Annotated in this window: 228 protein-coding genes, 1 tRNA gene, 2 pseudogenes and 1 riboswitch (2 of these 232 running past the window's edge); of the genes and pseudogenes, 93 read left to right on the forward strand and 138 right to left on the reverse strand. The window is 63.7% G+C overall.

The genetic code is table 11. The features are described 5' to 3' along the window. Positions 1–412 carry the start of an NAD-dependent epimerase/dehydratase family protein gene (locus tag A4R29_RS18260; protein WP_063172532.1) on the reverse strand. The gene continues 485 nt to the left of window position 1, outside the view, so 412 of the gene's 897 nt are visible here — the first part of the coding sequence; the start codon lies at positions 410–412; its stop codon lies off the left edge, out of view. Between the two features lie 119 nt (positions 413–531). On the opposite strand from A4R29_RS18260, the gene A4R29_RS18265 reads away from it, so the two are divergent. Beyond that, complete coding sequence (locus A4R29_RS18265) at positions 532–1,470, forward strand: NAD(P)-dependent oxidoreductase (RefSeq protein ID WP_063172533.1); 939 nt, start codon at positions 532–534, stop codon at positions 1,468–1,470. Between the two features lie 24 nt (positions 1,471–1,494). Here the strand turns inward: A4R29_RS18265 and A4R29_RS18270 are convergent, their stop codons facing one another. Together A4R29_RS18270 and A4R29_RS18275 are read right to left on the reverse strand one after the other, a co-directional pair. Continuing rightward, complete coding sequence (locus tag A4R29_RS18270; protein WP_024501539.1) at positions 1,495–2,277, reverse strand: FadR/GntR family transcriptional regulator; 783 nt, start codon at positions 2,275–2,277, stop codon at positions 1,495–1,497. 198 nt (positions 2,278–2,475) lie between these two features. After that, positions 2,476–3,465: a sugar-binding protein gene (locus A4R29_RS18275; RefSeq protein ID WP_013530855.1), complete on the reverse strand. Its 990-nt coding sequence runs from the start codon at positions 3,463–3,465 to the stop codon at positions 2,476–2,478. Positions 3,466–3,931: 466 nt separating this feature from the next. Between A4R29_RS18275 and A4R29_RS18280 the strand changes: the two genes are divergently transcribed. The 12 genes from A4R29_RS18280 (at position 3,932) to A4R29_RS18335 (ending at position 14,999) form a co-directional block, all read left to right on the forward strand. Further along, on the forward strand, positions 3,932–4,672 hold the full coding sequence (locus A4R29_RS18280) for an ATP-binding cassette domain-containing protein (RefSeq protein ID WP_013530854.1): 741 nt from the start codon (positions 3,932–3,934) through the stop codon (positions 4,670–4,672). 42 nt (positions 4,673–4,714) lie between these two features. Beyond that, positions 4,715–5,713 carry an ABC transporter permease gene (locus A4R29_RS18285; RefSeq protein ID WP_063172534.1) on the forward strand — a complete coding sequence of 333 codons (999 nt, stop codon included), beginning with the start codon at positions 4,715–4,717 and terminating at the stop codon, positions 5,711–5,713. Positions 5,714–5,800: 87 nt separating this feature from the next. After that, positions 5,801–6,568, forward strand: a complete 768-nt coding sequence (locus A4R29_RS18290; protein ID WP_027160696.1) for an SDR family oxidoreductase — start codon at positions 5,801–5,803, stop codon at positions 6,566–6,568. 179 nt (positions 6,569–6,747) lie between these two features. Continuing rightward, positions 6,748–7,575, forward strand: coding sequence for an AraC family transcriptional regulator (locus tag A4R29_RS18295; RefSeq protein WP_063172535.1), 828 nt, complete (start codon positions 6,748–6,750; stop codon positions 7,573–7,575). 132 nt (positions 7,576–7,707) lie between these two features. Next, complete coding sequence (locus A4R29_RS18300; protein ID WP_013530850.1) at positions 7,708–8,151, forward strand: SRPBCC family protein; 444 nt, start codon at positions 7,708–7,710, stop codon at positions 8,149–8,151. Between the two features lie 12 nt (positions 8,152–8,163). Further along, the gene (locus A4R29_RS18305; RefSeq protein WP_063172536.1) at positions 8,164–8,958 is read left to right on the forward strand and encodes an FAD binding domain-containing protein; all 795 of its coding nucleotides are present in this window, start codon (positions 8,164–8,166) and stop codon (positions 8,956–8,958) included. A 59-nt stretch (positions 8,959–9,017) separates the two neighbouring features. Then, on the forward strand, positions 9,018–9,500 hold the full coding sequence (locus tag A4R29_RS18310) for a (2Fe-2S)-binding protein (protein ID WP_027160699.1): 483 nt from the start codon (positions 9,018–9,020) through the stop codon (positions 9,498–9,500). 13 nt (positions 9,501–9,513) lie between these two features. Beyond that, a complete protein-coding gene (locus A4R29_RS35370; RefSeq protein ID WP_027160700.1) occupies positions 9,514–10,881 on the forward strand; it encodes a xanthine dehydrogenase family protein molybdopterin-binding subunit in 1,368 nt (455 codons plus the stop codon). 1 nt (position 10,882) lies between these two features. Further along, on the forward strand, positions 10,883–11,887 hold the full coding sequence (locus A4R29_RS35375; RefSeq protein ID WP_063168525.1) for a xanthine dehydrogenase family protein molybdopterin-binding subunit: 1,005 nt from the start codon (positions 10,883–10,885) through the stop codon (positions 11,885–11,887). A 7-nt stretch (positions 11,888–11,894) separates the two neighbouring features. Next, positions 11,895–12,776: an AAA family ATPase gene (locus tag A4R29_RS18325; protein ID WP_063172537.1), complete on the forward strand. Its 882-nt coding sequence runs from the start codon at positions 11,895–11,897 to the stop codon at positions 12,774–12,776. A 199-nt stretch (positions 12,777–12,975) separates the two neighbouring features. Next, a complete protein-coding gene (locus A4R29_RS18330; protein ID WP_063172538.1) occupies positions 12,976–14,112 on the forward strand; it encodes a vWA domain-containing protein in 1,137 nt (378 codons plus the stop codon). Further along, complete coding sequence (locus A4R29_RS18335) at positions 14,112–14,999, forward strand: amidohydrolase family protein (RefSeq protein WP_063173724.1); 888 nt, start codon at positions 14,112–14,114, stop codon at positions 14,997–14,999. Before A4R29_RS18330 ends, A4R29_RS18335 begins: the two co-directional genes overlap by 1 nt. Before the next feature lie 4 nt (positions 15,000–15,003). Here A4R29_RS18335 and A4R29_RS18340 read toward each other — a convergent pair whose 3' ends face one another. The 7 genes from A4R29_RS18340 to A4R29_RS18370 all read right to left on the reverse strand — a co-directional run bounded on the left by A4R29_RS18340 (position 15,004) and on the right by A4R29_RS18370 (position 24,169). Beyond that, positions 15,004–15,411 carry a carboxymuconolactone decarboxylase family protein gene (locus A4R29_RS18340; protein WP_063172539.1) on the reverse strand — a complete coding sequence of 136 codons (408 nt, stop codon included), beginning with the start codon at positions 15,409–15,411 and terminating at the stop codon, positions 15,004–15,006. A 218-nt stretch (positions 15,412–15,629) separates the two neighbouring features. After that, a complete protein-coding gene (locus A4R29_RS18345; protein ID WP_063172540.1) occupies positions 15,630–17,126 on the reverse strand; it encodes a sugar ABC transporter ATP-binding protein in 1,497 nt (498 codons plus the stop codon). Further along, a complete protein-coding gene (locus A4R29_RS18350) occupies positions 17,126–18,181 on the reverse strand; it encodes an SMP-30/gluconolactonase/LRE family protein (protein WP_063172541.1) in 1,056 nt (351 codons plus the stop codon). Before A4R29_RS18350 ends, A4R29_RS18345 begins: the two co-directional genes overlap by 1 nt. Continuing rightward, complete coding sequence (locus A4R29_RS18355) at positions 18,178–20,301, reverse strand: ABC transporter permease (RefSeq protein ID WP_024501552.1); 2,124 nt, start codon at positions 20,299–20,301, stop codon at positions 18,178–18,180. Before A4R29_RS18355 ends, A4R29_RS18350 begins: the two co-directional genes overlap by 4 nt. An 82-nt stretch (positions 20,302–20,383) precedes the next feature. Further along, positions 20,384–21,412 carry a sugar ABC transporter substrate-binding protein gene (locus tag A4R29_RS18360; RefSeq protein ID WP_063172542.1) on the reverse strand — a complete coding sequence of 343 codons (1,029 nt, stop codon included), beginning with the start codon at positions 21,410–21,412 and terminating at the stop codon, positions 20,384–20,386. A 66-nt stretch (positions 21,413–21,478) separates the two neighbouring features. Continuing rightward, positions 21,479–22,465: an ABC transporter permease gene (locus A4R29_RS18365; protein WP_013530837.1), complete on the reverse strand. Its 987-nt coding sequence runs from the start codon at positions 22,463–22,465 to the stop codon at positions 21,479–21,481. A 240-nt stretch (positions 22,466–22,705) separates the two neighbouring features. Next, positions 22,706–24,169: a DHA2 family efflux MFS transporter permease subunit gene (locus A4R29_RS18370; protein ID WP_063172543.1), complete on the reverse strand. Its 1,464-nt coding sequence runs from the start codon at positions 24,167–24,169 to the stop codon at positions 22,706–22,708. 121 nt (positions 24,170–24,290) lie between these two features. Between A4R29_RS18370 and A4R29_RS18375 the strand changes: the two genes are divergently transcribed. Together A4R29_RS18375 and A4R29_RS18380 are read left to right on the forward strand one after the other, a co-directional pair. After that, complete coding sequence (locus tag A4R29_RS18375) at positions 24,291–25,292, forward strand: ornithine cyclodeaminase family protein (RefSeq protein ID WP_063172544.1); 1,002 nt, start codon at positions 24,291–24,293, stop codon at positions 25,290–25,292. Continuing rightward, positions 25,289–26,771, forward strand: a pseudogene (locus A4R29_RS18380) (HAL/PAL/TAL family ammonia-lyase). Before A4R29_RS18375 ends, A4R29_RS18380 begins: the two are co-directional and overlap by 4 nt. A 9-nt stretch (positions 26,772–26,780) precedes the next feature. Here the strand turns inward: A4R29_RS18380 and purU are convergent. The 15 genes from purU to A4R29_RS18455 form a co-directional block, all read right to left on the reverse strand. Beyond that, positions 26,781–27,662 carry a formyltetrahydrofolate deformylase gene (purU, locus tag A4R29_RS18385; RefSeq protein ID WP_013530834.1) on the reverse strand — a complete coding sequence of 294 codons (882 nt, stop codon included), beginning with the start codon at positions 27,660–27,662 and terminating at the stop codon, positions 26,781–26,783. After that, the gene (locus A4R29_RS18390; protein ID WP_063172545.1) at positions 27,659–28,459 is read right to left on the reverse strand and encodes a 3-methyl-2-oxobutanoate hydroxymethyltransferase; all 801 of its coding nucleotides are present in this window, start codon (positions 28,457–28,459) and stop codon (positions 27,659–27,661) included. Before A4R29_RS18390 ends, purU begins: the two co-directional genes overlap by 4 nt. Before the next feature lie 34 nt (positions 28,460–28,493). Next, on the reverse strand, positions 28,494–28,808 hold the full coding sequence (locus A4R29_RS18395) for a MocE family 2Fe-2S type ferredoxin (protein ID WP_013530832.1): 315 nt from the start codon (positions 28,806–28,808) through the stop codon (positions 28,494–28,496). Positions 28,809–28,819: 11 nt separating this feature from the next. Then, positions 28,820–29,941 carry a fatty acid desaturase family protein gene (locus A4R29_RS18400; RefSeq protein ID WP_082827440.1) on the reverse strand — a complete coding sequence of 374 codons (1,122 nt, stop codon included), beginning with the start codon at positions 29,939–29,941 and terminating at the stop codon, positions 28,820–28,822. A 10-nt stretch (positions 29,942–29,951) separates the two neighbouring features. Next, positions 29,952–31,133, reverse strand: a complete 1,182-nt coding sequence (locus A4R29_RS18405; protein WP_063168537.1) for an aldose 1-epimerase family protein — start codon at positions 31,131–31,133, stop codon at positions 29,952–29,954. 16 nt (positions 31,134–31,149) lie between these two features. Beyond that, entirely contained in the window at positions 31,150–31,932 is a 783-nt protein-coding gene (locus A4R29_RS18410; protein ID WP_024501560.1) for an ATP-binding cassette domain-containing protein, read from the reverse strand. Further along, a complete protein-coding gene (locus tag A4R29_RS18415) occupies positions 31,929–32,909 on the reverse strand; it encodes an ABC transporter permease (protein ID WP_032898639.1) in 981 nt (326 codons plus the stop codon). The genes A4R29_RS18410 and A4R29_RS18415 overlap by 4 nt, the downstream gene beginning before the upstream one ends. Positions 32,910–32,990: 81 nt before the next feature. Beyond that, positions 32,991–33,935: a sugar ABC transporter substrate-binding protein gene (locus A4R29_RS18420; RefSeq protein WP_024501562.1), complete on the reverse strand. Its 945-nt coding sequence runs from the start codon at positions 33,933–33,935 to the stop codon at positions 32,991–32,993. A 64-nt stretch (positions 33,936–33,999) separates the two neighbouring features. Then, a complete protein-coding gene (locus tag A4R29_RS18425) occupies positions 34,000–34,914 on the reverse strand; it encodes a sugar phosphate isomerase/epimerase family protein (RefSeq protein ID WP_013530826.1) in 915 nt (304 codons plus the stop codon). Between the two features lie 55 nt (positions 34,915–34,969). Further along, positions 34,970–36,055 carry a Gfo/Idh/MocA family protein gene (locus A4R29_RS18430; protein WP_063172546.1) on the reverse strand — a complete coding sequence of 362 codons (1,086 nt, stop codon included), beginning with the start codon at positions 36,053–36,055 and terminating at the stop codon, positions 34,970–34,972. Positions 36,056–36,090: 35 nt separating this feature from the next. Next, entirely contained in the window at positions 36,091–37,152 is a 1,062-nt protein-coding gene (locus A4R29_RS18435; RefSeq protein ID WP_063172547.1) for an ABC transporter ATP-binding protein, read from the reverse strand. 1 nt (position 37,153) lies between these two features. Continuing rightward, positions 37,154–38,245 carry an ABC transporter ATP-binding protein gene (locus A4R29_RS18440; RefSeq protein WP_063168540.1) on the reverse strand — a complete coding sequence of 364 codons (1,092 nt, stop codon included), beginning with the start codon at positions 38,243–38,245 and terminating at the stop codon, positions 37,154–37,156. Then, positions 38,242–39,201 (reverse strand): carbohydrate ABC transporter permease, encoded by a 960-nt coding sequence (locus A4R29_RS18445; RefSeq protein ID WP_013530822.1) that lies wholly within the window; start codon positions 39,199–39,201, stop codon positions 38,242–38,244. Before A4R29_RS18445 ends, A4R29_RS18440 begins: the two co-directional genes overlap by 4 nt. Continuing rightward, positions 39,198–40,058 carry a carbohydrate ABC transporter permease gene (locus tag A4R29_RS18450; protein WP_013530821.1) on the reverse strand — a complete coding sequence of 287 codons (861 nt, stop codon included), beginning with the start codon at positions 40,056–40,058 and terminating at the stop codon, positions 39,198–39,200. Before A4R29_RS18450 ends, A4R29_RS18445 begins: the two co-directional genes overlap by 4 nt. Positions 40,059–40,139: 81 nt before the next feature. Next, a complete protein-coding gene (locus tag A4R29_RS18455; protein ID WP_063172548.1) occupies positions 40,140–41,753 on the reverse strand; it encodes an extracellular solute-binding protein in 1,614 nt (537 codons plus the stop codon). 336 nt (positions 41,754–42,089) lie between these two features. Here A4R29_RS18455 and A4R29_RS18460 point away from each other — a divergent pair, with 336 nt between their 5' ends. Further along, a complete protein-coding gene (locus A4R29_RS18460; RefSeq protein WP_013530819.1) occupies positions 42,090–43,118 on the forward strand; it encodes a LacI family DNA-binding transcriptional regulator in 1,029 nt (342 codons plus the stop codon). A gap of 57 nt (positions 43,119–43,175) precedes the next feature. On the opposite strand, the gene A4R29_RS18465 is transcribed toward A4R29_RS18460, so the two are convergent. From A4R29_RS18465 to A4R29_RS18495, 7 genes are all read right to left on the reverse strand, one after another. Further along, the gene (locus tag A4R29_RS18465) at positions 43,176–44,195 is read right to left on the reverse strand and encodes an aliphatic sulfonate ABC transporter substrate-binding protein (protein WP_063172549.1); all 1,020 of its coding nucleotides are present in this window, start codon (positions 44,193–44,195) and stop codon (positions 43,176–43,178) included. Positions 44,196–44,230: 35 nt separating this feature from the next. Further along, positions 44,231–45,127 carry an ABC transporter permease gene (locus A4R29_RS18470; RefSeq protein WP_145923773.1) on the reverse strand — a complete coding sequence of 299 codons (897 nt, stop codon included), beginning with the start codon at positions 45,125–45,127 and terminating at the stop codon, positions 44,231–44,233. Positions 45,128–45,139: 12 nt separating this feature from the next. Beyond that, positions 45,140–45,976, reverse strand: coding sequence for an ABC transporter ATP-binding protein (locus A4R29_RS18475; RefSeq protein WP_013530817.1), 837 nt, complete (start codon positions 45,974–45,976; stop codon positions 45,140–45,142). Positions 45,977–45,993: 17 nt separating this feature from the next. Then, on the reverse strand, positions 45,994–46,320 hold the full coding sequence (locus A4R29_RS18480) for a 4Fe-4S dicluster domain-containing protein (RefSeq protein WP_013530816.1): 327 nt from the start codon (positions 46,318–46,320) through the stop codon (positions 45,994–45,996). Next, the gene (locus A4R29_RS18485) at positions 46,317–47,942 is read right to left on the reverse strand and encodes an FAD-dependent oxidoreductase (RefSeq protein ID WP_063172550.1); all 1,626 of its coding nucleotides are present in this window, start codon (positions 47,940–47,942) and stop codon (positions 46,317–46,319) included. The genes A4R29_RS18480 and A4R29_RS18485 overlap by 4 nt, the downstream gene beginning before the upstream one ends. Positions 47,943–47,973: 31 nt before the next feature. Then, on the reverse strand, positions 47,974–48,570 hold the full coding sequence (locus tag A4R29_RS18490; protein ID WP_013530814.1) for a thioredoxin family protein: 597 nt from the start codon (positions 48,568–48,570) through the stop codon (positions 47,974–47,976). A 280-nt stretch (positions 48,571–48,850) separates the two neighbouring features. Further along, the gene (locus A4R29_RS18495; RefSeq protein WP_063172551.1) at positions 48,851–49,795 is read right to left on the reverse strand and encodes a heme/hemin ABC transporter substrate-binding protein; all 945 of its coding nucleotides are present in this window, start codon (positions 49,793–49,795) and stop codon (positions 48,851–48,853) included. Between the two features lie 180 nt (positions 49,796–49,975). Between A4R29_RS18495 and A4R29_RS18500 the strand changes: the two genes are divergently transcribed. Both A4R29_RS18500 and A4R29_RS18505 read left to right on the forward strand, forming a co-directional pair. Continuing rightward, positions 49,976–52,102: a TonB-dependent hemoglobin/transferrin/lactoferrin family receptor gene (locus tag A4R29_RS18500; protein WP_063172552.1), complete on the forward strand. Its 2,127-nt coding sequence runs from the start codon at positions 49,976–49,978 to the stop codon at positions 52,100–52,102. 2 nt (positions 52,103–52,104) lie between these two features. Continuing rightward, the gene (locus A4R29_RS18505; RefSeq protein ID WP_063172553.1) at positions 52,105–53,190 is read left to right on the forward strand and encodes a siderophore-interacting protein; all 1,086 of its coding nucleotides are present in this window, start codon (positions 52,105–52,107) and stop codon (positions 53,188–53,190) included. Here the strand turns inward: A4R29_RS18505 and A4R29_RS18510 are convergent. The 10 genes from A4R29_RS18510 to A4R29_RS18555 all read right to left on the reverse strand — a co-directional run bounded on the left by A4R29_RS18510 (position 53,151) and on the right by A4R29_RS18555 (position 62,061). Continuing rightward, on the reverse strand, positions 53,151–53,609 hold the full coding sequence (locus tag A4R29_RS18510) for an aconitase X swivel domain-containing protein (protein WP_063172554.1): 459 nt from the start codon (positions 53,607–53,609) through the stop codon (positions 53,151–53,153). The two genes, A4R29_RS18505 and A4R29_RS18510, sit on opposite strands and share 40 nt — an antisense overlap. Continuing rightward, on the reverse strand, positions 53,606–54,856 hold the full coding sequence (locus A4R29_RS18515) for an aconitase X (RefSeq protein WP_063172555.1): 1,251 nt from the start codon (positions 54,854–54,856) through the stop codon (positions 53,606–53,608). The genes A4R29_RS18510 and A4R29_RS18515 overlap by 4 nt, the downstream gene beginning before the upstream one ends. 70 nt (positions 54,857–54,926) lie before the next feature. After that, entirely contained in the window at positions 54,927–55,991 is a 1,065-nt protein-coding gene (locus A4R29_RS18520) for an ABC transporter ATP-binding protein (RefSeq protein ID WP_063172556.1), read from the reverse strand. Then, positions 55,991–56,779, reverse strand: a complete 789-nt coding sequence (locus A4R29_RS18525; protein ID WP_013530807.1) for an ABC transporter permease — start codon at positions 56,777–56,779, stop codon at positions 55,991–55,993. Before A4R29_RS18525 ends, A4R29_RS18520 begins: the two co-directional genes overlap by 1 nt. Continuing rightward, positions 56,779–57,642 (reverse strand): ABC transporter permease, encoded by an 864-nt coding sequence (locus A4R29_RS18530; RefSeq protein ID WP_013530806.1) that lies wholly within the window; start codon positions 57,640–57,642, stop codon positions 56,779–56,781. Before A4R29_RS18530 ends, A4R29_RS18525 begins: the two co-directional genes overlap by 1 nt. Positions 57,643–57,706: 64 nt before the next feature. Beyond that, positions 57,707–58,768: an ABC transporter substrate-binding protein gene (locus A4R29_RS18535; RefSeq protein WP_063172557.1), complete on the reverse strand. Its 1,062-nt coding sequence runs from the start codon at positions 58,766–58,768 to the stop codon at positions 57,707–57,709. 56 nt (positions 58,769–58,824) lie between these two features. Beyond that, the gene (locus A4R29_RS18540) at positions 58,825–59,796 is read right to left on the reverse strand and encodes a PfkB family carbohydrate kinase (RefSeq protein WP_063172558.1); all 972 of its coding nucleotides are present in this window, start codon (positions 59,794–59,796) and stop codon (positions 58,825–58,827) included. After that, the gene (locus A4R29_RS18545; RefSeq protein WP_063168552.1) at positions 59,793–60,833 is read right to left on the reverse strand and encodes an ADP-ribosylglycohydrolase family protein; all 1,041 of its coding nucleotides are present in this window, start codon (positions 60,831–60,833) and stop codon (positions 59,793–59,795) included. Before A4R29_RS18545 ends, A4R29_RS18540 begins: the two co-directional genes overlap by 4 nt. Positions 60,834–60,836: 3 nt before the next feature. Next, positions 60,837–61,562 (reverse strand): GntR family transcriptional regulator, encoded by a 726-nt coding sequence (locus A4R29_RS18550; RefSeq protein ID WP_013530802.1) that lies wholly within the window; start codon positions 61,560–61,562, stop codon positions 60,837–60,839. Between the two features lie 229 nt (positions 61,563–61,791). Continuing rightward, complete coding sequence (locus tag A4R29_RS18555; RefSeq protein ID WP_013530801.1) at positions 61,792–62,061, reverse strand: DUF982 domain-containing protein; 270 nt, start codon at positions 62,059–62,061, stop codon at positions 61,792–61,794. Positions 62,062–62,145: 84 nt separating this feature from the next. On the opposite strand from A4R29_RS18555, the gene A4R29_RS18560 reads away from it, so the two are divergent. Then, on the forward strand, positions 62,146–62,403 hold the full coding sequence (locus A4R29_RS18560) for a hypothetical protein (RefSeq protein WP_013530800.1): 258 nt from the start codon (positions 62,146–62,148) through the stop codon (positions 62,401–62,403). Between the two features lie 772 nt (positions 62,404–63,175). On the opposite strand, the gene A4R29_RS18565 is transcribed toward A4R29_RS18560, so the two are convergent. The 5 genes from A4R29_RS18565 to A4R29_RS18585 all read right to left on the reverse strand — a co-directional run bounded on the left by A4R29_RS18565 (position 63,176) and on the right by A4R29_RS18585 (position 67,285). Next, positions 63,176–63,871 carry a methyltransferase family protein gene (locus tag A4R29_RS18565; RefSeq protein ID WP_013530799.1) on the reverse strand — a complete coding sequence of 232 codons (696 nt, stop codon included), beginning with the start codon at positions 63,869–63,871 and terminating at the stop codon, positions 63,176–63,178. Between the two features lie 172 nt (positions 63,872–64,043). Continuing rightward, positions 64,044–65,066, reverse strand: coding sequence for an ABC transporter substrate-binding protein (locus A4R29_RS18570; RefSeq protein WP_063172559.1), 1,023 nt, complete (start codon positions 65,064–65,066; stop codon positions 64,044–64,046). Then, positions 65,059–65,826, reverse strand: a complete 768-nt coding sequence (locus A4R29_RS18575) for an ABC transporter ATP-binding protein (protein WP_063172560.1) — start codon at positions 65,824–65,826, stop codon at positions 65,059–65,061. The genes A4R29_RS18570 and A4R29_RS18575 overlap by 8 nt, the downstream gene beginning before the upstream one ends. Beyond that, positions 65,823–66,584 (reverse strand): ABC transporter permease, encoded by a 762-nt coding sequence (locus A4R29_RS18580; protein ID WP_244506974.1) that lies wholly within the window; start codon positions 66,582–66,584, stop codon positions 65,823–65,825. The genes A4R29_RS18575 and A4R29_RS18580 overlap by 4 nt, the downstream gene beginning before the upstream one ends. Before the next feature lie 92 nt (positions 66,585–66,676). Continuing rightward, positions 66,677–67,285 (reverse strand): YkoF family thiamine/hydroxymethylpyrimidine-binding protein, encoded by a 609-nt coding sequence (locus A4R29_RS18585; protein ID WP_063173727.1) that lies wholly within the window; start codon positions 67,283–67,285, stop codon positions 66,677–66,679. Then, a riboswitch (TPP riboswitch) is annotated at positions 67,276–67,389 on the reverse strand. It overlaps the preceding gene by 10 nt. A 183-nt stretch (positions 67,390–67,572) precedes the next feature. On the opposite strand from A4R29_RS18585, the gene A4R29_RS18590 reads away from it, so the two are divergent. Further along, on the forward strand, positions 67,573–67,890 hold the full coding sequence (locus A4R29_RS18590; protein WP_063172562.1) for a hypothetical protein: 318 nt from the start codon (positions 67,573–67,575) through the stop codon (positions 67,888–67,890). 69 nt (positions 67,891–67,959) lie between these two features. Here A4R29_RS18590 and msrA read toward each other — a convergent pair whose 3' ends face one another. Both msrA and A4R29_RS18600 read right to left on the reverse strand, forming a co-directional pair. Next, on the reverse strand, positions 67,960–68,478 hold the full coding sequence (gene msrA / locus A4R29_RS18595) for a peptide-methionine (S)-S-oxide reductase MsrA (protein WP_063172563.1): 519 nt from the start codon (positions 68,476–68,478) through the stop codon (positions 67,960–67,962). A gap of 82 nt (positions 68,479–68,560) precedes the next feature. Further along, positions 68,561–70,108: a glycosyltransferase family 39 protein gene (locus A4R29_RS18600; RefSeq protein ID WP_013530792.1), complete on the reverse strand. Its 1,548-nt coding sequence runs from the start codon at positions 70,106–70,108 to the stop codon at positions 68,561–68,563. A 299-nt stretch (positions 70,109–70,407) separates the two neighbouring features. Here A4R29_RS18600 and A4R29_RS18605 point away from each other — a divergent pair, with 299 nt between their 5' ends. Further along, positions 70,408–71,115, forward strand: coding sequence for a hypothetical protein (locus tag A4R29_RS18605; protein WP_063172564.1), 708 nt, complete (start codon positions 70,408–70,410; stop codon positions 71,113–71,115). Positions 71,116–71,200: 85 nt separating this feature from the next. On the opposite strand, the gene A4R29_RS18610 is transcribed toward A4R29_RS18605, so the two are convergent. From A4R29_RS18610 to A4R29_RS35075, 6 genes are all read right to left on the reverse strand, one after another. Continuing rightward, positions 71,201–71,515, reverse strand: coding sequence for a hypothetical protein (locus tag A4R29_RS18610; RefSeq protein WP_013530790.1), 315 nt, complete (start codon positions 71,513–71,515; stop codon positions 71,201–71,203). A 363-nt stretch (positions 71,516–71,878) separates the two neighbouring features. Beyond that, on the reverse strand, positions 71,879–72,202 hold the full coding sequence (locus tag A4R29_RS18615) for a hypothetical protein (RefSeq protein WP_013530789.1): 324 nt from the start codon (positions 72,200–72,202) through the stop codon (positions 71,879–71,881). After that, positions 72,202–72,387: a hypothetical protein gene (locus A4R29_RS33235; RefSeq protein WP_063168556.1), complete on the reverse strand. Its 186-nt coding sequence runs from the start codon at positions 72,385–72,387 to the stop codon at positions 72,202–72,204. The genes A4R29_RS18615 and A4R29_RS33235 overlap by 1 nt, the downstream gene beginning before the upstream one ends. Continuing rightward, a complete protein-coding gene (locus A4R29_RS18620) occupies positions 72,372–72,605 on the reverse strand; it encodes a phage-related exported protein (RefSeq protein ID WP_013530787.1) in 234 nt (77 codons plus the stop codon). Before A4R29_RS18620 ends, A4R29_RS33235 begins: the two co-directional genes overlap by 16 nt. A gap of 1 nt (position 72,606) precedes the next feature. Next, the gene (locus A4R29_RS18625; protein ID WP_063168557.1) at positions 72,607–72,822 is read right to left on the reverse strand and encodes a hypothetical protein; all 216 of its coding nucleotides are present in this window, start codon (positions 72,820–72,822) and stop codon (positions 72,607–72,609) included. Continuing rightward, the gene (locus tag A4R29_RS35075; RefSeq protein WP_082827441.1) at positions 72,819–73,934 is read right to left on the reverse strand and encodes a phage terminase large subunit family protein; all 1,116 of its coding nucleotides are present in this window, start codon (positions 73,932–73,934) and stop codon (positions 72,819–72,821) included. The genes A4R29_RS18625 and A4R29_RS35075 overlap by 4 nt, the downstream gene beginning before the upstream one ends. Before the next feature lie 246 nt (positions 73,935–74,180). Here A4R29_RS35075 and A4R29_RS18635 point away from each other — a divergent pair, with 246 nt between their 5' ends. Continuing rightward, positions 74,181–74,444: a hypothetical protein gene (locus A4R29_RS18635; RefSeq protein ID WP_063172565.1), complete on the forward strand. Its 264-nt coding sequence runs from the start codon at positions 74,181–74,183 to the stop codon at positions 74,442–74,444. A gap of 235 nt (positions 74,445–74,679) precedes the next feature. On the opposite strand, the gene A4R29_RS18640 is transcribed toward A4R29_RS18635, so the two are convergent. The 4 genes from A4R29_RS18640 to A4R29_RS18650 form a co-directional block, all read right to left on the reverse strand. Beyond that, positions 74,680–75,375, reverse strand: a complete 696-nt coding sequence (locus A4R29_RS18640) for a terminase large subunit domain-containing protein (protein WP_244506840.1) — start codon at positions 75,373–75,375, stop codon at positions 74,680–74,682. Further along, positions 75,296–75,721, reverse strand: coding sequence for a hypothetical protein (locus A4R29_RS33245; RefSeq protein WP_244506841.1), 426 nt, complete (start codon positions 75,719–75,721; stop codon positions 75,296–75,298). The genes A4R29_RS18640 and A4R29_RS33245 overlap by 80 nt, the downstream gene beginning before the upstream one ends. Beyond that, entirely contained in the window at positions 75,711–76,118 is a 408-nt protein-coding gene (locus tag A4R29_RS18645) for a hypothetical protein (RefSeq protein ID WP_063172567.1), read from the reverse strand. Before A4R29_RS18645 ends, A4R29_RS33245 begins: the two co-directional genes overlap by 11 nt. Positions 76,119–76,436: 318 nt before the next feature. After that, a complete protein-coding gene (locus A4R29_RS18650; RefSeq protein WP_027160735.1) occupies positions 76,437–76,628 on the reverse strand; it encodes a hypothetical protein in 192 nt (63 codons plus the stop codon). A 365-nt stretch (positions 76,629–76,993) separates the two neighbouring features. Between A4R29_RS18650 and A4R29_RS18655 the strand changes: the two genes are divergently transcribed. Both A4R29_RS18655 and A4R29_RS18660 read left to right on the forward strand, forming a co-directional pair. Continuing rightward, on the forward strand, positions 76,994–77,263 hold the full coding sequence (locus A4R29_RS18655; RefSeq protein WP_063172568.1) for a hypothetical protein: 270 nt from the start codon (positions 76,994–76,996) through the stop codon (positions 77,261–77,263). A gap of 73 nt (positions 77,264–77,336) precedes the next feature. After that, positions 77,337–77,642: a hypothetical protein gene (locus A4R29_RS18660; protein WP_013530780.1), complete on the forward strand. Its 306-nt coding sequence runs from the start codon at positions 77,337–77,339 to the stop codon at positions 77,640–77,642. A gap of 48 nt (positions 77,643–77,690) precedes the next feature. Here the strand turns inward: A4R29_RS18660 and A4R29_RS18665 are convergent, their stop codons facing one another. Next, entirely contained in the window at positions 77,691–78,119 is a 429-nt protein-coding gene (locus A4R29_RS18665; RefSeq protein ID WP_063168563.1) for a DoxX family protein, read from the reverse strand. 198 nt (positions 78,120–78,317) lie between these two features. Here A4R29_RS18665 and A4R29_RS18670 point away from each other — a divergent pair, with 198 nt between their 5' ends. From A4R29_RS18670 to A4R29_RS18695, 5 genes are all read left to right on the forward strand, one after another. Beyond that, positions 78,318–78,509, forward strand: a complete 192-nt coding sequence (locus A4R29_RS18670; protein ID WP_013530778.1) for a hypothetical protein — start codon at positions 78,318–78,320, stop codon at positions 78,507–78,509. 490 nt (positions 78,510–78,999) lie between these two features. Further along, the gene (locus A4R29_RS18680) at positions 79,000–79,179 is read left to right on the forward strand and encodes a DUF3606 domain-containing protein (RefSeq protein ID WP_013530777.1); all 180 of its coding nucleotides are present in this window, start codon (positions 79,000–79,002) and stop codon (positions 79,177–79,179) included. Between the two features lie 171 nt (positions 79,180–79,350). Continuing rightward, positions 79,351–79,794 (forward strand): GFA family protein, encoded by a 444-nt coding sequence (locus A4R29_RS18685; RefSeq protein WP_063172569.1) that lies wholly within the window; start codon positions 79,351–79,353, stop codon positions 79,792–79,794. A 94-nt stretch (positions 79,795–79,888) separates the two neighbouring features. After that, the gene (locus A4R29_RS18690) at positions 79,889–80,125 is read left to right on the forward strand and encodes a DUF982 domain-containing protein (protein ID WP_027035115.1); all 237 of its coding nucleotides are present in this window, start codon (positions 79,889–79,891) and stop codon (positions 80,123–80,125) included. Positions 80,126–80,139: 14 nt separating this feature from the next. Further along, on the forward strand, positions 80,140–80,385 hold the full coding sequence (locus tag A4R29_RS18695; RefSeq protein WP_027160738.1) for a DUF982 domain-containing protein: 246 nt from the start codon (positions 80,140–80,142) through the stop codon (positions 80,383–80,385). 38 nt (positions 80,386–80,423) lie between these two features. Here A4R29_RS18695 and A4R29_RS35380 read toward each other — a convergent pair whose 3' ends face one another. Continuing rightward, entirely contained in the window at positions 80,424–80,558 is a 135-nt protein-coding gene (locus A4R29_RS35380) for a hypothetical protein (RefSeq protein ID WP_263484935.1), read from the reverse strand. 91 nt (positions 80,559–80,649) lie between these two features. Then, the gene (locus tag A4R29_RS18700; RefSeq protein WP_013530773.1) at positions 80,650–80,958 is read right to left on the reverse strand and encodes a hypothetical protein; all 309 of its coding nucleotides are present in this window, start codon (positions 80,956–80,958) and stop codon (positions 80,650–80,652) included. Positions 80,959–81,104: 146 nt separating this feature from the next. Here A4R29_RS18700 and A4R29_RS18705 point away from each other — a divergent pair, with 146 nt between their 5' ends. Next, positions 81,105–82,043 carry an alpha/beta fold hydrolase gene (locus A4R29_RS18705; protein ID WP_063173728.1) on the forward strand — a complete coding sequence of 313 codons (939 nt, stop codon included), beginning with the start codon at positions 81,105–81,107 and terminating at the stop codon, positions 82,041–82,043. Between the two features lie 5 nt (positions 82,044–82,048). Here A4R29_RS18705 and A4R29_RS18710 read toward each other — a convergent pair whose 3' ends face one another. Beyond that, on the reverse strand, positions 82,049–83,116 hold the full coding sequence (locus tag A4R29_RS18710) for a sensor histidine kinase (RefSeq protein WP_063168565.1): 1,068 nt from the start codon (positions 83,114–83,116) through the stop codon (positions 82,049–82,051). Between the two features lie 551 nt (positions 83,117–83,667). Between A4R29_RS18710 and A4R29_RS18715 the strand changes: the two genes are divergently transcribed. The 4 genes from A4R29_RS18715 (at position 83,668) to A4R29_RS18730 (ending at position 85,023) form a co-directional block, all read left to right on the forward strand. After that, a complete protein-coding gene (locus tag A4R29_RS18715; protein ID WP_063172570.1) occupies positions 83,668–83,961 on the forward strand; it encodes a hypothetical protein in 294 nt (97 codons plus the stop codon). 84 nt (positions 83,962–84,045) lie between these two features. Beyond that, positions 84,046–84,119, forward strand: a tRNA-Gln gene (locus tag A4R29_RS18720). A gap of 317 nt (positions 84,120–84,436) precedes the next feature. After that, positions 84,437–84,622: a hypothetical protein gene (locus tag A4R29_RS18725; protein ID WP_013530769.1), complete on the forward strand. Its 186-nt coding sequence runs from the start codon at positions 84,437–84,439 to the stop codon at positions 84,620–84,622. Positions 84,623–84,816: 194 nt separating this feature from the next. Further along, on the forward strand, positions 84,817–85,023 hold the full coding sequence (locus A4R29_RS18730; protein ID WP_013530768.1) for a hypothetical protein: 207 nt from the start codon (positions 84,817–84,819) through the stop codon (positions 85,021–85,023). A 91-nt stretch (positions 85,024–85,114) separates the two neighbouring features. Here A4R29_RS18730 and A4R29_RS18735 read toward each other — a convergent pair whose 3' ends face one another. Continuing rightward, positions 85,115–85,357: a hypothetical protein gene (locus tag A4R29_RS18735; protein ID WP_013530767.1), complete on the reverse strand. Its 243-nt coding sequence runs from the start codon at positions 85,355–85,357 to the stop codon at positions 85,115–85,117. 278 nt (positions 85,358–85,635) lie between these two features. Between A4R29_RS18735 and A4R29_RS18740 the strand changes: the two genes are divergently transcribed. Then, complete coding sequence (locus A4R29_RS18740; protein WP_013530766.1) at positions 85,636–85,953, forward strand: hypothetical protein; 318 nt, start codon at positions 85,636–85,638, stop codon at positions 85,951–85,953. 80 nt (positions 85,954–86,033) lie between these two features. Here the strand turns inward: A4R29_RS18740 and A4R29_RS18745 are convergent, their stop codons facing one another. Beyond that, on the reverse strand, positions 86,034–86,903 hold the full coding sequence (locus A4R29_RS18745) for an NmrA/HSCARG family protein (protein ID WP_027160742.1): 870 nt from the start codon (positions 86,901–86,903) through the stop codon (positions 86,034–86,036). Positions 86,904–87,006: 103 nt separating this feature from the next. Between A4R29_RS18745 and A4R29_RS18750 the strand changes: the two genes are divergently transcribed. The 4 genes from A4R29_RS18750 to A4R29_RS18765 all read left to right on the forward strand — a co-directional run bounded on the left by A4R29_RS18750 (position 87,007) and on the right by A4R29_RS18765 (position 89,658). Beyond that, entirely contained in the window at positions 87,007–87,891 is an 885-nt protein-coding gene (locus A4R29_RS18750) for a LysR family transcriptional regulator (protein WP_063172571.1), read from the forward strand. Next, entirely contained in the window at positions 87,891–88,181 is a 291-nt protein-coding gene (locus A4R29_RS18755) for a hypothetical protein (RefSeq protein WP_013530763.1), read from the forward strand. The genes A4R29_RS18750 and A4R29_RS18755 overlap by 1 nt, the downstream gene beginning before the upstream one ends. A 131-nt stretch (positions 88,182–88,312) precedes the next feature. After that, entirely contained in the window at positions 88,313–88,558 is a 246-nt protein-coding gene (locus A4R29_RS18760) for a DUF982 domain-containing protein (protein WP_013530762.1), read from the forward strand. A gap of 98 nt (positions 88,559–88,656) precedes the next feature. After that, positions 88,657–89,658, forward strand: a complete 1,002-nt coding sequence (locus A4R29_RS18765) for an aldo/keto reductase (protein WP_063172572.1) — start codon at positions 88,657–88,659, stop codon at positions 89,656–89,658. 57 nt (positions 89,659–89,715) lie between these two features. Here the strand turns inward: A4R29_RS18765 and A4R29_RS18770 are convergent, their stop codons facing one another. The 6 genes from A4R29_RS18770 to A4R29_RS18795 all read right to left on the reverse strand — a co-directional run bounded on the left by A4R29_RS18770 (position 89,716) and on the right by A4R29_RS18795 (position 95,517). Further along, a complete protein-coding gene (locus A4R29_RS18770; protein WP_063172573.1) occupies positions 89,716–90,204 on the reverse strand; it encodes a GNAT family N-acetyltransferase in 489 nt (162 codons plus the stop codon). A gap of 80 nt (positions 90,205–90,284) precedes the next feature. Next, positions 90,285–92,270 (reverse strand): AI-2E family transporter, encoded by a 1,986-nt coding sequence (locus A4R29_RS18775; RefSeq protein WP_063172574.1) that lies wholly within the window; start codon positions 92,268–92,270, stop codon positions 90,285–90,287. 152 nt (positions 92,271–92,422) lie between these two features. Further along, on the reverse strand, positions 92,423–93,511 hold the full coding sequence (locus tag A4R29_RS18780) for a D-alanine--D-alanine ligase family protein (RefSeq protein ID WP_063168569.1): 1,089 nt from the start codon (positions 93,509–93,511) through the stop codon (positions 92,423–92,425). A 24-nt stretch (positions 93,512–93,535) separates the two neighbouring features. Continuing rightward, positions 93,536–94,153 carry a C39 family peptidase gene (locus A4R29_RS18785; RefSeq protein ID WP_024501618.1) on the reverse strand — a complete coding sequence of 206 codons (618 nt, stop codon included), beginning with the start codon at positions 94,151–94,153 and terminating at the stop codon, positions 93,536–93,538. Positions 94,154–94,385: 232 nt separating this feature from the next. Continuing rightward, the gene (locus A4R29_RS18790; protein WP_013530757.1) at positions 94,386–94,901 is read right to left on the reverse strand and encodes a hypothetical protein; all 516 of its coding nucleotides are present in this window, start codon (positions 94,899–94,901) and stop codon (positions 94,386–94,388) included. A 187-nt stretch (positions 94,902–95,088) separates the two neighbouring features. Then, positions 95,089–95,517 (reverse strand): VOC family protein, encoded by a 429-nt coding sequence (locus A4R29_RS18795; RefSeq protein WP_013530756.1) that lies wholly within the window; start codon positions 95,515–95,517, stop codon positions 95,089–95,091. A gap of 319 nt (positions 95,518–95,836) precedes the next feature. On the opposite strand from A4R29_RS18795, the gene A4R29_RS18800 reads away from it, so the two are divergent. After that, on the forward strand, positions 95,837–96,139 hold the full coding sequence (locus A4R29_RS18800) for a hypothetical protein (RefSeq protein WP_224621166.1): 303 nt from the start codon (positions 95,837–95,839) through the stop codon (positions 96,137–96,139). Here the strand turns inward: A4R29_RS18800 and A4R29_RS18805 are convergent. The 3 genes from A4R29_RS18805 to A4R29_RS18815 form a co-directional block, all read right to left on the reverse strand. Further along, the gene (locus A4R29_RS18805) at positions 96,116–97,315 is read right to left on the reverse strand and encodes an aminotransferase-like domain-containing protein (RefSeq protein WP_063172575.1); all 1,200 of its coding nucleotides are present in this window, start codon (positions 97,313–97,315) and stop codon (positions 96,116–96,118) included. The genes A4R29_RS18800 and A4R29_RS18805 overlap by 24 nt on opposite strands. A 176-nt stretch (positions 97,316–97,491) precedes the next feature. Continuing rightward, positions 97,492–97,944: a GNAT family N-acetyltransferase gene (locus tag A4R29_RS18810; RefSeq protein WP_063173729.1), complete on the reverse strand. Its 453-nt coding sequence runs from the start codon at positions 97,942–97,944 to the stop codon at positions 97,492–97,494. Between the two features lie 64 nt (positions 97,945–98,008). Further along, positions 98,009–98,761 carry a pyridoxamine 5'-phosphate oxidase family protein gene (locus A4R29_RS18815; protein WP_024501624.1) on the reverse strand — a complete coding sequence of 251 codons (753 nt, stop codon included), beginning with the start codon at positions 98,759–98,761 and terminating at the stop codon, positions 98,009–98,011. 35 nt (positions 98,762–98,796) lie between these two features. Here A4R29_RS18815 and pdxR point away from each other — a divergent pair, with 35 nt between their 5' ends. After that, positions 98,797–100,233, forward strand: coding sequence for a MocR-like pyridoxine biosynthesis transcription factor PdxR (gene pdxR / locus A4R29_RS18820; protein ID WP_082827443.1), 1,437 nt, complete (start codon positions 98,797–98,799; stop codon positions 100,231–100,233). A gap of 71 nt (positions 100,234–100,304) precedes the next feature. On the opposite strand, the gene A4R29_RS18825 is transcribed toward pdxR, so the two are convergent. Beyond that, positions 100,305–100,799: a hypothetical protein gene (locus A4R29_RS18825; protein WP_244506842.1), complete on the reverse strand. Its 495-nt coding sequence runs from the start codon at positions 100,797–100,799 to the stop codon at positions 100,305–100,307. Positions 100,800–100,918: 119 nt separating this feature from the next. Between A4R29_RS18825 and A4R29_RS18830 the strand changes: the two genes are divergently transcribed. Next, positions 100,919–101,518 (forward strand): DUF922 domain-containing Zn-dependent protease, encoded by a 600-nt coding sequence (locus tag A4R29_RS18830; protein WP_063168572.1) that lies wholly within the window; start codon positions 100,919–100,921, stop codon positions 101,516–101,518. Positions 101,519–101,684: 166 nt separating this feature from the next. On the opposite strand, the gene A4R29_RS18835 is transcribed toward A4R29_RS18830, so the two are convergent. Together A4R29_RS18835 and A4R29_RS18840 are read right to left on the reverse strand one after the other, a co-directional pair. Continuing rightward, positions 101,685–102,743 (reverse strand): Gfo/Idh/MocA family protein, encoded by a 1,059-nt coding sequence (locus A4R29_RS18835; protein WP_063172577.1) that lies wholly within the window; start codon positions 102,741–102,743, stop codon positions 101,685–101,687. A 49-nt stretch (positions 102,744–102,792) separates the two neighbouring features. Next, positions 102,793–103,497 (reverse strand): SDR family oxidoreductase, encoded by a 705-nt coding sequence (locus A4R29_RS18840; protein WP_024501629.1) that lies wholly within the window; start codon positions 103,495–103,497, stop codon positions 102,793–102,795. Between the two features lie 127 nt (positions 103,498–103,624). On the opposite strand from A4R29_RS18840, the gene gcvA reads away from it, so the two are divergent. Further along, on the forward strand, positions 103,625–104,527 hold the full coding sequence (gene gcvA / locus A4R29_RS18845) for a transcriptional regulator GcvA (protein WP_063172578.1): 903 nt from the start codon (positions 103,625–103,627) through the stop codon (positions 104,525–104,527). 35 nt (positions 104,528–104,562) lie between these two features. Here the strand turns inward: gcvA and A4R29_RS18850 are convergent, their stop codons facing one another. Next, entirely contained in the window at positions 104,563–105,294 is a 732-nt protein-coding gene (locus tag A4R29_RS18850) for a 3-keto-5-aminohexanoate cleavage protein (RefSeq protein ID WP_063172579.1), read from the reverse strand. Between the two features lie 208 nt (positions 105,295–105,502). Between A4R29_RS18850 and A4R29_RS18855 the strand changes: the two genes are divergently transcribed. Continuing rightward, entirely contained in the window at positions 105,503–105,697 is a 195-nt protein-coding gene (locus tag A4R29_RS18855; protein WP_024501638.1) for a hypothetical protein, read from the forward strand. 54 nt (positions 105,698–105,751) lie between these two features. Here A4R29_RS18855 and A4R29_RS18860 read toward each other — a convergent pair whose 3' ends face one another. After that, positions 105,752–107,869 carry an EAL domain-containing protein gene (locus A4R29_RS18860; protein WP_013530743.1) on the reverse strand — a complete coding sequence of 706 codons (2,118 nt, stop codon included), beginning with the start codon at positions 107,867–107,869 and terminating at the stop codon, positions 105,752–105,754. 137 nt (positions 107,870–108,006) lie between these two features. Next, positions 108,007–108,108 carry a hypothetical protein gene (locus A4R29_RS33255; protein ID WP_013530742.1) on the reverse strand — a complete coding sequence of 34 codons (102 nt, stop codon included), beginning with the start codon at positions 108,106–108,108 and terminating at the stop codon, positions 108,007–108,009. A gap of 255 nt (positions 108,109–108,363) precedes the next feature. On the opposite strand from A4R29_RS33255, the gene A4R29_RS18865 reads away from it, so the two are divergent. Next, positions 108,364–108,813: an ester cyclase gene (locus tag A4R29_RS18865; RefSeq protein ID WP_013530741.1), complete on the forward strand. Its 450-nt coding sequence runs from the start codon at positions 108,364–108,366 to the stop codon at positions 108,811–108,813. A 60-nt stretch (positions 108,814–108,873) separates the two neighbouring features. Here the strand turns inward: A4R29_RS18865 and A4R29_RS18870 are convergent, their stop codons facing one another. Continuing rightward, complete coding sequence (locus A4R29_RS18870; protein WP_174564969.1) at positions 108,874–109,410, reverse strand: hypothetical protein; 537 nt, start codon at positions 109,408–109,410, stop codon at positions 108,874–108,876. Between the two features lie 121 nt (positions 109,411–109,531). Then, positions 109,532–109,858 carry a DUF1330 domain-containing protein gene (locus A4R29_RS18875; protein WP_013530739.1) on the reverse strand — a complete coding sequence of 109 codons (327 nt, stop codon included), beginning with the start codon at positions 109,856–109,858 and terminating at the stop codon, positions 109,532–109,534. A 176-nt stretch (positions 109,859–110,034) separates the two neighbouring features. On the opposite strand from A4R29_RS18875, the gene A4R29_RS18880 reads away from it, so the two are divergent. Beyond that, complete coding sequence (locus A4R29_RS18880) at positions 110,035–110,727, forward strand: winged helix-turn-helix transcriptional regulator (RefSeq protein ID WP_024501641.1); 693 nt, start codon at positions 110,035–110,037, stop codon at positions 110,725–110,727. A gap of 15 nt (positions 110,728–110,742) precedes the next feature. Here the strand turns inward: A4R29_RS18880 and A4R29_RS18885 are convergent, their stop codons facing one another. Together A4R29_RS18885 and A4R29_RS18890 are read right to left on the reverse strand one after the other, a co-directional pair. Next, complete coding sequence (locus A4R29_RS18885; RefSeq protein WP_024501642.1) at positions 110,743–111,141, reverse strand: helix-turn-helix domain-containing protein; 399 nt, start codon at positions 111,139–111,141, stop codon at positions 110,743–110,745. After that, a complete protein-coding gene (locus A4R29_RS18890; RefSeq protein WP_013530736.1) occupies positions 111,141–111,437 on the reverse strand; it encodes a type II toxin-antitoxin system HigB family toxin in 297 nt (98 codons plus the stop codon). Before A4R29_RS18890 ends, A4R29_RS18885 begins: the two co-directional genes overlap by 1 nt. Positions 111,438–111,567: 130 nt before the next feature. Here A4R29_RS18890 and ada point away from each other — a divergent pair, with 130 nt between their 5' ends. From ada to A4R29_RS18910, 4 genes are all read left to right on the forward strand, one after another. Then, positions 111,568–112,680 (forward strand): bifunctional DNA-binding transcriptional regulator/O6-methylguanine-DNA methyltransferase Ada, encoded by a 1,113-nt coding sequence (gene ada, locus A4R29_RS18895; RefSeq protein WP_063172581.1) that lies wholly within the window; start codon positions 111,568–111,570, stop codon positions 112,678–112,680. A gap of 12 nt (positions 112,681–112,692) precedes the next feature. Continuing rightward, positions 112,693–112,920 (forward strand): hypothetical protein, encoded by a 228-nt coding sequence (locus A4R29_RS18900; RefSeq protein ID WP_024501644.1) that lies wholly within the window; start codon positions 112,693–112,695, stop codon positions 112,918–112,920. Between the two features lie 150 nt (positions 112,921–113,070). Further along, positions 113,071–113,625: a methylated-DNA--[protein]-cysteine S-methyltransferase gene (locus A4R29_RS18905; RefSeq protein WP_024501645.1), complete on the forward strand. Its 555-nt coding sequence runs from the start codon at positions 113,071–113,073 to the stop codon at positions 113,623–113,625. Next, entirely contained in the window at positions 113,622–114,365 is a 744-nt protein-coding gene (locus A4R29_RS18910) for a 2OG-Fe(II) oxygenase (protein ID WP_063168578.1), read from the forward strand. The genes A4R29_RS18905 and A4R29_RS18910 overlap by 4 nt, the downstream gene beginning before the upstream one ends. Before the next feature lie 24 nt (positions 114,366–114,389). Here the strand turns inward: A4R29_RS18910 and A4R29_RS18915 are convergent, their stop codons facing one another. Beyond that, positions 114,390–114,989 (reverse strand): dihydrofolate reductase family protein, encoded by a 600-nt coding sequence (locus tag A4R29_RS18915; RefSeq protein WP_013530731.1) that lies wholly within the window; start codon positions 114,987–114,989, stop codon positions 114,390–114,392. Between the two features lie 103 nt (positions 114,990–115,092). Here A4R29_RS18915 and A4R29_RS18920 point away from each other — a divergent pair, with 103 nt between their 5' ends. After that, entirely contained in the window at positions 115,093–115,509 is a 417-nt protein-coding gene (locus A4R29_RS18920) for a winged helix-turn-helix transcriptional regulator (RefSeq protein ID WP_063172582.1), read from the forward strand. A gap of 121 nt (positions 115,510–115,630) precedes the next feature. Further along, a pseudogene (dinB, locus tag A4R29_RS18925) lies at positions 115,631–116,877 on the forward strand (DNA polymerase IV). Between the two features lie 9 nt (positions 116,878–116,886). On the opposite strand, the gene A4R29_RS18930 reads toward dinB, so the two are convergent. The 11 genes from A4R29_RS18930 to groES form a co-directional block, all read right to left on the reverse strand. After that, positions 116,887–117,918 carry a cupin domain-containing protein gene (locus A4R29_RS18930; RefSeq protein WP_082827445.1) on the reverse strand — a complete coding sequence of 344 codons (1,032 nt, stop codon included), beginning with the start codon at positions 117,916–117,918 and terminating at the stop codon, positions 116,887–116,889. 140 nt (positions 117,919–118,058) lie between these two features. Continuing rightward, entirely contained in the window at positions 118,059–119,660 is a 1,602-nt protein-coding gene (locus tag A4R29_RS18935) for an FGGY-family carbohydrate kinase (RefSeq protein WP_063172584.1), read from the reverse strand. 141 nt (positions 119,661–119,801) lie between these two features. Continuing rightward, positions 119,802–120,530, reverse strand: coding sequence for an SDR family oxidoreductase (locus tag A4R29_RS18940; protein ID WP_024501651.1), 729 nt, complete (start codon positions 120,528–120,530; stop codon positions 119,802–119,804). 22 nt (positions 120,531–120,552) lie between these two features. Further along, positions 120,553–121,809, reverse strand: a complete 1,257-nt coding sequence (locus A4R29_RS18945) for a sugar ABC transporter permease (protein WP_063172585.1) — start codon at positions 121,807–121,809, stop codon at positions 120,553–120,555. After that, positions 121,806–122,627, reverse strand: coding sequence for an ATP-binding cassette domain-containing protein (locus tag A4R29_RS18950; RefSeq protein WP_013530724.1), 822 nt, complete (start codon positions 122,625–122,627; stop codon positions 121,806–121,808). The genes A4R29_RS18945 and A4R29_RS18950 overlap by 4 nt, the downstream gene beginning before the upstream one ends. 96 nt (positions 122,628–122,723) lie before the next feature. Next, positions 122,724–123,812 (reverse strand): ABC transporter substrate-binding protein, encoded by a 1,089-nt coding sequence (locus A4R29_RS18955; RefSeq protein ID WP_013530723.1) that lies wholly within the window; start codon positions 123,810–123,812, stop codon positions 122,724–122,726. A gap of 247 nt (positions 123,813–124,059) precedes the next feature. Then, on the reverse strand, positions 124,060–124,944 hold the full coding sequence (locus A4R29_RS18960; protein WP_013530722.1) for an AraC family transcriptional regulator: 885 nt from the start codon (positions 124,942–124,944) through the stop codon (positions 124,060–124,062). A 335-nt stretch (positions 124,945–125,279) separates the two neighbouring features. Then, positions 125,280–125,573: a DUF982 domain-containing protein gene (locus A4R29_RS18965; protein ID WP_013530721.1), complete on the reverse strand. Its 294-nt coding sequence runs from the start codon at positions 125,571–125,573 to the stop codon at positions 125,280–125,282. A gap of 98 nt (positions 125,574–125,671) precedes the next feature. Continuing rightward, entirely contained in the window at positions 125,672–125,899 is a 228-nt protein-coding gene (locus A4R29_RS18970; protein WP_013530720.1) for a hypothetical protein, read from the reverse strand. Between the two features lie 70 nt (positions 125,900–125,969). Continuing rightward, positions 125,970–127,601: a chaperonin GroEL gene (gene groL / locus A4R29_RS18975; RefSeq protein ID WP_063172586.1), complete on the reverse strand. Its 1,632-nt coding sequence runs from the start codon at positions 127,599–127,601 to the stop codon at positions 125,970–125,972. Between the two features lie 55 nt (positions 127,602–127,656). Beyond that, on the reverse strand, positions 127,657–127,971 hold the full coding sequence (groES, locus tag A4R29_RS18980; protein ID WP_013530718.1) for a co-chaperone GroES: 315 nt from the start codon (positions 127,969–127,971) through the stop codon (positions 127,657–127,659). Between the two features lie 332 nt (positions 127,972–128,303). Between groES and A4R29_RS33260 the strand changes: the two genes are divergently transcribed. Beyond that, the gene (locus tag A4R29_RS33260; RefSeq protein ID WP_024501657.1) at positions 128,304–128,582 is read left to right on the forward strand and encodes an usg protein; all 279 of its coding nucleotides are present in this window, start codon (positions 128,304–128,306) and stop codon (positions 128,580–128,582) included. Between the two features lie 170 nt (positions 128,583–128,752). Further along, complete coding sequence (locus A4R29_RS18990; RefSeq protein WP_063172588.1) at positions 128,753–129,535, forward strand: SDR family oxidoreductase; 783 nt, start codon at positions 128,753–128,755, stop codon at positions 129,533–129,535. A gap of 132 nt (positions 129,536–129,667) precedes the next feature. On the opposite strand, the gene A4R29_RS18995 is transcribed toward A4R29_RS18990, so the two are convergent. Continuing rightward, positions 129,668–131,170, reverse strand: a complete 1,503-nt coding sequence (locus A4R29_RS18995; protein ID WP_013530715.1) for an ATP-binding protein — start codon at positions 131,168–131,170, stop codon at positions 129,668–129,670. Positions 131,171–131,378: 208 nt separating this feature from the next. On the opposite strand from A4R29_RS18995, the gene A4R29_RS19000 reads away from it, so the two are divergent. Then, entirely contained in the window at positions 131,379–131,684 is a 306-nt protein-coding gene (locus tag A4R29_RS19000) for a hypothetical protein (RefSeq protein WP_013530714.1), read from the forward strand. Between the two features lie 95 nt (positions 131,685–131,779). On the opposite strand, the gene A4R29_RS19005 is transcribed toward A4R29_RS19000, so the two are convergent. The 3 genes from A4R29_RS19005 to A4R29_RS19015 all read right to left on the reverse strand — a co-directional run bounded on the left by A4R29_RS19005 (position 131,780) and on the right by A4R29_RS19015 (position 134,658). Beyond that, positions 131,780–132,628 (reverse strand): aldo/keto reductase, encoded by an 849-nt coding sequence (locus A4R29_RS19005; protein WP_063172589.1) that lies wholly within the window; start codon positions 132,626–132,628, stop codon positions 131,780–131,782. 143 nt (positions 132,629–132,771) lie between these two features. After that, positions 132,772–133,404 (reverse strand): Vgb family protein, encoded by a 633-nt coding sequence (locus tag A4R29_RS19010; protein WP_024501659.1) that lies wholly within the window; start codon positions 133,402–133,404, stop codon positions 132,772–132,774. 33 nt (positions 133,405–133,437) lie between these two features. After that, positions 133,438–134,658, reverse strand: coding sequence for a hypothetical protein (locus A4R29_RS19015; protein ID WP_063172590.1), 1,221 nt, complete (start codon positions 134,656–134,658; stop codon positions 133,438–133,440). Between the two features lie 300 nt (positions 134,659–134,958). On the opposite strand from A4R29_RS19015, the gene A4R29_RS19020 reads away from it, so the two are divergent. The 3 genes from A4R29_RS19020 to A4R29_RS19030 all read left to right on the forward strand — a co-directional run bounded on the left by A4R29_RS19020 (position 134,959) and on the right by A4R29_RS19030 (position 137,100). Then, on the forward strand, positions 134,959–135,711 hold the full coding sequence (locus tag A4R29_RS19020; protein ID WP_013530710.1) for a DUF899 domain-containing protein: 753 nt from the start codon (positions 134,959–134,961) through the stop codon (positions 135,709–135,711). Positions 135,712–135,794: 83 nt separating this feature from the next. Then, entirely contained in the window at positions 135,795–136,055 is a 261-nt protein-coding gene (locus A4R29_RS19025; protein ID WP_024501661.1) for a hypothetical protein, read from the forward strand. A gap of 40 nt (positions 136,056–136,095) precedes the next feature. Further along, positions 136,096–137,100 (forward strand): zinc-dependent alcohol dehydrogenase family protein, encoded by a 1,005-nt coding sequence (locus A4R29_RS19030; RefSeq protein ID WP_063172591.1) that lies wholly within the window; start codon positions 136,096–136,098, stop codon positions 137,098–137,100. Positions 137,101–137,162: 62 nt separating this feature from the next. On the opposite strand, the gene A4R29_RS19035 is transcribed toward A4R29_RS19030, so the two are convergent. Together A4R29_RS19035 and A4R29_RS19040 are read right to left on the reverse strand one after the other, a co-directional pair. Beyond that, complete coding sequence (locus tag A4R29_RS19035) at positions 137,163–138,161, reverse strand: bestrophin family protein (protein ID WP_063172592.1); 999 nt, start codon at positions 138,159–138,161, stop codon at positions 137,163–137,165. Between the two features lie 56 nt (positions 138,162–138,217). Then, entirely contained in the window at positions 138,218–138,838 is a 621-nt protein-coding gene (locus A4R29_RS19040; RefSeq protein ID WP_024501664.1) for a TetR/AcrR family transcriptional regulator, read from the reverse strand. Between the two features lie 287 nt (positions 138,839–139,125). Between A4R29_RS19040 and A4R29_RS19045 the strand changes: the two genes are divergently transcribed. The 7 genes from A4R29_RS19045 to A4R29_RS34215 all read left to right on the forward strand — a co-directional run bounded on the left by A4R29_RS19045 (position 139,126) and on the right by A4R29_RS34215 (position 147,371). Next, positions 139,126–139,623, forward strand: coding sequence for a (2Fe-2S)-binding protein (locus A4R29_RS19045; RefSeq protein WP_063172593.1), 498 nt, complete (start codon positions 139,126–139,128; stop codon positions 139,621–139,623). After that, positions 139,620–140,678, forward strand: coding sequence for an FAD binding domain-containing protein (locus tag A4R29_RS19050; RefSeq protein ID WP_063172594.1), 1,059 nt, complete (start codon positions 139,620–139,622; stop codon positions 140,676–140,678). Before A4R29_RS19045 ends, A4R29_RS19050 begins: the two co-directional genes overlap by 4 nt. Beyond that, positions 140,668–142,926, forward strand: coding sequence for a xanthine dehydrogenase family protein molybdopterin-binding subunit (locus A4R29_RS19055; protein WP_063172595.1), 2,259 nt, complete (start codon positions 140,668–140,670; stop codon positions 142,924–142,926). Before A4R29_RS19050 ends, A4R29_RS19055 begins: the two co-directional genes overlap by 11 nt. A 232-nt stretch (positions 142,927–143,158) precedes the next feature. After that, on the forward strand, positions 143,159–143,638 hold the full coding sequence (locus A4R29_RS19060; protein WP_063172596.1) for a (2Fe-2S)-binding protein: 480 nt from the start codon (positions 143,159–143,161) through the stop codon (positions 143,636–143,638). Further along, entirely contained in the window at positions 143,635–144,618 is a 984-nt protein-coding gene (locus A4R29_RS19065; RefSeq protein ID WP_063172597.1) for an FAD binding domain-containing protein, read from the forward strand. The genes A4R29_RS19060 and A4R29_RS19065 overlap by 4 nt, the downstream gene beginning before the upstream one ends. Beyond that, positions 144,615–146,912, forward strand: coding sequence for a xanthine dehydrogenase family protein molybdopterin-binding subunit (locus A4R29_RS19070; RefSeq protein ID WP_063172598.1), 2,298 nt, complete (start codon positions 144,615–144,617; stop codon positions 146,910–146,912). Before A4R29_RS19065 ends, A4R29_RS19070 begins: the two co-directional genes overlap by 4 nt. A 123-nt stretch (positions 146,913–147,035) precedes the next feature. Continuing rightward, positions 147,036–147,371: a hypothetical protein gene (locus A4R29_RS34215; RefSeq protein ID WP_127224178.1), complete on the forward strand. Its 336-nt coding sequence runs from the start codon at positions 147,036–147,038 to the stop codon at positions 147,369–147,371. A 70-nt stretch (positions 147,372–147,441) separates the two neighbouring features. On the opposite strand, the gene A4R29_RS19075 is transcribed toward A4R29_RS34215, so the two are convergent. Both A4R29_RS19075 and A4R29_RS19080 read right to left on the reverse strand, forming a co-directional pair. Next, a complete protein-coding gene (locus A4R29_RS19075; protein ID WP_063172599.1) occupies positions 147,442–148,503 on the reverse strand; it encodes an isopenicillin N synthase family dioxygenase in 1,062 nt (353 codons plus the stop codon). Next, a complete protein-coding gene (locus A4R29_RS19080) occupies positions 148,500–149,459 on the reverse strand; it encodes a LysR family transcriptional regulator (protein ID WP_063172600.1) in 960 nt (319 codons plus the stop codon). The genes A4R29_RS19075 and A4R29_RS19080 overlap by 4 nt, the downstream gene beginning before the upstream one ends. Here A4R29_RS19080 and A4R29_RS19085 point away from each other — a divergent pair. Genes A4R29_RS19085 through A4R29_RS19105 form a run of 5 tightly spaced genes read left to right on the forward strand, consistent with a single transcriptional unit; the run spans position 149,435 to position 154,334 of the window. Then, positions 149,435–150,796, forward strand: coding sequence for a BMP family ABC transporter substrate-binding protein (locus A4R29_RS19085; protein WP_167355181.1), 1,362 nt, complete (start codon positions 149,435–149,437; stop codon positions 150,794–150,796). The two genes, A4R29_RS19080 and A4R29_RS19085, sit on opposite strands and share 25 nt — an antisense overlap. Further along, on the forward strand, positions 150,796–152,346 hold the full coding sequence (locus tag A4R29_RS19090) for an ABC transporter ATP-binding protein (RefSeq protein ID WP_082827446.1): 1,551 nt from the start codon (positions 150,796–150,798) through the stop codon (positions 152,344–152,346). The genes A4R29_RS19085 and A4R29_RS19090 overlap by 1 nt, the downstream gene beginning before the upstream one ends. After that, on the forward strand, positions 152,339–153,070 hold the full coding sequence (locus tag A4R29_RS19095; protein WP_063172602.1) for an ABC transporter permease: 732 nt from the start codon (positions 152,339–152,341) through the stop codon (positions 153,068–153,070). Before A4R29_RS19090 ends, A4R29_RS19095 begins: the two co-directional genes overlap by 8 nt. Next, entirely contained in the window at positions 152,971–153,396 is a 426-nt protein-coding gene (locus tag A4R29_RS34670; protein WP_244506975.1) for an ABC transporter permease subunit, read from the forward strand. The genes A4R29_RS19095 and A4R29_RS34670 overlap by 100 nt, the downstream gene beginning before the upstream one ends. A gap of 14 nt (positions 153,397–153,410) precedes the next feature. Next, a complete protein-coding gene (locus A4R29_RS19105; protein ID WP_063168591.1) occupies positions 153,411–154,334 on the forward strand; it encodes an ABC transporter permease in 924 nt (307 codons plus the stop codon). 387 nt (positions 154,335–154,721) lie between these two features. Here the strand turns inward: A4R29_RS19105 and A4R29_RS19110 are convergent, their stop codons facing one another. From A4R29_RS19110 to A4R29_RS19175, 14 genes are all read right to left on the reverse strand, one after another. Continuing rightward, on the reverse strand, positions 154,722–155,432 hold the full coding sequence (locus A4R29_RS19110; protein ID WP_063172604.1) for an outer membrane protein: 711 nt from the start codon (positions 155,430–155,432) through the stop codon (positions 154,722–154,724). 198 nt (positions 155,433–155,630) lie between these two features. After that, complete coding sequence (locus tag A4R29_RS19115) at positions 155,631–156,590, reverse strand: AraC family transcriptional regulator (RefSeq protein ID WP_063172605.1); 960 nt, start codon at positions 156,588–156,590, stop codon at positions 155,631–155,633. A gap of 205 nt (positions 156,591–156,795) precedes the next feature. Beyond that, a complete protein-coding gene (locus A4R29_RS19120) occupies positions 156,796–157,677 on the reverse strand; it encodes an EamA family transporter (RefSeq protein ID WP_063172606.1) in 882 nt (293 codons plus the stop codon). Positions 157,678–157,803: 126 nt separating this feature from the next. Continuing rightward, on the reverse strand, positions 157,804–159,300 hold the full coding sequence (locus A4R29_RS19125) for a sulfatase (protein WP_063172607.1): 1,497 nt from the start codon (positions 159,298–159,300) through the stop codon (positions 157,804–157,806). Positions 159,301–159,391: 91 nt separating this feature from the next. Then, positions 159,392–160,360: an aliphatic sulfonate ABC transporter substrate-binding protein gene (locus A4R29_RS19130; RefSeq protein ID WP_395316700.1), complete on the reverse strand. Its 969-nt coding sequence runs from the start codon at positions 160,358–160,360 to the stop codon at positions 159,392–159,394. A gap of 27 nt (positions 160,361–160,387) precedes the next feature. Continuing rightward, the gene (locus tag A4R29_RS19135; protein WP_063173732.1) at positions 160,388–161,146 is read right to left on the reverse strand and encodes an ABC transporter ATP-binding protein; all 759 of its coding nucleotides are present in this window, start codon (positions 161,144–161,146) and stop codon (positions 160,388–160,390) included. Then, positions 161,146–161,949, reverse strand: a complete 804-nt coding sequence (locus A4R29_RS19140; protein WP_082827448.1) for an ABC transporter permease — start codon at positions 161,947–161,949, stop codon at positions 161,146–161,148. The genes A4R29_RS19135 and A4R29_RS19140 overlap by 1 nt, the downstream gene beginning before the upstream one ends. Continuing rightward, on the reverse strand, positions 161,946–163,076 hold the full coding sequence (locus tag A4R29_RS19145; protein WP_027160785.1) for an ROK family transcriptional regulator: 1,131 nt from the start codon (positions 163,074–163,076) through the stop codon (positions 161,946–161,948). The genes A4R29_RS19140 and A4R29_RS19145 overlap by 4 nt, the downstream gene beginning before the upstream one ends. 224 nt (positions 163,077–163,300) lie before the next feature. Further along, complete coding sequence (locus A4R29_RS19150; RefSeq protein ID WP_063168598.1) at positions 163,301–164,386, reverse strand: sensor histidine kinase; 1,086 nt, start codon at positions 164,384–164,386, stop codon at positions 163,301–163,303. A gap of 132 nt (positions 164,387–164,518) precedes the next feature. Next, positions 164,519–166,009 carry an efflux transporter outer membrane subunit gene (locus tag A4R29_RS19155; RefSeq protein WP_063172609.1) on the reverse strand — a complete coding sequence of 497 codons (1,491 nt, stop codon included), beginning with the start codon at positions 166,007–166,009 and terminating at the stop codon, positions 164,519–164,521. A 12-nt stretch (positions 166,010–166,021) separates the two neighbouring features. Next, on the reverse strand, positions 166,022–169,165 hold the full coding sequence (locus A4R29_RS19160; protein WP_063172610.1) for an efflux RND transporter permease subunit: 3,144 nt from the start codon (positions 169,163–169,165) through the stop codon (positions 166,022–166,024). A gap of 3 nt (positions 169,166–169,168) precedes the next feature. Continuing rightward, complete coding sequence (locus tag A4R29_RS19165; protein ID WP_082827449.1) at positions 169,169–170,440, reverse strand: efflux RND transporter periplasmic adaptor subunit; 1,272 nt, start codon at positions 170,438–170,440, stop codon at positions 169,169–169,171. Between the two features lie 245 nt (positions 170,441–170,685). Further along, a complete protein-coding gene (locus tag A4R29_RS19170) occupies positions 170,686–170,892 on the reverse strand; it encodes a hypothetical protein (RefSeq protein WP_013530681.1) in 207 nt (68 codons plus the stop codon). Between the two features lie 160 nt (positions 170,893–171,052). Further along, complete coding sequence (locus tag A4R29_RS19175) at positions 171,053–171,733, reverse strand: hypothetical protein (protein WP_013530680.1); 681 nt, start codon at positions 171,731–171,733, stop codon at positions 171,053–171,055. A gap of 239 nt (positions 171,734–171,972) precedes the next feature. Between A4R29_RS19175 and A4R29_RS19180 the strand changes: the two genes are divergently transcribed. From A4R29_RS19180 to A4R29_RS19205, 6 genes are all read left to right on the forward strand, one after another. After that, positions 171,973–172,701: a response regulator gene (locus A4R29_RS19180; protein WP_063173734.1), complete on the forward strand. Its 729-nt coding sequence runs from the start codon at positions 171,973–171,975 to the stop codon at positions 172,699–172,701. After that, positions 172,698–173,939: an ATP-binding protein gene (locus A4R29_RS19185; RefSeq protein ID WP_063172611.1), complete on the forward strand. Its 1,242-nt coding sequence runs from the start codon at positions 172,698–172,700 to the stop codon at positions 173,937–173,939. Before A4R29_RS19180 ends, A4R29_RS19185 begins: the two co-directional genes overlap by 4 nt. A 571-nt stretch (positions 173,940–174,510) precedes the next feature. Further along, positions 174,511–175,680, forward strand: coding sequence for an acyltransferase family protein (locus tag A4R29_RS19190; protein WP_063173735.1), 1,170 nt, complete (start codon positions 174,511–174,513; stop codon positions 175,678–175,680). Next, a complete protein-coding gene (locus tag A4R29_RS19195) occupies positions 175,677–176,783 on the forward strand; it encodes a glycosyltransferase family 2 protein (protein ID WP_063172612.1) in 1,107 nt (368 codons plus the stop codon). The genes A4R29_RS19190 and A4R29_RS19195 overlap by 4 nt, the downstream gene beginning before the upstream one ends. 3 nt (positions 176,784–176,786) lie before the next feature. Beyond that, positions 176,787–177,821 carry a glycosyltransferase family 2 protein gene (locus tag A4R29_RS19200; protein WP_063172613.1) on the forward strand — a complete coding sequence of 345 codons (1,035 nt, stop codon included), beginning with the start codon at positions 176,787–176,789 and terminating at the stop codon, positions 177,819–177,821. A 9-nt stretch (positions 177,822–177,830) separates the two neighbouring features. Further along, on the forward strand, positions 177,831–179,615 hold the full coding sequence (locus tag A4R29_RS19205; RefSeq protein WP_063172614.1) for an ABC transporter ATP-binding protein: 1,785 nt from the start codon (positions 177,831–177,833) through the stop codon (positions 179,613–179,615). 282 nt (positions 179,616–179,897) lie between these two features. On the opposite strand, the gene A4R29_RS19210 is transcribed toward A4R29_RS19205, so the two are convergent. The 4 genes from A4R29_RS19210 to minC all read right to left on the reverse strand — a co-directional run bounded on the left by A4R29_RS19210 (position 179,898) and on the right by minC (position 183,683). Further along, positions 179,898–181,364, reverse strand: a complete 1,467-nt coding sequence (locus A4R29_RS19210) for a coiled-coil domain-containing protein (protein ID WP_063172615.1) — start codon at positions 181,362–181,364, stop codon at positions 179,898–179,900. A gap of 366 nt (positions 181,365–181,730) precedes the next feature. Beyond that, positions 181,731–182,003 carry a cell division topological specificity factor MinE gene (gene minE / locus A4R29_RS19215; RefSeq protein WP_024501686.1) on the reverse strand — a complete coding sequence of 91 codons (273 nt, stop codon included), beginning with the start codon at positions 182,001–182,003 and terminating at the stop codon, positions 181,731–181,733. Further along, positions 182,000–182,815, reverse strand: a complete 816-nt coding sequence (gene minD, locus A4R29_RS19220) for a septum site-determining protein MinD (RefSeq protein WP_024501687.1) — start codon at positions 182,813–182,815, stop codon at positions 182,000–182,002. The genes minE and minD overlap by 4 nt, the downstream gene beginning before the upstream one ends. A 67-nt stretch (positions 182,816–182,882) precedes the next feature. Then, on the reverse strand, positions 182,883–183,683 hold the full coding sequence (minC, locus tag A4R29_RS19225; RefSeq protein WP_063172616.1) for a septum site-determining protein MinC: 801 nt from the start codon (positions 183,681–183,683) through the stop codon (positions 182,883–182,885). A gap of 401 nt (positions 183,684–184,084) precedes the next feature. Here minC and A4R29_RS19230 point away from each other — a divergent pair, with 401 nt between their 5' ends. After that, positions 184,085–188,746 (forward strand): P-loop NTPase family protein, encoded by a 4,662-nt coding sequence (locus A4R29_RS19230; protein WP_145923775.1) that lies wholly within the window; start codon positions 184,085–184,087, stop codon positions 188,744–188,746. Beyond that, entirely contained in the window at positions 188,743–189,846 is a 1,104-nt protein-coding gene (locus tag A4R29_RS34220; protein WP_145923776.1) for a hypothetical protein, read from the forward strand. Before A4R29_RS19230 ends, A4R29_RS34220 begins: the two co-directional genes overlap by 4 nt. A gap of 575 nt (positions 189,847–190,421) precedes the next feature. Here the strand turns inward: A4R29_RS34220 and A4R29_RS34225 are convergent. Next, positions 190,422–190,631 (reverse strand): hypothetical protein, encoded by a 210-nt coding sequence (locus A4R29_RS34225; protein ID WP_145923777.1) that lies wholly within the window; start codon positions 190,629–190,631, stop codon positions 190,422–190,424. Between A4R29_RS34225 and A4R29_RS19240 the strand changes: the two genes are divergently transcribed. Together A4R29_RS19240 and A4R29_RS19245 are read left to right on the forward strand one after the other, a co-directional pair. Beyond that, positions 190,624–191,043, forward strand: a complete 420-nt coding sequence (locus A4R29_RS19240) for a VOC family protein (RefSeq protein ID WP_063172619.1) — start codon at positions 190,624–190,626, stop codon at positions 191,041–191,043. The two genes, A4R29_RS34225 and A4R29_RS19240, sit on opposite strands and share 8 nt — an antisense overlap. Positions 191,044–191,157: 114 nt before the next feature. Then, positions 191,158–192,105: a DMT family transporter gene (locus A4R29_RS19245; RefSeq protein WP_063172620.1), complete on the forward strand. Its 948-nt coding sequence runs from the start codon at positions 191,158–191,160 to the stop codon at positions 192,103–192,105. Positions 192,106–192,188: 83 nt separating this feature from the next. Here A4R29_RS19245 and A4R29_RS34230 read toward each other — a convergent pair whose 3' ends face one another. The 3 genes from A4R29_RS34230 to A4R29_RS19255 form a co-directional block, all read right to left on the reverse strand. Then, a complete protein-coding gene (locus A4R29_RS34230; RefSeq protein WP_086081318.1) occupies positions 192,189–192,338 on the reverse strand; it encodes a hypothetical protein in 150 nt (49 codons plus the stop codon). Between the two features lie 642 nt (positions 192,339–192,980). Continuing rightward, a complete protein-coding gene (locus tag A4R29_RS19250) occupies positions 192,981–193,328 on the reverse strand; it encodes a DUF2934 domain-containing protein (RefSeq protein ID WP_063172621.1) in 348 nt (115 codons plus the stop codon). 97 nt (positions 193,329–193,425) lie between these two features. Then, a complete protein-coding gene (locus A4R29_RS19255; RefSeq protein WP_063172622.1) occupies positions 193,426–194,031 on the reverse strand; it encodes a BA14K family protein in 606 nt (201 codons plus the stop codon). Between the two features lie 248 nt (positions 194,032–194,279). Between A4R29_RS19255 and A4R29_RS19260 the strand changes: the two genes are divergently transcribed. The 3 genes from A4R29_RS19260 to A4R29_RS19270 are packed head-to-tail and all read left to right on the forward strand — an operon-like array spanning position 194,280 to position 199,491. Next, on the forward strand, positions 194,280–198,392 hold the full coding sequence (locus tag A4R29_RS19260; protein ID WP_063172623.1) for a Pls/PosA family non-ribosomal peptide synthetase: 4,113 nt from the start codon (positions 194,280–194,282) through the stop codon (positions 198,390–198,392). Beyond that, positions 198,389–198,838 carry a GNAT family N-acetyltransferase gene (locus A4R29_RS19265; protein ID WP_167355182.1) on the forward strand — a complete coding sequence of 150 codons (450 nt, stop codon included), beginning with the start codon at positions 198,389–198,391 and terminating at the stop codon, positions 198,836–198,838. The genes A4R29_RS19260 and A4R29_RS19265 overlap by 4 nt, the downstream gene beginning before the upstream one ends. A gap of 47 nt (positions 198,839–198,885) precedes the next feature. Further along, positions 198,886–199,491 (forward strand): 4'-phosphopantetheinyl transferase family protein, encoded by a 606-nt coding sequence (locus A4R29_RS19270; protein WP_063172624.1) that lies wholly within the window; start codon positions 198,886–198,888, stop codon positions 199,489–199,491. Positions 199,492–199,500: 9 nt separating this feature from the next. On the opposite strand, the gene A4R29_RS19275 is transcribed toward A4R29_RS19270, so the two are convergent. Beyond that, positions 199,501–200,613, reverse strand: a complete 1,113-nt coding sequence (locus A4R29_RS19275) for a KamA family radical SAM protein (protein WP_063172625.1) — start codon at positions 200,611–200,613, stop codon at positions 199,501–199,503. 159 nt (positions 200,614–200,772) lie between these two features. Between A4R29_RS19275 and A4R29_RS19280 the strand changes: the two genes are divergently transcribed. After that, positions 200,773–201,708, forward strand: a complete 936-nt coding sequence (locus A4R29_RS19280; protein WP_063172626.1) for a hypothetical protein — start codon at positions 200,773–200,775, stop codon at positions 201,706–201,708. 28 nt (positions 201,709–201,736) lie between these two features. Here A4R29_RS19280 and A4R29_RS19285 read toward each other — a convergent pair whose 3' ends face one another. The 3 genes from A4R29_RS19285 to A4R29_RS19295 all read right to left on the reverse strand — a co-directional run bounded on the left by A4R29_RS19285 (position 201,737) and on the right by A4R29_RS19295 (position 204,504). Beyond that, entirely contained in the window at positions 201,737–203,293 is a 1,557-nt protein-coding gene (locus A4R29_RS19285) for a serine hydrolase (RefSeq protein ID WP_027160807.1), read from the reverse strand. Positions 203,294–203,434: 141 nt separating this feature from the next. Further along, the gene (locus A4R29_RS19290; RefSeq protein ID WP_063172627.1) at positions 203,435–204,325 is read right to left on the reverse strand and encodes an NmrA family NAD(P)-binding protein; all 891 of its coding nucleotides are present in this window, start codon (positions 204,323–204,325) and stop codon (positions 203,435–203,437) included. Continuing rightward, positions 204,322–204,504 carry a YjiS-like domain-containing protein gene (locus A4R29_RS19295; RefSeq protein WP_013530655.1) on the reverse strand — a complete coding sequence of 61 codons (183 nt, stop codon included), beginning with the start codon at positions 204,502–204,504 and terminating at the stop codon, positions 204,322–204,324. The genes A4R29_RS19290 and A4R29_RS19295 overlap by 4 nt, the downstream gene beginning before the upstream one ends. A gap of 217 nt (positions 204,505–204,721) precedes the next feature. Between A4R29_RS19295 and A4R29_RS19300 the strand changes: the two genes are divergently transcribed. Next, entirely contained in the window at positions 204,722–205,633 is a 912-nt protein-coding gene (locus tag A4R29_RS19300; protein ID WP_013530654.1) for a transcriptional regulator GcvA, read from the forward strand. Positions 205,634–205,685: 52 nt separating this feature from the next. Here the strand turns inward: A4R29_RS19300 and A4R29_RS19305 are convergent, their stop codons facing one another. Both A4R29_RS19305 and A4R29_RS19310 read right to left on the reverse strand, forming a co-directional pair. Continuing rightward, positions 205,686–205,898: a tautomerase family protein gene (locus A4R29_RS19305; protein WP_013530653.1), complete on the reverse strand. Its 213-nt coding sequence runs from the start codon at positions 205,896–205,898 to the stop codon at positions 205,686–205,688. A gap of 69 nt (positions 205,899–205,967) precedes the next feature. After that, positions 205,968–206,705, reverse strand: coding sequence for an SDR family oxidoreductase (locus tag A4R29_RS19310; protein ID WP_063172628.1), 738 nt, complete (start codon positions 206,703–206,705; stop codon positions 205,968–205,970). A gap of 103 nt (positions 206,706–206,808) precedes the next feature. Here A4R29_RS19310 and A4R29_RS19315 point away from each other — a divergent pair, with 103 nt between their 5' ends. The 6 genes from A4R29_RS19315 to A4R29_RS19340 all read left to right on the forward strand — a co-directional run bounded on the left by A4R29_RS19315 (position 206,809) and on the right by A4R29_RS19340 (position 213,569). Next, positions 206,809–207,702, forward strand: coding sequence for a LysR family transcriptional regulator (locus A4R29_RS19315; RefSeq protein ID WP_063172629.1), 894 nt, complete (start codon positions 206,809–206,811; stop codon positions 207,700–207,702). 286 nt (positions 207,703–207,988) lie between these two features. Beyond that, positions 207,989–209,524, forward strand: a complete 1,536-nt coding sequence (locus tag A4R29_RS19320) for an FAD-dependent monooxygenase (protein WP_063173737.1) — start codon at positions 207,989–207,991, stop codon at positions 209,522–209,524. A 203-nt stretch (positions 209,525–209,727) separates the two neighbouring features. Next, positions 209,728–210,588 carry an FAD binding domain-containing protein gene (locus tag A4R29_RS19325; protein WP_063172630.1) on the forward strand — a complete coding sequence of 287 codons (861 nt, stop codon included), beginning with the start codon at positions 209,728–209,730 and terminating at the stop codon, positions 210,586–210,588. Continuing rightward, positions 210,588–211,064, forward strand: a complete 477-nt coding sequence (locus tag A4R29_RS19330) for a (2Fe-2S)-binding protein (protein WP_013530647.1) — start codon at positions 210,588–210,590, stop codon at positions 211,062–211,064. The genes A4R29_RS19325 and A4R29_RS19330 overlap by 1 nt, the downstream gene beginning before the upstream one ends. A gap of 1 nt (position 211,065) precedes the next feature. After that, positions 211,066–213,336, forward strand: coding sequence for a xanthine dehydrogenase family protein molybdopterin-binding subunit (locus A4R29_RS19335; protein WP_063172631.1), 2,271 nt, complete (start codon positions 211,066–211,068; stop codon positions 213,334–213,336). After that, positions 213,324–213,569 carry a MoaD/ThiS family protein gene (locus tag A4R29_RS19340; protein WP_024501711.1) on the forward strand — a complete coding sequence of 82 codons (246 nt, stop codon included), beginning with the start codon at positions 213,324–213,326 and terminating at the stop codon, positions 213,567–213,569. Before A4R29_RS19335 ends, A4R29_RS19340 begins: the two co-directional genes overlap by 13 nt. 314 nt (positions 213,570–213,883) lie before the next feature. On the opposite strand, the gene A4R29_RS19345 is transcribed toward A4R29_RS19340, so the two are convergent. The 4 genes from A4R29_RS19345 to A4R29_RS19355 form a co-directional block, all read right to left on the reverse strand. Continuing rightward, entirely contained in the window at positions 213,884–215,941 is a 2,058-nt protein-coding gene (locus A4R29_RS19345; protein WP_063172632.1) for a TRAP transporter permease, read from the reverse strand. Between the two features lie 86 nt (positions 215,942–216,027). After that, entirely contained in the window at positions 216,028–217,017 is a 990-nt protein-coding gene (locus A4R29_RS19350) for a TAXI family TRAP transporter solute-binding subunit (RefSeq protein WP_024501713.1), read from the reverse strand. A 274-nt stretch (positions 217,018–217,291) separates the two neighbouring features. Further along, a complete protein-coding gene (locus A4R29_RS34235) occupies positions 217,292–217,438 on the reverse strand; it encodes a hypothetical protein (RefSeq protein ID WP_263499075.1) in 147 nt (48 codons plus the stop codon). 31 nt (positions 217,439–217,469) lie between these two features. Continuing rightward, on the reverse strand, positions 217,470–217,826 hold the full coding sequence (locus tag A4R29_RS19355; protein WP_063172633.1) for a hypothetical protein: 357 nt from the start codon (positions 217,824–217,826) through the stop codon (positions 217,470–217,472). A 246-nt stretch (positions 217,827–218,072) separates the two neighbouring features. On the opposite strand from A4R29_RS19355, the gene A4R29_RS19360 reads away from it, so the two are divergent. After that, positions 218,073–218,513, forward strand: coding sequence for a lipid-binding SYLF domain-containing protein (locus A4R29_RS19360; RefSeq protein WP_024501715.1), 441 nt, complete (start codon positions 218,073–218,075; stop codon positions 218,511–218,513). Positions 218,514–218,516: 3 nt separating this feature from the next. Here A4R29_RS19360 and A4R29_RS19365 read toward each other — a convergent pair whose 3' ends face one another. After that, positions 218,517–220,139 carry an ABC-F family ATP-binding cassette domain-containing protein gene (locus A4R29_RS19365; protein ID WP_013530640.1) on the reverse strand — a complete coding sequence of 541 codons (1,623 nt, stop codon included), beginning with the start codon at positions 220,137–220,139 and terminating at the stop codon, positions 218,517–218,519. Positions 220,140–220,421: 282 nt separating this feature from the next. On the opposite strand from A4R29_RS19365, the gene A4R29_RS19370 reads away from it, so the two are divergent. Continuing rightward, the gene (locus A4R29_RS19370; protein WP_013530639.1) at positions 220,422–220,703 is read left to right on the forward strand and encodes a hypothetical protein; all 282 of its coding nucleotides are present in this window, start codon (positions 220,422–220,424) and stop codon (positions 220,701–220,703) included. Between the two features lie 91 nt (positions 220,704–220,794). On the opposite strand, the gene A4R29_RS19375 is transcribed toward A4R29_RS19370, so the two are convergent. Further along, positions 220,795–221,283 carry the end of a transporter substrate-binding domain-containing protein gene (locus tag A4R29_RS19375; RefSeq protein ID WP_224621835.1) on the reverse strand. The gene runs 645 nt beyond the window's last position, so the window shows 489 of its 1,134 coding nt (coding positions 646–1,134); its start codon lies beyond the right edge, outside the window; the stop codon is at positions 220,795–220,797.

The raw sequence follows: 221,283 nt of genomic DNA on the forward strand, positions 1-221,283 counted from the left end.
GCGGCTCGTTGGCGAAGACCAGTCCATAGGTGGTCTCGCTGGAGGCGATGATTACCTTTCGGATACCGAGCTTAACCGCCGCCTCGATGACATTGTAGGTGCCGAGCGCATTGATGCGGAACACCTCGTTGTCGGTGGTGATCATGATGCGCGGGATGGCAGCGAAATGCACCACCGCATCGACCGGCTGCGGACGCAGCGAGGGGTCGAATTCATGCAGGCCCATATAGCTCGACAGTGCGTTGAACACCTGCCCGCTGTCGGTGATGTCGGCGATCAGCGTGCGCACCTTGGGGTTGTCGAGCGGCCTGGTGTCGATGTTGAGCACCTGGCAGCCTTGCTCGACCAGATACTGGACGACATGGCGTCCGGCCTTGCCGCTGCCGCCGGTGAACATGATCCGCTTCGTCATTTTGCTCTCCACATCCTCAGGAATTTATGTGTATTGTCAGACAATATCGCCATCCGCAACCACCCTCGCCTGCAAAACGGCAGCGCCTGACATCAATCATTGCAACAGGACTTGAAGACATGAACACGACTGCCGCGAGCGAAAAGATCGGCTTCATCGGGCTTGGCCTGATGGGCCACGGGATCGCCAAGAACATCGTCGACAAGGGCTACAGCCTGACCTTTCTCGGCCGCAAGAACCGCAAGCCGGCGGAAGACCTGCTTGGCCGCGGCGCCACCGAAGCATCGACCTCGCGCGATGTGGCGGCGGCATCGACAATCGTCTTCATCTGCGTCACCGGTTCGCGCGAGGTCGAAGCCATCATTCGCGGCCCGGGCGGCCTCAAGGAGGGTTTGAAGAAAGGTTCCGTCGTCGTCGACTGCTCGACCTCCGACCCCGTCTCGACCATTGCGCTTGCCGCTGAACTCAAGGCGCTCGGCATCGACTTTGTCGACGCACCGCTCAGCCGCACGCCGAAGGAAGCCTGGGAAGGCACGCTCGACGCCATGGTCGGCGCGCCGGACGCCCTCTTTGCCAGGGTGAAACCGGTAATCGAAACCTGGGCCGGCCGCATCGTCCATATCGGCGGCACCGGCGATGGCCATCGCATGAAGCTGCTCAACAATTTCATCTCGCTCGGCTACGCCGCGATCTATTCCGAGGCACTGGCACTGGCTGAGAAGGTCGGCATCTCGCCGCCGCGCTTCGACAGCGTCATCCGCAATGGCCGCATGGATTGCGGCTTCTACCAGACCTTCATGCGCTGGACGCTGGACGGTGACCGCGACGCGCACAAATTCACCATCGCCAATGCCTTCAAGGACCTGACCTATCTGGAATCGATGGCGGGTGCGGCCGGCATTGCCAACCCGCTCGGCAACGCCACCAAGAACGCCTTCGCCGGTGCCCATGCAACCGGCCCGGCCGAGCAATTCGTACCGATGCTGGCAACGCATATCGGCAAGGTGAACGGCGTCGACCTGATGCCGATGAAGGATGGCAAGAAGCAGACCATTTAACCGATTGCCCAACGCAGGCGCCGATCACCGCCTCCAGCGCCCGATCCCTTCATCGGTATCCGCAAGCAGCTTGTGCACGGCGTTGCGCGCGGCGGCCGGGCGCTGCAGGCGGATGTTCTTTTCGATTGCCTCATGCAGCTTCTGCGCCTGGCGCTGATCGGCGACCTGCTGTGTCGTGAATGCGAAGAGATGGTCGAGCGCCGATTCGATCAGCACGCCGAGCGGCACCAGAAGGTCGTTGCCGGAGGCGCGCAGGATGGCCAGATGAAAGCGCGTATCGGCGCGGATACGCTCCTGCAGGCTCAAAGCCTCGCCCATCTCGCGGCAGGCCTGGCTGATTTCCGCCATTTGCTCGTCACTGCGCCGTATGGCGGCAAAGGCCGATGCTTCCGGCTCGATGATATGACGAAACTCCTGCACGGTTCGCAGGAACGCCTCGCGGTCGGGCGCCGTCGCGTACCAGGCCAGCACGTCGCGGTCGAGCAGGTTCCAGCGCTCCTTCGGCTCGACCCAGCTGCCGATCTTGGGGCGTGAGGCCAACAGGCTTTTCGCCATCAGCATCTTGATGGCTTCGCGCACCGCCGAACGGCTGACATTGAAGATCTCGGCCCATCTGGACTCGTTGGGCAGGATGGTGCCGGGCGGATAGTCGCCACGCACGATCCGCAGGCCGATCTCGCCGGCCAGCGAGACATGGACGCTCGCTCCCGCAAAATGCGCGGCACCGGCCTTGCGCATGACAGCCGGGCCGTGGCCGGCTTGTGCCTTGGCCCGGTCGGTTCGCTTGCTTGACTTCTCGTCCGGCATCCACGTTCCAATGCGTCGACCGTCTGTCGTCCGGACTGGTCCGAACCGCACGGGCGCCGATCTCGTTGCCGAAAAATCCAGATCACGGGCGCAGCAAAGCCGGAGCCGGTTGCCCCAATCATTGCGTCCGCTCGGGAATTATCGCTTCCGTCCAGGAATGACGGGGCGCCCGCAGCCGGGCGCCCCGAAATCGAGAACCTACTTCTGGATGCAGGTGTCGACCGTATCCTTGGTGCACTCGTCGAGGCCGGTGAACACCGGATCGGCGACTGCCTTGCCTTCGATCAGGTCGATCATCACCGACGGTGCCTTGTAGCCCATTTCGAACGGCCGCTGGCCGACCAGAGCCGTTACAAGGCCATCACGAGCGATCGCAATCTCGTCGCCGATCGTGTCGGCGGCGCCGATGACGAAGTCGTTGCTGGCGATCCGGTCCTTGAGCGGTCCGAACAGATCGCGATAGGGCTGCGGCGCGCCGAACAGCGGCCAGCCGCCCATGATGCCGAAGGCGTCCAGCTTGGGGTTGGCGGCGAGGATGTCGGTCATCGCCTGCACGCCCTTGGCGCCATCGTCATTGGTAAACACCGGGCAGCCGGCGACTTCGGTCCAGCCACCTTCACCGGCAAGTGCGGCGAGGCCCTCCTTGCCCGACAGTGCGTCACGCATGCCTTGCGCACGGCGCAGGATGTTGTCGGCTGCCGGGTTGCCTTCGATGGTGCAGATCGTGCCACCATTCGGCTTGCCCTTCTTGATGTACTCGCCGATCTTCTTGCCCATCAGGTAATTGTCGGTACCGAGATAGGTCTTGCGAAGGCCTGCGTCTTCCTTGCTGAGATCGGCGTCGACCGTCATGATCGGGATCGACGGATTGGCACTCTTGATCGTCTGCGCGATCAGCGGCGCGTTGGACGGCGAGATCGCCATCGCCACCGTGTCGGCCTTGCTCAGCATGTCCTGGACGATCTGCGCCTCGCCGGCCTCGTCCGAAGTCGACGCCGGACCGGTGTAGAAGCATTCATATTCCGAGCTGGCGTTTTCCTTGTTCCATTTCTCGCAGCCCTGGTGGATGGCCTCGAAGAACGGATTGTCGAGACCTTTCACGACAATGACGAGCTGTTTCTTGGCCAAAGCCGGCCCGGCACCCAACGCCATGGCGGCGACGGCGGCGAGCAAAAGTGTTTTCCTCATGTCAGTCCTCCCTTGAAACAAACGGACACGGCGTGCCCGCCATACAGATCGACCGGATGCGTGATGACCGAGGGTCGTTTCGCGAGCGCTCGTGTCGCCAGGACAGATCGATAAGCATTTCCAGATTCGGCTTCAGATCAGCTCACACACAGGTGCCGCCGGATCCTGGACCGTCAAACCTCCGCCAATTCCGGCCGGCGAACCGCCAGCGGGGATCGGTATAATCTCCTCCGACGCTTAGCTAATATCGGCTTGGCGCCAACGTCAATGCTATTTGTCCTACAAAACGGATTTTTAAAATAGTCCTGGCCCAATTCGTCCGACAATTGATTGACGTGCGCCGGCTTTTGCGTAAAAGAACGCTAACGCCGTCTTCGGGAGGAGCCGGGGAGAGCGAGGCCAAAGCAGCGTCGGCATCCACGCCGGTAACAGCTGCAGGTCGCAAAACACGGGGAGGCAAAGGCTGGTGGCGGTTCTCGAACTCACCAACATCTCAAGGCATTTCGGCGCCATCCAGGCCGTCAACGACGTTTCGCTGTCGATCGAGCCCGGACAGGTGGTCGGCCTGATGGGCGACAACGGCGCCGGCAAGTCGACGCTGGTCAAGATGATCGCTGGCAATTTCCGCCCGAGCCATGGCACCATGCATATGGACGGCAAGGAATTGATCCTGCACAAGCCGGCGGAAGCCCGCCAGCACGGCATCGAGATCGTCCACCAGGACCTTGCGCTCTGCAACAATCTGACTGCCGCCGCCAATGTCTATCTCGGCCGTGAGTTGCGGCGCGGCGTCGGGCCGTTCCGGATCCTCGACTATGCCTCGATGTACAAGCGTGCCGGCCAGCTCTTCGCCGAATTGAAGTCCGAGACCCGTCCGCGCGACCTCGTCAAGCAGATGTCGGGCGGCCAGCGCCAGGCGGTGGCGATTGCCCGCACCATGCTGTCGCAGGCCAAGATCGTGCTGATGGACGAACCGACGGCGGCGATCTCGGTGCGCCAGGTCGCCGAAGTGCTGAACCTTATCCGCCATTTGCGCGATCAGGGCATCGCCGTCGTTCTGATCAGCCACCGCATGCCCGACGTGTTCACCGTCGCCGACCGCGTCATCGTCATGCGGCGCGGGCGCAAGGTCGCCGACAAGACGATTGCGTCGAGCTCGCCCGAGGAAGTCACGGGGCTGATCACCGGCGCTATCGAACAGGTTTGATTTCAAGCGAATTCCACCACGCACAGCAGATGAAGGTCGACGATGGCACGGACAATTGACCAGCCGATCGAGCATAAGCAGCAATCCTTGGCCGCGAGACTGTTTGCCAGCCAGACTTTCTGGGTGGTGATCGCGGTCATCCTTGCCTGCGTGTTCCTGTCGTTTGCCACCGACGCTTTCGCCACCTCGAAGAACCTCTACAACATCACCCGCAACATCACCTTCGTCGCCATCATCGCGCTCGGCATGACCTTCGTCATCATCACCGGCGGCATCGACCTGTCGGTCGGCTCGGTGCTGTGCCTGTCGTCGATGGTGCTGGCCGTCACCATGCATGCCGGCTACTCGATCGAGGTCGGCATCCTGGCCTCGATTGCCACCGCGCTCGCCATTGGCGCCTTCAACGGCGTGCTGATCGCCTATCTCGGCTTTCCACCCTTCGTGGTGACGCTCGGCATGCTGTCGATCGCCCGAAGCCTCGCCATGGTCGCCTCCAACAACACGGTGGTCTTCCAGTTCGGGCCGGACCATGCCAAGCTTCTGTCATTGGGCGGCGGCGCCTGGGTGTTCGGCATCGCCAACCCGGTGCTTTACATGATCCTTCTGGCGCTGATCACCGGCTTCATCCTGCGCTGGACCAAGTTCGGCCGCCATATCTTCGCCATCGGCGGCAATGAGCACGCGGCAACGCTGACCGGCGTTCCGGTGCGCCAGATCAAGGTTGCCGTCTACATGATCTCGGCGCTGTCGGCGGGCATTGCGGGCATCATCCAGACCGGCTGGCTGGGTGCCGTCACCACCAATCTCGGCACCGGCATGGAGCTACAGGTAATCGCCGCCACCGTCATCGGCGGCGCCAATCTGGCCGGCGGCGTCGGCACCGCCTTCGGCGCCATCGTCGGCGCGGCCCTGATCGAGGTGATCCGCAACAGTCTCGGCCTGCTCGGCATCAATGCCTTCTGGCAAGGCGTCTTCATCGGCGGCGCCATCCTGCTGGCGGTGCTGTTCGACCGCATCCGCAATTTCCGCCGCAGCGACTAGAACCATGATCCCGAAAAGTGGAAACCGGTTTTCTCGGACAAACGGAACCGTTTGTCCGGAGATCATGGTCAAACAAAAGACGGTTTGATGGCCAACTCCCTGTTCAGCCTCGAGGGCCGGCTGGCGCTGGTGACCGGCTCCGGCCAGGGCATCGGCTTCGCGCTGGCTCGGGGCCTGGCCGAACATGGGGCAAGCGTGGTGCTGAACGGCCGCGACGCCGCCAGGATCGACAGCGCCGTCGAAAAGCTGCGCAACGCCGGCTTCAAGGCGCACGCCTCGGTATTCGACGTCACCGATTTTCAGGCGGTCAACGAGGACATTGCCCGCATCGAGGCCGAGATCGGCGCCATCGACGTCCTCATCAACAATGCCGGCATACAATTCCGCGCCCCGCTCGAGGACTTTCCCGAGGAGCAATGGGAGCGCCTGTTCAAGACCAATGTGTCGGGCGCCTTCCATGCAGCCAAGGCGGTCGCCCGCCACATGATCCCGCGCGGCAAGGGCAAGATCATCAACGTCGGTTCGGTGCAGAGCGAACTGGCAAGGCCGAACATCGCGCCCTACACCGCCACCAAGGGCGCGATCCGCAACCTGACAAGGGGCATGTGCGCCGATTGGGCCAAACACGGCCTGCAGATCAATGCGATCGCGCCCGGCTATTTCCGCACCGAGATGAACCAGGCGCTGGTCGACAATCCCGAATTTTCCGCCTGGCTGGAAAAGCGCACGCCGGCCGGGCGCTGGGGCAATGTCGACGAGTTGATCGGCGCCGCCGTGTTTCTGGCGTCAGATGCCTCGTCCTTCGTCAACGGCCATACGCTGTATGTCGATGGCGGCATGACGGCTTCGGTTTGAGGTTGGCAATTCTCCCGACCGCCATTCGTTCCAGTGCCTATCGCTCAGTCTGAAAATCCGGCCTCACTGGCCGTCATTCGCCCTCGCCGCCCGCGCGCGTCTTGACGCGGCCCCGAACTCGGCCGCACAATCCCCACTGCAGGCGAAGGGAGGCCAGTCGCCTGCGGGAGGATATACCCATGACGGAAGCGATCAGGCTCTACTGGGGCCGGTTCGGACATGTTTCTATCCTGAATGTCGCAAGCGACTTCGTCACCCATGCCCATGTCGAGGCCCATCTCATCATCTGGCTGGAAGGTACGGCCGGCGAAATGACCATCGGCCGCGAGACCGTCCGGCTTGGGCCTGGAACGGCCGCCGGCATCAACTCCTTCCAGCCGCACAGCCATGTTCTGTCGCAAAACGGGACGCCCGGTCTGTTTCTCGCCTTCTACATCGATCCCGACTGGGCGCGGCGCCGCCGCGACCTGCCTTCGTCGGCGCCGCTGTTTTCACAAGCCGCGATCACGCTGGAACCGTGGCTGCATCAGGCCGCCGCCAATCTGCTCGACCACCTCAGCGACAATGAGAGCGTCGACGATATCGCCAACTACGAGATCGAGCGTTTCATCGATAGCGTGCTCGACGCCGCCGACGCCTCGGCGCCGCAGGAGGGCCGTGTCCGCATCAACACCATGCAGGATTTTCGTGTCCGCAAGGCAATCCAGCTGATGAAGGCCAATGTCTGCGAGCGCATCTGCTTCGACGATGTGGCGCGCAGCGTCGGGCTGTCGCGACCGCATTTCTTCGCTTTGTTCAAGGAACAGACCAATCTGACGCCCAATGTCTACTGGAACACGCTGCGCATGGAGGAAGCGGTGCGGCAGCTGCAATGGTCGCAGGAACCGCTGATCTCGGTCGCCTGCAATCTCGGCTTCACCACGCAAGGCAATTTCTCGCGCTTCTTCCGTGACCATGTCGGCGTGCCGCCGACGCTCTACCGCGAGGCCGCGCGGGCGATCGCCTGAACCAGCCGCCCTTTTTCAGACTCCCCGCCCTTTTTCAGACTCCTTGATAGGCGCTCAAGACGCATTGATAAGCGTCGCTGAAATGGCCGCCCTACCCTTGCACCGGATCGCTTTTGCAAGGGAACATTTTGAATGGCCAAAGTCACCATCTCCAGCGTCATCGACGCGCCGGTCGAAAAGGTCTGGGCGCGCATACGCGACTTCAACGGGCTGCCGGACTGGCATCCGCGCATGGTGGAAAGCCACATTGAAGACGGCAAGGATGCCACCACGATCGGCTGCGTGCGCAATTTCCAGCTCGCCAGCGGCGCCCGCCTGCGCGAAAAGCTGCTCGACTTCTCCGATCAGAATTTCCTGGTCAGCTACTCCATCCTCGAGACGCCGCAGCCGCTGACCAACCACAAGGCGACCCTGCAGCTGCGGCGCGTGACCGATGGCGACCGCACCTACGCCGAATGGACTGCCAGCTTCGACGCCGCGCCCGAGGAGGCAGACAAGCTGGCCGAGGGCATGGGCGCCAATGTCTTTCAGGGCGGCTTCAACGCCCTGAAAAGCCATTTCGCCGGCCAGAGCTGACAGGAGCCAACCATGGCGCTGGCACTGCAGACTTTTGCAACGGTGAAGGACGCTAGCGCGGCACTGAAAGCCCAGGGCACACGCTATCTCGGCGGGGGCACGCTGGTCGTCCGCGCGGCCAATGAAGGCGACGTTTCGGTTTCCGGCCTTGTCAGGTCGACCGAGCCGTCTTTGTCCACCATCGCCGTTGCCGGCGATAAAGTCCGCATCGGCGCTTCGGTGACGATGGCGGCGATCGCCGACCATCCGGAGCTTGGCACGCTCGCCAAGGCCGCCCGTGCCGTCGGAGGCCCGGCCATCCGCAACATGGCGACCGTCGGCGGCAATCTTTTTGCCCCGAGCCCGTATGGCGATTTCGCTGTTGCCCTGCTGGCGCTCGATGCGACGGTCAGCACCGATGACGGTGAAACGCCGATCGAGACTTTTCTGGCCAATCGGGGCGGCAGCCGCGTCGTCGTCACTTCCGTGAGCTTCACGCTTCCGAAGGCCGACAGTTTCCGCTTCCTGAAAGTGTCGAGGGTCAAGCCCAAGGGCGTCTCCGTGCTCAGCATAGCCGGTGCTCTGGAACTGTCGTCGGATGGCTCCGTGACCTCGGCGCGGATCGCGCTCGGCTGCATGGCGGATCGGCCCATGCGCGCCAGGGCGGCGGAAAAAGCGCTGATCGGCCGAACGCTGACCGCTGACGGCATCGCGCCGGCCTTGGCCGCGGCCGGTGATGGCACCTCGCCCATCACCGACCCGATCGCCAGCGCCTGGTATCGCGCCGAAGTCCTGCCGGTTCATCTCGGCCGGTTGCTGCTCGCATAATATTTGTTCGGGGGCGCGCGTCTGTCCGCTGGTTCGGGCAGGCGCGCAAGGAGGAAAACATGGCAAAGATCCCGGTTCAGTTCACGCTCAACGGTTCTGAAAAGGCCGAATTCATCGACAGCGGCACGACGCTGCTGCACGCCTTGCGCGACAAGATCGGCGACACCTCGCCGAAGGGCGGCTGCCATCAGGGCACCTGCGGCGCCTGTTCGGTCATCATCGACGGCGAACTCCGGCTCTCCTGCCTGACGCTGGCCGAGACCTGCAATGGTGCAACCATCACCACGACATCCGGTCTTGCGGAAGGCGGCGTGCTGCACCCGTTGCAGCGGGCCTTCCTCGACACGTTCGCCACGCAATGCGGCTTCTGCACGCCGGGCATGATCATGGCGGCCAAGGCGCTGCTCGACCACACGCCCAATCCCAGCCGCGACGAGGTGGTCGAGGCGCTGTCGGGCAACATCTGCCGCTGCACCGGTTACGAGCCGATCATCCAGGCGGTGCTGACCGCCGCCCGCGCCAATTCGCAGAACGCGGCCTGAGGGGTCCAAAACAATGGAACTGCGCAAGAACTACTTCGCCGATGTCCGCAAGGATGATCTGCACGAGATCGGCCAGCCGCGGCCGCGCTCGGATTCACCCGGCCATGTCACCGGCAAGACCGCCTTTTTCGCCGACCGCAACTTTCCCGGCATGCTGCACCTGAAGATGGTGCGCAGCCCGCATCACCATGCCCGCATCCGCTCGATCGACACCTCCGAGGCGGAGAAACATCCAGGCGTGGTGAAAATTCTGACCGCCAAGGATGTGCCGCACAATGTCTACACCATCCTGATCCTGATCCAGATCGGGCCGGAGGACGAGACGGTGCTTGCCGACGGCAAGGTGCGCTGGAAGGGCGAGGCCGTGGTGGCGGTGCTGGCCGAAACCGAGCGCGCGGCACAAGAGGCCGCAGCCAAGGTCAAGGTCGACTATGAGGTGCTGCCGGCCGTCTTCGACATGGAAGAGGCGCTGAAACCCGACGCGCCGCTGGTCAACGAATATCACGGCCAGAATTATTACCTCTATGATAGCGGCGAGTGCCGCAAGGTGCGCTTCGGCGATGTCGAGGCGGGCTTCGCCGGCGCCGACCACATACTGGAGCAGAGCTACCAGTCTTCGCCGATCGAGCACGCGCCGACCGAGACCACCGGCTGCGTGGTGGCGCCCGAGGGCAATGACCGCTTCACCTGCTATACCAACACGCAGGCGATGTTCTTCACGCTCGACAACACCTCGATCATCCTGCAGATGCCGGGCAGCAAATTGCATTTCGTCGGCGGCACAGTCGGTGGCGGTTTTGGCGGCAAGGTCGACGTCATCGTCGAGCCGATCGCCATCCTCGGCGCAAAACTAACAGGACGACCAGTCTGTTTTATCTACAGCCGCGAGGAGGAGATGCAGATCTCGTCGCCGCGCGCCGCTGAAAAGGTCGTCATCAAGGACGGCGTCATGAAAGATGGCCGCATCGTCGCGCGCAAGGTCACCGGATACACCGATGCCGGCGCCTATTCGCGCCACTCGCCCTATGGCGCGCAGAAGGGCGCGGGGCATTATCCCGGCCCCTACACTATTCCGAACGTCTGGATCGACACCTACTGCGTCTACACCAACCGCACGCCGTCGTCGGCCATGCGCGGCTTCGGCGTCACCATCGGCGATTTCGCGCTGGAGGTGCAGATGGACAAGCTGGCGCGCCTGATCGGCATGGACCCGCTCGAATTCCGCTTCATCAACGCCTATCGCGATGGCGACATGAAGGCGCACCGCCAGCCGACAGAGGGCGCCGCGCTGATCGAATGCATGCAGGAAGCCTCGCGCGCCGCCAACTGGCCGGTGGCGGAAAAGTACCTGGCGATGTCCTCCTACGTGAAGGGAGCTTGAGATGGCGATCAGGCGCGGACGCGGCGTTGCCGCGATTAACTATCCCACCGGTATGAACCTCGGCGGCGACCCGACGCAGGCACTGGTGCACTCGACGCCGACAGGCAATTTCATGGTGACGCTGTCATCGGTCGATCTCGGGCAGGGCATGAAGCAGATCATGGCGCAGATCTGCGCCGAGACCATCGGCGTGCCGACAGACCGCGTCGTCGTCGACACCGCCGACACCGACACCGGCCCGCACTGCATGGGCACCTTCGCCTCGCGCGGCACGCACCGCGCCGGCAACGCCGTCATCCAGGCGGCAAGGGAAGCGCGGCAGGTGATGCTGGAAGTGGCCGCCGAGGAACTGGAGGTGAACGCCTCCGACCTCGAGACAGACGGCCAGGGCAACATCCTGGTCAAGGGCGCCCCGCAAAAATCGATCTCGATCTTCGATGTCGCGCTGTCGGCGCATTTCAAGCGCGGCCGCTCGATCTCGGGCCGCGGCATGTTCCTGATTCCGCGCTCCTATCCGGAGAAAGAAACCGGCGCGATGAAGCCGTCGACCTGCTACGCGCATGCCTGCACCGTGGCCGAGGTCGAGGTCGACGACGAGACCGGCGCGGTCACCGTGCTGACTGTGAAGAACGTCTTCGAGATCGGCCGCGCGCTGAACCCGAAAATGGTCGAACAGCAACTGGTCGGCGGTTCGTGGATGGGCATCAGCCATGCGCTCTACGAGACGACCGAGCCCTATTATCCCAACCGCGACCATGGCGGCACGGACTTCAACCAGTATCTGATGCCCGGCCCCGGCGACCTCGCCGAGACCGAGATCATCGTGCTGGAGCGTCCATCGGCAGACGGGCCATACGGCGCCAAGGGGCCGGGCGAAATGTGCGCCAACCCGCAGATCCCGGCGGTCGCCAATGCCGTCTTCGACGCTGTCGGCGTGCGCATCGACACGCTGCCGATCACGCCGGAGCGCATCCTGCGCGCGCTGAAGGCGCAAGCGGCGAACTGAGGGTGGAATGAACGGGACAAGCGCCGAGACTGTCGCAATCTCACCGGAGGCGGTGGCGCAGCATCTTGCCGCCTCGCGCTATCTGGCCGACGACAGTCTTGCGACCGCGATCTTCCTGGCGATCCGGCTGGGGAAGCCGCTGCTGCTCGAAGGCGCACCAGGCGTCGGCAAGACGGAAGCGGCCAAGGCGATCGCCGCGCTGCTCGGCCGCGATCTGGTGCGGCTGCAATGCTATGAAGGCATCGACGCTGCGCATGCGCTCTACGAATGGAATTATCAACGCCAGCTGCTCGCCATTCGCCACGCCGGCGAGCATGAGATCGACATCTACGAAGACCGTTTCCTGATCGCCCGGCCGCTGCTGCAGGTGCTGAAGGCGCCGGAGCAGCGGGTGCTGCTGGTCGACGAGATCGACCGCTCGGACCATGAATTCGAGGCGCTGCTTCTGGAATTCCTCTCCGATTTCCAGATCAGCATTCCCGAACGCGGCACAATCCGCGCCACGGCACAGCCGATCGTCATCCTGACCTCGAACCGCACCCGCGAGCTTGCCGAGGCGCTGCGCCGCCGCTGTGTCTACCACTGGATCGGCTATCCCGACGCCGAGCGCGAGGCCGCCATCATCATGCTGCGCGCCGGCAATGTGGCCGAGGTAACGGCGCGCGCGGTGGCGGCGGCCGTGCAGACCATCCGCGCCCGGCCGCTGGCCAAGCCGCCGGGTATTGCCGAGGCCGTCGAATGGGCCAATGCCGCGACCATCCTGGAGAAGGGCGGCAGCCCGTGGCCGGAAGCCTTCCGCCGCGCCATCGGCGTGCTGATCAAGGACGAGGAAGACCTTTCCTACATCGCACCGGAGCTTGGCCGGATCGTCGAGGAGGCACTGGCGTGACGCGGGAGGTCATTTCGCAAGGCTGGCGGGACAGCGCCCCCCTCTGCCCTGCCGGACATCTCCCCCTCAAGGGGGGAGATCGGATGTCATCCCCGCTTTCGCTAATCGCTGACGTCGCCGAACAGAGCGAAGCGCCGAAGCTGCCAATCTCCCCCCTTGAGGGGGAGATGTCCGGCAGGACAGAGGGGGGCGACACAGAATGATGCGGGAAACAAGCCTCCCCCGCGCCGCCTCCCCATTCCTGGGTTTTGCCAGGCTCTTGCGCCGCTACGGCTTTGCCATAGCCCCCGAGCAAGTCTCCTGTTTCATGCAGGCGGTGACGTTGCTCGGTCCACGCTCGATGGCCGACATCCGCGAGGCGGCCCTCGCCACCCTGGCGCCGCCGCCCGACCGCCGCGACGAATTCGAAGCGCATTTCCAGAGCCATTTCTATGGCAACACATCTGCCATAGTCGAAGGCGACGCCGACGAGGAAACCCGCATCAAGGATGATGGCGGTGCGAGCCAGGAAGAGATCGAGGTCATCAGCCATCAGGAAGGTGGCGAACTCTCTTCCGGAGCCGAACAACTGAGTACCCGCGATTTCAAGCGCGACGACGACAACCTTGCCGCTTTCCGCCGCAGGCTCGCTTCAGCCTTGCCCGTCCGCCGCTCGTTCCGCACCGTGCGCACGCATTCGCGCGGCAAGCTCGATCTGCGCCGGTCGCTGCGGGAAATCGTCAGCGCCGATGGCGACGTACCCTCGCCGCTGCTGCGCCGCCGCCAGACCGTGCCGCGCAAGCTGCTGCTCCTGATCGACGTTTCCGGCTCGATGAAGCTGCACACCGCGGACTATCTGAAGCTGGCGCATGCCGCCGTGCAAGGCGCGGACCGCGCCGAAATCTTCACCTTCGGCACGCGGCTGACCCGCATCACCGCGGCATTGCGCATCCGCGACCGCGACCAGGCATTGGCCCGCGCCGCAGCCCAGGTCGACGATTGGGACGGCGGCACCCGCATGGGCCCGACGCTGCTCGCTTTCCTCTCGGTGCCGCGCTTCTCGTCGTTTGCACGCGGTGCCGCAATCGTCATCCTGTCCGACGCGCTGGAGCGGGGCGACCATGCCGAGTTGGAGACAGCCATGCGGCGGCTGAGCGCCCGCGCCTTCCGGCTGTCGCTGGCCACACCTTTGGCCGGCGACCCGCGCTTCCGGCCGGCAACGGCGGCACTTCGCGCCATCCTGCCTGACCTCGACGATCTCGTCGACGGCTCGTCGCTTGCCGGTCTCACCGATTTCATCCTGTCGCTCGCCCGCCCTGCTCCGGCGGCGGCGACAATCTGGAAGAGGGTTTCATGATGCAGAAAACCATCGACGCACATTTTCACATCTGGCGCCAACAGGACCAGCCATGGCTGGTCGGACCGATGGTGCCGCGCATCTTCGGCCCCTACGAACCGATCCGGCGCGACTATCCGATCGAGGAATTTCTCGAAGACCAGAGGGATTCAGGCGTCGAGAAGGCCGTCTACGTCCAGACCAACTGGGCCAAGGAGGATTTCGAGAAGGAAGTCGCTTTCCTGCAGAAGACGTCCGACGAAACCGGCTGGCCGCATGCCATCGTCGGCTACACCGACATGACCGTCGACGATATCAGGCCTCAGATCGATCGCTTGATGAAATACAAGCTGCTGCGCGGCCTGCGCATGCAGTTGCACTGGCACGAGACCCCGGCCTTCCGCTTCGCCGCCTCCGCCGATCAGGTGATCGACCCGAAAGTGCGCGCCAATGTGGCGCGGCTCAAGGATTATGGCCTGTCCTTCGACCTGCAGCTCTTCCCCGCCCAGATGAAGGACGGCCTGACGCTGGTCGGCGAGAACCCCGAAACGAATTTCATCCTCACCCATGCAGGCATGCTGACCGGCATGGAACCGGAAACCACCGAGGCCTGGAAGGCAGGCCTGCAAACGCTGTCGGCGGCGCCCAATCTTTACGCCAAGCTGTCGGGCCTCGGCACTTTCGTCCACCGCAACGATCCCCTGCTGATCGCCTATGTCGTAGACAACGCGATCGATATCCTGGGCGCCGACCATCTGATGTTCGGCTCGAACTTCCCGATCGAGAAGCTGTGGACCAGCCACGCTGAGCTGATCAAGGCGCACCGCGACGCGGTGGCCAAGCATGGTGCGGCAGCGGAGGCGGATATCTTCTGGAACACGGCGGAGAAGGTTTACCGGCCGGTGTGACGCCTCACTTCACCTCGAACTGCGGATCGACTGGAATCTGCATCGCCGTCACCAGATGGTTGGTCTGGCCGGCGAGCCCGATGATCGACACCAGTTCGCCATGCTGCGCATCGGTCATGCCCTTGGCGCGGGCTGCAGCCGTGTGCGAGTGGACGCAGTAGGAGCAGCCATTGGCGGTCGACACCGCGATGTAAATCATCTCCTTGGTCAGCGGATCGATGGCGCTGTCGGCGACCATCACCACCTTCAACTGTTCCCAGATCCGCTTCAGCGCCGGAGGATCATTGGCCAGCCCGCGCCAGAAATTGTTGACGAAATCAGATTTGCGCGTCGCGCGGATGTCGTCGAACACGGCTTTCACGGCGGGAATCTTTTCGACCTCGGCATCGCTGAGGAGTTTTGTGGTGGCCATGGGGTTTTTCCTTCGTTGGATCGTTGCGTGAATTGAATCAGGTCTTGAGCAATTGCGGCCAATCCACTCGTCCGATTCACTTTTCCAGCGCCGGCGTCTAGATTCAGGTCAGGCCGAGTCGAAAATGGTGAGTTCCGAGAACCGGAGCGGAGCGTACTTTTCGTACGTGAGCACCGAAGCGCAGGAAACCGCCATTTGCAGGCCGGCCTCACCTGAATCTAATGCACGGCCGCGTACATGATCTTCTCCTCCGTGGCCTCCGCCGGCGAAAACTCCTCGACGATGCGGCCCTGGCGGCAGACCAGGATGCGGTCGGACAGGTTCATGATCTCCGGCAGGTAGGACGAGATGACGACGACGGCCAGCCCCTCATCGGCCAGCCGGTTGATGATCTGGTGGATCTCGGCGATCGCGCCGACATCGACGCCACGTGTCGGCTCGTCGAAGATGACGATGCGCGGCTTCTGCACCAGCCCCTTGCCGATCACCACCTTCTGCTGGTTGCCGCCTGACAGCTCGACGACGCGCGCATTGTCGTTGATTGCCTTGATGTTCAGCGTCTTCGTCCATTCGGCCGAGAGCGCGCGCATCTCCTGCGTGTTGATCACCCAGGCCTTTTCGCGGCCCGCCGCCAGCAGTCCGCCGAACAGGTTTTCGGCAATGCCCATCGTCTCGAAGATGCCTTCGCTCTTGCGGTCCTCGGTGACATAGACGATGCCGTCGGCCACCGCTTCGCTCGGCACGAGATAGCGCACCGATCTGTCATCGAGTTCAATCGCGCCGCCGCGCAGGAAATCCCGCTTGTAGATGCCTGAGACGATCTTGAATGTCTCGGTGCGGCCGGAGCCGATCAGCCCGAACACGCCGGTGATCTGGCCCTCGAAGATCGAAAAAGAGGTGTTGCGCACGACATTGCTCATCGAAATGTCCTGCACCGACAGCACTTTCTTGCCCGCCTTGCGCAGCTTCGCTTCGTCGCGCTGGCGGTAGATCTGTCCCGATAGCGTGCGCCCGACCATGGCGGAAACGATCCTGTCGCGGTCGAAGGCGGATGTGTCGTCGGTAATGACCAGCTCGCCGTCGCGCAGGATGGTGATGCGGTCGGCGATATCGAGCGCCTCTTCCAGCGCATGGCTGATGAAGACGATCGAGACGCCGCCCGCCTTCAGCCGGCGGATCAGCGCGAAGAAGTGCCGCTTCTCCTCCGGCGTCAGCGTCGCCGTCGGCTCGTCGAAGATGATGATCTCGGCATTGTGGTGGACGGCGCGCGCGATCTCGACCATCTGCCGCTTGGCCGCACCCAGCGTTGCCACCATGGCGTTGGGGTCGACCGGGAAGTTCAGCGACTGCAGGAACTGCTGCGCTGAAATGTAGGTGCCGCGCAGCCGGTTGAGGAACTTTTCGGTGCCGAGATAAAGGTTCTGCGCCACCGTCATCGACGGCACCAGGCTGGTCTCCTGGAACACCATCGCGATGCCGGCTTCAAGCGCTGCGTGCGGCGAGGCGTAGGCGATTTCCTGGCCCTTGTGGAACATCTTGCCCGAAGTGGCATCGACCACACCGGCGATGATCTTGGTCAGCGTCGATTTTCCCGCGCCGTTCTCGCCGAGCAGCGCATGGATCTCGCCCTTGCGCAGTTCGAAGCTGACGTTCTTCACCGCGGGCACGCCGCGATAATTCTTGGTGACGTTTTCCAGCCGAACGATCGGTTCCATCAGAAACCTCCAGAAGCGAGGTCGATCGCCAGCACGCAGTCACCGCCTCTGGAGGCGACAAACAGCCGGCCGTCCTTTTCCGCAACGCTGCAGATGCCATGACGCGTGCCGTTGGCGCGGCTGTGCAGGCTGAACAGCGGCTGCATCTTCTGGTCGAGCCTGACCACCAGCCCATAGGAGCGGCTCGGCGACCACGGCTTGTGGATGCCCATGGTGCGGATGCCGCCGCATTGCAGCGGCTCGAGGAAGCTGCGGCTGGACGCCAGTGCCGGCGCGATCCAGTAGGCCGGCGGCACTTGGCTCAGCATGTCCTGCCGGTAATGCGTTTCCTGCAGCACGAATTCGATCAGCCGGTTGCGCGGCGCAAACAAGGTCAGCCAGGCCCCACCATCGGCGGACGGCGACAGCCTCGCGGGATAGCCTGGCAGATGCGTCAGAACCGTCGAACGGCTGCCCGTCGCGCCGCCGAAACGCACCAACTGATGGCGCCAGCTTTCACTGACAAGCACATCCTTGCCGACAGGATGCAGCCCGTAGGGAAAGGCAATGTCGCCGGCGAGCTTGCGAAAATCACCGCCTGCCGCGTCTCGCTTCCAGAGCGAACCGGACGCGCCCTTCTTCATCAGATCGGCGGCCCATTGCGATGGCACATGCTCGGCCGAGCCGTTGGCCAGCCACAGCGTGCCGTCATCCGCATAGGCTAGTGCGGTGATGCAGCTGATCCCGGCCGGCAGCGAAACCTCCACGCCTGACATCAGCAACTTGCCGCTTTCCAGCCCGACCGTCAGTTCGCCCAATGGCGACAGCGCCAGCGCGGTGACGGCAGACGGAAAGGTCTCGACCACGACAGGTTGCGCTCCAGCAGCAATCGAATGGATGGCGTTGCCGCTGGAGACCAGCAGCCTGTCACCGGTAACCAGCAGATTATCCGGTTCCGTCAGCTCGGCAAAAGCCGGCGCATCATCCAGCCGCGTATTGGGGCGAAAAGCGCCGTCGAGCGGCGGGATGGTCACCGCCTTACCGCGGAACAGGTCGAGCACCGGGTCGAGGATCATGGCTTTGCTCCCCAATAGGAAGCGGGGCTGGTCCAGTTCGGGTCGGCGCCTGCAATCTTGTAGCGGCCGATACGGTTGTTGAGGATGCCGCCGACGAACAGATACCCCTTGTGCTCGCGCATTGAGGTGACCATCGGGTGCGCGCCGCCGGTGAGGTCGCCCATCGCCTCGACGATGCCGCCCCTGTCATTGAATTTCACCACGCCGCCGGTGTTGATGTTGGGAAACAGCCATTCGTCCTGCGGTAGCCGGCGCGTCATGCGCTTGCGCATGTCGGGATGGCGCAGCGACAGGTCGAAGCTCGGCGTGCGCATGCCAAGCCACGCCATCCAGTAATTGCCGTCGGAAGCGCGGTTGATGTTGTCGGGATAGCCCGGCATGTCGCGGATGACGCATTCGGCGGTGCCGGCCTTCGGCCCCTCCAGCCAGTAGCGGTGCACGCGGCAGGCCCAGCTTTCGGCGAAGAACAGCGACTTGCCGTCATGCGCCATGCACACACCGTTGGTGTAGCGATAGCCGTCGAGCAGCGTCTTCGTCGAACCGTCCTTCGGGTCGTAGACCAGCAGCCGGCCGGTGGCACGGTTCTCGATCGAATCCAGCGCCCAATCGTGGGCGTCATATCGCTTAGTTGAATCTGTGAAATAGATGCGGCCGTCCGGTGCGATATCGCAGTCGTTGGGGTCACGCAGCCGTGCATCGTCGACGATCGAGGTCCACGAGCGCGACGTCTCCGCCGAGAGGCGTTTGACCTCCCGATCCGGCGAGACCGAATAGAGACCCATCGCGCCGACGCAGCTGATCAGATTGCCTGATTTGTCGAAGGCCAGCCCCAGCGGGAAACCGCCGATGTGGGCAAACACCTCCGACCTGACATAGTCCGGCGCGAAGAAGCGGACGATCTCGCCATGGCGCGTGCCGCAATAGAGATTGTCGTCGCGGTCGAGGATGACGTCTTCCGGCCCCTCCAGCTCGCCAAGCCCGATATGCTCTGCGGCCGACAGCCTGTTGTCGAGTTCGTATGGCGTGCCCGAGCCGGGTGCGGCCGACTGTGTCTCGCCCATCTTGAGATAGACCGGCGCGACATAGACCTCATTCAGCACCTTGTGCCGGTTCTTCAGCCAGCGGATGTCGATAGTCACCGCCACCGCCAACATGATGCCGAGCACCATCTGGTTGGTGCCGGTGCCGTAGCCCAAGCGGATCAGACCGTTGGTCATGGTCAGCACGATGATTGCGCCCATCAGCCCCTTGATCACCGAGCCGCGCCCGCCGCCGAGGCTGACGCCGCCGACCACCGCCGCCGTCAGCGCCATGATCTCGAGGTTGAGGCCGGTTCCCGGCCCTGCCCCGCTCAGCCGGCAAGCAATGAGGAAGCCGCCGATCGAGGCGCAGAAGCCGGAAAAGACATAGGTCATGAACACGGTGCGGCGCACGCGGATGCCGGCATTGTGCGCCGAGCGCCTGGAGCCGCCGACCGCCAGCACGTGCCAGCCCGGCCGCGAACGCGTCAGCGCGATATGGGTGACGATGGCCAGGATGATCGCCAGCCACACCGAGACGGACAGCCCCCAGAAGGTGCTGTCGCCGATGAAGTCGAGCACATCCGATGTCGCGGTCGAGAGCTGCACATCGGCGGCATAGGTGGTGACCAGGATGTCGAACAGCGCCCGGCCGAAGATGAAGGTCACCAGCGTGGTGAGAAAGGCGCGCAGCCTGAGATAGCCGACAAGGTAGCCGTTGATGGCGCCGAAGATGAGGCCGGTGGCGAGCGATGCGGCCAGCGCCAGCCAGATCGACTGTTCGAGGATGAAGAAGACATAGACGGCGGAAAAGCACGACAGCGCGAAGATCGAGCCGACCGACAGATCGATGCCGCCACCCAGCATCACCACCGTCATGCCGGTGACGACCATCGAGAACTCGCCGAGCTGGCGGGTCGATTCCTGCAAAGCGGTCAGCTTGAAGAAGCCGGGAATGACCGAGCCGAAGGTCGCCAATGTCGCCACCAGCGCCAGGAACGGAATGGCGTTGTCGGTCCAGCGTTTGGTCAGTATCTCGCCGACGACATGGTCGGGCACGAGATTGTAGCGCCAGGACTGGAGGCGTTCGCGAAAGGACATCGGCTGCTGCTATTCCATGAGGGGACGAGGTGACCGGATCCTTCCGGTCACCTCGCTTGTACTTCAGTCGAAAAGGTGCGGCTTACTTTGCCGCCGCCGCTTGTGCCTGCAGCGCCTTCAGGTCCCAGCAGCTGTCGGGCTTGAGGTCGGCCTTGGTCGTCGCCTTCTCCAGCGTGTAGATGTAGGTGTGCGAGGTGCCGGCCGGCTGGCCGCTCTGCAGCAGGAACTTGATGATGGCGTTCATGTCGCCCGACTGGCGAGCAAGATCGGTCATCACCACAGCGCCATAGGTGCCGTCGACCAGCTTGTCGCAATCGGCCGCCTTCTCGCCGCCGCCAGTGGTGACCAGGAACACCTTGCCGTCGAGTTTGGCATCGCGGATCGCGGCGGACGCGCCGGTGGCGTCGCCATCCCAGAAATCGATGATCGAGCAGATATCCGGGTTCTGCTGCAGCATCGTCGTCGTCACGTTGCGCGAGGTCGTCGCATCCCAGTTGGAATCGGGCTTGGCCACCACCTTGAAGTCGGGATTCTTGTCCAGCACCTTCATGATGCCGGCATACTGATAGAGGCTGGAGGAGTTCGCCTGGTCACCCTGCACCAGGCCGATCTTCTTCGACGAGTTCGGGCCGCAGCCCTTGATCGCCGCTTCGGCCTCGAGCTGGCCAAGCCGGTCCCAGTCACTGCCGATAAAGGCGTCGGCCGGGAAGTTGGCGGGATTGTCGACCAGGATGACATAGGTGCCGGCGGCCTGCGCCTTCTTCATCAGCTTGGAATAGGAGTTGAGGTCCGGCGCGTGGATGATCAGCACATCCGGCCTGGTGTCCGAGGAGATGGCGTCCGTGATCGCCTGCGCGCCGGCATCGACGACCCAGTTCGGGTCGCGCGTCTCGAACACGCCGCCCCAGGCCTCGACTTCGGTCTTCAGATAGTGCGCCCAGCCCTGCGCCAGGTCGAAGCCCATTGCCAGAGGCACCAGCATGACGCGCTTGCCCTTGAGCGCCTGCGCGTACGCAGCCGGGCCCGGATCGTCGGCGGCGAAGGTTGGCGCCACGAAGGCGGTGACAACGAGCGCCGTGGCGGCGGCCATGAGTGTCTTGATCAGTTTCATGTCGGATCCTTTTGCTTTGGTCGTTGTTATCAGCGGCCGGCCCCAACCGTCCGCCGCAGTTCAGGTCTAGATGTCGCCCTGCTGGGCGGTCTGCTCGTCACGTGGATTGATGATGCCGTCGACGATGATGGCGCCGAGCAGGATCGCTGCCTTGATCAGGTTCTGGTAGAGCAGCGGAATGTCGATGATGGTCATGGCGTTGAGCAGGATGCCGATCAGTGCCGCACCGACCAGCACGTTGCGCACCCCGCCGCGCCCGCCGGACAGGCCGATGCCGCCGATAACCGCCACCAGCACGATATCGTAGAGCAGCGTCGAATTGACGACGCGGGTATTGATCGAATGCAGGCTGGCCGCCGTCAGCAGGCCGGCGACCAGTGCGACGAAGGCGGAAAGCACATAGCGCAGCACCAGCATCGGCCGCACCGGCATGCCGATGTTGCGGGCGGCCACCGGATTGTCGCCGGCGAAATAGATATAGCGGCCCCATTTGGTGTAGCGCAGGAACAGGAAGAACAGGAAGGCCAGCCCTGCGAAGACGAAAACCTCGATGGGAATGTCGAGGAAGCGCAGGCCACCGAGCAACTCGACCCAATGGCCCTGCGGCACCGGCACGGCATCCTGCGTGATCAGTTGCGAGCGTACATAGCCGAAGACGAAGGAGCCTGTCGCCAGCGTCACGAAGATCGCCGGCACGTCGGCATAGGCGACGAGAAAACCATTGAGCAGGCCGATGGCCAGCACACCGGCCAGCACATAGGCGAAGGCAAGCCCGTCCGGCGTCCCCGAATTCAGCAGTTGCAGGTACCAGGCGACCGACATCGCCATGATCGCGACGGCAGAGAGGTCGATGCCGCGGCCGATGATGACCACGGCCATGCCGAGCGCAAGGATGCCCAGCACCGACACGGAGCGGACGATGGCGACGAGATTGTTGGGGTCGATGAAGCCTGGCAGGCCTATAGCCGCTGCAACGAACAGCACCACGGCGATGGCAAAGACAATGCCTTCCTGGTTCAGGCTCCTGAAATTTGGCCAGCCGATGGTGTTCATGTCTGCGTTTGCCCCGATGGCAGCGCTGCCATCCCTGGGAAAGAACGCTAATCGGCCCAACGCCGGTTCGTCAAATGAATCCGCGCCCGGAACCCAGGCTGGCTGCGATATTTATCGAGTGGACGCATCGATTGCCGAAGCTGGCGCAATGCGCGGAAAACTCTGCGCTTTTGGCAATTGGTTGCGCCATTGCGGCCGCACGCGAAAGCGCTGCACCAAGGCAAAGGGACAGGACGGAATTTATCTCCGCATCAGGCGGAAAAATCGATCTGAATTTCCCGGCGAGTGCCCGGAAACCTCCGCGCCCGCACCTGGCGGGAGCACGAGAAAACGCAACGCCGCCACCAGCCCGATTGCGCCGATCGCCAGAAAGGCTACTCGAAAATCCACAAGATCGAGAGCGGGGCGATCCCTGACGATCTGCGACAGATTAAGGATCGCCGCCGCCACCGCGACGCCAAACAGCATCGCCACCTGCTGCAGCATCGAGGACAGCGTCGCCGCGGAGCTTCGTTGCGACGCATCGATGTCGGCGAAGGCCAGCGTGTTAAGGGCGGTGAACTGCATCGAGCGCGACAGGCCGGCAATCAGCATCAGCGCCACCACCAGCGCTTGCGGCGTCTGCGGCGAGATCGCTCCGCAAGCCATGATCGAGGCCGAGGCGATGATGCCGTTGACGACCATCACCGAGCGGAAACCGAAACGGCGCAGCGTCGGCGTGGTCACCGTCTTCATGCCGAGATTGCCAAGGAAATAGGCCAGGATCATCAAGCCGGCATCGACAGGCGAAAGGCCGAAGCCAACCTGGAACAGCAGCGGCAGCAGGAACGGCGTGGCGTTGATCGCCACCCGGAAAATGGTGCCGGCGGCAAGCGTCGAGATGGCGAAGGTCAGCACCTTGAACGAGGAGAGATCGAGCAGCGGATGCGGCGCGCGCCTGAGATGGCGCACCGCCAGCCAGCCGAGGACGATGCCGGCTACGATCAGCAGCGCTGTCGGCAGCACGCCGTCCTCGGGATGCGCGATACGCTCGAGACCGTAGAGCAGCAAGGCAAGTCCCGCCGATGTCAGGAAAAAACCGGGCCAGTCGAGCGGCTTGGGGTCGGCCTCGCGGTCGCCTGGGATGAAACGGGCGACCAGCGCCAGCCCGACCGCGCCGAGCGGGATGTTGATGAAGAAATTCCAGTGCCAGGACAGATAGGTGGTGATGAAGCCGCCGAGCACCGGCCCGACCACCGGCGCAAACAGTGCTGGCCAGGTGATCAGCGCCGTGGCGTTGAGCAGTTCGGATTTCGGCGCATTGCGCAGGACGAGAATGCGCCCAACCGGCGTCATCAGCGCGCTGCCGAGCCCTTGCACGACACGTGCGGCGACGAACTGGGTCAGGGTTTGCGAGAGGCCGCAGGCGAGCGAAGCCAGGGTGAACAGGACGATCGCCAGCAGGAAGATGTTGCGCGCCCCGAACCGGTCGGCGAGCCAGCCCGACAGCGGCACGAACACCGCCATGGTCAGCATGTAGACGGTGATGCCGATGCTCATCGCCACCGGCGACACGCCGAAGGAGGCGCCCATCTGCGGCAGCGATGTCGAGATGATCGTCGAATCCAGCAACTGCATGAAAAAGGCGATGGCGACGATCAACGCCACGCGCCGCGCATGGGTGGCCGTTTCGGACAAGGTTGCGATCTCGGGAATGGCAGTCATGACGGAACCGGTTTGAACAGCATCTCCCCGGCGGCGTCCAGAGACGTCGCAACAAACTTTCGTGTGCCGCCATGGCCTGCTATGGAATGGATGGGGCCGTCGAGGAGAGTATACGCGTAACATGAAGCCCATCTACATCGAATACCTCAATGCCCTCGACATCGATGCCCTTGCCATGACCGATGGCGAAATCATCGCCGCCGTCGAGGCTGGCCTGGTGGCGCAAGGCAAGGGCCAGACGGTGATCGAACCGCGCGTCCATCTCGAGCCGGACCCGTCCTTCCACGGCCATTTCAATGTGTTGCGCGGCTACGTCGCGCCGCTCGACACGGCCGGCGTCAAGATCGTCGGCGACTATGTCGACAATTACCTGCATGGCCTGCCTTCCGAATTCGGCATCCTCAACCTGTTCGACCCGCGCACCGGCGCGCCGCGCGCCATCCTCGACGCCACCGTCATCACCGACATGCGAACCGGCGCCGTCACCGCCATCGGCGCCAGGCATCTGGCGCGCAAGAATTCCAAGGTGCTGGCCCATATCGGCGCGCGCGGCACCGCCTACTGGAATGTGCGCCTGCTCGACCATCTCTTCGACTTCGACGAGATTCGCGTCCATTCGCGCCGCCCGGAAAGCCGCGACGGTTTTGCCGCCGAACTCTCCGCCGATCTCGGCAAGACGGTCACAGCGGTGGCCGACTGGAAAAGCTGCATCGAGGGCGCCGACATCGTCGTCGAGGCCTCGCGGCTGCCGGAGCCGCAGCCGTTGCTGAAGACCGAATGGATCAAGCCCGGCGCGCTGGTCGTGCCCTATGGCACGATGAGCGCGGTGGAACTGTCGTTGACCGACATCATGCAGAAAATGGTCGTCGACGATTGGGGCCAGTGCAAGGGCGGCAAGTTCGGCTCGCTACGCGCCCATGTCGAGACCGGGCGGCTGAGCGAGAAGACGCTGCATGCCGAGCTCGGCCAAATCGCCGCCGGCCTGAAAGTTGGGCGCGAAAGCGACGACGAAACGATCCTGTTCTGGCATCGTGGCCTGTCGCTGTCTGATATCGCGTTGGGCAAGGCGATGCTGGCCAAGGCGCAGGCGCAAGGCATCGGCCAGAGACTGCGCTTCGCATGAGCGCGCTCGTCCTCACCGGAACCGGCGTCGGCGTCGGCGATGTCGCTGCGGTCGCCCGCGATGGGCGCAAGGTGGAGATCGGACCCGATGTCATCGGCAGGCTGGAGAAGGCACGAAAAGTGCTCGACCAGGCTGCAGCGTCCAGCCAGCAGATCTATGGCCTGAACACCGGGCTCGGCGCCAATCTCGGCACTGCTGTAGAGGGCGATGCCGGAGCCTTCCAGCGCCAGTTGCTGGAGGGACGCAGCGGCGCCGTCGGCGAAGGATTGCCGGTCGATGCCGTGCGGGCAAGCATGGCCGCGCGTGCAGCGATGCTGTCGGTTGGCGGATCCGGCCTTTCGTCTTCCGTCTTCGTTGCTTTGCTCGACGCGCTCAATGCCGGCGTCCATCCCGTCATGCCCTCGCTCGGTTCGATCGGAGCCGGCGACCTGGTGCTGATGACGGCACTCGCCCGCATGCTCACCGGCGAAGGCGAAGCCGACTATCAGGGGCCGTCGCATACCGGCGGCCAAGGCGCTGATGATGGCGCGCCTCGCCCCGATCAGCCTGGCGCCCAAGGACGGGCTATCGCTGATCAACGCATCGGCGGTTTCCGCCGGCAGCGGCGCACTTGCAGTGACGGATGCCCTCACTGCCCTGGCCCAGCAACAGCATGCCGGGGCTTTGACCATGGAAGGTTTTGGTGCCAACCGCACCATCCTCGACCCGCGCCTGCATATGGCGCGCCCGGCAGCCGGCCAGCAGGAAGCAGCCAAGGTGCTGCACAATCTGCTCGTCCGAGACGACGCGCCGGCACCGACCACCTTGCAGGACCCGCTGTCGATCCGCTGCATGTCGTCGGTCCATGGCGCACTGATCGAGGCGATCGGCCAGGCGAGACAGGCTGTCGAGATCGAGCTCAACGCCGCCGCCGACAACCCGCTGGTGCTGGGGGATGATGAACTGGTACTGTCGACCGGCAATTTCCACACCGCCGCACTGGCGCTCGCCTTTGAGACGCTCGGCCTGGCGATCGCCCAATGTGCCGCGGCCAGTGCCGCGCGCTTCATCCAGCTCACCGGTTCGGGCCGCAATGGCCTACCGAAATATCTGTCGCCGGTCGGCGGCGCCTCGGCCGGCTTCGTGCCGCTACAGAAGACAGTGACCTCGATCCTGGCCGCCATCCGCCACAAGGCCAATCCGGTGATGCTCGACTTTCTGGCCGTGTCGGAGGGCGTCGAGGATCACGCCACGCAGACACCTCTGGCGGTTGCGAAATGCGCAGGGATGATCGCGCTGTGGCGGCGGCTGATCGCCTTCGAATTGATGGCCGCGGCACAGGCCGTCGACCTGCGCGACGGCTTCACACTGGCGCCGCGCACGGCCGCACTTCACGCGGCGATACGCTCGCTCGTCCCCATGCTGAAAGAGGACCGGCCGCTCGGCATCGACGCCGAAGCGCTTTACGCCGCGCTCGCCGGCGGAAATTGGCCGGCCTGACGCGGCTTCTCAGAAGACGACGGTCTTGTGGCCGTTGAGCATGACGCGGGCTTCGAGATGCAGCTTGACGGCGCGCGCCAGTACCCGGCTTTCGATGTCGCGCCCGACGGCGACGAAATCCTCGGCGCTCATCGCATGGGTGACGCGTTCGGTCTCCTGATCGATGATCGGGCCCTCGTCGAGGTCGGAGGTGACGTAATGCGCCGTCGCACCGATCAGCTTGACGCCGCGGTCGAAAGCCTGGTGGTACGGCTTGGCGCCCTTAAAGCTCGGCAGGAACGAATGGTGGATGTTGATCGCCCGTCCGAACAGCCGGTCCGACAGACCTTTTGAAAAGACCTGCATGTAGCGCGCCAGGATGACCAGTTCGGCCCCTGTCCGCTGCACCAGGTCCAGCAGCTTCTGTTCCTGTTCGGCCTTGTTCTCCTTGGTGGTCGGCCAATGGTGGTAGGGAATGCCCTCCAGCTCGGCGAAGCGGCGGGCATCCTCGTGGTTGGAGACGACGGCTGCAACCTCCGCGTTCAGCCAGCCGACCCTGATCTGGTACAGCAGATGGAGAAGCGCGTGGTCGAACTTGGAGACCATGACGATGATCTTCGGGCGGCGTCCCTGATCGACCAGCGCGGTCTTCATGCCGAAGCGGTCGACGCTCGATTCCAGGGCCCGCGCCAGACTGTCCCCGGTCGAGCCTGGCGGGCTGATGAAGGCGATCCGCATGAAAAAGCGATTGGTCTGCCGGTCCCAGAACTGGCTGCTTTCGGCGATGTTGGCGCCGTTCGCGGCAAGCTCCGCCGTGACGGCGGCGACGATCCCCGGCCGATCCTCGCAGGAAAGCGTGAGAATATGAACCGGCGCGGCCTCGTCCGTCGCATCATTGCCTTGAGATTTCACGCCCCGTCGACCCTCTTCATGAACAGGCTGAGTTCAGCCGGATCCATATGCACCACATGCCTGTCTTCGGGATAGGCGAGACTGTTCACGTCGGCAACATATTCCGAAAACGCGGCGATACGCTCGGCCTGCAAACGATCATATTCGGCGGCGAAATTGCGATACACCTTGGAATGACGGGGCATGTGGCCACGGTTCTGGCCGAGAATGTCGTCGGCGAACAGATATTGCGCATCGCAACCGGTACCCGCTCCCATCGACAGCATGATCAGCGACGTCCGCTCCGAGATCGTCTTGGCCACCTCGACCGGCACCACCTCGATCTCGGCGCCGATGGCGCCTGCAGCCTCCAGCTGCTTCACCGCCGCGAAGATATCCATGGCGGTGTCGGCGGTCTTGCCGACCGCCTTGAAGCCGCCAGTCCAGGTCGCGCGAGAAGGAATGAGGCCAACATGGCCGATCACCGGGATATTGTCATCGGCCATCCGCTTGATCGTGGCGTAGCCGGCGCTGCAATAGACCGCGTCGGCGCCGGCCTTGTAGAGCCGGAAGGCCCAGCGCACGAAATCGTCCGCCGTGCCGATCTCGTAGAAATTGTCGCCCGGCATGGTGAACAGGCTGGGCGCCGCGTCGCGGTACTCAGGGTTGAGCACCAATTCGGGCGGCACCGAGACGATGTCGACCCCTGCGCGCTCCGCGGCCTCGGCCTCGTCCATCGTCAGCACACGCAGCATGGTCAGCTGTCGCTTGCCCTTCATGGCGCGCAAATCCGCCACCGTCGGTCTTTTTCGGCTCATCAAAAGGATTCCCTCAGTTGCATTCGGCGGCAGGTCAGCCGATCTGGATCATCACTTTGCCAGCCTCGACCTTCACCGGATAGGTGGCGAGATTGACGCATACCGGTGCGCCCCGGGCAACACCCGTCTTGTAGTTGAAGCGGCCATTGTGCTTGGGGCATTCGATGATGTCGTCCATCACCAGCCCATCGGCCAGATGCGCCTTCTCATGCGTGCAGTATCCGTCGGTTGCGAAGTACTCGTCATCGGGACTGCGATAGATGGCGAAGGTACGGCCGCCATGATCGAAGCGGATGACATCCTCTTCCTCGACATCGTCGACGCCACACGCTTCAACCCAGTCGGCCATCTGCTTCTCCCCTATTCCGCCGCCGCCGGAACGGTCAGTGCATGGAATTCGTCCCGGTACGGCCGCGCCGTCGGCGGCAATTCACGTTTGAGGAAATAATCCTCGTACTGAAGCTGCTTCAGCAGCACCGGCCAGACCTCGCGATAGGCATGCCACATCGAAGGGTTCGGCTCGGGCAGATCGTGCTTGATCAATTCGTGCAGCCTCGGCAGCGCGTGATAGGGCACCATCGGGAACATGTGATGTTCGACATGATAGTTCATGTTCCAATAGATGAAGCGGCTGATCGGGTTCATGTAGACGGTGCGCGTGTTCAGCCGGTGGTCGGTGACATTGTCGGCCAGGCCGATATGCTGCAGCAGGCCGGTCAGCACCATGTGCCAACTGCCGTAGAGGCGCGGCAGGCCGATCAGCACCAGCGGCAGGAACGACCACAGATGAAGCGCTAGCCCGATCGCCGCGACATAGATGGCGACATGCCAGCGCGCGGCTGTGACCACCTTGTGAAGCTCCATCTCGGGAATAAAGCTTTTCTCGTCCGGCGAGATGCTGCCGAACGCATTGCGCAACAGCGTCGGCAGCGAATAGCGGAAATCGAGAACACCGGTGAAGGCGAGTGCGGCGCGCAGCAGGTCCGGCGGACGCATCACCGCGATCTCGGCGTCGCGGCCGACGATGATCGTGTCGGTGTGGTGGCGGGCATGGCTCCAGCGCCAGGTCACCGGATTGCGCATCAGCATGAAGCTGGCGATCTGGTAGACGGCATCGTTCATCCAGCGTGTGCGGAAGGCGGTGCCGTGGCCGCACTCGTGCCAGCGCGAGTCGCTGGACGAGCCGTAGAGCACGCCATAGACGAGCAGGAACGGCACCACCCACCACGTGCCCCAGAACCAGGCGATCCCGGCGGCGGAACCCAATATGGCAACGATCCAGATGATCGTGTCGCGGATCGCCGGGCCGTCCGAGCGCTGCATCAGCTCTTTCATCGCCTTGCGCGGCACATCGGTGTGATACCACTCGGCCGAGGCCAGCCCGGTCTCGATCGCGATGCGCGTGCTTTCCCCGACCAGGCTGTAGTCGCGCTTTTTCTCCATCACATCGACCTCCGATTTCCGGCCCGCCAGCCGGAGCATTCGTTTCGCCTCATGCCCTGTCCGCCAATCCCGGAAAATTACCCGACGGCACAGGATAATCCTGTTGCGGCTGCCTGGCGATCGACGCGATCTTTGCTTCGGCCTCGGCGATCGCGCCGGCGCCGTCGAGCACCCGGAACACCGCGTCGTAAGAACGGCTTTCACTATGCTCCAGCCAGATCATCTCGCCCCGCTCGCGCGCCGCGAGATTGCCGAGCACATGATGCGTCGAGGGTTCGATGCCCAGCGCATACTGCCCCGCCTGAAAATTCTGCCATTGATAGGCGCAAGGCAGCTGATCCTTGCGCGTCACCACTTCGAAGCCGAGCCCGAGCTGATCGTTGACCACTGCCACCGGCACCTCGCCATTGGCGTCCGCCGCCATCTCGTGCTGCCAGACCTGCTCGCTGAAACCCGATTGCGGCGCCGGCATCGTGCGGTAACCCACCTTCTGCGCCTGGTAGCGCTCGCCGGCATGGCCAGCCCAGACGACGTCGCGGATCGGCGCCAGATAGCGCGAACCCTCGTCGAGCAAGGGATGGCTGACATTGACGTGGTAAAAATACATGTGCGGCGTGCGGTTGAAACCGTGGTTGACGACGCGATCCGACAGCCGGATCTCGTTGCCGCCGACATCGGCCTCGATACGCCGGATCAGATGCAGATCCTCGCCGAACACTGCCGATTGCTGCACGGTGCCTTCGGCCCACAGCACGCAGCGGTCGCCGTCCCAGGTCTCGCCATAACCGGTCAGCCGCGCCGGAATGGTGCCGACGCGGCCATGCAGCGAATGGATCACAGTCTTCCTGCCCGGGTAGTTGTAGCTATCGGCCGGCACTTCTTCCCGGCCCAATATGTGGTCGAGGCCGCAGGTGACAAGCAGCCCTGAAAACGAACGCGCCCAGGCGAGCCCCCCTTCCCCCTCATAATCGTGCAGACCGGGGTTGCGAAAGCCGCTCGGCGAATGCCAGCCGATCGCCTGGCCCTTGAAGTCGCAATCGGCGATGTCGAGCGCCCGGTCGACCAGCGCCGTGAAACGCAGCCCCGTGCCGGTGCGGAACTCCAGCATGCGGATGCCGCGTTCCACGCCGTCGCCAAGCGTCATCAGCCGCACGCCGGCAAATTGCGACAGCATGCCCGAACGTTCCGACACCTGCCGGCGCGAAAGCGTCTTGCCGTAGAGTTCTACCATGTGACGGCCAACTTCTTCACTTCGCTCTCGTCTCTTTCAGCAGGGCCGACATATCGGCGCCGGTGATGATGCTTTCCACGGTCAGAAGATCGGTATCGGCAACCGTCTGCTCGGCGACGATCTCGCCGCGGCGCATGACGATGATGCGGTCGGCGACCTGGAACACGTGATGGATGTTGTGGGTGATCAAGAGCACGGAATGACCGGCGTCACGCACCTCCTTGACGAAGCGCAGCACGCCATGGGTTTCCTCGACACCGAGATTGTTGGTCGGTTCGTCGAGGATGATGACCTTGGCGGCGAACTGCATGGCGCGAGAAATCGCGATCGACTGCCGCTCGCCACCCGATAGCGTCGAGACCAGCGCATCGGCGTCGAGTTTTTTCGAGATGCCGACGCGCTTCAACAGCGCCGACGCCGCGTCTCGCAATTTGGCGAAATCGAGCGGCGCGAACACGCCCAGCCATTTCAGCTTGACCGGCTCGCGCCCAAGGAAAAGATTGCGCGCGATGCTGAGATCCGGCGCAAGAGACGTATCCTGGTGGATGGTCTCGATGCCGAGGTCCATCGCGTCGCGTGTCGAACGGATCGAAACCTTTTCACCGCGCACATAGATGTCGCCACGGTCGATCGGAAACACACCGGAAATCGCCTTGATCAGCGTCGATTTGCCGGCGCCGTTGTCGCCGAGCAGGGCCACCACCTCGCCTTCCTTGAGGGCAAAGGACGCATTCTTCAGTGCGCGGACGCTGCCGAAGGATTTTTGCAGATTCTGCAGCCGGAGAACTTCCATCGTCAGCCCCTTGCGGCGTTCTTCTGCAGCAAAGCGTGCAGGATGAGCATGGCGAGGATGATCAGGCCGACGAAGATGTTGTAGGCGAGGCCCGGCACGCCGATCAGCACAATGCCGTTGCGGATGGCGCGCAGCATCAGCGCACCGACGATGGTGCCGAGGATCGTGCCGCGTCCGCCGGTCAGCGCCGTGCCGCCGACCACCACCATGGCGATCACTTCGAGCTCGTAGCCGGTGCCGGCCACCGGTGAAGCGGCCGAAATGCGGAAGGCGCTGATCATGCCGGCCAGCCCCGCCAGAACCGAAGTCAGGATGAACAGCCACACCTTGACGGCGTCCGCCGGCACGCCACGCGCCACCGCCGCGTTGCGGTTCGAGCCGATGGCGCTGATCCAGTTGCCGAGCTTGGCATAGCGCAGCACGTAGATTGCCAGCAGCGAGAGACCGATGAACCACCACAGCGAGGTGTAGAACCGGAACGAGCCGACATTGAAGCTGCCGGCCAGCAGCGTCACGAAAAAACCCGGCTGGTCCCAGGATTTCAGCGGAAAGCCCTGCGTGATGTAGAGCGCTGCCCCACGCACCACGAGCAGCATCGACAGCGTGACCAGGAAGGACGAAATGCCGATCTTGGTGACGATCAGCCCGTTGATGGCGCCGATGGCGATGCACAGCAGAAGCCCGGCCAGAAGGGCGACACCTATATCGACGCCGCCGTTCTGCACCAGGAGCATGACGATGACCGGCGCCAGCCCGAACACGGCGCCGACCGAGAGGTCGAACTCGCCCGCCGTCAACAGCAGCGTCATGCCGAGCGCGATGATGCCGAGCTCGGGCAGGAACGCCATCATGTTGGAGATGTTGAGCGGCGACAGGAAATTGGCATCGGCAACGGCGAACACCGCGAGCAGGACAATGAGGATGACGAGCGAGGAGAATTGCGGCGAGCGCATAAGGCTCGATCTGCGTTTCCCGACAGGCATTTCGTCTTCTGCGGCGATCATCATGACTGCTTGAACCATGCTTTGAAGAGACGCCCGCAGCTTACGCCGCGGGCACCGTTTTCACTTCGTGTCGTAGAGTTTCAGGATCGGTTCGACGCTCGAGGCGTCGTAGAGGCTGAACGTATGGATGTCGTAGCCGATCGGCTCACCCGAAGCGGCGAGCCCGAGCAGCGCCACCGGCATGAAGCCCTGCGCAGACGGGAACTGCCAGGCGGCCGCGTTGACGAAACCGGATTTGACGGCTTCCGCGGTTTCCTTGGAATTGCCCCAGCCGACGACCGGGATCTTGCCGGCCGGCACGCCGGCGCCGTCGAACACCCGCTTGACGCTGGCCGCGACGGAATCGCCAAGCGCGATGATCGCCGGCGGATTGTTGGCCACCATGTAGTCGGTCATCTTGGCAATGATGCCGGCCGGGTCGGTGCCGCAATCGACCACATCATATTTGATCCCCAACGGATCGAAGACGCTGGCGATGCCTTCGGTCTCCAGCTGCTGATAGCTGGCGCCGGGCACTTCCACCGGCAGGAACACCTTGTCGCCCTGCTTCACCATCTTGTGGTCGACAAGATACTTGGCCCAGATGACCCCCGCCTCCTTGAGATCGGCGCCGACATAGGCCTGCCGTCCGGTCGCCGGATCGTCTGTGTTGAAGAACACGATCGGGATGCCGGCTGCCTTGGCCGCCTTCACCTCTTCCGTCCACAAGCCCGGCTGGGCCGACGTGGTGGCGATGCCGTCGGGCTTGGCCGCAAGCGCGGAATTGAAGGCCTCCTTCTGCGCCGCCATGTCGCCGCCGCTGAATGAGATCTTGCAGGTCACCTTGAGCTGGTCGCAGGCTTTGGTCGCGCCGGCATTCCAGTCCAGCCAGAACGCATCCGACGGACCGCCATGCGACAGCAAGTAGAACGTCTTCTGGCCATCCTGCGCCATTGCCGGCGCGCTCAACGAGACGCCGGCGAGCAGCGTTACGGCAGCCGCCAGTTTCAATGCGAATTTCAACATTTTTTCTCCTCCCTTACTTTGGAACCGAACCGCGCCGCCGCGAACCAGCGGCGCGAGAAGGCCGTCACAGACCGTTGGCGCGGAACTTCCCGTCGAGGAATTTCTTGGCCCTCGGCACGTCGTCTTCCGAGAGATGCTCGATGATCACCGGGATGTTCGGATGCTTTTCCGCCAGCCGCTGGAGATAGAGGTCGTAGTTCAGCGAACCGAGGCCCGGTGCCGGCAACTCGATCTCACCGACGCCACGGAATGTATGGCTCTCCAGCGCGTCCTCGTCGCCGATATCGGCGTGCTTCTCGGACTTGTCGCCGCCCGAACGCTTGACGTCCTTGGCGTGAGCTATTCTGATCTTGTCGGTCAGCGTGTCGAACACCTGGTTCAGGATCTGGTCCATCCTGTCGATGTTATGCGTCTCGAAATAATTGGTCGGGTCCATCAGCAGACCGAGGCCGGGGTGATCGACCTGCGCGAACATCTTGACCGTCTCCTCGACCGAGCCGACGACGTTGTTGACATAGGTTTCGAGCAGGAAGACCGCGCCGTGGTCATAGGCCGTCTGGGCAAGGTCGGCGACCACCTTGCGGCATTCCTCGAACCCTTCCTCGGTCTTGTTCTTGGGGTGATGCACCCAGTCGGATTCGGTGTTGTAGGTGCCGGTTTCCGAGATCACATACGGGCTGCCGAAATGGCGGGCGTTGCGGATGATCTCTTTGAGGTAGCCGACGCGCTTGTCGCGCTCGGCCTTGTCCGGGTGGATGATATTTGTGTAGCCGGAAATGCAGCACACCGGCAGGTGATGATCGCGGAAGACGTCGCGCACCTTCTTGGCCTTGTCCTTGGTGATCTGCCCGGCCGACAGGTCGACATCCTTGAAGTGGAGGTCGAGTTGCACCGTGTTGAAATCGAGCCCGCGGATCTTCTTCGCCGTCTCTTCGAGGCCGTACGGGAAATAGCCCGTGAAAATACCTGCCTGCATCATGGTGTGAATTCCTCCCTGTAAGCGATTCAGTTGTTTGGTGTTTCAGCTGCGGTGATCAGGTAGCGATTTCGGAAAGCTTGACCGTGCGGGCCTCGTCGATCGAGCGGTAGCCCGCCTCGACCAGCGCCATGGTCTTGACGTTGTCGGCGACCGACAGCGCCGGCGGCGTGCCGGTCTTCACCGCGTGCTGGAGCTGCTCCATCACACCGATAAAGGCATGCGGGAACCACATCGTGTCCCAGCTCGGGCTGACCCATTCGCCGCCGGTCGTCTCGGTCGAAGCGTAAGTCAGCGTCGAGGCAGCGCCCGTCGGCCAGCCGATGGTGCCCTTCGCGACCCCCTTGCTGCCGTCGACGCGCCAGTTGATGTGCTGGTCGTCCTTGTAGCCATCCTGGCGCGGACCCGACCAGACATCCTCCAGCGACACGGCAAGCACGCCGGACGGGAAGCGCAGCGTCGACACGGTGATGCCGTCGGAGTGGTCGAATGTCGTGCGCGGGTCTTTGCGTGTCAGCGTGGTGATCTCGTCGGGATCGCCGAACAGGAAGCGCAGCACGTCGAGATGATGCACGCTCATATTGGCGAGCGTCAGCCGGTCATAATCCTCGAGAAAGCTCTGCCAATGCGGGATGGCGTGCATGTCGATCTGCGCGAAGACGATGTCGCCCAGCGCGCCGCTGTCGATGATCTGCTTCAAGACGCGCATCGATTGGTCGTAGCGCATGTTCTGATTGACCGAGAGGATCTTGCCGGCCTTGGCCGCCTCATCGCGCAGCTTGACCGCTTCCTCGACTGACAGCGCCAGCGGCTTCTGCGCCAGGATCGCCTTGATATGCTTCTGCCTCAGCGCGTGACGGATCAGCGCCGGCTGCAGGTCGGGCGGGAAAGCAAGGTCGATGATCTCGACATTTTCGTCCTCGATCAGTTTTTCCGGTGTGTCGTGGACGGTCGAAATGCCCCAGCGCGTCGCCACCTTATCGGCGCTGGCCCTGGTGCGCGAGGCGATTGCCACCACCGGGAACCCGGCTTCCTTGTAGGCGGCGAGATGGCACTCGGCCATGATCATGCCTGCGCCGACACAGCCGATCTTGTATTCCTTCGTGCGGACCTTCACGTCCGGCTCGAAGCCTTTGCTTGCCATCTCTTCCTCCCGAAACTCTTTCCTTGCGGCGGCCGTCATCGTGCCAACGCCCCGCCGCTCTGTTCGAAATAATGCACTCTGGCCGGCTCGCAGGATATCGCCACCATGGCATCCGGCCGGATGTCGGGCTGGCCGCGCAGCAATGCCTTCAACCGCGCCTGCCCGGCAGCGAGCGTCACCACAGTGTAGCCGCCAAGCGGCTCGACCTCGAACACTCGCGCCGGGCGGCCCGGCCCCCCATCCGCCCACGGTCTGACCTTGATGTCCTCCGGCCTCAGCCCGATCTCCACGGCGTCGGCGGGCGCTGTCTTGTCGTCGATGCGGATCGTGCCTTCAGCCGCTTCGACACCGCCATCGCCGCGCGCCGATCTGAGGATGTTCATCATCGGCGAACCAAGCAGCCTTGCCACATAGGTGCTGGCCGGGCGGTCGTAAATCTCTGCCGGCGTACCGATCTGCCTGATCTTGCCGTCCTCCAAGATGGCGATGCGGTCGGCGACCGACATCGCCTCTTCCTGGTCGTGCGTGACGTAGATCAGCGTCTTTCCGAGTTCGCGCTGGATGCGCTTCAGCTCGACGCGCGTTTCTTCGCGCAGCCTGGCGTCGAGCGCCGAGATCGGATCGTCCATCAGATAGGCATTGGGATCGCGCACCAGAGCCCGGGCGATCGCTACGCGCTGCCGCTCCCCGCCCGAAAGCTGTCCCGGCGGCTTGTGCAGGATATGGCCGATATGCAGCTTCGCCGCGACGTCGGTGACCCGCCGCTTGATCTCGGCCTCGGCGACCCGGCGTTCGACCAGGGGAAAGCGGACATTTTCGAGCGCGCTCATATGCGGAAACAGCGCCAGGTTCTGGAACACCATCGCCACGTTGCGCTCGGCCGGCGACATCGCGTTGACCGGCCTGCCTCCGATCAGGATTTCGCCGGTGTCAGGTGCCTCCAGCCCGAGCACCAGGCGCAGGATGGTCGACTTGCCCGACAGCGGCGGACCGAAGAAGCAGAAGAACTCATTGTCGTTGACGGTGAACGAGGCGTCGTCGACGGCGAGTGTATTGCCGTAGCGTTTGGTCACATTACGGAAGACGATATCGGCCATCTCAACCTGCCTTCATCGCAAGGCCGGTAGCGGCGTCGAAGACGCGCACCGACGACGTAGTGGGAGCGATGACAGCGGTGTCGCCGATAGCCAGCCCGACATCATTGTCGAACACCGTTTTCACAGCCGCCTCGCCCTGGCCGAGATGAACGATGGTGCGCGCACCGATCCGTTCGACAAAGGTCACCGGCATTGCGAGGCCCTGCCCATTCTGCACCAACGTCGCCTGTTCAGGCCGGAATCCGTAAAGCACCTCGCCGCGTGCACCACGCATGGCCGCTGCGAGTTCGCCCGGCAGCGGCGGCGTGACGCCCAGCGGTCCGAGATCGACGACCAGTCCGCGGTCGCTCTCCGCCGGCCTGCCCTTGAGCAGATTCATGCCCGGCGCACCGATAAAGCGGGCGACGAAGACATTGGCTGGATCGTTGTAGACCTCGAGCGGCGTGCCGACCTGCTGCAAAACCCCATGATCCATGACCGCGATGCGGTCGGCCATGGTCATCGCCTCGAGCTGATCGTGGGTGACATACACCATGGTCTGGCGGAACTGCCGCTGCAGCTGCTTCAGTTCGGTGCGCATGACGGCCCGGAAAGCGGCGTCGACATTGGAGAGCGGCTCGTCGAGCAGGAAGATCGCCGGCTCCATGATCGCCGAGCGGCCGATCGCCACCCGTTGCAATATATTGACCGACAGCCTGTCGGCCTTGCGGTCGAGCAGCGGCGAAAGCTGCAGCATCTCGGCGATGGCGCCGACACGGCGATCGATCTCGGCTTTGGCAGCCCCTCGCATTTTTGGTCCATAGGCAAGGTTCTGGCGCACCGTCATATGCGTGAAGATGGCGTAGTTCTGGAACACGAAGCCGACGCCACGCCGGCCCATCGGCACGCCGGCCATGTCGCGCTCGCCAAACAGGATCTTGCCGCCGGTCGGTTCTTCCATGCCGGCGATCATGTTCATCGTCGTCGACTTGCCGCAGCCCGACGGGCCGAGCAGCGCCATGAACTCGCCATCTGATATTGCCAGGTCCATGGTCTTCAGCGCGGTGAAGTCGCCGAATTTCTTGACCAGGTTTTGCAGGTGGATGGCGCTCATGCCGGTACCTCGCGTGCACGCGCCATGCGCTTCATGGCAAACACCGCGACGATCGACAGCACGACCAAAATGGCCAGCGCGATCGCCGCCACATAGCCCCAGATCAGGTCCTGCGTGGTGAGCTTGTAGATGTAGACCGAGATGGTTTCGGTAGCGACGCCTGGACCGCCGCCGGTCATGATGTAGAGCGTGTCGAAGATCTTGAAGTTCTCGATCACCCGGATCGCCAACGCGATGATGATGATCGTCTTCATCTTCGGCAGCACGATGGTGACGAAGCGCTGCCACGGATTGGCGCCGAGCAGCGTCGCCGCCTTGATCTGGTCCTCCGGCACGCCGACCAGGCCGGCAAGCAGGATAAGGAACATCAGCGGCGTCCATTGCCAGATGTCGGCGACCATCACCGCAATCAGCGCCAGAGTCGGATCCGACAGCCAGGCGATGGTGACGGGAGATCCGGTGAGCGCCGACAAGATGTCGTTCACCGGGCCGCCCGACTGGAACAGCATGAAGAACATGTAGCCGGCCACGGCAGGCACCACCATCATCGGCATCAGCAGGATCGAATAGAAGACGCGCTTGCCCGGGAAATCGTCGGCAAACAGTGTCGCCAGCGCCAGCCCAAGCAGGAATTCCGCCGGCACGCAGACGATCATGACGATGGCCGTACGCTTCAGCGCGCTCCAGAAGCGCGCGTCGGCGGCGAGATCGGTGTAGTTGGCAAAGCTGTTCCACATCGACCAGGCGTTCCACCAGCCGGTGCCCGACAGGGGCGACCAGTCGGTGACGCTGATGTAGAGCTGCATCAACAGCGGGAAGGCCGAGATGAACAGCACCAGGATCTGCGCAGGCAATGTCAGCCGGAAACCCAGCCTTGCGCCCTCATCGCGCGAAACCGGCTTTGCTCCGACGGCTTTCACCTCATCCTTGGAAGTCATGACAGTCACCGCGCTCATTGCTTGAGCGCCCCGAATGTCAACCCGCGCACCAGATGGCGTTGGATGGCGATGCCCATGATGACCGGCGGCACGGCCGCGATCAGGCCAAGCGCCGCCTTGGCGCCATAGAGCTGCCCGGTCATCGAGGAGGATAGCGAGGCCATGTAGACCGGGATGGTCACCCATTCGCGCGTCGTCAGAAGCAGCGCGATCAGATAGTCCGACCAGTTGAGGATGAAGACGAAGAGCGCAGCACTGGCCAGCGGCGCGCGCATCATCGGCAGCGTGATGCGCGTGAAGACGCGCAGCCGCGAACAGCCTTCGACAAGCGCCGCCTCCTCGATCTCGCGCGGCATGTCGTCGAAGAAGGTCTTCATCAGCCAGAAGGCGAACGGCAAGGTGACGATGCCGTAGATCAGCGCCAGGCCCCACCAGCTGTCGGTGAAGTTGAGGAAAGCCCACATGATCATCACCGGGATCATGACCGCCATCGGGGGAAAAATCCTGAGCTGGATCAGCGCCAGCGGCAGGTTCTGGCCGGAGCCGAAACGCGACAGCCCATAAGCCGCCGCAGTGCCCGCCGACATGGCGATCACCGTGCCGAAAACCGCCGACAGCAGCGATGCGAGGATCGGCTTCAGCGCGTTACGGTCGAGCGCGACGATCAAATTGTTGGTCGACTCGCCGAAGACGAAACGAAAATTGCTGAGCGTCGGGTTCTTCGGCCACCAGGTCAGGTCGGCGCCGGTCGCCGACCATTCGGCGATCGGCTTGAACGCCATCGACACCATCCACAGGATCGGCACCAGCGTCACCGCCATGGCCGCGAAGATCGCGGCATAGCGGAATATCAGGAAAGGAACGGAACGCTTCATCTGGCGGCTTTGCTGGTGGCGTTGTGGGCGGAGGGGAGAAGCAAGCTCCTCCCCTCCTTCGATGTGATCCAGGGAGAAGGATCAGACGATTGGATCGAGAACTGTCGGCCAGGCCTCCTTGTTGGTCTTGATGGCTTCGAGCAGTTTGTCCTCGCCGGTGCGCCGGGCGATCTTTTTCCACTCTGCCTCGGTATCGGCCATCGCCTGCTCCGATGTCTTGGCCTTGGTCAGCGCCGCCATCAGGTTCTCGTCGAGCGCATTGTGGAAGGCTGTCGCGCCGGGATAGTTGATGGTCGGCACGGTGCGCGCCACCGTCTCGCGCACGACGTCCATGTGGTAGGCATGATAGGTCTGGCGCACCAGCGGATCGGAGAAGTCCGAAAGCCGGAACGGGTCCAGATAACCGCCGGGATTGGCACTCATCCAGGCGTAGATACGGGCCGAGCCCAGCCATTGCAGCAGGAGGTAGGCGACCTCCTGGTTCTTCGACTGTGACGAGACCATGCCGGTCAGCGAGAACCACAGCACCGAACGGCTGATCAGCTTGCCGTCGATCTCGCGGCCGGGCGGCAGCATCGAGCCGATCTTGCCGGTGACGGCTGAGTCCTTGTTGCCGGCATTGTCGAGGAATTTCGGCAGGTTGGAGAAGGCGCAGGTCATCGCCGCACCACCCTTGGCGAAGTTGCCGTATTGCTCCGGCCAGCCCCAGGAGATCGCATCCGGCGAATGATGTGCGAGCGAAGCGACATATTCGTCGGTGGCGGCAATGCCTTGCTCGGAATTGATCATCGGCTTGCCGTCATCGCCAAACAGGAATTGGTTGGGCGAAGCCATCGAGACATAGCGCTGGTACCAGTTGGTGTAGCCCCAGCCCTGGTTGCGCAGGTCGGTCGAGCCGAACAGGCCCTTGTCCGGGCGCTGGAAGAAGGCGGCGATGTCGCCATGCTGCTTCCAGGTCTTCGGCGGCGCCAGATCGTAGCCGTATTTGTCCTTGAAGGCCTTCTTCTCGGCTTCGTCGCCGAACAAATCGGTGCGGTAGACCCAGGTCTGGAAGTCGCCGTCCAGCGACACGCCATAGCTGGAGCCGCGGTATTTGTTGAGCAGCGACACGCCCTTGGCGCCGTTGACATAGCCGCTGACGGGATCGTCCCATTCGGGCTTGTGCTGCGCGACAAAGTCATCGAGCTTGGCGATGCCGCCGGTTTCGGCGAGGTCGCCGAGGCGGTTCCATTCGGTCGAATAGATGTCATAGGCCCCACCCTTGGTGGAGATGTCCTGCATCGTCTTGGTGAATTCCTGGCCGTTCGGCAAACCGACGATTTCGATCGCGATGCCGGTTTCCTTTTCCCACAGCTCCTTGATCGACGGCGCACCGGCCGGGAACGGCTGCGTGAGCTGGCCGATCGAGCCGTCGGACAGGCCGAGCACGATCTTGGCGGGCGCCTTGCCGGCGCCCTTCAGCGCCTTGGCCGCCTCGATGGCGCGGCCTTCCGGCGTGTCGGCGCCATACTGGTAGCGCTCGGCTCCATCGAAGCCCGTCGGGCCGCCGATCATGCCTGGCGCCAGCGCGTCGGCCGCATAGGCGCGGCCGGGACGAATGAATTGGGGTGCGATACCAGCGGCGGCCATGATCACAGCCGCCTTTCCTCCGGATGCCAGCAGCCGGCGCCGCGAGATGCGGATCAAGTCAGACATTGAAACTCCTCCCTCAGGGCCACGTTTCCTCCACGGCCCTTATGAGGGATATTGACGGCAGCATGGCAAGGCTGTCAACATCATAAATAATCAAAACACCTCACAACATCGCAATAGGGCAAGGAAATGCACAAAAACGGGATCCATGCATCATGCCGGGTGCTTCAATTTGAGGGCACACGACCCTTCCCGGCCCTGCGCAGCCCTGCCGGACCATTTGATTTAGCGCGGCGGCTTGCGCATAGGCTAAGGGCGGATACATCATTTCCCATCAGAATCGCCGATGGCGGGGAAGCCGTCACCAGCCGATCTGACGCATGCAGGAGATGAAAGACGGTGCGTTCCACCCTGACTGACATAGCCCGGGAAGCCGGCGTCTCGGCCGCCACTGTCGACCGCGTGCTCAACAACCGACCCGGCGTGCGGGCGCGCACGCGCGAAATCGTGCTCGAAATGGCGCAGCGCCTCGGCTACATCGCCGAAGGCCCGAACGGCGCGCCGCCACGGCCTGCGCCCGGCGAGGTCATCCGGCTCGACTTCGCGCTGCCGGCCGGCACCAATTCCTTCATCAAGATGCTGCACCGGCACATCGAGGCACAGGCTCTGGCGCGGCCCGACCTCGATGTCCATATCGCCACCATCGAGGGCTTCAATCCTGACCGGCTCGCCCGCCTGCTGCAGGACCTGCGCGGACAGACGCAAGGCGTCGGCGTTATAGCGCTCGACCATCCGACGGTGCGCGAAGCGATCCGATCCCTGTCGGCCAACGATATCAAGGTGGTGACCATCGCCTCCGACATCCTGCATGTGCCCAGGGTCGCCTATATCGGCATCGACAACCGCGCCGCCGGGCGGCTGGCCGGCTATCTGCTCAACCGCTTCATGGGATCGGGGCATCCGGGCAAGGTGGCGCTGTTCGCCGGCTCGCTGTCCTATCGCGGCCACGAAGAACGCGAGATGGGGTTCCGCCACGTCCTGACCGAGGAATCACCCAACCTGCAGATCGTCGAGATGCGCGAAATGCTCGACGACCGCGAGAAGGCCTATTCGGAGGCATCGGCCCTGCTGGAGCGGCACCCCGACCTTGCCGCGATCTACAATGTCGGCGCCGGCAACACCGGCATCGCCCGCGCGCTCAAGGAGCACGGCCGCGCCCAGTCCATGGTCTTCCTCGGCCACGAGGTGACGGACGGCACCAAGGACCTTCTGCTCGACGGCACGCTCGACGCGGTCATCGACCAGAACCCGCGCGTCGAAGCCCGCGAAGCGCTCAACACTTTGACCCATGCGGTCCGGGGATTGCCCTATGAACTGCACCAGCCAAGGCTGCAGGTGATCTTCAAGGAGAACATCCCTGAGATTTGACGGACCAGACGAACGGGGCAGCGCGGTAAAGCGCCCGCCCCGCTCGATGCTTCCAGTCTATTGGACGGCAGCGATTTTAGCCGCGGCGCCATCGACAAAGCTCTTGTCGACCCATTTTCCGTAGTCGATCGAGCCCTTCAGGAGCCCGGCGCTGGCCATGAATTTCTCCTCGCCCTGCAAGGCGGCGATCGCGTCGTCGGTTAGTTTCGGATCCTGGTGGAACACCCCGTCGGCATAGGTCTTGCGGACGGATTTCTCCGACGACTTGGTCGCCTCCACAAACGTCTTGATCGTCTCGTCCGGATGAGCGTCGGCCCAACGCGAAATCTCGATGTCGACCTTCAGCAGCCGCTTGACCAGATCGGGATATTTCGCCGCGAAGGCGCCGTTGACCGAGATGACGTTCGGCACGTTCCATTCCGGATGGGTGCTGGTGTCGAACAGCACCCGCGCCTCGCCGGTGTCGACCAGCTTGGCCGCCGTCGAATCCGTCTCGACAATGGCGTCGATATCGCCGCGCAGCAGCGCCGGGCCGGATGCCTCGAAAGGCAGGTTCAGACCTTCGACGTCATTGGTGGTCAGGCCGACGCTGTTCAGTGCCTTGCTGAAGTTCGAATGCCGCACCGTTCCGGTGAGATAGGCGACCTTCTTGCCCCTGAGATCCTGCAGCGTCTTCAACGGCGAGTCGGTTTTGACGACGATGTAGGAACCGCCGGCCTTCACATAGCTCGACAGGCCGATCAGCTTGACGTCGGCGCCGGACGCAGCAACGCGCAGCGCCGGATTGTTGCCGGTATAGGTGAACTCGATGGCGCCGGTCGCCAATGCCGTCGTGGCTTCCGAGCCACCGTTGAAGGTCACCAGTTCGACCTTGATGCCGTCCTTGGCGAATTCCTTGTCCCACCAGCCGTCCTTCTGGGCGAGGATGAATTTGAGGTGCCCCGGCGCCGTGCTGCCGATGCGGATGATGTCAGGCTTGTCCTGTGCGAAGGCAGGCATGCCGCCAAGGCCGATGACAACGGCAATGGCGCCCTTCAGCAGCAGCCGGCGAATTGCGTCGAATGGAATGTTGGGCATGGGAAAATCCTTCCTGTTTGGAATGATGGGGCCGCTTAAATGAGCGAGGTCTCGGACTGGCCCTTCCAGGCTGTTGCCCAGCGCTCGAACCAGACGAGCAGGTAATTGACGGTCAGGCCGATGACGGTCAGCGTCAGGATGCCGGCGTACATGTCGGCCGTTTCCATCATCAGCTGCGAGTTCTGGATGAGGAAACCGAGGCCGGATTTGGCCGCCAGCATCTCGGCGCCGATGACCGCGAACAGCGAGGATTTCACCGCCAGCCGAGCGCCGGCGACGATCGAGGGAATGCTGGCCGGCAGGATGACTTTCCGGAAAAGGTCGAAGTCGGACGTGCCCATCGAGCGCGCAGCCTTGATGAGCAGCGGATCGACCGACTTGACGCCGCTGATCGTGTTGACGAGGAGAAAGAAAACCGAGGAGTAGAAGGTGATCGCGACCTTCGATTCCTCGCCGATGCCGAGCAGCAGGATGAACACCGGCAGAAGCGCGAATTGCGAGGTGTTGCGCAGCGTCTGCACCAAAAGGTCGGAAACCTTCTCGAACAGCGAATAGCGCCCCATCAACAGACCGAGCGGGATGGCCACCACCACGCCGAGTGCGAAGCCGATCGCGGCACGCTGCAGGCTCATGCCGATATGCTCGATCAGCACGCCCGAAGCGAGCAGCGCCCACCAGGCGACCAGCACCTCGCTCAGCGGCGGAAAGAAGATCCGGTTCAGCCAGCCGAGCCGGGGCGCGATCTCCCACAGCAGGAAGAACAGGCCGAGCAGCGGCAAGCCATAGAGGAATGTGCCGTGGCTCGCTTTCTTGCTCCGGATCTTGGCGTTGGCCTTGATGGCGGGGACCCTGGCGGCGGCTACCGTTTCGCCAGCGCCGGCAAACAGGTGGAGCGCTCCAGCGGAGCCAAACTTCTCGGTCAGATAGGCCATGGGTCCAGTTCCTCAGTGACTGAAGGCTGGCGACAGAGTCCAGTCCTTCTGCGCCTTGTTGACCTCGTCGCGCAGCACGTCCCAGACGCGAGCGCGATATAGATTGAATTCGGCGCTGGCGCGGATGTCGCCGTCGCGCGGCCGTGGCAGGTCGATATCGATGATCTCCTTCACCGCGCCCGGCCGCGCCGTCATCACCACCACCCGGTCGGCGAGGAAGATCGCCTCGTCGATCGAGTGGGTGACGAAAATGACAGTCGTGTTGATCTTGCCCCAGATCCGCAGCAGCTCGCCTTGCAGAAGCTCGCGCGTCTGCTGGTCGAGCGCCGCGAACGGCTCATCCATCAGCAACACTTCCGGGTTGCTGGCCAGCGCACGCGCGATCGCCACACGCTGCTGCATGCCGCCGGACAGCTGGTTGGGAAAACGGTCCTCGAAGCCGGCAAGGCCGAACAGCGACAACAGATGGCGGGCCGTCGCCGTGCGCTCAGCCTTGGCCACGCCGCGCACTTCCAGCGCATATTCGATGTTGGCGAGCGCCGTGCGCCAAGGAAACAGCGCATATTGCTGGAAGACATAGCCGGTCTTCGGGTCGGGCCTGGTGATGCGCCGGCCATCGAGCTTGACGTCGCCGCCGGTCGCCTGCGTCAGCCCGCCAATGATGTCGAGCAGCACCGACTTGCCCGAGCCGCTGGGGCCGACCAGCGTGATGAACTCGCCCTTACGGATCGAGAGGTCAACGCCGTCGAGCACGGTGACGCGGTCGGTCGCCTCGCCATCGACGGTGACGAACTGCCCCGGCTTGAGCTGGAAGGTCTTGCTGATGTCGCTGACGACGATACGGTCCATATCTGTCTCCGATCGGTTCACTGCGCCACGCGAATGCGGTGCGTCGGGTCGAATTCCGAGCCGCCGGCCTTGCCGCGCTTCCAGCCGAGCGCGCGGGCATAGGAGCCAAACAGCTGTCGGGCGTCGGCCTGAGCTTCCGTGATGCCGGTCGGCCCTTCGGCGAACTCGGCCACATAGAGCGCGTCGGTCGGGCAGTAGATCTCGCACAGGAAGCAGGTCTGGCAGTCCTCCTGGCGGGCGATCACCGGCACGCCGCTCTCGGTCGCGTCGAAGACGTTGGCCGGGCACACCTTGACGCAGATGTCGCATTCGACGCAGCGCGTGGCCGAGACGATCTCGATCATGACGCCAGCTCCGCCAGCCGCTCAGGCGCGCCTGCGATGCGGAACGCATCCACACCGGTGATGACCAGCCGGTGCGCGAAGGCCGGGCTCTTGCCCGGCAAATCGGTGCGGCGATGCATACCGCGGCTCTCGGTGCGGTGCAGCGCTGCGGCCACGGACCAGCGCCCGGCGGCGGCGATCGAAGCTGCCTCTCGGGTACGGACCCTATCCAGCCCGTCGCCCTGCAGATGGTCGCGCACGTCGCGCCAGACACTCTCCAGCCGCTCGCCGCTTTTCTCCAGGCCTTCGCCGGTGCGGAAGAAATTCTTGTCGAGCGGCGTCACCTCACTGCGCACCGCCTCGATGACTTCGCCTGCCGAGATGTCGACGCGCGGCGATGATGCAGGACGTAATCCAGCCTGGCCAAGCGACTGCACCTCAGTGCGGAATGCCTTGCCGGTCCGGCGCTTGGCATGGGTCGAAGCGCCCTTGCCCGCCCACCAGCCGCTGGCCAGCGCCCAGGACGAATTGACGGCGCCGCCGCCCGACACCGCACCGGTCATGATCTCGCGGCTGGCCGCGTCGCCGGCGACATAGAGGCCGGGTACGCCGGTGGCGCAATCGTCGGAGACGATGTCTATGCCGCCCGTGCCGCGCACCGTGCCTTCGGCGCGCAGGGTGATGCGGAACAGCTCGCTGAAAGGGTCGATGCCGGCGCGGTCATAGGGCACGAAGCAATTCGGCTGGCCCTGGCGCAGCCAGCCCTGCAGCGCCGGTTCGGCCTGATCGAGCCGCGCGTAGACCGGGCCGTCGATCAGCGCGCGCGCCACTTCCTCCTCGCGGTCGCCGATGCCGTTGCGCAACGGCTCGCCGGTCGGCCCGACGATCGGTGAGCCATCTTCGCGATGGAACGACGCCCAGCGGAACGGCAGCCCCTTGTTCAACGAGGAGCCGTAGGGCGCCAGCGTGTATTTGCCGGTGAACTCCATGCCCGACAGGCTGGCGCCGGCCTCCGCCGCCATCAGATAGCCGTCGCCGGTCAGCCCGGTCGCGCCGAGGATGCGCTCGCGGAAAGCGCAGCCACCGGTCGCCAGCACCACCGCGTTGGCGTCAACGCGCCAATCCTGACCGATCTGCCTGGCGACACCGGCGGCGCCGACGATGGCATCGCCGTCCGACAAAAGTTCGAGCGCGGGATGATGGTCGAGGACGGTGACGCCGGCCAAAAGCACGCGGCGGCGCATGAAGCGCATGTAGTCCGGGCCGCGCAGATTGGCGATGTAGAGCCGGCCGTCATCCTCGCTCGGGAAGGGATAGCCCCATTCGGATAGCCTGAGCAGGTTGCGGTAGGCGGTGTCAACGCAGCGCAGCATCCAGCGCGGGTCGGCGAGTTCGCCGGTGCGCTGCCAGTGTCGCTCGACCACGGCATGCCTGTTGTCGCCCGGCGGCACGCACCAGGTGCCGGTGTTGGACGGCGCGGTGGCGCCGCTGGTGCCGAGATAGCCCTTGTCGGCCAGCACCACCTTGGCGCCGGCCTCGGCCGCGGCGACTGCTGCCCAAGCTGCCGACGGACCGCCGCCCAGCACCAGCACGTCGGCCTGGAGCAGCAAGCTGTCGGAAGCGGATTTTTGCGGCTCGGGCATGGAGACCTGGCGAATAAAGTCGAAGCAGGCGCTAGGCCGCGCGGGCCGCGCTGGAAGACCACACCGGCTCGTTGCCCGCGCTCCACTTGATGTTGCAGCCGATCGACGGCGCCTGGCTGGCAGTGGGCCTGCCGCCCTCCAGCACCGTATCGACCGCCGCGCGCAGATCGGCACCCGTCACCGGCTTGCCGTTGCCCGGCCGCGCATCGTCGAACTGGCCGTGATAGGCGAGCCGCCGGTCAGTGCCGAACAGGAAGAAGTCGGGCGTGCAAGCCGCGCCATAGGCTTTCGCCGTCTGCTGCGACGCATCCTTGAGATAGGGGAAGGAATAGCCGAATTTTTCGGCTTCCTCGCCGATGCGGGCGAGCGTCTCCTCCGGATGCGCCTCGTGGTCGTTGGCGTTGATCGCCACCACCTGCAGCCCCTTGCCGGCGTAATCCCTGGCGAAAGCGGCAAGCTGCTCGCGGATCAGCACGACGAACGGGCAGCGGTTGGAGATGAAAGCGACGAGCAAGGCCGGCTTGGCGTCGAAATCGGCAAGGCGGTGCAGCACACCTTGCGCGTCGGGCAGCAGGAAGTCGGCGGCCCTGGTGCCGAGGTCGACCGGATTGGACTCTGTTTTCGGCATCGATGCGCTCCCTTGTTCAACCATTTTCACAGGCCAAGATGCGAGCGCTCCGAGCGTTTGCAGTTAGTCTATGAATTTAGTATAATTATAGGCTGGAGAGCGCATTCACGGTCAACCGCGCGGCTTAGAATATCGTGCCAATGTTTCAGGCCGAGCCGCCAAGTTTGTTCGGGCGGAAGCCGATCCGGAGAAATCCGGACGGACAGCATTTATCAAGCGCAACGGGGTTCGGCGACGAAATTGTACTGCCCAGCCGAACCGTCTTGCGATTTTCGCGACGTCATTCCCCTTCCGGATAGAGCGCTTTCGCCAGGTCGCGGATCGCATCCGATGTGCGCGGGCCGAAGCCGATCATGTAGGCGCCGTCGAGCACGACCAGCGCCTTGTTGGCCGCCGCCGGCGTTGCCGCCAGCGCGCGGTTGCCGAACACCAGCTCGGCCGTCGGCCCGCCCTTGCCGTCGCTCATCATCAGGATAACGTCAGGCGCCATCTCGATCAGTTTTTCCTCCGACGCCGCCTTGTAGCCCTGTACGATGTCCATAGGGTTGAGGCCGCCGGCATAGCGGATGATGGCGTCGGCAGAAGTACCCGCGCCGGCAGCGCTCAGACGTACCAGGCCATGGAAGAACACCACCTTCTTGCGCCGCTCCGGCGGAATTTGCGACGCCAGATCCGCGGCAGCCTGAAAGGCGGTGAGCACCTCGGCGGAAACCGCCTTGCCCTTGTCCTCGAGCCCAAGGCTGGCGGCGATCAACGTGATCTTGTGCTCGATGCCTTGCGGGCTGTTGTCCTGCGGGACCAAGACGATCGGGATTGCCAGCGACTTCAGCACCTCGACCGCTTCAGGAGGCCCGCTGTCTTCTGCGGCCAGGATCAGGTCGGGACGCAGGCTGGCCAGCCCCTCGACCGAAAGCTGGCGGCGGTAGCCGACATTGGGTTTTTGCGCGACTTCAGGCGGATATTTGCTGCCGCGATCGATAGCGACGATTCGCCCGCCGGCGCCCAGCGCGTGGACGATCTCGGTGACGTCGGAACCGAGCGTCACGATCCGGGTCGCCGCGCCCGGCACGACGGTTCGCCCCAGCGCATCGACAACGGTCTCGGCGGCCAGCGCCTTGAAGCCGCAGGAAGGCGCCAGCACCGACAGTGCCAGAAGCAGCACCGCCGCGATCCTGCCCGGTTGCGACCAGTGGGTCGTCTTGCCTTCGCCTAAACTGCCGACCATGCCGCTGTTCCCGTGCCAGATGCTTCTCGAGGATGGTCGGCTATAAATTTAAAGTTGACTTGTGTCATCATGTTTTAATATGTGACCCGTGCCCTGACCTGCCTGGTCGAGGGATTTTCAATCATGCCAGCCAAGGCCGCTCAGCCACCGCCAGCAGTTTTGCTTTTGCTTGGGGGCTGCATGACAACGACAACAAACACGACATTGATGGCGAGCACGGCGCTCGCCTTCGTGCTCGGCCTCTGCGCCGTGCCTCTTGCCAGCGCGCAGGAACAGGACCGGGAGAAAAAGGCCGCCGCCAAGACCGGCCGCCTGGCGCCGGCCAGTGTCGCGCAGAACCAGCCGGCGACGATGCTCGACGTGATCACCATCTCGGCAACGATGATCAAAACGGCAGTGATCGAATCGATGGCCGCCATCAGCGCCGTCGATCAGGACGAACTCGACCGCATCCAGCCCGACACAGCCGCCGACATCTTCCGCACCACACCGGGCGTCGCTGCCTCGATGAATGGCGACGATCCCGCAACCGCCATCAACATCCGCGGCCTGGAGCAATATGGCCGCGTCGTCGTCACCCTCGACGGCGCCCGCCAGGACTACTGGCGCGTCGGTCATGGCTCTGGCTCGTTCTATGTCGAACCCGACCTGATCAAGGAAGCCACCGTCATTCGCGGTCCGGTCTCGAATGCCTATGGTTCCGGCGGCATCGGCGGCGTCGTCTCCTTCGAGACCAAGGATGCCGGCGATTTCCTCAAGAAGGATGAGCGCTGGGCGCTGAGCGAGAAGCTCGGCTACGAGGACAATGGCGACGGCTTCACCACCAGCACCACCGGTGCCTACCGCTTCAGCGACGATGCCGATATCATCGGCAACCTCATCTACCGCGACCGCGACAGCTACACCGATGGCAATGGCGACACCGTGCCATGGACCGGCGAGCGGGTGACCAGCGGCTATCTGAAGGCGACGTTGCGGCCGGCCGATGGCCATGAGCTGAACCTCGGCGCCATCCTGCAGCGCTACAACGACCAGATCACCGGATCGAGCGGCTCGGCCTCGCCGACCCTGAGCCGCTATGACACCGACACCACCAACCAGACCTACACCGCCGCTTACACCTGGAAGCCCGACGACAACGCGCTGATCGACTTCAGCGCCAATGCCTATCACAACCGCACCCGCGCCGAGCAGACGCAGGTCTGGCCAACCTCGGCGATCGGCAATTTCCGCTTCTACGACGTGGCCACGACAGGTTTCAATGTGAAGAACTCCTCGCGTTTCGACGCCTGGGGACTAGCACATACGCTAACCTACGGACTCGACTACTACTATCTCGAGGCCTCCTCGGAAGCGGCGCATTTCGGCGCTGGCCAACAGCAGGGTTATGGCGGCTTCCTGCAGTGGCAGGGCGATTACGAGGATTGGCTGCAGGTCATCGCGGCGATGCGCTATGACGGTTACCAGCTCGATGGCGAGACGCGCATCCCGTCACCGCAGGAAGCCTCGATCTCCGGCGATCGTTGGTCGCCGCGCCTCACCGTCGGCGTCACGCCATTCGATGGCTTCCAGCTCTATGGCACCTATTCCGAAGGCTACCGGGCGCCGGGTCTGCAGGATGTCTTCCGTGGCGGCGGCGCGCATGGCGGCGGTGATACATATCGGCCCAATCTTCTGCTGCAGCCCGAGACGGCAAAGAACTGGGAGGCCGGCGTCAACGTGAAATATGACGATGTGCTGACGGCGGGTGATCGGCTGCGCGCCAAGGCCAACGTTTTCCACACTGACGTCGAGGATTACATCGACGTCGACCTCACCGTGCTGCCGCGCACGGCAATCAACATCGGCGACGCACGCCTGAAGGGCGTAGAGGCCGAGATGGTTTATGATTATGGCTGGGGTTTCGTGAACCTCTCCGGCGCGCTGATCGACGCCAAGGTCGTCAGCGGCGTCTATTCCGGCCAGGCGTTGAACAACACGCCGCTCGACCGCTTCTCGGCCACGATCGGCTTCCGCATGCTGGAGGACCAGCTCACCGTCGGCGCGCAATATCTCAGCATCGGCAAGATCACCCGCACCAGCCGCACCAATCCCAACGCCGTGCCGGTCGTCGATGACGGTTTCGATCTGGTCAACGTCTTCGCCAACTGGCGCGTCAACGACAACCTCAAGCTCGATTTCGGCGCCGATAACATCTTCAACACCGCCTACACCGATCCGCAAAGCGCATGGTCGACCTCGGCGGCAACAGAACAGGGCAAGGGCCGCACCTTCAAGGTGGCCCTCACCGGCAGGATCGGAGGCTGACAATGAACGAAGCATCGGTGCGTGAACTGGCCTGCGAGGCACGGCTCAACCTGCGGCGTCTGCCGGACTACATGGACAGCATCTCCGACAGGCTGCGGAGCTTCGAGGCCGATGCTTCGCATCAGGGACAGCGCATCGATTTCCGCTTTGCCTTCGGCGGCGCCTCGTTCGACATGGAGCGGCTGGTGATGCGGGCCAATGCTGCCGACCGCGACGGGCTCGCCCGTATCAAGGACCTGCTCGCCACAGCCGTACAGGTCTACGCCAAGGAGGAAAACCCCGAGATCGTCTGGACCGGCGATCTCTCAGGCGAAACCAGCCTCGCCCAGTTCCGCGAGATGGTGGTGACCGATGTTCGCGACCTCACTCCGAATATGCGCCGCATTCGTCTGACCGGCGAGAACCTCTCGCGCTTCGCCAAGTTCGGCGGCATGCATATCCGCATGCTGTTTCCGACCAGGGACGTCCCCGATCCGCTGTGGCCGGTGCTGGGCGGCAATGGCTTACCGGTCTGGCCCACCGACGACCGGCGCCCGGTGGCGCGCGTCTACACCATCCGCGCGCTTGACGTGGAAAAGGGCATCATCGATGTCGACTTCCTGGTCCATCCCGGCGAGAGCGTCGGCTCCGCCTGGGCCATGCAGGCCGCGCCCAGCATGAAGGTTGGCATCATGGGCCCGGTCGGCCGTCCGGTGCGGCAGGCAGAATGGTACGTCATGGGCGCCGATGAAACCGGCTTGCCGGCGCTGGCTCGGCTGCTGGAGACGCTACCGGCCGGGACAAAAGGCGTCGCCTTCGTCGAGATCGCCAATGATGGTGAAAGACAAGCGATCAACAATGGCACGGGCATCGAGGTTCATTGGCTGACACGGGATGGCGTGGCGGCGGGCGAGGACAGACTGCTGGCCGAGGCTGTCCGCTCGGTGGCGTGGCCGCAGGACGGTTCGGCCTTCGGCTGGTTCGCGGCGGAAGCCGCTGCCGCCAAGATCGTGCGCGAATGTTGGCGCGACACGCTGGGGCTTGGTCGCGATCAAACGCTGGCGGCGGCCTATTGGCGGCGTGGCTCTGCCGGATTGATGGCGGGGTGAACTCTGATGATCGGCCCGCGGTCTTTGCCGATGCCGATATCAATTTGATCACCGGAGACAAGGTTCGAAATATCGCACACCACCAGCGGCATGCGGATGTCATAAAGAAATTCGGCAACGATGGCACCGACCGCCAGGATCGGGTCCGGCCGCTCCAGAAGAATACCGGCCGGCGCCGTGCCCCTGCGGATCGCCTCGGCCAGGACCGAGGATGAAGACGACGAGCCGCGCCCGCTCGGCATGACCAAAATCCTGCCGGCGACATTTCGGCCGAGGCCCGGATGGGAATGGTCTGTTATGTCGCCGGTCTCGGCATCGATGCCGCCCCAGAAGCTGAGCGGTTGCGAAAACACCAGCGCCTGGCCCTGGGCTTCGCCGGCCAGTTGGAAGGTGCCGGTTCGTTCCACCGGTCGCGTCATGACGCGCTCCGCACAACATGCCCGGCCGCAGCAGAGCGGATGCAATCCCGCATCTCGGCGAAGGCGACGGACACACCGATATTGCCGGGTGCGTAGTGCGCCCATTTGCCGGAATTGGTCATCACCACGCCATCGAGGCGTTCCAGGATCGATGTGACATAGGTGCAGGTATCGGCGACCGGGATCAGGCCGAACGCCTCCATACCGGCCAGCGCGCCCTCCTCCTGCAATCGCGTCAGCGTCGCGCGGCCGGTGTTGACATAGATCGGAATGCGCCTACCCGGTGCTGCCTCGCGCAGCAACGGCAACAGTCGCATCCATTCCTCATGCGAAAAATGCGGCGTGCCGAGCGACACGGCCGCCAGCGGCGCGCCATCCGGCACGTTCGATAGCCTGGCCAGCGCATGGTCGATGTCGGCGCGGGTAATGCGGATCGTCTCGTCAGGCGCATGACCCTGGAACGCCTCATCGAGCGTCCTTGCTTCCGGCGTGATGCCGACCGCATGGAACAGCGCCACAGCACCGGTCGTTGCCGCCGCCGCCCCCAGCGCCTTCAGCTGGTCCTCGTCGCGCGGCCGCGGCAGGCCGGCAATCACCGAAACGCGGTCGCCGCTCGCTTGCCCAATCAATAGCCCGACGCCGACGAAAAGGCTGTCGCTCGGCTCGCTGTCCGGAACATCCAGCTCGAACAGGATCCGACCACGCCGGTTCTCGCTCAGATGCAGCCCCCAGGCCGGCGCGCGTCCGGTCATGGCGCAGCACAGATCGATGAAATCGCCATAGCGGTTGGTCCGCGCGCCGATCACCGAATTGGCAAAGACGATGGCGTTGGATTCCCCCCAGGCGATCTGTTGGCCAAAGCTTGGCCGGAACCGCGTCTGGTAAGGCGCGCAAGTGAAAGTCGCCTGGCAGCCGAGCTCCAGATGCGCTTTCATCAGCCGCCGCGCCGGCACCTCTTCCGCCGCCGGCATTTTCACCATGCCGGGATGGATGAGATCGAACGAGCCAACATTCAATGTCGTCGGCACCTGGACGCGGCCACCGCCTTCGACCAGCCGCTCGACGAAATCGAGCCCTGCCTTGCCGTGGTAGAGACAGCCGTCGATATGGGCGCCGGCAATGTCGAGCAGGCTGCCCGCCCCGATCGCGTTGGAAAAGGCGACCAGGATTTTCATGGCAGCAGCCGCTGACAGGCCATGCTCGCCGTCGAGCATGGATCGGTCGCGTGCAGTCAGTTCCAGGGTCATCGGTATGCTCCGGGTCGTGCCCGTCTATGCTGTCCCTGATTGCGGACGGTCTGGCAAGACCCGGTGAGGATCAGTTCGCCGCGATCAACACCGTGCTTTCAGGCGACCAGCGCAGCACGACATCCTGACCTTCTGCCAGCCGTTCCATGCCGGTATTCTGCACAATCACTTTCAACGTCTGACCAGCACGCTCGACGAAATAGGTGCTGTTGCTGCCGGCGAAGATGCACTTGGAAACCTGTCCCTTGAGCATGTTGGCGTTGCTATCCGGTGCTCCGGCATCCCTGGCGATGCGGATGCGTTCGGGCCGCACGGCACAGCTCGCCTTGGCGCCGGCGGCAAGCTTGGCACCCACACCAGCGGCAATCGCCGTTCCGTCCGCAAGCCGGATGCCGTCGCCCGTGCTGTCGCCGCGAAAAATGTTGGCGTCGCCGAGGAAGGTGGCGGCGAACTCGCTCTTCGGGCTGTTATAGATCTCCTCCGGCGGTCCCTCCTGCACCAGCCTGCCGTCGCGCAATATGCCGATGCGGTCGCTCATCGTCAGCGCTTCTTCCTGGTCGTGCGTGACGAAGATGGTGGTGATGCCGATCTCGCGCTGGATGCGCTTGAGCTCGATCTGCATATCGACGCGCAGCGCCTTGTCGAGCGCGCCGAGCGGCTCGTCGAGCAGCAGCACGCGCGGCTTGGTGACGATAGCGCGGGCGAGAGCCACACGCTGCCGCTGCCCGCCGGAGAGTTGGTGCGGCCGGCGGCCACCAAGCTTGCCGAGCTGCACCAGATCGAGCGCGCGCTGCACCTCCGTTGCAATCACCGCCTTGGCCTCGCCGCGCACCGACAGGCCGAAGGCGACATTGTCGGCGACGCTCATATTGGGAAACAGCGCATAGTTCTGGAACACCATGCCGATGCGCCGCTTTTCGACCGGCACCCGCTCGACGCTCTCGCCGCCGATGGTGATGCGGCCCGAATCGGGAAAATCGAAACCGGCAATCTGGCGCAGCAGCGTGGTCTTGCCGCTGCCCGACGGCCCCAGCAGCGCATAGAATCCGCCATCGGCGAAATCGATGGAGACATTGTCCAGCGCCTTGTGTGCGCCGAAACTGCGCGAGACATCAGATACCTGCACGCCGGCCATTATTTCTCTCCGCCGAATTTGAAGAACCGCGCCGTGAGCAGCATCAGCGCCATCGACACGACAATGATGATCGTCGAGACCGCATTGATCTCGGGCGTGAATCCTTTGCGGATCGCGGCGTAGATTTCCACGGGCAGCGTCGTCTGCCCAGGCGTCGCCAGGAAATAGGACACCACGAACTGGTCGAACGACACTGCAAACGCAAACAGCCCTCCGGCAATGACGCCTGGCATGATCCAAGGCAGCGTGACGCGCCTCGTTACCTGCCACTGGTTGGCGCCGAGCGAGCGTGCCGCCTCTTCCAGCTCCGGCGCGAAGGTCTGCAGCCGGGCCGAGACGACGACGATGACATAGGGCAGCGCCAGTGCGACATGGCCAAGCAGGATCGCATGCAGCCCGCGACCGATGCCGACGCCGAAAAAGAAGATCAGCATCGCCGTGCCGGTGATCAGCCACGGAATGGCGATCGGCGGAAACAACAGCGCCTGCAGGAATTTCTTGCCGCGAAACTCATAGCGATAGAGCGCCAGCGATGCCGCCGAGCCGAGCACGACACAGATGACGGTGGTGATGACGGCGATCTCGACGCTGTTCCAGGTGGCGGCGATCAGCTGGTCGTTCTGCCACAGCGAAGCGTACCATTCGGTCGTCCATTCGAACGGCAATTGGTAGAAGGGCGAGACGTTGAACGACATCAGCGCCATGATGATGATCGGCAGATAGAGGAAGGCGAGCAGCAGACCGATGTAGAAGCGGCCAAGCCATTCGAGGACGCGGGTCGTCGCCATCACGCGGCCCTCCGCAGCACCGGCGACGCCACCGCCAGGATGACCAGCACCACGGCCAGCAGGATGAAGGAAAGCGCGGCACCGAGCGGCCAGTTGAACACGGCGACGAACTGGTCCTCGATGACCGTGCCGTAGAAGGTGCCGGTGCGACCGCCGAGGATGCGCGGCTCCATGAACGAGCCGACGACGGGGACGAAGATCAGGGCCGCACCCGCGACCAATCCGGGCATCGACAGCGGGATGATCACCCGCTTCAGCACCTGTAGCCGTGAAGCGCCAAGCGAACGCCCGGCCTCAATCAGGGAGTCATCGATCGCCTGCAGCGTGAGATAGCAGGTCAGCACCATGTAAGGCACGTAGGAATGCACCAGCCCGATGATGACGGCTGGATAGGAATACATCAGGTCGATGTTGATCTTGAACGGCAGCACGGCGTTGAGCGCGGTGTCGAGAATGCCGCCCTCGCGCAAAACCATCGCCCAGGAAAAGATGCGCACCAGCCCGTTCGACCAGAACGGCAAGATGACGAGCAGGAAGATCGCCTCGCGGCTGCGCCCCTTCAGCACTTTGGCGAGCACGTAAGCGGCGGGATAGCCGATGACGACGCACCACAGCGTCACTTCGAGGCCAAGCCGCAGCGAGGCCAGCAGCAGTGTCAGATAGAGGCTTTGCGAGAAGAAGGTGGCATAGTTGCCAAGGGTGAATGTCCACGGCTTTCCCGACAGCGGCAGCTCGGTCATGAACGAGAAAAAGACCATGGCCGAGAGCGGCAGGAAGATCGCCACCGTCAGCCAGAGATAGGCTGGCGCCAGCAGCGGCAATGCCGATCTCAGCCCGCTTCGCGACGCTGTCGCTGCTGCCATGATACCCTCCCCCAGGATTGAAACGCCAGCCGGCGCGAACCGCCGGCTGGCCGGGATGTTGGCTCTATTTCACGTCGACCTTCAACTGCTGCCACAGCGCCAGATAGGCTTCGCGCTGGGCATCGGTGATCGGCGCCTGGAACTGGATGCGTTTGTCCACCTCGGGGTCGCCCATGACCTTGCGGTTGAAGGCATCCTCGGGCAGCGCTTCCACCGCCTTGGTGTTTGCGGAGACAGGAGCACCGACCTTGGTGACCCATTCGACGTAGAATTTCGGGTCGATCATGTAGTTGATGAAAGCCTCGGCGCCGGCGACGTTCTTGGCGCCGACCGGAATGGAAAACGCGTCGAGCCAGGCGACGGCACCCTCCTGCGGCACGACCAGAGAGACCGGCAATTTGAAATGCGTCTTGGCGCGATCGGCCGAGCCGCTCCAGTAGGTGCCGATGTCGATCTGGTTGGAGGCGACCATCTGGTTCCAGTCGTTCTCCGAACTCCAGAAGGTCTTGATCTGCGGCATCAACGAGGTGAGCTTCGCCTTGACCGCATCCATATCCTTGATGTCGTTGATGTTCTGGCCCGTTGCGATGGCGCCGAACTGCACCGCTTCGACGGCATCGTCGCGAATGACGACGCGGCCCTTATGGGCGGCATCCCACATCTCGGCGATGCTCGTCGGCGGCTTGTCGAAGGATTTGTCGTTGATGGCGAGCGCGGTGAGGCCCCACACCCACGGCACGCCATAGACCTTGCCGTCATGGACGAGCATCGGCGATCCCGCCTTGTCCTTGCTGATGTCGGCGTAGTTCGGCAATTTGGAGACGTCGATCGGCTGGATCAGTTTGCCGTCCATCGCCTGGTCGTTGAAGGCGGCATTGATCATGACCACGTCGTAGAGACCGGGATTGGTCCGGATCTTGGTCAGCATTTCCTGTTCGGAATTGAAGAAGTCGTTGACGACCTTGTTGCCGGTCGCTTTTTCGAAAGCCTCCACCGCCCATGGTTCGTCGGCGCCGTATCCCTTCCAGTTGAGCACATGCACTTCGTCAGCCTTGGCGGCGAACGCGAGTGCGGAGGTAAAGACGGCGGTCGCCGTCAGCAGAGCAGTCAAGTCAGGCATGCGCATGGTTGGTTCCTCTCTGTGGGTTTGCCCGGTTCCCGGGCTGTCAGGCTTTCCAGCTGTTATGCATTGGCCTTCTGTGTCCGGCCTGCTCCCGACGGGTCGGCGGCATGGCTCAGGAATGTCTGGATTTGGTGGTCGGTCGGCGCCGACGAGCCGCCATGGCGGGTGACCGATATGGCCGCTGCCGCGTTGGCATAGCGCGCTGCCTCGAAGGGCGGGATGCCGCGCGCCAGCGCGCTGACGAAAGCACCGATATGGGTGTCGCCGGCGCCATTGGTGTCGATGGCGGTGACTTTGAAGCCGGCAACGGTCTGCGCCGTGCCGTCGGCCAACCTGATATGGCAACCCTTTGCCCCGGAGCGGATGACCACGCCCGCTGCTTTCGGGCAGTGGTCGCCCAGCAGCCGTACCGCGAGGCCCTCGACATCGCCTGGGCCGGCAATCTCGGCGGCTTCCGTCGTGTTGCAGCTCAGCCATGTGGTGCGGGCAAGCACCCGCGACAGGATGGGACGCGGAATGTCCGTGATGACCGGCGTCGGGTCGAAGACGAAGGGAATACCTGTCGGCAGCGCCTCGATCCAATCAGTGAGCGCATCGCGACTCTTGGGGTAGCTCAGCGTGTAGCCGGAGGTGAACACCCAGTCACCCGGTGCCACCGCGACCGGCGCCATCATGTCGAGGCTGAGAACGCTCTCCGCACCAGGCCACGACACGAAGGTGCGTTCGGCGTCGCTCGAGATCATGGCGACGCAGTTGCCGCTGTCCATCACGGGCGATCGCGGCGTCAGTGTCTCGATACCCTCGGCTATGAAAGCAGCGCGCAGGAAATCGCCATTGGGCCCGCTGCCGAGTTGGCCGCCGAACACCACCTGCATGCCGGTGCGGCTGGCCGCGACCATCATGTTGAAGCCGCCGCCGGCGACCTGGGCAAAGCTCGATGCCGTCTTTTCCATGCCGGGCGCCGGCAGGGCGTCGATGCGGTAGACATAGTCGACCACGGCACTGCCGACATGGACGAGACGGCCGCTCATTCCGCCGCGTCCTTGCCGGAACCGATTTTCGCCATCCTTGCTGCCACGAGATCGGCGGCGAGCGCGCGAACCTCCGACATGTCGAGGCCGACAAGCCGGGCGATATGCTGTTGCGGCAATCGGGAAAAACCGCTGCAGGCGCCGGCCATGCCGGCAGCGATGGCGCCGATCGTATCGGTGTCGCCGCCGAGATTGGCGCTGATGACGGCTGCTTGCCATGGGTCGCCACGCGCGACTTCCAGCACGGCGAAGGCCGCCGGAACGGATTCCTGGCTGGCGACGCCGGTGCCAACCAGATCGGTGATCAGCCGGATCGCATCCCTGATCGCCTTGCCGTGTACGATGTCTTGCGCCCAGACGATGCGCGCGGCGATGTCGCCGCCGGTCACCCAATGTCCGAGTGTCGCCCCTCGCCTCGCCGCCGCGACCGCGCTGGCGGAAGCGTCGCGCCAGCCACCGCCGGCGACGCCGCGGCTGACGGCTGCCGCAACGGCAGCGGCGGAGGCGATGGCAATCGAGGTGTTGTGCGTGGCCCGGCAGGTCTCAGCCACCTTGCCGACGAACCCTTCCAACGGTTCGAGCGGCATCATGATGCCGACCGGCGCGATACGCATCGCCGCACCATTGGTGTCGCCGCTGCGCCCCGCTTCCTCAGCCGGCATACCATTGTTGATGGCGTCGATGGCGCGTTTGGTCGATGGCCCCAAAAGGTCATAGCTGCCACGCGCCTTAACCTCGCGTTCCCAGTCGAGCAGCGCATTAACCCAGCGCGCGTGGTCGAAACGGTCGCCGGATTCGACCAGGATGCGGCCGAGCAGCAACGCCTGCTCGGTATCGTCGGTGATGGTGCCGGCGGCCAATCCCTTCGACACCGGATGATCCGGGAAAGGCTCGATGAAATCCTCGACATGGCCGTAGAGTTCGGCAATGCGAACCGGCGACAAAAGCTGCGTCGGCATGCCGAGCGCATCGCCCAGCGCTCCGCCGACAAGCGCCCCCATGGCGCGGTCAATAGCCTTGCTGGTTGCATCCGACATCGCTCAGAACCTCATATGCAGCGCAAAATGCGCCGGATTGAGCAAGCTGGTGACGTACTCGATCGGCCGGTCGTCGGCGGCGCGCGTCAGCCGGCGGCCACGCAGGAAAGGCGTGCCTTGCGGGCAGCCGAGGATGGCCGCATCCTCGGCATTGAGCATCTCGATCTCGACCCATTCCTCGCCATGGTCGGGAATGAGGCCGGCGACGCGCAGCGTCTGGTGCAGCGAGCCCTCGCGCAATCCGCGCAACGGTACGTCCTCGAGCTCGGAGGACAATGGCAACCGGCTGCGCTCGATGGAGATCGCATGGCCGTCGCTGGCGTTGGTGCGCACCCGGTCGACGGCGATGAAGAACGGGCTTTCGATGCCAAGCAGCGCAGCCAGATCGGGGTCTTCGATGACCTCCAGCCGCAGCGTCCGCGTCTCGGCATTGGCGCCGGCATCGGCCAGCGCGCGCGACCAGCCGATCGAGTCGTCGACCGGCTTGCCGTCGAAGGTGACGAACGAGCCGATACCAACCTTGGTCGTGATCAGCCCGCGGCTGGACAGTTCCTCGAGGCCTTTGCGGACCGTATTGCGGCTAACGGAGAAGCGCTGGACGAGTTCGTTCTCGCTTTGAAGGCGGTCGCCGAAACCGAGGACGCCGGAACGGATCTCATGTTCGAGGACGGTGGCGATCTGCTCGGGCTTGCCCGTGCCGGGAGACAGTTGAACCGCGCGCCGCTTCATAAGGGTACCTGTTCAATGAACCTGTATAATCCTGTTCAATACCGAGGCCCGGATGCTATGTCAACAGATGCCGAAGACTGACCAACAGGCAGCGAAATGTGCGGGATAACCGTGCAGGGCGTGCCGAGAGGCAGGTCAATAGCCCTGAAAAGCCGGTCGGCGATCGCCAAAAAGGGGCATACATCAAGGTGATGGAGCCAGATCCTGATTCAATTTCACCAGGGGCAGGCTACGGGATCGACACCTCACGCGGTTCGACGAGGATGTCCGCCTCGATAGCGGCGTTGATGAACGCCGCTCTTGCCGCCGAGACTTCTTTCTTTCCCTCGAGCACGGCCAGACAGGCCTTGCGGGCAACCATATGCTTTTGCCCGGTCGCAACCGGCCAGCGGTTCAGCAGGATGTCGGCAGCCTGAGCGACCCGCTCCACGTTGAAGATTGAGTTTCGCGATCGGCCGAGCGCAATCCTGACCGGCTCATCGAAACGCTGATCTTGCACGATGCCACTCCCCAAAGTCGGCATTCATCGATTCGCGGCCTTCAACCCCGAGCAATGTGATAGGTTCTGCGCCAAAGGTGCAAGATGTCCGATTCCAGTGGCCAGAAAAATCCCAGGCTGATCGTCGTGGTCGCGTTCGATCGCGGTGAGGATGGCGAGTTGTTCCCAGCCTTTGGACCCGCCGACCAGCAGAGCGAGGATCGCGCCATACGCACCGCCAGGGCTCTGACGGCAAAGCATTCCGGCGTCATCGCCTGGAGCCGTGAGGCCGATCCGACGCTGGGCGAATATGGTCCGCCGAACACGCTCTTCGTCAGCGGTGACGTGCCTGACATGGAGTAGTCGACTGGCGCCAGCATCTGAACGCCTCGCCCATAGGGTTTGATGCGAGCCGGTTTTGCCTCGCCAGCAAGCAAAAGCCCGCTACGGTGAACCGGAGCGGGCCTTGGAGGAGGACAAGGGGTGGGACCCTCTCCTCTTGTTTCCACGGGGGGGGGTGTGGACCGCAATGACCATACGAAAGTTTTGCAGAGTGCAGGATCACAAGCCGGCTTGCCTGCATCACAATCCGGTGCACGCCGACATTGGGGCGCTCACGAGATTGCGATCAGTTGGCGATAACCCGGCTAGATGCACCCGAGTACGACAAGCACGATGACGATGAGCAGCACGAGCCCAAGGCCGCCGCCGCCATAAGAGCCGGCGCCGTAGGATTGAACGTCGCAGCTGCGATGTTCAAAAGACGAGCGCTCCAAAGGCCTACCGTTCCGCGATTGTGGCGGGCATCGCGCGCGGAAGAAGTCTCGCCAGCAACAGAAACGGCCATCCTGGTGATGGCAACCAGGATTTAATTCCGGCACGCCTGTGGACCGCAGAAAGCCCACCAGTGTGGCGGGCTTTCCGATCGGCCGGAGATGGCGAGAAGCCGATTGCAGAAGCAATTACGCGAGGTAGTGAGTTTCAGCTTCACAGAGAGAATACTGAAATTGAAGTGTGGTATATATATCTCAAAATTTCTGAAATAATAAAGTTGTAATATTAGTTTGCACAAACAATGCGCAGGTCTATTGACGATCAACGTTGCCAGTGTGGTTGCTGCGCGCCGGGGCGCTTGTCAAACGACGCCGTAGAACAGCCTGTAGTGGACGCGCTTCATATAGTCCCGGTACTCCGGCGTGGCGGCCAGCAGCGCCTCTTCACGCAGGATGCGGTGCACCTGGAAGAAGGTGATCACCGCGTAGACGGCTAGATTGTAGAAGGAAAAGGCCGATAGCAGGAACAGGACATGGCCGGCAAGATAGCCGGCATAGATCGGATGCCGCACCAGACGGTAGGCACCGCCCGTCATCACGCCGCGATTGCCCGGCAGAATGGCGAAAGAACGCCCCAGCGATATCTTTCCCCAGATCACGAACCCCAACGCCAGGGCCTGCAGCGGCGCCGCAACATGGACCGGGATGATGGCCACGCCCGGCTCCAGGTCGATGAAACCGACACCGAAGCTGGCGATCACGGAGACAACCACCGTGAGCGGGTTCCAGTCGCGAACCTTCGGCCGACGCGACAGAAGCAGCCAGGTAAAGGTCAGGATCTCGGAAATCGCCACCAGCGCCACATTGATGCGCGTCGGGTCGAGCATCAGGTGATACACGCCGCGGTAGACGAACATGCCCGCGAAGGCCAGCGCGCAGATCCGAAAGAAACCTTCGCGCAAATCCACCAGGATCTCACGCTTTCGGGCTGCGGACAGAATCGTGCCGTCACTGACGTGCGAAAGCGCCTCGCTTTTTGATATGAGCAATGCAGACACCCCAATGATCCCTCAGGGCGACCTTTGCACGCAACCATTGCCGGGCAGTTAATCAACAAGATCAGATCGGTCTTAAACTGGCTGTCGGGGAGCCAGGGCGCCACTTCCAGACGACCTGCTCCACGCGGTCGCCCAGAAAGACTGGCGACCCATGTCATTTGGTTTTGCCAGACTAGCTCAGATAGTCGTTGCGGAAATAGCTCCCGAAATCCGGGCGTCGAGCAACCAGCTTGCCGTCGGAATCGCGCAAAATGCCGGAGGCGAAGAGATAGTCGCCAATCGCTTCCATCTTGGCCGGATCCATCGTCCCGATGGCCCCGCTTTGGCTGCGTAGATAATGGCCGTCGATCAATGCCTTCAGCGAGGCGTGGATCAGCGCCGGATTGGTCAAGGCATCCTTGTTTGCAGCGATCAGCAGGGTTGCCGCATCGTCGGGGTGGTCGACAGCGAACTGGTAGCCGCGTCGCGTCGCCTGAACGAAGTCGGCCGCAGGCTTGGGATTGGCCTGGAGATAGGCTTCGCTCGAAGAGATTAGCGTCGTGTGCTCGTCAGGCACGCCATAATCGGCATAGACGAAGCTGCGCTGCTTGACGCCCCTGAGTTCGGCTTCGACACCCTCCCAGGTCGAGACTTCGAGCGTGAAATCGACCGACCCATTGGCCAGCGCCTCATAGGCTGAGGTGCCGAGCGTCACCGTCTCGAAATCGCCCTTGCCGCCGTCGTGGCGGATGATGGTCGATATCAGCGCGTTTTCCCAGGCACTGCCGAAGCCGCCATAGATCAAGCCGTCGAGGCTTCTTGGGCTTTTGATCTCGTTGCGTGCCGCATTGAAGACCACGCGGCCTGTTTCGGATTGCACCACCGCATAGACGCCCTTCAGATCCGCCCCGGCGGTTCTCTGGGTGAACAGGCTGATGGTGCCGTTGATGCCGAAATCGGCGACGCGGTTTGCGACCAGCGTGCCAGCACCGGTATCGCTGTAGGGCAGGATGTCGACCTCGAGTCCGGCCTCGCGATAAAACCCTTTGTCGCGGGCGACGAACAGTCCGATGTGGTTGGTGTTGACCGTCCAGTCGAGGGCGACGGTGACCTTTTGTGCCGCCGATTGTGCTCGAGCCCGACCCGTTCCGGCAATCAAGGGAAGGCCAGTGGCAAGGGTCAGCAACAAGGCCTGCCGGCGCGTGAAGTCAGTCATGATCGTGTCCTTTGGATGGATTGGGGTTGAGGATGATGTCGAGGATTTTGGCCTCGAGCGCGCTTGCCTGGCGCGCGGCATCGCCGCCAAGGCTGCGCGGGCGCGGCAACGGCACCCTGATTTCACGCACGATGCGGGCCGGGCGCGCCGACAGCACATAGATGCGGTCGGACAGGAACACGGCTTCGCGCACGTCATGGGTGATCAAGAGCGCCGTCCAGCGATGATGCCGCCACATCTGTTCGAGCCAGCGCTGCATGGCGGTGCGGGTCAGCGCATCGAGCGCGCCGAACGGCTCGTCGAGCAGGAGCATGTCGCGCTCCTGCACCACGGTGCGCAGCAAGGCCGCGCGCTGGCGCATGCCGCCGGACAGCTGCGCGGGAAAATGCCGCTCGAAGCCGGCAAGCCCGAATTCGGCAAACAACGGCGCAACGCGCGCCCGCGCCGCCTGTCTCCTCATACCTTGCACTTCGAGCCCGAGCGTCGTGTTGTCGAGGATGCGCCGCCATGGCATCAGCGCGTCGCGCTGCGGCATGAAGGCGAAGTGCCTGCCGTGGTCGTCGAGCCGCGCGCCGTCGAACAACATCTCGCCCTCGCCATGCTCGGCGCCGGTCAGAAGCTGGAACAGCGTCGACTTGCCGGCACCCGAGGGTCCAAGGATCGAGACGAACTCACCAGCGCCGACGCTGAGCGAAATATCGGCCAGCACGTCGAGCCCACCGAACGCCTTGTGCACATGCCGCAGTTCGAGCCGGCTCATCGCCAGGCCCCCTTCCCGGCAGTTTCCCTGCCGGCTCGCTCCCAGGGCATGGCAAGGCGCTGCAGCAACACGGTCAACCCGAACAGGACAAGGGTCACCGCCGCGCTGACACCGACGGCGGCAAGAACCAGATCAGGACGGAAATTGTTTTTGGCGTTGAGCATGTAGATGCCCAGTCCCTTTGCGGCACCGGCATACTCGGCGAAGATGGCGCCGACCACCGCATAGGTGATGGAGATCCTCAACCCGGCAAAGAAGTAAGGCAGCGCCGAAGGCAGTCGCGCGAGCAGGAAGATGCGCCAGCGCCCTGCCCCCATGGCGCGCAGCATTTGCCCGATCTCGGCCTCGGTCGCCTCATAGCCTTCGACCAATGCGACCAGCATCGGAAAGAAGGTGACCAGCGCCACCAGCATGATCTTGGGCGCCAGCCCGAAGCCGAACCACAGCACCACCAGCGGCGCGACCGCCACCAGCGGCAAGGTCTGGCTGACGATGAAGACGGGAAACAACGCACGCCGCAGCGGCTGGAAGAAGTCGACCAGCATCGACAGCACGAAGGCGGCGCTGAGCGAACAGGCAAAGCCAAGAAGCGTGGCACGGATGGTCGGAACGGCATTGTCGGTCAGCGCCTCGCGATTGAGCATCGCTTGCTCGAAGACGCGTGACGGCGCCGGCAGTATCGTGGCCCTGATGCCGGAATAGGCGGCATAAAGCTCCCACGCCATCAGGAGCAAACCGGCCGAGATCATGGCCGGCATTGCCTTGACGAGAAAGCTCGCGATCGGGCGCGAAGCGACTGATGATGAGACCACGGGAGATAACCTTTGACGGCCGCGAGAGCGGCGCGGCTTCAGACGGCCGACGGGCTGTTGGCCGAGACCGTGACGTCGAGGGTTACGTGGCCAGCGCCCGGTCCGAAACGGCAGAAAGCCTCGTCCAGCGCCGAAAAGATCGCACCGGCGTCACCGCGCAGTTTCGTGCAGAAATGCTTGGAGCGCTCATAGACGCCGGACTGCTTGAGAAAGTCTATGCAGCCGTAGATCTCGTCCATGTGGTCGTCTGTGCCCATCACATAGAGCGAGAACTGCGCCGCCGCCGGCTGGCCGGTGGCAGCAGCATTGCGCACCGCCGCGATGGCCGCGTCCTTGCGCGCGCCGAGTGGACCGACGGGCCCGCCAAACGCATCGGAGCGGCAGATCGGATCGTCCGGCTCGCCAGGGCAGCCGCGCGAGATGGTGGCCGACAACACGCAATGTTTGCCGCTGCGTGCCGCCGCCACGAAGAGGTCGCGCATGGCAGGAAACAGCACTTCGGGCGGCCCGACCAGCAAGGTCGAGATGTCGTCGGTCTCGATCCTGAGTTTGTCGCGCCAGGGATCGAGCGCACCGAGCGCGCCAAGGATGACACCGACGAAATCGTCGGTCATGGGATATAGGGAAATCTGTGCGCCTGAAAACATCGCCCGCCTCGCTCCGCTGGTATTACCCAGATCAGCTTCTAGGGTCTGTGGGCTTGCCGCCCCCGTCTCAGCCCCGACCGTACGGAGCACCCCTGTGGATGTGCGCCTTAAAGCATCATTCGAGTTGAAGGAAAAGCCGTTTTTTTATCGCACTGCGCCAAAAGCATTGCGCCAGGGCGGGAGCGGTTGGCTCTGCCGGCGCGAGAATTTATCGGGAACCTTCACCAGGCCGCGAGGTTGTCCCACCAGTCGCTACGCGACGAGTTCACAGACAATGGAGACAAACCATGTTCATGAAAATCCTCGCAGCTTCGGCGCTCACCATTGGCCTGGCGACATCGGCCATGGCGCAGAGCAATGGCACAAGCGGCACCGACGGATCCGGCGGCAGCGGCAAGTCGGTCACCGTCGACCCAAATACGCCGGCTTCGCCGAACACGGTAGACCCCGGCACGACCAACAGTACGACGGCAGCACCGGGCGCCACGAATTCAAACGCGGATGAAAATTGCCCTGCCCATCCGCAGGGCGCACAGCCCGATGCCAGTGGAACGTCGCCGGGCACCACCGCGCCGACAGTTAATGACAACCATTGCGGCAAGTAGGAATTGCAATGAAAAGAAGCCGCGGAGCGAGCGCTCCGCGGCTTCTCAAATCCTGTCGTATCAGTGTATCTACGGCACCGCTTTTTCCCGAACCGGCAGCTTCCACCCCGGCCTGACGAAGTGGCAGGTGTATCCGTTGGGATATTTCTCCAGATAGTCCTGATGCTCGGGCTCGGCTTCCCAGAAGGGGCCAACGGGTGCGACTTCAGTGACGACCTTGCCCGGCCACAGGCCCGAGGCATCGACATCGGCGATCGTGTCCTCGGCGATGCGCTTCTGTTCGTCGCTGGTGTAGTAGATAGCCGAGCGATAGCTCATCCCGACATCGTTGCCCTGACGGTTGCGGGTCGTCGGATCGTGGATCTGGAAGAAGCGTTCCAGCAGCGTGCGATAGCTTATGATGGCCGGATCGAAATTGATCTCGATGGCTTCGGCATGGCTGCCGTGGTTGCGGTAGGTGGCGTTGGGCACGTCGCCGCCGCTGTAGCCAACACGGGTGGAAATGACGCCGGGATAGCGCCGTATCAAATCCTGCATACCCCAGAAGCAGCCACCGGCAAGGACTGCGCGTTCGGTCGAAGTCGCCATATCACGTCTCCTCAAAGGCAAGTTTGTCTGGACATAGATGGGCATTGTCACCTGCTTCGTCCAGCGGACCGGCGGATCTGCTTCAGTTGCTCGGTCGGGCGAGGCCGTCGATAGCACCCGGCAACTGCCGCGCGCCAGGCGGAATGGCTGCGAAGCTGATCGCCACCGGCGGCGCCTTGAGCGACCAGTCGAAAAGAACGGTTTTGACCGGGATGTCGCCCACCCACGCCTGCAGATAAGATGGCACATCGCGCCCGGGCCAGACCAGCAATATGCCATGCTCGCGCAGCCGCTCCTTGGTGATCCAGGGGGCGTACTGCATGTTCAGTTCGGTGAAGATCGACGGCTTGTCATAGGCATTGAGGCCCGCCAGCGGCGCAATAAGGGCATGGCCGCCGACGATGTCGAGCCGATCGGGCGTCGCAGCGTGCCAGACAGCCTCTGCCTCATCCGAGATCTTTTGCGCCGGCCAGCAGACGGCGTCCATGCGCCCACGCAGATTGCATTTCGTCCAGCGGATGCCCGCATAGGCACCGGATATGCCGACAATGGAGATGAGCGCGCAGATCGCCAGCTTTCGCATCTCGATGGCGCCGAGGCGATGGCCCAGCAAGGCGAGCGCCACAACGCCAGCAAGATTGTACATCGGCGCGCCCCAGGCCTCGCCGGCGCCGGTGAACAGGGACGCCACCATCACGAGGATCGCCGGGCCAACCCCCATCCACAAGAGATAGACCAGCGTGCCGCGCCCGACGGGCTTTTGCGGCGCGGGCGAGCGCCGCAGCAGCCCTGATATCGCCAGCACCAGAAGAAAGCCGCAGAGCCCAGCCATCTGGACGCCGATATAATAAAAGCGGGAGCGATGGGCCACCACCCACTGATCGCGCCAGGCGGCATAGGTCAGCGGCAGGAAATCGACGCGGCAGAGTTCGGCGGCCAGTGGAGCGGCGACAGCGCCGAAAACCGCGAGCCCGAGCCATGGCCAGGGCGTGGCGAGCCGACTGCGTGCGCGTGTGTCCGACAGCAGCCAGATCGCCCCGAAAAGCAATAATAGGCCGGTGGAAAGCTTGGCATAGAGCCCGACGCCCGACACCAGCCCGAGCGCCAGCCACCAGCCCGGCCCACCACCACGGCCCGCACGCCACAACAGCCAGCAGATAGCGGCCCAGAAGGGCATCTGCGCGTAGTCATGATTGAACTGTGGGGTCGGCCAGCCGAAGAAATAGAGCGACGGCATCAGAAGCACGGCGGCCAGCGCGCGGGTTCGCCCGAGCATGTCGCGGGCCAGCAGATAGACTAGCACGAAAGTGGCCGAGATCGTTAGCTGAGCCACGAGATATTGCGGCCAGCGGAACGATCCGGTCAGAAGATGGCTGATCTCGAGCAGCCAGCCGGGAAGCTGTGGATGCTTGTAGGTCAACAGCACCCATTCGCGGCCCCACATGAAGCCTTCGACGACATCGTTGGGCGGAGACACGTCGACAAGCGCGGGCGCCACGGTCCAGCACAGGATCTGTGTCAGGCATAAAAGCGCTAGGCCGGCTTCTGGATAGCGCGTCAGCCCCTGCCAGATCGACGACTGCCGCCAGTCGCCTGGAACAGAACTGCCGACCGGCAGCCAACCGTTCATGGGTTCGTCGATTCGCGTCATGCGGTGGATAAATCACACCGGACGGTTTTTGGAACAGCCCAGAACTCGAAGCTTACGAAAATGTATACTTGGGTGACCATGGCAAAACCAAGATTGAGGCAGAGTTTCGCGCCACCATGCCGCCTCTCTCATCATCACATGCCAGCAGGACAACAATGGAACACGCCGTCCCGGAGCGCCCTGAACATGCCGGGCACGGCGCATCGGGCGTGATCGCGGCAGGCGTCGCCTACGCCTGACCGGTTCCCGTCCCCCAAAAAGCATCCAGGATTTAATAAATGCGCCACCACCATGCCGTCATCCACTACCGTGCGCTCGATTTCTGGATGGCCCGTGCGGCCGTTCTCGTCATCATCTGCCTGCAGCTTCTGGTCATCAACAATCTCTCATTCGGGCCGCGCTGGCTAGCGCCCGCGCTGGAGGCCGCTCTGCTGCTGCCCTTGTCGGTGGCCACCGCCTGGACACAGGCCGCCACCCGCAAGGCGGTCGAGGACCACGAGTGGCATGCGATCGGCCAGTTTCGGGTCATGATCCGCAGAACAGCCCTGACCATGACCGCCATCATCAGCATCATGAACTGCGGTTCGCTGGTCCTGCTGGTGCGTGCCTTGCTGGAGGGCCATGCCGGCAACAGCGGCACGACGCTGCTGATCGACGCACTCAACATCTGGGTCACCAACGTCATCGTCTTTGCCTTGTGGTTCTGGAGCACCGACCGCGGCGGCCCGCCGACCTGCGGCCTCGTCAAGCTTGCGCAGGCCGATTTCCTGTTCGCGCAGATGACGTTGAACGACCGTGACCTCCGAGATTGGCTGCCCGGTTTCGTCGATTATTTCTTCCTCGCCTTCACCAATGCGACAGCGTTTTCGCCCACCGATACCTTGCCCCTTTCCCAGCGCGCCAAGCTGCTGATGATGGCCGAGGCCATGATCTCGCTGCTGACCATCGCGCTGGTCGCGGCACGCGCGGTCAACATCCTCGCTTGATCGGCCCGACACGCGAAATAGCCCGCCCGGCGCACCGGAACGGGCTATTTTGGGTTGCCTTCGACAGTTGAAATGCAGCGCCGGACTAGTGGCGCTTGCCCAGCCTGTAGCTGTTGCCGCCCAGCAGGTTCACGCCGAGCCCGCTCAGAACGCCACCGACGATGCCGGTCTTGTTGCCGTTTAGAATGCCTGAGACGACATTGCCGCTCAGGATGTTGTTGCCGCTGAGCACGTCGTTCAGCGCGGTGATCTTGCCAAGGTCGATGGACGGCGAAACATTGATCAGGCTGCTCGAATTGCCTCCCCAGCCGCCCGAACCTCCGCACCCACAACCTGCCTCGGCGGCTCCAACGGACGATGCAACTGCAACAGCGGCGAAAATAACAGTGAACTTGTTCATGAAAGCTACTCCCGTTTGATGATGGAGATGGCTTCCGTCTTCTGTGGTCTACCTCTTGCTTAACAATATATGAACACTTCATGCGCTCAAATCTTTATCTAGTTTCGGTGCTTCAATCAAAAATTAACAATAATCATTATGCATAACCGACATGATTAACTTGCTTATCACAACGGACGACGACGAGACCGGTCAACTCGAATGCCGCTCAGCAATGGCCGATCGGAAATGCAAAAAAGCCCGCCCCGGCGTGAGCCGAAGCGGGCAGCGGTCGGTCCTGGAAATGAGAGCCACGCCGCGCCAGGTCCACCTGTCTCGGTAATTCCGTCAGGCAGCAGCCAACAGACGACGCGGTGCCAACAGCTACTCCTCCACCCCCGGTTTGAATCTCCGCACCACAAACTCGAACAGCACGTCCGAAATCCACATCGCACAGACGCCGATCAGGAAGGCGGCCGCCAGCGTGGTGGTGTCGTCGGCGGGATCGGGCATCGGCAGGCCGGCGATCCTGGCGTAGGAAACCGCCGGCAGCGTCAGATAAGCCGCCGCAAGCGCGCCGCAGATCGGCGAGGCCACCATTTCGCGCAACTTGTAGCGATGCCGCGACAGCGCGCGCAGAACGCCGCCGGCGAGACCCGCCGCCACGACCGGTCCCTTGATGCCGAGCAGGTCGAAAAGATCGTTCATCATGGCCTCCAGCCGCAAAATTTCTGGCCCTTTTCGTTGTGAGCCAGGATCGCCGCCACCGACGCGTCGGAAAGGGCCGCCGCCTCTGCCCTTGTCGGTCGGATGGGATGCCCGGCCGCGCAGAACGATCCGCCTGATGTGGTGCAGCCGGCCAGCAGGAGCGAGAGCGCTATGATTTTGACCATCTGGCCAGCCTCCCTCTGTTGTCGTCCGGCGCCCGGCCGGCGACGGCATCGTCGATCTCCTGGGCTTCGGTGCGCGCCGCGGCGTCGGCGGCATCCTGCCTGGCCTTCTGGTTGGCCTTGCCCTTGGCGTAGGCCGTCCAGACACCGGCGAGCGCGGCGCCCATTGCCAGAAGATACGGCCAGGCCTGGCCAAGCAGCGCGAAAGCGAGTGTTCCCATCTCATGTCTCCTTGGCCGGCGCGACCATGCCGCGCGGCCCGTCACGCACCGCGTTGATAATGATCTTGGCAAGGGCAATGGCGCCGCTGATCTGAAGGGCGGTGCGGTCGCTCACGCCGAGCAGCGTCCAGTCAAAGCCGGCGAGCGCGCCGCCGCAGATGATGGCGATCAGCGTGTTGAGGAGATTGTGCAGCGCATTGGTGTTGAACCATGTCATCGAAACAGGCTCCCGAAAAAATCGGCGATCTGATGCCGGACGGCCGCGAGCGCTCCGGCCATGAGAACGAGGATGCCGGCCACGGCAGCCGTCTTGCCGCCGGGCGTCGGCTGCTCGAGACGAACCGACGGCGCCCCATTGGCCGATGTTTCGACCCTGGGCGGCGCCGCCGCGGTCACCGGTGCGGCGGGGCGCTGCGCCGACATCAGCAGGGCCTGAACCCGCACCGACCTGACCCGATCCGACCAGCCGCGCCCGAATGTTGCCCATGTCGGCAACCGCTTCAGGAACGCCAGCCGCGCATCGCAAAGTGCGTCGATGGTCACACCGGCCGGCTTTGCCTTGGCCGCCGCGACGGTGACCGGTCCGATCCGGCCGTCCTGCGCAACGCCGACGGCCGCCTGCAGATATTTGGCCGCCCGGCCAGGCCCGCTGTTGACGGCGAAATCGAATACCGCGTGATCGACGCCATCGGGCAACTCGGCGCCGAGCACAGCGTCCCAGTAGAAGCGGCGATACAGCCGAAACTCCTCGAACCAGTCGGCCAGTGTCGAGAACACCTTGAAGCGGCCGGACTGCATGCGGTCGAGCATCTCCATCAGCCCGGCCTCGACCGAGACCGAACCGTCGGGGAATTGCGCGTGGCGGGTCAGCATGTTCAGCCCATGCGCCGAATATTGCCGGGCGAGCGCCACGCCTGCCCCTTCCAGCGTCTCGCGGCGGCCGTCGCGCGGCCAGGCGAAGGGCAGCCATTCGCCCCACGGTTTCAAGGTCAGCGTCTGCATCGCCGGCGTCTGCTGCGAGGCCCGCGCCGCCTTGGTGACATAGACGACATCGGCCTCCGTATCCCAGGCGAGTTCGACCGCGGCCGACGGATGGTCCCAGCCGAAATCGAGCGCACCGAGCCTTGGCCAGTAGCGCGGCAGCCGGAACGGCTCGCAGGCGATCAGCGCCTCGGCCACCGGAAAGATGCGACCGGAACCCAGCACCGGAATGCCGCGGGCGCGGGCCTCGCGCTCATGCTCGGGATAGGCGGCGACGATCGCCGCGCGCTCCTGCGGCGTGTAGTGCGCGGCATCGTCGATGGTCATGAAGGTGACGTGTCGGGACATGGCGGATTTCCCTCTGCGCGGTTCGACCATTGTCGCCGCACCTCATCCATTCATTGCGACCTTTGACGGGGGCGTACCGGTGCAATTCACGCTGGCATCACGCTGGGTATCGCAAAAGACACACCAGAAAGGAGGACCGCAGCATGACGCTCGGCAACCGCCAAGCGCGACACCAGTCAAATGCCAACCTATGGCCTTTCTTGTGAACTGACAGAAATTTCCTGCAACCCAATCGGAGTACGACAGATGAAAAAAATGCAGAGCAACACATCCGTAATGCTGTTGAATACACCGCCGCGCCCGGCAAGTGGCGATGGCGACGTCATCATGCAAGTCGACGGCCGCGAATTTTTGGTGAAATGGAAGAATGGAATCCCGGACGTGTCGTCCGGCAGCGAGCCAGCGATCATGCTGAGGGCGGAGGAGAAGACCCTTGGCGCTGTGCAGTGCTACAAATGCTGGGTGAATACCGAAACCGGGGCCTGGGCTTGTCTTCCAACAACATGTTGACACGGTAGTTCCTTGCCTGACGGGTGCAATTCCAGAAAGCGAGCGAGCCGCAATGGTTGCGGCTCGCTCCTGCGGCGTGTGGTGCGCGGCATCGTCCATGGTCATGAAGGTGACGTGTCGGGACATGAAGGGGTCCTGAATCAGCCTGGGAGATGCCGACTGTACCGTATTGTTCGGATGGTGTTTTTCGGATCAACGCGACGGTTCTTCTCCCTTGTGGGAGAAGTCGGGCGCATCACCCCTTCCCCATCCGCTCCACCTCCCCTGCCGACAAAAACAGCAGCACCACATCCGACATCCCCAGCAGCGGCGTAAACGTCACGATGGTGATCCCGCCCGTCGCATTGGTGCGGGTCAGGCCCTCGGAATAGATGTCGAGCGGCGGTTCCTCGTCGAACCAGACGCCGTGTAAAGTCTCGCCCTGCCATTTCTCGCGGCCCTTCTCGAAACTCTTGAACGACAGCACCGATTCATCGGCCTGCACGTCGCCGCCGCCGCCCCAGCGCACCACGACGCTGTCGAGCGCGCCCGGTGCGCCGCGGCCCATCAAGGTCTGCACAATGGCGTCGGCCGGGATCATGCCGGTGCCCCAGGCCGCCTGCTGCTGCGGCGGGCCGACCAGCACGCGCTGCGGATTGTCACGCGTGCCTTCGCCGGTGACGCCGGCCGCCCACAGCCTGACGGCCGAGTCAAACACCTTGCCCTGCCACCACCGGGGATAACGGCCGGTCAGGTGCATGGCCCATTCGGCGCCCCCTGCCCTGGTCTTGCCGAGCTGGTTGCCGGCCATGAACAGGCGCTCGCGGTTCTGGGCGCCCGCTGCATGAAACTCGGCCTGGCGCTGATACGGTCTATAGGCCGCCAGTTGATTGGTCCGGCGCCGTCTGTCCAGTTCCGTCAGCAGCGCCAGATATTCCGTCTTCACGGACATCACCGGGCTCTTCGAGGAACGGCTTGACGACGGCCTCGAGGGCGCGGATGCGGCTGCGGATTTCGTCATCGCTCAGGCCGTCCATTTGGTTGATCTTGGCATCGAAATCCTTGGGCAGCACCGACAGCACGATCTTCAGATACTGGTCCGGCTTGTCGGCCCGCACTTCGGCGATGACGCCGGCGCCATAGGTGCGGAAATCGGCGCGCACGGCGGCCAGGAAATCGTCGCCCAGTGTTTTCTTGGCGCGCTTGCGGGGCGGCTTCTGTGTCGCGGCCGGTTTGGCGGCGGGCCTGCGTCTCGCCGGCTTGCGGCGCGTCGGCCCGGTTGCGGTTTTATCGGTCATGGACCTGGCCACCGACGGCGTTGGCAGCGGGGATGCCGGCCTTCGGCATCGATCCGGCCCGGCTGGCTCGCTTCTTCGAGCGAACCGTTTTCCTCTTTGCCTTCTTGGCGCGCCTCGGCCCTGTCACCTGGGCAGGCTTCGTCGCACCGACAAGCTTTGCCACACCGGCCCGCGCCTTGAGCCGCGCCATGACGAGACCGACAAGGGGTCCGGCAATGCCGGCCTGCGGAAAACAAAAGCCGCCGGCCGCATCCCGCACCATGCCGATCTTTATGCCGGGTGCGACCTGCTCGACACGCCCCAGGCGTGGCTGCGGTGCGGCGCCTTCGAACTCGCCGATGGCGCTGACGATTTCCTGGCCGTCAGCATCGGTGATGATCGTGGCGTAGCGGGTCATGGGTGTCTCTCGGATTGCGAAATGAGTCATCGGGCGAAGGATGGCATTCCTTGGCGCCCCCCTCTGTCTTGCCGGACATCTCCCCCACGGGTGGGGAGATCGGCTGTCACGCCGGGTTCGCCAACATCAACGTTGCAAAGGCCGGCGGGGCGCTGAAACTGCCAATCTCCCCCGTGTGGGGGAGATGTCCGGCAAGACAGAGGGGGGCGCTGTCCCGCCGACATGTCTAGCCCAGAAACAAAAAACCCGCCTCGGCGGCGGGTCGTTGGCGCAACTCAGCACCATGGGCAAAAATGTAGCATAGCTGCACTCACCCCGTCAACCGTTTTCTGAGAAAAAATTCCTAATTCGGTCGAACCCGGCCGCATCCCGCACCACGCCGATCTTTACGCCGGGTGCCACCTGCTCGACACGTCCCAGGCATGGCTGCGGCGCAGTGCCTTCGAATTCGCCGATGGCGCTGACGATTTCCTGGCCGTCAGCATCGGTGATCGTGGCGTAGCGGGTCATGGGTGTCTCTCGGATCGCGAAATGAGTCATCGGGCGAAGGATGGCATTCGTTGGCGCCCCCGCTGTCCCGCCGACGTTTCCATGTGGCGCAAATGAAACCGGTCCAGAAACAAAAAAACCGCCTCGGCGGCGGGTCGGTGGCGCGACTCAGCACCTTGGGCAAAAATGTAGCATAGCTGCACTCACCCCGTCAACCACTTTCTGAGAAAAAATTCCTAGTCTGGTCGAAACTCCCGCGCTGAGCGACGCTGGCAAAGCGCGTAAAACCCTGCTTTTGCCGGCGGCTGGTCATAAGCCGGCAGGTGTGAAATCATTCGTCGAAGCTCATGGAATGATTCCCGTCGCACGGCCTTGTGGGGAGGACGATGGACGGACCAGCCATGGCATCCGTGTTCAGGATGCGGCATGCACCAGCCACGGTTTCCCGGGTGCGCAGCACCGGCCAGGGTCAGGCCGATCCAGTCATCCGCGTGCGTTCGCTGGGCGAAGCCATCCGTTTCGTCGCCAACGCCTACCCCCACTACGACGTCGGCGCCGTCGCCATCAGCTGTGGGGATGTTTCGATCGGCAGCCTCGGCAAGCTGGAGGTCAAGGCGCTGTGGCGCGAATATGGCGAACGGCTGACGCAGGAATAGGCGTTCGCCCGCAGCCTTTCTGGAGCGGAAATGCCGCTCGTGCGTTTCAACCCCAGCCACGGGAGCAATCGCCATGAATGTCGCCAACCTGCAACTCGAAGGCCTGTTGATGGCCGTCGCCTCGATCAATCGTCTCCTGGTTCAAAAGGGGGTGCTGACGGCGGAGGAAATCGACCTGGCCCTGCGCAAGACCGAGGCCGGCGAAACCAACGAGGAACGATCCGAAGGCATGTCCGCATCCAGCCGCGACGCCGTCAACTTTCCGATCCGGCTGCTGGAACTCGCCAACCAGTGCCAGCCGGAGGCGGAGCTGCCGTCCTTCTCAAAGCTGGCCCGCATGGTCGGCAAGATAAAGGAACCCTACAACGACCAGCTGTGAACGGTGCCGGCGGGCCGGCATGCGTCCGCGGTGGCCCACTGCCTCGCCTCAAGCCCTGCCCGGCCATCCCAAATTGAGCGAAAGCACCTTGCCCGGTCCATGCACCGCCGCAAACAGCAGTCCGGCCAGGAACGAAAAATGGTCGATGAAGAAGCCGAACTCGGCCTGGTTGCCGGCCCAGTGGCTGGGTCCGTGGAAGGCAAGGGCCAGGAACAGCACATAGGCGGCGGCCACCAGGGCCGCCTGCGTGAAGAAGGCGCCGGTCAGGAAGCAGAGCACCAGCGCGACTTCCAGGATCGCCGCGCACCAGGCCAGAAACAGCGGAAACGGAAAGCCGGCGGCGGCGATATAGCCGGCGGTGGCCGCCATGCCCATGAATTTGAACGTCACCGCCATCAGGAAGACGCCGGCGAAAATCAGCCGGGCGATGAGAAGGGCCGCGGTCTGCCACGGCGATTGAGTGATTTGCGACGACATGCTCGTTCTCCAGCTTTGCAGGTTGCTCGCTCCTAGGACGCGCGACTGGCGCCAGATCCGACACACCAGGCCAATTTTTCTCGACAGGGCGCTTGCCGCGGGTCGAAGCAGGCTTCGAAGCCTCACACCGACGGCAAGGAGCGATTTTTGGTTTGCCGGCCGACGGTATAGTGTTGCTCCCTCAAAGGGGGAACGGACATGGCCAAGGCATTGACCATCGGGGCACCGCGGCATCCGGCGATGAGCACCGCCTACGAACAGGAATGCAGGGATATGCTGGCTCCGCATCTCGACGCCCTGCTCCGCAAGGTCGAGGCTGCCGGCTGGGACCGCGGGCAGGCCGCCTCGGCGCTCATGTATCTCGCCGCGATGCGGCTGAAGCCGGCCTGACGACACGCCGGCCCGAACGGCTCTCCGGCGCATCGCGATTGAAACTTGTTGGTAATCACGAATGTGATATTGTTAGCCGGGGCTAATGCAGCGGTGTGCCGGTGCAGCAATTTTGGGTGGGCTGAAATTTGCGAACAAGCGTCAGGTTTGGGGCGATACCTCGTGGCGTGGGGTCGGCGACGCTGGAATGCAGCGGCTGCGGCGGCGCTGGCCAGGTCTTCCAATGTCCGCGCTGGACGAGTTCCAACGGCCATTGTTGCCCTGCCGGCACCCACCGGCGCGGCTGCCCCGGCCTCAGCGCGGCATGCTCCGAATGTGACGGCGACCACGCTGCCGACGCCGACCCGATGCGGCCATCGGCCTGATACAGGCCGGTTGCAGCCTGGCCGTGTCGCCTGGTGGAACCGGCGGCGCCGATCTGTGTTATGTCGTGTTGATCGCGGGCGCCGAAGGTTGCGCGTTTCCCCGACAACAGAAAGCGAGGCCTGAGATGGCTGACGACAAGTCGAAGACGAAACAGGACCGCAAGCAGGTCTCGGGCGAAGAGCCCTACGAGGTTGCCGCCTTTGCCCGCAAATACGGCATTCCGCCAAGCGAGGCACAGACCATCATCAAGCGCTACGGACCCTCGCGCAAGAAGCTCGACGCCCATATGGCGGCCCGCGGCTAGCCGAAACCATTTCGCCTGGGCGGCGTTGAAGACGCTGCGGGCCGCGTCAACCGGGCCTGGTGGTACGGTGAACAGGATGTCTTTTTCCCGGTTTCTCATCCTGGCCAACGAAACGGCAGACGAGCATCTGTCCCACCCGGCCCGCAGCGCCACGCATTGAGGGAGGTTGTCATGTCCGACACCATACGCAGGACCGGCAGCTGCCTGTGCGGCGGCGTGCAGTTCGAGGTTCACGGCGCGCCGCTGCGCGTCGGCCTGTGCCATTGCAAGGATTGCCGCAAGGCCGGCGGTTCGGTCTATTCGGCCTTTGCCATCTGGCCGCGCGAGGCCTTCGAGACCACCGGCCTCGTCAGCTCCTATGGCACGCGCAGCTTTTGCCCGACATGCGGCGGCCGCGTCGCCTGGGTCGACGACAACGAGGCCGAGGTGGCAATCGGCAGCCTCGACATCGCGCCGACCGATCTCGTACCCGAATATGAATTGTGGACCTCCAGGCGCGAGACCTGGCTGCACGCTTTGCCAGGCGCCGAACAGTTCGAGCATGACCGCCCAGCCACGTACAACGCCGAAGCGCCGACGCCGAGATCGCTGTCGGACATGGACGCAGAGATTTGATCTCCGGGCAAGGGAACCCTGCCCTGTCGCCGACGTTACCGGACGCCTCTCACGCATGTCGCCCGGCGACTTGCGGCAATCATGGAGACGACCGTTGAACGACAAGATGTTTCCCCGCCCCATCAGGCTGAAATTCGCGCCTGAGCGCGAGCGCATCATCCGCAGCGCCTGGGAAGGCCTGGAATGCCTCGGCGACTGGCCGGCTGGCCAGGGACGGCGCTACCGGGCGGCGTTGCGCAGCTGCCGCGATGCGCTGGATGGCTGGACGCCGCCGGAAAAAGCGATGCGGGCGGTGATCGACGCCGCGCGCGAAGCAAAACTCCTGCAGTAGTTGGAAAACAGGACATGTCCGAGCTCATTTTGCCCACACCGATGCGGATCAAGCCGCATGGGTCGGACACGATCCGCGACGTCGCCACGCTCAGGGATGCCAGCGAAATCCTGATCGACTGGCCGCAGGCCAAGCGCGGCCCGTTCTACCAGGCGGCGCGCGAGAAGGTCGAAGCCGCATTGGAAACCCAGACAGGCGCCGCCGAGGCGCAGGAAGCCTTCGCAGCGCTCTGCAGCCACGCCGGCGTCTTGGTGCGGTAGGTGTCAAAGGAAGCAGACGTCGTGCCTCGCCTGCTTTGTCATTTCGTTGGAAGCTCGCCCTGGACAATCGGCTGAGAGGTTTCGAATCCAAAGCTCTTCGGCACCAGAAGAATCAATGCAATCACGATGGCGATCGATGCAAGCAACGTGGCTGTGGCTGCAATATCTCTCACGATAATCTCTCCAAATTCCAAGTCGTGAGAAAAACGCTCCCGAGAAAACGAGGTTCCATTAGCTTGTGCGATAATACCAGTGAGCCGGCGTTTATTGCTTCGGCGGCTGGGGTGGAACTTCACCCGGCTTGATCACCGGCGTCTTGCCTTCGTCGGGGGCCGGCGCCGCCATGCCCTGGTCTCCCGTCGGGGGCGGTTTCAGCACGCCGCCGCAGTCGTTGAGCTTCGCGGTCAAATTGCCGTCATCGGCTTGCTTTTCAGGCTGCTGTTTTGCCTCTTGCCCGGTCTGAGCCCTGCATTTGTCGGCCTGCGGCGCCTGGCTGTCGTTCTGCTGCTGGGCTGCGGCCGGCACTGCCAGCGCCAGCATAAGGCCGAATGGCATGATGGCGAGAGTTCTCATCACTGCCTCCTTCTTTCTTTCACGGTCGCCTGCGGCGGCCTTCCCTTCACAGGGACAACGCCTGTCGACGAAAAAGGTTGGCCGCGTCGCCGGGCGGCATTGCAATCAAACCCGTTCGCCGGCCGTTGCGCGTGCCGGAGGCGGTCATGTTCGAAGGTTTTCAAGGCGCGGAAATCGACACCGGCGATGCCGGCATATTCTGCCTGCGTGCCGGGACCGGGCCGCCATTGCTGTTGCTGCACGGCTTTCCGCAGACGCATCTGATGTGGCGCGACATCGCGCCGGCTCTGGCCAGCCGGTTCAGCGTCGTCTGCGCCGATTTGCGCGGCTATGGCGGCAGCTCCTGTCCGGCGTCCACTCCGGACCACGCACCCTATGCCAAGCGCGCCATGGCGGACGATTTGGTGAGGCTGATGGAGAAGCTGGGTTTCAGCAGCTTCATGGTCGCCGGCCATGATCGCGGCGGGCGTGTCGCCTACCGCATGGCGCTCGACCATCCGGGCAGTATCGACAGGCTCGCCGTCCTCGACATCGTGCCGACCGCCGATGCCTGGGACCGCGCCGACGCCAGGCTGGCCCTGGGCTATTGGCCATGGTCGCTGCTGGCGCAGCCCGAGCCATTGCCCGAAAAGATCCTGTCCGGCGCCGCCGAGGCGATCGTCGACAATGCGCTCAACGGCTGGGGCTCACAGCCATCGGCGTTTCCAGCCGAAGTGCGTCAGGCCTATGTCGAGGCCCTGCGTACGCCTGCCCACGCCCATGCCATCTGCGAGGAATATCGGGCGGCAGCCACGCTCGACCGCGAGCATGACCATGCCGACAAGGCAGCCGGCCGGCGCATCCGCTGCCCGCTGCTGGCGCTATGGAGCGGTCAGGGCGCGTTGGCGGATTGGTATGCCGGCGAAGGCGGACCACTGGCGCTGTGGCGCGGCTGGGCCGACGACGTGCGCGGCCAGCCGATGCCGGGCGGACACTTCTTTCCCGAGGAGAACCCGGCGCGGACGGCCGATCTGCTGGCCGGCTTCTTCGGCGAAACCAGTCACGGCATCTCCGTGCGATCGGAGTTACCTTCGCCCTCCCCTTGATGGGCTCAGGACGTTTCGGTTTCAGGCAGGTCGGCGCCCAACTGCGGAACGATGATCGAATCCAGCGGCGCCGTCAGCGACCAGCTGAGATGGCCCGGGCTGCGATCCAGCACCGCCAAGCCGTTCAGCGATTGCGGCGCGACCCGTTGCAGGACGACGGTGCCGAAACCCTTGCGCGTGCTTTCGTCTTGCCGCCCCCCGGGCCGCTCTCCCTCACGCACCGGCATCGTCTCGTCCCAGAGCAGATGGATTTCCAGCTTGTCCGAAGCGCCTTCGACGATCCGCCAGGTGATCTCCAGCCGCCCGGCCTCGCTCGCCAGCGCGCCATATTTGGAAGAGTTGGTGCCGAGTTCATGAAACGCCATGCCGAGATTTTGCACGGCATTCGGCTGCAGGGTCAAAAGCGGTCCGGAAAGCGATACCCGCGCCTCGTGACCGAACGGCTTGAGCTGCTCCTGGGCAAGGTCGAAGAGGCTGGCGCCGGCCCATTCCGAGTTCACCAGCAGATCGTGCGACCGCGACAGCGCCATGATGCGGGAACGGATCATCTCCTCGAACTCGCGCGGATCGGTCGAGCGTTTGCTGGTCTCCCGGATCATCGAGAGGATCACCGCGAACTGGTTCTTGACGCGATGGTTCACCTCGCGGAGCAAAAGCCTGATCCGGCGCTCGCTCTCCTTGCTGGCGGTGATGTCGCGGGCGATCTTCGATGCGCCGATGATCTCGCCGGACGCGTTCCTGATCGGCGAAATGGTCAGCGACACGGCGATGAGGCCGCCATCCTTGCGCCGGCGGATCGTCTCATAGCTGGCCAGGAGCTCGCCCCTGCGAACCCGGCTGATGATGTCGGTCTCTTCATCCTTGAGATGATCGGGGATGAGCATGAGTACGGAGCGGCCGACGGCCTCTTCGGCGGTGTAGCCGAACATGCGTTGCGCCGCCGCGTTCCAACTGGTGATGATGCTGTTCAGGTCCTTGCTGACGATGGCGTCAAAGGACGAATCGACAATCGCCGCCAGCCGTGCGTGGGCAGTGATTTCGAGCAGGCTATCGACGCTTGCCAATTCTGTCATTGCCCCGTCGTGGCCTCACCTTGCCGCCTCCCGCCAGCGTCCGGGCATGCGTGAAGATTCCCCTCCTGCCAGAAATGCCTGACCGGGCATTTTGGTTGCAGTCGGTGCGCAGCATTCCGCATTTGCGGTCGCGGACACGCATGTCACGATAATGCCCGGCCCTCCATCTCGGCAATGCCTCTGCGGCCGTAAATGCCGATCCAGTCGAGCTGCTGTAAGCCCGATGACCGCTTCGCCCTGTCCGTCTCATCGGCCTGCTTCTTCGGAGCCGGCGTCGTTGGGCGGCGCAACGGGCACTGCATCGGCGTCGGGATTCCTTTGCGGACAGTCCTCGTAGCTGTGGTCGCGCCCGCCGCAGAAGGAACAGCACATGGCCTCGCGATCCCCGCTTCCGGGCCGCCATTGCGGAGTTTTGTAGGGCTTCCTGCCATCCATCCCCAGCAATGCACGACGGACCATTTGGTTGCGCTGCCACAGACGGCGAGCCGGCGGTTGCGGAACCACCCGGCGGGATGCGAGTTTCGGCCGATATGTCCATTCGAGGAACAGCCATGCCAATGCGCCGAATTGCCTTCATGACGGCAGCGATCCTGCTGGCCGCGACCGGCCTCGCCGAAGCCAGGCCCGACACCCGCACGATGAGTTGCGACCAACTCCGGCAACTGCTCCAAAGCCGCCATGCCGTGGTGCTAACCACAGGCCCCAACACCTATGACCGCTATGTCAGGCAGTTCGGCAACGAATGCGACTGGCCGGAGGTGCCGATGTCGGCCTATGTCCCGACCCGTGACGGCAGCTGCCCGGTCTACCGCTGCGAGGAACCCGTCACCAACTTTCCGGACTGACACCGCGCTTCCAATCGGCTTTGCCGCCGCAGTGCGTTGATCCCGGCGCGCGAACCGGCTAGGGGTGGGGCGCAACGTGCATTTTCCCGCTTCGTCTAATGGTAGGACAGCGCCCTTTGAAGGCGTGAATCGAGGTTCGAGCCCTTGAGCGGGAACCAGCAACCAAGCGCTTGGCTGGTTCGAAGCCGCGCGCAGACTGGCCAGCCGGCTTCAGCACATTAGCGCGCGCTTGTATTTCACTCGAAGCAGGATCATCATCCAGGCCGTCAGTGGCTTGAAGGGGTACAGCGCATGGAACTGAGTTGCTTTGACGGGGGCGTCCTTGCGTCCACGATGTCCCTGAACGTCACGGCGGTTTTCATGATATTGGCCGCATTTGCCGCATTTCGGCTGGTTGCAATGTCAGGCGAAGGTTCTGTCGACCAACTCCAGACGGCGTAGCCGGCAGAGAACCTCCCGTGCAGGAGAACGGCATATGGCCGCGAGAAAGGTGATAGCCGTCAAGGACTGGTCTTGCGGCATGAGCGACGAGCTTGGCCGCGTCGTGCTAACCATCAACCCGACCGAGGGTGAGCCCATCCTGGTTTTGATGACAATTTTCCAGGCGGCAAGGATGGCCGGGGAATTGCGGGCGCCGAAACTCGTCTCCATACCCCGGTGATGCCACGCCCCTGGCAAGGCGGATCGAGCTCGCCGGGGCAGCCCCAACGCCCCCAGCGAGCCCTGTTGCTCCGTTACGATGAACAATGGAGCAATTAGTGTTTTACGGATCTGGACGCCGTTAAGTTGCATCCGGCTCCTGAAACCATTTCGCGGACCCCGCGTTGACCACCGGGCCGACACAGGAGACATCTCATGACCGTCAACTGCCGCATATCGATCGACAACCGGCCGGAGGCCACGGACGCGGTTTTTCAGGCGGTTCCGCGGATCGGCGAAAGCGTTGCGCTGTCGATCGATGGAACCACGCAGGATCTGCGGGTATCGCGTGTCGTGCACGTCACCAATGGCAGCCTGGAAGGTGCCGCGATCGTCGTCGAAGTGACGACCAACATCCTCTGAATCGAGAGTTATGGTCCGCCGGGCCGGCCGGCACCGCATTGCGGCGACCGGCAGCCTGAAAGGACTCGAGCGGCTCACGCGCGGTGACCCGCTACTCCTTGCCGCTTTCGGAAATGCCGTTGCCGCCGGCGGTTGGCAGGATGCCGAAGTCTTGCGACTTCGCCCCTTGCTCCGCCGTCAGGAAGCCGTCCGAGGCAAGCCCGCGCCGCAGCAATTCCCTGACCGCGGCCGAACGGCTCGGCATACGCTTGTCGAAGCGCCAGTTTTCCAGCGCAGCCAGCTCGTCTGACGTCAGCATGATCTGCAACCGTTCCGGGCGTTCCAGTTCAGTCATCGCGCTCCCTCGCTCAGGATCCCGATACCTCGAATGAGTATTCAACTCGCTTACCTAATAGTTAGGAAAGCGCTCCTAGCGCGTCAAGACCTCGGGATGAGTGAACTGCTTCTCATGCGCATGATGAGCGCGATGGTATTCGGCGTAAGGCGCATACTTGCATAACTATGCTAACTAGCTGATTTGTTTAGATATTATTTAATTCGTGACTTGCCAAGACGAAGCCTCTGCCGCATTGTGCAACCTGAACAGAAAACCGTTCCCTTTGGGAGGTTTCGATGCGGTATGATTACTCGGCGCGACTGCGCGATGACGTCCGTTCAGCGGTCCAGATCGCCTTCAGGAAGACCGGCATCGTCAGCATCACGGCGGTGGCGGAACATGTAAGGGTCAGGAACCTGGCCGAAAACATCGCTCTCGAGGACGTCGAATACCTTGTCTTCCAGGCAGCCCAGCTGATTGGCGCCGCAATTGAATTCGACGGGCTCACCAATTTCGACGGCGTGGCTGGCCTGTTCGTGGATGGTCTCGGTGGCGACGATGGCGGGCGGATGATCGCCCAACGCGACGGGCCTGGTCCGGCCACCCTGCAGTAAGACGGTACCGGCTGAACAGGGGGCCTTCTCAAAAGGCCGCCCTGCTGTTTCTGAACCGGGTGATGACCGGAGCCGTTCCGTCAGGCAGAGCCGGCGATTTGTGAGGCGAAGTCGCGATAGGGACGCAGAGGGCGGCCCAGAAGCGCGGTCAGGCGCTCCACGTCGCCGGCGTCGGGCAGCATGCCGTCGGTCAGGAACCGTTCGCCCATCAAGCGCATGTCGTACGCCATCCAGGCAGGCAGGAACTGCTTGAGATTCTGCTCGAAACCTTCGGTGTTGTCGCCGCCGTAGCTGATCGGCCGGGCGAGCACGTCGGACCAGATGGCCGCGATATCCGTCCCGGTCAGTGTCTGCGGACCGACGAGGTTGATCCGCTCGAGCGCAAGCGGCTCCGCGGACCGTTCGCGGCGCAGCAGCTCGAGAGCGGCGATCTCGGCGATATCACGCACGTCGACCATGGCGAGACCCTTGGCGCCGATCGGCATTGTGTAGGTGCCATAGCCGGTGATGACGTCTTCGATCATCAGGTCGTTCTGGATGAAATAGGCCGGGCGCAGGATCGTAGCCTGGAAGCCCATCTGCTCGATCATTCGCTCGACGCCGAACTTGCCGGCGAAATGCGGCACGTTCACATACACGTCGGCATGGATCACCGAGAGATAGACGATCCGCTCGATGCCCGCCGATCGGGCGACGTTCAGCGCGACCAAAGCCTGGGTGAATTCGTCCGGCACCACGGCGTTCAAGAGGAACAGGGTGGAAACGCCGGACATGGCCTTGCGCAGTGAATCGACATCGAGAAAGTCGCCTTGCGCGACCGATACGCCAGCCGGGAAGCTGGCTTTCGACGGATCGCGGACGAGAGCACGGACGTCGGCGCCGCGCTTGACGAGGTGCTCGACGACTTGGCGGCCAACATTGCCTGTGGCGCCGGTAACGAGGATGGTCACGTAATTTCTCCTGTTGGGTTGCTTGACAGGCCCAATATGTGTGGCTCACAAACAATCAAACAGACCGAAATTTTAGACGCACCGTCTCACTGGTGGAACACCTATGGATATTCTGGCCCTCACCGATTTCAACCTCGTTGCCCGCCATGGCGGTTTCGGCAAGGCGGCACGGGCCACCGGCCGGCCCAAGGCAACCCTGTCGCGGCGCGTTGGAGACTTGGAGAGCAGCCTTGACCTGCGCCTGTTTGAACGGGGTGCGCGTAACCTGAAGCTGACCGAGGAAGGACGGGCGCTTTTCGAGCGGACGGGGGCGTTGCTTGCCGAACTGGACGAGACGGCCGCGGCGATCGCCTCGGGCGGTCAAAGACCCAAGGGGAGACTGCGGATCAGCGCGCCCCTGCTTTTTTCTCAGACCGCGATGGGGAGGATCGCCGCGGGATTTGCCCTCAAATTTCCGGAGGTGAGGCTGGAGGTCACGACGGAGGACCGGGCTGTGGACATGATCGAGGAAGGCTACGACCTGGTGATCCGGGTCAACCCGGATCCCGACGAAAGCTTGGTCGGACGGGCGTTTCTCCGCGACCGGCTGGTCGTCGTGGCGAGCCCTCACCTTCCTCGCACCGGTGGACCGGCCCCTGCCGTTGCGCGCGGGAAAGGCGAACGGCAAACATGGCACGTGAAGACCGAGGGTGGCCAGTCAACGATCAAAATCGAGCCGGTCCTCGCTTTGGGAACGCTCATTATGGTGCGCGATGCGGTGCGGGCGGGGGTCGGTGCGGCACGTCTTCCCATTTCGTTGGTGGCCCACGATTTGGCTGACGGCACGTTGGTGAATTGGGGGGACATCGACGCCCCTGAGATCGCTCTTTGGACGCTCTACCCCTCCCGGCGGCTGCTCAGCCCGCGCGTGTCGGCGTTCCTGGATTTTCTGAAACAGGCCTTCCCGAACGGGACGCCGGACGAACTGGCCGCCTATATCGGCAGGTGATGCCCGACCGCTTTCGCCGGCAAGAACTTTTATTTTTGGCGGAAGGAGTTTGCGGTGGAACAAGTTGGGGCGACGGCAATTACCTTGTCGCCCTACAAGAGGAGGACGTCGTGAAAGACTTGCGCAGTCTCCTTGCCGAACTATCAGCCAACTGGCTCAAGCGCCGCAAGGCGCAGGCGCCCACGACCGTGAACACGGTCAAACCCCGCCCTGCCCACCAGGCGACGCGGCAACGCGCCGCCCACAAACCCAAAACACCGCCCACCCGCGACGTCGCCTCGAACATGTGAGCCCCGCGGACAATGTGGGGCCCAATGCCGCTGGGGGGTATCGGCAATCTATCACGCCAGATTGATTGGTAGCGACGAAACCTTGAGCGGACGTAAGCGTTTATTGCTTCAGCCCAATTGAGGTGGTTCCAATGCAAACGGCATGGTTCTCCAAACCTGTGGCGGTTTCGGTCGGCGTCACCGGTTCCATCCATCATCTGTCCAACACACAGCAGGCCATTGATTTGCTCACCACACATTGGCGTGACGCAGGCAGCCCGAAGCATCGGTCCGCACTGCGCGCCTGCCAGCGGGCGACGAGCGGCGATGTTGCCCCCGACGTCGCCAGGGCGGCGCTCGTCGAAGCAGCGCGCGAAGCCCACATCCTGATCGAATAGCCACATCCTTATCGAATAGCCACATCGTGATCGAATAGGCGTATCGATTGAACCTGCTGACGCTATAATCGCTGCGCCCCCTCCGGAGAACGCCTGCCATGACCCTGAAAACACGCAAGCTCGGCAGCCAGGGGCTGCAGGTCTCGGCCATCGGCCTCGGCTGCATGGGCATGAGCCAGTCCTATGGCCCGGCCGACGAGGCCGAATCCATCGCCACGCTGCACCGTGCCATCGACCTCGGCTGCACCTTCCTCGACACCGCCGAAGTCTATGGCCCTTACGACAACGAAGCCCTGCTCGGCCGGGCATTGAAGGGCAAGCGCGACCTGGTGACGATCGCCACGAAATTTGGCTTCCGCATCGAAAACGGCAAGCAGACCGGAACCGACAGCCGGCCCGAGCACATTCGAGAGGCGGTGGAAGCCTCGCTCGGCCGCCTCGGAACCGACCGTATCGACCTGCTCTACCAGCACCGCGTCGACCCGGCGGTGCCGATGGAGGATGTCGCGGGCGCCGTCGGCGAACTCGTCGCGCAAGGCAAGGTGCGCTTCTTCGGCCTGTCGGAAGCGGGTGCAGCCAACATCCGCCGGGCGCATGCCGTGCATCCGGTGTCGGCGTTGCAGAGCGAGTATTCGTTGTGGGAGCGCAATCTGGAGCCGGAGATCATCCCGCTGCTTGGCGAACTCGGCATCGGCCTGGTGCCGTTCTCGCCGCTCGGCCGAGGGTTTCTCACCGGCCAGGTCAAGCGTGCGGAAGACTATCCCGACGGCGATTATCGCCGCAACGACCCGCGCTACCAGGGCGAAAACTACGACGCCAATGTCGAGGCGGCCGCCAAGGTGAGCGACATCGCCGCTGCCCGCGGCGTCAAGCCCGGCCAGGTCGCGCTGGCCTGGCTGCTGGCGAAGGGCGACGGCTTTGGCATCGACATCGTGCCGATCCCCGGCACCAAGCGCAGAAAATACCTGGAAGAGAACGTCGCCGGCGCGGCGATCAAACTCGATGCCGCCGAGATGGCCGCGCTCGACGAAGCGCTCGCGCCGGGAAAAATCTCCGGCCCGCGCTACACCGAGCGGGGCATGGCGATGGTCGACCGGTAGGGGGCGCCTGCTCCAGCGTCCGCGACAATCTCGCCAAGCTCGTTCCGAATAGTGATGCTAACGAAAGCCCAGATGCTTCCGATAGCAGTGGGTTTCCACGGTGAACCTGCCGGCGACATCATCCGGCAGCCAAAGTGCGTCTTCGAAGCTGCGGCTCAAGCGCCATCCTTCGCGGGCATAAAATCTCTGCGCGCGGACATTTCCCGCCGTGCAGAAAAGCTCGGCCTCCGCCACGCCCTGTTCGCACAAGAGATGCTCGGCATAAGACAGCAGATCGCGGGCGGTTCCGCTTCCCCGTGCCTGCGGGCTTACATAGAGTTTGACCAGCTCCGCCCCGTTTATCGAGACGAAGCCAAGCAATCCATCGGCTGCCGCCACATGGAAGGCATCGGTGGATTGCTCCAGCCACAGCGCAAAATGCGCCGGCGTTCGGTACGCCAGGATTTCGGCTGGAACCAGATGCGCATGGGCATCATGCCAGCCCTGATGCCACAGTTGCACGATCGCCGACCGGTCGGCTTCCTGGGCTGGGCGAATTTCGAGCATTTCTCACCGCCGACGGGTAGCTAATTTCGTAAGGCCGCGCGGAGGGCCGCCTGGTTCAACCGGCCTTCAGCCGATTTCGGTCAACCCGCCGCTGCCGCGGTAACCTTCTCGGACGCGGCCCGCTGTCGCCGCATGCGCCGTTTGGCGACAAGCTTGAGCGCGACCGGCGGCTCGTTTGACAGCGCGCCCAGCACGGCGTCGACCATGCCATGCGCCACGAAATCCGCGTTCATGTCACGCGCCAGTTTGCCCGCCGTCTCCTTGTCCTCGCTGTCGGCCTCCGACCAGAACACGATTCCCACCCGAAGTGCGGCCTTCGCACGCTTCAGCCGGCGGACCAGAAAGCGGGCGTGCTTGATGGAATCCCGGTTCAGGAATCCGACCACGACGGTGTCGACGGTTTCGAGCTCAAGGCGGCGAATGCCGGCGGGTTCCATATCGGCAAAGCTGGCTTTCGACACCGTCGCGCCCTGGACCTCCAGCACCTGCGCCAGCATCGCGGCAGCGGCGTCGTCGAGCTCGCCACGCCCCCCGGCGCAAAGCACGGACATATCCGTGCCATCGGGCAGTTCGGTCTCGTCCTCCCCGCCGGGATCGTCATCGTCGCTCGCCTCTGCGGCCACGGGCGGCCCCTCCTCCTCGCCTGCCTCCTCCTGCGCGCTGTCGTCGAGATTGGCGACCAGCATCAGGGCACTGGCCGCCACCTGCCGCCTTTGCAAATCGCCCATGACGCCGCGCACACGGTCCTGTTCGCCCAGCAGAAGCGCCGGAATGGCAACCTTGTCATAGAATTCGACCAGATATTTCTCCTCCAGCATCTCCTCGGCATGATCGGTGGCTTCTTCCGGATCGCCGGCCAGCAGCCGCTGGTACAGGCGCGCATGGGGTTCGAGCACGGGCTCGTTGCCGAACAGCACGTCCAGGAATTCAAACTGCGGCACGTGCCTGCCCAGCACCACCAGGCAGACAGTGAGCGGCGTCGACAGGATCAGCCCGAGCGGCCCCCAGAGCCACGTCCAGAAAATCGCCGCGACGATGATCGCCAGCGGCGACAGTCCCGTTCGCGAACCGTAGAGCCAGGGTTCGATGACATTGCCGGTGATCAGTTCCATCACCACGAACAGGGCGGCTGTCCACAGCACGAGCGACCAGCCCGGTGCCACGGCCAGCGCCAGGAACAGCGGCAAAAGCATGCCTATGATCGGGCCGATATAGGGAACGAAACGCAGCGCCAGTGCCAGCAGCCCCCACAGCAGCGCATTGGGAATACCGAGGGCCCAGAGCCCGATCGCGATCGGTATGGCGTAGACGATGTTGACGACCAATTGCATCAAGAGATAGCGGCCCACCCGCTTGGCGGCATCCTGAAGCGCCTCGGTGGTGCGGTGGAGGTCGCCGTAGCCGACAAGCCGGATGAAGCGGTCGCGCAGATCCTCCCGCTCGAGCAGCATGAAGATGACGACGACAATGATCAGCCCGGCCGACCCAAGCGGGCTGATCAGCGGCCCGACGACATTCTGCAGGACCTGAAGCGGCCTTTCGTGCGCGACGATCTCGACCGGCACCGGCTCGCGCGGCGGCTTTTCCGGGGCGGCGGCCGGCAGCGAGGGGTCTTGCCTGTCGATCTCCTGGCCGACCCGCTCGACCACCTTGCTCAGTCTGGCAAGAATCCCGCCGCCGACCCCGGTTTCCTTGAGCGAGCGGATCTTGGTCAGGATGTTGGTCTGGTAGACCGGGATGTTCTGCGCCAGTTCGCTGACCTGCGTGGCGACGATGAAGGAGAACAGGCCAAGCGCCGCGAAGGCGCCGAGCACGCTGGCGATGACGGCGGCAATCCGGGGAATGCCGAGCTTTTTTAGCGCTGCGACAAGCGGCGCCAGTGCGAAGGTCAGCAGCAGCGCGATGGCGATCGGCAGGAAAACCTCGCGCCCGAAATACAGTGCCGCCACTGTCGTGACGATGGCCGCCACATTGGGCAAAGAGGTTCGCGGATGGGGCGCGGCCGCTGAAAGGGCGTCCCCCAGCCCATCAGCCGGAGACGCCGTGCCGTTTCGACGATTGGCCACGTGATGCCTCCCTGCCAAATGCCATGATCGGGCATATAGAGCGGACGTGCAACTTTAGCCAACGATGAAATACGCCTCGCTCACAGGCAATGATCCGGCCCGCACCGGCCGCTCCCGAAGGGCTAAATGGAAGTCAGGCTCGCCCGATCGGATCAGCGCGCCGCATGCCTGGCCAGCGCGTGCTCGATCAGCACGTCGATGGTCTGGCTGTAGCCGATGCCTGAGGCGGCAAGCGCCTTGGCATACATCGAGATGTCGGTGAAGCCGGGAATGGTGTTGACCTCGTTGACAAGCAGGCTGCCGTCGGCGCGCAGGAAGAAATCGACGCGCGCCATGGCTTCGCAGCCAAGCGCCTGGAACGCCTGCCGCGCCATATCCCTGGCCTTTTCGGCCACATCGGCCGGGACATCGGCGGGCACCTTGACCAGCGCGCCGTCGGCATCGAGATATTTGGCCTCATAGGTGTAGAAGCCGTGCTTGCCGGCCGGAATGATCTCGCCGGGCAGCGACACCGTCAGCGACCCGTCGGCGCGCTCCAGCACCGAGAACTCGATCTCGCGGCCCTCGACGAATTCCTCGATCAACACTTTGCCATCGTAGCGGAAAGCCGTGTCGATGGCCTGCTCAAAGCCGTCCCTGTCATTCACCTTGCTGACCCCGAAGGACGAGCCCTGGCGCGCCGGCTTGGCGAAGAAAGGCAGGCCGAGCGTCCCGGCAATCTCCTGGAAGGAATGCTTGCCGTTTCGATGCACGGTGACGGAGCGGGCAACCGCCAGTCCCGCCTCGCGCATCAGCCGCTTGGCGACGTCCTTGTCCATGGCGGCGGCCGAGGCGAGAATGCCGCAGCCGACATAGGCGACATCGGCGACCTCGGCATAGCCCTGCACCGAGCCGTCCTCGCCGAACGGCCCGTGCAGCACCGGGAACACGACGTCGATGGGGGGCAGCTCAGGCTGCGTACCATCCCGCGACACCGCAACCAGCCGGCCCTTGCCGCCGGGCAACAAAGCAACCTCCGGGCCGTCTTCGGAGGCCGGCGCCCCTGCCGCCTCATCGCCGATCGCCGCGGCGCGATCGAGTTGTTGCAGCAGCCACCTGCCGCCTCGCGAAATGGCGATCGGCACGATATCGTAGCGCGTCCGGTCGATCGCCTTCAGCACATTGGCGGCCGAAAGGCGCGACACGTCGTGCTCGGCCGAACGCCCGCCATAGAGGATGGCCACTCTTGTCTTGTCGGTCATCAAAATCCCTCGACTGTCAAAAAATCAAATGGCGACGGCAATGCCGCGATTGGCAAAGAAGCGGTCGAAATCGGCCGGTGACAACACTGCGTCTGCCTGTGTGGCGGGCTCATGGCCGGACGGGTTGTGAAAGCGGAAACCTTCGTCGGATGCCGCGGTGATCAGCACCAGATGGCCGCCCTTCGAGGGCGGCTCACGCTCGGGCCAGCGGATCGAGCTGCTGACCGACGCGATGAAGAAGCGCGTCCGCTGCATGATCGCCGGAATGTCTGATGTGGCGACATTGGTCATCACCTCGGCGCGCAGGCCGAAAGCTTCCTTCACGAAGCTGACGAAGGGCGCGTAGATCAGCCCCTTGATCGATCCCTCATTGACGACATAGCCGCCATATAAGGTGCAGCGCCTGGCAAGTTCGATCGTCGGCACGATCTCGCCGCGGCTGGCCAGGATCATCTTAAGGCAGGCCATGCCGCAGATGTTGGCGGCCCAGATTGCGTATTCATCGAGGGTCTCCGCCCCGGATCGCCTCCACAGCGGATCGCGCCTGAGCGCAACATCCGCGCCGTCGGCGAGCACGTCCAGCGTCATGTCAGGCGTTTCCCACTGGCTGAAAAACGGCACGGTTTCAGGCGGCGGGCTCATGCGGTCTCCTCGGTCGCTGGTTCCATCTCGTATACGAGGATACGAGATGGATGAAAAGCCGTGACATTCAGTGGCGCGACCCAGAAGATGTCATCTTCCGTTTCGGTCAACCATCGCTGACATCCGGGGTTAGCGGAAGCCTCTCCCGCCTTCGTCATCCACAGGCGGAGCAGGAGCGAAGCTCCGTCGCGGAGACCCGAGGATGACGAACGTGGTGAATGCTGCGCGCCGCCTACTCGGCCTTCGCCCAGCCGAAAACCAGCCACGCATATTTCGATTTTTCGTAGGGTTCGACAGTGTAGGTCATCTGCATGTCGCCGTCCTTGGCGTAGATATCCAGCCGGGGCGCCGTATCCAGCTCGAGCCACGCCGAACTCTTGCTGAACGACCAGGTTCCGCACCAGACGCAAGGCCCCGACGTCGGATCCCCGGGCTGGTGAAAATTGTAGCGGCCGTCCGCCGTGATCTCCAGATAGTCGAACGCCCCGTAAAACGCGGTCACCGTCTGCTGGAACTCACTGGCGGCCGCTTCCTGTTCCGGTGTCGGCGCATCCTTCATATCGCGCGGCGGCCGGATGGCTCCGCCGTTGAGTTTCCATTTGCCGACAAAATCCTTCTCGGTCGGAAGATATTCCTCCTGGGCCTGCGCCGATGAAATATAAGCAAAGGATGATATACTTGTGAGGCCAACGGCCCCGATCGCAAATAGAAGCGTGGCGGCACAGATCGCCCTTGCTGGGTTTTGCATAAAAAAAATATCTCCACGGGGGGTAAGGGGAGTTTTATTGAAAATTTGTGGCGGACGTTGCTTCGGGACCGATTCCCACCCGCCATTTGCACGGTTAGCATCGGGGCCACCGATCTGGCAACGCAAGGCAGCCTCTCTCCAGCATCGCCCATGCGTCCGCGATCCCGGCCGGCTGAATATCGGCAGCTTAGAAGGTGATCTTCACCGAAGCGGCGCTGCGACGATGCGGGCCGTGATGGACGGCCTCGATGTTGTTGCCGTCCGGATCGAGCAGGAAGGCGGCGTAATAGCCGGGGTGATAGGGCCGTTCGCCCGGCGCGCCATTGTCCGTGCCGCCGGCCGCCAGCCCGGCCTTGTAGAAGCCGTCGACCATGGCGTGGTCCCTTGCCTGGAAAGCCAGGTGATGGCGGCCGGTGAGTTTTCCCTGTGCGGCCCGGCTGTCGGCAGTGGAGACAAACAGCTCGTCGGCCCAGAAAAAGTCGGCGCCGCTACCTCCGATCGGGACATCGAGCGCCTGCAGGACCGCCTCGTAGAAACGCCGGCTGGCCGCGAGGTTTCTGACCACCAGTTGGATGTGGTCGATGAGCCGGCCGCGATGCAATTCCTGGGTTTCCATGAAAACGCCTCCTCGTGTGGGTTCGAATTTAGGTTGGGATAGGGCGTCGTCAATGCGGATACTTCCCAGCAAACAAAGGGCCCGCCGGGAGGGGATCCGGCGGGCCTTTGGAAAGCATGTCTAGCCTTCAGGGGTCTGAGGGGGGGATCAGACCTGGTAAGAACCTTTGTTGGCCGCGGAGGTTCCACCCGAACAAAAAAATTGCCGATGGCCCGTCCGCGGAATTCAAGCAATGGAGGCGATTTCTTCGCGAGACCACTCACAGTTTGGAACTTTCCGCTCGCAACCGGGTTTGGTGGCGCGGTGGGAGGAATTGCGATTGGATTGTTTTCAGAGGCTCGAAGCGCTGGTCGACAGCGCCGGTGTCGACGATATCGAGGAAGCAACCGCTCTGCTGCGCCGGTTCAAGGGCAGGTCGCGCGAGGTCGCGGCAGCCATCGACGAATTCATGCTCGATTTCATGACCTTGGTCTTCGTCGTCGAAAACGGCGAAGAAGGTTTCGAAAGGCCGGTCCGCAAGCTCGCTCGCACCAGGCTTTCAAAGCTTGAGCGGCTGGTGACTGTAACGGCGGAGGAAAAGCCGGCTTCCAGCGCCGGCCTATCCCTTCAGGATGGCGGCTAGCCTTGGAATGCCTTCGCTCACCGCGCGCCGGTCGGCGAGCGTGAAGGACAGCCGCAGCGTGTTGCGCCCGGTGCCATCGGCATAAAAGGCGTTGCCCGGCACGAAGGCGACCCGCGCTTCCTTCACCGACCGAGCCAGAAGCTCGGTGGCGTCGGCCCCTTCCGGCAGTGTCACCCAGACGAACATGCCGCCTTCCGGGCGGCTCCAGGTCACGCCTTCGGGCATGTGGGCTTCCAGTGCCGAGAGCAGCCCGTCGCGGCGCTCGCGATAGGCGTCGATGAGTTTTTCCACCTGGCCTTCGAACACGGCTTCGGCGACGCGATGCATCACCACCTGGTTGATCGACGGGCTGTGCAGGTCCGAGGCCTGCTTCATCAGCACCAGCTTCTCGACAATGTGGCGCGGCGCGCACACCCAGCCGACCCGCATGCCCGGCGACAGGATCTTCGAGAACGAGCCGCAATAGAGCGTGCGCGCCTTGTCGATGCCGCCGGACCGGGCACAATCGAGCGCCAGGATCGGCGGCTCGCCCTCGCCGTCATAGCGCAGCGCGCGGTAAGCGGCATCCTCGATGACGGCGATGTCGAGTTCGCCGGCAAGGTCGAGCACCGCCTCGCGCTGCTCACGGTTCAGCGTGTTGCCGGTCGGGTTGGCGAAATCCGGCACCAGATAGGCGAATTTGGCCTTGCCGCCATTGGCGGCCGCCGCCGCGCGATAGGCATCGGGCGTCATGTTGCCGCCGGCCGGGGTCAGCCGGTCGTAGCGCGGCTCATAGGCGTTGAAAGCCTGCAGCGCGCCGAGATAGGTCGGCCACGTCACCAGCGCGGTGTCGCCCGGCGACAGGAACAGCTTGCCGAAATAATCCAGCGCCTGCTGCGAGCCGGAGGTGATGAAGATGTTGGCCTCGTCGCAGGCGACGCCGAGCTGGCCCATCTGCCCGGCGAGCCAGCGCCGCAACGGCAGATAGCCTTCCGAGACCTGGTACTGCAGCGCCGCGCCCGCCTCGGCGCCACCCAGCACATCGGCATAGGCGTCGCGGATCGCCTCGGCTGGGAACAGCGCCGGATCGGGAATACCGCCGGCAAACGAGATGATGTCCGGCTGGTCGAGCAGCTTCAGCAGCTCGCGGATTTCGGACGCTTTCATGCGCGACGAGCGCGAAGCCAACAGGTTCATAAGGGTCACGGCACGCCTCCCCGGACGCTGCAATATAGGTCAACTTGACTGACCTATATCCCCTCTTGGCCGCGAATTGAAGTGTGCCTGAACGGTTTCCCGAATGCGCCAGCGCTGGCGCACTGCTCGAACGCCGCGAGCAGTTCCACAAAAGTGTTGCAGCGTTTTCCGACCGCCTAAAGGCTCTTCTTGTAGCCGAGATGGCTGCCGGTGAAGCCGAGGCTTTCGTAAAAACGATGCGCGTCCGCCCGCCCCTTGTCGGTGGTCAGTTGGACGAGGCTGCAGCCGCGCGCCCGGCACGCGTCGATCGCCCATTCGATCATCTGCCTGCCGATGCCGTCCGAGCGCCTGTGGCCGGCGACCCGAACCGCCTCGATCTGGCCGCGCCACGCGCCCTTGCGCGAGAGCCCGGCAAGGAAAGATATCTGCAAGGTGCCGACCACCTCGCCGCCATCCACGGCCACCGCCAGCAGTTGATTGGGATCGGCGTCGATGGCGTTGAAAGCGTCGACATAACCTTGCGCCAGCGGCAAGGAAGCGTCCTCGCGGCCGGCGCCAAGCGGATCGTCGGCCAGCATGGCCACGATATCAGGCAGGTCGGAGGCCTGCGCACGGCGGAAGGTGATCATGGTGTCGAGATATCGCGAGGCGGCGGCAGCGGCAAGATTTGAATACGCTCCCACTAGGCGCGGGCTAAACTTCGCCCTCATAAACCCGCTGCGCCTGCGTCAGCGCCTCATCGAGCCGCGCGCCCTCGGCATATCCAGCCAGGTTCCGCGGCCGCTCCATGTCGGGCAGCAGCCTCGGACACGGCTCGGCGGCGCCGACCACCATCCGCACCGGGATGACGCCGGCCCAAACCGGATGCCCGTAATCCTCCTCGTCGTCGCCGACGCCTTTGGCGCGCACCTTCGCCGATGCCTCTTCAATACGCATGCCGATCACCGTCGTCGCCTTGGCCTCCTGCGCCGAGATCGGCCTCAGGGTCTCGCTCCGGCCGGGATAGAAACGGTCGACGACGCCGGCCAGCGCCTTCAGTTTCTCCTGCGGCTCGTCGACGATTCGCGCCGTGCCGAAACACATCGCCGAGCGATAGTTGGCCGAATGGTTGAAGCCCGAGCGCGCCAGCACCAGCCCGTCGAGATGCGACACCGTGAGACAGGCCGGCGTGCCGCCGCGCAGATTGCGCAGCATGCGGCTGGCCGACGAGCCGTGCCAGTACAGCATGTCGTCCTCGCGCCAGTGGATGGTCGGCGTGCAATAGGGCTGGCCGTCGAACGTATAGGCGACATGGCACAGCAGCCCGGCATCCAGCACCGCGAAGACTGCCGCATGGTCATAGCTGCCGCGCTCGTGCAGGCGCTTGACGCGGTTGCGGCTGGTGGTCGGAAAACTGGCTGGCGTGTCGTTCACGGCTTGCATCCTTGGTTGTCGTCTGCCAACCATGCGCCATGACATTGGTCGATAAAAGAACCAATCCTATGAAGAAAAACCGGACCAATTTTCCGGATTGGTCGGCGCTGATCCCGGTCCTGCCGGGCGACGGCCCGCGCAGCCGCGAGCTCTATGCGGCGCTCAGGCGGCTGATCGAGACCGGCGCGCTGGCCACCGGGGCGAAACTCCCGACCACCCGGGATCTCGCACAGCGCTTCGGCCTGTCGCGTTCGGCGGCGGTTGCCTGTTTCGAAATGCTGATCTCGGAGGGGTTTGCGGTCGCCAAGGTCGGCGCCGGCACCTTCGTCGCGCCTGATGTGCCGCATCTGCCGCTGACGCTGATCAAGCCGCGTCCAGCGGAGATCGAGGTCGCGGCGTCGCTACCTTGCGGCCTTGGCGTTGCGGTCTCCGATCCGCGCACGCTTGATATGTTTCGCATCCTTCTGTCGCGCCACCTCACCCGCCCCGGACCGGAGCATTTCCGCTATGGCGATCCGCGCGGCGGCCTGCCGCTGCGCACGGCAATTGCCACCTATCTCAGGACCGCACGCGGCGTGCGCTGCGACGCCGGCCAGATCGTGCTGACGTCGGGCACACAGCAGGGGCTCGATCTCCTGGTGCGTGCAGCACTTCGTCCCGGCGATGCCGTCTGGATCGAAAACCCCTGCTATCCCATGGCGCACGCCGTGCTGGCCGGCAGCGGGGCCAGGGTTTTTGGCGTACCCGTCGACGCGGAAGGGCTCGATCCCGAGATCGGCGAAAGCCTGTGCTCCAAGGCGCGCGCGGCCTATGTCACGCCCTCGCATCAATATCCGCTCGGCGTGACGATGACGATGCGCCGCCGTCTCGCTTTGCTCGACTGGGCGCGGCGCAACGATGCCTGGATCATCGAGGACGACTACGACAGCGAGTTCCGCTATGCCGGCCCGCCGCTGACCTCGCTGCAGGGCATGGACGGCTCGGGCCGTGTCGCCTATCTCGGCACCTTCTCGAAAATCCTCTTCCCCGGCCTGCGCATCGGCTATGTCGTGGTGCCCGAAGCGCTGCTCGATGCCGTCATGGCGGTCAGGGCGCGCTCCGACCGCTTCCCCTCGACGTTGGCCGAAGGCGCGCTGACCGACCTGTTGAACGAGGGCCATTTCGCCGCGCATCTCAGGCGCGTGCGCCGCCGGGTGCAAGCCGCGCGCGACGTGCTGGTCGCCGGCCTCGAGACGCATTGCGGCGATGCCCTCGAAGTAACCGTGCCCGAACAGGGGCTGCACTTGATGGCGACGCTGAAGCACGCCGGGCCGGACACGGCGATCGTCGAGGCGGCGAAGGCGGCAGGTGTCGGCGCCAGGGCCTTGTCCTCGATGTTCATCGGCGGGGCGTCCCGGCAAGGCCTGGTGCTGGGTTTTTCCGGGTTTTCGGACGAGGAACTGATGGCCGCGACGGTACGACTGGGTGGGGTGATGGGCCGCAGTCCCGGCCGCCAAACTACCTGATCCTGCTCAAACAATCTTAGGGCGAAGCAGGAGCGCAGCTCCGTCTCGGAGGCCCTCGGATGACGAAGTCCTCAATCCCCATCGGCGGGCTGGGCCTTGCCGCACTGCGCCAGCACCTTGCCGATGGCCGCGCTTGAACCCTTCAGCGGAAAGCTGATCTCGCCATATTTGGCTGAACTGACCGACACATCGCCTTTGCCGCGCAACAGGTCGAGCAGCGGATCGGCTTTCGCCAGGTTGACCACGAAGTAGTTGTACATGGCCTCCAGCTGCAGCGCCTTAGTTACCGTCTTGCCGTCGGCCTTGAACGCGAACGAACCGCTGATGCCAGGCTCCAATTGCTGGCCGTTGGCGCCGAGATCGTAGCTCAGCACCGGCGTGTCGAAACAGGTCAGCATCAGATACGCATCGCCTTTCGGCCCGCCGCAGACCGAGGCCGTCAGCACGCTGCCGCCCTCGTCTTCCTCCATCCTGGCGCTCCAGCCGCCGCACGACGCGGCAAACGCCGGTTGCGCGGCCTGCAGGACCGCTACCGCACCGGCGACGACGAGATGTGCAACTCTCATGGCTCCCCCCAATTGACTGCCTTCAGGGCATTTGCAGCGCCCGTCGCCAGCATATAGGAAAAAGCGATCCGATGGCATTGCCCCTTGCGGCAGCCGGTCCTGTTTCGCGGAGAGTTGGATTGAGAGCCTGCATTCGCCTGTGTCTGTCCTTTGCCGCCCTGCTGGCCTTGCCGCTCACCGCTCATGCCGAGTGGAAGCCGGTCGAGAAGATCGAGCCCTACGCGATCTCGGGCCAGTCCGGCGCCGAACTCTACCGCTCGATCGGCGAGAAAGGGCCAAAGCTCGGCATTGCCCGCGCCATCGCCTACACCAATTTCAAGCTGACCTGGGGGCTAAGGGATTACAAGCCCAGCGGCAAGGACTGCGTGCTGACGGCCGGGCGGCCGAAGCTGATCGTCACCTACACTTTGCCGAAACCCTCCCGCTCCCTGCCGCCGGCCGTCCAGAAGAACTGGGACACCTTCATCGCCGGCGTCGCCGCCCATGAGAAGGTGCATGGCGCCAGCATGGTCCAGATGGTCCACGACATCCAAGCCGCGACGGACGGCCTGACCGTCGCCGACGATCCCAAATGCAGCAAGACCAGGGCCGAGGTGGTCAAGCGGCTCGACGCGATCTCGAAGGCGCGGGTGCAGGCAAGCCGCGACTTCGACCGTATAGAATTCGGCAATGGCGGCAATTTGCAGAAACTGGTTTTTTCGCTCGTGACCGGCCCCTGAAGCCACCTGACACGGATCAGGAGGCGGGCACTGATGACTTACCAGGCGCAGCAATTGAAGCTGCCGATCTCCCCCCTTGCGAGGGAGATGGCCGGCAGGCCAGAGGGGAGTCTGACAGAACTCGGCCCCTTCCAGCTACTGCGGTATGGGCGCGAGGTGCGAGCCCTCACCGCGTTTCCGCGTTCGCTCTCAGCTCGGCCCGCTTCTCGTCCGACACCACGGCCAGATCCAGCACCTTCTGCAATTCGGCCGCATGGCGGAAGGACGGTTCGGCCTGCACGCCCGTGCGCACCGCGTCACTGAAACGCTGGTAGTTGGTCTCCACCGTGCCGGGGTCGAGCTCTTCCCATATGGCGTTCTCGACATTCTCCCCCACGCATGCCTTGAGCGTCGAACCGTCGAGATTGTGCACCACTTCGATGCCGCCCTTCTCGCCATAGATGCGCAGACGCAGTTCGTTGAGATGGCCTGTTGCCCAGCGGCTGGCATGCACCACGCCGAAGGCGCCGTTGGAAAAATCCAGCGTCATGGCGAAGCTGTCATTGGCGTCGAGTCCGTAGTCGCCGATGCGGTTGCCGGGCGCCTTGTCGAAGGCGCGCAGCCGGCAGAAGACATGGTCGATGTCGACGGCTGCGCCATAGCTGGCGAAATCGAGGATGTGGATGCCGACATCGCCGAGCACGCCATTGGAACCGTGGCCGCGCGACAGCCGCCACAGCCATTTCGGATCGGTGCGCCAGTCGCCCCAGAATTTCGACACCAGCCAGCTTTGCAGGTAGGACGCCTCGACATGCCTGACCGTGCCGATCTCGCCCGCTTGCACCATCTGGCGCGCTTTCTGCAGCGCGGCCACATTGCGATAGGTGAGGTTCACCATGTTGACGATGCCGGCGGCCTCGGCGGCATCGGCCATCTCGGTCGCCTTGCCGAAGTTTTCGGCCAGCGGCTTTTCGCACAGCACCGGCTTGCCGGCGGCGATCAGCGCCATGGTGGTCGGGTGGTGGATGCGGTCGGGCGTGACATTGGCCACAGCGTCGAACTCGCCCCATGCCAGCGCCTCCTCCAGCGCGGTAAAGCGGTTGGGAATGTCAAAGCTGTCGGCGAACTCGCCAACCCGCGCCGGATCGACATCGACTGCGCCGACAATGTCGACGCCCTCGATGGCGCTGAAGCGCCGGGCATGTTCCTGCGCCATCCAGCCGGTGCCGAGTATCAAAAGCCGCATTATTTGCTCCTTGGGGTGAGATGCCGGAATCCCCTCCCGGCCGACGCCCTCAAATAGCGCGTATAATGCCGCCGTCGACCCGGATGTTCTGGCCGGTGATGTAGCCGGCGCCCTCCGACGCCAGGAAGGCGATGGTCGCGGCGACCTCTTCCGAAGTGCCGTAGCGCTGCATCGGCACGCTGTCGCGGCGTTCTTCGGTGGCCGGCAGGCTGTCGATCCAGCCGGGCAGCACATTGTTCATGCGCACATTGTCGGCGGCATAGGTGTTGGCGAAGATCTTGGTGTAGGCGGCAACGCCGGCGCGGAACACGGCGGACGTCGGGAACATCGGGCTCGGCTCGACCACCCAGGCCGTCGAGATGTTGATGATGGCCCCACCCTTCTGCTTGACCATCTGCGGCGCCACGATGCGCACCGGCCGGATGACGTTGAGGAGGTAGACGTCCATGCCGGTGTGCCATTGCTCGTCGGTGATCTCGAGGATCGGCGCGCGCGGCCCGTGGCCGCCGCTGTTGACCAGCACGTCGATGCGGCCATAGCGCTCCAGCGTCAGGTCGACGAGGCGCTGCAGATCGTCGTTCGACTGGTTGGAGCCGGTGACGCCGAGCCCGCCAAGCTCCTTGGCCAGCGCCTCGCCCTTGCCCGAAGAGGAAAGAATGGCAATCTTGAAGCCGTCCGCCGCCAGCCGCTTGGCCGCCGCCGCCCCCATGCCGCTGCCGCCGGCCACCACCACAGCTACTTTTTCTACACTCATCGGATTTTCCTCTCAGGGTTTGCGGGCACCGCAAGCGGTGTTTTCGGGAGTTGAGCGTCGATATAGCTGGTTTTCCTCGTCGGTTCGAACCAGAATGCCTGAAATCAACCTGTAGAAAAACTACTGCATGCCCGAAACCTTCCTCAGCTTGCCGCCGTTGAATGCGCTGCGCGCCTTCGAAGCCTCGGCGCGTCATCTCAACTTCCGCATCGCGGCCGAAGAGCTCAACGTCACGCAAGGGGCGGTCGCCCAGCACATTCGCGGGCTGGAGGCCGATCTCGGCACGAAGCTGTTCGAGCGGCTGCCGCGCGGCCTGGCGCTGACCGACGAGGGCCGCGCCTATGTCCCCAACATCCGCCGCGCCTTTGACCTGATCTCGGAGGCGACGCTGCTGCTTCGTCCCGAGCCGGCGCGGCTGACGATCAGCGTGACGCCGAGCTTCGCCACCAAATGGCTTATCCCGAGGCTGCACGACTTCGTCGCGCACAACCCGCTGGTCGACCTGCGCGTACTGGCCAGCGAAAGCCTGTCGAGCTTCCAGGCCGATGGCGTCGACATCGCGGTCAGGCAGGGCCGCCCACCCTTCGGCGCCGGGCTGGTCGTCGACCTGTTGTTTCCCCAGCAGATCGTCGCCGTGTGCAGCCCGGCCCTGCTGCCGGCCGGCGCGATCGAGATCGCGGCCTCCGAAATCCAGCGCCACGTGCTGCTGCACGATGCCCACAATCTGTGGCCGGAATTCATGGAAAAGGCGGTCGGCCTGAAGATGACGACCGAACTCAAACGCATGCGCTTCAACCAGACCGGCCTCGCCATCGACGCGGCCGTCGCCGGCCAGGGCATTGCGCTGGCCAGCCGCTTTCTCGTCGCCGCCGACCTCGCCGCCGGCCGTCTGGTTCAGCCCGTCAGCGGCGAAATGCGCGGCACGCAGGATTTTTATGTCGTGACGCCGAGAAAACAGCGCCACCCCGAGCCGACGCAAGCCGTGCGGCAATGGTTGCTGGATGCCGGAGAGCGACGACCTTTGTCGTGAGACCTTCGCACGCACGGAGACGTCAAGCCGCTTGCCTATGAGGCAACGACGGGCGCACCGCGAAAGATCGCCACGGCGGCAGCGACGATTTCCGCATTGTCCTTGGCTGTCCTGCCGTCGGCGAGCGTCTTGCCGTCTTCCAGACCGACCCGCGTCGACCAGTGCTTTCGATGGGCAAGCTCCACGAACGGCCAGACGGTGGCATCGACGCCATGCAGCAGGATCGGCCGCCGTACCCCGGCGCGCTCGAGTACGGCGGCGATGCCATGCGCTTCATCGAGTGCAGCGGACAGATCGGGGATTTCGATCTCGATTAGATTGCGCAGGACCTGGTTGTGGCCGGGAAGCGCTACGAAGCGCTCGGCATCGGCGACGACGGCAAGCCCCGCCTCGATGCCTACACCACGCTGGCGCAGCAACTCCAACACGGCGGGCGCATCCGGTTCGGACAGGTTGACCGAAGCATAGTCAGGCAGGTCTCGCCAGCCGGCGATCGCCGCGCGGGTCCGCTCGACGTCGTTCTCGATCCAGGCGCCGGTCGACACACCAACCAGTGTTCCCGGGCAGGTCCGGCGCACCGCCAGCACCGTGGCGTCGACGGCTGCCAGGCTTTCGCGTCCGTCGGTGCCGCGCGGATGGATATGCAGTTCGGCCGCTCTAGCGGCGACGCAGGCTGCCGCATCGCTGGCCATTGCCTCGGCAGTCAGCGGCAGCTTCGGGTGGAAATCGCGCGGACGCGCGCCGTTGATGCAGGCCTGGACGATCATCGATGTCACCTTGCGCAAGGGGCCGCAGTGTAGCTGTGCGGCGTTGAAACTGCCAATCTCCCCCCTCGTAGGGGAGATCGGCAGCTTCAACGCCGCGCGCCTGCGCACAACATTCGGCGGCATTTGAATAAAAGCCGCTTGTGGATATTTACCCGGCGTTCCCTCGTCTCCGGCAAGCTCTTTTCAGGGCGGGATCATGGAGGGACCATTGACCAGCGATTTTTCAGCCGCCCGCATCCACCTCGAACGCGCCTATCATTATCTGCAGGGCAATGACGAGACGAGCCGTGCCGCCTGTGACGCGCTCGATCTGTTGATCGAAGCGGTGACGGAGGCGCAGCACAGGCGACCCGAGGCTGGAGTGCTGGAGTTCCCGCAATCGACGGCGCGGCGAACCGGATAGAAAGTGTCGAGTTTCAGGCCAGTCCGGCCTGGCCTGAAACTCGCCGCACCCGGATCACGATGCCTTGCGGGCCGTCGCTCCCTTGGTTGCGCGCGCGACAATTCGCTCGAGCGGCTCCGGCCGGTGCAGCAAAAATCCCTGGCCGAAGGCGACCCCCATGTCGCTCAACATGGCCAGCGTGTCCTGCCGTTCGATCTTCTCACCGACCACGTCGCAGCCGAGGCTACGGGCAATGCTGGTGATGGCCAGCACGATCTCGCGGTCGAAGCGGCTTTGCGTGATGTGCTCGATGAAGGAACCGTCGATCTTGATCGTGTCGACGGGGAACCGCCGGAGATATTCGAACGAGCTCATGCCGGCTCCGAAATCATCGAGGCCGACCCGGCAACGCCGCTCGCGCGCCTTGCGCACGAACTGTTCGGCGGCATCGAAATTGGTGACGGCGGCGGTTTCGGTGATCTCGAAGCCGATGCCCGAATGCGGCGCCCCGGTTTCTTCTATGACGCTGTCGACGAAGTCCCAAAGCTGCGGATCGCTCAGCGTCTGCGCCGACAGATTGAAGCCAAGCGTCAGCGCCCCCGAACGCAAGGCAGCACCATGCCGCGACAGCGCGGTGCGGATGATCCAGCGGTCGAGCCGCGACGCGATGCCGAACCGCTCGGCCACCGGAATGAACTCGCCGGGTGGCACCAGCCGGCCGTTGCGTGCGGCGAGCCTGGCCAAGACTTCGACATGGCGGCTTTCCTGCCAGGGGCGGCCCAGAAGATGGATTTCCTGGCCAAACAGCTTCAGCCTACCGTCTTCCATGGCATCGACCGTATCGGCGACGATGCGCGCCGCGTTGAGGCCACCCGAACCCGATGCCGTATCGGTGGAGAAGACGGCAAATCGGTTTCGCCCGGCGGCCTTGGCCGCGTAGCAGGCGTCGTCGGCACAGGCCAGCGCGTCGGCCACCGTCGTGTCGGCGTCATCGACGAAAGCGATACCGATCGAGGCCGCCAGCTTGCGCGACGTGGCCGTCGATCCAAGTTCGGCATCGCGAACCGCGGCAAGTACCGCGTCGGCCAGCCGCCCGGCCTGCGCCGCATCGCAATTGGGCATCAGCAGCGCGAACTCGTCACCGCCCAGGCGCGCGGCATGCGCCGTCGCGGGAAGGCAGCCCAGAATGCCTTGCGCAACGCTTTTCAGTGCCAGGTCGCCGGCCGCGTGGCCGGCAAAATCGTTGAGCGCCTTGAAGTAGTCGAGATCGACATAGAACACGGAAAGCGGCAGCAACTGCGCGGCCGCGATATGATCGGCCAGCAGCCGGTCGAACGCGGCGCGGTTCAAGAGACCGGTGAGCGCGTCATGGCGGGCCGCATAGGCAAGCTCCTGCTCGCGCTGCTTGTCTTCGGTGATATCGCGCACCGTGCCCAGGATCTGCCCCGCCAGCCGGCGGTCCCGGATTTGCGGGTCGGCGATGAAACGCAGCAGGGATTCTATGTGCCGGACCTCTCCGTCGCGCCGCACGATGCGGTATTGCACGGCGGTGACCTTGTCCGTTTCGAGCGGCACCAGATGCGCGCGCGACGCGGCGTCCTTGTCGTCCGGATGCAGATAGCCGAACCAGTGGTCGCGCTCGACTTCGGCGGTGTCGGAGACGAGCCCGAAAATCTCCCTGGTGCGTTCGTCCCAATAACTTTTGCCGCCCGCGAGGTCGTGGTGCCAGATGCCGGTGCCGCTGGCGGCGAGCGCCAGGCGGAAGCGCACATTGACCTGCTCGAGTTCGGCCTCGGCGGCCTTCTGCTTGGAGATGTCGGTCTGCACACCCATCAGCCTGAGCGGCTTTCCCATCGCGTCGCGCTCGACGACGCCGCCGCGATCGAGCACCCACACCCAATGTCCCTGCTTGTGCTTCAGCCGCAATTCGGTCTCGATGGCGTCGGTCAGGCCGGCAATGTGGCGGTCGCCGCTGGCCAGCGCCCGCTCGCGGTCGTCGGGATGGGTCAGTTGCAGCCAAAGGTCGCTGGTGTTGGCCAGTTCGCTCTCATCGTAGCCTAGCATCCGCGCCCAGGTCGCGGAATAAAAGCAGTCGCCGGTCACAAGATCCCAGTCCCAGACGCCAAGATGCGCGCGCTCCAGGGCTTTTGCCCAGAACGTTCCATTGCGACTTTTCTTATCCTGACGCGCCATCGTCTGCTTCGCCTGCTCCACCGCGGCGCAATCTGCGGCAAAACCAGAGAAGAAACAGTTACCGCGCGGGCGGAGTTTCGACGTCTGATTGGGAGCCCCTGTTCATCAAGGCCGTACCGAACTACTCCAGGCAGCCGTCAATTTCCCCAGGTCGACGACACGACATTGCCCGCCGTCACGCCGGACAGTCTTTCGCGCTTCTCGAGCCTCGGCTTTTCATAGGTCTTCTTCATTGCCATCGCCTTCTCCCGTGGCCATCCGATTTCCAGGATCTAGCTGAGGCGGGGCAGCCATGCTTGGGCTCAGCGGAACGGGTTCCGGCCCAGGCGGCCCTGCCCGGCGCCGGACCCGCCTTTTCGATTGGCCGGCAGGAACCGGAGTTTTGTGTCTGGCGGATCGTCCTACTGCTGCCCAGGTCAGCGGCGCAAGCCGGTGACCCCTGGATCATCGGCGGCGCCGATGATCCCATGCACGACAACAACAAGGACCTTCCAATGACCAAGCAAGAAGACAACAAGGCCGTCGTCGTCAGATGGTTCACCCACTTCTGGGGTGAACGTTGCGATCTGTCGGTCGTCGACGAGATCGCGGCACCCGACATGCTGCTGAAATATTCGCTGCACGAGCCGCGCCGCGGCCGCGACGACATCAAGGCCTTCATGGCCGACTTCCGCGCCGCCTTCCCGGACCTCAACTTCTGGGCCACCGCCGACCTGATTGCCGAGGGCGACTATGTCGTCGGCCAGTGGGAGGGCGGCGGCACGCATACCGGCCCAGCCTTCGGCGACTTCCTCGTCGGTTCGCTGCCGGCCGCCACCGGCCGTACCATGCGCTTCACCGGCACCACGGTGTTGAAGGTGGTTGACGGCAGGATCGTCGAGGAAATCGGCCTCGATGACGGCGTCGCCGCCCTCACCCAGCTCGGTCTGATCAAGACCGCCTGAGGCGATCAGGCAAAACGATCGTTCGGGCCAGGCGGCGTCAATGCCGCCTGGCCTCATTGCTTATTGGCTCGGCGCCATTGCGTGCTCGCATGACACTTTCGGATTCATGTCGGCGAACGTGCCTGTCGGGTTCCCTTTCCAGGCCCAGACATGCAGCTCGTAGAATTCACCCAGGCCATAGCGGTTGGGGGCGCTGTTGAAGTTGAACAGCTGGCCGTCCAACGATGCCGGTCCTTTCGAAGTGATGTACTCGACCGCCACCAGCTTCAGCGTGCCATCGGCCATCGGCTCGTACATCACAGCTTCGGGACGGGCGATGTCGATCTTGTCGTCCTTCAGATACTGGCCGTTGACATAGTGGATGCCCATGGCGCCGCCGGTGATGCCGCTGGCACAAGGAATAGGCGCATAGCCCTCTGATACCGCTGCCTTGACGTCGACAAACCGGCTGTTGACAGCCCGCACCTTGTCGGCCAGCGGGTTGGGGCCGGAGGCAGCTTCAGCCGGCTCCTGATGCGCCTGCGCGAGGGTGGTGCAGATTGCCAGCATGGTCCCCGCCATAAGAAGTCCGCTGCGAAAGTTTGATATCATCTTCATTCCATTCTTCTTGAAAAAGCACAGCTGGCCGGCCGCCGAAAATACGGAGGCCCGGCAGGCAAGCGCTGTGGCTGTTGTTGCTTGGAGATCCCGAAATTGATGTAACGGCTACCGAAAAGGATCATCCCTTCGGCAGATACGGGATCGTTCCGGCCAGATCGGTGTTGTCGATCATCTGGAAACGGCTGTCGCTGCCGTCCTGACGGGCCGAGACGAAGGGCGCGTAGGCAGGATCGGTGGTGAAGGCGCGCGCCGCCGCTTCCGATGGGAACGCCATCAGCGCGATTAGCGTGGTATCGAGCGGCTTGCCTTCAAGCGTTTTCACATTGCCGCTGCGCGACAGATATCTGCCGCCATGCTTGTGGACGAGATCGTGCACCGAGGCGGCGTAAGCCGGCACCCACTGCGGGTCGTTTATCTTGATGTCTGCGATAACGTAGGCGGTCATGGTGGTCTCCTGGTTGCGGTGCACAGGCGTATCCCGTGCAACCGGCCAAAAGGCTCGCATGGCAGGACCCTCGCCAACCAGTCCGTGATCTGTACCGGGGCAGTACAGTTTCCGTACTGGCCGCTTCATTCATGAAGGCCTAATATTCGGTCAGGTTTGAGGGAGAGGCACCAATCATGAGCCAGCACGGATACAAACAATTCTGCCCGCTATCGATGGCCGCTGAGGTGCTGTGCACCCGCTGGACCATGGTGCTGATGCGTGAACTGGTGGCCGGCTCGACCCGCTTCAACGATCTTCGCCGCGGCGTCCCCAAAATGTCGCCGACCCTTCTGTCGCAACGGCTGAAGGAACTTGAGATCGCCGGGATCGTCGAGCGCAAGGAAGTGCCGGGCGAAAAAGGCATCTTCGAATATCGGCTGACGGAAGCCGGCCGGGATTTGCGTCCTGTCGTCGAGGCGATGGGCTTCTGGGGGCAGAAATGGGTCGAGTCCCGGCTGTCGCTGAAGAACCTCGATCCGTCGTTGCTGATGTGGGACATGCGGCGCAATCTAAACCCCTCGCCGCTGCCTGAAGGGCGCACGGTGATACAATTCCTGTATCAGGATCTCCCTGCGTCCAAACGGTCGTGGTGGCTGATCGTCGAGAAGCACGGTGAGGTCGATCTGTGCTGGTACGATCCGGGCTTCGATGTCGATCTCTACGTCTCGACCGACCTGCACACGATGACGGCGATCTGGATGGGAGTGCTGACCGTCGAGAAGGCCGGCGCCAGGGTTGCCCTGACCGGCGACCAGGCCATCGGCAGGAAGATGCAGACCTGGCTCGGCCTCAGCCCGTTCGCGGTGGAGCCCAAACGCGCGGCTTAGGAGAATCGGTGCATGTTAGGCGCGCCTGCGGCCCCTGTCATTTGCAAGGTGATAGGGTTGCACGAGGACTTCGGCGGGAATTTTCCATTCCTTGTTCAGTTTGAAGACCATATCCAGGGTGAGTGCGCGCTTTTTGTTCAACACCTCGGTCGCCCGGGGTGATGATCCGATCACCTCGGCTAGCGCCTTCCGCGACAGGTTGAACAGTTCCATGTGCGAATGAATGGCTTCAACGGGATCCGGTGCTTCAATCGGGTAGTGCTTATCCTCATAAGCCTCGATCAGGGTTGCGAGAACGTCGAACCGGTCACCATCGAGAGAGCCGACCTCCGGCTCATTTTCGAAATATTTAGTGATTTCGGCGATCGCCCAATCGTAATCGGCTTCGGTCTTAATGGGTCGAATGTTTTCCATCACACCTTCTCCGGATCAATCTTGTCATACTCTTTGTGCGTGCCGACGAATTTGATCAGAACGCGGTGAAACTTGTAGGCGACGTGGACAATCAAACGATACTTGTTGCCGCTAATGTCGAAAATGATGCGATTGTCACCGACGAAATCAACTGTCGCTCCAAACGCATCCTTGACGTCAGCCGGGGTCTTCCAATCAGCATTCCCGACAGCCACATACCAAGCCGTCAAAGGAGCTTCGGCCTGATTGTGTTTTGCCCAAAAATCCTTCAGCGCCTTCTTGGCAATTATCTGCATGACCTGATATAGCAAATTCCCAAATTGGGAACAAGAGGATTTTCCCAAATTGGGAAAGGCAAGTGAGGTTCTCCAGGCACTTGTCAGGAAACGGGTGGCGGGGCCGGCTTGTGGTGGCTTCAATGCGGTCATGTTCATCACCCTGGCCAAGAATCTGAAGTCCGCGCCGCTGCAAATCACCGACGATCCGCGCTGGGCGCGCATCGTCGCGCGCGACAAATCCGCCGACGGCGCATTCTGGTATTCGGTGGCGACGACGGGCGTCTATTGCCGGCCTTCCTGTCCGTCTCGGCGCGCCAATCCGAAAAATGTGCAGTTGCACGACACGCTGGACCAGGCCAGGGCGACCGGTTTTCGCCCGTGCCGGCGCTGCGATCCACATGGCCCGTCGCTCGAGGCCGGCAACGCGGCGATGGTCGCCGCTGCCTGCCGCAGGATCGAGCAGAGCGAGGAAGAACCCTCGCTCGCTGAATTGGCTGATGCCGCCGGCCGCAGCGCCGGTTATTTCCACCGCATCTTCAAGGCGGTCACCGGATTGACGCCGAAGGACTATGCCGCCGCGCACCGCGCCGCCAGGGTCCGCCAGGGCCTGGAAGACGGCACCAGCGTGACGGCTGCGATCTACGATGCCGGTTTCAATTCGAGCGGGCGTTTCTACGAGAAATCCACTGGTATGCTCGGCATGACGCCGACGCGCTATCGCGCCGGCGGCTCCCATGAAGAGATCCGCTTCGCCGTTGGCGAGACCTCGCTCGGCACCATCCTGGTCGCGTCCAGCCAAAAGGGCGTCGCCTCGATCCTGCTCGGAGACGATCCCGACGCGCTGGTGCGCGACCTGCAGGATCGTTTCCCCAGGGCACGGCTGATCGGTGGCGACCGCGACTACGAGGCGCTGGTCGCCCGCGTCGTCGGTTTCGTCGAGGCTCCGGCGCTCGGCCTCGACCTGCCGCTCGACGTCCGCGGCACGGCGTTCCAGCAGCGCGTCTGGCAGGCCTTGCGCGCCATCCCCGCCGGCCAAACGGTTTCCTATGCCGAGATCGCGCATCGCATAGGCGCACCTAAGGCGACCCGCGCCATCGCCGCCGCCTGCGCCGCCAACAATCTTGCCGTCGCCATTCCCTGCCACCGCGTCATCCGCAAGGACGGCGCACTTTCCGGCTACGCCTGGGGCGCGGAGCGCAAGCGCGCGCTGCTCGACCGCGAGGCAGCGTCCGACAATGCCAACCGGTCGGTGCGGGCCTGACGAGGACCGGCAATGCGCGCGATGGCAAGGTCTCCCACCACCGATGCGAACATCCAGACCCAAGCTGCCGGCAGCCGCCGCGCCCCTGACGCGAAATCACGGGTGATGACCGCCATCGGCCAGATGGTCGATGATGGCAAAGCCGAATGGAGCCGCACCGCAACCGGCGAGGTTGAGTTGCGCCTGTCATCAGGCGAAGTGTTCATGCTGGGCGAAATTTCCGTCACCCGTGTCGCATGACATCCTCAGGCGAAGTGCCAATGATCAAAATCGGCGCTCTACGGCGCCGTAGAGCACCTGCCTTGGAGATTCGAATTTGAAAGCAAGCATCGGAGTGAGCGCCAATCAGCACGTGGCTAGGGTTCAGGCACAGACAAAGGAGTGAAGGCAATGAACCTCGTACAAACCAATATTCCGGCGACAGCCACCAAGCTCGCCGCCCTCGATATCATAACCTACGCCATCGGCGAATCCCCGATCGGTAAAATCCTGGCGGCACGCAGCGCTATCGGCGTCTGCGCCATCCTGATCGGCTCGGACGCCGACACACTGGAGCGGGATCTTGGCCATCGCTTCCCGGGCAAGCTACTGGTCGAAGACGGGGCCACCTTGCGCGACGATCTCGCGGCAATCGCGCGCTTCATCGAAACGCCTGGCGTCGGCCTCGACCTGCCGCTCGACCTGCGCCGCGGCACGCCATTCCAGCAGCGCGTGTGGGAGGCGCTCCGAGGCATCCCGTGCGGCGCCACCATCACCTACGCCGCGCTGGCCCAGCGCCTCGGCCAGCCGGACGGCGCCCGTGCCGTGGCGACGGCCTGTGCGGCCAACGCGATTGCGCTGGGCATTCCCTGCCACCGTGTTGTCCGCGCCGACGGCACGCTGTCGGGCTACCGCTGGGGCGTCGAGCGCAAGCGCGCTCTGATCGACAAGGAGGCTACGATATGAATGCCCATGCCAGGGTTGCCGCATCGGCGGTTGAAGCTGCTCGGACGCGTGTCGCCGGTTACGACTGGCCCGCCCTTGCAGCCGAACTCGACGGCTTCGGCTGCGCGGTGATTGAAAAGCTGCTCTCGCCCGAAGAATGCCGGGAGATCGCCGGCCTCTATCCCAAAGAAGAGCATTTCCGCAGCCACATCCATATGGCCAGGCACGGCTTCGGCAAGGGTGAGTACCGCTATTTCCGCTATCCCTTGCCCGACCTTCTGGGCGGCCTGCGCAGCGCGCTCTATCCCAGGCTGGCCGAGGTCGCCAATCGGTGGAACGAGCGGATGGGGCAGGCCATGCGTTATCCCGCGACGCATGCCGCGTTTCTCGATCAGTGTCATGCCGCCGGCCAGACGCGGCCGACGCCGCTGCTGCTGCAATATGTGCCTGGCGACTTCAACTGCCTGCACCAGGATCTCTATGGCGACCTCGCCTTTCCGCTGCAGGTGGCGATCCTGCTCTCCGAGCCGGGCCAGGATTTCACCGGCGGTGAGTTCGCGCTGACTGAGCAGCGGCCGCGCATGCAGAGCCGGGTCGAGGTGGTGCCGCTGCGCCAGGGCGACGCCGTTGTCTTTGCCGTCCACAACCGGCCGGTGCAGGGCACCAAAGGCAATTACCGCGTCAACCTGCGTCATGGCGTCAGCCGGCTGCGCTCAGGCATGCGCCACACGGTCGGGATTATTTTTCACGATGCGAAGTGAGCAGGGAGAAGATGGAGGTCCCCCTCACCCCGCCGGTGCATAGCGACTGACCACCATGCCACAGTCATAGGTCTTCGAGCCGAGCAGCCGCAGGTTTCTAAAACCGCCCTGATCAAAAATCCGGCGGCCCGCACCCAGCACCGCCGGGTTGATGAAAAGCTGAAACTCGTCGACCAGCCCGGCCGCAATCAGCGCCGACGCGAAACCGGCGCCGCCGAACACGGCCATGTCGCCGCCCTCGCCCGCTTTCAGCGCATTGACTTCGCGCGGCAGGTCGCCGCTGGCCACGCTCGTGCGCTCCCAGGCCGGCTCCCCGGCCGATTGCTTGAGCTTATCACTGAGCACCACCTTGCGGGCGTCGACGATGCGTTGCGCAAAGGCGTAGAACGGATCGTGCGGAAACTTCTTGGCGGCATTGCCCCAATGGGTGAGATAGCCCTCCTGCGCCATCTTGCGGCTGAGCAGGATGGTATCGACGCCTGTGAAGACAGCGTTGAAGTCCTGCTTCAGCTCATCGTCCCAAGCGCTCTCGTCACCCCACTCCCAGAGCTGCCAGGAATGGTCCTCGGTGGCGCCGACAAAGCCGTCGACCGACATCTGCATCTGCAGGACCAGCTTTTTCACCGTCATTCTCCTCACGGCTATCGCAAAACAGTTTACATTTGGAACTGTTGACGCAAGGCCAAAACGATGTCAATAGTAAAGTGATTTAGAAATGGAACCATAGATGGCGACGCGCGAAAAATCCGACTGCCCGATCAACCTGTCGCTCGAACTCATCGGCGACCGCTGGACGCTGCTCATCATCCGCGACATGGTCTTCGCCGGGAAAAAGCACTTTCGCGAATTCCTGCAATCCGACGAAGGCATCTCCTCGCGCACGCTGGCCGAGCGACTGCAAACGCTTCAGGACGAAGGCATCCTCACCAGAAGCGACGACCCGACGCATGGCTTGAGAACGGTCTACCGGCTGACCGAAGCAGGCATCGACCTATTGCCGGTGCTGGCGACGCTCGGCGCCTGGGGCAGCAAGCACCGCAAGGCCGACGAGAGATTGGCCAAGATTACCGATCAGTTGGCGGCAGGCGGCGAAGCAGCGCTGGAAAAGATGAAAGCGGCGCTGCGAGCGGAGCATAGTGTCTAGGCGGTTGCGTTCAAGCCGAACCGGCATGGCTGTTGCCGCACCCAATCGCCCTTCGCTTGACAACGATCCATCTTTGTTCTTTATTTGTTCCAATCTATCAGCAACTGCGGATGTGCGGTCGATGGAAACGACAGCCACCATCCTGCATGCCGATCTCGACGCTTTCTACGCCTCTGTCGAGCAGTTGCTCGATCCGTCGCTGCGCGGCAAGCCGATCGCGGTGGGCGGCGGCGTCGTGCTCGCCGCTTCCTATGAGGCGCGCGCCTTCGGCGTGCGTGGCGGCATGCCGGGGCGCAAGGCGCGCGAACTCTGCCCGCATTTGATCTTCGTCGGCGGCAATTTCAGCCATTACCAGCGGCTGGGCGATGCGGCGATCAAGGTGCTCGACGATTTTACGCTGTAGTCGAGCGCATTTCCATCGACGAGGCGTTTGCCGACGTCGCCGGCTGCACGCATCTGTTCGGCTCGCCGCAGGAGATCGCGACAACCATCCGCCGCCGCGTGCGGGCCGAACTCGGCCTGCCGATCTCGATCGGCGTGGCGCGCACCAAGCATCTGGCCAAGATCGCCTCGCAGGTCGCCAAACCCGACGGGCTGGTGGTCGTCGAACCCGGCACCGAACTCGCCTTCCTGCATGATCTGCCGGTCGGACTGATGTGGGGCGTCGGCCCGGCGACCAGGGCGCGGCTGGCCGAGATCGGCGTCGAGACCATCGGTCAACTGGCCAGGGCGCATGGCGGCGCGCTGACGCGCCTGCTCGGTCCCGCCGCCGGCGAAAAGCTCGCCGCCCTGTCCTGGAACCGCGACCCGCGAAAGCTGGAGACGAAGCGCCGCGCGCATTCGGCCGGCGCCCAATCGGCACTTGGCCAGAAGCCGGCTATGGCACGGGTCATCGTGCCGACACTGCTGCATCTGGCCGACCGCGTCGCCAGCCGGCTGCGCGCCAAGGCAAGGCCCGGCCGCACGGTGACGGTACGCGTGCGCTTTGCCGATCTCCGCGCAGTCACCCGTTCGATCACGCTTGACCAGCCGATCTCGGCGACCGCGATGCTGGCCGAGATCGCCGGCGATCTGGTGCGCGGCCTGCTTGCCGACAATCCACAGGAGAAAATGATCTCGCTGCTGGCGATCTCTGTCTCGCATCTTGAGGAAAGCTTCGAGTTGCAGCTCGACCTGCCGCTTGGCCTCGCCGACGAGAGGCGCCGGCCCGGCACGAAGAAGGGCCTAGCACGCTTCGACGCCGATCGCGCCATCGACAAGATCCGCGAGCGCTTCGGCAAACAGGCGGTCGGCTACGGCACCGTGGCACTGGAGGCGGCGCGCTCGGTTCCCGACGAATTCAGGGAGTTGGCGGAGAAGGAGCTGTGAAGCCGGGGGCTACTCCATCTCTTCGCCGTCCCAGTACCGCCTCACCGCTCCCATGTCGAAAATGCCGTCGCGCCGGCGCAAGGCGTCGACCGCCATCTTGTTGGAATCTGGATAGACGCAGACCTCGTTGGGATTTTTCTCGCCGATCATCAGGTAACGGCACGGCCCCGTGCCGCTGTTGAGGAAGGAATGCCCGACCGCCAGGCCGGCTGGAAAGCAGACATAATCGCCGGTTTTCATTTCGTGGCGCTCCTCGCCAAGCAGCAGCGTCACCTCCCCTTCCAGGATCAGCGCATGCTCCTCTTCCAGCATGTGATAGTGCCGGGGCGCCAAGCGCATGCCGGGCGCCGGCGCTTCGATCAGCATGCCGACATGATAGTCGGAGCGTCCCAGCGCGGCATAAGTCAGGTGCCTGGACCGGCCCCCGAACCGCGGACCTTCGCCCTCGACCTTCCATTCGACAGCATCGCTGGCGATCGGCGGGATCGGCGCGGCTGGGGGTTTGGTGACACCGGCCGTCACATCCGACGGCAGCGGATCGCCGGCGGTAAGGCCGGTGTTCTCGCCGTCCCAGTAGCTTCGGTTTGCAGCGAGATCGAAGATCGCGCGGCGGCCCAGGGCGCGTACCAGCACCTTGTTGGAGGCGGTGTAGACGACCACTTCATTCGGGTTGCGCTCGCCGACGATGACATAGCGGCACAGTGCGTCGCTGGTATTGATCAGGCAATGCCCCGCCGCGGCACCGGCGGGAAAGCAGATGTAGTCGCCGGCCTTCATTGCATAGGCCGCGTCGCCGACATACGCGGTAAGCGCCCCTTCGAGGATGAAGACATGCTCTTCCTCGAAAATATGGTAATGCGCCGGCGAGGACTGCTTGCCAGCCGGAAGCTCCTCGATTGCCACGCCGACACGGTGTTTTTCGCCAAGGGCGGCCAGCGACAAATGCCGGTAGCGCAGGCCGAAGCGTGGCACGTCGGACCATTCCGTCCACGGCACCTCATCCGATGCGAATGGTAGCGGCGGTTTAGCTTCGTCCACCATTAGGGCCTCCTGGTCCTGTCGCCCTGCCCTCGTCGCGTGCTGCTAGAGGGTCCACGACAGAACAAAGCTGCCAGCTTCCAGCTAAACCGCCAAGCGGTGTTCGCTACGCTCCTGACAAAGCCGGACAGAAGCCGCGCGCTTCAGCCTCGGATGGCCTTGCCCGCCTGCTGCAGCAATTCGAACGCCGCGAAGCGTTTGGCATGCCAGCCGGCCAGCGTAGCGTCGGGATGATAGACCTCGCCGAGTTCCGACATGCCGGCCATCGCCGCCGCCACATCCTTGTAGGCACCGGCGGCGACCGCGCCCAGCATCGCCGAGCCGAGCAGCACCGGTTCCGGCGAGGTCGAGGCCACCACCACCATGCCTGTGGTGTCCGCCAGCAGTTGGCGCACCAGCGGGCTTTGGCCGGCGCCGCCACTGACCACGATGGTGTCGACGGGAATGCCCTTGTCATGCTCGGCCCGCACGATCTGGCGCGCGCCGTAGCCCAGCCCGCAGACCCCGGCGACATAGAGCCCGACCAGGCTGTCGAGGCTGGTGTCGAGATCGAGCCCGGCAATCAGCGCGCGCGCGTCCGGGTCGGCGAAAGGCGCGCGGTTGCCGAGGAACTCCGGCACCACATGGATGCCGCCGACCAGGGCCGGCGTGGCCGCGGCTCCATTGCGGCTTTGCGCCTGCAGCGACAGCCAGGCGCTGAGGCTGAGCCCCTCGGCTTGCGCTTTGGCGGTCGCTTCGCCGGCTGCAGGGTGCATGCGCACCAGATGATCAATCGCAGCACCAGCTGCCGACTGGCCGCCCTCGTTCAGCCACAGGCCCGGCACCATGGCCGAGAAATACGGACCCCAGACACCGTCGACGAAGGCCGGCTCGGCGGTCGACGACATGGTGCAGGCCGAGGTGCCGAAAACATAGGCCATGCGCGACAGCACGCTGCCGAAATCGCCGCGCGCGCCGACCGTGCCGACGCCCCCGGCATGCGCGTCGATCAGTCCGGCCGCCACCGCGGTGCCGGGGTTGAGACCAAGGTCTGCTGCTGCCTGCGCGGTCAATCCGCCGCCGAGTGCGGCACCGGTCGGCACGATCTCGGTGCCGATGCGCGCGAATGCCTCGTCGGCCAGCGCGCCGAGGCCGATCTTGCGGAAATACGTCTCGTCCCAGCGGCTCTCATGCGCCAGATAGGTCCATTTGCAGGTCACCGTGCAGACCGAACGGGCAAGGCTGCCGGTCGCCCGCCAGGTGAGGAAATCGGCGAGGTCCATGAACTGCCAGGCGGCGTCGAAAGTGGCGGGCAGGTTTTCGGCCAGCCACAAGAGTTTCGGCGTTTCCATCTCCGGCGAGATGACGCCGCCGACGTAGTTCAGCACCGCCTCGCCACTGCGATTGATGCGGCGCGTCTGCTCGACCGCGCGATGATCCATCCAGACGATGATGTTGCGTTCCGGATTGGCGGACTTGCTTACCGGCAGCGGCACGCCGCCCTCGCCCAGCACCACCAGCGAACAGGTGGCGTCGAAGCCGATGCCGGCGATCGCCTCGGGCGCCACGCCCGATTGCGCGACCGCTTCACGCGTGGCCGCGCAAACCGCCCGCCAGATGTCGTTGCTCGACTGCTCGACAATGTCGCCGGCCTCGCGCCAGACCTCGATGTCCCGTTTGGCCGAGGCAAGCAGGTTTCCCGTGTGGTCGAACACCCCGGCCCGCGCGCTGCCGGTGCCGACGTCGATGCCGAGGAAGTGGGACATTGGGGGACACCTTCGGTTTAGGGCAGTAGGGCAGTAGGGCAGTACGGGAATAGGGGATGGTGGCTTGGCTCGGGCCCGGGCATTGAACGGCAGAGCAATCCTACTGCCCTACTGCCCTACTGCCCTACTCCCCTACTCCCCCTAGAGATCATTGCTCTGCGGCAAAATCACCAGATCGCGGATCGTGACGTTGCGCGGCCGGGTCAGCATGAACATCACGGCTTCGGCCACCTCGCGTGGCTGCATCAGGCCGCCGGCGGCGAGTTCCTCTTCGAGCTTGGCCTTTGGCCAGTCGTCGACCAGTGCCGTCACTACCGGGCCGGGCGCCACGGCGCCGACGCGCAGGCCGTGCTTGGCGACCTGCCGGCGCACCGTGTGGACGAAGGCCTGCACGGCGTGCTTGGAGGCCGTGTAGATCGGTTCCCAGACCACCGGGACCAGACCGGCGATCGAACTGGTGACGATGATGTCGCCGGTCTTGCGTTCGATCATGTGCGGCAGCACTGCCTGGATCGAGCGGAAGCAGGCATTGATGTTGAGGTTGAGCATACGGTCCCAGACGTCGGGATCGCCGGTCGCCACCTCGCCGCCGACATAGGCGCCGGCATTGGCATGGAAGATGTCGAGCTGGCCGGCCTTCTCCAGAATCTGCGGCATCATGGTGGCGACGCTTGCCGGCTGCATCAGATCAATCACCAGCGGGATCGCTTTGGGGCCGAGTTCGGCGCACAGTTTGTTCAGCGTCGCCTCGGCGCGGTCGACCAGCACCACGGTGGCGCCGGCCGCCAGCATATGCCTGGCGCATTCGAGGCCGATGCCTGACGCGGCACCGGTGACGGCGGCAACTTTTCCGGACAGTTCTTGGCTCATGTCTTGCTTCCTGTTGATGGGTTCAGGCCCGGCCATGCGAGACACGCGAGCGGCGTGCCAGCGAGTCGACGATGACCGCGATGGCAAGCACGGCGCCGGTGATCATGTACCGAAGCGACGAGGACAGATCGAGCAGCGTGAGGCCGCTGGCGATCGACTGGATGACGATGATGCCGAGCAGTGCCGAATAGGCGCTGCCCCTGCCGCCGAACAGGCTGGTGCCGCCTATGACGGCCGCTGCGATGGCGTTGAGGTTGACGTCGCCCGTGCCGGCCTGCTGGCTGGCCGAGGCCAGGCGGGCCGCCGACAGCACGCCGCCGAAAGCCGCCAGCATCGAGCACAGCACGAAGGCGCTGGAATAGATCAGCCGCACATTGATGCCGGCGCGCCGCGCCGCCTCGCGGTTGCCGCCGACCGCCGACATAGAGCGGCCCCATTTGGTCCGCGTCAGCGCGTAGTGCATCGATATGACCAGGCCGACGAACAGGCCGAACATCCACGGAATGCCGCGCGCCTGATTGAGATAGAAGACGATGAGCTCGAGAATGACCGTAATCACCACCGCGCGCGTGACGAGCCCGCCGGTCGACGGCGCCGACAGGTTCGCTGCGCGGCGGCGCGCGACGGTGCGCAGGCCGGTGATCAGCATGACGATGCCCGGCACGGCCGCCAGAGCGAACGAGACGAGTTTGGGCATCATCAGCAACTGGCCGAAATTCACCAGGTTCGAGCCGTAGGGCAGGTTGATCGAGCCGGTCGAGCCGAGGATGTAGAGCTGCAGGCCAAGCACCGCCAGCAAGCCGGCCAGCGTCGAGACGAAGCTCGGCATGCCGAGCCGGTTGAACAGCAGCGCATAGAGGGCGCCGATGAAGCCGCCGACGGCAACAGCGGCCAGAATCGCGAGCGCCACCGGCCAGCCCTGGTTGACCCACAGCGTGCCGACCATGGCCGAGGCAAAGCCGCTGATCGAACCGACCGACAGGTCGATCTCGCCGACCATCAAAACGCAGACGATGCCGAGCGCGATGACGCCGACGGTGGAGCAATCGAACAGCAGATTGACCAGATTGCTGCTCGACAGGAAGATCGGGTTGATGCTGGCGAACACCGTCCAGATGATGACCAGCCCGACAATCACTGGCAGCGAGCCGAGATCGCCCGAGCGGACCCGGTCGAAGAACCGGCGGATGGCGCCGCCGATCCCCGCCTCGTGCTTGATGCGCACATCGGCGCGGTCGAGCTGCGGCGGCACGGGGGCGGCTTCGGCTTCGCGGCTCATGGGCGTGGCTCCTGGGTCTGGTCTTGCCTGGCCTGCCTGCGCTCGGCGCGCCGCGACACCGAATTGTTCGAGGCGCCGGTGATGGCGCTGACCAGTTCCTGGTTCGAGGCATCGGGCGAGAAGATGCCGTTGTTGCGGCCAAGCCGCAGCACGACGATGCGGTCGGCGACGGCGCGCACGTCTTCCATGTTGTGGCTGATGATGACAACGCCGAGGCCGCGGTCGCGCACCCGCTCGATCAAATTGAGCACTTCCGCCGTCTGCGCCACGCCAAGCGCTGCCGTCGGCTCGTCGAGCAGGATGAGCTTGGGTTCGAGCAGCAGCGAGCGCGCGATCGCCACCGTCTGGCGCTGGCCGCCCGACAGTGAAGCGACCACTTCGCGGACACTCGGGATGCGCGCCGAAAGCTCGTTGAGCAGCGTCCAGGCGCGCACTTCCATCGCCACCTCGTCCAGCCGCAGCGGGCTGAGTTCGCGGCCAAGGAAGATGTTGGCGACGATGTCGAGGTTCTCGCACAGCGCCAGGTCCTGGAACACGGTGGCGATACCGAGCGTCAGCGCGGCACTCGGATCGGCAAGCGTCACCGGCTTGCCGCGAAAACTGATCGTGCCTGAGCTCGGCTGATGCACGCCGGCCAGGATCTTGACCAGGGTCGACTTGCCGGCGCCATTGTCGCCGACCAGCGCCACCACTTCGCCTGCATGAACATCGAGATCGATGTCGGTGAGCGCCGAAACGGCGCCGAAATTCTTCGAAACGCCGCGCAGGCTGAGCACCAGCTCGCCTGCCGGAACCGGTTCGTCCGAGGTATCGGTCATGCCAGGAAGCCTTTCAAAACCGGTTCAAAAATTTCGCATGAGCGCTGCCTGGCCACCACGCGGGTGGCCAGGCAGCGGAGCGGGCAAGGGTCGCGGTCAGTTCCCGATGCCCAGCTTCTTGCAGCCTTCCGCGTAACGATCGACGCAGAGCTCGGCCGCGGTGTTGATCTTCTTGTCGATGATCTCGGCCTTCAGGTTTTCCTGCGTCACAACAGCCGGCGTGAACAGCTGCGAGGGCGTATCGTACAGCGTCATCTCGGCCTTAGGCGTCTCGCCAGAAAGTAGCTTGATGGCGATGTTGGCGGCGGCCGCCGCCACGATCTCGCTCGGCTTAGAGATGGTGTTGTACTGGTCGCCGGCGATGATCAGCTGCAAGGCTGCGATGGTCGCGTCATTGCCGGTCACCGGCGGCACCGGATCGACGCCGGCCGCCTTGAAGGCCGCGATGGCGCCGCCACCGGTGCCGTCATTGGCGGCAACCACGCCGAGGATTTTCGGGCCGAAGCGGGTGATCTGGCCGCCGGCCCATTGCTGCGCCTTCGGCGGCGCCCATTCCGGCGTGTCGTATTCGGCCAGGATCTTGTAGCCGCTGTTGTCGAGGCCGGCATGGATGCCCTTCTTGATCAGGCCGGCCGCCGCGTCGGTCGGCGAACCGTTGATCTGTAAAACGCCGCCGGTGGCCGGATCGACCTTCAGCGCCTTCAGGTGCTCGACCAGCGAATCGGCGATGGCCTTGCCGATGCCTTCATTGTTGAACGAGACATAGAAGTCGGCCGGCGCTGTCGGGATTGGCCGGTCATAGGCTATGACCTTGATGCCCTGGCTCTGCGCCAGCTTGACCAGCGAGGCGGCGGCGGTCGAGTCGACGGGGTCGAGCACAATCGCCTTGGCGCCCTGCGAGATCACCGAGTTGAACTGCTGCTGCTGGCGCGAGGCGTCGGCATCGGCGTTCTGGTAGAGCACCTTGCAGCCCGGGCACAGCTTCTTCATCTCGGCGGCGAAGCCGGGATAATCATGCTGTTCGTAACGGGTCGAGGCCTGGTCAGGCATCAGGAAGGCGACGGTGGCGTCGGTGACTTCGGCTGCCTTGGCGATAGCGGCGGTGCCTGCCAGCAGCGACAGCGCAAGCGCTGCCATGCCGGCGGACTTGCCAGTGGACTTCAATGAAATTGAAAGTTTGGTCATTCGGTCTTCTCCGTTTCTGGATATGTTGTAAGAAGGTCGTGACTGCTTTGGTGGTCTGAAGACACCCATCCACCCTCGCCCCAATTGAAGGGGAACCAGGGTCCGGCGCTGGACTTTCGAGCCGCGCCGACGTCCTCCGCCGACGGAGGAATTCGAGACAAGCGTTCTCCATCACGAACCGCTCAACGCGGCTCACGTCCGTCATGCAAAAGAAAAATCCTCCCTTGGTTCCTCCCTGGCTCCTCCGTTAAGCGGCTTTTCCCGCGTTGATGTTGTCGGCCAGCAGGCGCCTGAAGCGCGAGGGCGGCATGCCCTTCTCCGCCAGGAACTGCCGGTTGAAATTGGACAGGTTGTTGAAGCCGACCTCGTAGCAGATGTCGGTGATCGAGGCCTGCTCGTCGCTCATCAGGATCTGGCAGGCGAGATTGATGCGCAGCCGCTTGACATACTGCACCAGCGACATGCCGGTGTGGCGGCGAAACGAGCGCGAGAAGGCCCCGGTCGACTGGCCGGCGATGGCGGCGAGATCCGCCTCGTCGAACAGCTGCGTCAGGTTCTCCCTGATATAGGCGAGCGCCTTGTTCATGCCGGCGGTCATGTAGCCCGACGGATCGGGCCGATAGCTGGCGCTGGCCAGCAGCTGGAATTCCTGGGCGCGGCTTAGCAGGCCGGCGATCATCATGAACAGCTCGATGCGGCGCACGCCCTGCGCCTGCATCATCTCTTCCATCAATGGCGCCAGCGCCTTGCTGGTGCGGTTGGAAAACAGCACGCCGCGCCGCGACGCCTCGAGCAGAGCCGCAAGCCCCGCCAGCTCCGGCAGCACATGCATGGCATCGCCGATGAAACTTTCGGAAAACTGAATGATGCGGCCGCGCAGCGGGATCGAGCTGTCCTTGGGGATGTCGCTGACCCAATTGTGCGGCAGGTTCGGCCCCGTCAGCACCAGATTGCCCGGCTCGAACTCGCCGATGAAGTCGCCGACGAAATAGCGGCCGTTGGTGAAGATTACCTGATGCAGTTCATATTCTGGATGGAAGTGCCAGCGCACCGTATGGAAGGGGTAGCCATGCGACCACGCCTTGAAGGACTCCCCGCGTCGTATCTGGACAACTTCCAGGTCCGGTTCCATGTCCGTTTCCTCCCGGCCGGCACGGATATTTGCCGCGTTCGGCCCAATTCCCTAACCGGCCGAATTGGTTTCGGCTCTGCATTTCAAGAGCCACGGTACCGGCTCATGACAACAGGCGCCACCACGATTCAAGACAATGGATGATACTTTTTTAACCGGAAGGGCGCGCTCAGAGGCGCTATTCGGGCAGAACAGGTCAGTCTTGCTGACGCGTTCGCTCGACTGACCAACGAGAACACTACCGCCCGAAACGGAATTCCAACGTGTCCGGTGGGCGCCTGGCCTATCGCAAGAACAGCGTGTTCAGGCGCTGTTGCAGCGCCGTCATCGTCAGTTCAGCTCGTGCGCAGCGCACCACCCGCCACCGTCGCGAGCGGCGTAACCATGTCAGGCACCAGTATGTCGTGGCGGCGCGCGAAGCTGACCAGCGTGGCCCGCACCGTCTCCGGATCGATTTCGCCGACGATGCCCGCCTTGCAAGCGTTGAGTGCGATGGCATGGGCGCCGTTGCGGCCGGCGCTCGGCCAGTCCTGCAGCAGTGCATAGGCTTCCATCACGCTGTCGATCTTCCTCGGAAAGCCCATTCCGACCAGAAGTGTGACCGGTTCCTCGAATTGCCCGCGATTCATGGCTTGTGCCTCCTCTCGATTGTTCAGGGCCTGCAGCGGGCCGAACACCGGGAAGCACGGCCCGCCGCGGATAGGTGAAGGGACTGGCCGATTTCCGTTCAGCCGCTGCCGGCGGATACCTCGGATGTTGCCGACACTTGCTGTGCTGCGAGGAACATCAGTGCCGACGCCGCGGTTCGCCGGTTCCAGCCGGCGGCTTCAGCCATGTCGAGCAGCCCTGCCAGCAGCGGCTTCAGCACGTTCCTGCATTCTGTTTCATAGGCCAGGAATTCCTTCGCTTGATGCGTAGGAGCCGGTACGGATCCGAGGCCAGCCATTGCATCCATCTTTACCTCCACTCTCTCTTCGACTGACGCCCGCTCCCCGCCAGGGGAGCGGGCGGATTGGGCCGCGACTTCAGAAGTCCATGCCGGCGCCGGCGGGCATTGCCGGGGCGGCGGCTTCCTTCTTCGGCTTCTCGGCCACCATGGCCTCCGTGGTCACCAGCAGGCCGGCGACCGATGCCGCGTCCTGGAGGGCGGTGCGCACCACCTTGGCCGGGTCGATAACGCCCTGGCCGAAGAGATCGCCGAATTCATTGGTCTGGGCGTTCCAGCCCCAACCGAATTCGCTTTTCTCGCGCAGCTTGCCGACAATGATCGAGCCTTCGGCGCCGGCATTCTCGGCGATCTGCCGGACCGGCGTTTCGATGGCACGGCGCACGATGTCGACACCTGTCCTCTGGTCCGCATTGTCGGTCTGCACGGTATCGAGCGCCTTGGCCGCCCGCAGCAAGGCGACGCCGCCGCCGGGCAGCACGCCCTCCTCGACGGCCGCGCGGGTTGCATGCAGTGCGTCGTCGACACGGTCCTTGCGCTCCTTGACCTCGACCTCGGTCGAGCCGCCGACCCGGATCACCGCAACGCCGCCTGCGAGCTTGGCCAGCCGCTCCTGCAGCTTCTCGCGGTCATAGTCGGAGGTGGTCTCCTCGATCTGCGCCTTGATCTGTGCGACACGGCCCTGGATCTCTTCCTTGCGGCCGACACCATCGACGATGGTGGTGTTTTCCTTCTCGATCACCACCTTCTTGGCGCGGCCCAGCATCTGCAGCGTTACATTTTCCAGTTTGATGCCGAGATCTTCCGAGATCGCGGTGCCGCCGGTGAGAATGGCGATGTCCTCCAGCATGGCCTTGCGGCGGTCGCCGAAGCCCGGCGCCTTGACGGCCGCGACCTTGAGGCCGCCGCGCAGCTTGTTGACGACCAGCGTGGCAAGCGCCTCGCCCTCCACATCCTCGGCGATGATCAGGAGCGGCTTGCCAGACTGCACCACGGCTTCGAGCACGGGCAGCATCGCTTGCAGATTGGAGAGTTTCTTCTCGTGGATCAGCAGATAGGGCTCGTCGAGCTCCACGCGCATCTTGTCCTGGTTGGTGATGAAATAGGGCGAGAGGTAGCCGCGATCGAACTGCATGCCTTCCACGACTTCGAGTTCGGTCTCGGCGGTCTTGGCCTCCTCCACCGTGATGACGCCTTCATTGCCGACCTTCTCCATCGCCTCAGCGAGGAAGCGGCCGATTTCGGCATCGCCATTGGCGGAGATGGTGCCGACCTGCGCGATCTCGTCGTTTCGAGTGACCTTGCGGGCATTGGTCTTCAGTTCGGCGACCACCGCATCGACCGCCTTGTCGATGCCGCGCTTCAGATCCATCGGGTTCATACCCGAGGCAACCGCCTTGGCCCCTTCCCTGACGATCGCCTGTGCAAGCACCGTTGCGGTCGTCGTGCCATCGCCGGCAAGGTCGTTGGTCTTGGAGGCCACCTCACGCACCATCTGGGCGCCCATGTTCTCGAACTTGTCCTCCAGTTCGATCTCCTTGGCGACGGTGACGCCGTCCTTGGTGATGCGCGGCGCGCCGAACGACTTGTCGATGACCACATTGCGCCCCTTGGGACCGAGCGTCACCTTCACCGCATTGGCAAGGATGTCGACGCCGCGCAGCATCTTCTCGCGCGCTTCGGTATGGAATTTCACTTCTTTGGCAGCCATTGGATCACTCCTTTATCTAGGCAGCATTCGTTGACTGGTTGGATACAAGAAGCCGTCAGGCGGCCTTCTTCACTTCGGCGATCTCATCGATGATACCCATCACGTCGCTTTCCTTCATGATGAGCAGGTCCTCGCCGTCGAGTTTGATCTCGGTGCCGGACCATTTGCCGAACAGGATGCGGTCGCCGACCTTGACATCGAGTTCGACAAGCTTGCCGCTGTCGTCGCGCGCGCCGGGACCGACGGCGAGCACTTCGCCTTCCTGCGGTTTTTCCTTTGCGGTATCGGGGATGATGATGCCGCCGGAGGTCTTCTCCTCGGCTTCAAGGCGGCGGACCAGAATACGGTCATGCAATGGACGGAACGCCATGTCGTTCTCCTCGTGGACAAACAGGTTTTGAGGTTCCTCCGCACCGAACCGGCAATATCGGACCGGTGCGGAACGCCGCGACCCTTCGTCAGGCATCGCGGCGCATATCGAGCTAGTTTTGCCCTTTTTCGGTTTCAAGAGACCAGCGCAAAAATTTTTATATTCGACAAGAAAGAGCGCCAAGACACTGTTATGGCGTGGCTATTTTCGGAACCCGCGAGCTTCTCGCGGCGTTGTTTAAAGAGGGACAGAACCAATCGCCCCGGCCCGGCATTGGGCGGGTTCGACACAAATGCCGCCGGCTCGATGCCTCAGCGGAGAAGGAGAAAGACATGGCCGATACGGTCAGCAACGAATTCCGCCTGCAAATGGAAGGTTATGGCCTGACGACGGCCGAAATCCACTATTACCTGCCCGATCATCCAAGCCTGCTTCAGCTCTATGTCTGGCAGGACTATGATCTCGCTCCAGCCTTTCCCGAACTCAAGGGTTTTCTCCAATATTGGGAGCGCGAACTCGATGGTCCGCTCCACTCGGTTCGCGTTGCTCATCACCAGCTCATCCAGCCTTCGGAATGGCGGGCCGTCGAGGGCATAATCACGGTCCACTAGGGTCTTTGCGACGGCCTCCGCTACGTAGGGAATCACGACATTGGGGCAGGCTCTCGCCGGCCCCACGCAGCGCGACAGCCAACAACCTCCACTCCAAGATTTCCAATTTCCGTATTGTAAAACGATCGCGCCGCGCTAGCCTGAAATCAGATGCGAGGCGGGGAAGAGGAATGGAGCTCCAACTCAACGGCAAGGTGGCGCTGGTCACCGGCTCGACGCAAGGCATTGGCCGCGCCATCGCCGAGACGCTGGCGCGCTGCGGCGCCGGCGGCCTGCTCGTCACCGGGCGCGAGAAGACGCGCGGCGATGCCGTTGCGGAAGAGCTTTCGCGGCTCGGCACGCCGACGGTTTTCGTCGCCGCCGACCTCGCCGACCCGGCAGCCCCTGCCCTTTTGGCGCAAGCCTGCATCGAGCGCTTCGGCCGCATCGATGCGCTGGTCAACGCCGCAGGACTGACCGACCGGGCCTCCTTCGTCGATGCCGATCTCGACGGCTGGGCCTCGCTGTTCGCGGTCAACGCGCGGGCGCCGTTCTTCCTCATGCAGGCGGCCATCGCCGACATGAAGAAGCGCGGAGAGCGCGGCGCCATCGTCAACATCCTGTCGATCAACGCCCATTGCGGCTCGCCGGAGCTCGCCGTCTATTCCGCAAGCAAGGGCGCGCTGGCCACGCTGACCAAAAACGCCGCCAACGCCCATCGCTTCGATCGCATCCGCGTCAACGGCATCAATGTCGGCTGGACCGACACGCCGGCCGAACGCGTCATGCAGGCCGACACGCTGGGCAACGGGCCGGGCTGGCTCGATGCCGCCAACGCCTCGCAACCCTTCGGCCGCCTGTTCTCGACCAGCGATATCGCCAACCTCGCCGTCTTCCTGCTTTCGGATGCTGCCGGGCCGATGACCGGCACGCTCGTCGATCAGGAACAGTGGGTGATTGGGGCGAACCGGTGAGCGCCATCGAAACGCAAGCGCCTGCATGACGCATCTCGCCGTCGGTGATTTCACGGTTGCCATCAGAAATTTGTCGCGATGACGGTGACTGAAAAAGCCTATCGCATCATGGCTCAAAGCACCCGCGCCGCCTCACAGCGCCAGGCTTCCCTGCTCCACCTCCTCGGCATTCGGATCTCCCGGTGCGGTGGCCCAGGCCAATTCGACCAGTGTCACGGTGCGCCGGCCTGTCCCGTCGAGCTGGCAGACGATGAGGCCCTGCTCCTCGATATAGGTCAACAGGCGCCGGGCGCGGCGCAGCGAGTGCGAGCCGTAGGCGCGGGCGATCGCGGCGTCGCTCGGGCAAGGCCAGCCCTCCTTCGCCGCGCGGGCAATCATCATGAACACGCCCTGCATGTCGTCGGGCAGCAGCGACGCGCGGACGGAAACGTCCCGCCATGCGTCGTCCTGCGTCGTCTCTGACCCAAGGCCGGCCCGGGCGCGCGTCAGCATGCGGCGGAACTCCGGCAAATCTGGCACCACCGAGGCCAGGCCTTCGATGCGGCAGCGGACCACGAACTCCTGATAGAGCACGCCGATCACGCGAAAACCGGCGTCGGGCTGCGCCAGGATGGCGCGCAGCACACGGTCCACGCGCTCGCGGCGCTCGGCCAGATCCTCGGCGCTGACTTGCGGCTCCGCCGGTTCGGGGCGGATTTCCAAGGCCGCCGACTTCGCCGCCATCAACTGGTCGAGCAGGTCCGGCGACGCCGGGCGGCGCGGCGTGCGCACCGTTTCGGGCGGCGGCGCCGCCAGGATGATCGCGCGTGCATCCTCGAGTGCTGCTTCCGGCATCGCCATCAGCCGCGGCGTTCCGTTGCGCGGGCTCGTATCCGTCGGGCCGATGCGCAGGCCCAGCGGACGGCGCGACAGCGCCGGGCCGAGCGCCATGAACTGCCCGCGTTCCAGGTCGCGAAACGCCTCCGCCTGGCGCCGCTCCATGCCCAGAAGGTCGGCGGCACGCGCCATGTCGATATCGAGGAAGGTGCGGCCCATGAGGAAGTTGGACGCCTCGGCGGCGACGTTCTTGGCGAGCTTTGCCAGCCGCTGGGTGGCGATGATGCCGGCCAGCCCGCGCTTTCGGCCACGGCACATCAAATTGGTCATCGCGCCGAGCGAGAGCTTTCGCGCCTCGTCGGAAACCTCGCCGGCCACCGCCGGCGCGAACAGCTGCGCCTCGTCCACCACCACCAGCATCGGGTACCAGTGGTCACGGGCGACCTCGAACAGCCCGCCGAGGAAGGCGGCGGCACGCCGCATCTGGTTCTCGGCGTCGAGCCCTTCGAGATTGAGCACGGTGGAGACGCGATGCATGCGCGCCCGCTCGCCTGCCGCCTGCAGGCCGCGCTCGGTATGCTGCTCGGCATCGATCACCAGATGGCCGTAACGGTCGCCCAGCGAAACGAAGTCGCCCTCGGGATCGATGATGGTCTGCTGCACCCAGGGCGCGCTCTGCTCCAGCAGGCGCCGCAGCAGATGCGACTTGCCGGAGCCCGAATTGCCCTGCACCAAAAGGCGCGTCGCGAGCAGTTCCTCGAGATCCAGCTTCGCCGGGGCGCCTGCGGTCGTCTGTCCCATCTCGATCGCAACGGTCATCTCGACTCAGGCGCTCCTTTCGCAGACGGGCTTATCAACTGGGTCACGGCCCGTCGAGCGTGCATGACCGCCCGCGGCGTGTTGCGCACAACTGTGCAGGCACCGTCTGGAGGGGTCATCAGCCGATGCCTGGCGCAAACTTTGGGTTGACCCCTTCGGACCACGAGGCGACACTCCTCCCAACGCTACGAGTGCGAGGAGGAATGCGATGGACGAGCCCGAACGGTGGCGCCACATGTCGACGGCGCCGAAGGACGGCAGCCGCATCCTGGTCACTGTGCGTCCGTCCGAACAGGGACCGGCGGAAGTCGACCTTGCCTATTGGTCGCGTGCCGACCAGTTCGCCTCGGAAGGCTGGCGCGCGTCGGACTCTTCGCCCGGGCGCGTCATCGAATACGCCGACCCGGAACTGAAATGCTGGATGCCGCTGCCCACCGCCAACCTCAGCCGCGCGTCGATGCCGGCGCCCTGGGAAGGCGAAGACGCCCAGCAGTTGGATGGGTCCGGGATTTGAGGGGCGCAAGAAATTGGCGAAAGCCGCAAAGCTGCCAATCTCCCCCCTCGTGGGGAGATTAGCAGTTTCGTTGCCAGCTCGTTAAAACTTACCTCTCAGAACAGGAACGCGGCTGTGGCGGGGTTGGGTCCGTTGCGGCCCTCGGGCGAATCCATGCCGCGGATCGTCTGCAGGTCCTGCGCATCCAGTTCGAAATCGAAGACATCGAAATTGGCGGCGATGCGAACCCTGCGGATCGACTTTGGAATGACGATCAGCCCCTCCTGGAGATGCCAGCGGATGATCGCCTGTGCGACGGACTTGCCATGTTTTTTGGCGATGCCTGCAATGGTCGGATCGCCGAGCAGCCGGCCGCTGCCCAGAGGGCTCCAGCTTTCGATACGGATGTCGTGCTTGGCATGAAAGTCCCTGACACCGCGCTGCTGGAACTGGGGATGCAGCTCGATCTGGTTGACGACGGGCGTCACACCGGTCTCGCCGATGATCCGCTCCAGATGGTCCTGGTTGAAGTTCGAAACGCCGATCGACTTGATGCGGCCGGCCTGCCGGAGTTCGACCAGCGTCTTCCAGGCCTCGACATATTTGTCCTGGCTGGGCACAGGCCAGTGGATCAGGAACAGGTCGATCTGTTCGACGCCGAGCTTCTCCATCGTCTCGTCGAAGGCGCGCAAGGCCGCATCGCGCTGGTGCGCGCCGTTGCGCAGTTTCGAGGTGATGAACAGCTCAGCCCGCGGCACGCCGGCACTGCGGATCGCCTCTCCGACCCCTTCCTCGTTCTGATAGCCTTCGGCGGTGTCGATCAGGCGATAGCCGGCCTCGATGCCCCAACCCACCACGTCGGCGGTGATGTCCTGGTCGACCTGCCACACACCGAGGCCGAGTTGGGGAATGGCGGAGCCGTCGTTCAATGCAATCTGTTCGGGCATGGTGGGCTGTTCAGGCATGAGGGATCCTTTGCAAAGCTGGGCCGGGCGTCCGCCCGGCGCACAGCCTATCTAGGTCCGACAAGGGGCAACGGCCAGCCGACAGCGGACAAATTGCCGTGTGAAGTGCGCCTGCAAGTGTGACTTCGGCGTCGGCCGCATCCTCACCGCGGCCGGCGCACCGCCCGCACCACCCCGGCGGATGTGCTGCCGCAATAAAGGCGGTCGCCGCCATCGGATTCCAGCCCCGACACACCCATCCCGGCCGGCATGTCGAGCTTCTCCAGAACCTTGCCTGATTTCGGGTCGACGCGGCGCAGGTCGCTCTGGTCGCCTTCCCAGGTGGCGTGCCACAGCTCGCCCTCGACCCATGTCACCCCGGTGACGAAGCGGTTGGATTCGATGGTGCGCAGGATCGCACCGGTTTCCGGGTCGACCTGGTGGATCTTGCGTTCGCGGTATTGTCCCACCCAGAGCGTTCCTTCGGCCCAGGTCAGCCCGGAATCGCCGCCACCACCGGGCGCCGGAATGGTCGCCAGCACCTGGCCGGTATCAGGGTCGATCTTCTGTATCAGGTCGTTGGCAAGCTGGAAGAAATGCTGGCCGTCCCAGGCGGTGCCGGCATGCGCCGCGACATCGATCGAGCGCAGGTTCTGCCCACTCTCCGGATCGAAGGCGTTCAGCTTCTCGCCCGAGGCAAACCAGACATTGTTGCCGTCAAAGCTCACCCCATGCACCCTCTCCACATCGGCAAAGGGCCCGTATTCGCGCAGGATTTCGGCCGTTGACTGTTTCATGTCCTTGTCCTCACTGAGATCCGATGTCACTTCCTAACCGTTCGGCAGCGGGGCCGGGAGTAACAAGGTGGTCGTGAATCCCACCAGTGGAGGCGTCATCCAGCGGCGCGCCCGGCCGTGACCGAAAAACTGCACCTTGCCGGCCTCGCCAAGCTGCTCCAACGCCCGCTGCACGCTGCGCTGCCCGGTGCCAAGCGCCAGCGCCAACGCCGAACTCGCCCAGGATTCACCGTCGGCAAGGAAAGCCAGCACCGCCGCGTGCCGCTCCTCGATCGGCCGCGCCAGCACCAGCACCTCGCGTGCCTGGCGCGGCGCCAGCGCGAAGCCCTGGCTGGTGGCGCCGATGTCGGCCAGGCTCCGCAATTCGGTGCGCAGCCGGCCGATCTCGACCCGCAGCCGCGCCCGATGCGATTCATCGGCGTGCCTGCCGCCGAAGGCTTGCGCGATCAGCGTTGCCCTCGACACATCGCCTGGCCACGCTTCGGCGAGCGTACGGGCCAGCGCGAACAGAACCGGGCGCGTGGCCAGCGAGACCGTTTTGTCCTGTTGGCGCACGACATATCGGAAATTATCGACCAGCAGCGCCGGCGACGCCTGCAACGCCTCGACGTCCTCAAGCAGCAACGGGCGCTGCTCGCCAGCCGCGATCAGCCGTGCCGCCGGCGTGTCCAGCGCCAGGAATGCGCGGTCGACTTCAGCGATGAGCCCCGAAATGCCGGCCTGGCGGGCGGCGTGGCGTGCCCACTCCAACGCCCTGCGCGCCGGCTTCGTCTTGAGGCGCCGCATCGCGATGCCGGCGACGGCAAGTTCGTGGGCGGCGCGCGAGGCCGGCGGAAGCGGTGCCGGGTCGAGCCCCGCCAGCACGTCTTCGGCCTCGTCGAGACGGCCGATCAATAGCAGGCGCCGCACCTTGAGATGGCCGGCATGCGCTGCGTTCAGCCGGTCGCCATGCTTTTCCAGCGTCGCCCGCGCCGCATCCAAAGCCTTGGCCGGCCAGCCGAGATCCCGCGAGACCAGCGCGATCTCGGCCTCGGCAACGACGCATCTGGCACGCGCTACCGCCTCTTTCGGGCCGAAGCCGCGCGCGGCACGCCGCAGCAGCGCCTTGGCGCGATCGAGATCACCGAGCTGCGCCATGGCAATGCCGCGCAGCGCCAGCGCCGGCGGGTCTTCGCGCAAGGCGACGCGATCCAGCGCGCCGAGCGGGTCGCCTCCGGCCAGTGCCAGCGCAGCCGCGGTGATCAGCGAATCCATTCAAATCCCGTCACACTTGTAACTCCCACCCTTGTGCGTCGCCGCCCTAACTTAAATCCGTACCGTCAACCGGCAAGCCGCATCGGCAACTATCGGCAACGCACGGCACGCCAAGGGAGAACCGACAATGCCAACCGACACTCCTCTCCACCCGGCCGAAGGCACCGTGAGGATGCGCCACCCCTGCTGCGACGGGCCGACTCCTGCAAATCCCGTCACACTTGTAACTCCCACCCTCCCGCTTCACCGCCCTATTCTGGCTGACAGCAAGCGACAACAGACTGGCAAAGGAGACGACCAATGACCAAGCACATCGCAATGAAGACCCCGCCCATCGTTTCGAGGCAGGACTGGGAAGCCGCCCGCGAACAGATGCTGGTGAAGGAAAAGGCAACACTGCGCGCCAAGGACGCATTGGCCGCCGAGCGCCGGCGCATGCCGTGGATGGAAGTCGACAAGGCCTATGTGTTCGAGGGGCCGAACGGCAGAGCGAGCCTGCTCGATCTGTTCGAAGGCCGCCGCCAGCTGATCGTCTATCGCGCCTTCTTCGAGCCCGGCGTGCATGGCTGGCCCGATCACGCCTGCCGCGGCTGTTCGCTGGGCGCCGACCAGGTCGGCCACCTCGCCCATCTCAACGCCCGCAACACCACGCTTGCCTACGCTTCGCGTGCCCCGCAGGCCGACATTGCGCGGCTGAAGCAGCGGATGGGCTGGCAGATGCCCTGGTACACAATCACTGACAGTTTCGACAAGGACTTCGGTGTCGACGAATGGCACGGCCACAACGTCTTCATCCGTGACGGCGATCGCATCTTCCGCACCTACTTGATTAACAGCCGCGGCGACGAAGCGATGGGCACCGTCTGGAGCTATCTCGACGCGACGCCGCTCGGCCGCCAGGAAATCTGGGAGGATTCGCCCGAAGGCTATCCGCAGACTCCACTCTACTCCTGGTGGAACTGGCACGACAATTACGACGCCGGGGCCGACAAGAAATGGGAAGAAGTGTCTGCTGCCGGCGAGGCCGCGTTCAGGGACAAGGGCGAGCAGTAACGGTTGTCCAGTCTGGGTTCCTCTCCCCACTCCCTGGAGAGAGGAACCTGTCGTGACTGGCATGATCATCAAGGATCAAGGCGATGAGCGATATCCACACAGGTGCCGGCAGCACGATCCCAGAAGCCGCCACCCTCGGGCTGGCCGACTGGCTTTGCCTTGCCGCGGCACCGACCTTCGCCGTGATGGCGCTGCTCACCTGCATCTTCAGCGGCGATGCGGCCATGCAGTGCATGGGCACCGACGCCTCGCCCCTCACGGGCATGGCTGCGATGTATCTGCTGATGAGCGCCTTTCATCTGGCGCCCTGGCTGCGGGTGATCTCCGGCCGGCAGGCCCGCTAGGCCCTTCCAATTCTAGACACCCCACACATCGGAGAAGACAATGAGACTGGTCAGGCTGAGAGCGCCGGGCGGCTTGGGCAATCTCGACCTGGTCGAGGAAGATCCGCCCCAGCCAGGGCCGGGCGAGGTGCTGGTCAGGATCCGGGCCTGCGCGCTGAACATGCGCGACGACTTTGCCGTGCAAGGCAAGATGCCTCTCGCCGACGGCCGCGTTCCGCTCTCCGACGGCGCCGGCGAAGTGATTGCCCTCGGCGACGGTGTCGATGCACTCAGGCCCGGAGACAGCGTCGTCAGCGTCTTCTATCCCTGGTGGCTGGGCGGTGACATGACGCCCTGCACCCGGCGCGATATTCCGGGAGACAGTTTCGACGGCTTCGCCAGCGAGTATGTCTGCATGCCGGCGCACGCTTTCACCAGGGCACCGGCAGGCTATACGCATGTCGAGGCGGCGTCGCTCACCTGCACGGGCGTTACTGCCTGGCGCGGCCTGGTTGTGTGCGGCAAGGTGAAGCCGGGCGACGCAGTGCTGGTCCTCGGTTCGGGCAGCGTATCGTTGTTCGCGTTGCAATTCGCCAAGGCCGCCGGCGCCCGGGTCATCGCCACCTCATCCGACGAGCAGAAGCTGGAAAGGCTCAAGCGCCTCGGAGCCGACGCCGTCATCAACTACAAGTCCGTCCCGGACTGGGGCCGCAAGGCCAAGGATCTGACGGGCGGGCGCGGCGTCGATCACGTGATCGAGGTCGGCGGACCCGCCACGCTGGCGCAGTCGATTGTCGCCTGCCGCACGGGCGGTCACATCGCGCTGGTCGGCGTCCTGACCGGCTTTGCGGCGGAAGTGTCTATCCCCGCCCTGTTTTCCAACCAGATCCGCATCAGCGGCATTTCCATCGGCAGCCGAGCCGACCAGGAGGATATGATCCGCGCGATAGAGTCCAACAGGCTGAAGCCCGTCATAGACCGCCACTTTCCGCTGCAGGACATCGCCACCGCCTTCGCGCATTACGAATCCCGAAAGCATTTCGGCAAGGTCTGCCTTGACGTTTGAGCGTTCTCCGCCAGCAGCACGATGAAGGGGACCGCCGGGCCGCGCCTTCGTCGTGATCCTGCCTAGGTCGCGATGTCGTTGACCGGCAGCAGGGACTTGGGAAGGTCGCTCTCGCCGAGCCCGCTACGCAACTCGATCTCGATGTCGCGGCAGATCTGCGAGATCGGAACGTCGTTGGCGTTGCCCTCGAACGGGTTGGCGCTGCTTTCGCCGACCTGGTCGAGAGACATGTAGGCCCAGCCGAGCAGCGTGCTGAACGGGATCGTCAGCCAGATCGCTATCGACCCGAGCGCGCCACCCAGTTTGCCCATATCGGCAAAGACGGGAACGACCCCGAACGGCAACAGTGTGCAGAAGATCATCACGAACATCGAACTGACGATGGCGTATTGCCGGGGATAGGGATTGTTCTTGATGCGATCGCAGCGCGCCTGCTGGTCATGGAAGTCGCGGATCAGCTTGGTCAGTTCGCCATAGATCTGAGGAGGGAGCTTTGTGTCCTTGAACAGCGCATTGACCTGGACAGATTGCAGTTCGAGCAGGGCTATCGCCGGCTGGGGCGATTTCAGGACGTCCTCGGCCTGTTCGGCGAGCAGCGGACGCAATTCGTCGCCGACCGAGCTCGCATCCTCATGGATACGGTAGCGCCGCCGGTATTCGATATTGGCGGCCCGCGCCATGGACTCCCATGGCATCGGCCGGCGCAGGGAAAAGCGCAATGCCGTCATCCAGGCGATGTGGCGATAGATGAGCTGTCTGGCCGTCGGCGCGTCGAGGAAATCCCTGCAGAAATTGGACCACAAACGGCTGCTGGCCGTAATTTGCGTAAAAGCCTGCAGCGCGTCGCTGCTGCGGGTGAACACCTGCGAATTCTTGAACCCGGCGACGAGTGACACGGTGGTGCCAAGCACCAGCACCACCGACCATGGCACCGAAAACCCGGCGATGCCTGGAAGACGGTTGGCCGCCACGGCCAGACCGCTCACCACCACCATGTAGATGACGCTGCGCCGCGACCACAGTGCGAAATCGATCAGTTTGTAGGAACGGCCTACATACATCGTATCCCCTCAACTCATCGATAGGTCTGGTTTTGCACGGCCGGAATCTGGTCGCCTCATTGTGCCTTTGCAGCCCCGAACCGCAACCCGTCCATCAACAGCTTGACCAGCCGGCGCGAGCGGTCGCGCCATTCGGGGGTGTCGGGCGCTGAATAGATGCCGCCCAGCGCGTGCAGCACGTCGGAAGCGTCGACGTCGCCGCGGATGGTGCCGTCGGCCACCGCCGCCTCGACCAGGCGTCGCAAGGCTTGCGACACCCGGCCGAACGTGTCGGAAAACAGCGTCGAATTGGTGGTGAGCACAATGCGCAGGCTGGTCGCCAGGCCGCGCTTGGTGGCGATGTAGTCGACGAAGCGCTGCATCCACTGTTCCAGCGCGACATCGGACGGATGTTTTTGGGCAAGCTCGCCGGCGGCCGCGCACAGCGCCTCCACCTCACGACGATAGACCACCTCGACCAGATGCTCGCGCGTCGGGAAATGCCGGTAGAGCGTGCCGATGCCGACGCCGGCGCGGCGCGCGATCTCCTCCAGCGAGCCATCGATGCCGCGCTCGGCAAAGACTGACACCGCCACCTCGACCAGCCGATCGCGGTTGCGCCGCGCATCGGCGCGCAGCGGCTTTGCGTCTACAGCCTCGGCCTTCTGTTCAGCAATGGCGGACGGCTCGCTGGCCAATTTTTTCTCCACATCGTGTCAGGGGGCTTGAATCCGGCAGGGTCAGCCACCACGTAATAAACGGAGGCGCCTCCGTTTTAGTGGAGCACCTTTATCATATAATCAGGGGAACCGGTATGTCACGTCTTTCGAACACGCAAGCCGACATCTCCCCTGCCCGCCTGCCTCGCGGGAGATCCGCCATCTCCGCTTTCGCCGTCAAGACCTGACCCAACGGTTACCTTGCCCTTCTGCGGCAAGGCACCAGTTCAATCCCATCCGCGTCAAGCAACTGGAGCCAGACGCCCATGACCAGCCTTCCCATTACCCTCACCATCAATGGCCACCGACACCAACTGGAGGTCGATCCACGCGTAACCCTGCTCGACCTGCTGCGCGAGCGGCTCGATCTCACCGGCACCAAGAAGGGCTGCGACCGCGGCCAATGCGGCGCCTGCACGGTGCTGGTCGACGGCAAGCGCATCAACTCATGCCTGGCGCTGGCGGTCAGCTATGACGGCGCCCAGGTCTTGACCATCGAAGGCGTCGCCAACGGCGAGGAACTGCATCCGGTGCAGGCCGCCTTCATCGCCCATGACGGCTTCCAGTGCGGGTTCTGCACACCCGGTCAGATCATGAGCACGCTCGGCCTGATCGCCGAGGGCCAGGCCGGCGACGACCCCGAACGCATCCGTGAGGGGCTGAGCGGCAACATATGCCGCTGCGCGGCCTATGGCGGCATCGTCGAGGCCGTCCTGGAAGCCCAGCAACAGCTTGTCAAAGCCGACCGGAGGACCGCGGCATGAGAGACTTCGATTACATCAGGCCCGCCACCATTCCCGACGCCATCGCCGCGGCAGCCGAGCCGGGCTCGGCCTATCTCGCCGGCGGCACCAATCTGCTCGACCTGATGAAAGGCGGCATCACCAGTCCCGAGCGTATCGTCGACATCTCCCGGCTGCCGGAACTCAACCGCATCGAACGGCTGGACGATGGTGGCCTGCGCATCGGTGCGCTGGTGCGTAACGCCGACCTTGCCTACGATCCGGCGTTCGCCAAATCCTATCCGGCGGTGGCCGAGGCGCTGCTGTCGGGTGCTTCGGCGCAGCTTCGCAACGCCGCCACCGTCGGCGGCAATCTGTTGCAGCGCACGCGCTGCAGCTATTTCTACGACACCGCCAGCGCCTGCAACAGGCGCGAGCCAGGCGCCGGCTGCGATGCGCTGGGCGGCGAAAACCGCCTGCACGCAGTGCTCGGCTGGAGCGACGCCTGCATCGCCACCCATCCGTCGGATTTCTGCGTGCCGCTGGTGGCGCTCGACGCCGTGGTCGAGATCGAAGGCAAGAAGGGCCGGCGCCATGTTTCGCTGGAGGAATTCCACCGGCTTCCCGGCGAAACGCCGCAGCGGGAGAATGCGCTGGAGCCCGGCGACCTGGTCGTGGCGGTGCGCCTTCCGGCGGAGGCTGCCTCCTTCTCCGCCAATGCCCGTTACCTCAAAGTCCGCGAGCGCACCTCCTATGCCTTTGCCGTCGTATCGGCCGCAGCAGCGCTTGTCGTCGACGGCGGCAAGATCCGCGCCGCAAGGCTGGCGCTGGGCGGCGTCGCGGCTAAGCCGTGGCGGGCACGCTCGGCGGAAGCCGTCCTGCTCGGCGCGGACGCCAGCGAGGCGACCTTCGCCGGCGCCGCGGACGCCGCCTTGGCCGATGCCAGCCCCTCCGGCGACAATGCCTTCAAGATCGAGCTTGCCCGCCGCATCGTGGTCAGGGCGCTGATGTCTGCGCTTTCGGGAACGCCCGAGCGTCTGCCGGCCCTTCCTGCCTCCCCGTTCTCGAACATTCCTGGAGCGCGCCATGACGCTTGAACTCAGCCTCAACCAGCAACCCGCCCATGCCCGGCAAGGCTCCAGCATCGGCCAGCCGCTGACCCGCCGCGACGGCTTTCTGAAAGTCACCGGAGCCGCGCGCTATGCCGCCGACAACCATCCGCCCGGCATGCTCTACGCCGTGCTCGCTGTCTCTAGCATCGCACGCGGCCGCGTCGCCGCGCTGGATGTCGAGGCGGCCAAGGCACACAAGGGCGTGGTCGAGGTGATGACGCCCAAGAACCGGCCAGCGCTCGCCGCCGATCCGGACGCCAAGGACCATCCCTTCATGTTCCGGCTCGACCTCTTGCAGAACGACCAGGTCCGCTACCCCAATCAGAGCATCGCCGTGGTGATCGCCGAGACGCTGGAGGCGGCGACCGAGGGGGCGGCGCTGCTGTCGCCGCGCTATGAAGTGATGCCGGCGCGCGTTGGCCTCGACGGCGCCGAAAGTATCGTCCCGCGTGCTGTCGGCGTCGGCGGTCCGGCCGTGCAGCACAAGGGCGATGTCGAGGCCGGCCTCAAATCGGCAAAGGCGCGGATCGAAGCCACCTACGAGACGCCGGCCCAGTACCACAACGCCATGGAGCCGCATGCGATCGTCGTCGCCTGGGAAGGCGACACACTGTCGATCGACACACCGAGCCAGGGCCTTGCCATGGCGCAGGGCCGCATCGCCGGCCTGTTCGGCATCGCGCCGGAGAACATCCACATCCGCAGCCCGTTCCTGGGTGGCGGCTTCGGTTCGAAAGGCATGATCTCCGGGCCGCAGGTGCTCGGCATCCTGGCGGCGCGTCTCGTCGGCCGTCCGGTCAAGCTGGTGCTGCGGCGTGAGCAGATGTACGGGCCGGTCGGCCACCGTGCGCCGACGCGCCAGACGCTGCGCATGGGCATGGATGGCGAAGGGCGGCTGACGGCACTCGACCATCACGCCAAGACCGCGTCGAGCACGTTCGACGATTTCTTCGAACCGGCGGCGGATGCCTCGCACACACTCTATGCCAGCCCGGCCATCGCCACCTCGCACGATGCGGTGCGGCTCGATACCGGTACGCCGCTGTTCATGCGGGCGCCCGGCGAAGCCACCGGCTCGATCGCGCTGGAGAGCGCTATCGATGAGGCAGCCTACGCCTGCGGCATGGACCCGCTGGAATTCCGGCTGCGGAACTATGCCGAGGTCGAGCCGATGACCGGCAAGCCGTTTTCCTCCAAGGCGCTGCGCGAATGCTACAGGCAAGCGGCCGAGACGTTCGGCTGGGCGAGCCGCCCCATTCAGCCTCGGCTGATGCGCGACGCCGACGGTTTCCTGACCGGCTGGGGCATGGGCACGGCGACCTTCCCTGCGATCATGTTCCAGGCCGAAGCGCGGGCGGTGCTGAGAGCCGATGGCAGCGGCGTGATGGAGACCGGCGCTCAGGACATGGGGCAAGGCGCCTGGACCGCCTTCGCCCAGATCGCCGCCGACGGACTGGGACTGGATATCGACCAGGTCGATTTCAGGGCCGGCAGCTCCGATCTGCCCAATGCAGGCATTGCCGGCGGCTCCGGCCACACGGCGACGGCCGGCATGGCGATCCACAATGCGGGCGCCACCGTCATCGCCAGGCTCGCCGATCTCGCCACCGGCGACGAGGGCTCGCCGCTCTACGGCGCCGGCAATGAAGGCGTGCTGGCGCGCGGCGGCCGCCTCTATCGGCGCGACGATGAAAGCCGCGGTGAAAGCTACGCCGAGATCCTCACGCGCGCGGGCCTCACCGAGATCGAGGGCCACGGCAAGGGCGCTCCCGACCCGGCGTCTCAGGAGGCCTATGCCAAGCACGCGCACGGCGCCGTGTTTGCCGAGGTGAAGGTCGATCCGGATTTTGGCCAGATCCGTGTCACAAGGCTGGTCGGCGCGTTCGCCGCCGGACGGGTCATCAATCCCAGGCTGGTGCGCAGCCAGTATTATGGCGGCATGATCTGGGGCGTCTCGTTCGCGCTGCATGAGGAAGCCATCACCGACCGGCGCTCTGGCCGGATCCAGAATGCCAACCTCGCCGAATATCATGTCCCGGTGAATGCCGACGTTCCATCGGTCGAGGCGTTGCTGGTCCACGAGGACGACCCTCACGTCAACGCGCTCGGCATCAAGGGCGTCGGCGAAATCGGCATCACCGGCACGGCCGGCGCCGTCGCCAATGCGGTCTGGCATGCGACCGGCGTGCGGCCGCGGCGCTTTCCGGTCCGCATCGAGGACCTGCTGGGGTGAGGAGTGGTCCACCTAGCGGATGGGAAGCCAATTGCTTGGCTTCCCGAACGATGAACGGTGAAGGCCCGGTCCGCCTTCGGGCGCACCAAAAGGTCCAGTGGACCTTTCTAAGGGGCTGAACGCCCGAAGGCGGGGAGCGGCAGCGAAGGGCCGCACAGCCGGCGCCAGGTCCCCGCCGGCTGCCAAAGATGAAATCAACGACTTCGCGTCAAGCAACTGGAGCCCGACGCCCATGACCAAAACAACGATCCCAGTTCATCTCGACATCAACGGCCGTGATCACAATCTGCAACTCGAGCCGCGCGTCACGCTGCTCGATGCCTTGCGCGATCGCCTCGGCCTGACCGGAACCAAGAAGGGCTGCGACCACGGCCAGTGCGGCGCCTGCACCGTGCATATCGACGGCGAGCGCGTGCTGGCCTGCCTGACGCTGGCCGCACAAGTCGAGGGCCGCACCGTCACCACCATAGAGGGGCTTGCACGGGAGGGCGAAATGCATCCCGTGCAGGCTGCCTTCCTCGAACAGGACGCCTTCCAGTGCGGCTATTGTACGCCGGGCCAGATCATGTCGGCGGTCGCCTGCATCCGCGAAGGCCATGCCGGCTCCGACGAAGAAATCCGCGAGTATATGGCCGGCAACCTCTGCCGCTGCGGCGCCTATCCGCACATCGTCGCCGCTGTCCGCCAGGCAGCATTGGAGGCCGCATCATGAGGGATTTTTCGTATGTGCGCGCCAATTCGCTCGATGCGGCACGCCAGGCGGCCGCCCTGCCCGGCGCCATGCTCTTGGCCGGCGGCACCACGCTGATCGACCTCGCCAAATGCGGCGTCGCCGAGCCCGAGACGCTGGTCGACATCGCTCATCTCAAAGGGTTGGACAGGATCGAGGTGAACGAACGCGGCGCCACCATCGGCGCGCTGGCCAGGATGAGCCATGTCGCCGACCATGCCGACATCAAAAGCCGCTTTCCTGCGGTATCGGAAGCCCTGTGGCAGGCGGCTTCCGCGCAGATCCGCAACATGGCGACTATCGGCGGCAATCTGATGCAGCGCACGCGCTGCCCTTATTTCCGCGATCCTGCGAATTTCCCAGCCTGCAACAAGCGTGAGCCCGGCTCTGGCTGTTCGGCGATCGGCGGCGTTACCCGTGGCCATGCGGTGCTTGGCATCAGCAACGCGTGCATCGCCATGTATCCGGGCGACCTCGCCGTGGCGCTGGTCGCCTTCGATGCGATCGTGCATCTGGGCGAGCGCCACATCCCGGTCGACGACTTTTTCCTGCTGCCCGGCACCACGCCGGACAGGGAGCACGCGATCGAACCGGGCGAGATGATCACCGCGATCGAGATCCCCGGCTCGGCCTCTGCCCGGCGTTCGACTTATCTCAAGATCCGCGACCGGCAATCCTATGAGTTTGCCGCCGCGAGCGCGGCGGTCGGCATAGAGTTCGAACCCGACGGCCGAACGATCCGCGATTTGCGCGTCGCGCTTGGCGGCGTCGCGACCAAGCCGTGGCGTGCGCGGGCCGTGGAAAACGCGCTGAAGGGCAAGGTGCTGGAGCCGGACACTGTGCGCTCCGCCAGCCTGCTCGCCGTCGAAGGCTCTGTCGATCATGGCGCCAACCACTACAAGGTCGAACTGGCGCCGCGCGTCGTCGCCCGCGCCATCCGCAAATTGGGAGAGACGGCATGACCGTTCACAACATCAGGCATGGGGATGCGTCCGACGGCGCTTTTGCCGAAGCCGTCGGCGGCCGGCTGTCGCGCATCGACGGCCCGGCCAAGATCACCGGTGCGGCGAAATACGCCGTCGAGCAGCAGCTCGAAGGCCTCGCCTACGCCGTCCTGGTCGAGAGCACGATTGCATCGGGCAAGGTGCGCGCGATCGACACCACTGCCGCCGAGGTGGCGCCCGGCGTGCTGCAGGTGCTGACGCCGGACACCATCATCAGCCTGAAAACCGCGGCGGACTGGTTCGGCACGCCGCCGCCCGACAAGCCGTATTGCCCGCTCGCGCGCGACATCACCTTTTCGGGTCAGCATGTCGCTGCCGTGGTCGCCGAGACCTTCGAGCGGGCGGTCGCGGCGGCGGCACTGGTCAAGGTCAGCTATGAGGAAACGCCTGCCATCGTCGACCTCAGCGACGGCAAGGCCGGCGATGGCATCGCGATCGATGCCATGACCAAGGAGTGGGGCGACGCGCAAGGTGCGTTCGCCTCGGCGCCGGTCCGCATCTGCGCCGCCTACAACACGCCGCGCGAGTACCAGGCGCCGATGGAGCCGCATGGCCTGATCGCCCGCTGGGAGGGCGACCACCTCACCGTGTGGGAGCCGAGCCAATGGCTGGACGGCATGGCGCGCACCTATGCCGAATGGTTCGGTGTGCCGTTCGAGAACGTGCGGCTGGTGTCGCCCTATATTGGCGGCGGCTTCGGCTCCAAGGCGCTGGCGCTCAGCCATGGCGCGGTGGCCGCCTGTGCGGCCAAAATGCTCGGCCGGCCGGTGCGGCTGGTGATGACCCGGCCGCAGACTTTTACCGGCTATGGCGGCCGCGCGGCGACGCGCCAGACGGTGACGATCGGCGCCGACGTGCAGGGAAAGATCCAGTCGATCGTGCATCGCGGCGTCAATGAAACATCCATCGACGGCATGTGGGTCGAGCCGCTCGGATCGGTCACCTCGATCATGTACACAACGCCGAATTTCTCCTCGAAGCAGAATGTCGTACGGGTCAATTCGGTGGTGCCGGGCGCCATGCGCGCGCCGGGCGAAAACCCTTCGGCCTTCGGCATCGAAAGCGCCATCGACGAGCTTGCCTACGAGGTCGGCATCGATCCGCTGGAGATCCGGCTCCGAAACTATGCCGAGCAGGATCCACATGCCAAAAAAGCCTGGTCGACCAGGCAGTTGCGCGAGGCTTTTGCTGCAGGCGCCGAACGCTTCGGCTGGTCCAGGCGCACACCCGAACCGCGCTCGATGCGCGACGGCAACCAGTTGATCGGCTGGGGCGTCGCCGCCGGCACCTATCCGGTGCGACGCGCCTATGGCGAGGCGCTCGTGCGCATCCTGGCCGATGGTTCGGTCGAGGTCGAAAGCTCCTCGATCGACATGGGCCAGGGCACCTACACGATCCTGGCGCAGACCGCCGCCGAAACCGTCGGCGTGCGAGTTGACGACGTGGTGGTGAAGCTCGGTGACTCCCGCTTTCCGCGCGCCGGCGTCACCGGCGGTTCGCGGCTGGCCGGCGTGATGACGGGTGCGGTCTACAAGGCGGCAACCTCGGCCCTCGACCAGTTGGTGGGCCTCGCCATCAGCGATCCACGCTCGCCCTTCCACGCGTTGCAGGCCAACACGCTGGTCGTCGCCAATGGCCGTATCGCTTCGCCGCGCGGCGACGGCCCCGATGTCTCCGTCGCCGAACTGCTCAAGAGCGTCGGCCGCGACCACATCGAAGCCACCGGCGACACCATGCCGGCCAATTCGACGCCAGAGGATCGCTACAAGAACTACACCACCATCGCCATGTCGGTGCCGCACACCGAGGGCGACTATTCCCGCCACTCCTGGTGCGCGCATTTCATCGAGGTGCGCGTCGACGAGGACTTTGGCACGGTGCGTGTATCGCGCGTGGTGTCGGCGCTGGATTCGGGCCGGCTCTACAACCCGAAACTTGCCGAAAGCCAATGGAAGGGCGGCATCATCATGGGCATCGGCCAGGCGCTATTGGAAGAAGGCATCGTCGACCGCCGCCACGGCCGCATCGTCAATGACAACCTCGCCGACTACCTCGTGCCGACCAATGCCGACATCCCCGACATCGAGGTGATCTCGGTCGGCATCCCCGACCTGCATTCCTCGGTGCTCGGCGGCAAGGGCGTTGGCGAACTGGCCATTGTCGGCGTGGCGCCGGCGATTGCCAACGCGGTGTTCCATGCGACGGGAAAGAGGATCAGGGATCTGCCGATCACGCTGGAGAAGCTGATTTAAGGGCGGTGGCCGATCTCCCCCTTGAGGGTCCCCTTGTGGGGAGGCCAGGCCGCAGCTTCGGGCGGTGGTGCTCCCTCCACACTTTCACCTTCAGCACTCGCGCAACCATCGAGGGGTAAGACCATGAGCGACATCCATTTTGGCACCGGCAAAATGCCCCCTGAAAACATTACCCCCCTCAGCATCGCCGACTGGCTGTGCCTTGCCGCGGCCATAGCCGAAACCGAGGCCCGCCACGCGATCCGAAAACCGCTGACCCGGACGACGAGCCGTGACTTCCTTATGCAGGTTTTCTGCTCCGTTGCTGCTCAAAGCCCAAATCGGCAAGACCGCGCTCCACCAAGCCCTCAAAGCCGAAAAATTAGCCACATCCACCGTCAAACCGAAATGGGTTCTTCTGGTGACGCCATGGCTAACCAGTTAACCCGACGCTACCCATCGAGGGTGCTATCATATTGATCTCGGTCAACGGACGGCGGGTATGCGATGCGCGGCCACAGGAGCGGCCGCGCATGACAGGATTATCCGCTTAAGCCGCGGTTTCGGCGCCGGCCTCGCTTTGCGCGGCATAGTGCGCAAATGTCGCCTTGAAGCGGCCGTTGACGTATTCGCCCGACGTGATCGGAGGGTACTTCGCAGGATGATCCTCATCAATGCAACTGGGAAGCACCTCGATCACGGCATCATAGTTTGGACCGAAGAAGAACGGGATCGAATAGCGTTCTTTGCCGGAACGATTCACCGCGCGGTGGACGGTCGAGGCGAAAAGGTCATTGGTCCAACGCGCCATCTGATCTCCCACATTGACGACGAAGCAGCCGGGGACGGGATCGGCCGCAATCCACTCGCCAGTTGCATTCAGTACCTGCAAGGCTGAAATACCATCCTTCTGGGCCAGGATCGTGAAGCACTCATAGTCCGAATGCGCCCCAATGCCGATCTGGCGGTCATCGATCTCGCCAAACTGCGGTGGATAGTGGAGCACCCGCAAAGTTGCGAGCGGCTTACCGACCAGCAGGTCGAAATATGTCTCCTCCAACCCAAGAGCCAGAGCAAAGGCATGGAGCAGGTGGCCACTCAGCGTCAGCATCTCGGCATGGTAGGCTTCCAGTGCCGTTCGGAATTCCGGCCTGCCCGCTGGCCACTGGTTGGGACCGTAGAGTACTTTGCCGGCCTTCACGTCCGGATCGTCGGCTGGCACATCCAGCGCAATATCATAGGATTCGTGCAGGTCTCCGCGCGCGGTCGGATCCGTATTCTCTTCCAATATTGCCGCATAACCGCGATTATTCTTTGAATTGGAAACGTGATTCTCCATCTTCACGTCGTCGGATTCGGCGAAATACACCTCCGCCACCCCAAACGTGGCATCGATGACATCCTTCGGAACGTGATGGTTCTTGATATAGAGGAAGCCGACTTCCGTGCAGGCCTTGCGCAGTTCCTGGGCGAGCTTTCGCTTGGCCGCCTCGTTGCCTGCGAACATGGGCTCGAGATCGATGATCGGGATCTTGTCGAAGCTGACACGCTGCGGGTCGAGCCCTCCCCCTTTCATTGCACGCGCGCCATTACCGGTTTCAAGGACCTTCATTTTTCTGTTCCCTTTTCTTGCTGGCTTGCATCGAAGATTGTTTCGACGTAGTAGCGCGGCCCCGTGAAAACGAAGCCGGGCGAGAAGTAGCGGCCGCAGACATCCATGAACGCGGTCATCTTACGCGATGGGGCGTGCGGGCGCGATATGCGGATGCTGACCCGCTTTTCCGCGGACTCCCATGTGTCGAGCAACGGAATGAGGTGGCCGCGTTCACACTCGATCGTGGTGAAGAAGTGCGGTAGATAGGCAATGCCCTCGCCCGCAACGGCGAAGTACTTGATAGTCCAGTATTCGTTGGCGATCAGGTTGCTGCGCGGCAAGATACTTTCCTGCGCGGTACCTTTCTGTAGCCGCCAGTGCTGCAGGCCCGCCGAGGTGCGATAGACAATGCCCTGGTGTTCCGCCAAATCGGCGGGTTTTCGTGGCATCCCGGCACGCTCGACATAACTCTTGCTGGCAAAGAGTGCGAATTTTGCGGTGGAGAGCGTTTCGCCGACTTCGATACCTTCGTCCCATGAAATCACGGCGTCGAGCGTATCGAGGCTCTCTGGCGCGTAGAGAACGTGCGGCGAAAAGAAGGTGAGTTCGATTTCCACCTTGGGGTAGAGCTTTCTGAACGCCATGAGCATCTGCGTGTAGTAGGCCGTGCCGAACTCCCCCGTGGCGCCGATCCGCAAGGTTCCGGTCACGTCGTCGCTCAGTTCCGTCACGGCGGCCCGCGCCGTATCGCAGCTTTGCAGGATCTGCCGCGCGTGCCCGAGCAGGGTTTGCCCTGCTTCCGTGAGCAACAGGACACGGCCGGAGCGCTCGAACAGAGCGACCTTCAGATCGTCTTCAAGCTGCTTGAGCCGGAGACTGAGCGTGGATTTGGGCAGGCCGTACAACTTCGCCGCGGCGGACAATGACCGCAGTTCCGCGATTTTTACAAATGATGCCAGAGCATCGGTGTTCATTTGATCGTTCACATTTCTGCACAAAGTGCCCAAAAAATGAGCATGATTATTTTTGTTGCATGAACGAACGTAATCGGCTGTTATGCACTGCACAAGAGCCAATTCGCTTTTGCCAAATCAAAAAAGACGCTCCGGCGGCAATCGTCACCGTGCAGGGAAGCTGCATGGGCGCGGCGCGCTTCCGGCTGAGAAAATCAAAGAAAAACAAGGGGAACCACGAAATGAAAGAGCGCAACACGAAGCCGTCCGACTCGGTTCGCCTGTTCGCGGCGGCGGCCACGGTTTTCGTATTCTGTGCTACGTCCGGCGCTTATGCCTTTACTCTGGAAGGGGCGCCCAAGGTCGCGTTCATCTACGCAAGTTCAGCGCAAGACGGCGGATGGAACGAAGCCCTCGAGGCCGGCCGCAAGGCCTTGGAGGAACAGCTACAGGTGCCCGTCTCGGTGACGGAGAACATACCGGAAGAGGCCACGAAGCTGCGCGCGGCGATCGATCTCTACGTCAAGCGCGGCTTCAACATCATAATCGGCACCACCTATGGCTACAGCGCCCCAATGGCCGAAGCGGCCAAAGCCTATCCGAATGTGGCGTTTCTCAGTGCTTCGGGCACGGAGAATGGGGCCAACATGGAAAGCTTCTATGCCCGCACTTACCAGGGTTGGTACCTTGCAGGCATCGCGGCAGGACAGGCGACGAAGACAAAGAAGATCGGCATCCTCGCCGGCTTTCCGGTCGGCGTGGTGAACTGGGATATCAACAGTTTTGCACTCGGAGCCCGTTCGGTCGATCCTACGATCGAAACGGTCGCGGTCTTCGCCAACTCCTGGTGGGACCCGGTGAAGGAAGGGCAGATCGCCCAGGCCATTCTCGACCAGAAGGCCGACGTGCTCGCCACGAATCTGAGCGCGACCTCGGCGCTCGACGCCGCCGAAAAGGCAGGCGTTCCTTCGATAGGCTTTCAGCTCGACATGTCGCATGCCGCGCCGCGGACGATCCAGACCTCCGTCATCTTCCGCTGGGAGAAATATCTTGTGCCGACGATCAAGGAGATCATCGACGGCAACTGGAAACCCGAGGAATACGGCGCTTTCGAAGGCCTTGAAACCGGCGTGGTCGATCTTGCTCCTTTTGGCCCCTCGGTTTCCGAGGAGACCAAGGCAAAGGTCGAGGCAGCAAAGCAGGAGATCATCGCCGGCAAGCTTGATCCATTCCAGGGCCCTCTGAAAAAGCAAGACGGCACCATCGTTGTCGATGTCGGCGGGAAGGTCGACGATGCGGCGCTCTGGTCGATGGACTATTTCGTCGACGGTGTCATCGGCACCATGCCGGCGAAGTAATGACGACGGCGCTTCAGCAAGCGGGCGACATGCGACAACCGCTGGGCACGCCGGCGGCTCTGTTGATGCGCGGCATAGGCAAGTCGTTTGACGGCAAAGCCGCGCTCCGCGATGCGTCCTTCTCTCTCGAATGGGGGGAGGTGCATGCCATTGTCGGTGAGAACGGTGCAGGCAAGTCCACTTTGATGAACGTGGCGGCCGGCGTCTATGTAGCAGACGGGGGCGAGCAATCGATCGACGGCGAAGCGATCAGTTTGCGCAGCCCGCTGGAAGCCGCCGCCGCCGGTCTCGGCATGGTCCACCAGCATTTCCGGCTGGTCGAGAGTTTTACGGTTGCCGAAAATGTTCTCCTCGGCTTCGGCCGCAAGGCTGCTGTGAAAACGCTGACCGATGCGGCGGCGATCGTTTCCGCCAAGTCGAGCGAGATCGGCCTGCCCGTCGATCCGCACAAGCTGGTAGCGAATCTTTCGATCGCCGAACGCCAGCGCGCCGAGATCATCAAGGTCATGCTTCTGGGCGCCCGAATTCTGGTCATGGACGAACCGACGGCGGTGCTGACCGACGAGGAAGCGCGCACGCTCCTCTCTTTTGCCCAACGATTGTCGAGGCAAGGTCACGCCGTGGTTCTGATCACGCACAAGTTCCGGGAGGTTGCCGCTTTCTGCGACCGGGTAACGATCATGCGGCACGGCGAGACCGTACTTGAGGGTGCGCGGGTTGCGAACGTCACCGAAGCGGAGGTGGCGCGGTTGATGGTCGGCGATGCCTTGACGGTTGCGGGCAGGCCGTTATCTCGGCCGGGTGATGTGTGTCTGAGCGTGGAAAGGCTTTCCGCACGGGCGACCGCTCACGGGCAAAGCCTGAACGATCTCGGGTTCGAGCTGCATGTAGGCGAAATCCTTGGCATCGCCGGCGTCGGCGGGAACGGGCAGGAGGAACTCGTTGCCTGCCTTCTCGGACTCGACCGTGCCGGCGCCGGCACGATCGTACTGGATGGCCAGGACATATCCACCGCCAAGCCAGACCAGCGCCGCGAGGCCGGCTTGCGCGTCATCCCCTCCGACCGCTTTGACAGCGGGTTGATCCGGGAGCTTTCCATTGCCGACAATCTCGCGCTCACGACCGTCGCCAGCGGTAGCTTCGGCGGCCCGTTTCTCCTGAGCCGGCGGGCGATGCGCGAGAAGGCCGCCGAGGCCATCGATGCGTTCGATATCCGCGGCGCGACGCCGGAACGGCCGGCCTCTTTGCTCTCGGGAGGAAACGCGCAGAAAGTGTTGCTCGCGCGGGAGCTCGATCACGGCCTGAAGGTTCTCATAGCGCATTCCCCTTCTCGCGGGCTGGACATGAAAGCGGCCGAGTTCGTCCGATCGGCGATCCGCGGAGCTGTGGAAGCCGGCGCGGCTTGCCTTCTGATCAGCGAGGATCTCCAGGAGGTCATGTCCCTGTCCCATCGGGTGGCCGTCATGAACAGAGGAAGGATCGCCGGCTGCCGTCAGACCGGCGACGTCACGCCTGAATGGATAGGAGGCCTTTTAGCAGGCCATGCTTGACACAGCTTTCCTTGTTCGCAGGCAAAATCCCGGCTTCTTGTTGACCAGTCTCAGTTATGTTGGCGGACTGTTGGTCGGGCTGACGGTTTCGGCGGTGCTGCTCGTGCATGCGGGCGTGCCGGCAAGCGCTCTTGTGGATGAGTTCCTGATTGCAACTTTTCTGACCTCGGACGGCCTCTCCCAGACGGCGACGGCCGCTTTACCGTTGGTGCTAGTCGGCCTCGCCTCCGGCGTTGCCATGCGCGTGCGGTTTTGGAACATCGGCGTGGAGGGCCAGCTATGGCTCGGCGCGATCGCGTCAACCTGGGTGGCGCTGAACGGCAGCGGGCCTGAAGTGCTGAGGTTGCCGACGATGTTCGTTCTGGCGGCGCTTGCGGGAGCCGCCTGGATTGCGATTCCGCTTTTTCTGAAACTCAAGTGGGGCGTTAACGAGGTTATTTCGACCCTGCTGCTGGGAAGCGTCGCGTTTCTGCTCGTGCAGCATCTTCTGTTCGGGGTCTGGAGAGACCCTTCCAACAGCTTTCCCGTGACCGCCACCTTTCCCGAGGCGAGCTGGTTTCTCGTTCTGGGATGGGGGCAGTTGCATGCCGGAATCTTCCTGGTCGCCGTTATCGCGTTGTCCATCTGGTTCGTCATGGAACACAGCCGGGTCGGCTTCTACGCGGATGCTGTAGTTTCAACGCCAAGGCCGCGCTCGCCACGGGCCTGCCGGTGCTCAGCATAGCCGTGGGGCTCGTGCTGCTCTCCGGCGCTCTCTCAGGCGTTGCCGGCATGATGATCGTGGCGGGGACGGAGCACCGCCTCAACCAGTCCGTCGGCAACGGCTATCTCTTCAGCGCGATCGTGATCGCCTACCTGGCCCGCGCGAAGCCATTGTGGGTGGTCGTGATCTCTTTCGCGCTCGGCGCGGTGTTCACCGCCGGGAATGTCCTGAAGGTTTTCTACTCGATCTCCGAAGCGATGATCGTGCTGATGCAAGGCGCGGTACTGATGTCGATTTTGATGGCGCAGTTCTTCAGCTCCTATTCGCTCAAACGGCCCAAGAACTAGGAAGGGACAGTTGCATGGATTTTCTGATCGGCTGGATTGCCATCATTCCGAGCTATGCGGCACCGTTGCTGCTGGCGAGCCTCGGCCTCATTATCTGCGAAAGAGCCGGCGTTCTCAATCTTGGAGCGGAAGGGCTCATGGCGATCAGTGCCATGACCGGCGCGATGACGGTGCTTTCCGGAGCCGATCCTTGGGTTGGTCTTGCCGCCGGCTCAGCGGCCGCGATGGCTCTCGCTCTGCTGTTTGGAATATCGACAGTCGCCTTGCGCGCCAATCATACGCTCGCCGGCCTAGCCGTCGTCGCAATCGGACTGGGCATCACCGGGGTCGTGGGGCGACCCTACGTGCAGAAGACCTTTTCTGGCATTTCCACACTTGGCGACCTCTTCGGGATAGACCGCGGTTCGGCATTCGGCCGCATTTTCGCGGTGCAGGACCCGGTTACGCTGGCGCTGCCGATCCTGGTCGGCGCGCTCTGGTGGTGGCTTTCCAAAAGCCGACATGGCCTCAGGTTGAGGTCCGTCGGGGAAAACCCGGCCGCCGCGGATGTCGCGGGTATCGACGTGCAACTGGTTCAGTTCGGGGCTGTCCTGGCGTCCGGGCTGTTTTGTGGTCTCGCCGGAGCCTATCTCTCAGTCGCCACAAGTCATGTCTGGGTGGAGGGAATGGTCGCGTCGCGCGGCTGGATTGCCGTTGCGCTCGTCATCTTTTCGCGCTGGAACGCGGCTCGAGCTCTCTGGGGTGCGCTTCTTTTCGGAAGCGCGGATGCGCTTGTGCCTAGACTACAAGCCATAGGCGCCGACGTTCCTGTCTATCTCATGATGACTTTGCCGTACTTGCTGACGCTTGTCGTGCTGGTGGCAGGCTCATTGGGCGGCCGGCGCTCCGGCGAGCCGGCCTTCCTCGGCAGGGTCTATCTACGACAAGACAAACAATAAGGAACTTGCCCGGTTCACCGCCGCCCGCATCCTTCTGGACTTCGCGGATTTCATGGACAAGCATCAAGGACCGCCGATGTCTGTGCCGTCCCCCTCGCCCGGCGCTGACCCTGCGGCTCCGCTCGACGCCTATTCGCGTGCCACAAACCGTGAGATCAAGAACAAAGCGCCACGGAGACGACAGAGGGGGTCGCCGCGCGTAAAGCGCCAACGTCATCCGCAATAGCAGGCCGAGCCCAGCCGGACCGCCCCCTCTGGCCTGCCGGACCCGGCCCTTCGCTTTCGTTCCAGGCGTTCGTCGTTCGGAAAGCCAAGCGATTGGCTTTCCGTCCGCTGCGCGGACCACTCCTCACCCCCCTCAAGGGGGAGATCAGCAGCTTCAGCGGATCAGAACTTGTAGCTGAGCCCGACCCGGATATCCTGTGTCTGGAGGTCGACATGGGTTTCCGTGGGCAGGCCGGCGGCCACCGAGAGGTCCTGGCTGCCGAAGTCCGAGTAGCGATACTCAGCTCGAGCGATCCACCTGTCGGCGAAGGCGTGCTCGATGCCGGCGCCAACGGTCCAGCCGACATGGCTGTCGCTGTGGAGCGTTACTTCGGCGGCAGGGCCACCGGCGCTGACCGCAATCAGTTCATACTTGGCCGCGGCGACGCCGGCGGTGATGTAGGGCAAGGTCCGATCGAAAGCATAGCCGGCCCGCAGCCGCGCCGACCCGGACCATTTGAGTTCGCTCTTGAGCAACGTGGTGACGCCGCCGCCGCCGGCGTCGAGGGCCGTCAGCCCATCTATATTGCTGTACATGATGTCGGCCTCGGCGCCGATCACGAAGCTGTTCTCCATCTGGTAATTGGCGCCGATATGGACACCGCCGATAAATCCGTTCGGATCGGTGGAGACATTGAGATCGGTGGCCCCGCCCAGTCCGCCGCCGGCGATGAACAGATTGGATTTTCCGGCCGCGTAGCCGATGTCGACGCCGGCATAGAGTCCGGACCAGTCGTAGCCGGATGCAACAGGCGAAACCTCATTGATATCAGCCGCACACGCCGCACCGAGCGGCGCGAGAATGAAGGCCGTTGCGAGAAGAAGAATTTTCATTGTTGTCTGCCGCCCCAAAATTGTCGTGATCGCCGCCGCGGATGCCAGCGGAGGACCAGCTGTTGTCGAGAAATCCGGTGTTGCATTGTCCGCCGGCCGCGTCTTGGGCTGGGCCGCACCCGAATTGTCGGGGAAAGCACCACGGCGCTTTCCCGGTCGGTGTGGCTTTTCAGCCTCAGTCGATCGGCGCGCCGGAAACTATCTGGCGCTGCCCGGCGTCGAGCCGAAGCGGCGGCGGAAGCAGCGGTTGAAATAGGACACGTCGGAAAAACCGCTGAGCAGCGCGATCTCGCTGATCCGCATGCGGTCGTTGCGCCTGTCGGACAGCATCCGATGCGCCCTCTGCAAGCGCAGTTCGAGAATGCGCTCGGCAAAGCTCACCCCGGTTTCCTGCAGCAGGCCATGGACATAGCGGACCGAGAGCCGCAATTGCCCGGCAACGCCCTGCGCCGAAATGGCGGGATCGGCGAAATTGTCCCGCATCTTCTGCAGTATGGCCTGCAGCCTTGCCGCGCGCAGACCGCGCAGGCCCGCCAGTTCGGCCGCTTCGCCCTTGGCGCCGGTCGCCAGGCCGATCAGGTCGACGATGGTTTCGGTGGCGTGGCCGATGAGGTCGGGCGAGACCAGGGCCGGGCCTGCTTCCAGGAAGCTGCAATAGCGCTTGAGCATGCCGAGCGCCTCATTGTCGGCTCCGACGGTCAACGCCAGCCGATCCTCTATATGAGCGAAGGCATTTTCCAGCACGGCACGGGGAAGCACCACATTGGCCCAGACATTGCTGTCGCCGCCGGTCATCTGCAACGCTTCCGAAGCCGAGACCAGGGCGGCCTCGCCTTTGCCGACGTGATAATCGCGGCCAATCTGCGTGCCGCTGAGCACCGTATCGCCATTATTGACCAGCAGCAGATAGCCGTCGCGACCGTCGGCAGCGATATTGCCCGCCTTGCGGCTGGCATGACGTATCGTCCCGGCCATCTGCCCAAGCACAAGCGACCCGACAGCGGTGGCTTCGATCGCGGCTTCGAACGACAGTCTTTCCGAAATCGTGTATTCGACCGACCATATCTCGGCGACATGGATGTCCTGCCAGAGCGCGAAGCGTGCGCGATGATCCAGATGCGGCGGCAGATCCGCCGATGAGAAGACGTTCTTTTGCAAGGGACGACCGGCCTTTTCTACAATCGCGTCTTCATTTCGACACGCACCGTATTGGACCAGATCACGGTCTGTCCAGAGCCGGAAATACTTGTGCGCCAGGCGACAATTTCAGTGCCATCCTGGACAAGGATTGGCCTGATTTCGCGGATCTGGCTGGCTGAATTTCGGATTACTCGAAAATACCCAGTGCCGACGAATCGTTCCCCTACTCCGGCGATGGAACCGGCGGCCGTGATGTCAGCGCCGTGCCAAAGGCGGCGACAACAACGGCAGCGATCCCGGCCAATTGCGTCGCGGTCAGGCTTTCATGCAGGAACAGGAAGCCGGCCAGTGCACCCAGCCCAGGCTCCAGGCAGGTCAGCGTGCCGTAGATGCGCGCCGGCATGCGGGTCAGCGCCACCATCTCCAGGAAGAACGGCAATGCGCTGGAAAACAGGCCGACGAGCAGCGCGCTGACCAGGATCGACGGCGCCAGCAGCGCGGATCCCGCCTGGGCGACACCGAAGGGCAGCACCAGCACGGCGGCGATGGCCATGCCGTAGGCGGTGGTGCGGGTGCCAAGCTCCGCGCCGGCCTTCTGGGCCAGCACGATGTAGAGCGCCCAGAAGCCGCCGGCCGCCAGCGCCAGCATCACCCCGATCGGATCAAGCGGCGCGAGGGAACGAACGAAGGGCGACAACAGCAGGATGCCGGCCACCGCCAGCGCGATCCAGGCAAAGTCGGTGGCGCGCCGCGAAGTCAAGGTCGCCACCAGAAGCGGGCCGGTAAACTCCAGCGCCACCGCGATGCCGAGCGGAATCCTGGCCAGCGCTGCGTAGAACAGGAGGTTGAGGGCGGCGAGCGTCACCCCATAAGCGACCAGCCACGGCATGGTGGCACGCGAGGGCCGCATCTGCCAGGGCCGCAGCACCGCGATCAGCATCAGCGCACCGATGACCAGCCTGAGCGTCGTCGTCCCTTGCGCGCCGATCTGCGGGAACAGGCCTTTGGCGAAGGTGGCGCCGATCTGGATCGACACCATGGCGCCCATCAGTGCTGCGACAGGCAAGGGCGCCGCTTCGCGACGGGCAATCGGCGTCGATGTCACGTGATCCCATCCTCCATATCGCCGGGTCCAAACCCGACCGGCGGCATGGAGATAGGGCGAACCGGCCGGCCTGTCGTGAGGCAGCGGCAACTGGCTGCTAGGGCACGGCCAAGTGCCGCCGGCCGGTCAGTTCAGCGATTTGCGCCGTGGCGGCGGTGCCGGGTGGCGCTGCTCGAGGGCCGCTGCCGCATCGGTGCGGCCGGTCCGGCGCAGTCTTTCGAGATAGCCCGGCAACTCGCCAAGGCAATGGAACGGCCCGCCTTCCCGGATCACCGTCACCAGCGGGTCGACATCGCTGTCACTGCGGATGGCCATGGCGCTGCGCCAGTCCTCGAGCAGCCGGCTGGCATGATCGACCACATCGCTTCGGGAGCCTGAGAGATCACGCTGCTCATGCGGATCCTCACTCAGATTGAACAGGCTGACCGGGCCGAAATCCTTGTAGCCGTCATGATAGGTGCGCAGCATCAGCCAGTCGGCCCCGCCGAGCCGGAACCGCACGCCGCGCTGCACTGCCCACGCACCCTGGCTCAGCACCAGGAAATCGCGGCCACCTTCCTCCTTCGCGACAAGCGCCGGCGCGAAGGAGCGCCCGTCCCACAGCGCCGGAACGTTGCCGCCGAGCCGATCGATCAGCGTGGCGGCCCAGTCGAAATGATAATGAAGGCCGCCATTGACGCCGCGCATGTCCTCGGCGCCGGGCCAGCGGATGACCAGCGGCACGTTGCAGGTGAATTCGTCGGCCGTCTGATGATCACCCCAGACGTTGAGCTCGCCGAGGTTTTCGCCATGATCGGCGCCGATGACGATGATCGTGTCGTCGAACAGGCCTTGCCGCTTCAACTCCTCGACGATGAGACCGACATGATGATCGGCATAGAGCACGCCGGTGTCGTAGCCGTCGAACCAGGCCTTGACGGTGTCCATGCCGCTGATCGGCGACGGCATGCGCCGGTATTTCGATCCGCCCGGCTCGACGTCGAAGCCCGAGGGTTCCTGCGGGCTGTGCGGGCCGTAGCCGGCATGGCTCTTCTCGAATACCGCCCTGGTCATCCAGTCGGGAAGCGGCTGGTCGGCGAAGGGGTCGCCGAAAGCGTCCGGCGCGCGATAGGGCGTGTGTGGGTCCCAGACATTGACGTGCAGGAACCATTTTTTTGCCGAGCCATTGCGCTTCAGCCAGTCGATCGCCAGGCCCGAAACCTCGTCGGCGTTCTCCATGCCGGCCTTGCCCGGATTGATGATCTCGTTGAAGCCGGCATACCAATGCCAGCAGCCATGCCGTTCGCCAAAACTGCTGATGGTCGTGGTGTGGTAGCCGAGATCGCGCAGCGCCCGCATCCAGCCTTCCTCGTAGAAGGTGCCGGCCCAGGCTCGCTCGGCGCCTTCGCGGAACGGCTCGCAGGCGGTGCCGCCATGGCCGACCACGCCGGTCCGCATTCCGTGGCGGCCGCTCCACAGCGCCGTGCGCGACGGATGGCAAGGCACATCGGACACATAGACGTTCTCGAAGCGGATGCCCTCGCCGGCAAGGCTGTCGATGACGGGAGAGGTGTTGCGATGATAGCCGTAGCAGCCGAGGTGGTCGCGCCTGAGGCTGTCGATGTCGATATAGAGAACGTTCATGGATGGCTCGTCGCTGCTGTGATTGTCAGGAAACAGGCCCCGGTTCGCTGCCGGGGCTTGCGATTTGCAAGGGGCGATTTCAAGAAGGCCGTCAGGCCGAAATGTATTGATCGCCCAGATAATAGTCCTTGGGATCGAGCGAGGTCTCGAGCTTGCCGAAGGTCTTGAACAGGTCGTTCATCGTCGAGAACCAGCCGTTCACGGTGCCGTCCTTGGTTAGCTTGATCAGTTCGGCCGAGGTCATGAAACGGCCATAACCGGCTTCCGTCTTCAGCTGGTCGGCAGGAATGCCGAGCAGCTTGGAGGTGATCTCGATCGCCTTGTCCTGGTTGGCGGCGCGAAAATCCTGCGCGTCCTTGATGGCGCGCACCACGTTGCGGACGAGATCGGGATTGCCCTCGACCAAATCGTTGCGGGCAATGAAGACGCTCGGAAATGTGGTCTGCGGATAAAAGTCGTCGTTCTTGGCCAGTTCCATCAGATCGGGAACGCTCTTGTGGATGATGCCGACGAACGGATACCAGATGCCGGCCGCGTCGACCTGCTTGGAGGCGAAGGCCGCCACGATGGTGCTCGGGTCCATCTGCACGATGTCGAGGTCGGTCATCGCCATACCGGCCTTGCGCAGCGCCAGCCGCAACAGCATGTCGCCCGAGGTGCCGGCCGCGATCGCGACCTTCTTGCCCTTGAGGCCGGCGATGGACGTGATGCCGGCTTGGGCGATCACCCGGTCCGAGAAGCCGACATCGTTGACGGCGATGATCTTGGCCTTGCCGCTCGCCGGCAGCCACAGCGCGCCCGGTCCGAGATAGCCGAATTCCAGGCTGTTGGCGCCAAGTGCCTGGACCTGGATGGGGCCATTGGTGAAGACCTTGATATCGGCATCGACGCCGTGCTTGGCATAGAAGCCCTGGTCGGCCGCGACGCCGGCAACGCTGGCGCCCCAGAAGTCGCCGTTGTAGCCGATGCGTGCCGCCGTTCCCGCCGCTCCGGCACGGATGCCAGAGGCAGCGAACGCGGCAAGTGCCGCCGATGATGCGATGAGGTTACGTCTTGTCAGTGTCACCATACTCTCCTCCTGTCACTGTTACTGGTGGTAAACGGCTTGCCAGACGCGGTTGCGGATGCTCATGAACTCCGCCGAAAGCCGGATTTCCTCGGTTCTTGGGTAAGGCAGGCCGACTTCGATGATCTCCTGCAGCCTGCCGGGCCGCGCCGCCATGACGATGACGCGGTTGGCGAGGTAGACCGCCTCGTCGACATCGTGGGTGATGAACATCACGGTGCGCCGCTCCCGGCTCCAGGTGTCGAGCAACTGGTCCTGGAGCTGCACGCGGGTCAGTGCGTCGAGCGCCCCGAAGGGCTCGTCCATCAAAAGGATCGAGGGATCGACCGCATAGGCCCGGGCGATCGCGCAACGCTGCTTCATGCCGCCCGAAAGCGTCTTCGGCAGCGCGTCGGCGAAGTCGCCAAGGCCGACGAGATCGATGAAACGCTCGGCGATCTGCCGGCGGCGCGAAGCTTCCTCGCCCTTGATGCGCAGCCCGAACTCGACGTTCTGGCGTACGGTGAGCCAGGGAAACAGCGCGTATTGCTGGAAGATCATGCCGCGCTCCGGACCCGGCCCCTCGACCGCCTTGCCATCGACCAGCACGGTGCCCTCGCTCGGCTTCAGCAGGCCGGCCGCGATGTTGAGCGCGGTCGACTTACCGCAGCCGGACGGACCGACGACGGTGACGAATTCGCCGTCGGCGATGTCGAGCGACAGCCGGTCAAGCGCGACGAAGGCATTGTCCTTGAGGTCGAACCGGCGCGTGACGTTGTCGAAGACGATCTTGGGCGGCATCACACGCGCTCCTGCCAGACGGTCAGCCGGCGCTCGATCACCAAAAGGATGCGATCCATGGCAAGGCCGAGAAGGCCGATGGTGATCAGGCTGACGAAGATGGTCGGCAGGTCGTAGTAGAGTTGCGCCTGCTGCATGCGGAAACCGAGGCCGGTCTGCGCGGCGATCAGTTCGGCGGCCACCAGCGTCGCCCAGGCCGAGCCGAGGCCGATGCGCACGCCGACCAGGATGAACGGCGTCGATGCGGGAATGATGACGCGCAGGAAGATGGTCATGTCCTTGGCGCCGAGCACGCGCGCGGCGTTGATCATCGTCTTGTCGACGCTGATGACGCCCTGATAGGTGGCGACGACGCTGGCCAGGAAGGAGGCCAGGAAGATGACGAAGACCTTTGGCGTCTCGTCGATGCCCATCGTTACGATCGCCAGCGGAATGATGGCCAGCGGTGGGATCATGCGGAAGAACTGCAGATACGGCTCAATAAGCGAGCGCGCGACCTTGTACCAGCCCATGACGAAGCCGACCGGGATCGCCAGGATGACGCCGAGGAGAAAGCCGGTCATCACCCGAGCCAGGCTCGACATGATGTCGGTGGCGAGCTGCCCGTTTGCGATCAGATCGATAAACCTGGACGCAACCTGTGGCGGTGGCGGCAGGCCCACCGCGCCGCCCGCCGTCAGCACCCACCAGATGGCGATGCCGGCGACGAGCCCGCAGAGATTGAGCGCGAGACCGCGATAGTCGATACCCCGATCCTCGTTCGAGCCGCCGCCGGAGCGTGTCGTCTTCGACGCTTCGCTCATCGCGACACCCCCGAATAGAAAAAATGGTCGAGCGCCGCCGCAGCAGCACCGATGGCGCCGGCACCAGGACCGAGGCTCGACCGCTCGACCCGCAGCACGTCGCGCATCGGCGGCAGGACGCGTGGCGGAACGCCCCGCCTTATATGATCGATGAAGCTTTCCGGGGCTTCGGCCAGGTGACCGCCAAAGACGATCAGATCGGGATTGAGCAAATTGGTCGCCGTCGCTATGGCCGTCGTCAGATGCCGGAGCGCCGCGTTCCAGACGTCGGGATATTTCTCCACCGCGGCCAGCAGGCGCCTGGGATGAGGCGTGTCGATATGGGCGGCGCGGGCCAGCGCGCGTTCGGACAGGAATGTCTCCAGGCAGCCCACATTGCCGCAGGCGCAACGCTCGCCATCCTCGACCACCTGGACATGACCGAGTTCGACGGCCCCGTAGCCGCCGGGACGGAACGGCATGCCGTTGATCACCAGGCCGGCGCCGAGGCCGGTGCGCAGATAGATGTAGAGCAGCGCGGTCGTGTCGCGCCCGATGCCGTAGCGCGATTCCGCCAGCGCCATCGCGCTGACATTGTGCTCGACCACCACCGGCATGCGCAGCGCCGTTTCGAGTTCGTCGGCGAACGGCACATCCTTCCAGTCGTAATTGACCGACTGCAGGTTGCGGCGGCGCTTGGTGTCCACCGGTCCCGGCACGCCGAGCCCCAGGCCGATCAGGCGCGAACGGTCGACGCCGGTCTTCTTGATCAATTGCTCGACGATCCGCACCACCATGCCGATCACCGCGGCGGGTTCGCTGGTGGCGGTGTCGAAATGCTGCGAGGCCATGGCTTTCGAGGCGGCCCTGAGGTCGGTGATGGTCGCATCGATCGTTCCCGCGCCAATGTGCACGCCAACCACGGACAGGGCGTCGGGCACCAGCGCGACGCCGATCGCCGGCCGGCCGACGGGTGCATCGCCGGCAGTGGCCTGGTTGAGCTCGACCACGGTGCCTTCCCGCAGGAGATGGGCCGTCAGATGGGTCAGGGCGGTGGGTGACAGCGAGGTGCGCCGCGCCAGTTCGGCGCGCGACTGCGGACCGTCGTCGCGCAGGATTCGCAGGATCGCTCCGTGGTGCGCGCCCATTCTTCCTCCCTATTATTTTCTAATGTTAATAAATTAATTAAGCCTGTCAAGCACGGCAAAGCGCGGCTTGCGACTGGCGTCGATGCACCTGGGTTTCACCCTCCCCTGCCGCTGGAGTAGGGGCATTGACGCGAAGGGAGATAGCGGGGAAGGCAAGGCCGGCATGAGTAGGTCGAAGATCAGCCAAGCGGAGACGGCCACCTATGCCGCTTGGCTCCCGCGCGCTAAGGGGCGGTGGCAGCCGAGCGCTTGAACAGGATGGTCACCCGCGTGCCCTCGCCGGCGCTCGACGTCACGTCGAACTCCGCCTTGGCATTCTCGGTCAGCGAGCGGGCGATCAGCGCGCCGAGTTTGCCGCGCTTGGGCCAGCTCTCGCCGTCCGGCAGGCCAATGCCGTCATCGGCGATCACGATGCGGCAGCCATCGCCGTCAACGATGCTGTGCAGCGTGATCGTGCCGCCGTCACGTCCCTGGAAGGCATGCTTGAGCGCATTGGTCAAAAGTTCGTTCACCACCAGCCCGGTCGGCATGGCGACATTGATCGACACCGGATAGGTGTCGACCTTCATGTCGAGGCGGATGCCCTCGACCGCATGCGAGTTCATGACCGCCGACGCGATCTGGCTGAGATAGACACCAAGATCGACCTCATCCTTGCCATCGTCCCCCGACAGCGTCTGGTAGAGGATCGCCAGCGCATCGACGCGCCCCGCCAGCCTCTCGAAACGCTTCTGGTCCGGTTCGGCCGCGTTGCGCGTCTCCATCCGGATCAGCGCGGTGATCATCTGCAGATTGTTCTTCACCCGGTGCTGGAGTTCGCGCAGCAGCGTGTCCTTCTCACGGATGCGCTCGTCGATCGATCGCGCATCTTCGGTTTCGCCATGGGCCGAAACGTCGACCAGCGCCACCAGCCGGAAGCAGGCCTTGCCATTGTCGTCCTCGATGACGTTGGAATAGACGTCGACGATAGTCGGTTGGCCTTCCTTCCGCTCCAGCCGGAACGTGCCGATGAAATCAGTGTCCTCGACCACGGCCTCGAACAGCGGCCGGTCCTTCTGCTTGTGCAGGCCGGTGCCGGAAAGCGCCGCCCAGTGTTGGCGAGCGAGCATCGCCGCCTTGAGGCCGGACAGTTTCTCGAATTCCGGATTGGCATAGACGACACGCTCCTTCGAACCCAGGTCCGAGACGGCAATGGCGATCGGCACCTGGTCGAGGAACTTCTTGAACTGTTCGCTTTCGAGCGCGCTGGCAAGGTCCGGCGTTTCGAGCAGCTGCCCGACCGCTTCGGCCTTTTGTGTATCGGATGTCATCTGCGGCGCCTGTGCTGTGTGGGCACCATCAATAACAGCGATGCGATCACCCCGCCATCGCCAAACGTTTTCACGCCCCGCATCGGCGATGGCGGCGTGTCTGCCGAACTGACGCCGCTGCCTGAGAGTGCCTCAGGAGGCCGGCTTCGACGCCAGCCGTGGACCGGTGTTGACGTCGACGATCTCCGGCTTGGCGCTGTCGACCGCGCCATCCCAGCCGCCGCCGAGCGCCTTGTTGAGGGCGATGTAGTTGGTCGCCAGCAGGACGCGGCTTTGCAGCAGCGAGTCCTCGGCCGAATAGAGCGAGCGCTGGGCGTCGAGCACGTCGAGGAGGCTTGTCTCGCCGGCCTTGTAGAGCGAGCCTTCGAGACTTGCCGCCTCGCCATAGGACTTCGCGGACGAGGCGAGCTTGGCGATCCGGATGCGCTCCTGCGACAACAGCACCAGCGCGTTCTCGACATCCTCGAGCGCCGTCAGCACCGAAGACCGGTAAGCGATGAAATACTGATCGCGTTGCGCCTTGGCGACCTCGACGGCCGCCTGCAATTGGCCGGCATTGAACAGCGGCACACTGAGCGTCGGCCCGAACGACCAGCCGATCGACGAATTCTTGCCGAGATCGCCAAGCTTCAGCGCCGCCGTGCTGATGTCTCCCGTCAGGCTGACCGAGGGATAGCGGGCGGCTTCGGCCTGGCCGATCTTGGCGGTATATTGCGCATATTGGCGCTCCGCCATGCGCAAATCGGGCCGCGATAGCAGGAGGTCGGCGGGAATTCCGGCGGGCATCGGCAGGCGCGGTGCAGGAATGGGCGCGACCCGCTTCAGCCGCTCGTTGAGCGAGGCAGGCGGCCGGCCGGCCAACACCGCGAGACGATGCACGGCCTGCGTATAACTTGCCTCCAGCGTCGGAACGGCGGCTTCGGTGCTCGCTGCCTGCCCCATTGCCTTGGCGACATCGGCGGCGGTCGCCGTGCCCGCCTGCGCCATGGTGCGGGTAAGTTCGGCGGTCTGTCTTTGCGACGCGGCCGAACGACGGGCGAGCGCGATGCGGGCCTGGTAGCCGCGCGCCTGGGTATAATAGGAAGCGACATCGCCGACCAGGGTGAGAAGCGTCGAGCGCAGTTCCTCCTGCGAGGCGTTCAGCCCGTAGCGCGCGGCCTCTACGCCCCTCCGGTTGGCGCCGAACAGGTCGAGCTCCCAGCTTGCATCGAAGCCGGCCTGGTACTCGCTGTAGGTGGCGTCAGAGCCTGATGTGGTCTCGGCCGACTTGTTGCGGGAGGCCGAGCCGGAGCCGTCGGCCGAAGGCAGCAATGTGCCGGCACTCTGGCGATAGCTGGCGCGCGCCTCGCGGATTTTTGCCTTGGCGGTGGCGACATCGAGATTGCCGGCAACCGCTTCCTCGACAAGCGTGTTCAGCTCGGGATCGCGTAGCCGCTGCCACCATTTTGACAGTCGTGCCGGCTGGGCAGGCTTTGTCGGCTTCTGGCCGCTCCAATTCGCCGGCATTGCCATTATCGGTGTCTGATAATCCGGACCGACGACGCATCCCGCGAGCAGGACAGCGGTGAGCATAGGCGCAAGAAGCCGCCTCGCGGCCACCGAGCCACGTTCCAAACCTGTCATGTGAAGTTTTCCTTATTGCTGGGTGGCCGTCACCGGCGTCTCGCCCGTATCTGGTTTGGCCGCCCTGCCCTTGAAGATGCGCCGCACCGTGACGAACAATAGCGGCACCAGGAAGACGCCGATCACCGTCGCCGCGATCATGCCGCCCATCACGCCGATGCCGACCGAGTTCTGCGCGCCCGAGCCCGCACCGCTGGCGATCGCCAGCGGCAGCACACCCAGGATGAAGGCCAGCGACGTCATCAGGATCGGCCGCAGCCGTTGTCGCGCCGCCTCCAGCGTCGCCTCGACCAGCCCCATCCCGGCGGCTTGCCGCTCGATGGCGAACTCGACGATGAGGATGGCGTTCTTGGCGGCGAGACCGATCGTGGTCAAAAGGCCGACCTTGAAATAAACGTCGTTGGACTGGCCGAACAGGCTGGCCGCCAGCAGCGCGCCGAAGATGCCGATCGGCACCGACAGCATGACCGCGAACGGGATCGACCAGCTCTCGTAGAGTGCGGCCAGGCACAGGAACACGACCAGCGCCGAAATCGCGTAGAGCGACAGCGCCTGGTTGCCGGAAAGCTTCTCCTGGTGCGACAGCCCGGTCCACTCGTGCGAATAGCCGGCGGGCAGTTGCGCGACGAGCTTGTCGATCTCGTCCATGGCGGCACCCGAGCTGACGCCCGTGGCCGCCGCGCCCTGGATCTCGACCGCCGCCGAACCATTGTAGCGCTCCAGCCTGGGCGAGCCGAATGTCCAGTGGCTGGAGGCAAAGGCCGAGAACGGCACCATGGCGCCGCTGGCGTTGCGGACCTGCCATTTGTCCAAATCTTCCGGCTGCATGCGGAAGTTCGGGTCCGACTGCAGATAGACCGGTTTCACCCGCCCGCGATCGATGAAGTCGTTGACGTAATCGCTGCCCCAGGCGGTCGAAAGCGTGTTGTTGATGTCGGCCAGGCTGACGCCCAGCGCGCTGGCCTTCTCCTGGTCGATGTCGACCGAGAATTGCGGCTGGTCTTCCTGGCCGTTGGGCCTTGTGTTGGCGAGCACCTTGCTCTGCCCGGCCAGGGCCAGAAGCTGGTTGCGCGTCTGGATCAGCGCGTCATGGCCGGCGCCGTTGACGTCCTGCAGGTAGAAGTCGAAGCCGTTGGTGTTGCCGAAGCCCTGGATGGCGGGAGGCGCGAGCGCGAAGACCTGCGCGTCCCTGATCTTCGAAAACGCGCCCATCGCCCGGCCGGCGATGGCCTGCGCGGCGGAAGCCGGCGATTTGCGCAGGTCGAAATCCTTCAGCCGCACGAAAGCGATGCCGACATTCTGCCCTGCGCCGCCGAAGCCGAAGCCGGAGGCGGTGAACACCCCGTCGACGACGTCCTTCTCCTGGTTGAGATAATGGTCGGTCACTTCTGCCAGCACGCGCTCCGTGCGATCCTGCGTCGCGCCGACCGGCAGCTGCACGCTGGTGATCAGGATGCCCTGGTCCTCTTCCGGCAGGAACGAGCTCGGCAGCCGGGCAAACATCCAGCCCACGGCAACGACGATGGCCAGGAACACGACGAGGAAGCGCCAGGATCGGTTGATGATGCCGTGCGAGCCGTCGCGGTAGGCAAGCGTGCCGCGGTCGAAGACACGGTTGAACCAGCCGAACGGGCCGGTCTGCGTCGCATGGTCCTTGGGCGGCCGTAGGATGGTGGCGCAAAGTGCGGGCGTCAGCACAAGGGCGACCAGCACGGACAGCACCATCGCCGAGACGATGGTCACCGAGAATTGCCGGTAGATGATGCCGGTCGAGCCGCCGAAGAAAGCCATCGGCACGAACACGGCCGAAAGCACCGTGGCGATGCCGATCAGCGCGCCGGTGATTTCGTGCATCGACTTGCGCGTCGCCTCCTTCGGCGACAGGCCTTCCTCCTGCATCACGCGTTCGACATTCTCGACGACGACGATGGCGTCGTCGACCAAGAGGCCGATGGCCAGCACCATGGCGAACATGGTCAGTGTGTTGACGGAATAGCCGAACAGCGACAGCACGCCGAACGTGCCGAGCAGCACCACCGGCACGGCGATAGTCGGGATGATGGTGGCGCGCAAATTCTGCAGGAAGATGAACATCACCAGGAACACCAGCACGATCGCTTCGGCCAGCGTCTTGACCACTTCCTCGATCGACAGCCGCACGAAAGGCGAGGTGTCGTAGGGATAGACGACCTCGACCCCTTGCGGGAAGGTCGAGCTCAGCCGGGCGATCGTCGAACGCACCGCTTCGGCGGTGTTGATGGCGTTGGCGCCGGTCGCCAAATTGACGGCGACGCCGGCCGCCGGCTTGCCATTGTAATTGGCCTGCGTCGTATAGCTTTCGGCGCCGAGCTCGACGGTGGCGACATCGTTGAGGCGGACCAGCGAGCCGTCGGTCTGGCTCTTCAGGATGATGTTGCGGAACTGTTCGGCGGTCTGCAGCCGGCTCTTGGCCGTCACCGTGGCATTGAGCTGCTGGCCCTTGCGCGCCGGCAGGCCGCCAAGCTGGCCGGCCGAAACCTGCGTGTTCTGCGCCTCGATCGCCGAGGCAATGTCGCTCGGCATCAAGGCGTATTTGGCGAGTTGGTCAGGATCGAGCCAGATGCGCATGGCATAGCCGGAGCCGAACAGCTGCGTCGAGCCGACGCCTTCGACGCGCTTCAGCGTGTCGTTGACGGTGGCGTCGACATAGTCGGCGAGATCGGTCGAGTTCATCTTGCCGTCGGTCGAGACGAAACCGATGACCATCAGGAAGCCGGTCGAGGATTTGGAGACGGTGATGCCATTGCTTTGCACCACCTGCGGCAGCTGCGACTGCACCAGCTGAAGCTTGTTTTGCGTCTGCACCTGGGCGGTGTCGGGATCGGCAGCCGTGGTGAAGGTCAGCGTGATCGAGGCCGAACCGGTCGAGGTCGAGGTCGCCGTCATGTAGTCGAGATTGTCGATGCCGGTCATGCCTTGCTCGATGACCTTGGTCACCGAATTTTCCACCGTCTGCGCATCGGCGCCCGGATAGGTGGCGCTGATGTTGACTGTCGTCGGCGCGATCTGCGGATATTGCGAGATCGGCAGCGAGGTGAGCGCGAGAAGCCCGCCCAGCATGATCACGATGGCGATCACCCAGGCGAAGATCGGCCGGTTGATGAAGAATATGGACATCGCTCAGTTCCCGGTGGCGGCGCCAGCCGCCGGTTTGGCAGCGTTGGACGCGGCCGGTGCGGCGGACGTGCCCTGCCCGCGGTCCTTGACCTCGCCGGTCGTCTCGTCGATCGTCACTTCGACGCCCGTTGCATCGCCGCCGGGGCGCACCAGCTGCATGCCCTCGACGATGACGCGGTCGCCGTCGCCGACGCCTGAATCCACCAGCCAGTTGTTGCCGACGCTGTTGCGCACTGCGAGCACGCGTGTCTCGACTTTCCCCTGCGCGTTGATGACCATGGCGGTCGCCTCACCCTTGGTGTTGCGGCTGACGGCGCGCTGCGGCACCAGGAAGCTGTTCTGGGCGACGCCCTCCTCGACCAGCGCCCGCACATACATGCCGGGCAAAAGCAGGCGGTCGGGATTGGGGAATTCGGCCCTGAGCGCGAAGGTGCCGGTGGTCTGGTCGACATTGGCGCCGGCGAATTCCAGCTTGCCGGTCTGCGTGTAGATGGTGCCGTTCTCAAGCTTCAGCTTGACACTGACATTGGGGCCGCTGAACTTCAGCCGCCCTTCCGAGATCGCCTGGCGCAGATTGAGCAGGTTGGTGCTCGACTGCGTGACGTCGACATTGATCGGATCGAGCGCACGGATGGTGGTCAGCACAGTGTCCTGGTTGGCGGTCACCAGCGCACCCGGCGTCAGCGTGGACTTGTCGATGCGGCCGGCGATCGGCGCGGTGATCGAGGTGCGGTCGAGGCTGATGCGCGCCGTCTCGGCGCTGGCCTTGGCCGAGGCGACATCGGCTTGCGCCTGTGCCAGCGTGGCGGCGGCATCGTCATAATCCTGTTTTGAAACAACGTTCTGCTTCAAAAGCCCTGCATAACGGTCGAACTTTGCCTGCGCCGTAGGCACCGCCGCTTCCGCCTTCTGCTGTGCGGCGACCGCGCTGTCATAGGACGCCTTGTAGCTCGCCGGATCGATGAGGTAGAGCGGCTGTCCAGCCGCCACCTCGCTGCCCTCCTTGAACAGGCGCTGCTGGATAATGCCGTTCACCTGCGGGCGCACTTCGGCAACCAGCGAGGCCGCCGTGCGTCCCGACAGTTCGGCGGTGATCGCCACCGATTGCGGATGCAGGGTGACGACGCCGACTTCCGGTTTGCCGGGCGCGCCCATGCCTGCGGGGGCGCTGCTCTCCTGCGAGCAGGCCGCCAGCAGAAAGGCGGATGCGAACATCGCGGCCCAGGGCGCCAGACGGCGTGCCGGCTGCAAAGACGGGCTAGGCTGGATAGACATGGACTGAATGATCTTTCGCTGGAGTTGCGGGCGCGGGCAATCGACCGCTTGGTCGAGGCATGCCGGCCGATATCTTGATGGTGGGCCGCGCCGGTCTGCGGGCGGCGACGAGCAATGCTTCGAAGCGGCTCATGTCGCGCTCCTTCTCGGCGGCCGGAGCTGCTCGAAGGTCGAGTAGCCGGCCGCGATGCCCACCAACATCATTATGCCGATCAGCGAGGACATGCCAAGCGCCTTGCCGGAATTCACGCGATCTTGCGGTCATCATGCCCATGGTTGTCGAGCGGCTGCGACAGCGGGAGCGACAACCGCCAGCCGGCGAAACTCAGGCGGATCGCGCCCTTCAGCGTGTCGGCCGGCGGGGCCAGCGGCATGCCTCGCCCGACAGGACCGAACGAGAGCCTCGGGCTGGCGGACGCGAGCAGCCGCAGCATGATCATGGCTTCCCACATTGTCGTGCTTCCATTGCAGGGTTCGAATTGGGCATGGTTCGAATTGGCGCGATTCGAACTGGGCGTGATTGAAACGAGGATGGCGGAGATACGCCCGCCATCCCCGGAGAACCGGCCGACCCGAGAACGGGTTGGGTACCGGGCCGGCCGGTGCAGTCGGTCAGAGTTGCTCGTCGTTCCCGGGCTGGGGCGGGAGCTGCCTGCCATCGTTGGGCAGGCCTCTGGGGCCGGCTGCATCGTTCGGCGGACCGCCCCAGGGACCGGGGGGTGATCCATGGGCACGTTCCGCCGAAGCGAGGAGTTCGAGTTGTTCGGGCGTCAGCTTGGCGCGCAGTTCAGCGATCGCCTCCTTCAGTCTGCCGGCCGAAACCGCGCGGGCGGTAACGTCGTCGGCCAGCTTTTCCTGGAAGGCGAAGGGATCGGGCTTGCCGCCCGGGCCTGCTGCGTCGGGGTCCTTCGCTTCAGCACCAACGGGCCGCCCGCGGTCAGGCCGAGGCTGCGAAAGCACCGCCTGCAGCGCGCTGGTGTAGTCGCGCCAGGCGTCGAGTTGTTCGGTGCGGATGCCGACGCGGGTCTCCAGCGCGGCGAGCCGGGCGGCCAGCATGAATTCCGGCGGCGGACCCATGCGGCGGGGGCCAAAGCCTTGCGGGCCGAAACCCTGCGAACCAGGTCGCATCGGTCCATGCGGGCCGGGTCCATTCCGGCCGTGGCCTGCCCCATCCTGCATGGCCATGACAGGGGGCGGCTCACCGGGTCCGGCGCCGGGGTCGGGCTGCGCCGCCAGCGCGGGGTGAATTGCGGCGACGGAAAACAGGCCGAGCGCAAGAAGTCTGCTTGGCATAAAGATGTTCCTTTCTCTCATGCTTCGGACGGTTCAGAGGATAGGAAGCGTCTTTGTCCGCTTCGCGTCGGCGTGTTGCCGAAGGTTTCCGCAAAAGGGCAATTTGTTTCCGAATGTTTCCCATGGCCCGCCGGAAACGTTCGGTTGCAATTTTCCACGCCGCTCGGGCGCGGCTCTCCTATAATCGCGGCAAGCCCCTGCAATCACGGGTCCCAATATTCATCGGCAACGGCACGGTCATGCAGTCACAACCCCATATCCTCGTCGTCGACGACGACCGCGAGATCAGGACGCTTCTCCAGCGTTACCTCGACAGCCAGGGCTTTCGCGTCACGGCGGCGGCGGACCGGCGCGAATGCGAGCAACGGCTTGGCTCCGGCCAATTCGACCTGATCGTGCTCGACGTGATGCTGCCGGACGGCTCGGGGCTCGATATCTGCCGCGGTTTGCGCGACCGCAAGCCGCACACCCCGGTCATCCTGCTGACCGCGCTGAAGGAAGATGTCGACCGCATCATCGGCCTGGAACTCGGCGCCGACGACTATCTCGGCAAGCCGTTCAACCCGCGTGAGCTCATTGCCCGCATCCGCGCCGTGCTCAGGCGCTCGACGCCCGAGGAAGCGCCCGCGCCGCCGCGCGCGCGCATCTACCGCTTTGCCAGTTACAGGCTGGAACCGGAGACCCGCAAGGTGACGGATGCGCGAGGCGTGGCCGTCGACCTCACCGGCGCCGAGTTCGATCTTTTGCAGGTGTTTCTCGACCGTCCCGGCCGGCTTTTGTCGCGCGACCAGCTTCTCGACCTGACGCAGGGCCGCGAACGCGATCCGCTCGAACGCTCCGTCGATGTGCTGGTGAGCCGGCTGCGCCGGAAATTTTCCGACACCGGCGACGGGCCGCTGTTCAAGACCGTGCGCAATGGCGGCTACCAGCTCACGGCGCGTGTCGAGACCGTGGAGAGCCACGCGTGAATTCGCTGCGCCGCCGTCTCATCCTGCTGTTGGTCGCCTCGATCGTCGGCGTCGTCGGCCTGGCGACGGCCGCCGTCATCAGCGTGCGCGGCGGCGGGCCGCCGCCGGAACTGACCGTGCCCTGGATTGCCCAACAGATGGAAATGGTGGTGCGGCTCTTGCCGGGGCCGATCCCCGACGTCCTGCGGGTTCAATTCGCCGACCATCCAGCGGGCGGCAAGGTGGCTCGTGCGGAAACGGCGATGCTCAACGACATCCTGCACCGCCGTGGCCTCGACTTTCCCGCGGTCGTCAACGAGAAGCCGGACGAACCCGGCCAGATCGCATCGATGCACCTGCCCGACAGCCGATGGGCGATCATTGAGGTGCCGCACCTCAAGCCGCCGCGGCGAGAATGGCTGGTTCTGGCCGGCTGGATCTCGCTGATCGTCGCCGGCGCCACGGCGGTATCGGTCTATTTCACCTCGGTGCTGATCCGACCGCTCGAAATGCTGGAGGCCGCCGTCTCCAAGATCGGATCGGACGGCGTGCTGGCGGCGGTGCCGGAAGTGGGTTCGGCCGAGGTCAAGGCCACCGCGCATGCGCTGAACCAGCTCTCGTCGCGGCTGCGGACCGCCATGGAAAGCCGCATGCGGCTGGTCGCGGCTGCCGGCCATGATCTGCGCACGCCGATGACGCGCATGCGGCTGCGCGCCGAATTCCTGGACGACGAACGCGACAAATGGCTTCACGACCTCGACGAACTCGATCGCATCGCCGACAGCGCCATCCGCCTGGTGCGCGAAGAGGTCAACCAGGACGCCGTCGAAGCGGTGGACCTGGCAAAGACGGTGCGCGATATCGAAGCCGAGATGGTGTCGCTCGGCCATGCCGTCTCGATCGGGCACCTAGAAAAGGTTTGCGTGCGCGCCGGCGCGCTCGGCCTGCGCCGCGCCTTGCGCAACCTGATCGTCAACGCCGCCACCCATGGCAAGGCGTGCCGCATCGACCTGGCCGCGGCCGACAATCGCGCCGTGCTGACCATATCGGACCATGGGCCGGGCATCCCCCCGGAACTCCTGAACAAGGCGTTCGAGCCCTTTTTCCGCGTCGACCCCGGCCGCCTGCAATCGATCCCCGGAGCTGGTCTTGGCCTCGCCATCGCCAAGGAAATCATCGAGCGCTACGGAGGCACGGTAACACTGGAAAACCGCCGGGGCGGCGGGCTGGAGCAGACGGTGGTGTTCGACGCGGTGTGAGGGTTGGCGGTCAGCCGAGTAATGGGCGTTGCGCGTGGCAACGACGAAAAACAGAGACGATGCTGCACCGCGCAAAGCTAATGGTTCCAAATCATTTCTTCACGGAGCCAGGGCCGGATCCATATAGACAAAATATAGATTACGGAATTTCCTGTGGTCTAACAAAGAACTAGGCTCTCAAGCCACGAGCTCGCAAATCAACCGAGGCGGGAACATCGGCAAAATTTAAACCACAGCGTTTAAGTTCTGAGAAAAATCGCCAGAATTGACGAGAAACGCTCGGTTTTCTCAATTTTTTAGCACTTGCTCACATAAGTATTTCAGCTGGGTAGATTTTTTGTGTTGCGCCGCACAATGCCGTAGCCGAACGATCTCCTGGGGGACTCGTTTGCGACTGGATATGCGCCGTGGAGGATCCCGCCAGGTTGACCAGCTTGAGCCACCCGTCCGTCGATTTCGAGCGTAGGTTCGACGATGCCTGCGCTCTGGCGGGTCTCGTCCGCCTTGGCCTGCCGCTCGAAACGGCCGGGTGGCGGCTTGGTCGCGGCCATCACGCTGGCGGATGCCGCTGATGGGAAGCGCCCGCGACATCCAACTGGATGCGTTGAGAGCCATCGCCGTGACGATGGTGTTGTATTCCCATTTCTTCGCCGCTGGAGGATCTTCATTCTGGGGCCATATCGGCGTGCGGCTGTTCTTCGTGCTGAGCGGCTTCCTGATCACGCGCCTGCTCCTGGAAGCGCGTTCGGCCGCCGAATTCGAGACCGGTCCCGCGCTGCGATCCTTCTATATCAGGCGGGGCTTGCGGATATTTCCGCCCTATTTTGCCGTCCTGGGTTTCGTCTGGCTGGTCGACCTGGACCAATCCAGGGGATCGCTGGTCTGGCATGCGCTTTACCTGTCGAATTTCTGGTATGCGATGCGCAATGACTGGAACCCTTGGGTGCTGTGCCATTTCTGGAGCCTGAGCATCGAGGAGCAGTTCTATCTTGCCTGGCCGCTGGTCGTCCTGCTGGCCCCGCGCCGCCGCTTCGAACAGATCTGCATCGGCGTCATCGCACTGTCGCTGGCCTATCGCTTTTACTGGCCGCTCACCGCCAACACGACGCTGGCGCGCGACCTGCTGCCGCCGGCATCCATGGATGCGCTGGCGACGGGCGCGCTGCTTGCCTGCTGGCGATCCAGGGGCGCGGCCCTGCCGCACTGGATGCGGCTCTGCTGGCCTGCCTTCGCGGCCGCATTCCTTGTCATCGAGTGGTTTGTGCCTGCGCCCGCCGATCCGATGCTCGAATGGGTCCATTGGCTGGTGCGGCAAGTCCTGCCGCTGGTGCCGCTGATGGTCATCGTCGCAGCCTGTTCGCGCGGCCTTGGCGGCACTTTGGGAAAGCTTGCCGAACTGCCGCCGCTGCTTGGCCTCGGCCGCATCAGCTACGGCGTCTATCTCTATCATCCGATATTGCTGTCGCTCGCCGTCAAGGCGCAACCCTGGATTCCGCTCAACGTCTCGGAGCAAGGGCCAGGGCGTTTCCTGGTTGCGAGTGCCGCCACGATTGTCGCGGCCTCGATTTCCTGGGTGGTTTTCGAGAGGCCGCTCAACAGCCTGAAGCGCCACTTCCCCTATGTCGCGCGCACCCGCTCCGCACAGGGCAGCCATGGCGGCTGGCTCGCGACGGCGGCTGGCGGATCGCCCGATGGCCGCACACCGGCGCTCGAACTCCAGCGCACGGATGCAAGACGATGACTGCCGCACCGCTCGTCTCCGTCCTGTTGCCGGTCTACAATGCCGGTCCCTATCTCGCCACCGCGCTGGGAAGCATCCTGCGGCAGGATCACAGTCGCCTGGAGATCATCGCGATCGATGACGGTTCGACCGACAATTCGCTCGAGATACTCGAGCGATGCCAAAAGGCCGACAGCCGCATTTCGATCATCTCGCGCGAAAACCGTGGCCTTGTCGCGACGCTCAACGAAGGGCTGGCGATCGCCCGGGGCGAACTGGTCGCGCGGATGGACGCCGACGACGTCGCCTATCCCTGGCGTTTGTCGCGCCAGGTGGCGCTGTTCGAGCGGCGGCCCGAACTGGGCTTCTGCGGCGCCGGCGTCGACATGTTGATCCGCGGCCGCATCGCCAGGGGCAGGCCCGATCCGGTGTTCCAGTTCGGCCGCATCCCTGTATTGGCGATGTTCTTCACGATCTTCATGCACCCGACGGTCGTCTACAACAGGAAGGTCATCGACGACAGCGTCCTGCACTATGACCAGGCCTACCGGCATGCCGAGGATTTCGATCTTTTCAGGCGGCTGGCCGGCCGTTACCCGGCAGCCATGATGCCTGAAAACCTGGTCGTCTACCGCGTCCATCAGGCAAGCGTGACGAGCCGGCACGTCAAGGAGATGCGCAGGACGCATTTGCGGATCGTGGCCGAGAACCTCGAGCGCGAGGGCCTGGCGCAGGCCACGCGGGACCTGCGCGACATTGGCGATGCGGTCAGCCACGGCGCCGTCGCCCGTGCGGCCGACTTCATCGTCGCGCTGGAGGAGGAGATTTCCTCGCTGCCGGCGGCGACGCGGCCGAGCTTCGAGGCCGGCGCGCTGAACCTGTTCTATTTCCTCTACCAGCTCGTCGCCGACGAAAACCAGCCCGCGCTGACGCATGAATTGCTGACGCGGACCGCGAAATGGAACGTCATCCGGCGCCGCGAACAATATGCCCTGCGGCCCGGCGCCTGGGCGCCCTGGCTCAGCCGCGCCTCGCTGTCGGCCGCCAGGCAAGCCGATGCCATGGCATACTTCTTCAAATCCGCGCCCGCCGCGGCGGTTCTGGCACCTTATCAGGCGGGCTGAGGCATGATCGTCAAAGCCAACCAACCCCTGCAGCGCGATCGTTCGACGGCGCTTGGCCCCGCCCCGGCCGGTCCCCGCCCGGAACGAGCGGCGCCGGAAGTCAGCTTCATCATCTGCACGCGCAACCGCGTCGCCGTGCTCGATGCCTGCATCAAGTCGGTGCAAGCCGCATGCCGCGCACATGCCGGCTTCGCCGCCGAACTCGTGGTCGTCGACAACGGTTCGAGCGACCGCACGGCCGAACGCCTGGCCAGCATCGCGGCTGCGTCGGACATTCCGTTCACGCCCGTTTGCGAGCCGCGCCCCGGATTGGCGGCTGCGCGCAACGCCGGGCTGAGGCGCGCGCGCGGCCGTGTGCTGGTCTTCGTCGACGACGACTGCGCGCTCCATCGCGACTATCTGCGCGATCTGGAGCGACACTATGCGTCCGGGGAACAATGGCTCATCCGGGGCGGCCGTGTCGAGCTTGGCGATGCCAGGGATTTGCCGTTCACCATCAAGCGGTCGTGGGCGCGCGAACGCCTGACGCCAGATGTTCATCCCGGCGGTTTCGTGCTGGGCTGCAACATGACGATGCACCGCGATGTCGCGGCCCGCATCGGCTATTTCGACGAACGCTTCGGCGCCGGCGGACCATTGCGGTCGGCCGAGGATACCGATTACCTCGTGCGCGCGATGCTGTTCGGGATCGCGGTCGAGTATGTGCCTGACATGACGATTTTCCATCATCACGGCCGGCGGGATCGCAAAGCCATCGAAAAGCTGCATCGCGACTACAGCCTGGGCAATGGCGGGCTCTGCCTGAAGCATGTTCGCCACGCGCCCTGGCTGCTTCGCCATTTCTACTGGGCCGCAAGAGGGGCTTTCCGGGAATTGGCGGGAGGACCCGCCTTCGATCGTGAACTCAACCTGTCGCACTGGCCGATCGTCGCCATGAATTTGCTCGGCGCGGCCAGGTTCGCGGTTCTCCTGCTGGTCAGACGGCCGCGGGCCGAACCGGTGCGCCAAGACCAACAAGCCAATGCCCAGGCGAGGTGAAACGCTGTAATGCCAATGCTGCCGCCAAACCTGCCGATGCTGTTCCGGGCGTTCGGAAAGCGGCAACTGCGCCTGCTTCCGGCGGTGGTGGTTCTCGGCCTGGTCAGCGCCGTCCTCGAAGGGTTCGGCATCGGCCTGATCATCCCGTTGCTGGGCATCATCATGGGACACGGGGATGCCGCCGGAATGGCAGGCTTCTCCGCCGTCCTCCAGCACGTCGGATCGGGCTTGAGCGAGCGCGACCGGCTGATCGTCATTTCGGCCGCCATCCTCGGCTCGATCATCCTGAAGAACGTCTTCGCCTTCGCCAACACGCTGCTGACGACCTTCATCTCCGGCAAGGCAAGCCATTCCATCCGCAGCGCCCTGTCGGAGCAGCTGTTGCGGGTCGGCTACCCGTTCTTCCTGCGGCAGAATCCCGGACGCCTGCTCAACATCATCTCCAACGAATCCTGGCGGGCTTCCGATGCGATCCAGATCATGCTGTCGGCCATCGTCAGCGCATCGGCCGCCATCATCCTCCTGGCTTTCCTGCTGCTGCTTTCGTGGCGCATGACGCTTTTGGTCACGCTCGGACTGGCGCTCGTCCAGATCGCGCACGCCATCCTCTCAGCCAATCTGAAGGAGCCAAGCCGCAGCGTCGCCTCGCGCAACGGCCACCTCGCCTCGCAGATGCTTCACCTTGTGCATGCCGGACGCCTGATCCGCATCTTCGGACAGGAGAACCGGGAAAAGGCGATATTCGACACGGCGTCGGATGCGGTTCGCCGCGCCTCCTTCGCGCTGCTGGTGCGCCAGGGAGCGCTGCCGCCGCTGACGGAGGTTCTCCACGCCATGCTGTTCCTGGCGGTGGTGATCGGCGCCTGGCTGGCGCAGGTGAGTTTCCCGCTGATCATCGCCTTCGTCATCCTGCTCTACAGGCTGCAGCCGCATATGCGGGCCCTGCAGGGGTCGTGGAGCCAGCTGCAAGGCCTGAGCGGATCGCTTGAGGAGGTGACATGGCTGCTGGATCCCGCCGGCAAGCCGCAACCGCCGCAAGGCGACGGGCCATTCCACGGCCTGCGCCAGGGCATCAAGTTCGACGATGTGACATTCACCTACTCCGGCACGGACCGGCGCGAGGTTGTGCTGCATGCGGCGGCATTCGAGATCCGCGGTGGCCGCTCGACGGCGCTGATCGGCCGCTCGGGCGCCGGCAAGACGACGATCGTCAATCTCCTGTGCCGCTTCGTCGAACCGGACACCGGCAGCATCCTCGTCGATGGATCGCCGCTCGACCGGATCGATGCTAGCCAGTGGCGCCGGCACATCGCCCTGGCCAGCCAGGAACTGGAACTGGTCGACGGCAGCATTTTTGAAAACATAACCTACGGCCAGGATGCCGCGACAGCCAGCGATGCCGAGGCCGCCGCAAGACTGGCCGAAGCGCATGAATTCATCGAAAGGCTGCCTCAGGGCTACGACACCCTGGTTGGCTACAGGGGCATCAACCTGTCGGCGGGACAGAGGCAGCGGATCGCCCTGGCGAGAGCCCTGGTGCGCGATCCCGATCTCCTCATCCTGGACGAGGCCACCAATGCCGTGGACGGGCTGTCGGAAGCGGCCATCGTCGAGACCTTGAAGTCGAGAGCCGGCCGCCGCACGACCATCGTCATCAGCCATCACCACAGCACCATCTCGTTCTGCGACGACGTGGTCATCCTGAGCGGCGGCCGCGTGAAAAAGCAGGCCCCTTTCGGCGCCCTGGCCTCGCTCAGCATGGACGAGCTTTACCAGCACGAACCGCTCGACTGAGAAGGCGCCGGGCCGGCCCGCGATCTTATCCTGGGCGTGTCTGCAGCCTCCGGCCGGCGGGTCGTCGCAAGGGTTCGAATCACAAGCCAGGGGAATTGCCGCTGGCACCTTCCGTGATCGCACCAATGCCGTGCGGGACCGAGGCGCGCTACCTTGCCTGTGCGGCGGACCTGTCGATCCGCCTGGCCGGTGCCCCATTGGGCTTACTCTCCGGGTGAGGTGCCGGCCTCCCATGCACAAACAAAGATCTGGTAGCCTGAACCCCTTCAGGCGCGACACGCTTCAGGTGGCGGCGCCGACATTCCTGCGCATGCGCCGTCTGCCCGTCGTCCGTGCTTTCTTCGCCATCGCCCCGGCCATCTCGACCACGCCGTCCTCGCGCGGCCTGCCATTGGTGGCCTTGTGGAGCCGCTCATAGGGCAGCAGTTCCTTGATCCGGGCATTGAGCGAGGCGATTTCGGCCTTGAGATCCTCGCACTCCTGCCTCTGCACGTCGAACTGTATCTGTTCGGACGCTTGTTGCAGCGTCAGCTGAGAAAGGTTGGCGTTCACCTTGGAAAGACTCATCTTGTCGCTTTCGCTCTCCTGGCTCAGCGCGGACAATCTTTCATCGGCGATCTTCTTTTCGGCCAGGGCATCGTTCAGTTCGCTCTTGAGCCTGGCGATCTCGCCCGCGGCTTCGCTGTTTTCGCTCGACACTTGCTCAAGCCGCGATTGCAGGTTCTGGATCTCCGAGCTCAACCCGCGCATTTCCGCCTGGCTGCGAGCCAGCTCGGCTTCCTTGTCGCCTTCCATCATGCGGGCCGCTTCGGTCGTTTCCGACAGTTTCGCCTGTGCCGCCTCGAGCGACTTCTGCAGCCGCATCTCCTCTTTCTCGCTCTTGCCGAGCGCCGCCAGCAGCTCCGCCAGCCGCGCTGCTTCGGTGGCATGGACCGCCGACAGCTCGTCGAGCCTGTGGCGCGCCTGCGATTCCCGCTTCAGCGCCTTGTCGAGTTCGATCGACAGGTTGACGTGCTTTTCGCGCAGCATCTTGCTTTCGCGCAAGCGCCTGTTGGCCTCGACCGTCCTGGCGGTCAGCCGCTTGGCGATGTCGCCGAACTCCGCTTCGCGTTTGGCGCTCGCATTGGCTGTCTCGACGAGTTCCAGCCTGACCGCGGCAAGTGCCGCACGCAGCGTCTCCCGGTCCTGGACCAGGCTTGTCTCGCGCTGCTGCAGCGCTTCGAACGCGCCGTCACGCTCGCGCAGCTTTCGCGTCGCGTCGTGCAGCTTTTCCGACAGCGCCCTCTGTTCGGCGGCCAGGGCGGCATTGGCAACCTCCAGCTCGTTGGCGCGCAGGATGTCGCTGTGCAGGATGTTGAGGAATTCGCGCGTCAGATGGTGTGAGGTGCCGATCTCCGACAGCTTGTCGTTGATCTCCTCCAGATAGTCCCTGGCGTCGTGGAAAAGCCCCTCGAAGGCGCTCAATGCAGCCAGCCGGGTCTGTGTATGGGCGGTCAGTCTTGGCGCGGTTTCGGAACTGTCCGCAGCGCCCGCATTCTCGGCATTCCCGGCATTGTCGTCATTTGCCGCATCGGCCTGGGGTGGCCCGTCATCGGCTGCCGCCTGGGCATCCGGCACATCGTCGCTCTCTGGCGGCGCCAGGTCGTCGGCGTCGAGACTTGCATCCAGCGCGTCCGCCAAATCGATCTGCAGGTCCTGGATCGCTTTATCCACGTCTTCAGCACGCTTGATCAGGCCTCTGAAGTTCATCACCAAACTCCCCTTACGCATACCTCGCTTAGAACTTAACGAATTGCTAATATAGCCTACATCCGCTGCTTGCGCAGGGGAAGCCCCGTCGGCACAAAGGTAAATTTGGGACATTTTAGGGGTTTGGACGCTGCGAGCGATGCGGTGCGAGGGTGCGAAGCCGGTTCTGCCGGCGGGACAGCGTCCCCCTCTGTCCTGGACATCTCCCCCACACGAGGGGAGATTGGACGTCATGCGGGCTTTCGCCAATCGCCAACGTTGCAAGAAGAACTGAAGCGCAGAAATTGCCAATCTCCCCACTTGTGGGGGAGATGTCCGGCAGGACAGAGGGGGGCGCGAAGGATCGCGGCTCCCCCTAACTTGCCCTCACCCCGCCATGGCCAGCGGCACGGCGCTCTTGTTGGGGATCTGGATGTCGATTTCCAGCGTCGACATGGTCTCGCCGCGGTCCATCGAGACCTGCAGATAGTCCTGGTCGATCTGCACATGCTTGGCGATGACGGCCATGATCTCCTCGCGCAGGATGGAGACGAGGTCGGGCTGGCTGCGGTTGCGGCGCTCATAGGCGAGCAGCACTTGCAGCCGCTCGCGCGCCACCGGGGCGCTGGAGCGCCGCTTGAAGATGTCGAGCAGGTTCATGCCGCCCTCCTTCCCAAAAGACGATCGAGGAAGCCCTTGCGCTCGAAGGGCACGATGACGGGCAATTCCTCGCCCTCCAGCCGCCTGGCAGCGTCGATATAGGCCTTGGCAGCAGTGTTGAGCGGCTCCGACAGCGTCACCGGCGAACCGAGGTTGGAGGCGCGCAGCACATCCTGGCTTTCCGGAATGATGCCGAGCAGCGGCACCGACAGGATTTCCAGCACGTCGTCGATGGACAGCATCTCGCCGCGCGAGGCGCGTGCCGCGTCGTAGCGCGTGACCAGCACATGCTTGGCGATCTGCTCGCCCTGCTCGGCCCGCAAGGTGCGGGCGTCGAGCAGGCCGATGATGCGATCGGAATCGCGCACCGACGACACTTCCGGATTGGTGACGATGACCGCCTCGTCGGCAAAGCGCATGGCGAGCTGCGCGCCGCGCTCGATGCCGGCCGGGCTGTCGCAGAACACGTAGTCGAACACCGAGCGCAGCTTGTCGATGACTTCGCCGACGCCCTCTTCGGTCAGCGCATCCTTGTCGCGCGTCTGCGAGGCCGGCAGCAGGAACAGCGTCTCGACCCGCTTGTCGCGGATCAGCGCCTGCGAGAGCTTGGCCTGGCCCTGGATGACGTTGACGAGGTCGAACACCACGCGCCGCTCGGCGCCCATGATCAGGTCGAGGTTGCGCAGGCCGACGTCGAAGTCGACGAGCGCCACCTTCTTGCCGGTCTTGGCCACGGCCGCCCCGAGGGCCGCCGTCGAGGTCGTCTTGCCGACGCCCCCCTTGCCCGAGGTGACCACCACTACCTTGCCCATTGAAAAGCCTCCGTTGTTGTTGTTCTTGGTCGGGCGACCATCGGCCGCCCCAATATCGAAACGAATGTCAGCTCAGCGTCGAAACCCGCAACGCGTCGCCGTCGAGAAACGCCTGCACCGGCTTGCCGCGCGAAACGCCTTCCATCTCCTCGGCGGTGACGTACCAGCCGTCGACCGCCAGCAGCTCCGCCTCGTTCTTGCGGCAGAAGATGCGCGCGCCCCTGTTGCCCAGCGCACCCGCCGAAGCGCGCCCGCGCAGCGTGCCATAGACATGGATCGAGCCCGCCGCGATGATCTCCGAACCGGACGCGACCGAGCCGAGCACGATGACATCGCCATGCGGATGCACGATCGCCTGGCCGGAACGGATCGGCGCCTTGATCATCAGCGTGCCCGAAGCTTCAACCTGCGGCTCGCTATCGCCCGCCTTGCTTGCGCCAGCCTTGCCGTCGGCGACCTTGTCCGGGCCGGCTTCAGGCGCCCTGCCCTCGGCCTTGCCCTCTCCGGAAACATCCTCCCGCGCCTTGCGGGGCAGCAGCCCATCCGTCGTCGCCTCCTTGGCACCGACCAGCACCGGCGGCAGGTTAGGCGCGAGTGCGGCGTGGCCGTCGAGCTCGATGGCGTAGACGCGGATGCCGCGATGGCCAAGCACGTCGACCAGCGATTCGATCGCGGCGACATCGGGCTTCAAGGTGTTGAGATCAAGCACCACCGGCCGCCCGGCAAAATAGCCCGGCGAGTTGCCGATCCAGTGATCCAGCCCCTCCAGCCACACGTCCAAAGGCGCTTCGGGCGTCAGCGTGAAAGCGACGAAAGAGCGGGCACGAAAACGAATGGATTTGGCCTCGAGGGGGGCGGCAAAGGTCACGGCTGGCGAATCCTTACTGAGAGGTAAACGCTAGCGAGGGAATGGTTAACGAATGGTTAATGAGGGGGGGGGGATGGGATGGGAGGGCGGAAACGGAGTGGAGGGCGAGAGGGGCAGAATCTACAAACGCCTAGAGAGCCTGTTATCCATACTATATGTTGAGTAAACAACCGGGGTTATTCTCGATTCTCATTGGCGTGAATTTGACTAGGCGAACATCAGGACGAAGCTACAAAATGCCAATATCCAACTTAGGACCGAGGCCCGATGCAACGACTCGGAACGCCGGCGGTGCCGCAGCAGCGGCAGGGCTTGCCTTTCAAGCCCTCGTTGGAGCGCGCATTGCGGCACGGATTCTGTCTGAATATCCCATTGGAACGCTTTTCGGACTACCTGCGAACTTGAAGGCAACAGCCATTCGCTTTGAAACCGAGCAGCCCATCGATGACATTCAAATTCAGGTTGGTATGGTCGGGCGTATTCACATTCAAGTGAAGACGTCGCTTGATCTTTCCTCGCAGCCTGCATCTCCACTTGCAGGCGTATTTGGACAGTTCGTTCGGCAATGGGTATCCGAACAACACTCCGCGGCCACTAGTGCAGAACGCTCCATTGCATATGCGCTCGTTGTTTCAATCAACGCGCCGCAATCTCTGCGTGCCGGACTTGCGAGCGCATTTCGTCGGGCAAAAGCATCATCTTCATTGGATAAGCTCCTTGATCAAGCAACCTCGGAAGATGAACTGCGGTCAATTTCAACGGCTATTGAACATATCCGAAATGCATTTAATTCTATCAATTCTACGCCTACTGATGATACGATTCTGAGCATCCTTCAGCTTGCCAGACTGGTCGAAATGTCACCTGATGTGATGTCGGACAGCTTCGATCTTGAGCGCAACGAACTGCGATCACGAGTACTTACTTCGGCCAGCGAACCAAGCGCCACCTTCATTGCGGTACGAGATCTCTGCCTGGTCTTTTGTGCCGATCGATCGGGTGGCGATATGCTAGTAATTCGTCGCAAACTTTTGTCCTCAGGGATATCTCTGCTTGCACCGCCGTCGTATCAGTCCGACATCGAAAGCTTGCTCCTAGAGACCGATCGCAACCTTGAGCGTGAATCAGATAAGACTGCCATTCGCGTCAATTCCGCTGGTTCACCCGGGCTGTTTCAGGATTTTCCGGCATCCAGATCAGTTCTAGTACAGCTCTTCACGGAACTGCGGACAGATTCGGTACTAGTTACTGGGGAGCCTGGATGCGGCAAAACCGGTGTCCTAGTTGAGATCGCACGGCAGTGGCGTGATGAGAGAGGGCCAGTTCTATTTCTTTCTGTCGACCGTCACGCCGTGTCTGATCCCGATGACCTGCAGGGCGCACTTCGCTTGTCCAATCCACTTGCTGACGTGCTGCGCGCTTGGGAGGATAAACAAGGGCTTCTAGTCGTTGACGCACTTGACGCGGCTAGAGGCGGCGACGCAGAGCGCGTATATCGCAATCTGATCGAGGATGTACTTCAGTCAGCACCAAGATGGACTGTTTGTTCCTCGATCAGAAGCTTTGACCTTGCGAATAGCCGAGTTTTCAAGGAGATGGCGCGGCCGTTCAAAAGCGTTCTTATCACTAATTTTTCGGACGATGAGGTTCATGGCCTCATCAAGGCCTCGCCGCAAATTGCGAACGCATTGGACGGCGTGTCGCGCGCGACTTTTGAACTTCTTAGTAACCCGTTCAATATGCAATTAGCTGTAGAGGTAGTCGGGCTCAGCAGCGGCAATCATGCGATTGCACACTTAGCAAACCAAGCTGCACTACTATCAGCTTATTGGGCTTCGCGCCTACCAGATTTTGCTCAACGACAGACAGTAGAAAAAGTCGTGCTCCTGATGATCGACAAGGAGTCGCTTGTACTATCAGGTGTAGATTTGTCGTCACAGCACGCGCAGGTTATTGAGCTGATCCTCCCGACCGGCGTACTGGTCAACGAGAACTTCCCGTCAACAAAGATAGCATTTCGACACCACATCCTGTTCGATTTTGCCGCTTCCCTCGCAAAATTCCGAGGGGACAACGTCCAGCAGGATGTGAGTGCCGTTTCTAGAAACGCAGGATTGGGATTTGTCCTCGCTCCGGCGCTACGCTTTCATCTGCAGAGGATTTGGGATCGCGACACCAATCGATCGATGTTTTGGAACTACGTGGCGGAGATTAGCGGCCAATCTTCTGTAGACCCAATAGCACGCGCGTCAACGGCGCGAGCCGTTGTCGAACTCGTCAAGGTGACATTAGATATTGAAGCCTTGATAGCTATCTTCCGTCGTTCTCCATCTTCCACTGCCACGTCGTTGCAGGAAATTATGCAAGAGGTGCGGCTTGGCATTCGGGCCGACAAGAGCGCTGCCGATGCGTGGGCTGCACTTGCTGACGCCTTGATGGATTACTGGAGGACTGAATCTCTTTATCCAATGCGTCTACTACTATTTTCCTTGAGTGACATCTCAAACCTAAGCGATACTGCTTTTGCCCAGACTGGCAATGCCGCTCGAAAATTTCTTCAGCTATCGATGTCGAAAAAAGCGACGTCTTCGCAATCAATGGAGGCACAGCACGGGCTCAGAATCGTCTCGAAAACTTACCGGTCTGATATTGAAGCAAGCCGAGCGACGCTGACGTTAGCGATATCGCAATCTCAACCAGAAGCCACGCGGGAACAAAATCTCAGCACCTTGTGCCAGTGTATCGACGATATCATCGACGCTGACGCCGACTTGGCAGCGATAATTTACGCCGTAGTGTTTGACACTCCATCGCCAAACGAGGAGACGACATCACTTGGCACTAGTCAGATCCTTTCGTTGACAAGCACTCGCCGGCAAGATTTCGAATCCAGCTTCTGGATGCTTGGGCAAGCTTACACGCGGCTTTGGTCCAAATCTCAGATCGCAGCCGTCGAGGCAATGGTAAGCGCTGCCCGATCGCATATCAAATATGAGCATCAAAATAGTGACAAACAAAGCTGGACCATCAAGGTCGGTGGGCATTCATTCAAGCTGAAGAACGACTACAGCTTCATTTGGGCACCCAAGTTCGACGACGATATGTATGGTCGGCGCGCAGGGCCAGCGATCGCCTCATTCAGCAAACTTTTGAGAACAGCGCCTGATGACCAGGTAATGACCGTTGTCGAAGCCTTAACGAAGGCCGAACCTCCAGCGATTCTATGGGCGAGAATTCTCTCTGCCGGCGCGGTCCGACCGCTATTGCTGGGGGATATCCTTTGGCCGTTTGTCAGCGAAGCCGCCTTTTTTGAATGTCAAGACACACGTCGCGATACGATAGATTTCTTAGAATCGATATGGCCAAGTCGAGATGGCAAAGAACGTAATACCTTCCAGCACGTCCTGATAAAAGACTTTTCAGTAGAAATTCAAAGACTCGCACTGTCTGCGATTCCACTGCAGCAACTTACGCTGGCCGCTGACCTTAAACGTAGATTTGAGACCGATGGGCCACTTGAAAAACCTGCTAGAACGGACTTTGAAATCATAAGCCGCGAGTATGATTGGATCAGAGAAGCTGGTGTGGATGTAGATGCCGGGCCGAATGGAAATCTAAGGTCATCCATCTCCTCTTTCGAAAGTCAGTGGACCGAATCCCCTCGAACGAATGACCCCGTCCATCTTGCGGAGGTCTTAGCGGGTCTGATTGATGCGACCGATAGGGCTGTCGCCCAAGGTGTGGATTGGAGGATTGCCGATGAAGCGTGGGGCAAAATAGCCGACAGCCTACACAAGTATTTTTCGGAGGACCCTCACACCTATGCAATGAGCTTCAGCCTAATAGCCAGAGGTATATTGCTAAGAATATCTGACAATCCTAACCCCCAGGCAAAGGCTGGAGGATACGAGGACAGCGGCTTTATGAGTTGGGGCAGCCCGGCGCCTCGTCTCGAGGCTGCGTCAGCACTCGTAGTTCTGGCCCGACAACCTGATCTCCTGAACGATGAGGTGCGTGCTGTCATTTTGAAACTACTCAACGATCCGGTTCCGACTGTTCGACTTCAGATTGCTCAATCGCTTAACGCTCTTTGGGAGACAGACAGACCCTTTATGTGGGAAATGATTGAGAATGTCGCTCGAAATGAAAGGCACAATGGCGTCCTACAGTATTTCATCGGAGGAACTCTGGGCCGGTTGATGCACGCGGAACCCGAACGGGTAGGATTACTCACTGCCGACATTGTGAAGCGAGTTGCCCCGCTTACCGGAGAGGGAAGAGATCGAGCCCTAGAGCAGGCGGCGGATCTGCTAACCATCCTCTGGCTCTGGCGAAACTGGGCTCAGGGGGAGGTCGTTCTTCGGAGCTGGCTAGCGTCAATGGCGGCAAACGAGATGCTCCTGTGGCATGCCGTTTCTCAGTTGCGCAACACCTTGACCGTCGGGATTAGTGGAGATGTCAACCTTGAAAGCAATGCCGTTCGTCAGCGCGCGCAATCATACGCGCGACTTGTTGTGTCAGCAGCAGCAAAGGCACTTGATAGATTTCGCGCCGCCATCAGCCCAGATGACGATATCAGCAAAGAGGCTCGATCAGCGGCAAAACTTCTCGACCACCTCGTTATGGAAATTTACTTCGGCTGCGGCGCTTACGCGGAGGGTAAATCTCGAGAGCCAATCGGCCTTTTGAACGACGACCAAAAGCTTCAGTTCTTGGACGAAATGATAGATGTCCTATCAGCCGCGTCAGATACGGGAGCAGTTCATACCCTTCACTACCTTCTGGAGGTGGTTGAATTTCTCATGCCCGGTGCTCCGGGCCGCTGCATCGATCTAGCCTTTGCTGCAGTGCTCGACGGCGCGGAGGGTGGAGGCTACGCAACTGAGCAGATGGGGGCCGATCTATTCGTGCGAATCATACGGACCTCCCTGGCGGACTATCGCGACCTCTATCGTGATAAAGTAAGAAGAGAACGATTACTGGACGCACTTGACCGCTTCCTACAGGCCGGCAGTCCGGAAGCACGCCGCCTGCTTCACGAGCTTCCGGATGCTCTCCGATGAGTGGTAAAGCCACTCTTCACGTATGGACTAGTGCAATAGCTGAGGTGTCCGCCTGTGTTCGGGGTGAAGCTTCCCCGTCCAACGAGCATCAGACGCGTATTTCAGTGATCGATCCGATGTTTGATGCGCTGGGATGGACCTTGCGCATGCGCACCCCTCACCGCGAGGAATATGCAATTCAGGGTGAAAATGGTGTAAAATTTCTCGACTACCTCTGCATAGACGAATCAAATGGGCTTCCACAACTGGTTGTCGAAGCAAAACAATGGAGAGATACGCCACCACGCCCTGCTAGAGGGCGCTATGATTTACAGCGAATGAGTTTCTCAGCGTTAATATCGATGGGAATTTCTGCTCTTGAGGCAGCCGTTCCTAAAGAATCATGGCCTTTAACGCAGGACTGGATGGAATGGATTGAACAGGTCCGAGGTTACACCCGACTGCTTTTAGGTGCCCATGGCACCGCTCCTTCGCGTGTAGTCGTCACGAACGGCCGATGGCTCCTAGTCATCAAAGATCCGAACGCCGTTTTCACATCGAAGGGGCGCATCCCCGAGGAAAGCATTAGGTTTTACGATGGTGACGAAGTCCAGTCCCATTATAATGAGATTGCTTCGCTCTTAGGTTTTGAAAGTCTCTGCAGCAAGTGGCGTCCGTTAGTGAAACCTGAAGAGCTTTCTGATTTCCTGACCGGTAGAAGAATTCTCGCTTGCTTTCGCGGGGTCGCGACGAGCCATCTTAAGGACGTTGATCCCTTTGCAGCGCGACCCATGCTGAAAGTATGGCCGGCAACCCTGATTCTTCGCGACGACGGCGCGATTGTAAGCGTTATCTCGTCGGACCTTGCGGTGCTGCTGCGTCCAGAGCCTGGAAACCTGGCACCAGACCTTGCTGGCCATTTGCAGACCATTTCTGCTGCTCGCTCTATATTAGAGGCGCGGATTGCCGAAAATCAGTTAGCCTTTCTCCGCCACGTCCGCTTGCGGAGTTTCCGGGTTTCGTCCCAAAGGGTCCACAGATTCCCGAAGATCTCGCATATGGCAAGAAAGCATATGCCACATGGACGAATAGTGGCGGAGCCATACACATTGTGGCTCTAGGTGAAGTCGATCATTTTTTTGTCGATCCGTCGAATTATTCGGCCTGCGCATACCATTCAGACGCTAATTCCAGAATCGCGTCTAAGCTCTTTATCGAACGTCGTTCTGAGCGAGACGATCAAACGCTTTTTGTCGACGGCGATTTCCATTATTGCGGACACCATGATATTCGGAAGTCGAGAGCTCCGATCTGCGTCATCCGAGATGTCGAACTACAGCTATGCTGCCAGAGCTGCACTTTTCTTGATATTTGTTGGCCCTCGAAGTCGATGATGCCCTGCTCCAACTAATCTTCACCAGATCTTTCCAGCAAAGCTTCTACACTGCCCTCCATTGCCCTCAAATTGGCAACTTGCCGCCTGCCCATCCGTCGCCGTCGCGACCGCCTTGCGATTGCGGTGTCCCACCCTCACCGTCGCCTAAAATACTACACCTCCCGCTCATGCTTCTCCACCGCCTCCCGCGTCTCAAACGTCCCCAGGTTCCGCCTTTCCCCGCCTTCTCGCCCATCTTGCGTGAATAAAGCCGGCATTTCCCCCTATCAGTTTCCGGATCATCTCGCTCTCGCTGGCTGATCAGGATTTCCGCTTGGCCTTGAGGCTGCGGGCGGCTTGTTCGACGGCAGTGCGGTCATTGCCCAAGCGGTCGATCTGCGCCTGCGCCTCGGCATCAGCGCCGCCGCTTAAAAAACTTGAGCTGCGGTGTCGGATTCGCGCGCGGTCGACCGTCTTACAGCAGACGCCTGGACTGCCATCTCGACAACCAAAGGAATGATCGATGAGCAAGAAGATTTTCGTGAGCCTGCCGGTGGCCGACGTGAAGGCATCCATGGCGTTCTATGAAGCTCTCGGGTTCAAGAACAATCCCAGCTTCACCAGCGAGGCGGCGGCGGGGATGGTATGGAGCGACCACATCAATTTCATGCTGCTCAGCCGTGAAAAATGGCAGACGATGACCACGCGCCCCATCCCGCCATCGACGTCCAGCGAGGTCATGCTGGCGCTGTCCCTGGACAGCCGCGAGGCGGTCGATGCGATGGCCGCCGCTGCTGCCGCGAACGGCGGCACCGCCGACATCAATCCAATCGAAGACCATGGGTTCATGTACACCCGAGACTTGGCTGATCCCGATGGCCATGCCGTGGGCGCGATGTGGATGGACGTTTCCGCCATGCCTTCCGGCGACAAGGCGGACTGACATCGTTTTCACGATCGGCCGAGCAGCTTCCTTCTCGCCTTTCGAAACGGATGCACGACCCAACGACACAGGCTATGTTGCCCCGTCTGGCCGAAATCATCGAAGGGGCATGACATGCAGGCAATGCCGATAGCGCATCAAGCCGCGCAACCCGTGGCCGGCTCTTCCCTGGCCGGCTACCCGGCTGCCGTCCTGTGCTGGCTGCTTTCGGCTGGTGTCTATATCGCGGCCAAATGGGTGGCGCCTGAAATGCCGCCCTGGGGCCTCTGCTTCTGGCGGCTGACGCTTGCTTGCGCCATCCTGCTGCCGATCGTGCACCGTCATCACGAAGCGATGATCGGGCTTTTGCGAACGCGCGCCGTGGAGGTCGTCGCCGTGGGGGCGATCGGCCTGACGCTGTGCCAGGGCATGATCTACCATGGCCTCAACCACACCGACGCCACCACGGCCGGCATCATCATGGCGCTGTCGCCTGTCATGACGATGGTGCTTGCCCGTTTCGTGCTTGGCGAGCCGCTCGGCCTGTGGAAGTCGCTTGGCGCGCTGGTTGCGCTTGCCGGGATGATTTTCATCGTTGCCCACGGCAACCTGACGGCGCTGCTGCAACTCAAGGTCAACGCCGGCGAGCTGTGGATCGTCGGCAGCGCGTTCTGTTGGGGCCTCTACACCGTGCTTTTGCGCCGGGCCAAATTCGGCATCGAACTCCTGCCGATGGTCGTGCTGCTGCTCGGCGCCGGTGCGCTGGTCGCCTTGCCTTTCCATCTGTGGGAATTGTTCAACGACGAACGCTCCGCCATGAACGTCCACAGCCTTCTCGCGCTCGCCTATCTGGCAGGTCCCGGCGGCGCCTTGATGTACTACCTCTACAACAAAAGCGTGCAAACGCTGGGTGCTAGCCGGGCAAGCATGCTGCTCTACCTGCAGACGGTGTTCGTCGCCATCCTCGCCTATCTGCTGCTCGGCGAGGGCTTGCACGATTACGATCTGGTCGGTGCGGCCTTCATCGTCGCCGGCATCGTGCTCGCTACCGTAGTCAGGCCAGCTCAACCACGCGTGGCGTAGACATCTTGCGGGTGACGGCTGTATTCAGCGCCGGCCGCATTGGCGTTTGGTGAGTCACCATCGCGACAGCCAGAGGCCCCCTCTCAATGCCGCTTGAAATACTGCACCTCCTTCTCGTGCTTCTCCGCCGCCTCGCGCGTATCGAACGTTCCGAGGTTGCGCCGCTTGCCGGTCTTGTCGTCCTTCTTGCGCGAATACAGCCGGTATTTGCCGTCCTTGAGTTTTCGGATCATCTCGCTCTCCCTGGCTAGGATTGGCCCTGATCAAGGTTTCCGCTTGCCGGGCGGCCCGGCCTGCCGACCAGCGCCTGCGCCTTGTCGCCATGCTCATTCCCCGGTTGTGTCAGGGATCAACGCCGTTCCAATCCAAATGATCCACCCGTTCGAAGGCGGCACTCTGCGGCGCCCCCCTCTGGCCTGCCGGCCATCTCCCCCACAAGTGGGGAGATTGACAGCTTTGGCGTCGGCGCTTTCTGGCAACGTCGAAATTCGGCGAGCGCCGGCCAAAACGCAAAAACCCGCCTGGGTGGCGGGTCACTGGCGCAAATCAGCACCATACGCAAAAACGTAGCATAGCTGCCCTCACCCGTCAAGAAAAAATTCCTATCCCATCGACAAGCTCCCTGTCCGGACACATGCATCCCGGCCACGAAGTTAGCGGCGCAATTGCGGTGGCAGCCGACATTCCAACGCAGTAAATTCAGATCCAACTTGACGGAACATTAGCCAAAGCTAATTGTTAGTGGATGCGGCAGGTGGTGCCCTCCATCGCCTGCCGAAGATCGGCCCTCCGATCGGCCCGCGTCCTCCGCCAGAGGCGCGGGCTTTTCGTGCCGATCAGCCGTCGCAGCCTAGCCGGCATTTTTCGCCCTCCGATCATTTCGCCAGTCCCTCATCGGGGTTTCGCCGCCCTTTGGCCTTCAGGCTGCGCGCGGCTTGCTCGACCGCGGCGCGGTCGTTGCCCAGGCGGTCGAGCAGTTCCTGTGCCTCGTCGCCGGAGATGCCGGTGCGCACCGCCAGCGCCTCGACCTCCAGCACGTCGGAGCTGGCGATCTCACCGGTTTCAGGCAGCGCGTCGTCCGCCGTCGGCGGCAGCGCCGACTCGCGGTCGATCTCGGCCTCGGCCTGGTGCCAGTGCCGCTCGGGGTCGCCTTGCGTGCGGCCTTCCCGTTCCCAGATCTGGTAGGCGCGCTCACGAATTCTGTCGTCCCGGTCGTCGCTCATGGTCAGTCCTCCTTGGGTCAGGGTTGAACGTCGCGCCAACGCGGACGCTCCGGAAAATCCGCGCGATCGGATCGCCATGCCGGGCGGCGCGCGGGCTCTACTGGCATTGCCGTCTCGGGCCGCCGGAATAGGGCTGGTAGGAGTTGTCTTCCGGGCGGTAGGAGCGGTAACGGCTGAAGCAGGAATCGACATGGTCGGCCGAAAGCGCTTCGCCGTCATCGTCGGCAAGGTAGACGCCAAGGCCAGCGCCGTTTTCCCCGCCATCGGCGGCCGGCTGGCCGGCCTGACCGGCGGCTTCGAGATAGGGCGAGATGCAGGGGCGCAGCTGCCCGCTGTAGGAAAGATAGCTGTTGTCGTCCGGATGGTAGGAGCGATAGCGGCTGGCGCACCAGGCGAGATGCGGACGCGGCAGGTCGGTTGCCTTGGGCGCGATGGCGCCGGTGACCGTCGGGTCGGGCGGTGTTTCCTGCGGTTTGGCGGGGATGTCGGGCGGCGCCGGCTGGGCGGCCGGCAGGCGCTCGAGGCCCTGCCCGGCTTTGTTCACCGGCCGCGCCTTCTTGGTCCACAGCTCCGCCACGCTGACGGTGGCCGTTGCCTGGCGCGGCGGCTTTGCGGCAAGCAGCCAGGCGGCGAAGCCCAGTCCGCTGCCGAAGACCGCAAGGGTCAGCACGAAGCCGCAGACCAGTCCCAAAACCGCTTTCACGACACGCTCCTTCAGTCCCTGCTCATAGAATGCGGGGCCTCAAGGCTGGTTCCAGAAAAACGCTGGCGCGCGCGCCGGCGTTGCCGCCGGGCGCAGCCGCCAAGGGAGGCTCAAACCCCGCCCAGACACAGTTCAGAAACAATATTCAACAGTTCGGAAAAACTGCCGAAAAGATCGGATGGCATAAGCATCCCACAACAACTGGAAAAATGGCCGTGCCGGGCAATGCCCGGCCTGGACGGGAAAGTATGGAAATGGATCACGGTGTCGATGTCGCCGAACTGGACGCGGAACGATCGGGGCTGGAAAGCGGCCCGGCAGGTGTCGCTGCGCTGGTAAGAACGGCTCCCGCGACAGCCAGGCGCGGGCAAATCCTGACGGGCGCGGACTTTGCCCGCCATGGCCTGCCCGGCGAGCGGCTCGACACGGTCTTCGAACAGCTCGCCGAAATGTTCGCAGCGCTGCCGGCGGTGATCTCCGACGGGCGTGTCTGGACCTATCGTGAACTGGACAGCCGGGCCAACCAGTTCGCCCGCCTGCTGGTCAAGCGCGGCGTGAAGCCGGGCGACCGCATCGGGCTCATCCTCGACCGCTCGGCGGAGACCTATGTCGCGCTGCTCGCCGTTATGAAGGCGGGCGCTGCCTTCGTGCCGCTGGCGACCGCATTCCCCGAGGAGCGGATGGCGCTCATCATCGAAGACGCCGGCGTCAGCCTGATCGTCACCATCGCCGCCTATGCGTCGCGCGCCGGCCAACTGCCGGTTCCGCATCTGCTGATCGACAGCACTGCTGCCGAAATCACCAAACAGTCCGACGCGCCGCTGCAGCCGCATGCGAAGGCCGCTTCAGCGGACGACACCTGCTACATCCTCTATACTTCGGGCACCACCGGCAAGCCCAAGGGCGTCGTCATCAAGCACCAGAGTTTCGTCAATTTCATCCGCGTCGCCGCCGCCTCCTACGGCTACCGGCCGGGCGACCGCGTCTACCAGGGCATGACGATCGCCTTCGACTTTTCCTCCGAAGAAATCTGGGTGCCGTTCGTCGCCGGCGCGACGGTGGTGCCCGCTCCTGGCCAGATGCCGCTGGTGGGCGAGGAACTCGCCGATTTCCTGCGGCTCCATGACATCACCTGCATCGCCTGCAGCCCGACGCTGCTGTCGTCGATGACATCGGATGTGCCCAGCCTGCGCACGCTGCTGGTGGGCGGCGAGGCCTGTCCGCACAATCTGGTGGTGCGCTGGTCGAAGCCGGGGCGGCAGATCCTGAACACCTATGGCCCGACCGAGGCGACCGTCACCGCCACCATGGGCGCGCTGACGCCGGACAGTCCCGTCACCATCGGCGCACCGCTGCCGACCTACTCGATCGTCATCCTCGACGCTTCGCTGCCGCAGCTCGCCGAACCCGGCGAACTGGGCGAGATCGGCATTGCCGGCATCGGGCTCGCGGTCGGCTATCTCAACCGGCCCGACCTGACCGAACAGAAATTCATCGCCGATTTCGTCGGCCTGCCGAACAACCCGTCCAAGCGCATCTACCGCACCGGCGACCTTGGCCGCATCAACGACCAAAGCGAGATCGAGTATAACGGCCGCATCGACACCCAGGTGAAGATCCGCGGCTACCGTATCGAGCTCGGCGAGATCGAGGCGGTGCTGCTCGACCAGCCCGAGATCGCGCAAGCCGCCGTCACTACCTGGGAGATCGAGCCCGGCCGCGTCGAACTCGTCGCCTATTTCGCAGCCAAGGCCGGCCAGACGGCGATCTCGCGCGCGGACCTCGCCAGGACGATGAAGCGGCGGCTGCCGGACTACATGGTGCCCTCCTATCTGGAGGAACTGCCGGCGATCCCGATGACCGTTTCCAACAAGGTGGATTTGCGCCAGCTGCCGAAGCCGACAAGCGTACGGCTTTCGGGCGATCGCGCCATGGTCGCGCCCGCCAATGACGACGAGCGTTTCCTGGCCGACGCGCTGGCCGCGGTGCTGAAATTCGACGAAGTGTCCGTCGAGGACAATTTCTTCGACGATCTCGGCGCCAACTCGCTGCTGATGGCGCATTTCTGCGCCCGTGTGCGCACCAGGAAGGAATGGGCGACGGCGTCGATGCGCGACATCTACCTCCACCCGACCGTGGCGCGGCTGGCGCTGCATCTGGGCGTAGCGGACGAGATGACAACGGCCACCAACGAGCCCGTCCTCACGCGGCGGGCCTCCAATCTTGCCTATTGGACCTGCGGCGCCGCACAGCTGATGTTCTACGGGCTCTACAGCTATGGCGCCCTGTGGGCGATCAATGGTGGTCTCAACTGGATGTACGACGCGCTCGACGATCCGCTGCAGCTCTACATCAGGTGCGTGGCGCTTTCGGCCGCCGTGTTCTTCGGCATGTCGGGTTTTGCCGTCCTCGCCAAATGGGTGCTGGTCGGCCGCTGGAAGGCGGAGGCGTTTCCCATCTGGGGCGTGCGTTACTTCCGCTTCTGGGTGGTCAAGACGTTGATCCGCACCGCGCCCGTCGTGCTGTTCCGCGGCAGCCCGCTCTACAGCATCTACCTGCAGCTTCTCGGCACCAGGCTCGGCAAGAACGCCGTCATCGAATCGAAATCCGTGCCCGTCTGCACGGATCTCATCTCGATCGGCGCCAACACCATCCTGCGCAAGGAATCGATGATCCTCGGCTTCCGGGCACAGTCCGGCTATATCCACACCGGGCCGCTGACCATCGGCCGCGATGCCTTTGTCGGCGTCGGCTCGACGCTCGACATCGACACCAGGATCGGCGACGGCGCCCAGCTCGGCCATTCGTCCTCGCTGCACCGCGGCCAAAGCATCCCCGACGGCGAACGCTGGCATGGCTCGCCGGCCGTGCCGACCACGGCCGACTATTGCAAGGTGCGCAATGTCGATCCGTCCAACATCCGGCGCTTCCTGTTCGAAGCGGTTCAGCTGATCGGCCTGTTTGCCATCGTCACCCCCTTGCCGCTCCTGTTCCACAGCTATTGGGAAAATGTCGGCGACGACTACCAGGAAACCATCGGCGTCGTCGCGATCGGCACCACGGTGACGCTGTTCGGCTACATGGCCGCATCCTTCCTGGCGGCGACGCTGGTGCCGCGCCTGGTCAGCCTGCTGTTGAAGCCAGGCCGCACCTACACACTGTACGGCTTCCGCTACTGGCTGCAGACCGTCGCTGAATTCTCCAGCAATTCCCGCGTGCTCGGGCTGCTGGCCGGCGACAGCTCTGCCATCGTGCACTACATGCGAGCGATCGGCTGGAACCTCAACAAGGTGGTGCAGACCGGCTCCAATTTCGGCTCCAACCAGCAGCACGAAAACCCGCTTCTGTGCGAGATCGGCACCGAGACCATGGTGTCGGACGGGCTGTTCATGATCAACATGCACAAATCCGCCGCCGCCTTCAGGCTCGAGCCGACGAGGATCGGCGAGCGCAACTATCTCGGCAACAACATCTACTATCCGCCGGACGGCCGCACCGGCGACAACGTCCTGCTCGGCACCAAGGTGATGATCCCCATCGACGGGCCGCTGCGCGAGAATGTCGGGCTTCTGGGTTCGCCTGCCTTTGAAATCCCGCGCATGGTGAACCGCGACAAGGAACTCATCGCCGGCATCGACGAGGACGACCGGCGCCGGCGCATCCCATTGAAGAACCGCCACAATCTGGTGACGATCCTGCTGTTCGTGGCGACGCAATGGGTCATGCTGTTCGCCACGCTGGCTATCTGGGACCGGGCGCTGAACTACTACACCGAATGGGCTGAAGTCGCACTGTTCGTCGCCGTGCTGCTGACCTCGGCGATCACCATTCCGTTCTACATCTTCGTGGAACGGGCAAGCCTCGGTTTCGGCAGGCTGAAGCCGCAGATGACGACGATCTACGACGTCGCGTTCTGGCGCCATGAACGCCACTGGAAGCTGGCGGATTCGCCGATCGTGCGGCTGTTCGCCGGCACGCCGTTCCGGCCGATGATCCTGCGCATGCTGGGCGTCAGGATCGGCAGCCGTGTCTATGACGGCGGCAGCAATCTGACCGAACGCTCGCTGGTGGAGATCGGCGACGACGCCACCCTCAACGAGGGCTGCGTCATCCAGGCCCATTCGCTGGAGGAAGGCGCCTTCAAGTCCGACTTCATCCGCATCGGCAAGGGCTGCACGCTCGGACCCTCCGCCTTTGTCCACTACGGTGTTGTCATGGGCGAAGGCTCGGTGGTCGATGTCGACTCCTTCGTCATGAAGGGCGAAGAGCTGGAGCCCAACTCGATCTGGCGCGGCAACCCGGCCAAGCTGCATCGCTTCGTCGAGCCGATCACCGAGTCCTCGGCCAAGGCATCGGCTTGAACACCGAGGACATCCGTCTCGTTGCCGTGACCAGGGCCAACCGCGCCCTGGTCGCGGCCCTGGAACTGGCTCCGGAGCAGAGGGATTTCGTCGCCGGCAATTCGGAGTCCCTCGAAGAAGCCGAAACCGACGAAGACGCGCGGCCGCGCGCCATCATGGCCGGGACCCGTGTCGTCGGTTTCCTGATGTACGATGCGTCGGACAACGAGGCGCTGGTCTACCGCTTCATGATCGACCGCGCCCACCAGGGCAAAGGCTATGGCAAGGCCGCATTGCGCGCCTTGCTCGACGAGATCGGTAATCTCGGCCATATCAGGGAGGTTTCGATCTGCTACGAGCCCGAGAACGAGGCCGCGCGCCACCTCTATCGCGGCGCCGGCTTCGTGGAACAAGGCATCGACGAGGACGGAGAAATGATCGCCGTCCTGCCGATGGTCGATCGTTGACGCCGCCCGCTGCGAATTCATCGGCGGAAACGACCCTGTTGGAGGCTATGGCCGCGATCGCGCCGAGCGGTGTCCGGATCGGATGCCGCCTGATCCGCGAAGGCGATGAAGCCCATCTGCTGCCTGGGGAAGCGCATTCCATCGCCGCGCGCCAGCCTGGCATGCGGCGCGCCAGCGGCGCGGCCCGGTGGATCGCGCACGGACTGCTGGCGGAGCTTGGCGTCGGCGACGCCGCCATCCTGCGCACGCCGTCCGGCGCGCCTGTCTGGCCCGAGGGAATAATGGGTTCGCTCGCGCACGACGACGACATGGCGGTAGCGGCGGTTGCACCGGTTGGCGATATCGCCTCGCTCGGCATCGACGTCGAGCCCGCGCAGCCTCTCCCGGGTGACATTTTGGCGCTCGTGACAACACCCGCGGACCGCACCGACGCAGCCGACCGGCATCTTGCCGGCCGCATCCTCTTTGCCGCCAAGGAAGCCGTCTACAAGGCCGTCTATCCGCTCGATCGCGAGGTGCTGGGCTATGAGGACATCACCGTCGACCTGAACGCAGGCCGCGCGACGACGAAGACAGGCCGCAAGGCCAGGCTCGCCTACTGCGTTGCCCCGCACGTGGTGGTGCTGGCGTTTGTCGAGAAAGACAGGGGTTAGCGCGCAGTCCTATTCGCCAACGATCTCCGTATACGCCCTCACCTCGCCATCCAGCCCGCGCAGCCGCCAGTTCTCGCCCTCCCGTCCCTCGACATGGCAAGGTCCGATCGGCACCTTGCCGCCGCCTTCCGGCAGGTCGAGCACATAGACGGGGTTGCAGATGCCCGACAGTCGCGCGCGCAGCGCTTCGGTCAGCGCCTGCCCCTGCGCAATCGTCGTGCGCCGGTGCGCCATGCCGCGCGCGAGGTCGCCATGGTGCAGGTAATAGGGTTTGACGCCGAGGCGATACATCAGCTCGCGGCAGAGCTCCTCCAGCGCCTCGACGCTGTCGTTGACGCCTTTGAGCAGAACGCTCTGGTTGAGCAGCACGAAGCCGGCTTGCCGCAGCGTGCGGCAGGCGGTTTCCGTGGCCTGAGTGATTTCCCGCGCGTGGTTGAAATGGGTGACGATGGTGACCATCAGCCGGCCCTGCAGGGCCGCAACCAGCCCCGGCGTGATGCGCGACGGCAGCGCCACCGGGACGCGCGTGTGGAGGCGCAGCAGCCGCACATGCGCGATCGCTTCGATGCGCGCGCGGATTTCGGCCAGCGCCTTGTCGGGCAGCGACAGCGGATCGCCGCCGGTCAGGATCACCTCGCGGATTTCGGGATGCTTGGCGATATAGGCCAGCGCCGGCTCCAGCGCCTCGCGCGTATAGCCCCTGCCGATCGAGGTCAGAGATTCCTTGCGGAAGCAGAACCGGCAATAGACCGCGCATTGATAGGTCGGGAACAACAGCACCCGGTCGGCATGGCGATGCGTCAAGCGCGGCACCGGGCTGAAGTCATGGTCGGCGATCGGATCGTCGAGTTCGCCTTCCGCTTCCTCAAGTTCTTGCGAAGACGGGATGACCTGCGCCCGGATCGGATCAGCCGGGTCGTTCCAGTCGATCAGGTCGAGATAGGCTTTGGGCGCGCGCACCTTGTGGTTCGCCGCCGCGGCCTGGGCGGCTGCGCGCTCGGCTGACGACAGCGGGAGGCGGTCAAGGTCGCGGACGTGGCGCACCCCGGCGCGGACGTCCGCCTGCCAGGCGGTGTCTGGATCGGCGGAGCGTGCATCGTGGAGGTTCGTGTCTGAAGTCATCAGGGTTCTCGGGGCAGTTTCTGGCGGAGCTATCGGCCGGATGGCCAGGCGGGTCAACCTTCTGGGGTGGTCGCCGCCATCAAATCCACCGCCTGCAAATCCGTAGGTATTTAGCCAAAATGGCACTATTCTGCGCAGTCTGGGCTTCAGGGAAAACGAATGGATTTCAGCACAGGCCATGGTTACCTGCTCATCGGCGGCCTCATCCTCGTCGGTACTGGGCTGCTCATCCTGTCGCTGATCGTCAATCTGCGCGTCGCCCACAGTGTGCGCGACGACGTGCGTCATCGCGAAAAGCTGCTGGAATACTACCGTAACATCTTCTCGCAGTTGGGCGTGATCCTGATCGGCATCGGCGTGTCGCTGTTCATCTTCTTTTTCCAGCAGAATTACCAAGACCAGCGCAGACGCGAAACGGATCTCCAGCAGGTTCTGGCCAAGCTGGCGGCGCGCATCGCTCGCGGCGCTCCCCTCGTCGAGTCACTTGGCGAATTCGACGCGCTGCTGGATGACGGCGGGGCCTACGTTAGTCCCGAACTTGGTGGAACCAACGCCGCCATCGGCGCGCAGGGAGCGGAGCTTGGCAAGCAGATCCGCGAAATCCTGCTGGTTGAGCGCGACGTCGACATCCGGGACTTCGACATCCTCAACCTGTCGCGCGATTTCGAGTCGTCGTTCGTCGTCAACCAGCTCGATCCGACGCTATGGTTCGACATCGTGCGCGACGAGAGCGAGATCAAATATGCCATCACCCAACTCACCCTCGACTACAAGGACCTGCAGGATGCGATCGGCGGCGAGCCGATCGAGGTTGCGATCGCCAATCCTGAAACCGAGCGCAAGATCAAGCACGAGGTGCTCGACATCTTCTACGATGCCGACCTCTTGCGCCAGCGCAGCAGGCGATTTCTCGGCCGTGCGTGCTGGCTTCTCAGCCACGGACGCAGCTTTGTCAGTCTTGCACCGGTCGAGGCGATCGAAGCCGACGCGAGGTCACATCAGGAATGGATCGACAGATCGAAGCCCTCGCTGGCACAGACGAAATCGGGCAACGGCGATTGCTTCAAACTGCTCCGATACGGCCCGGCATCCTGACTCCCGGCGGGACCGGTCGATTTGGAAGTCAGTCCCCCACACGTTGCAGCGTGCCGAGATGATTGTCGTCGAGAAAACCTACAGTCATGGCCGACGCCTTGCCGTCAGCGCCGACCACGAAACTTACACCCGAGGGGCTGTCCGGCGTCTCCGCGTCGGGGAAGGTCAGGAAAAGATCACCGTCGAAATGCCTCAATGAATAGGACCGGCCGGCGGCCGGGCCTACCTTGAGTACAAGGTCGTCTCCCGCTTTCGACACAATCGCGTCGCCGATGAAGTCGTTGGCGTACCGGCCAGCATAGACACTGCCCGGCCCGGCTCGCCGTGACGGAGACGGCGGCGCGGCATAGGCGGCCTTGGCCGCCGCGACCGCCGGACCGAACAGGCCCGCATAGATATCATTCCACGCCTTGACCCAGTCCTTCTCGACCTTACCGTCGAAGACGAGATCGGCGAAGCTGTCGGACAATCCCTCCGGCAGGCCAGTCGGAAAGGCGTTGGCGACGATGACTATGCCCAACTTCTCCTTTGGGAAGACTGTCACCAGGGTACGCGCGCCGACGCTGAAAGCGCCGGCGTGGCCCCAGCTCAGGCCGTGTCGGCCGAATTCGACATTCCAGCCGAGGCCGTAGAACGATGCGCCGCCGGAGACGGGATTGTTGCCGCGCGCTATCAGCGGAACATGCGTCTGGCTTAGCGCATCGGCGGCAATCAGTGTCTTGCCGGCATAAACGCCGTTGTGGAGGATGAGGCGCACCCATTGCGAGAGGTCACGTGCCGTAGAGCTGACGCCGCCGGCGGGCGCCTGCGCATCCGGATCGCGCTCTATCCTCGCTGCCCAGGCGCCATCGACCTTGACGTGAAGCGCGGCGCGGTTGGTTCGCTTGACGAAGTCCGAATGGCGGGAACTCGTGGAGGCCATGCCCAGCGGACGGTAGAGCTTCTCCTCGGCGACCTGCTCCCAGGGCTTTCCCGTCGGTGTCGCGGCTGCCACGGCACCCTCTGTCAATCCGAAATTGCTGTAAGAATACCCGGCCCGAAAGCTCGACGATGGCGGCACGAACCGCAGGCGATGCAGGATCTCGACGCGGTCGTAGCCAATGTCCTCGAGGTCGTCTCCGGCGGTGCCTGGAAGCCCGCTGCGATGCGAAAACAGGTCACGGACGGTGAGCTGGCTTGCCGGATAAGGATCGGCCAACCTGAAGGCCGGATCGAGATCGGCGATCTTCGAATCCCAGGACACGATCCTGTCGCTAACCAACGCCGCTACGACGGTGGCGGAAACCGGCTTGGAAAGGGAGGCGATCTGGAACACCGTGTCGGCGTCGACGGTCTCAGGCTTGCCGGCCTCGCGATGCCCAAAACCCTTGAGGAAGATCACCTCGTCATCGCGCACGACGCCGATGGCGAGCCCGGGTACGGCACCGTCCGCGACGGCGGCTTCGGCAAGCGCTTCGAGCTTCGACAGGGCAGCAGTGATGCGCTCGGGCGTGAGGCTATCGGCCGGCGCCGCGTGCGGCCAAAGCGCCATTGCGGCGATGAAGACCCAAACCCTCCACTGACAGAGATTCCGATTCAGCCGCATGCACAAGCCTCCTCCCAGGAATTCACATGACCATGATACAGGCCCGCACGGGTGAGACCAGCCCTTCTCGGGCGGCTCACGCCGCGAGCCGGATTCATCGGCCGCGCCGACGACGTCAGCTTCAGCGCCGCGCTCCTGCTCCTATCGCCCAGCGGCGTCCGCCATCGCAACAAAGGCGCTCTCGATGGTCTCGAAAGCCAGCTCCGGATACAGCACTCCGGCTTCCGGCGTGGCCGTCTCGAGCGCGGTCTCGCCGCGTATCCAGAATGCCCGCAGCAGTCCGAGCCAGGGGGCTGACGCGATCATCGCCTCAAGCTCCGCCGCACTCTGAGGCACGATGCGCGGCGAGCGGCCGCTCACCCCGCGCCACAGATCGATCATTTCGTTCTGGGTGATCTTGTTTCGGGCGATGCGGATCTCGCTGCGGATGGCATTGGGGTCGTTCAGCGCGCGCAAGGTCACGGCGGCGATGTCCTTCTCGCTGACGAACGTCGCCGGCACATTGCCGTCGCCATAAAGTGTCACCTCTTCGGGCGGCAAGGGCGACGAGCCGAAGCGCATCAGATCGCCCAGCGTCGCCACCCATGTCGAAAAGAAGCCATTGGTGTAGATCACCGTATAGGGCAGATCGGCCTCCTTGATCGCGTCGAACACTGCTCGCTTGAGGTCGAGTGGCGGGATCGAGCCCGGTGCGGCGGCGGCGAAGTCGAGGCCGAAGCCGGCGGAAGGCACATAGCGGGAAACGCCGGCATCGCTCAGCGCCCGCACCAGCGTCATCTCGCTGGCCGAATGCACATGCACCGAGCTGATGACGCGGTCCACCGCACTGGCGGCGCGGACAAGGCTGTCATAGTCGTCGAGATCGCCGACGTGGATTTTGGCGCCGAGTTCCTTCAGCGAATGCAGCCGCTCTTCATCGCCGGCTGTTGCCGGACGAACCAGAACGTGCAGGCGATCGCCATTGCGGGCGCTGGCCTTCGCCATCTCGCTGCCCAGCAGCCCCGTCGCGCCGATGATCAGGGTGCTGGTCATATCGACCTCCCATTGCGCAGGATGGAGCCGTCCCAGTCGCGCTCGAATCCGATGTCGTGCAAGCGATGGTTCGAGAAGCGTGAAACTTGGCGCAGCATGCGGCGGCGCTCGACGACTGCAGAGGCTCTGAGTGCAAGACCGCTCGTCGCGGCGCTGATGGATTCGAGAATCGGTTTCATGGTTCGTCTCCTGTGGTTCAGTAGGCGCAAGCGTGCCGACGCCGTCCGCAAGGGGACAAGCATGACGATTGCTCACACTGTTTCTGGTCGTTCAGCGCAGCGGCGAGATGGGAAAGCCGATCAATATCCGCTGCTACCCCTATAGATTGGACATTTCCGGGCTGGACGACAAACGACTCTTTGTGCAGGATTTGTGAGCAACACTCACAGGTGGACCATGCCGCGCAGACTGCCGCCCCTCACTGCCTTGCCCGCCTTCGAGGCCGCCGCCAGGCATCTGAGTTTTTCCAAGGCGGCGGGTGAGCTCAACGTCACCCATGGCGCGGTCAGCCGCGCCATCCGCAACATCGAGGACAGACTGGGCATCCAACTTTTCGATCGGGGAACGAGGTCCGTGCGCCTGACGTCGGTCGGCGCGGCCTACGCATCGGAAGTCAGGACGGCGCTGGACCAGATCGCCGCCGCCACCATCGCCGCCACGCCCGACCGCACGGCAGGCATCCTGAATGTCAGCACATCGGACGGTTTTGCCGGCCGCTGGCTGGTGCCGAGGCTGCATCGCTTCCACCGCGCAAACGCCGACATCGACGTGCGGCTGTCGACCTCGGGCGTGCTTTCCGATTTCGTCAGCGACGGCATCGACATCGCCATCCGCTACGGCAAGGGCGGCTATACCGGGGTGACGGCGGAGTTTCTCGCTGATGAAGAGGTCTTCCCGGTCTGCAGCCCGGAACTGCTGCAAGGCGAACATCCGCTGCGCCAGCCCGGGGATCTCCGGCATCACAAGCTGATCCACGACGCCTTTCGCATCGACTGGGCAACATGGCTGCAACAGGCCGGCGTGGACGGCATCGATCCCAAGCGCGGCGTGCGCTTCGATTCCGCCACCTTCGCCGTCGAAGCCGCGGTGCATGGCGAAGGCGTGTTGCTCGGCCGAAGCGCGCTGGTCTCGGCCGACCTCGCTGCGGGGCGGCTGGTTCGTCCCTTCGATCTCGCGCTGAAATCCGCCTCGCGCTACTACGTCGTCTACCGTGACGGCGCGCTGCGCCAGAAAAAGATCAAGGCGTTCCGCGACTGGCTGTTTGCCGAAGTGGCCGCCGACTGGGTCGGTGCGACGAAGGATGGCTGATGCGGCAAGGGTTCAATTTGTGAAAGGCACCTCTTCGAGATCTAGCCCTGCACTACTCCTTCGCGCGAAAAACTTCCGGCACGACGAACACTTCGTCGGCCCGGCCATAGCCTCCGTCGGCGACCTCCTCGACCAGCACCATCGTGTAGGGGCGTACGCCCTCACCGAAAAAGTCGACGAACATCGCGGTCGTCCGATGGATGAGGTCTTCCTTCTGCGCTTTGGAGAGGGCCGCTTGCGGTAGCTTGATGTTGGCGAATGGCATGATGTTTCCTTAGCTTTTCGAGTGTGGAAGTCAGGCAGTCAGGAGAGCCAAGCCGGCCTGGTTGCCGCCTCAGACCACGCCGCCATTGGCGCGGATGATTTGCCCGTTGACCCAGAAGCTGTCCGGACCGGCCAGGAACGAGACCAGCCCGGCAATGTCGTCGGGCTGGCCGAGCCGGCCGAGCGGGATCATCTTGCCGATGGCCTCGATCTGCGCCTCGCTCTTGCCGTCCGTGAACAGCGCGGTCTCGATCGGTCCGGGCGCCACCGCGTTGACGGTGACACGGCGCGCGCCAAGCTCCTTGGCCAGGATGTGGGTCATCGCCTCGACACCCGCCTTTGTGGCGGCGTAAACGCCGTAGCCCGACTGGTAGAGACCGACGACGCTGCTGGAAAAATTGACCATGCGGCCGCCGTCGCGAAGCCGGCGCGCACCTTCCCGCATGCCGCGAAACACGCCGCCGAGATTGATCGCGATCTGGGTGTCGAACGAAGCATCGTCGGTCTGCGCGATCGGCGAAATCTTCATGATGCCGGCATTGTTGACGAGGATGTCGATGCCGCCGAACGCCTTCTCGCCGGCGTCGAACAGCACGGCGATGCCGTTCGGATCGGCGATATCGGCCTGCACGGCGATCGCCCTGCCGCCGCCGGTCTCGATCGCGCGGACCAGTTCTTCGGCCTCCGCGCGGCCCCGTGCATAGTTGACGACAACGGCGACGCCGTCACGGGCGAGCCGCTGTGCGATGGCGGCGCCGATGCCTTTGGAGGCGCCGGTCACGATCGCGGTTCTGGTTTGATTTGTCATCGAAGTCTCTCCGCGTTGTTGGTGACACGGATATAGGCCAAGCCGAATTCCGGATAATCATCCACCCATTGACATCACTATTCGGGAACTGCGAACAAAGAGCATGGATCGGCTGGACACGATGCGGCTCTTTGTTCGCGTTCTGGAGCGGCGCAGCTTCACCGCTGCCGCGGCCGATCTCGGCCTGCCGCGCTCAACCGCGACGGAAGCCATCCGGCGGCTGGAGGAGCATCTCGGCGCGCGGCTGCTGGAACGAACGACGCGGCAGGTGAACGCCACCCAGGATGGTGAAGCCTACTATCGGCGCTGCCTGTCGATCCTGGCCGAGATCGAGGATGCCGAGGCCGCCTTCCGCAACGCCGAGCCTTTCGGCCTGCTGCGCATCGACGCCAGCACGCTGCTCACCCGCACATTCCTGTTGCCGCGCCTGCCGGAGTTTCTCGACCGCTATCCCCGCATCGACCTGCAGATCGGCCAGAGCGACCGGCTGGTCGATCTCGTGCGTGAAGGCGTGGACTGCGTGATCCGCGTCGGCGAGCCGCCCGACAGCGGCATGATCATGCGGCGGCTCGCGATGATCCACGAGATCACCTGCGCCAGCCCTGCCTATCTCGAGCGCCACGGCACGCCCGCCTCCCCCGATGCGCTCGATGGTTACCAGGCGGTGGGCTTTGTCTCGTCGCGCACCGGAGAGACCCTTCCGTTCGAATTCACTGTCGCCGGCAATATCCGTGAGGTGCGGCTGCCCGGCCGCGTCGCCGCCAACAATTCCGATACCGCCGCCGACATGGCGCGGCTTGGCCTCGGCCTCATCCAGGCGCCGCGCTATCGCTTCGAGAAGGATCTTGCCGATGGGACGCTGGTCGAGGTGCTGGCCGACTACCCGCCATCGCCGACGCCGCTGTCGGCGCTCTACCCGCAGAACCGTCAGCTCTCGCCGCGCCTTCGCGTCTTCCTCGACTGGGCCTCGCGCATCTTCGCCGAGGCGGATCTTTAGAAGGGCTGGCCGCGGGGTAGCGACCCCTGCCCCGGCCGCAGCCCCTGCCCGTTGCATAATCATTACCCCACCGATATATAACCCCTGTCGGAAAAGGCAGACTTGGTTTGGTAAGCCCAAGTCCTTTCGCAGGCGAAATCCTTCGCCAGGGAAAGCTCTGGTCTTTGGCTTCGCGCACGAGATCCCCACGACGAACATCGGACGCTTACCGGGCGTTCAATCGTTCGTCCGTGTGGTGCTCAAGCTTGAGGAACGCTCCGGTCGAACATCGACCAAGGAGTATTTCATGAACGTGCGACATTCCCCTTTCTATGACGTCATAATCGCCGGAGCCGGCCCCGTCGGCTTGTTTCTCGCCTGCGAGCTGCGCCTCGCGGACCTCCGGGTCCTGGTGCTGGAGCAGGCCGAGGATCCGCGCTCCCCGTTGAAGCGACTTCCCTTCGGCATGCGTGGCCTCTCGGCTCCCACTCTTGAAGCTTTCCACCGTCGCGGGCTGCTGAACGACATCGCGGCGCCGCCCGCGAACGACGGCTCCGGCAAATTGGCTGCCGCGCACTGGATGCGACAGCCCCGCCGCCCAGCCGGCCATTTCGCCGGTATCCAGTTCTACCACGACATCATCGACGCCTCGAAGTGGCCGTACCGCCTGCAAAGTCCGGCCGGCACCAGCATGGCGGTCGAGATGGAAATCCTCGAAACCGTACTGGCCGCCCGCGCAAGCGCGATGGGCGTCGAGATCAGGCGCGGCGTCGGCGTCAAAGATCTCGACCAGTCTGACGAGGACGTGACCACTCGCGCCGGCGGCGAGACTTTTTGCGGACGCTGGCTGGTCGGTTGCGATGGCGGCCGCAGCACGGTTCGCAAGGCTGGCGGCTTCGAATTCGTCGGCACCGATCCCGAATTCACCGGCTATTCCGTCGAAATCGAGATGGCCGATCCCGACAAGCTGGCTCCAGGCCGCCACTACACGCCGACCGGCATGTATACTTACGCACCGCCAGGCGTGATCGCGATGGTCGATTTCGATGGCGGCGCGTTCCACCGAACCCAGCCGGTCACGCCCGGGCAGATACAAGCGGTGTTGCGGCATGTTTCCGGCACCGGCGTCACGGTGACCGCGCTCCGGCTTGCCACCACCTGGACGGATCGCGCCTACCAGGCGACCGCTTACCGCAAAGGACGGGTGCTGCTCGCCGGCGACGCCGCGCACACCCATTCCCCCTTGGGCGGACAGGGGCTCAACCTCGGGCTTGGCGATGCCATGAACCTTGGCTGGAAGCTGGCGTCCACGATCCGCGGCGATGCGCCGGCCGGCCTGCTCGACACCTATTGGAGCGAACGGCATCCGGTGGGCGCGCAGGTCCTCGACTGGTCGCGCGCCCAGGTCGCCCTCATGCGGCCGAGCCGCAGTTCGCGCGCGCTCGAAGCCATCATCCGCGATCTCATCGACACGCGCGACGGCGCGACATACTTCGCCGAGCGCGTCTGGGGCGTCTCTCTCCGCTACGATCTCGGCGGCAGCCATCCACTGGTGGGCCGCAGCGCACCCGACTGCGAGCTGGTCGACGGGACGAGGCTCGGCGAACGCCTCAGGGATGGCCGAGGCCTGCTTCTGGACTTCGACGTCAGCCTTCCCCTTCAGGCGCTTGCAAGCCGCTGGATCGGGCGGGTCGCCTATGTCGCAGCCGACGCCAGGGAGCGGCTGGGCCTGAGTGCGGTGCTGGTGCGCCCCGATGGCGTCGTCGCTTGGGCCAGCGATGGCGCCCCTGACCGCGCTGAGGCGGCTCAGGCCGCGTCGCGATGGTTCGGCGAACCCGAATAGGTTCGGACCGCGAAATCCTCGGCGACACCGGCGCGATGGTGCATTCAGCGCCGGTGACCGGCTGATGATCCAAACCTCACTTTCGGCCTGTTGGACTGGATATTGCTGCGCCTGGCCCAATCGCCGCAGATGACGAACCGGATAGCCATTATGAGGAGACTGTTTATAACGGTCGCTGAAATCGCGATGACCAAGGGGAGACGATGCGCTACATACGTCCGCTTTCGATAGAAGATGCCGTTGGCCAGTTGGCCGGGTCGGCTGGTACGGCCGCCATCCTCGCCGGAGGCAGCGACCTCCTGGTCAGGATGAAGGGCGGCTTTGCCGAACCAGAGTTGATCGTCGACATCAAGGCGATCGATGGCTTGAGCGAGATCCGGGAAACGGCTGAAGGCTTCAGCATCGGCGCCGCGGTCCCTTGCGCCGTCCTGGGGGAGAACATCGCCCTCAAGAAGGCATGGCCTGGTATCGTCGAGGCGGCCAAGCTGATCGGCTCCAAGCAGGTGCAGGGCCGCTGCACCATCGTGGGCAATCTCTGCAACGCCTCGCCGGCTGCCGACAGCGTGCCGGCGCTGGTTGCCGCCGGCGCCAGGGCATCGGTCGTCGGGCCGGCGGGCCGGCGCACGATCCCCGTGCAGAGCGTGCCGACCGCGCCGGGCAAGACGTCGCTGGCCAAAGGCGAGATCATCGAGGCGATCCTGCTCGACAAGCGCGAGCCGCGGTCTGGCGATGCCTATCTGCGTTTCATTCCACGCACCGAGATGGACATCGCGGTGGTCAGCGCCGGGGTGAACCTGACGCTCGACGAGCACGGTGTCGTCAAATCAGCCCGCGTGGCGCTGGGCGCCGTGGCGGCGACGGTGCTTCTGGTCGAAGAGGCGGCGGAGGTGCTCATCGGCTCCAGGCTGGACGAGGCGACGCTGGAGCGGCTCGCCAAGGTCTGCGCGGGGGCCTGTCGTCCCATCGACGACAAGCGCGGCACTATCGAATTCAGACGAAAAGTTGCGGGTGTGCTGGCCCAGCGGGCCGCCACATCAGCCTATGCACGTGCAGGAGGCAAATGATGGCTGGAATTGCAGTTTCAACGACAATCAACGGCGACGCTGTCGAGTATCTTTGCCAGCCCGACGAGACACTGCTCGACGTCCTGCGCGATCGGCTGGGGCTGACGGGCGCCAAGGAAGGCTGCGGCACCGGCGACTGCGGCGCCTGCTCGATCATCCTCGACGACCGGTTGGTGTGCTCATGCCTGGTGCTCGGCGCCGAGGCTGAAGGCCGTCGCGTCGAGACCATCGAGGGCATGGCGCATGGCGATACGCTGCACCCGCTGCAGCAGAAATTCCTCGAGCACGCCGCATTGCAATGCGGCATCTGCACGCCGGGCTTCCTGATCGCGGCCAAGGACCTCCTGGCCAAGAACCCCGACCCGACCGAGGAGGAAATCCGCTTCGGCCTTGCCGGGAACCTCTGCCGCTGCACCGGTTACGACAAGATCGTGCGCGCCGTCCAGGATGCGGCCATCGTGATGAAGGGAGCCTGAGATGAATTTCGATCCACGTTTTTCCGGACGTAAATTCGCCTCCGTCGGCACGCGTCCGATCCGTCCCGACGGCATCGACAAGGTGACGGGCCGCGCGCGCTACGGCGCCGACTTCAACATGGCCGGCCAGCTGGTCGGGCGTGTTCTGAGAAGCCCGCACGCCCACGCCAGGATCGTCAAGATCGACATTTCGAAGGCGGAAAAGCTCGCCGGCGTCAAGGCGGTGATCACCGCGGCCGACCTGCCCGACCTCACCGATGGCGATGCCGCCATGTACGACGTCCTCGACAATTGCATGGCGCGCACGAAGGCGCTCTATGACGGCCACGCGGTGGCCGCGGTCGCGGCGATCGATGCCCGCACCGCCAGGCAGGCGCTGAAGCTCATCGAGATCGAGTACGAGCTTTTGCCGCACGTCACCGATGTCGACGAGGCGGCGAAGCACACGGCGCCCTTGATCAATGATGCCATCTTCACCGAGGGCCTTGAGGAAAAGCCGGTAAAACCCTCCAACGTCACCAAGCGCAGCCAGTTTGGCCATGGCGATGTCCATCAGGGTTTCGGGCAGGCCGACTTCATCGTCGAGCGCTCCTTCAAGACCGAGCAGACGCACCAGGGCTATATCGAGCCGCATGCCTGCGTGGCGAATTTCAGCTCCGACGGCACCGCCGACCTCTGGGTGTGCACGCAGGGCCATTTCGTCTACCGCCAGCACTGCGCCCAGTTGCTTGGCATGGAAGCCTCGAAACTGCGCGTCACCTCCTCGGAGATCGGCGGCGGTTTTGGCGGCAAGACCCATGTCTGGGCCGAGCCGGTGGCGCTGGCGCTGTCGCGCAAGGCAGGACGGCCGGTGAAGCTGGTGATGACCCGCGACGAGGTGTTCCGCGCCTCGGGCCCGACCAGCGCCACCTCGATCGACGTCAAGATCGGCGCCCGCAAGGACGGCACGATCACCGCCGCCGAAGCGACGCTGCGCTACAGCTGCGGCCCGTATGCCGGCTCCTGGGCCGAGATCGGCGCCATGACCGCGTTCGCCTGCTACAAGCTCGATAACGTCAAGACGGTCGGCTACGAAGTGCTGGTCAACCGGCCGAAGACCGCGGCCTATCGCGCGCCCTCGGCGCCGATGGCGGCGTTCGCGGTGGAAAGCGCTGTCGACGAGCTGGCCAAGAAGATCGGCATGGATCCGGTCGACTTCCGGATCAGGAACGCCGCGCAGGAAGGCACACGGTCCTCCTACGGTCCGGTCTACGGCCCGATCGGCATCGGCCCGACGCTCGAGGCGGTGAAGAGCCATCCGCACATGAAGGCGCCGCTGGGCAAGAACCAGGGCCGCGGCATGGCTTGCGGCTTCTGGTTCAACTTCGGCGGCCAGACCTGCACCGACCTCAACATCGGCATGGACGGCTCGGTCTCGCTTGCCGTCGGCACGGTCGACGTCGGTGGCTCCCGCGCGTCGCTGTCGCTGGTGGCGGCGGAGGAACTGGGCATCGACTATTCTCAGGTCAAGGCGATCGTCGCCGACACGTCCAGCCTCGGCTACAACGACATGACGGACGGCAGCCGCGGCACCTTCTCCTCTTCCATGGCAACGATCTCGGCCGCTCGCAACGCGATCAAGATCCTGCGCGAGCGCGCCGCGCAGATGTGGGACATTGCCGTCGACGACGTGGTCTGGGAAAAGGGCCACGCGATCGCCAAGGGCGAGAAGCACGGCAATCTCGGCAAGCTGTCGCTGAAGGAGATCGCGGTCGAGTCGGGCAAGACCGGCGGACCGATCGCCGGCCACAGCGAGCTCGTCGCCGATGGCGCCGGCGTCTCCTTCGCCACCCATATCTGCGATATCGAGGTCGATCCCGATACCGGCGCCGCCAGGGTCGTCCGCTACACGGTCGTGCAGGATGCCGGCAAGGCGGTGCACCCGACCTATGTCGAGGGACAGTACCAGGGCGGTGCCGCGCAAGGCATCGGCTGGGCGCTCAACGAGGAGTATATCTACGGCAAGGACGGGCGGCTGCAGAACGCCGGCTTCCTCGACTACCGCATCCCGGTCTGCTCGGACCTGCCGATGATCGACACCCAGATCCTCGAGATCCCCAATCCCAACCACCCTTACGGGGTGCGCGGCGTCGGCGAGACGTCGATCGTGCCGCCGCTGGCGGCGATCGCCAATGCGGTGTCGAACGCCGCGGGCGTGCGCATGACGCACATCCCGATGTCGCCGCCGCGCATCCTTGCCGCGATCGAGGCGGAACGGGAATGGTCGAAGTAACGCTCTGGGGCTCGCTCGCCGCGACCGCCGGAGGCAACAGCAAGGTCGAGATCGAGGCCAAGGACATAAGGGAGCTGTTCAGGAAGCTGGCTGAACAGTATCCCGGCCTCGAGCCCTTGATCGACAAGGGCATCGCCGTTGCGATCGACGGGACGATCTATCGCGATACGTGGTCGAAGAAGCTGCCGGAGGGGGCGGAGATTTTTCTGCTGCCGCGATTGGCGGGGGGATAGGCGGACACATGGCAGGGTAAAAGGTGCACTGTCACCGTAATTCCCGTAATTCTCGTAATTCTAAGAAGGCCAAAAACCGCTGTTGGATTCGACCGGGAGGAGGGTCTGATTTGCGCCCCATGCCGGTCATCGCCACGGCTCATCGCCTCTTCTCACGAGCGGACATCTTCGCGACTAGGCTGAAGCTCGCTCGGCGCCGAGAACCCGCAGCGGAATGTCACGGACTCGATGGTCCGCCCTCTCATCTTTCCGTCCGCCCACCGCATATGCGCGACGTCGAAACTCCGGGAAGGATTGCATTGGAGCGGCGCTGATCAGACTGGTTGCGCCTCTTCAGTGTGGCGTGCGTTCCATTGGCGCAGCAGGACCGGGACCAAAAGCGCCACGCCGAGTAGCGAGGAATAGAGTTCGGGTGCCACCAGAAGCAGGGCGGCGAACACGAGCAGCACGTTTTCCCATGGGCGTGTGCGCACCAGAAGATAGCGCGATAGCGCGGCGCCCAGGCAGGTGATGCCCAGCACGCAGCCGAAAAAGGCGAGGAAGAAGTTCGGCCAGGTGAAATCCTTCGTCACCAGCAGCAGGGACGGTGAGAAGACGAACACGAAAGGAACCAGTGCCTTACCCATCCCCAGCCGGAAGGCGGTGTTGCCGGTCTTGAACGGGTCCGCCCCCGCCATGCCAGCGGCGGCGTACGCCGCCAGCGCCACCGGTGGCGTGATGTCCGCCAGCAGTCCGTAATAGAACACGAAGAAGTGAGCGACGATCGGCTCGGTGCCGAGCATGACAAGCGCCGGCGCCGCGATCGTCACCATAATGATGTAGTTCGCGGTCGTCGGGATGCCGCAGCCCATCAGGATGCAGACGACGCCAGTCATGATCAAGGTGAACAATAGGGTCAGGCCCTGGGCCGAGAAGATCGCCTCGGGGATGAAGGTGCCGAAGAGAAGGGAAAGGTGTCCGGCCGTCGATGTGACGATGTAGGACAGCTTGAAGCCCACTCCGGTCAGGGTGACGACGCCCACGACGATGCCGACGGTTGCGGCAGCGGCTCCGACTGCGAGCGCATATTTGGCGCCGTCGCGCAGACACGTCACGATGTCGGCGACCGACATGCGCCGGCGCGGATTGAGCAAGCCGACGAGAATACACAAGGTGATGCCCCAGAAGGCGGCCATGTAGGGCGTGTAGCCCGAGAGCAGCACGCCGATGAGAACGACGAGCGGGATGATCGTCGGCCAGTCCCGCTTCAGCGCCTCGACGACATCGGGCATCTCGTCCGGCCTGAGCCCCCTGAGGCCGGTTCGCTTGGCCTCGAAATGCACCTGCATGAACACGCCAAAGAAGTGCATGAAGGCGGGCACGATGGCGGCAAGGATGATGGTCGTGTAGGGCAGTTCGAGAAATTCGATCATCAGGAAGGCCGCTGCGCCCATGATCGGCGGCGTCACCTGACCGCCGGTCGAGGACGCCGCTTCCACCGCTGCGGCGAAATGTTTCTTGTAGCCGAGCTTGATCATCGCCGGGATGGTCAGCGAGCCGACGGTAACGGTGTTGGCGACCGACGAGCCGGAAATCATGCCGAACAGCGCCGAGCCGAAGATCGACACCTTGGCGGGACCCCCGGCGTAGCGGCCGGCGACCCACGCCGCGCAGTCGAGGAAGAGCTGGCCGAGGCCAATGCGGGTGGCGAAGACGCCGAACAGCACGAAGTGGAAGACGTAGGTGGCGACGACGCCGAGCGCGATGCCGTAGATGCCCTGCGTCGTCAGATAAAGGTGATCGACAAGCTGGGAGACGGACGCCCCGGGGTGCACCAGAATGCTCGGCATGTACTGCCCCAACAGCGCGTAGGCCATGAAGACGACGGCGATGATGGGCAGCGGGATGCCGACGGAGCGGCGCGTCGCCTCCAGCAGAAGCAGGATGAGGATAAGGCCGAACACCACGTCGAGCGCCGTGGGATTGCCGACGCGGAAGGCAAGGTCGTCGAGCGGGATCATAGGCACGTGCATGACGACGACGACCGCAGCGATCGCCAGCAGCCAGTCGAAAAGGGGTATGCCGAGCGGCCGCAGGAGGCTGGACCGCGCGGGCTGGTCGTAGCTTTTCTTCACCAGCGGGAAGACGAGGAAGATCAGCGCCAGCACCATCGACAGGTGGATGCCCCGGTGCAGCATTTCCTGCAGCAGGCCGAAACCGGCGGTGTAGTAGTGAAACAGTGACAGCGCCACCAGGAGGAAGCCGACCAGCCAGCCCGCGACACGGGTCAGTGGCCGGAAGCGGATTTCGGAGTCGAATTTCTCCTCCAGTTCGCGAGCGCTCTCCTCATCGAACTCCATTGCGGAAAGCTTGATCTTGTCGTCATCGCTCATGGCCGGTTCCGTGTCCTGAATTTCCAGACAAAAGAGGCGGAAAGCATCCCTTCCGCCTCGTTGTTGTCAGCCGGTCCAAATGCCTCTTATTTCAGGGTGCCGACTTCCTTGTAGAATTTCTCTGCGCCGGGATGAAACGGAATGCCAGCGCTGGTAACCGCGTTCTGGAGCGTGATCAGCTTGCCCTTGGCGTGGCCTGCCTGCAGGGCCTTTTGGGTTTCGTCGCTGTAAAGCGACTTGACGATCTTGTAGACGAGGTCGTCGGTCTGCTTGGCGCTGGTCACCCATTGAGCGGCGACGGAAATGGTCTTGGTTTCGCCGACATTTTTGTAGGTGCCTTCCGGCACGGTATCGGTGGAGAAGAACTTCTGCTCGGACAGCAGCTTGTCGGCCTCGGGGCCGGTGATCGGCACCAGCGTGATGTTGTTGGTGGTGGCAAGCTCAACGATTGCGCCGGTCGGATAACCACCGACGAAGAAATAAGCGTCCATGGCGCCATCCTGCAGCCGCTCTCCGGCCGGGCCAGGCTTGAGATATTCGGGCTGCACGTCCTTTTCAGCCAGACCGTAAGCGCCAAGCACAAGTCGCGCATCGACGATGGTGCCGGAGCCCGGCTCGTCAAGAGAGACGCGTTTGCCCTTGAGATCCGCCACCGACTTAATGCCGGCGTCGGCACGCGCGACCAAATGGATCGTCTCGGGATAAAGCGTCGCGATGAGGCGCAGGTCGTCAACCTTGGGCTTGCCCTCATAGAGGCCGGTGCCCGAATGCGCCCAGTAGGCGACGTCGGATTGCGTGAAGCCCGATTCGGACGCGCCCGACTGGATGGCGCTGATGTTGGCCACCGAACCGTTGGAGGACGTGGCGGTGGCGACCAAGCCTTCGACGCCGGCCGCCCCGGTTGCCGAGATGGCGTTGGCGATCAGGCCGCCCACCGGATAGTAGGTGCCGGACGTTCCGCCCGTGCCGATGCGGAAAAACGCCTGCTGCGCGCGTGCCGGCGAAAATCCGGCCGCAGCCAAAGCCAGAGCGCCCGCGCCTATGGAAAAGGTGCGGCGGTTGATCGAAATAGTCATGCTACCTCCCAGTCTAAAAACCGGCAGGATGTTGCAGCGGCCAAGGTGTTGTCAACCTGTACACGCTTTTTGAGAGCGGATCGGTCCTCGCGGGCTGGCCGTGGCGCATCCTCAATAGGTGCAAATTTTGAAGAAGCACCAAAATTCGATCTGAGCCTTTATCATTGGTTGAACGGCAGTAGTTCGCATCCTTGCGCCAAAAAGCTGCCTGTCTGAATTCGGCCCAAACGCAGCCATTCACCTCAACCCGCCCCTATCTCTCCCTCCACAACCCTCAAATAAGCCGTCGCCTTGCCCCCTCCGGCATCTGCAGGATGGTCAAGAGCGTCGTCAGCACGGTCAGGATCAGGGCGCCGAGGATGGTGCCGGTGTAGACACCGCGGCCCCCGAAGATCGAGGTGCCGCCAATGACGGCGGCCACCCCGGCGCCTTCTGCCGGAAGGCGCGGCAGGCTATGGATACTTGGTCGGCGGTACGGCAGGGTTCAAATCGCCCTGCAGTTCCTTCGGCAGCGGCAGGCTTGAGCATTGCAGGTGCACTTCGCGGGCGAACAGCTTTCGTTGCTTCTGCTCATGCTCCTTGATGGCTGCGACGAGCCCCATCGAGTATGGACCAAGCAGGACGCCGAAACCCCATCCCGGATGCTCTTTCTCGCGAGCCTGGTAATCCGAAGCCGCCCTGCGGGCCTGCTGGCATGCCGGGGAGGCCCATTTCTGGTCCTGCTGCGAAAGCGACGCCTCATAGTCGACCGGGGAGGTCGCGCACCCAGCCACTGCCGCAGCCAATGCGAGGCAGATTGCGATTCTCATCCGAAGCCTCTCCTAAGCCTTGTGAAGGCCTGCATAGACCTGTTCATCCCACAAGGCGATAGCTGCGGTCAGGTGCCCTCCCCACCCTCCGCCTTCTCCCCGGCCTTCCCGCAGCCGGATTCGAACGATGCCTGGAACCAAATCACGGGGCCTGGAACCAAACCACGGGCGAGACTGTTCAGTTGTAACTTTGATCCCACGCTGACATCCCGGCCGGCAAAGCGGCGACATTGAGGAGTTCTCACCATGAAGATTTCATCCGGATTCCGTTCCATCGCGGTTGCCGCCATCGCCACCGCAAGCATCGGCTTTGCCAGCGCCGCGCATGCCGACAGCGGCACCATCCGCTTCGCCGTCTACAAGGCGGCCTTCTTCGTCGGTGGCTCCGGAGGCGAAGGAACGCTGACCTTCCATGGCCGCCGCTATCCCATCTCGGTCGGCGGCGTCTCGGGCGGTCTCGCCTTCGGCGTTTCCAAGACCTATTTCCGAGGTACCGTGCGCCACATCAAACGTGCGCGGGATGTGACCGGGGTCTATGGTGCGGCGGGCGGTGGCGGCGCGCTTGGCAAAGGGGCTCAGGTGATCGTCATGACCAATGACAAGGGCGCCCAGCTCGAATTGACGGGCAGGCAGGTCGGCCTGCAGGTCAACGCCGACCTCAGCGGCATGAGCATCTCGCTGAGGTAGCCGTTAGCTCCTCAGGCCCGGCGCTTCCTGCCCCGTCCGCTCGACATATTCCGTATAGCCGCCGCCATAGGTGTGGATGCCTTCGGGCGTCAGTTCCAGCACGCGGTTGGAAAGCGCCGCCAGAAAATGCCGGTCGTGCGAGACGAACAGCATGGTGCCCTCATACTGCGAAAGTGCCGTGATCAGCATCTCCTTGGTGGCGATGTCGAGATGGTTGGTCGGCTCGTCCAGCACCAAAAGGTTGGGCGGGTCGAACAGCATCAGCGCCATCACCAGCCGCGCCTTCTCGCCGCCTGACAGCACACGGCATTTCTTCTCGATCTCGTCGCCGGAAAAGCCGAAGCAGCCGGCGAGCGCCCGCAGCGGCGCCTGGCCGGCCTGGGGGAACGCGTCTTCCAGTGTCTGGAACACAGTGCGCTCGCCTTCCAGCACCTCCATGGCGTGCTGGGCGAAATATCCCATCTTGACACTTGGGCCCCGCGCGACCGTGCCGGTGTCGGGCTCGGAAGCGCCGGCGACCAGCTTCAGAAGCGTCGACTTGCCGGCGCCGTTGACGCCCATGATGCACCAGCGCTCGCGGCGGCGGACCTGGAAATCGAGCCCCTCATAGATGCTGCGGCTGCCATAGCCCTTGTGGACGTTCTTCAGCGTGACGACATCCTCACCGCAGCGCGGCGCCGGCAGGAAATCGAAGGACACGGTCTGGCGGCGCTTCGGCGGCTCGACGCGGTCGATCTTGTCCAGCTTCTTCACCCGGCTCTGCACCTGCGCGGCATGCGAGGCGCGCGCCTTGAAGCGCTCGATGAAGGCGATCTCCTTGGCCAGCATCGCCTGCTGGCGCTCGAACTGAGCCTGCTGCTGCTTATCGGCGATCGCCCGCTGCTGCTGGTAGAATTCGTAGTTTCCGGAATAGGCGGTCAGCGAACCGGCGTCGATCTCGACCACCTTGTTGACGATGCGATTCATGAACTCGCGGTCGTGCGAGGTCATCAACAGCGCGCCGTCATAGTTCTTCAGGAAGGATTCCAGCCAGATCAGGCTCTCCAGGTCGAGATGGTTCGACGGCTCGTCGAGCAGCATGGCGTCGGGCCGCATCAACAGGATGCGGGCCAGCGCCACGCGCATCTTCCAGCCGCCGGACAGCTTTCCGACATCGCCGTCCATCATCTCCTGCGAAAAGCCGAGACCGTCCAGCACTTCGCGGGCGCGGCCATCCAGCGCATAACCGTCGAGTTCCTCGAAGCGGTGCTGCGCCTCGCCGTATTTTTCGATGATCTCGTCCATCTGGTCGGCCTGCTCGGGATCGGCCATCGCCGCCTCGAGCGCTGCCATCTCGGCCGCGACTTCGCTGACCGGCCCGGCGCCGTTCATCACTTCGGCGACAGCGCTGTGGCCTTCCATGTCGCCGACATCCTGGCTGAAATAGCCAATGGTGACGCCGCGATCGACCTGCACCTGGCCTTCGTCTGGCTGCTCCTGGCCGGTGATCATGCGAAACAGCGTCGTCTTGCCGGCGCCGTTCGGCCCGACGAGGCCGACCTTCTCGCCCTTCTGCAGGGACGCCGACGCTTCGATGAAGACAAGCTGACGGCCGTTCTGCTTGCTGATGCTTTCAAGTCTGATCATGCGGTGTCCGGGGAATTTTGCTTGCGTGAAACGATTTGCCCGGCGCCTTACGCGAAGGATAGCCGCAAAGGAAGAGGCGCAAGCGCCGCACACCGCCGATCTCCCCCCTCGTGGGGGAGATTGGCAGCTTCACCGCCAGACACACTCCAGAAACAAGATTCAACATCCGGGAAAAACTCGCGAAAACATCGCCTGTCATAACCACCCTCGCGGCGGTCACGCGGCCTGCGGCACAACGCGAAGAAATGGTCCCGAAACATGCAACGACGTTCGACCGGATGGATGGGTGCCCTGACAGGCATTTCGCTCGCCGTGCTTGCGGTCGCACAGTCGGATGCGGCGGTCACCCGGAGCGAATATTGCAGCCGGCTCGGTCTTCAACTCGACGGAGCCATCCAGACCAAAGCCAAACCCGGTGCCAGCGCGAGCCAGATCGCCGAGGCAACGGCACTCCAGGACAAGGCGAACCGGTTCTGTGCCGAGCGCAAGCAGGCGCAAGGCATCCGGACCTATGCCAATGCCCTGAAACTTCTTGGCGTGACACCGGTCGACCTGGACCAGTGACAGCAACCATCCATCCCTGAAAGACAGGCCGCCACTCTCGGATAGCGACGGCGGTTCTTCCAGCGCATAGCACCGCTGAAATTGCTGCCGGCTACTTCTCGCCCAGATACTGGAAGACGGCCTGCTTCCACCAATCGCTTTCGATGGTCTGCAGGAGGGCGACATCGAGAGACTTGCGCAACGGGCTGCCGAGCGGCAGCGCAATGGCATATTGCTGCTGGTCGAACGTCGCATCGAGAACCTGCAGGCTTGTCGCGTAATTCTGCCCGACCAGCCAGCCAAGCAGCGGCTTGTCGTGCACCAGCGCGTCGATCTTGCCGGCGCGAAGCGCGTTGAGGCCTTGCTGGATCGAGGCAAAGTCCTGATGACGGATCTGGGTCGAATCCAGATAGGACGCCGTCGACGAGCTCTGCACCGCGCCGACCCTGACCGCGGCGAGATCGCTTTCGCCCTGCACCATGCCTTCCATCTGCGTCACCGTCAGCACCGATGTGACACCCGCAGTGAACACCGCGATCGCGATGATCGATCCCATCATCCAGAGCGCGGCCAGCACGCGCCCCGGCACGGTTCGCGGGCC

This window comes from Mesorhizobium ciceri biovar biserrulae (assembly GCF_001618845.1).
Lineage (GTDB): Bacteria > Pseudomonadota > Alphaproteobacteria > Rhizobiales > Rhizobiaceae > Mesorhizobium > Mesorhizobium ciceri.

What these genes read in the sequence shown, in the direction of transcription:
- A4R29_RS18265 (WP_063172533.1), top strand. Translation starts at nt 532, where the DNA reads ATGAACACGACTGCCGCGAGCGAAAAGATCGGCTTCATCGGGCTTGGC.
- A4R29_RS18270 (WP_024501539.1), bottom strand. Translation starts at nt 2,277, where the DNA reads ATGCCGGACGAGAAGTCAAGCAAGCGAACCGACCGGGCCAAGGCACAA.
- A4R29_RS18275 (WP_013530855.1), bottom strand. Translation starts at nt 3,465, where the DNA reads ATGAGGAAAACACTTTTGCTCGCCGCCGTCGCCGCCATGGCGTTGGGT.
- A4R29_RS18285 (WP_063172534.1), top strand. Translation starts at nt 4,715, where the DNA reads ATGGCACGGACAATTGACCAGCCGATCGAGCATAAGCAGCAATCCTTG.
- A4R29_RS18290 (WP_027160696.1), top strand. Translation starts at nt 5,801, where the DNA reads ATGGCCAACTCCCTGTTCAGCCTCGAGGGCCGGCTGGCGCTGGTGACC.
- A4R29_RS18295 (WP_063172535.1), top strand. Translation starts at nt 6,748, where the DNA reads ATGACGGAAGCGATCAGGCTCTACTGGGGCCGGTTCGGACATGTTTCT.
- A4R29_RS18300 (WP_013530850.1), top strand. Translation starts at nt 7,708, where the DNA reads ATGGCCAAAGTCACCATCTCCAGCGTCATCGACGCGCCGGTCGAAAAG.
- A4R29_RS18305 (WP_063172536.1), top strand. Translation starts at nt 8,164, where the DNA reads ATGGCGCTGGCACTGCAGACTTTTGCAACGGTGAAGGACGCTAGCGCG.
- A4R29_RS18310 (WP_027160699.1), top strand. Translation starts at nt 9,018, where the DNA reads ATGGCAAAGATCCCGGTTCAGTTCACGCTCAACGGTTCTGAAAAGGCC.
- A4R29_RS35370 (WP_027160700.1), top strand. Translation starts at nt 9,514, where the DNA reads ATGGAACTGCGCAAGAACTACTTCGCCGATGTCCGCAAGGATGATCTG.
- A4R29_RS35375 (WP_063168525.1), top strand. Translation starts at nt 10,883, where the DNA reads ATGGCGATCAGGCGCGGACGCGGCGTTGCCGCGATTAACTATCCCACC.
- A4R29_RS18325 (WP_063172537.1), top strand. Translation starts at nt 11,895, where the DNA reads ATGAACGGGACAAGCGCCGAGACTGTCGCAATCTCACCGGAGGCGGTG.
- A4R29_RS18330 (WP_063172538.1), top strand. Translation starts at nt 12,976, where the DNA reads ATGATGCGGGAAACAAGCCTCCCCCGCGCCGCCTCCCCATTCCTGGGT.
- A4R29_RS18335 (WP_063173724.1), top strand. Translation starts at nt 14,112, where the DNA reads ATGCAGAAAACCATCGACGCACATTTTCACATCTGGCGCCAACAGGAC.
- A4R29_RS18340 (WP_063172539.1), bottom strand. Translation starts at nt 15,411, where the DNA reads ATGGCCACCACAAAACTCCTCAGCGATGCCGAGGTCGAAAAGATTCCC.
- A4R29_RS18345 (WP_063172540.1), bottom strand. Translation starts at nt 17,126, where the DNA reads ATGGAACCGATCGTTCGGCTGGAAAACGTCACCAAGAATTATCGCGGC.
- A4R29_RS18350 (WP_063172541.1), bottom strand. Translation starts at nt 18,181, where the DNA reads ATGATCCTCGACCCGGTGCTCGACCTGTTCCGCGGTAAGGCGGTGACC.
- A4R29_RS18355 (WP_024501552.1), bottom strand. Translation starts at nt 20,301, where the DNA reads ATGTCCTTTCGCGAACGCCTCCAGTCCTGGCGCTACAATCTCGTGCCC.
- A4R29_RS18360 (WP_063172542.1), bottom strand. Translation starts at nt 21,412, where the DNA reads ATGAAACTGATCAAGACACTCATGGCCGCCGCCACGGCGCTCGTTGTC.
- A4R29_RS18365 (WP_013530837.1), bottom strand. Translation starts at nt 22,465, where the DNA reads ATGAACACCATCGGCTGGCCAAATTTCAGGAGCCTGAACCAGGAAGGC.
- A4R29_RS18370 (WP_063172543.1), bottom strand. Translation starts at nt 24,169, where the DNA reads ATGACTGCCATTCCCGAGATCGCAACCTTGTCCGAAACGGCCACCCAT.
- A4R29_RS18375 (WP_063172544.1), top strand. Translation starts at nt 24,291, where the DNA reads ATGAAGCCCATCTACATCGAATACCTCAATGCCCTCGACATCGATGCC.
- A4R29_RS18390 (WP_063172545.1), bottom strand. Translation starts at nt 28,459, where the DNA reads ATGAGCCGAAAAAGACCGACGGTGGCGGATTTGCGCGCCATGAAGGGC.
- A4R29_RS18395 (WP_013530832.1), bottom strand. Translation starts at nt 28,808, where the DNA reads ATGGCCGACTGGGTTGAAGCGTGTGGCGTCGACGATGTCGAGGAAGAG.
- A4R29_RS18400 (WP_082827440.1), bottom strand. Translation starts at nt 29,941, where the DNA reads ATGCTCCGGCTGGCGGGCCGGAAATCGGAGGTCGATGTGATGGAGAAA.
- A4R29_RS18405 (WP_063168537.1), bottom strand. Translation starts at nt 31,133, where the DNA reads ATGGTAGAACTCTACGGCAAGACGCTTTCGCGCCGGCAGGTGTCGGAA.
- A4R29_RS18415 (WP_032898639.1), bottom strand. Translation starts at nt 32,909, where the DNA reads ATGCCTGTCGGGAAACGCAGATCGAGCCTTATGCGCTCGCCGCAATTC.
- A4R29_RS18420 (WP_024501562.1), bottom strand. Translation starts at nt 33,935, where the DNA reads ATGTTGAAATTCGCATTGAAACTGGCGGCTGCCGTAACGCTGCTCGCC.
- A4R29_RS18425 (WP_013530826.1), bottom strand. Translation starts at nt 34,914, where the DNA reads ATGATGCAGGCAGGTATTTTCACGGGCTATTTCCCGTACGGCCTCGAA.
- A4R29_RS18430 (WP_063172546.1), bottom strand. Translation starts at nt 36,055, where the DNA reads ATGGCAAGCAAAGGCTTCGAGCCGGACGTGAAGGTCCGCACGAAGGAA.
- A4R29_RS18435 (WP_063172547.1), bottom strand. Translation starts at nt 37,152, where the DNA reads ATGGCCGATATCGTCTTCCGTAATGTGACCAAACGCTACGGCAATACA.
- A4R29_RS18440 (WP_063168540.1), bottom strand. Translation starts at nt 38,245, where the DNA reads ATGAGCGCCATCCACCTGCAAAACCTGGTCAAGAAATTCGGCGACTTC.
- A4R29_RS18445 (WP_013530822.1), bottom strand. Translation starts at nt 39,201, where the DNA reads ATGAGCGCGGTGACTGTCATGACTTCCAAGGATGAGGTGAAAGCCGTC.
- A4R29_RS18450 (WP_013530821.1), bottom strand. Translation starts at nt 40,058, where the DNA reads ATGAAGCGTTCCGTTCCTTTCCTGATATTCCGCTATGCCGCGATCTTC.
- A4R29_RS18455 (WP_063172548.1), bottom strand. Translation starts at nt 41,753, where the DNA reads ATGTCTGACTTGATCCGCATCTCGCGGCGCCGGCTGCTGGCATCCGGA.
- A4R29_RS18465 (WP_063172549.1), bottom strand. Translation starts at nt 44,195, where the DNA reads ATGCCCAACATTCCATTCGACGCAATTCGCCGGCTGCTGCTGAAGGGC.
- A4R29_RS18470 (WP_145923773.1), bottom strand. Translation starts at nt 45,127, where the DNA reads ATGGCCTATCTGACCGAGAAGTTTGGCTCCGCTGGAGCGCTCCACCTG.
- A4R29_RS18475 (WP_013530817.1), bottom strand. Translation starts at nt 45,976, where the DNA reads ATGGACCGTATCGTCGTCAGCGACATCAGCAAGACCTTCCAGCTCAAG.
- A4R29_RS18480 (WP_013530816.1), bottom strand. Translation starts at nt 46,320, where the DNA reads ATGATCGAGATCGTCTCGGCCACGCGCTGCGTCGAATGCGACATCTGC.
- A4R29_RS18485 (WP_063172550.1), bottom strand. Translation starts at nt 47,942, where the DNA reads ATGCCCGAGCCGCAAAAATCCGCTTCCGACAGCTTGCTGCTCCAGGCC.
- A4R29_RS18490 (WP_013530814.1), bottom strand. Translation starts at nt 48,570, where the DNA reads ATGCCGAAAACAGAGTCCAATCCGGTCGACCTCGGCACCAGGGCCGCC.
- A4R29_RS18495 (WP_063172551.1), bottom strand. Translation starts at nt 49,795, where the DNA reads ATGGTCGGCAGTTTAGGCGAAGGCAAGACGACCCACTGGTCGCAACCG.
- A4R29_RS18500 (WP_063172552.1), top strand. Translation starts at nt 49,976, where the DNA reads ATGACAACGACAACAAACACGACATTGATGGCGAGCACGGCGCTCGCC.
- A4R29_RS18505 (WP_063172553.1), top strand. Translation starts at nt 52,105, where the DNA reads ATGAACGAAGCATCGGTGCGTGAACTGGCCTGCGAGGCACGGCTCAAC.
- A4R29_RS18510 (WP_063172554.1), bottom strand. Translation starts at nt 53,609, where the DNA reads ATGACGCGACCGGTGGAACGAACCGGCACCTTCCAACTGGCCGGCGAA.
- A4R29_RS18515 (WP_063172555.1), bottom strand. Translation starts at nt 54,856, where the DNA reads ATGACCCTGGAACTGACTGCACGCGACCGATCCATGCTCGACGGCGAG.
- A4R29_RS18520 (WP_063172556.1), bottom strand. Translation starts at nt 55,991, where the DNA reads ATGGCCGGCGTGCAGGTATCTGATGTCTCGCGCAGTTTCGGCGCACAC.
- A4R29_RS18525 (WP_013530807.1), bottom strand. Translation starts at nt 56,779, where the DNA reads ATGGCGACGACCCGCGTCCTCGAATGGCTTGGCCGCTTCTACATCGGT.
- A4R29_RS18530 (WP_013530806.1), bottom strand. Translation starts at nt 57,642, where the DNA reads ATGGCAGCAGCGACAGCGTCGCGAAGCGGGCTGAGATCGGCATTGCCG.
- A4R29_RS18535 (WP_063172557.1), bottom strand. Translation starts at nt 58,768, where the DNA reads ATGCGCATGCCTGACTTGACTGCTCTGCTGACGGCGACCGCCGTCTTT.
- A4R29_RS18540 (WP_063172558.1), bottom strand. Translation starts at nt 59,796, where the DNA reads ATGAGCGGCCGTCTCGTCCATGTCGGCAGTGCCGTGGTCGACTATGTC.
- A4R29_RS18545 (WP_063168552.1), bottom strand. Translation starts at nt 60,833, where the DNA reads ATGTCGGATGCAACCAGCAAGGCTATTGACCGCGCCATGGGGGCGCTT.
- A4R29_RS18550 (WP_013530802.1), bottom strand. Translation starts at nt 61,562, where the DNA reads ATGAAGCGGCGCGCGGTTCAACTGTCTCCCGGCACGGGCAAGCCCGAG.
- A4R29_RS18560 (WP_013530800.1), top strand. Translation starts at nt 62,146, where the DNA reads ATGTCCGATTCCAGTGGCCAGAAAAATCCCAGGCTGATCGTCGTGGTC.
- A4R29_RS18570 (WP_063172559.1), bottom strand. Translation starts at nt 65,066, where the DNA reads ATGACTGACTTCACGCGCCGGCAGGCCTTGTTGCTGACCCTTGCCACT.
- A4R29_RS18575 (WP_063172560.1), bottom strand. Translation starts at nt 65,826, where the DNA reads ATGAGCCGGCTCGAACTGCGGCATGTGCACAAGGCGTTCGGTGGGCTC.
- A4R29_RS18580 (WP_244506974.1), bottom strand. Translation starts at nt 66,584, where the DNA reads ATGCCGGCCATGATCTCGGCCGGTTTGCTCCTGATGGCGTGGGAGCTT.
- A4R29_RS18585 (WP_063173727.1), bottom strand. Translation starts at nt 67,285, where the DNA reads ATGTTTTCAGGCGCACAGATTTCCCTATATCCCATGACCGACGATTTC.
- A4R29_RS18590 (WP_063172562.1), top strand. Translation starts at nt 67,573, where the DNA reads ATGTTCATGAAAATCCTCGCAGCTTCGGCGCTCACCATTGGCCTGGCG.
- msrA (WP_063172563.1), bottom strand. Translation starts at nt 68,478, where the DNA reads ATGGCGACTTCGACCGAACGCGCAGTCCTTGCCGGTGGCTGCTTCTGG.
- A4R29_RS18600 (WP_013530792.1), bottom strand. Translation starts at nt 70,108, where the DNA reads ATGAACGGTTGGCTGCCGGTCGGCAGTTCTGTTCCAGGCGACTGGCGG.
- A4R29_RS18605 (WP_063172564.1), top strand. Translation starts at nt 70,408, where the DNA reads ATGCGCCACCACCATGCCGTCATCCACTACCGTGCGCTCGATTTCTGG.
- A4R29_RS18610 (WP_013530790.1), bottom strand. Translation starts at nt 71,515, where the DNA reads ATGAACAAGTTCACTGTTATTTTCGCCGCTGTTGCAGTTGCATCGTCC.
- A4R29_RS18615 (WP_013530789.1), bottom strand. Translation starts at nt 72,202, where the DNA reads ATGAACGATCTTTTCGACCTGCTCGGCATCAAGGGACCGGTCGTGGCG.
- A4R29_RS33235 (WP_063168556.1), bottom strand. Translation starts at nt 72,387, where the DNA reads ATGGTCAAAATCATAGCGCTCTCGCTCCTGCTGGCCGGCTGCACCACA.
- A4R29_RS18620 (WP_013530787.1), bottom strand. Translation starts at nt 72,605, where the DNA reads ATGGGAACACTCGCTTTCGCGCTGCTTGGCCAGGCCTGGCCGTATCTT.
- A4R29_RS18625 (WP_063168557.1), bottom strand. Translation starts at nt 72,822, where the DNA reads ATGACATGGTTCAACACCAATGCGCTGCACAATCTCCTCAACACGCTG.
- A4R29_RS35075 (WP_082827441.1), bottom strand. Translation starts at nt 73,934, where the DNA reads ATGTCCCGACACGTCACCTTCATGACCATCGACGATGCCGCGCACTAC.
- A4R29_RS18635 (WP_063172565.1), top strand. Translation starts at nt 74,181, where the DNA reads ATGAAAAAAATGCAGAGCAACACATCCGTAATGCTGTTGAATACACCG.
- A4R29_RS18640 (WP_244506840.1), bottom strand. Translation starts at nt 75,375, where the DNA reads ATGTCCGTGAAGACGGAATATCTGGCGCTGCTGACGGAACTGGACAGA.
- A4R29_RS33245 (WP_244506841.1), bottom strand. Translation starts at nt 75,721, where the DNA reads ATGACCGATAAAACCGCAACCGGGCCGACGCGCCGCAAGCCGGCGAGA.
- A4R29_RS18645 (WP_063172567.1), bottom strand. Translation starts at nt 76,118, where the DNA reads ATGACCCGCTACGCCACGATCATCACCGATGCTGACGGCCAGGAAATC.
- A4R29_RS18650 (WP_027160735.1), bottom strand. Translation starts at nt 76,628, where the DNA reads ATGACCCGCTACGCCACGATCACCGATGCTGACGGCCAGGAAATCGTC.
- A4R29_RS18655 (WP_063172568.1), top strand. Translation starts at nt 76,994, where the DNA reads ATGGACGGACCAGCCATGGCATCCGTGTTCAGGATGCGGCATGCACCA.
- A4R29_RS18660 (WP_013530780.1), top strand. Translation starts at nt 77,337, where the DNA reads ATGAATGTCGCCAACCTGCAACTCGAAGGCCTGTTGATGGCCGTCGCC.
- A4R29_RS18665 (WP_063168563.1), bottom strand. Translation starts at nt 78,119, where the DNA reads ATGTCGTCGCAAATCACTCAATCGCCGTGGCAGACCGCGGCCCTTCTC.
- A4R29_RS18670 (WP_013530778.1), top strand. Translation starts at nt 78,318, where the DNA reads ATGGCCAAGGCATTGACCATCGGGGCACCGCGGCATCCGGCGATGAGC.
- A4R29_RS18680 (WP_013530777.1), top strand. Translation starts at nt 79,000, where the DNA reads ATGGCTGACGACAAGTCGAAGACGAAACAGGACCGCAAGCAGGTCTCG.
- A4R29_RS18685 (WP_063172569.1), top strand. Translation starts at nt 79,351, where the DNA reads ATGTCCGACACCATACGCAGGACCGGCAGCTGCCTGTGCGGCGGCGTG.
- A4R29_RS18695 (WP_027160738.1), top strand. Translation starts at nt 80,140, where the DNA reads ATGTCCGAGCTCATTTTGCCCACACCGATGCGGATCAAGCCGCATGGG.
- A4R29_RS18700 (WP_013530773.1), bottom strand. Translation starts at nt 80,958, where the DNA reads ATGAGAACTCTCGCCATCATGCCATTCGGCCTTATGCTGGCGCTGGCA.
- A4R29_RS18705 (WP_063173728.1), top strand. Translation starts at nt 81,105, where the DNA reads ATGTTCGAAGGTTTTCAAGGCGCGGAAATCGACACCGGCGATGCCGGC.
- A4R29_RS18710 (WP_063168565.1), bottom strand. Translation starts at nt 83,116, where the DNA reads ATGACAGAATTGGCAAGCGTCGATAGCCTGCTCGAAATCACTGCCCAC.
- A4R29_RS18715 (WP_063172570.1), top strand. Translation starts at nt 83,668, where the DNA reads ATGCCAATGCGCCGAATTGCCTTCATGACGGCAGCGATCCTGCTGGCC.
- A4R29_RS18725 (WP_013530769.1), top strand. Translation starts at nt 84,437, where the DNA reads ATGGCCGCGAGAAAGGTGATAGCCGTCAAGGACTGGTCTTGCGGCATG.
- A4R29_RS18730 (WP_013530768.1), top strand. Translation starts at nt 84,817, where the DNA reads ATGACCGTCAACTGCCGCATATCGATCGACAACCGGCCGGAGGCCACG.
- A4R29_RS18735 (WP_013530767.1), bottom strand. Translation starts at nt 85,357, where the DNA reads ATGACTGAACTGGAACGCCCGGAACGGTTGCAGATCATGCTGACGTCA.
- A4R29_RS18740 (WP_013530766.1), top strand. Translation starts at nt 85,636, where the DNA reads ATGCGGTATGATTACTCGGCGCGACTGCGCGATGACGTCCGTTCAGCG.
- A4R29_RS18750 (WP_063172571.1), top strand. Translation starts at nt 87,007, where the DNA reads ATGGATATTCTGGCCCTCACCGATTTCAACCTCGTTGCCCGCCATGGC.
- A4R29_RS18755 (WP_013530763.1), top strand. Translation starts at nt 87,891, where the DNA reads ATGCCCGACCGCTTTCGCCGGCAAGAACTTTTATTTTTGGCGGAAGGA.
- A4R29_RS18760 (WP_013530762.1), top strand. Translation starts at nt 88,313, where the DNA reads ATGCAAACGGCATGGTTCTCCAAACCTGTGGCGGTTTCGGTCGGCGTC.
- A4R29_RS18765 (WP_063172572.1), top strand. Translation starts at nt 88,657, where the DNA reads ATGACCCTGAAAACACGCAAGCTCGGCAGCCAGGGGCTGCAGGTCTCG.
- A4R29_RS18770 (WP_063172573.1), bottom strand. Translation starts at nt 90,204, where the DNA reads ATGCTCGAAATTCGCCCAGCCCAGGAAGCCGACCGGTCGGCGATCGTG.
- A4R29_RS18780 (WP_063168569.1), bottom strand. Translation starts at nt 93,511, where the DNA reads ATGACCGACAAGACAAGAGTGGCCATCCTCTATGGCGGGCGTTCGGCC.
- A4R29_RS18785 (WP_024501618.1), bottom strand. Translation starts at nt 94,153, where the DNA reads ATGAGCCCGCCGCCTGAAACCGTGCCGTTTTTCAGCCAGTGGGAAACG.
- A4R29_RS18790 (WP_013530757.1), bottom strand. Translation starts at nt 94,901, where the DNA reads ATGCAAAACCCAGCAAGGGCGATCTGTGCCGCCACGCTTCTATTTGCG.
- A4R29_RS18795 (WP_013530756.1), bottom strand. Translation starts at nt 95,517, where the DNA reads ATGGAAACCCAGGAATTGCATCGCGGCCGGCTCATCGACCACATCCAA.
- A4R29_RS18805 (WP_063172575.1), bottom strand. Translation starts at nt 97,315, where the DNA reads ATGAACCTGTTGGCTTCGCGCTCGTCGCGCATGAAAGCGTCCGAAATC.
- A4R29_RS18810 (WP_063173729.1), bottom strand. Translation starts at nt 97,944, where the DNA reads ATGATCACCTTCCGCCGTGCGCAGGCCTCCGACCTGCCTGATATCGTG.
- A4R29_RS18815 (WP_024501624.1), bottom strand. Translation starts at nt 98,761, where the DNA reads ATGGTTGGCAGACGACAACCAAGGATGCAAGCCGTGAACGACACGCCA.
- pdxR (WP_082827443.1), top strand. Translation starts at nt 98,797, where the DNA reads ATGAAGAAAAACCGGACCAATTTTCCGGATTGGTCGGCGCTGATCCCG.
- A4R29_RS18825 (WP_244506842.1), bottom strand. Translation starts at nt 100,799, where the DNA reads ATGAGAGTTGCACATCTCGTCGTCGCCGGTGCGGTAGCGGTCCTGCAG.
- A4R29_RS18835 (WP_063172577.1), bottom strand. Translation starts at nt 102,743, where the DNA reads ATGCGGCTTTTGATACTCGGCACCGGCTGGATGGCGCAGGAACATGCC.
- A4R29_RS18840 (WP_024501629.1), bottom strand. Translation starts at nt 103,497, where the DNA reads ATGAGTGTAGAAAAAGTAGCTGTGGTGGTGGCCGGCGGCAGCGGCATG.
- gcvA (WP_063172578.1), top strand. Translation starts at nt 103,625, where the DNA reads ATGCCCGAAACCTTCCTCAGCTTGCCGCCGTTGAATGCGCTGCGCGCC.
- A4R29_RS18850 (WP_063172579.1), bottom strand. Translation starts at nt 105,294, where the DNA reads ATGATCGTCCAGGCCTGCATCAACGGCGCGCGTCCGCGCGATTTCCAC.
- A4R29_RS18860 (WP_013530743.1), bottom strand. Translation starts at nt 107,869, where the DNA reads ATGGCGCGTCAGGATAAGAAAAGTCGCAATGGAACGTTCTGGGCAAAA.
- A4R29_RS33255 (WP_013530742.1), bottom strand. Translation starts at nt 108,108, where the DNA reads ATGGCAATGAAGAAGACCTATGAAAAGCCGAGGCTCGAGAAGCGCGAA.
- A4R29_RS18865 (WP_013530741.1), top strand. Translation starts at nt 108,364, where the DNA reads ATGACCAAGCAAGAAGACAACAAGGCCGTCGTCGTCAGATGGTTCACC.
- A4R29_RS18870 (WP_174564969.1), bottom strand. Translation starts at nt 109,410, where the DNA reads ATGAAGATGATATCAAACTTTCGCAGCGGACTTCTTATGGCGGGGACC.
- A4R29_RS18875 (WP_013530739.1), bottom strand. Translation starts at nt 109,858, where the DNA reads ATGACCGCCTACGTTATCGCAGACATCAAGATAAACGACCCGCAGTGG.
- A4R29_RS18880 (WP_024501641.1), top strand. Translation starts at nt 110,035, where the DNA reads ATGAGCCAGCACGGATACAAACAATTCTGCCCGCTATCGATGGCCGCT.
- A4R29_RS18885 (WP_024501642.1), bottom strand. Translation starts at nt 111,141, where the DNA reads ATGGAAAACATTCGACCCATTAAGACCGAAGCCGATTACGATTGGGCG.
- A4R29_RS18890 (WP_013530736.1), bottom strand. Translation starts at nt 111,437, where the DNA reads ATGCAGATAATTGCCAAGAAGGCGCTGAAGGATTTTTGGGCAAAACAC.
- ada (WP_063172581.1), top strand. Translation starts at nt 111,568, where the DNA reads ATGTTCATCACCCTGGCCAAGAATCTGAAGTCCGCGCCGCTGCAAATC.
- A4R29_RS18900 (WP_024501644.1), top strand. Translation starts at nt 112,693, where the DNA reads ATGCGCGCGATGGCAAGGTCTCCCACCACCGATGCGAACATCCAGACC.
- A4R29_RS18905 (WP_024501645.1), top strand. Translation starts at nt 113,071, where the DNA reads ATGAACCTCGTACAAACCAATATTCCGGCGACAGCCACCAAGCTCGCC.
- A4R29_RS18910 (WP_063168578.1), top strand. Translation starts at nt 113,622, where the DNA reads ATGAATGCCCATGCCAGGGTTGCCGCATCGGCGGTTGAAGCTGCTCGG.
- A4R29_RS18920 (WP_063172582.1), top strand. Translation starts at nt 115,093, where the DNA reads ATGGCGACGCGCGAAAAATCCGACTGCCCGATCAACCTGTCGCTCGAA.
- A4R29_RS18930 (WP_082827445.1), bottom strand. Translation starts at nt 117,918, where the DNA reads ATGGTGGACGAAGCTAAACCGCCGCTACCATTCGCATCGGATGAGGTG.
- A4R29_RS18935 (WP_063172584.1), bottom strand. Translation starts at nt 119,660, where the DNA reads ATGTCCCACTTCCTCGGCATCGACGTCGGCACCGGCAGCGCGCGGGCC.
- A4R29_RS18940 (WP_024501651.1), bottom strand. Translation starts at nt 120,530, where the DNA reads ATGAGCCAAGAACTGTCCGGAAAAGTTGCCGCCGTCACCGGTGCCGCG.
- A4R29_RS18945 (WP_063172585.1), bottom strand. Translation starts at nt 121,809, where the DNA reads ATGAGCCGCGAAGCCGAAGCCGCCCCCGTGCCGCCGCAGCTCGACCGC.
- A4R29_RS18950 (WP_013530724.1), bottom strand. Translation starts at nt 122,627, where the DNA reads ATGACCGATACCTCGGACGAACCGGTTCCGGCAGGCGAGCTGGTGCTC.
- A4R29_RS18955 (WP_013530723.1), bottom strand. Translation starts at nt 123,812, where the DNA reads ATGACCAAACTTTCAATTTCATTGAAGTCCACTGGCAAGTCCGCCGGC.
- A4R29_RS18960 (WP_013530722.1), bottom strand. Translation starts at nt 124,944, where the DNA reads ATGGAACCGGACCTGGAAGTTGTCCAGATACGACGCGGGGAGTCCTTC.
- A4R29_RS18965 (WP_013530721.1), bottom strand. Translation starts at nt 125,573, where the DNA reads ATGAATCGCGGGCAATTCGAGGAACCGGTCACACTTCTGGTCGGAATG.
- A4R29_RS18970 (WP_013530720.1), bottom strand. Translation starts at nt 125,899, where the DNA reads ATGGATGCAATGGCTGGCCTCGGATCCGTACCGGCTCCTACGCATCAA.
- groL (WP_063172586.1), bottom strand. Translation starts at nt 127,601, where the DNA reads ATGGCTGCCAAAGAAGTGAAATTCCATACCGAAGCGCGCGAGAAGATG.
- groES (WP_013530718.1), bottom strand. Translation starts at nt 127,971, where the DNA reads ATGGCGTTCCGTCCATTGCATGACCGTATTCTGGTCCGCCGCCTTGAA.
- A4R29_RS33260 (WP_024501657.1), top strand. Translation starts at nt 128,304, where the DNA reads ATGGCCGATACGGTCAGCAACGAATTCCGCCTGCAAATGGAAGGTTAT.
- A4R29_RS18990 (WP_063172588.1), top strand. Translation starts at nt 128,753, where the DNA reads ATGGAGCTCCAACTCAACGGCAAGGTGGCGCTGGTCACCGGCTCGACG.
- A4R29_RS18995 (WP_013530715.1), bottom strand. Translation starts at nt 131,170, where the DNA reads ATGACCGTTGCGATCGAGATGGGACAGACGACCGCAGGCGCCCCGGCG.
- A4R29_RS19000 (WP_013530714.1), top strand. Translation starts at nt 131,379, where the DNA reads ATGGACGAGCCCGAACGGTGGCGCCACATGTCGACGGCGCCGAAGGAC.
- A4R29_RS19005 (WP_063172589.1), bottom strand. Translation starts at nt 132,628, where the DNA reads ATGCCTGAACAGCCCACCATGCCCGAACAGATTGCATTGAACGACGGC.
- A4R29_RS19010 (WP_024501659.1), bottom strand. Translation starts at nt 133,404, where the DNA reads ATGAAACAGTCAACGGCCGAAATCCTGCGCGAATACGGGCCCTTTGCC.
- A4R29_RS19015 (WP_063172590.1), bottom strand. Translation starts at nt 134,658, where the DNA reads ATGGATTCGCTGATCACCGCGGCTGCGCTGGCACTGGCCGGAGGCGAC.
- A4R29_RS19020 (WP_013530710.1), top strand. Translation starts at nt 134,959, where the DNA reads ATGACCAAGCACATCGCAATGAAGACCCCGCCCATCGTTTCGAGGCAG.
- A4R29_RS19025 (WP_024501661.1), top strand. Translation starts at nt 135,795, where the DNA reads ATGAGCGATATCCACACAGGTGCCGGCAGCACGATCCCAGAAGCCGCC.
- A4R29_RS19030 (WP_063172591.1), top strand. Translation starts at nt 136,096, where the DNA reads ATGAGACTGGTCAGGCTGAGAGCGCCGGGCGGCTTGGGCAATCTCGAC.
- A4R29_RS19035 (WP_063172592.1), bottom strand. Translation starts at nt 138,161, where the DNA reads ATGTATGTAGGCCGTTCCTACAAACTGATCGATTTCGCACTGTGGTCG.
- A4R29_RS19045 (WP_063172593.1), top strand. Translation starts at nt 139,126, where the DNA reads ATGACCAGCCTTCCCATTACCCTCACCATCAATGGCCACCGACACCAA.
- A4R29_RS19050 (WP_063172594.1), top strand. Translation starts at nt 139,620, where the DNA reads ATGAGAGACTTCGATTACATCAGGCCCGCCACCATTCCCGACGCCATC.
- A4R29_RS19055 (WP_063172595.1), top strand. Translation starts at nt 140,668, where the DNA reads ATGACGCTTGAACTCAGCCTCAACCAGCAACCCGCCCATGCCCGGCAA.
- A4R29_RS19060 (WP_063172596.1), top strand. Translation starts at nt 143,159, where the DNA reads ATGACCAAAACAACGATCCCAGTTCATCTCGACATCAACGGCCGTGAT.
- A4R29_RS19065 (WP_063172597.1), top strand. Translation starts at nt 143,635, where the DNA reads ATGAGGGATTTTTCGTATGTGCGCGCCAATTCGCTCGATGCGGCACGC.
- A4R29_RS19070 (WP_063172598.1), top strand. Translation starts at nt 144,615, where the DNA reads ATGACCGTTCACAACATCAGGCATGGGGATGCGTCCGACGGCGCTTTT.
- A4R29_RS34215 (WP_127224178.1), top strand. Translation starts at nt 147,036, where the DNA reads ATGAGCGACATCCATTTTGGCACCGGCAAAATGCCCCCTGAAAACATT.
- A4R29_RS19075 (WP_063172599.1), bottom strand. Translation starts at nt 148,503, where the DNA reads ATGAAGGTCCTTGAAACCGGTAATGGCGCGCGTGCAATGAAAGGGGGA.
- A4R29_RS19085 (WP_167355181.1), top strand. Translation starts at nt 149,435, where the DNA reads ATGATGCCAGAGCATCGGTGTTCATTTGATCGTTCACATTTCTGCACA.
- A4R29_RS19080 (WP_063172600.1), bottom strand. Translation starts at nt 149,459, where the DNA reads ATGAACACCGATGCTCTGGCATCATTTGTAAAAATCGCGGAACTGCGG.
- A4R29_RS19090 (WP_082827446.1), top strand. Translation starts at nt 150,796, where the DNA reads ATGACGACGGCGCTTCAGCAAGCGGGCGACATGCGACAACCGCTGGGC.
- A4R29_RS19095 (WP_063172602.1), top strand. Translation starts at nt 152,339, where the DNA reads ATGCTTGACACAGCTTTCCTTGTTCGCAGGCAAAATCCCGGCTTCTTG.
- A4R29_RS19105 (WP_063168591.1), top strand. Translation starts at nt 153,411, where the DNA reads ATGGATTTTCTGATCGGCTGGATTGCCATCATTCCGAGCTATGCGGCA.
- A4R29_RS19110 (WP_063172604.1), bottom strand. Translation starts at nt 155,432, where the DNA reads ATGAAAATTCTTCTTCTCGCAACGGCCTTCATTCTCGCGCCGCTCGGT.
- A4R29_RS19125 (WP_063172607.1), bottom strand. Translation starts at nt 159,300, where the DNA reads ATGAACGTTCTCTATATCGACATCGACAGCCTCAGGCGCGACCACCTC.
- A4R29_RS19135 (WP_063173732.1), bottom strand. Translation starts at nt 161,146, where the DNA reads ATGCCGCCCAAGATCGTCTTCGACAACGTCACGCGCCGGTTCGACCTC.
- A4R29_RS19140 (WP_082827448.1), bottom strand. Translation starts at nt 161,949, where the DNA reads ATGAGCGAAGCGTCGAAGACGACACGCTCCGGCGGCGGCTCGAACGAG.
- A4R29_RS19145 (WP_027160785.1), bottom strand. Translation starts at nt 163,076, where the DNA reads ATGGGCGCGCACCACGGAGCGATCCTGCGAATCCTGCGCGACGACGGT.
- A4R29_RS19150 (WP_063168598.1), bottom strand. Translation starts at nt 164,386, where the DNA reads ATGACATCCGATACACAAAAGGCCGAAGCGGTCGGGCAGCTGCTCGAA.
- A4R29_RS19155 (WP_063172609.1), bottom strand. Translation starts at nt 166,009, where the DNA reads ATGACAGGTTTGGAACGTGGCTCGGTGGCCGCGAGGCGGCTTCTTGCG.
- A4R29_RS19160 (WP_063172610.1), bottom strand. Translation starts at nt 169,165, where the DNA reads ATGTCCATATTCTTCATCAACCGGCCGATCTTCGCCTGGGTGATCGCC.
- A4R29_RS19165 (WP_082827449.1), bottom strand. Translation starts at nt 170,440, where the DNA reads ATGTCTATCCAGCCTAGCCCGTCTTTGCAGCCGGCACGCCGTCTGGCG.
- A4R29_RS19170 (WP_013530681.1), bottom strand. Translation starts at nt 170,892, where the DNA reads ATGTGGGAAGCCATGATCATGCTGCGGCTGCTCGCGTCCGCCAGCCCG.
- A4R29_RS19175 (WP_013530680.1), bottom strand. Translation starts at nt 171,733, where the DNA reads ATGCCAAGCAGACTTCTTGCGCTCGGCCTGTTTTCCGTCGCCGCAATT.
- A4R29_RS19180 (WP_063173734.1), top strand. Translation starts at nt 171,973, where the DNA reads ATGCAGTCACAACCCCATATCCTCGTCGTCGACGACGACCGCGAGATC.
- A4R29_RS19190 (WP_063173735.1), top strand. Translation starts at nt 174,511, where the DNA reads ATGGGAAGCGCCCGCGACATCCAACTGGATGCGTTGAGAGCCATCGCC.
- A4R29_RS19195 (WP_063172612.1), top strand. Translation starts at nt 175,677, where the DNA reads ATGACTGCCGCACCGCTCGTCTCCGTCCTGTTGCCGGTCTACAATGCC.
- A4R29_RS19200 (WP_063172613.1), top strand. Translation starts at nt 176,787, where the DNA reads ATGATCGTCAAAGCCAACCAACCCCTGCAGCGCGATCGTTCGACGGCG.
- A4R29_RS19205 (WP_063172614.1), top strand. Translation starts at nt 177,831, where the DNA reads ATGCCAATGCTGCCGCCAAACCTGCCGATGCTGTTCCGGGCGTTCGGA.
- A4R29_RS19210 (WP_063172615.1), bottom strand. Translation starts at nt 181,364, where the DNA reads ATGAACTTCAGAGGCCTGATCAAGCGTGCTGAAGACGTGGATAAAGCG.
- minE (WP_024501686.1), bottom strand. Translation starts at nt 182,003, where the DNA reads ATGAACCTGCTCGACATCTTCAAGCGGCGCTCCAGCGCCCCGGTGGCG.
- minD (WP_024501687.1), bottom strand. Translation starts at nt 182,815, where the DNA reads ATGGGCAAGGTAGTGGTGGTCACCTCGGGCAAGGGGGGCGTCGGCAAG.
- A4R29_RS34220 (WP_145923776.1), top strand. Translation starts at nt 188,743, where the DNA reads ATGAGTGGTAAAGCCACTCTTCACGTATGGACTAGTGCAATAGCTGAG.
- A4R29_RS19240 (WP_063172619.1), top strand. Translation starts at nt 190,624, where the DNA reads ATGAGCAAGAAGATTTTCGTGAGCCTGCCGGTGGCCGACGTGAAGGCA.
- A4R29_RS19245 (WP_063172620.1), top strand. Translation starts at nt 191,158, where the DNA reads ATGCAGGCAATGCCGATAGCGCATCAAGCCGCGCAACCCGTGGCCGGC.
- A4R29_RS34230 (WP_086081318.1), bottom strand. Translation starts at nt 192,338, where the DNA reads ATGATCCGAAAACTCAAGGACGGCAAATACCGGCTGTATTCGCGCAAG.
- A4R29_RS19250 (WP_063172621.1), bottom strand. Translation starts at nt 193,328, where the DNA reads ATGAGCGACGACCGGGACGACAGAATTCGTGAGCGCGCCTACCAGATC.
- A4R29_RS19260 (WP_063172623.1), top strand. Translation starts at nt 194,280, where the DNA reads ATGGAAATGGATCACGGTGTCGATGTCGCCGAACTGGACGCGGAACGA.
- A4R29_RS19270 (WP_063172624.1), top strand. Translation starts at nt 198,886, where the DNA reads ATGGCCGCGATCGCGCCGAGCGGTGTCCGGATCGGATGCCGCCTGATC.
- A4R29_RS19275 (WP_063172625.1), bottom strand. Translation starts at nt 200,613, where the DNA reads ATGACTTCAGACACGAACCTCCACGATGCACGCTCCGCCGATCCAGAC.
- A4R29_RS19280 (WP_063172626.1), top strand. Translation starts at nt 200,773, where the DNA reads ATGGATTTCAGCACAGGCCATGGTTACCTGCTCATCGGCGGCCTCATC.
- A4R29_RS19285 (WP_027160807.1), bottom strand. Translation starts at nt 203,293, where the DNA reads ATGCGGCTGAATCGGAATCTCTGTCAGTGGAGGGTTTGGGTCTTCATC.
- A4R29_RS19290 (WP_063172627.1), bottom strand. Translation starts at nt 204,325, where the DNA reads ATGACCAGCACCCTGATCATCGGCGCGACGGGGCTGCTGGGCAGCGAG.
- A4R29_RS19295 (WP_013530655.1), bottom strand. Translation starts at nt 204,504, where the DNA reads ATGAAACCGATTCTCGAATCCATCAGCGCCGCGACGAGCGGTCTTGCA.
- A4R29_RS19300 (WP_013530654.1), top strand. Translation starts at nt 204,722, where the DNA reads ATGCCGCGCAGACTGCCGCCCCTCACTGCCTTGCCCGCCTTCGAGGCC.
- A4R29_RS19305 (WP_013530653.1), bottom strand. Translation starts at nt 205,898, where the DNA reads ATGCCATTCGCCAACATCAAGCTACCGCAAGCGGCCCTCTCCAAAGCG.
- A4R29_RS19310 (WP_063172628.1), bottom strand. Translation starts at nt 206,705, where the DNA reads ATGACAAATCAAACCAGAACCGCGATCGTGACCGGCGCCTCCAAAGGC.
- A4R29_RS19315 (WP_063172629.1), top strand. Translation starts at nt 206,809, where the DNA reads ATGGATCGGCTGGACACGATGCGGCTCTTTGTTCGCGTTCTGGAGCGG.
- A4R29_RS19320 (WP_063173737.1), top strand. Translation starts at nt 207,989, where the DNA reads ATGAACGTGCGACATTCCCCTTTCTATGACGTCATAATCGCCGGAGCC.
- A4R29_RS19325 (WP_063172630.1), top strand. Translation starts at nt 209,728, where the DNA reads ATGCGCTACATACGTCCGCTTTCGATAGAAGATGCCGTTGGCCAGTTG.
- A4R29_RS19330 (WP_013530647.1), top strand. Translation starts at nt 210,588, where the DNA reads ATGGCTGGAATTGCAGTTTCAACGACAATCAACGGCGACGCTGTCGAG.
- A4R29_RS19335 (WP_063172631.1), top strand. Translation starts at nt 211,066, where the DNA reads ATGAATTTCGATCCACGTTTTTCCGGACGTAAATTCGCCTCCGTCGGC.
- A4R29_RS19340 (WP_024501711.1), top strand. Translation starts at nt 213,324, where the DNA reads ATGGTCGAAGTAACGCTCTGGGGCTCGCTCGCCGCGACCGCCGGAGGC.
- A4R29_RS19345 (WP_063172632.1), bottom strand. Translation starts at nt 215,941, where the DNA reads ATGAGCGATGACGACAAGATCAAGCTTTCCGCAATGGAGTTCGATGAG.
- A4R29_RS19350 (WP_024501713.1), bottom strand. Translation starts at nt 217,017, where the DNA reads ATGACTATTTCGATCAACCGCCGCACCTTTTCCATAGGCGCGGGCGCT.
- A4R29_RS19355 (WP_063172633.1), bottom strand. Translation starts at nt 217,826, where the DNA reads ATGAGAATCGCAATCTGCCTCGCATTGGCTGCGGCAGTGGCTGGGTGC.
- A4R29_RS19360 (WP_024501715.1), top strand. Translation starts at nt 218,073, where the DNA reads ATGAAGATTTCATCCGGATTCCGTTCCATCGCGGTTGCCGCCATCGCC.
- A4R29_RS19365 (WP_013530640.1), bottom strand. Translation starts at nt 220,139, where the DNA reads ATGATCAGACTTGAAAGCATCAGCAAGCAGAACGGCCGTCAGCTTGTC.
- A4R29_RS19370 (WP_013530639.1), top strand. Translation starts at nt 220,422, where the DNA reads ATGGGTGCCCTGACAGGCATTTCGCTCGCCGTGCTTGCGGTCGCACAG.